The sequence below is a fragment of the Roseovarius azorensis genome, assembly GCF_900109455.1.
GTDB classification, from domain to species: domain Bacteria; phylum Pseudomonadota; class Alphaproteobacteria; order Rhodobacterales; family Rhodobacteraceae; genus Roseovarius; species Roseovarius azorensis.
This window is the reverse complement of sequence record NZ_FOAG01000007.1, coordinates 1-210,865: the sequence shown is the minus strand read 5'-3', so window position 1 is coordinate 210,865 and position 210,865 is coordinate 1. Positions and strand designations below refer to the sequence as shown.

Annotated in this window: 215 protein-coding genes and 6 pseudogenes; 83 read left to right on the top strand and 138 right to left on the bottom strand. The window is 60.2% G+C overall.

What is annotated here, in order from left to right; all coding sequences use genetic code 11:
* From BSG08_RS12540 to BSG08_RS12530, 3 genes and pseudogenes are all read left to right on the top strand, one after another.
* The coding region (locus BSG08_RS12540; RefSeq protein WP_139274571.1) for a transposase domain-containing protein at positions 1-165 on the top strand (165 nt) is incomplete at its 5' end.
* A gap of 24 nt (positions 166-189) precedes the next feature.
* Positions 190-540, top strand: a pseudogene (locus tag BSG08_RS12535) (integrase core domain-containing protein); the annotation flags it as partial.
* A gap of 59 nt (positions 541-599) precedes the next feature.
* Positions 600-1,702, top strand: a protein-coding gene (locus BSG08_RS12530) for an IS3 family transposase (protein ID WP_093037314.1) whose coding sequence is annotated in 2 segments (ribosomal slippage) — positions 600-861 and positions 861-1,702 — 1,104 coding nt in all. Because the reading frame shifts where the segments join, the coding sequence is not laid out codon by codon here.
* Between the two features lie 297 nt (positions 1,703-1,999).
* On the opposite strand, the gene BSG08_RS12525 is transcribed toward BSG08_RS12530, so the two are convergent.
* From BSG08_RS12525 to BSG08_RS19495, 28 genes are all read right to left on the bottom strand, one after another.
* Positions 2,000-2,788 carry a DsbA family protein gene (locus BSG08_RS12525; protein ID WP_093037311.1) on the bottom strand — a complete coding sequence of 263 codons (789 nt, stop codon included), beginning with the start codon at positions 2,786-2,788 and terminating at the stop codon, positions 2,000-2,002.
* A gap of 21 nt (positions 2,789-2,809) precedes the next feature.
* Positions 2,810-3,544 carry a cytochrome c biogenesis CcdA family protein gene (locus BSG08_RS12520; protein WP_093037308.1) on the bottom strand — a complete coding sequence of 245 codons (735 nt, stop codon included), beginning with the start codon at positions 3,542-3,544 and terminating at the stop codon, positions 2,810-2,812.
* Positions 3,538-4,038, bottom strand: a complete 501-nt coding sequence (locus tag BSG08_RS12515; protein ID WP_093037306.1) for a hypothetical protein — start codon at positions 4,036-4,038, stop codon at positions 3,538-3,540. Before BSG08_RS12515 ends, BSG08_RS12520 begins: the two co-directional genes overlap by 7 nt.
* Positions 4,039-4,058: 20 nt before the next feature.
* Complete coding sequence (locus BSG08_RS12510; RefSeq protein WP_093037303.1) at positions 4,059-4,619, bottom strand: cytochrome-c oxidase; 561 nt, start codon at positions 4,617-4,619, stop codon at positions 4,059-4,061.
* A 5-nt stretch (positions 4,620-4,624) separates the two neighbouring features.
* A complete protein-coding gene (locus BSG08_RS12505) occupies positions 4,625-5,059 on the bottom strand; it encodes a copper chaperone PCu(A)C (protein ID WP_093037300.1) in 435 nt (144 codons plus the stop codon).
* Positions 5,060-5,076: 17 nt separating this feature from the next.
* Complete coding sequence (locus BSG08_RS12500; protein ID WP_175544779.1) at positions 5,077-5,718, bottom strand: SCO family protein; 642 nt, start codon at positions 5,716-5,718, stop codon at positions 5,077-5,079.
* Positions 5,708-6,463, bottom strand: coding sequence for a DsbA family protein (locus BSG08_RS12495; RefSeq protein ID WP_093037295.1), 756 nt, complete (start codon positions 6,461-6,463; stop codon positions 5,708-5,710). The genes BSG08_RS12500 and BSG08_RS12495 overlap by 11 nt, the downstream gene beginning before the upstream one ends.
* A gap of 51 nt (positions 6,464-6,514) precedes the next feature.
* Complete coding sequence (locus tag BSG08_RS12490) at positions 6,515-6,781, bottom strand: hypothetical protein (RefSeq protein WP_093037293.1); 267 nt, start codon at positions 6,779-6,781, stop codon at positions 6,515-6,517.
* A 35-nt stretch (positions 6,782-6,816) separates the two neighbouring features.
* Complete coding sequence (locus BSG08_RS12485) at positions 6,817-7,089, bottom strand: hypothetical protein (RefSeq protein ID WP_093037290.1); 273 nt, start codon at positions 7,087-7,089, stop codon at positions 6,817-6,819.
* Positions 7,090-7,092: 3 nt separating this feature from the next.
* Complete coding sequence (locus BSG08_RS12480; protein ID WP_093037288.1) at positions 7,093-7,617, bottom strand: TlpA family protein disulfide reductase; 525 nt, start codon at positions 7,615-7,617, stop codon at positions 7,093-7,095.
* Positions 7,614-8,186, bottom strand: a complete 573-nt coding sequence (locus BSG08_RS12475) for a DsbE family thiol:disulfide interchange protein (RefSeq protein WP_093037285.1) — start codon at positions 8,184-8,186, stop codon at positions 7,614-7,616. Before BSG08_RS12475 ends, BSG08_RS12480 begins: the two co-directional genes overlap by 4 nt.
* Complete coding sequence (locus tag BSG08_RS12470) at positions 8,183-8,668, bottom strand: c-type cytochrome (RefSeq protein WP_093037283.1); 486 nt, start codon at positions 8,666-8,668, stop codon at positions 8,183-8,185. The genes BSG08_RS12475 and BSG08_RS12470 overlap by 4 nt, the downstream gene beginning before the upstream one ends.
* Positions 8,665-8,793: a hypothetical protein gene (locus BSG08_RS19830; protein WP_268874619.1), complete on the bottom strand. Its 129-nt coding sequence runs from the start codon at positions 8,791-8,793 to the stop codon at positions 8,665-8,667. The genes BSG08_RS12470 and BSG08_RS19830 overlap by 4 nt, the downstream gene beginning before the upstream one ends.
* 4 nt (positions 8,794-8,797) lie before the next feature.
* Positions 8,798-9,295, bottom strand: coding sequence for a DUF411 domain-containing protein (locus BSG08_RS12465; protein ID WP_093037280.1), 498 nt, complete (start codon positions 9,293-9,295; stop codon positions 8,798-8,800).
* An 11-nt stretch (positions 9,296-9,306) separates the two neighbouring features.
* Entirely contained in the window at positions 9,307-10,239 is a 933-nt protein-coding gene (locus BSG08_RS12460; protein WP_245770695.1) for a WD40/YVTN/BNR-like repeat-containing protein, read from the bottom strand.
* A gap of 20 nt (positions 10,240-10,259) precedes the next feature.
* Positions 10,260-11,687: a multicopper oxidase family protein gene (locus tag BSG08_RS12455; protein ID WP_245770694.1), complete on the bottom strand. Its 1,428-nt coding sequence runs from the start codon at positions 11,685-11,687 to the stop codon at positions 10,260-10,262.
* 525 nt (positions 11,688-12,212) lie between these two features.
* Positions 12,213-12,641 carry a Cu(I)-responsive transcriptional regulator gene (gene cueR / locus BSG08_RS12445; RefSeq protein WP_093037272.1) on the bottom strand — a complete coding sequence of 143 codons (429 nt, stop codon included), beginning with the start codon at positions 12,639-12,641 and terminating at the stop codon, positions 12,213-12,215.
* A gap of 88 nt (positions 12,642-12,729) precedes the next feature.
* Positions 12,730-13,434: an SPW repeat domain-containing protein gene (locus BSG08_RS19725; RefSeq protein ID WP_245770693.1), complete on the bottom strand. Its 705-nt coding sequence runs from the start codon at positions 13,432-13,434 to the stop codon at positions 12,730-12,732.
* Between the two features lie 7 nt (positions 13,435-13,441).
* On the bottom strand, positions 13,442-13,915 hold the full coding sequence (locus tag BSG08_RS19720) for a hypothetical protein (RefSeq protein ID WP_245770692.1): 474 nt from the start codon (positions 13,913-13,915) through the stop codon (positions 13,442-13,444).
* Between the two features lie 140 nt (positions 13,916-14,055).
* The gene (locus BSG08_RS12435) at positions 14,056-14,718 is read right to left on the bottom strand and encodes a methyltransferase family protein (RefSeq protein WP_093037269.1); all 663 of its coding nucleotides are present in this window, start codon (positions 14,716-14,718) and stop codon (positions 14,056-14,058) included.
* A complete protein-coding gene (locus tag BSG08_RS12430) occupies positions 14,715-15,008 on the bottom strand; it encodes a DUF2933 domain-containing protein (RefSeq protein ID WP_245770691.1) in 294 nt (97 codons plus the stop codon). Before BSG08_RS12430 ends, BSG08_RS12435 begins: the two co-directional genes overlap by 4 nt.
* A complete protein-coding gene (locus BSG08_RS12425; protein ID WP_093037266.1) occupies positions 15,005-15,610 on the bottom strand; it encodes a type 1 periplasmic-binding domain-containing protein in 606 nt (201 codons plus the stop codon). The genes BSG08_RS12430 and BSG08_RS12425 overlap by 4 nt, the downstream gene beginning before the upstream one ends.
* The gene (locus BSG08_RS12420; protein ID WP_175544778.1) at positions 15,607-17,961 is read right to left on the bottom strand and encodes a copper-transporting P-type ATPase; all 2,355 of its coding nucleotides are present in this window, start codon (positions 17,959-17,961) and stop codon (positions 15,607-15,609) included. The genes BSG08_RS12425 and BSG08_RS12420 overlap by 4 nt, the downstream gene beginning before the upstream one ends.
* Positions 17,958-18,905 carry a ribose-phosphate diphosphokinase gene (locus BSG08_RS12415; RefSeq protein WP_093037263.1) on the bottom strand — a complete coding sequence of 316 codons (948 nt, stop codon included), beginning with the start codon at positions 18,903-18,905 and terminating at the stop codon, positions 17,958-17,960. Before BSG08_RS12415 ends, BSG08_RS12420 begins: the two co-directional genes overlap by 4 nt.
* Positions 18,902-20,404: a thymidine phosphorylase family protein gene (locus tag BSG08_RS12410; protein ID WP_093037261.1), complete on the bottom strand. Its 1,503-nt coding sequence runs from the start codon at positions 20,402-20,404 to the stop codon at positions 18,902-18,904. The genes BSG08_RS12415 and BSG08_RS12410 overlap by 4 nt, the downstream gene beginning before the upstream one ends.
* On the bottom strand, positions 20,401-21,783 hold the full coding sequence (locus BSG08_RS12405) for an MBL fold metallo-hydrolase (protein WP_093037258.1): 1,383 nt from the start codon (positions 21,781-21,783) through the stop codon (positions 20,401-20,403). Before BSG08_RS12405 ends, BSG08_RS12410 begins: the two co-directional genes overlap by 4 nt.
* Positions 21,780-22,145: a DUF5676 family membrane protein gene (locus tag BSG08_RS12400; RefSeq protein ID WP_093037255.1), complete on the bottom strand. Its 366-nt coding sequence runs from the start codon at positions 22,143-22,145 to the stop codon at positions 21,780-21,782. The genes BSG08_RS12405 and BSG08_RS12400 overlap by 4 nt, the downstream gene beginning before the upstream one ends.
* A 113-nt stretch (positions 22,146-22,258) precedes the next feature.
* Entirely contained in the window at positions 22,259-22,426 is a 168-nt protein-coding gene (locus BSG08_RS19495; protein WP_175544777.1) for a hypothetical protein, read from the bottom strand.
* A gap of 104 nt (positions 22,427-22,530) precedes the next feature.
* On the opposite strand from BSG08_RS19495, the gene BSG08_RS12390 reads away from it, so the two are divergent.
* Positions 22,531-23,061, top strand: a complete 531-nt coding sequence (locus BSG08_RS12390) for a hypothetical protein (RefSeq protein WP_139274570.1) — start codon at positions 22,531-22,533, stop codon at positions 23,059-23,061.
* A 44-nt stretch (positions 23,062-23,105) separates the two neighbouring features.
* Here the strand turns inward: BSG08_RS12390 and BSG08_RS12385 are convergent, their stop codons facing one another.
* The 8 genes from BSG08_RS12385 to BSG08_RS12350 form a co-directional block, all read right to left on the bottom strand.
* The gene (locus BSG08_RS12385) at positions 23,106-23,801 is read right to left on the bottom strand and encodes a CBS domain-containing protein (protein ID WP_093037247.1); all 696 of its coding nucleotides are present in this window, start codon (positions 23,799-23,801) and stop codon (positions 23,106-23,108) included.
* Between the two features lie 39 nt (positions 23,802-23,840).
* On the bottom strand, positions 23,841-24,440 hold the full coding sequence (gene petA / locus BSG08_RS12380; RefSeq protein WP_093037244.1) for a ubiquinol-cytochrome c reductase iron-sulfur subunit: 600 nt from the start codon (positions 24,438-24,440) through the stop codon (positions 23,841-23,843).
* Positions 24,437-25,282, bottom strand: a complete 846-nt coding sequence (gene fabI / locus BSG08_RS12375) for an enoyl-ACP reductase FabI (protein WP_093037241.1) — start codon at positions 25,280-25,282, stop codon at positions 24,437-24,439. Before fabI ends, petA begins: the two co-directional genes overlap by 4 nt.
* Positions 25,275-25,454, bottom strand: a complete 180-nt coding sequence (locus tag BSG08_RS12370) for a hypothetical protein (protein WP_093037238.1) — start codon at positions 25,452-25,454, stop codon at positions 25,275-25,277. The genes fabI and BSG08_RS12370 overlap by 8 nt, the downstream gene beginning before the upstream one ends.
* A 6-nt stretch (positions 25,455-25,460) precedes the next feature.
* On the bottom strand, positions 25,461-27,227 hold the full coding sequence (locus tag BSG08_RS12365; RefSeq protein WP_093037235.1) for a DUF3141 domain-containing protein: 1,767 nt from the start codon (positions 27,225-27,227) through the stop codon (positions 25,461-25,463).
* Entirely contained in the window at positions 27,220-27,423 is a 204-nt protein-coding gene (locus BSG08_RS19715; RefSeq protein WP_245770690.1) for a hypothetical protein, read from the bottom strand. The genes BSG08_RS12365 and BSG08_RS19715 overlap by 8 nt, the downstream gene beginning before the upstream one ends.
* 221 nt (positions 27,424-27,644) lie before the next feature.
* Positions 27,645-28,271 (bottom strand): RNA polymerase sigma factor, encoded by a 627-nt coding sequence (locus BSG08_RS12355; protein ID WP_093037229.1) that lies wholly within the window; start codon positions 28,269-28,271, stop codon positions 27,645-27,647.
* Positions 28,272-28,515: 244 nt separating this feature from the next.
* Complete coding sequence (locus BSG08_RS12350) at positions 28,516-29,397, bottom strand: DMT family transporter (protein WP_093037227.1); 882 nt, start codon at positions 29,395-29,397, stop codon at positions 28,516-28,518.
* Positions 29,398-29,669: 272 nt separating this feature from the next.
* Between BSG08_RS12350 and BSG08_RS12345 the strand changes: the two genes are divergently transcribed.
* A complete protein-coding gene (locus tag BSG08_RS12345) occupies positions 29,670-30,083 on the top strand; it encodes a class I SAM-dependent methyltransferase (protein ID WP_245770689.1) in 414 nt (137 codons plus the stop codon).
* The gene (locus BSG08_RS12340) at positions 30,080-31,123 is read left to right on the top strand and encodes a type II glyceraldehyde-3-phosphate dehydrogenase (RefSeq protein WP_093037225.1); all 1,044 of its coding nucleotides are present in this window, start codon (positions 30,080-30,082) and stop codon (positions 31,121-31,123) included. Before BSG08_RS12345 ends, BSG08_RS12340 begins: the two co-directional genes overlap by 4 nt.
* A gap of 43 nt (positions 31,124-31,166) precedes the next feature.
* On the opposite strand, the gene BSG08_RS12335 is transcribed toward BSG08_RS12340, so the two are convergent.
* From BSG08_RS12335 to BSG08_RS12310, 6 genes are read right to left on the bottom strand one after another with little or no spacing between them, the layout of a single operon-like run.
* A complete protein-coding gene (locus tag BSG08_RS12335; RefSeq protein ID WP_093037222.1) occupies positions 31,167-31,937 on the bottom strand; it encodes an SDR family NAD(P)-dependent oxidoreductase in 771 nt (256 codons plus the stop codon).
* 18 nt (positions 31,938-31,955) lie between these two features.
* Complete coding sequence (gene arcC, locus BSG08_RS12330; protein WP_093037220.1) at positions 31,956-32,867, bottom strand: carbamate kinase; 912 nt, start codon at positions 32,865-32,867, stop codon at positions 31,956-31,958.
* Positions 32,868-32,871: 4 nt separating this feature from the next.
* Positions 32,872-33,873 (bottom strand): ornithine carbamoyltransferase, encoded by a 1,002-nt coding sequence (gene argF, locus BSG08_RS12325; protein WP_093037218.1) that lies wholly within the window; start codon positions 33,871-33,873, stop codon positions 32,872-32,874.
* Positions 33,874-33,897: 24 nt separating this feature from the next.
* Positions 33,898-35,127: an arginine deiminase gene (locus BSG08_RS12320; RefSeq protein ID WP_093037215.1), complete on the bottom strand. Its 1,230-nt coding sequence runs from the start codon at positions 35,125-35,127 to the stop codon at positions 33,898-33,900.
* Between the two features lie 22 nt (positions 35,128-35,149).
* Positions 35,150-36,598, bottom strand: a complete 1,449-nt coding sequence (locus BSG08_RS12315) for a YfcC family protein (protein WP_093037213.1) — start codon at positions 36,596-36,598, stop codon at positions 35,150-35,152.
* A 15-nt stretch (positions 36,599-36,613) separates the two neighbouring features.
* A complete protein-coding gene (locus BSG08_RS12310; protein WP_093037210.1) occupies positions 36,614-38,998 on the bottom strand; it encodes a heavy metal translocating P-type ATPase in 2,385 nt (794 codons plus the stop codon).
* Between the two features lie 278 nt (positions 38,999-39,276).
* Between BSG08_RS12310 and BSG08_RS12305 the strand changes: the two genes are divergently transcribed.
* Positions 39,277-40,182: a patatin-like phospholipase family protein gene (locus tag BSG08_RS12305; protein WP_093037207.1), complete on the top strand. Its 906-nt coding sequence runs from the start codon at positions 39,277-39,279 to the stop codon at positions 40,180-40,182.
* A 48-nt stretch (positions 40,183-40,230) separates the two neighbouring features.
* Here BSG08_RS12305 and BSG08_RS12300 read toward each other — a convergent pair whose 3' ends face one another.
* Complete coding sequence (locus BSG08_RS12300) at positions 40,231-40,509, bottom strand: hypothetical protein (RefSeq protein ID WP_093037205.1); 279 nt, start codon at positions 40,507-40,509, stop codon at positions 40,231-40,233.
* Positions 40,510-40,867: 358 nt separating this feature from the next.
* On the opposite strand from BSG08_RS12300, the gene BSG08_RS12295 reads away from it, so the two are divergent.
* Positions 40,868-41,554: a DUF6629 family protein gene (locus BSG08_RS12295; RefSeq protein WP_093037202.1), complete on the top strand. Its 687-nt coding sequence runs from the start codon at positions 40,868-40,870 to the stop codon at positions 41,552-41,554.
* 57 nt (positions 41,555-41,611) lie between these two features.
* Here the strand turns inward: BSG08_RS12295 and BSG08_RS12290 are convergent, their stop codons facing one another.
* The 5 genes from BSG08_RS12290 to BSG08_RS12270 form a co-directional block, all read right to left on the bottom strand.
* Entirely contained in the window at positions 41,612-42,175 is a 564-nt protein-coding gene (locus BSG08_RS12290) for an RNA polymerase sigma factor (protein ID WP_093037199.1), read from the bottom strand.
* Between the two features lie 31 nt (positions 42,176-42,206).
* Positions 42,207-43,130: a prolipoprotein diacylglyceryl transferase gene (lgt, locus tag BSG08_RS12285; RefSeq protein ID WP_093037376.1), complete on the bottom strand. Its 924-nt coding sequence runs from the start codon at positions 43,128-43,130 to the stop codon at positions 42,207-42,209.
* A gap of 96 nt (positions 43,131-43,226) precedes the next feature.
* A complete protein-coding gene (locus tag BSG08_RS12280; RefSeq protein ID WP_093037196.1) occupies positions 43,227-43,913 on the bottom strand; it encodes a TVP38/TMEM64 family protein in 687 nt (228 codons plus the stop codon).
* Between the two features lie 130 nt (positions 43,914-44,043).
* Entirely contained in the window at positions 44,044-44,430 is a 387-nt protein-coding gene (locus tag BSG08_RS12275; RefSeq protein ID WP_093037193.1) for a DUF302 domain-containing protein, read from the bottom strand.
* Positions 44,431-44,575: 145 nt separating this feature from the next.
* On the bottom strand, positions 44,576-45,175 hold the full coding sequence (locus BSG08_RS12270) for an EF-hand domain-containing protein (protein WP_175544776.1): 600 nt from the start codon (positions 45,173-45,175) through the stop codon (positions 44,576-44,578).
* 170 nt (positions 45,176-45,345) lie between these two features.
* On the opposite strand from BSG08_RS12270, the gene BSG08_RS12265 reads away from it, so the two are divergent.
* The 9 genes from BSG08_RS12265 (at position 45,346) to BSG08_RS12225 (ending at position 54,014) form a co-directional block, all read left to right on the top strand.
* Positions 45,346-46,068 (top strand): response regulator, encoded by a 723-nt coding sequence (locus BSG08_RS12265; protein ID WP_093037190.1) that lies wholly within the window; start codon positions 45,346-45,348, stop codon positions 46,066-46,068.
* On the top strand, positions 46,068-47,477 hold the full coding sequence (locus BSG08_RS12260) for an ATP-binding protein (protein WP_093037187.1): 1,410 nt from the start codon (positions 46,068-46,070) through the stop codon (positions 47,475-47,477). Before BSG08_RS12265 ends, BSG08_RS12260 begins: the two co-directional genes overlap by 1 nt.
* A complete protein-coding gene (locus BSG08_RS12255) occupies positions 47,474-47,794 on the top strand; it encodes an SHOCT domain-containing protein (RefSeq protein WP_245770687.1) in 321 nt (106 codons plus the stop codon). The genes BSG08_RS12260 and BSG08_RS12255 overlap by 4 nt, the downstream gene beginning before the upstream one ends.
* 288 nt (positions 47,795-48,082) lie before the next feature.
* Entirely contained in the window at positions 48,083-49,096 is a 1,014-nt protein-coding gene (locus BSG08_RS12250; RefSeq protein WP_093037184.1) for a YncE family protein, read from the top strand.
* 115 nt (positions 49,097-49,211) lie between these two features.
* Positions 49,212-51,212, top strand: coding sequence for a heme lyase CcmF/NrfE family subunit (locus BSG08_RS12245; protein ID WP_093037366.1), 2,001 nt, complete (start codon positions 49,212-49,214; stop codon positions 51,210-51,212).
* 6 nt (positions 51,213-51,218) lie between these two features.
* A complete protein-coding gene (locus tag BSG08_RS12240; RefSeq protein ID WP_093037181.1) occupies positions 51,219-51,782 on the top strand; it encodes a DsbE family thiol:disulfide interchange protein in 564 nt (187 codons plus the stop codon).
* Positions 51,779-52,255: a cytochrome c-type biogenesis protein gene (locus tag BSG08_RS12235; RefSeq protein WP_245770686.1), complete on the top strand. Its 477-nt coding sequence runs from the start codon at positions 51,779-51,781 to the stop codon at positions 52,253-52,255. The genes BSG08_RS12240 and BSG08_RS12235 overlap by 4 nt, the downstream gene beginning before the upstream one ends.
* Positions 52,197-53,411, top strand: a complete 1,215-nt coding sequence (gene ccmI / locus BSG08_RS12230) for a c-type cytochrome biogenesis protein CcmI (protein WP_217649896.1) — start codon at positions 52,197-52,199, stop codon at positions 53,409-53,411. Before BSG08_RS12235 ends, ccmI begins: the two co-directional genes overlap by 59 nt.
* 15 nt (positions 53,412-53,426) lie before the next feature.
* Positions 53,427-54,014: a L,D-transpeptidase gene (locus BSG08_RS12225; protein ID WP_093037175.1), complete on the top strand. Its 588-nt coding sequence runs from the start codon at positions 53,427-53,429 to the stop codon at positions 54,012-54,014.
* 202 nt (positions 54,015-54,216) lie between these two features.
* On the opposite strand, the gene mrdA is transcribed toward BSG08_RS12225, so the two are convergent.
* From mrdA to BSG08_RS12170, 9 genes are all read right to left on the bottom strand, one after another.
* Positions 54,217-56,175 carry a penicillin-binding protein 2 gene (gene mrdA, locus BSG08_RS12220; protein WP_093037172.1) on the bottom strand — a complete coding sequence of 653 codons (1,959 nt, stop codon included), beginning with the start codon at positions 56,173-56,175 and terminating at the stop codon, positions 54,217-54,219.
* Positions 56,156-56,905, bottom strand: a complete 750-nt coding sequence (locus BSG08_RS12215) for a ferric reductase-like transmembrane domain-containing protein (RefSeq protein WP_245770685.1) — start codon at positions 56,903-56,905, stop codon at positions 56,156-56,158. The genes mrdA and BSG08_RS12215 overlap by 20 nt, the downstream gene beginning before the upstream one ends.
* Positions 56,902-57,393 carry a hypothetical protein gene (locus tag BSG08_RS19290; RefSeq protein ID WP_139274569.1) on the bottom strand — a complete coding sequence of 164 codons (492 nt, stop codon included), beginning with the start codon at positions 57,391-57,393 and terminating at the stop codon, positions 56,902-56,904. Before BSG08_RS19290 ends, BSG08_RS12215 begins: the two co-directional genes overlap by 4 nt.
* Positions 57,383-57,811, bottom strand: a complete 429-nt coding sequence (locus BSG08_RS12205) for a hypothetical protein (protein ID WP_093037167.1) — start codon at positions 57,809-57,811, stop codon at positions 57,383-57,385. The genes BSG08_RS19290 and BSG08_RS12205 overlap by 11 nt, the downstream gene beginning before the upstream one ends.
* Entirely contained in the window at positions 57,801-58,787 is a 987-nt protein-coding gene (locus tag BSG08_RS12200; RefSeq protein WP_245770684.1) for a c-type cytochrome, read from the bottom strand. The genes BSG08_RS12205 and BSG08_RS12200 overlap by 11 nt, the downstream gene beginning before the upstream one ends.
* Positions 58,788-58,789: 2 nt before the next feature.
* Positions 58,790-59,422 carry a cytochrome c gene (locus BSG08_RS12195; RefSeq protein ID WP_093037164.1) on the bottom strand — a complete coding sequence of 211 codons (633 nt, stop codon included), beginning with the start codon at positions 59,420-59,422 and terminating at the stop codon, positions 58,790-58,792.
* 1,011 nt (positions 59,423-60,433) lie between these two features.
* Positions 60,434-62,548 carry a protein-disulfide reductase DsbD family protein gene (locus BSG08_RS12180; protein WP_093037155.1) on the bottom strand — a complete coding sequence of 705 codons (2,115 nt, stop codon included), beginning with the start codon at positions 62,546-62,548 and terminating at the stop codon, positions 60,434-60,436.
* Positions 62,533-63,333 carry a DsbA family protein gene (locus BSG08_RS12175; RefSeq protein ID WP_245770683.1) on the bottom strand — a complete coding sequence of 267 codons (801 nt, stop codon included), beginning with the start codon at positions 63,331-63,333 and terminating at the stop codon, positions 62,533-62,535. Before BSG08_RS12175 ends, BSG08_RS12180 begins: the two co-directional genes overlap by 16 nt.
* 249 nt (positions 63,334-63,582) lie before the next feature.
* Positions 63,583-63,870: a DUF2933 domain-containing protein gene (locus BSG08_RS12170; protein ID WP_093037149.1), complete on the bottom strand. Its 288-nt coding sequence runs from the start codon at positions 63,868-63,870 to the stop codon at positions 63,583-63,585.
* A gap of 244 nt (positions 63,871-64,114) precedes the next feature.
* Between BSG08_RS12170 and BSG08_RS12165 the strand changes: the two genes are divergently transcribed.
* From BSG08_RS12165 to BSG08_RS12135, 6 genes are all read left to right on the top strand, one after another.
* On the top strand, positions 64,115-64,630 hold the full coding sequence (locus BSG08_RS12165) for a L,D-transpeptidase (RefSeq protein ID WP_425439289.1): 516 nt from the start codon (positions 64,115-64,117) through the stop codon (positions 64,628-64,630).
* Positions 64,631-64,662: 32 nt separating this feature from the next.
* Positions 64,663-65,121 (top strand): c-type cytochrome, encoded by a 459-nt coding sequence (locus tag BSG08_RS12160; protein WP_093037143.1) that lies wholly within the window; start codon positions 64,663-64,665, stop codon positions 65,119-65,121.
* A 405-nt stretch (positions 65,122-65,526) separates the two neighbouring features.
* Entirely contained in the window at positions 65,527-66,057 is a 531-nt protein-coding gene (locus tag BSG08_RS12150; RefSeq protein ID WP_093037137.1) for a cupredoxin domain-containing protein, read from the top strand.
* A 57-nt stretch (positions 66,058-66,114) separates the two neighbouring features.
* Entirely contained in the window at positions 66,115-67,506 is a 1,392-nt protein-coding gene (locus BSG08_RS12145; protein ID WP_093037134.1) for a multicopper oxidase family protein, read from the top strand.
* A 14-nt stretch (positions 67,507-67,520) separates the two neighbouring features.
* The gene (locus tag BSG08_RS12140; protein ID WP_245770682.1) at positions 67,521-67,976 is read left to right on the top strand and encodes a c-type cytochrome; all 456 of its coding nucleotides are present in this window, start codon (positions 67,521-67,523) and stop codon (positions 67,974-67,976) included.
* A 5-nt stretch (positions 67,977-67,981) separates the two neighbouring features.
* The gene (locus BSG08_RS12135) at positions 67,982-68,713 is read left to right on the top strand and encodes a DsbA family protein (protein ID WP_093037128.1); all 732 of its coding nucleotides are present in this window, start codon (positions 67,982-67,984) and stop codon (positions 68,711-68,713) included.
* A gap of 32 nt (positions 68,714-68,745) precedes the next feature.
* Here the strand turns inward: BSG08_RS12135 and BSG08_RS12130 are convergent, their stop codons facing one another.
* Positions 68,746-68,952: a heavy-metal-associated domain-containing protein gene (locus BSG08_RS12130; protein ID WP_093037125.1), complete on the bottom strand. Its 207-nt coding sequence runs from the start codon at positions 68,950-68,952 to the stop codon at positions 68,746-68,748.
* 136 nt (positions 68,953-69,088) lie between these two features.
* Here BSG08_RS12130 and BSG08_RS12125 point away from each other — a divergent pair, with 136 nt between their 5' ends.
* Together BSG08_RS12125 and cueR (BSG08_RS12120) are read left to right on the top strand one after the other, a co-directional pair.
* Entirely contained in the window at positions 69,089-71,608 is a 2,520-nt protein-coding gene (locus BSG08_RS12125; RefSeq protein WP_093037122.1) for a heavy metal translocating P-type ATPase, read from the top strand.
* Between the two features lie 12 nt (positions 71,609-71,620).
* Positions 71,621-72,049, top strand: coding sequence for a Cu(I)-responsive transcriptional regulator (cueR, locus tag BSG08_RS12120; protein WP_093037119.1), 429 nt, complete (start codon positions 71,621-71,623; stop codon positions 72,047-72,049).
* Positions 72,050-72,504: 455 nt separating this feature from the next.
* Here cueR (BSG08_RS12120) and BSG08_RS12115 read toward each other — a convergent pair whose 3' ends face one another.
* From BSG08_RS12115 to BSG08_RS12100, 4 genes are all read right to left on the bottom strand, one after another.
* A complete protein-coding gene (locus tag BSG08_RS12115) occupies positions 72,505-73,296 on the bottom strand; it encodes a TniQ family protein (RefSeq protein WP_037239953.1) in 792 nt (263 codons plus the stop codon).
* Positions 73,293-74,216, bottom strand: coding sequence for a TniB family NTP-binding protein (locus BSG08_RS12110; RefSeq protein WP_245770681.1), 924 nt, complete (start codon positions 74,214-74,216; stop codon positions 73,293-73,295). The genes BSG08_RS12115 and BSG08_RS12110 overlap by 4 nt, the downstream gene beginning before the upstream one ends.
* Positions 74,176-75,810 carry a Mu transposase C-terminal domain-containing protein gene (locus BSG08_RS12105; protein ID WP_081896184.1) on the bottom strand — a complete coding sequence of 545 codons (1,635 nt, stop codon included), beginning with the start codon at positions 75,808-75,810 and terminating at the stop codon, positions 74,176-74,178. Before BSG08_RS12105 ends, BSG08_RS12110 begins: the two co-directional genes overlap by 41 nt.
* 528 nt (positions 75,811-76,338) lie before the next feature.
* On the bottom strand, positions 76,339-76,683 hold the full coding sequence (locus BSG08_RS12100) for an ArsR/SmtB family transcription factor (protein WP_093037117.1): 345 nt from the start codon (positions 76,681-76,683) through the stop codon (positions 76,339-76,341).
* 56 nt (positions 76,684-76,739) lie between these two features.
* On the opposite strand from BSG08_RS12100, the gene BSG08_RS12095 reads away from it, so the two are divergent.
* Genes BSG08_RS12095 through BSG08_RS12085 form a run of 3 tightly spaced genes read left to right on the top strand, consistent with a single transcriptional unit; the run spans position 76,740 to position 79,336 of the window.
* Positions 76,740-77,588, top strand: coding sequence for a cation efflux transmembrane domain-containing protein (locus BSG08_RS12095; RefSeq protein ID WP_093037114.1), 849 nt, complete (start codon positions 76,740-76,742; stop codon positions 77,586-77,588).
* Positions 77,585-78,085, top strand: coding sequence for a signal peptidase II (gene lspA, locus BSG08_RS12090; RefSeq protein WP_093037111.1), 501 nt, complete (start codon positions 77,585-77,587; stop codon positions 78,083-78,085). Before BSG08_RS12095 ends, lspA begins: the two co-directional genes overlap by 4 nt.
* 3 nt (positions 78,086-78,088) lie before the next feature.
* Complete coding sequence (locus BSG08_RS12085) at positions 78,089-79,336, top strand: cytochrome P450 (RefSeq protein ID WP_093037108.1); 1,248 nt, start codon at positions 78,089-78,091, stop codon at positions 79,334-79,336.
* Here BSG08_RS12085 and BSG08_RS12080 read toward each other — a convergent pair.
* From BSG08_RS12080 to BSG08_RS12055, 5 genes are all read right to left on the bottom strand, one after another.
* Positions 79,320-79,979 (bottom strand): cation diffusion facilitator family transporter, encoded by a 660-nt coding sequence (locus BSG08_RS12080; RefSeq protein WP_093037106.1) that lies wholly within the window; start codon positions 79,977-79,979, stop codon positions 79,320-79,322. The genes BSG08_RS12085 and BSG08_RS12080 overlap by 17 nt on opposite strands.
* Positions 79,980-80,090: 111 nt before the next feature.
* Positions 80,091-80,705, bottom strand: coding sequence for a class I SAM-dependent methyltransferase (locus BSG08_RS12075; RefSeq protein WP_093037104.1), 615 nt, complete (start codon positions 80,703-80,705; stop codon positions 80,091-80,093).
* 256 nt (positions 80,706-80,961) lie between these two features.
* On the bottom strand, positions 80,962-81,753 hold the full coding sequence (locus tag BSG08_RS12065) for a TniQ family protein (protein ID WP_093037357.1): 792 nt from the start codon (positions 81,751-81,753) through the stop codon (positions 80,962-80,964).
* The gene (locus BSG08_RS12060; RefSeq protein WP_093037101.1) at positions 81,750-82,631 is read right to left on the bottom strand and encodes a TniB family NTP-binding protein; all 882 of its coding nucleotides are present in this window, start codon (positions 82,629-82,631) and stop codon (positions 81,750-81,752) included. The genes BSG08_RS12065 and BSG08_RS12060 overlap by 4 nt, the downstream gene beginning before the upstream one ends.
* Position 82,632: 1 nt before the next feature.
* Positions 82,633-84,267, bottom strand: coding sequence for a Mu transposase C-terminal domain-containing protein (locus BSG08_RS12055; RefSeq protein WP_139274568.1), 1,635 nt, complete (start codon positions 84,265-84,267; stop codon positions 82,633-82,635).
* Positions 84,268-84,444: 177 nt separating this feature from the next.
* On the opposite strand from BSG08_RS12055, the pseudogene BSG08_RS12050 reads away from it, so the two are divergent.
* Positions 84,445-84,702, top strand: a pseudogene (locus BSG08_RS12050) (integrase core domain-containing protein); the annotation flags it as partial.
* Between the two features lie 251 nt (positions 84,703-84,953).
* Here the strand turns inward: BSG08_RS12050 and BSG08_RS12045 are convergent.
* The 4 genes from BSG08_RS12045 to BSG08_RS12030 are packed head-to-tail and all read right to left on the bottom strand — an operon-like array spanning position 84,954 to position 89,872.
* Entirely contained in the window at positions 84,954-86,057 is a 1,104-nt protein-coding gene (locus BSG08_RS12045) for an ABC transporter permease (protein ID WP_093037098.1), read from the bottom strand.
* Positions 86,057-87,151 carry an ABC transporter permease gene (locus tag BSG08_RS12040; RefSeq protein WP_093037095.1) on the bottom strand — a complete coding sequence of 365 codons (1,095 nt, stop codon included), beginning with the start codon at positions 87,149-87,151 and terminating at the stop codon, positions 86,057-86,059. Before BSG08_RS12040 ends, BSG08_RS12045 begins: the two co-directional genes overlap by 1 nt.
* Entirely contained in the window at positions 87,148-88,902 is a 1,755-nt protein-coding gene (locus tag BSG08_RS12035) for an ATP-binding cassette domain-containing protein (RefSeq protein ID WP_217649895.1), read from the bottom strand. The genes BSG08_RS12040 and BSG08_RS12035 overlap by 4 nt, the downstream gene beginning before the upstream one ends.
* A 10-nt stretch (positions 88,903-88,912) precedes the next feature.
* On the bottom strand, positions 88,913-89,872 hold the full coding sequence (locus BSG08_RS12030; RefSeq protein WP_093037093.1) for an HlyD family secretion protein: 960 nt from the start codon (positions 89,870-89,872) through the stop codon (positions 88,913-88,915).
* 865 nt (positions 89,873-90,737) lie between these two features.
* On the opposite strand from BSG08_RS12030, the gene BSG08_RS19945 reads away from it, so the two are divergent.
* Both BSG08_RS19945 and BSG08_RS19940 read left to right on the top strand, forming a co-directional pair.
* Positions 90,738-91,046: a transposase gene (locus BSG08_RS19945; RefSeq protein WP_425439283.1), complete on the top strand. Its 309-nt coding sequence runs from the start codon at positions 90,738-90,740 to the stop codon at positions 91,044-91,046.
* 4 nt (positions 91,047-91,050) lie between these two features.
* Complete coding sequence (locus tag BSG08_RS19940; protein ID WP_425439287.1) at positions 91,051-91,272, top strand: hypothetical protein; 222 nt, start codon at positions 91,051-91,053, stop codon at positions 91,270-91,272.
* A 134-nt stretch (positions 91,273-91,406) separates the two neighbouring features.
* Here BSG08_RS19940 and BSG08_RS12015 read toward each other — a convergent pair whose 3' ends face one another.
* From BSG08_RS12015 to BSG08_RS11990, 6 genes are all read right to left on the bottom strand, one after another.
* A complete protein-coding gene (locus BSG08_RS12015) occupies positions 91,407-92,519 on the bottom strand; it encodes an ABC transporter permease (RefSeq protein WP_008282866.1) in 1,113 nt (370 codons plus the stop codon).
* Between the two features lie 3 nt (positions 92,520-92,522).
* Positions 92,523-95,264, bottom strand: a complete 2,742-nt coding sequence (gene rbbA / locus BSG08_RS12010; protein WP_065334264.1) for a ribosome-associated ATPase/putative transporter RbbA — start codon at positions 95,262-95,264, stop codon at positions 92,523-92,525.
* Entirely contained in the window at positions 95,261-96,328 is a 1,068-nt protein-coding gene (locus BSG08_RS12005; RefSeq protein WP_245770680.1) for an HlyD family secretion protein, read from the bottom strand. The genes rbbA and BSG08_RS12005 overlap by 4 nt, the downstream gene beginning before the upstream one ends.
* A gap of 110 nt (positions 96,329-96,438) precedes the next feature.
* Positions 96,439-96,927, bottom strand: a complete 489-nt coding sequence (locus BSG08_RS12000; protein ID WP_036050122.1) for a luciferase domain-containing protein — start codon at positions 96,925-96,927, stop codon at positions 96,439-96,441.
* Between the two features lie 23 nt (positions 96,928-96,950).
* Positions 96,951-97,844 carry an NAD(P)H-binding protein gene (locus tag BSG08_RS11995; RefSeq protein ID WP_065334271.1) on the bottom strand — a complete coding sequence of 298 codons (894 nt, stop codon included), beginning with the start codon at positions 97,842-97,844 and terminating at the stop codon, positions 96,951-96,953.
* Between the two features lie 28 nt (positions 97,845-97,872).
* Complete coding sequence (locus tag BSG08_RS11990; RefSeq protein ID WP_008282860.1) at positions 97,873-98,685, bottom strand: DODA-type extradiol aromatic ring-opening family dioxygenase; 813 nt, start codon at positions 98,683-98,685, stop codon at positions 97,873-97,875.
* Between the two features lie 128 nt (positions 98,686-98,813).
* Between BSG08_RS11990 and BSG08_RS11985 the strand changes: the two genes are divergently transcribed.
* The 5 genes from BSG08_RS11985 to BSG08_RS11965 all read left to right on the top strand — a co-directional run bounded on the left by BSG08_RS11985 (position 98,814) and on the right by BSG08_RS11965 (position 104,903).
* On the top strand, positions 98,814-99,164 hold the full coding sequence (locus BSG08_RS11985) for a winged helix-turn-helix transcriptional regulator (protein ID WP_037275416.1): 351 nt from the start codon (positions 98,814-98,816) through the stop codon (positions 99,162-99,164).
* 193 nt (positions 99,165-99,357) lie between these two features.
* Complete coding sequence (locus BSG08_RS11980; RefSeq protein ID WP_227513888.1) at positions 99,358-99,954, top strand: TetR/AcrR family transcriptional regulator; 597 nt, start codon at positions 99,358-99,360, stop codon at positions 99,952-99,954.
* Between the two features lie 155 nt (positions 99,955-100,109).
* Positions 100,110-100,652 carry a TetR/AcrR family transcriptional regulator gene (locus tag BSG08_RS11975; protein ID WP_064790333.1) on the top strand — a complete coding sequence of 181 codons (543 nt, stop codon included), beginning with the start codon at positions 100,110-100,112 and terminating at the stop codon, positions 100,650-100,652.
* Entirely contained in the window at positions 100,639-101,787 is a 1,149-nt protein-coding gene (locus BSG08_RS11970; RefSeq protein WP_197482603.1) for an efflux RND transporter periplasmic adaptor subunit, read from the top strand. Before BSG08_RS11975 ends, BSG08_RS11970 begins: the two co-directional genes overlap by 14 nt.
* A gap of 32 nt (positions 101,788-101,819) precedes the next feature.
* Complete coding sequence (locus BSG08_RS11965; protein WP_093037087.1) at positions 101,820-104,903, top strand: efflux RND transporter permease subunit; 3,084 nt, start codon at positions 101,820-101,822, stop codon at positions 104,901-104,903.
* 427 nt (positions 104,904-105,330) lie between these two features.
* Here BSG08_RS11965 and BSG08_RS11960 read toward each other — a convergent pair whose 3' ends face one another.
* Entirely contained in the window at positions 105,331-106,353 is a 1,023-nt protein-coding gene (locus tag BSG08_RS11960; RefSeq protein WP_093037084.1) for an IS110 family RNA-guided transposase, read from the bottom strand.
* Between the two features lie 297 nt (positions 106,354-106,650).
* A pseudogene (locus tag BSG08_RS11955) lies at positions 106,651-107,034 on the bottom strand (IS110 family RNA-guided transposase); the annotation flags it as partial.
* On the opposite strand from BSG08_RS11955, the gene BSG08_RS19490 reads away from it, so the two are divergent.
* The gene (locus tag BSG08_RS19490; RefSeq protein ID WP_175544774.1) at positions 106,976-107,266 is read left to right on the top strand and encodes a hypothetical protein; all 291 of its coding nucleotides are present in this window, start codon (positions 106,976-106,978) and stop codon (positions 107,264-107,266) included. The pseudogene BSG08_RS11955 and the gene BSG08_RS19490 sit on opposite strands and share 59 nt — an antisense overlap.
* Here the strand turns inward: BSG08_RS19490 and BSG08_RS11950 are convergent.
* A complete protein-coding gene (locus BSG08_RS11950) occupies positions 107,248-108,438 on the bottom strand; it encodes an IS701 family transposase (RefSeq protein WP_093037081.1) in 1,191 nt (396 codons plus the stop codon). The genes BSG08_RS19490 and BSG08_RS11950 overlap by 19 nt on opposite strands.
* A 31-nt stretch (positions 108,439-108,469) precedes the next feature.
* Positions 108,470-108,916, bottom strand: coding sequence for a transposase family protein (locus BSG08_RS19485; protein WP_425439281.1), 447 nt, complete (start codon positions 108,914-108,916; stop codon positions 108,470-108,472).
* Positions 108,917-108,989: 73 nt separating this feature from the next.
* Here BSG08_RS19485 and BSG08_RS11940 point away from each other — a divergent pair.
* Positions 108,990-109,223 (top strand): annotated as a pseudogene (locus BSG08_RS11940) (DDE-type integrase/transposase/recombinase); the annotation flags it as partial.
* A 100-nt stretch (positions 109,224-109,323) separates the two neighbouring features.
* On the opposite strand, the gene BSG08_RS11935 reads toward BSG08_RS11940, so the two are convergent.
* The gene (locus BSG08_RS11935) at positions 109,324-112,275 is read right to left on the bottom strand and encodes a Tn3 family transposase (RefSeq protein WP_093037078.1); all 2,952 of its coding nucleotides are present in this window, start codon (positions 112,273-112,275) and stop codon (positions 109,324-109,326) included.
* 140 nt (positions 112,276-112,415) lie between these two features.
* Here BSG08_RS11935 and BSG08_RS11930 point away from each other — a divergent pair, with 140 nt between their 5' ends.
* Positions 112,416-112,982 (top strand): recombinase family protein, encoded by a 567-nt coding sequence (locus BSG08_RS11930; RefSeq protein WP_028094410.1) that lies wholly within the window; start codon positions 112,416-112,418, stop codon positions 112,980-112,982.
* A 24-nt stretch (positions 112,983-113,006) separates the two neighbouring features.
* On the opposite strand, the gene BSG08_RS11925 is transcribed toward BSG08_RS11930, so the two are convergent.
* Together BSG08_RS11925 and BSG08_RS11920 are read right to left on the bottom strand one after the other, a co-directional pair.
* Positions 113,007-113,630: a DUF3991 domain-containing protein gene (locus BSG08_RS11925; RefSeq protein ID WP_093037076.1), complete on the bottom strand. Its 624-nt coding sequence runs from the start codon at positions 113,628-113,630 to the stop codon at positions 113,007-113,009.
* Positions 113,631-113,913: 283 nt separating this feature from the next.
* The gene (locus BSG08_RS11920; protein WP_093037073.1) at positions 113,914-114,099 is read right to left on the bottom strand and encodes a hypothetical protein; all 186 of its coding nucleotides are present in this window, start codon (positions 114,097-114,099) and stop codon (positions 113,914-113,916) included.
* Positions 114,100-114,850: 751 nt separating this feature from the next.
* Between BSG08_RS11920 and BSG08_RS11910 the strand changes: the two genes are divergently transcribed.
* Positions 114,851-115,426, top strand: a complete 576-nt coding sequence (locus BSG08_RS11910; protein ID WP_093037070.1) for an SOS response-associated peptidase family protein — start codon at positions 114,851-114,853, stop codon at positions 115,424-115,426.
* Between the two features lie 71 nt (positions 115,427-115,497).
* Here the strand turns inward: BSG08_RS11910 and panC are convergent, their stop codons facing one another.
* From panC to BSG08_RS11890, 4 genes and pseudogenes are all read right to left on the bottom strand, one after another.
* Entirely contained in the window at positions 115,498-116,364 is an 867-nt protein-coding gene (panC, locus tag BSG08_RS11905) for a pantoate--beta-alanine ligase (RefSeq protein WP_093037067.1), read from the bottom strand.
* On the bottom strand, positions 116,361-117,206 hold the full coding sequence (panB, locus tag BSG08_RS11900; RefSeq protein WP_093037064.1) for a 3-methyl-2-oxobutanoate hydroxymethyltransferase: 846 nt from the start codon (positions 117,204-117,206) through the stop codon (positions 116,361-116,363). The genes panC and panB overlap by 4 nt, the downstream gene beginning before the upstream one ends.
* Before the next feature lie 448 nt (positions 117,207-117,654).
* Positions 117,655-118,013: pseudogene (locus BSG08_RS11895) on the bottom strand (acyl-CoA thioesterase); the annotation flags it as partial.
* 4 nt (positions 118,014-118,017) lie between these two features.
* Positions 118,018-119,178 carry an iron-containing alcohol dehydrogenase gene (locus BSG08_RS11890; RefSeq protein WP_093037061.1) on the bottom strand — a complete coding sequence of 387 codons (1,161 nt, stop codon included), beginning with the start codon at positions 119,176-119,178 and terminating at the stop codon, positions 118,018-118,020.
* Positions 119,179-119,237: 59 nt separating this feature from the next.
* Here BSG08_RS11890 and BSG08_RS11885 point away from each other — a divergent pair, with 59 nt between their 5' ends.
* Positions 119,238-119,438 carry an NrtR DNA-binding winged helix domain-containing protein gene (locus BSG08_RS11885; RefSeq protein WP_093037058.1) on the top strand — a complete coding sequence of 67 codons (201 nt, stop codon included), beginning with the start codon at positions 119,238-119,240 and terminating at the stop codon, positions 119,436-119,438.
* Between the two features lie 257 nt (positions 119,439-119,695).
* On the opposite strand, the gene BSG08_RS11880 is transcribed toward BSG08_RS11885, so the two are convergent.
* The 11 genes from BSG08_RS11880 to BSG08_RS11835 all read right to left on the bottom strand — a co-directional run bounded on the left by BSG08_RS11880 (position 119,696) and on the right by BSG08_RS11835 (position 134,490).
* The gene (locus BSG08_RS11880) at positions 119,696-121,132 is read right to left on the bottom strand and encodes an aldehyde dehydrogenase family protein (protein WP_093037055.1); all 1,437 of its coding nucleotides are present in this window, start codon (positions 121,130-121,132) and stop codon (positions 119,696-119,698) included.
* A 125-nt stretch (positions 121,133-121,257) separates the two neighbouring features.
* Entirely contained in the window at positions 121,258-122,772 is a 1,515-nt protein-coding gene (locus BSG08_RS11875; RefSeq protein ID WP_093037052.1) for a class I adenylate-forming enzyme family protein, read from the bottom strand.
* A gap of 269 nt (positions 122,773-123,041) precedes the next feature.
* The gene (locus tag BSG08_RS11870; protein ID WP_093037049.1) at positions 123,042-123,731 is read right to left on the bottom strand and encodes a glutathione S-transferase N-terminal domain-containing protein; all 690 of its coding nucleotides are present in this window, start codon (positions 123,729-123,731) and stop codon (positions 123,042-123,044) included.
* Between the two features lie 13 nt (positions 123,732-123,744).
* Positions 123,745-125,397, bottom strand: a complete 1,653-nt coding sequence (locus tag BSG08_RS11865; RefSeq protein WP_093037046.1) for an FAD-binding oxidoreductase — start codon at positions 125,395-125,397, stop codon at positions 123,745-123,747.
* 270 nt (positions 125,398-125,667) lie between these two features.
* Positions 125,668-125,934 (bottom strand): hypothetical protein, encoded by a 267-nt coding sequence (locus BSG08_RS19270; RefSeq protein WP_139274565.1) that lies wholly within the window; start codon positions 125,932-125,934, stop codon positions 125,668-125,670.
* 797 nt (positions 125,935-126,731) lie between these two features.
* Entirely contained in the window at positions 126,732-128,114 is a 1,383-nt protein-coding gene (gorA, locus tag BSG08_RS11860) for a glutathione-disulfide reductase (RefSeq protein ID WP_093037043.1), read from the bottom strand.
* 88 nt (positions 128,115-128,202) lie between these two features.
* Positions 128,203-129,852: a GMC family oxidoreductase gene (locus BSG08_RS11855; protein WP_093037040.1), complete on the bottom strand. Its 1,650-nt coding sequence runs from the start codon at positions 129,850-129,852 to the stop codon at positions 128,203-128,205.
* A 75-nt stretch (positions 129,853-129,927) separates the two neighbouring features.
* Positions 129,928-130,878, bottom strand: coding sequence for a carbohydrate ABC transporter permease (locus BSG08_RS11850; protein WP_093037037.1), 951 nt, complete (start codon positions 130,876-130,878; stop codon positions 129,928-129,930).
* Between the two features lie 3 nt (positions 130,879-130,881).
* Positions 130,882-131,754 carry a carbohydrate ABC transporter permease gene (locus BSG08_RS11845; protein WP_093037034.1) on the bottom strand — a complete coding sequence of 291 codons (873 nt, stop codon included), beginning with the start codon at positions 131,752-131,754 and terminating at the stop codon, positions 130,882-130,884.
* 58 nt (positions 131,755-131,812) lie between these two features.
* Complete coding sequence (locus tag BSG08_RS11840; protein ID WP_093037031.1) at positions 131,813-133,162, bottom strand: ABC transporter substrate-binding protein; 1,350 nt, start codon at positions 133,160-133,162, stop codon at positions 131,813-131,815.
* Between the two features lie 209 nt (positions 133,163-133,371).
* Positions 133,372-134,490: an ABC transporter ATP-binding protein gene (locus BSG08_RS11835; protein WP_093037028.1), complete on the bottom strand. Its 1,119-nt coding sequence runs from the start codon at positions 134,488-134,490 to the stop codon at positions 133,372-133,374.
* Between the two features lie 242 nt (positions 134,491-134,732).
* Here BSG08_RS11835 and BSG08_RS11830 point away from each other — a divergent pair, with 242 nt between their 5' ends.
* The 4 genes from BSG08_RS11830 (at position 134,733) to BSG08_RS11810 (ending at position 139,573) form a co-directional block, all read left to right on the top strand.
* Entirely contained in the window at positions 134,733-135,950 is a 1,218-nt protein-coding gene (locus tag BSG08_RS11830; protein ID WP_093037338.1) for a CaiB/BaiF CoA transferase family protein, read from the top strand.
* Between the two features lie 377 nt (positions 135,951-136,327).
* Entirely contained in the window at positions 136,328-138,862 is a 2,535-nt protein-coding gene (locus tag BSG08_RS11820; RefSeq protein WP_245770677.1) for a malate synthase G, read from the top strand.
* A gap of 4 nt (positions 138,863-138,866) precedes the next feature.
* Positions 138,867-139,298, top strand: coding sequence for a GlcG/HbpS family heme-binding protein (locus tag BSG08_RS11815; RefSeq protein WP_093037026.1), 432 nt, complete (start codon positions 138,867-138,869; stop codon positions 139,296-139,298).
* A 68-nt stretch (positions 139,299-139,366) separates the two neighbouring features.
* Positions 139,367-139,573: a hypothetical protein gene (locus BSG08_RS11810; protein WP_093037023.1), complete on the top strand. Its 207-nt coding sequence runs from the start codon at positions 139,367-139,369 to the stop codon at positions 139,571-139,573.
* Positions 139,574-139,832: 259 nt separating this feature from the next.
* On the opposite strand, the gene BSG08_RS11805 is transcribed toward BSG08_RS11810, so the two are convergent.
* Positions 139,833-140,147: an EthD family reductase gene (locus BSG08_RS11805; protein ID WP_093037020.1), complete on the bottom strand. Its 315-nt coding sequence runs from the start codon at positions 140,145-140,147 to the stop codon at positions 139,833-139,835.
* A gap of 377 nt (positions 140,148-140,524) precedes the next feature.
* Here BSG08_RS11805 and BSG08_RS11800 point away from each other — a divergent pair, with 377 nt between their 5' ends.
* Positions 140,525-141,325, top strand: coding sequence for a FadR/GntR family transcriptional regulator (locus BSG08_RS11800; protein WP_217649894.1), 801 nt, complete (start codon positions 140,525-140,527; stop codon positions 141,323-141,325).
* A gap of 233 nt (positions 141,326-141,558) precedes the next feature.
* Here the strand turns inward: BSG08_RS11800 and BSG08_RS19935 are convergent.
* The 3 genes and pseudogenes from BSG08_RS19935 to BSG08_RS11790 form a co-directional block, all read right to left on the bottom strand.
* Positions 141,559-142,055: pseudogene (locus BSG08_RS19935) on the bottom strand (aldehyde dehydrogenase family protein).
* Positions 142,055-142,279 (bottom strand): hypothetical protein, encoded by a 225-nt coding sequence (locus BSG08_RS19705; RefSeq protein ID WP_245770676.1) that lies wholly within the window; start codon positions 142,277-142,279, stop codon positions 142,055-142,057. Before BSG08_RS19705 ends, BSG08_RS19935 begins: the two are co-directional and overlap by 1 nt.
* A 203-nt stretch (positions 142,280-142,482) precedes the next feature.
* Positions 142,483-143,271 (bottom strand): MaoC family dehydratase, encoded by a 789-nt coding sequence (locus BSG08_RS11790; RefSeq protein WP_093037332.1) that lies wholly within the window; start codon positions 143,269-143,271, stop codon positions 142,483-142,485.
* A 74-nt stretch (positions 143,272-143,345) separates the two neighbouring features.
* On the opposite strand from BSG08_RS11790, the gene BSG08_RS19265 reads away from it, so the two are divergent.
* On the top strand, positions 143,346-143,636 hold the full coding sequence (locus BSG08_RS19265) for a hypothetical protein (RefSeq protein WP_139274564.1): 291 nt from the start codon (positions 143,346-143,348) through the stop codon (positions 143,634-143,636).
* A 929-nt stretch (positions 143,637-144,565) separates the two neighbouring features.
* Here BSG08_RS19265 and scpB read toward each other — a convergent pair.
* Positions 144,566-145,288, bottom strand: coding sequence for an SMC-Scp complex subunit ScpB (gene scpB, locus BSG08_RS11780; RefSeq protein ID WP_093037012.1), 723 nt, complete (start codon positions 145,286-145,288; stop codon positions 144,566-144,568).
* A 2-nt stretch (positions 145,289-145,290) separates the two neighbouring features.
* Positions 145,291-146,331: a DUF1403 family protein gene (locus BSG08_RS11775; protein WP_093037009.1), complete on the bottom strand. Its 1,041-nt coding sequence runs from the start codon at positions 146,329-146,331 to the stop codon at positions 145,291-145,293.
* Between the two features lie 158 nt (positions 146,332-146,489).
* On the opposite strand from BSG08_RS11775, the gene BSG08_RS11770 reads away from it, so the two are divergent.
* On the top strand, positions 146,490-147,587 hold the full coding sequence (locus BSG08_RS11770; RefSeq protein WP_093037006.1) for a tyrosine-type recombinase/integrase: 1,098 nt from the start codon (positions 146,490-146,492) through the stop codon (positions 147,585-147,587).
* A gap of 29 nt (positions 147,588-147,616) precedes the next feature.
* Here the strand turns inward: BSG08_RS11770 and BSG08_RS11765 are convergent, their stop codons facing one another.
* Complete coding sequence (locus BSG08_RS11765) at positions 147,617-148,018, bottom strand: type II toxin-antitoxin system VapC family toxin (protein WP_093037003.1); 402 nt, start codon at positions 148,016-148,018, stop codon at positions 147,617-147,619.
* Positions 148,018-148,260: a type II toxin-antitoxin system Phd/YefM family antitoxin gene (locus BSG08_RS11760; RefSeq protein ID WP_093036999.1), complete on the bottom strand. Its 243-nt coding sequence runs from the start codon at positions 148,258-148,260 to the stop codon at positions 148,018-148,020. The genes BSG08_RS11765 and BSG08_RS11760 overlap by 1 nt, the downstream gene beginning before the upstream one ends.
* A gap of 178 nt (positions 148,261-148,438) precedes the next feature.
* On the opposite strand from BSG08_RS11760, the gene BSG08_RS11755 reads away from it, so the two are divergent.
* Complete coding sequence (locus tag BSG08_RS11755; protein ID WP_093036996.1) at positions 148,439-149,335, top strand: recombinase family protein; 897 nt, start codon at positions 148,439-148,441, stop codon at positions 149,333-149,335.
* On the opposite strand, the gene BSG08_RS11750 is transcribed toward BSG08_RS11755, so the two are convergent.
* Positions 149,319-149,714, bottom strand: coding sequence for a PIN domain-containing protein (locus BSG08_RS11750; protein WP_009815509.1), 396 nt, complete (start codon positions 149,712-149,714; stop codon positions 149,319-149,321). The two genes, BSG08_RS11755 and BSG08_RS11750, sit on opposite strands and share 17 nt — an antisense overlap.
* Entirely contained in the window at positions 149,704-149,931 is a 228-nt protein-coding gene (locus tag BSG08_RS11745; protein ID WP_093036993.1) for an AbrB/MazE/SpoVT family DNA-binding domain-containing protein, read from the bottom strand. The genes BSG08_RS11750 and BSG08_RS11745 overlap by 11 nt, the downstream gene beginning before the upstream one ends.
* A gap of 314 nt (positions 149,932-150,245) precedes the next feature.
* Here BSG08_RS11745 and repA point away from each other — a divergent pair, with 314 nt between their 5' ends.
* The 3 genes from repA (at position 150,246) to repC (ending at position 153,859) form a co-directional block, all read left to right on the top strand.
* Positions 150,246-151,433, top strand: a complete 1,188-nt coding sequence (gene repA / locus BSG08_RS11740; protein WP_093036990.1) for a plasmid partitioning protein RepA — start codon at positions 150,246-150,248, stop codon at positions 151,431-151,433.
* Entirely contained in the window at positions 151,430-152,446 is a 1,017-nt protein-coding gene (gene repB / locus BSG08_RS11735) for a plasmid partitioning protein RepB (protein ID WP_093036987.1), read from the top strand. The genes repA and repB overlap by 4 nt, the downstream gene beginning before the upstream one ends.
* Before the next feature lie 177 nt (positions 152,447-152,623).
* On the top strand, positions 152,624-153,859 hold the full coding sequence (gene repC, locus BSG08_RS11730; protein ID WP_093036984.1) for a plasmid replication protein RepC: 1,236 nt from the start codon (positions 152,624-152,626) through the stop codon (positions 153,857-153,859).
* A gap of 237 nt (positions 153,860-154,096) precedes the next feature.
* Here repC and BSG08_RS19700 read toward each other — a convergent pair whose 3' ends face one another.
* Entirely contained in the window at positions 154,097-154,324 is a 228-nt protein-coding gene (locus BSG08_RS19700) for a hypothetical protein (protein ID WP_009815514.1), read from the bottom strand.
* A gap of 81 nt (positions 154,325-154,405) precedes the next feature.
* Positions 154,406-154,942 carry a Fic family protein gene (locus BSG08_RS19695; RefSeq protein WP_245770675.1) on the bottom strand — a complete coding sequence of 179 codons (537 nt, stop codon included), beginning with the start codon at positions 154,940-154,942 and terminating at the stop codon, positions 154,406-154,408.
* A gap of 377 nt (positions 154,943-155,319) precedes the next feature.
* Here BSG08_RS19695 and BSG08_RS11720 point away from each other — a divergent pair, with 377 nt between their 5' ends.
* From BSG08_RS11720 to BSG08_RS11660, 13 genes are all read left to right on the top strand, one after another.
* Positions 155,320-155,805 (top strand): hypothetical protein, encoded by a 486-nt coding sequence (locus tag BSG08_RS11720; RefSeq protein ID WP_093036981.1) that lies wholly within the window; start codon positions 155,320-155,322, stop codon positions 155,803-155,805.
* A gap of 40 nt (positions 155,806-155,845) precedes the next feature.
* Positions 155,846-156,778, top strand: a complete 933-nt coding sequence (locus tag BSG08_RS11715; protein ID WP_093036978.1) for an ArdC family protein — start codon at positions 155,846-155,848, stop codon at positions 156,776-156,778.
* Positions 156,779-156,847: 69 nt separating this feature from the next.
* Positions 156,848-157,237, top strand: coding sequence for a DUF3768 domain-containing protein (locus tag BSG08_RS11710; protein WP_093036975.1), 390 nt, complete (start codon positions 156,848-156,850; stop codon positions 157,235-157,237).
* Between the two features lie 150 nt (positions 157,238-157,387).
* Positions 157,388-159,370 carry a ParB/RepB/Spo0J family partition protein gene (locus BSG08_RS11705; protein WP_093036972.1) on the top strand — a complete coding sequence of 661 codons (1,983 nt, stop codon included), beginning with the start codon at positions 157,388-157,390 and terminating at the stop codon, positions 159,368-159,370.
* 76 nt (positions 159,371-159,446) lie between these two features.
* Positions 159,447-160,040, top strand: coding sequence for a regulator (locus BSG08_RS11700; protein ID WP_093036970.1), 594 nt, complete (start codon positions 159,447-159,449; stop codon positions 160,038-160,040).
* On the top strand, positions 160,040-160,693 hold the full coding sequence (locus BSG08_RS11695; protein WP_093036967.1) for a DUF6927 domain-containing protein: 654 nt from the start codon (positions 160,040-160,042) through the stop codon (positions 160,691-160,693). The genes BSG08_RS11700 and BSG08_RS11695 overlap by 1 nt, the downstream gene beginning before the upstream one ends.
* A gap of 126 nt (positions 160,694-160,819) precedes the next feature.
* Complete coding sequence (locus BSG08_RS11690) at positions 160,820-161,146, top strand: type II toxin-antitoxin system PrlF family antitoxin (protein ID WP_005668772.1); 327 nt, start codon at positions 160,820-160,822, stop codon at positions 161,144-161,146.
* On the top strand, positions 161,143-161,661 hold the full coding sequence (locus BSG08_RS11685) for a type II toxin-antitoxin system YhaV family toxin (protein WP_067626522.1): 519 nt from the start codon (positions 161,143-161,145) through the stop codon (positions 161,659-161,661). The genes BSG08_RS11690 and BSG08_RS11685 overlap by 4 nt, the downstream gene beginning before the upstream one ends.
* A 147-nt stretch (positions 161,662-161,808) precedes the next feature.
* Positions 161,809-161,961: an antitoxin PaaA2 family protein gene (locus tag BSG08_RS11680; protein ID WP_093036964.1), complete on the top strand. Its 153-nt coding sequence runs from the start codon at positions 161,809-161,811 to the stop codon at positions 161,959-161,961.
* Positions 161,962-162,164: 203 nt separating this feature from the next.
* Positions 162,165-163,196 carry an IS110 family RNA-guided transposase gene (locus BSG08_RS11675; protein ID WP_093036961.1) on the top strand — a complete coding sequence of 344 codons (1,032 nt, stop codon included), beginning with the start codon at positions 162,165-162,167 and terminating at the stop codon, positions 163,194-163,196.
* 434 nt (positions 163,197-163,630) lie between these two features.
* Positions 163,631-167,893, top strand: a complete 4,263-nt coding sequence (locus BSG08_RS11670) for a strawberry notch-like NTP hydrolase domain-containing protein (protein ID WP_093036958.1) — start codon at positions 163,631-163,633, stop codon at positions 167,891-167,893.
* A 19-nt stretch (positions 167,894-167,912) separates the two neighbouring features.
* Positions 167,913-168,215, top strand: coding sequence for a hypothetical protein (locus BSG08_RS11665; protein ID WP_093036955.1), 303 nt, complete (start codon positions 167,913-167,915; stop codon positions 168,213-168,215).
* 124 nt (positions 168,216-168,339) lie between these two features.
* The gene (locus BSG08_RS11660) at positions 168,340-169,068 is read left to right on the top strand and encodes a DUF736 family protein (protein WP_093036952.1); all 729 of its coding nucleotides are present in this window, start codon (positions 168,340-168,342) and stop codon (positions 169,066-169,068) included.
* A 178-nt stretch (positions 169,069-169,246) separates the two neighbouring features.
* Here the strand turns inward: BSG08_RS11660 and BSG08_RS11655 are convergent, their stop codons facing one another.
* The 5 genes from BSG08_RS11655 to BSG08_RS11640 form a co-directional block, all read right to left on the bottom strand.
* Positions 169,247-170,383, bottom strand: coding sequence for a helix-turn-helix domain-containing protein (locus BSG08_RS11655; protein ID WP_093036949.1), 1,137 nt, complete (start codon positions 170,381-170,383; stop codon positions 169,247-169,249).
* The gene (locus tag BSG08_RS19260; RefSeq protein WP_139274563.1) at positions 170,337-170,867 is read right to left on the bottom strand and encodes a hypothetical protein; all 531 of its coding nucleotides are present in this window, start codon (positions 170,865-170,867) and stop codon (positions 170,337-170,339) included. Before BSG08_RS19260 ends, BSG08_RS11655 begins: the two co-directional genes overlap by 47 nt.
* A gap of 451 nt (positions 170,868-171,318) precedes the next feature.
* Positions 171,319-171,933 (bottom strand): DUF3800 domain-containing protein, encoded by a 615-nt coding sequence (locus BSG08_RS11650; protein WP_093036946.1) that lies wholly within the window; start codon positions 171,931-171,933, stop codon positions 171,319-171,321.
* Entirely contained in the window at positions 171,917-172,429 is a 513-nt protein-coding gene (locus tag BSG08_RS11645; protein ID WP_093036943.1) for a helix-turn-helix domain-containing protein, read from the bottom strand. The genes BSG08_RS11650 and BSG08_RS11645 overlap by 17 nt, the downstream gene beginning before the upstream one ends.
* Positions 172,430-172,690: 261 nt before the next feature.
* On the bottom strand, positions 172,691-173,098 hold the full coding sequence (locus BSG08_RS11640) for a hypothetical protein (RefSeq protein ID WP_093036941.1): 408 nt from the start codon (positions 173,096-173,098) through the stop codon (positions 172,691-172,693).
* Between the two features lie 651 nt (positions 173,099-173,749).
* Here BSG08_RS11640 and BSG08_RS11635 point away from each other — a divergent pair.
* A complete protein-coding gene (locus tag BSG08_RS11635) occupies positions 173,750-174,679 on the top strand; it encodes a DUF2493 domain-containing protein (RefSeq protein WP_093036938.1) in 930 nt (309 codons plus the stop codon).
* Positions 174,680-174,778: 99 nt separating this feature from the next.
* On the opposite strand, the gene BSG08_RS11630 is transcribed toward BSG08_RS11635, so the two are convergent.
* Positions 174,779-175,547 (bottom strand): IS5 family transposase gene (locus tag BSG08_RS11630; protein WP_093036935.1). Its coding sequence is split into 2 segments (ribosomal slippage): positions 174,779-175,226 and positions 175,225-175,547, totalling 771 coding nucleotides; the frame shifts between segments, so codons are not numbered across the junction.
* A 211-nt stretch (positions 175,548-175,758) separates the two neighbouring features.
* Here BSG08_RS11630 and BSG08_RS19930 point away from each other — a divergent pair.
* The 13 genes from BSG08_RS19930 (at position 175,759) to BSG08_RS19915 (ending at position 188,161) form a co-directional block, all read left to right on the top strand.
* Complete coding sequence (locus BSG08_RS19930; RefSeq protein WP_093036932.1) at positions 175,759-176,835, top strand: SH3 domain-containing protein; 1,077 nt, start codon at positions 175,759-175,761, stop codon at positions 176,833-176,835.
* A gap of 359 nt (positions 176,836-177,194) precedes the next feature.
* Positions 177,195-177,401, top strand: a complete 207-nt coding sequence (locus BSG08_RS11620) for a hypothetical protein (RefSeq protein ID WP_093036929.1) — start codon at positions 177,195-177,197, stop codon at positions 177,399-177,401.
* Positions 177,402-177,917: 516 nt separating this feature from the next.
* A complete protein-coding gene (locus BSG08_RS11615) occupies positions 177,918-178,511 on the top strand; it encodes a helix-turn-helix domain-containing protein (protein WP_093036926.1) in 594 nt (197 codons plus the stop codon).
* On the top strand, positions 178,498-180,825 hold the full coding sequence (locus BSG08_RS11610) for a relaxase/mobilization nuclease domain-containing protein (RefSeq protein ID WP_093036924.1): 2,328 nt from the start codon (positions 178,498-178,500) through the stop codon (positions 180,823-180,825). The genes BSG08_RS11615 and BSG08_RS11610 overlap by 14 nt, the downstream gene beginning before the upstream one ends.
* Positions 180,826-180,833: 8 nt before the next feature.
* Positions 180,834-182,834, top strand: coding sequence for a type IV secretory system conjugative DNA transfer family protein (locus BSG08_RS11605; RefSeq protein WP_093036921.1), 2,001 nt, complete (start codon positions 180,834-180,836; stop codon positions 182,832-182,834).
* A gap of 589 nt (positions 182,835-183,423) precedes the next feature.
* Positions 183,424-183,630: a CopG family ribbon-helix-helix protein gene (locus BSG08_RS19925; RefSeq protein ID WP_093036918.1), complete on the top strand. Its 207-nt coding sequence runs from the start codon at positions 183,424-183,426 to the stop codon at positions 183,628-183,630.
* Entirely contained in the window at positions 183,623-184,759 is a 1,137-nt protein-coding gene (locus BSG08_RS11595) for a DNA cytosine methyltransferase (RefSeq protein WP_093036915.1), read from the top strand. Before BSG08_RS19925 ends, BSG08_RS11595 begins: the two co-directional genes overlap by 8 nt.
* 19 nt (positions 184,760-184,778) lie before the next feature.
* Positions 184,779-185,585 carry a NotI family restriction endonuclease gene (locus BSG08_RS11590; protein WP_175544772.1) on the top strand — a complete coding sequence of 269 codons (807 nt, stop codon included), beginning with the start codon at positions 184,779-184,781 and terminating at the stop codon, positions 185,583-185,585.
* Positions 185,586-185,596: 11 nt separating this feature from the next.
* On the top strand, positions 185,597-185,959 hold the full coding sequence (locus BSG08_RS11585; RefSeq protein WP_245770673.1) for a very short patch repair endonuclease: 363 nt from the start codon (positions 185,597-185,599) through the stop codon (positions 185,957-185,959).
* A gap of 370 nt (positions 185,960-186,329) precedes the next feature.
* Positions 186,330-186,539, top strand: coding sequence for a hypothetical protein (locus BSG08_RS11575; protein ID WP_093036903.1), 210 nt, complete (start codon positions 186,330-186,332; stop codon positions 186,537-186,539).
* Between the two features lie 30 nt (positions 186,540-186,569).
* Positions 186,570-187,001, top strand: a complete 432-nt coding sequence (locus BSG08_RS11570) for a hypothetical protein (protein ID WP_093036900.1) — start codon at positions 186,570-186,572, stop codon at positions 186,999-187,001.
* Positions 187,002-187,643: a TIR domain-containing protein gene (locus tag BSG08_RS19920; RefSeq protein WP_217649893.1), complete on the top strand. Its 642-nt coding sequence runs from the start codon at positions 187,002-187,004 to the stop codon at positions 187,641-187,643.
* A 2-nt stretch (positions 187,644-187,645) separates the two neighbouring features.
* A complete protein-coding gene (locus BSG08_RS19915; RefSeq protein ID WP_093036897.1) occupies positions 187,646-188,161 on the top strand; it encodes a toll/interleukin-1 receptor domain-containing protein in 516 nt (171 codons plus the stop codon).
* On the opposite strand, the gene BSG08_RS11555 is transcribed toward BSG08_RS19915, so the two are convergent.
* From BSG08_RS11555 to BSG08_RS11485, 15 genes are all read right to left on the bottom strand, one after another.
* Positions 188,060-188,485, bottom strand: coding sequence for a recombinase family protein (locus BSG08_RS11555; protein WP_093036894.1), 426 nt, complete (start codon positions 188,483-188,485; stop codon positions 188,060-188,062). The genes BSG08_RS19915 and BSG08_RS11555 overlap by 102 nt on opposite strands.
* 195 nt (positions 188,486-188,680) lie before the next feature.
* Positions 188,681-189,760 (bottom strand): TrbL/VirB6 family protein, encoded by a 1,080-nt coding sequence (locus tag BSG08_RS11550; RefSeq protein ID WP_093036891.1) that lies wholly within the window; start codon positions 189,758-189,760, stop codon positions 188,681-188,683.
* 6 nt (positions 189,761-189,766) lie between these two features.
* Complete coding sequence (locus BSG08_RS11545; RefSeq protein ID WP_093036888.1) at positions 189,767-190,171, bottom strand: hypothetical protein; 405 nt, start codon at positions 190,169-190,171, stop codon at positions 189,767-189,769.
* On the bottom strand, positions 190,168-190,356 hold the full coding sequence (locus BSG08_RS11540) for a hypothetical protein (protein ID WP_093036885.1): 189 nt from the start codon (positions 190,354-190,356) through the stop codon (positions 190,168-190,170). The genes BSG08_RS11545 and BSG08_RS11540 overlap by 4 nt, the downstream gene beginning before the upstream one ends.
* Complete coding sequence (locus BSG08_RS11535; protein WP_093036882.1) at positions 190,353-191,339, bottom strand: ATPase, T2SS/T4P/T4SS family; 987 nt, start codon at positions 191,337-191,339, stop codon at positions 190,353-190,355. Before BSG08_RS11535 ends, BSG08_RS11540 begins: the two co-directional genes overlap by 4 nt.
* Positions 191,340-191,343: 4 nt before the next feature.
* Complete coding sequence (locus tag BSG08_RS11530) at positions 191,344-192,723, bottom strand: TraB/TrbI/VirB10 family type IV secretion system protein (protein WP_093036879.1); 1,380 nt, start codon at positions 192,721-192,723, stop codon at positions 191,344-191,346.
* Positions 192,720-193,388 (bottom strand): TrbG/VirB9 family P-type conjugative transfer protein, encoded by a 669-nt coding sequence (locus tag BSG08_RS11525; protein WP_425439280.1) that lies wholly within the window; start codon positions 193,386-193,388, stop codon positions 192,720-192,722. The genes BSG08_RS11530 and BSG08_RS11525 overlap by 4 nt, the downstream gene beginning before the upstream one ends.
* A 28-nt stretch (positions 193,389-193,416) precedes the next feature.
* The gene (locus BSG08_RS11520) at positions 193,417-194,073 is read right to left on the bottom strand and encodes a VirB8 family type IV secretion system protein (RefSeq protein ID WP_047997957.1); all 657 of its coding nucleotides are present in this window, start codon (positions 194,071-194,073) and stop codon (positions 193,417-193,419) included.
* Between the two features lie 14 nt (positions 194,074-194,087).
* Positions 194,088-194,897: a type IV secretion system protein gene (locus BSG08_RS11515; protein WP_093037326.1), complete on the bottom strand. Its 810-nt coding sequence runs from the start codon at positions 194,895-194,897 to the stop codon at positions 194,088-194,090.
* Positions 194,897-196,051, bottom strand: a complete 1,155-nt coding sequence (locus BSG08_RS11510; protein WP_175544771.1) for a lytic transglycosylase domain-containing protein — start codon at positions 196,049-196,051, stop codon at positions 194,897-194,899. The genes BSG08_RS11515 and BSG08_RS11510 overlap by 1 nt, the downstream gene beginning before the upstream one ends.
* A 153-nt stretch (positions 196,052-196,204) precedes the next feature.
* The gene (locus tag BSG08_RS11505; RefSeq protein WP_093036870.1) at positions 196,205-198,580 is read right to left on the bottom strand and encodes a VirB4 family type IV secretion/conjugal transfer ATPase; all 2,376 of its coding nucleotides are present in this window, start codon (positions 198,578-198,580) and stop codon (positions 196,205-196,207) included.
* Entirely contained in the window at positions 198,570-198,848 is a 279-nt protein-coding gene (locus BSG08_RS11500; RefSeq protein WP_093036867.1) for a VirB3 family type IV secretion system protein, read from the bottom strand. Before BSG08_RS11500 ends, BSG08_RS11505 begins: the two co-directional genes overlap by 11 nt.
* Positions 198,849-198,860: 12 nt before the next feature.
* Positions 198,861-199,154 carry a TrbC/VirB2 family protein gene (locus tag BSG08_RS11495; protein ID WP_093036864.1) on the bottom strand — a complete coding sequence of 98 codons (294 nt, stop codon included), beginning with the start codon at positions 199,152-199,154 and terminating at the stop codon, positions 198,861-198,863.
* Entirely contained in the window at positions 199,151-199,765 is a 615-nt protein-coding gene (locus BSG08_RS11490; protein WP_093037323.1) for a lytic transglycosylase domain-containing protein, read from the bottom strand. Before BSG08_RS11490 ends, BSG08_RS11495 begins: the two co-directional genes overlap by 4 nt.
* Before the next feature lie 43 nt (positions 199,766-199,808).
* Positions 199,809-200,177, bottom strand: a complete 369-nt coding sequence (locus tag BSG08_RS11485; protein ID WP_093036861.1) for a hypothetical protein — start codon at positions 200,175-200,177, stop codon at positions 199,809-199,811.
* A gap of 141 nt (positions 200,178-200,318) precedes the next feature.
* Between BSG08_RS11485 and BSG08_RS11480 the strand changes: the two genes are divergently transcribed.
* From BSG08_RS11480 to BSG08_RS11465, 4 genes are all read left to right on the top strand, one after another.
* Positions 200,319-200,639, top strand: a complete 321-nt coding sequence (locus BSG08_RS11480; RefSeq protein WP_245770672.1) for a hypothetical protein — start codon at positions 200,319-200,321, stop codon at positions 200,637-200,639.
* A gap of 124 nt (positions 200,640-200,763) precedes the next feature.
* Positions 200,764-201,021, top strand: a complete 258-nt coding sequence (locus tag BSG08_RS11475) for a helix-turn-helix domain-containing protein (RefSeq protein ID WP_093036858.1) — start codon at positions 200,764-200,766, stop codon at positions 201,019-201,021.
* A 160-nt stretch (positions 201,022-201,181) separates the two neighbouring features.
* Positions 201,182-201,412, top strand: a complete 231-nt coding sequence (locus tag BSG08_RS11470; protein WP_093036855.1) for a hypothetical protein — start codon at positions 201,182-201,184, stop codon at positions 201,410-201,412.
* A gap of 600 nt (positions 201,413-202,012) precedes the next feature.
* The gene (locus tag BSG08_RS11465; protein ID WP_175544770.1) at positions 202,013-202,255 is read left to right on the top strand and encodes an SOS response-associated peptidase family protein; all 243 of its coding nucleotides are present in this window, start codon (positions 202,013-202,015) and stop codon (positions 202,253-202,255) included.
* A gap of 41 nt (positions 202,256-202,296) precedes the next feature.
* Here BSG08_RS11465 and BSG08_RS11460 read toward each other — a convergent pair.
* The 6 genes from BSG08_RS11460 to BSG08_RS19255 all read right to left on the bottom strand — a co-directional run bounded on the left by BSG08_RS11460 (position 202,297) and on the right by BSG08_RS19255 (position 210,031).
* Positions 202,297-203,399 (bottom strand): IS3 family transposase gene (locus tag BSG08_RS11460; protein ID WP_093037317.1). Its coding sequence is split into 2 segments (ribosomal slippage): positions 202,297-203,147 and positions 203,147-203,399, totalling 1,104 coding nucleotides; the frame shifts between segments, so codons are not numbered across the junction.
* Between the two features lie 97 nt (positions 203,400-203,496).
* Positions 203,497-204,918: an amidase gene (locus BSG08_RS11455; RefSeq protein WP_093036852.1), complete on the bottom strand. Its 1,422-nt coding sequence runs from the start codon at positions 204,916-204,918 to the stop codon at positions 203,497-203,499.
* Positions 204,915-206,924: an ABC transporter permease gene (locus tag BSG08_RS11450; protein ID WP_139274562.1), complete on the bottom strand. Its 2,010-nt coding sequence runs from the start codon at positions 206,922-206,924 to the stop codon at positions 204,915-204,917. Before BSG08_RS11450 ends, BSG08_RS11455 begins: the two co-directional genes overlap by 4 nt.
* A complete protein-coding gene (locus BSG08_RS11445) occupies positions 206,921-207,970 on the bottom strand; it encodes a quaternary amine ABC transporter ATP-binding protein (RefSeq protein ID WP_093036846.1) in 1,050 nt (349 codons plus the stop codon). Before BSG08_RS11445 ends, BSG08_RS11450 begins: the two co-directional genes overlap by 4 nt.
* A 99-nt stretch (positions 207,971-208,069) precedes the next feature.
* Complete coding sequence (locus BSG08_RS11440) at positions 208,070-209,017, bottom strand: glycine betaine ABC transporter substrate-binding protein (protein ID WP_093036844.1); 948 nt, start codon at positions 209,015-209,017, stop codon at positions 208,070-208,072.
* 186 nt (positions 209,018-209,203) lie between these two features.
* Positions 209,204-210,031, bottom strand: coding sequence for a helix-turn-helix domain-containing protein (locus BSG08_RS19255; protein WP_139274561.1), 828 nt, complete (start codon positions 210,029-210,031; stop codon positions 209,204-209,206).
* Between the last annotated feature and the right edge of the window lie 834 nt (positions 210,032-210,865).

Sequence of the window (210,865 nt, the reverse complement as noted above, 5' to 3'; positions counted from 1 at the left end):
GCCGCCATGTATTCCCTGATCGGCACGGCAAAATTGAACGACATCGATCCGCAGGCCTGGCTCGCCGACGTCATCGCCCGCATCTCCGACATGTCGATCTCACGCCTGCACGAACTGCTGCCGTGGGAATGGAACCCCGAAACGCCCCAGGTCAAGGCAGCCTGACCGCGGCCCTCGGCGGATGTTTACATCTTAACCTTTGCCACGGAGCGCAAGCTTGAATGGCATTACATCGCGCCGGGCAAGCCCATGCAGAACGGCTTCGTCGAAAGTTTTAACGGGCGCATGCGCGATGAGCTTTTGAACGAGACCATGTTCCGGAACATGGCCCATGCCCGCGCCGTGATCCGGGCCTGGGTCGCTGACTTCAACGAAACACGCCCACATTCGGCACTTGGCTACCAGACGCCCAAGGCATTCGCCGAACACCTCACCACCGCAACCGACACCCGCGCTGCGCCATCTGAAAGCTCCGCGCGGATGTCGCTTGCTCCACCTGCGCCAAGCGGCGTATCAACTGATCTGATCCCCGCAAACTAGACCGTTTGAGGTTGGAGTTTTCCGCTACGATTTCCCGGCTGGGAGAGGAGCGGAATCACATGAAGGCATCGAAGTTTTCGGACGCGCAGAAGGCGTTCATCATCAGGCAGGGCGAAGAAGGCACGCCGGTCGCGGAGATCTGCCGCAAGGCGGGGATCAGCCAGGCGACCTACTTCAACTGGAAGAAGAAGTATGCCGGGTTGCTGCCGACCGAAATGAAGCGGCTGAAGCAACTCGAGGACGAGAACGGGCGGCTGAAGAAGATCGTCGCCGATCTGACCTTGGACCGCGAGATGTTGCAGGACGTTATCCGGCGAAAGATCTGAAGCCTGGTCGGCTGCGCGAGCTGGTTCGCGGGATGTGCAGCGATTGGGCGGTCTCGATCCGAACGGCGTGTGGGGCCATCGGATTTGATCGTTCGACGTTCCACTACAAGTCCCGCCGCGCTGATCAGGCTGCCGTCGAGAGGCGGATCAAGGAGATCTGCGAGACCCGGGTGCGCTACGGCTATCGCCGGGTTCATGTGCTCCTGGACCGTGAGGGCTGGGGCATCAACATCAAGAAAGTCTATCGCATTTACAGGGAGTTGGGCATGCAGCTGAGGAACAAGACCCCGAAACGGCGGGTGAAGGCCAAGCTGCGCGATGACCGTGCCGAAGCCGTCGGGCCGAACGATGTCTGGGCGATGGATTTTGTCCATGACCAGCTGGCGACGGGCAAGAAGCTTCGGGTGCTGACGGTCGTGGACACGTTCTCGCGATACGTGCCGGTACTCGACGCGCGGTTCAGCTATCGGGGTGAAGATGTTGTCGCCACTCTGGACCGGGTATGCCGAAGATCGGGCTATCCAAAGACGATCCGGGTCGATCAAGGCAGCGAGTTCATCTCCCGCGACATGGACCTCTGGGCTTATCAGCGCGGCGTCACGCTCGACTTCTCACGGCCTGGCAACCCGACGGACAATGCGTTCATCGAAGCGTTCAATGGCAGGTTCAGGGCGGAATGTCTGAACGCGCACTGGTTCTTGACGCTTGCAGATGCGGCCGAAAAGTTGGAGGCTTGGCGTAGATACTACAACGAGGAACGGCCACACGGCGCGATCGGCAACAAGGCCCCGATCACGCTAACGAAATCGGGGGACATCACCAGCCTGTCACCCTGATCGAAGCCGGAAAACTCTCGCCAAGGGCGGTCCAACGTTCGGGGTCGGACCACAACCCAAAGGGCTCCGGTTCCGAACGGATGAAAGTTCAGTGGCAGGTCAGCCTCTCGGACGGGCCGCAGAGCAAGTGTAGCGGAATTAAGGAAGAACTGACCCCATGGTGCCATTCTTTGTCGGCAGCTTAACTCCTAAAGCTACTAGAGGTTCAAGAGAAATATTGATGCCACACGGGCTTGTGTGTTCGCAACTTAGATAAGGCCAACCCTTGCAACCGTGAACTCACCAAACCGTCGCCGATTAACATCCAGGAGGTGGGCCTTCGATGCGCTCCGCGGCTATCAAGGATTTCAGTGTGGCCGTTCGGATCGTGCCAATGACGATTGTGCGGCCCACGACCAAAGCCGGCGTTCCTGGAAACGCGAAGCGTCGAACGAGCGTAGCACTCGTTCGGAGCTCTTGCGTCGTCGCTTCGCTTCCCATGTCCACAAGCAATCGTTCGGGATCGATGCCCGCAGATTCCGCCAACCCCCGAAGGTATGCATCGCTCGGCGCGAAGCTGGTTCGTTGCAGCCGTCTGTTGAATTCGCGCTGTGCACCCTGCCGACGCGCTGCGATCGCAGCACGCGCGAAAACACCCGATGAAGAACCGAGGATCGGCCACTCATGGTATCTGAGGTGCAGACGGCCGCCCGCCTCCATCTCGAGTAAATCCTCAGTGATGAGTTCGCAATTGGGACAGTTGTAATCAGAGAAGAACGCGACGGGTACCACCCCGGGCTGGAAGTTATTTTGGCCGAAGAGAGCCTCGCAAAAAGCTTCATCGGAAACCGTTAGATTGTTCACCGGATTTTCATCGGTCGTTTCCATGCCGACGAATGGATCGAATGCGGAAGACGTGGTTCCAATCAAGCTCAAGCGACGAAATCCAGGTGGATCGTCTACTTCAATGAAGTTGAGATCGCGCCCCGCCCGATCCAGAACCCAAGAGCCGCCACGTGCGAGCAAGATCGCAGCAACCCCCACCGATGCGAAGACGAGCAAGTCGCGACGCCGGGCAGCGCTGCGTGGAGGTTTACTTTCCGCCATAGTTGAGCACCCGACTTTCCGTCATCCGATCCGCCCAAGCACGGGAAACGCATCGAGCATCCAGTATGACAGCGCGCTCAGCTGTCCTGTCATCATCGCCAGTCCCATAAGGATCATCACGACGCCTGCAATCTGGTGGAGGCGGCGGCCAACCCGGCCGATGGCCCGCAACCGTCCCGCAATCTGATCGGTGAATCCGGCAACGATCAGAAACGGTATACCGAGGCCTGCGGAATAAACGGCAAGCAGCATAACGCCTTCGCCCATCGTGGCACTGGCGGCGCTCGCTGTCAGTATCGCGCCGAGGATCGGGCCGATGCAAGGCGTCCAGCCGAAACCGAAGGCAAGCCCAAGGACGTAGGACGCGGCAGGTTGGCCGCCGGGAATGTTGATATTGAAGCGGAAATCGCGTTCCATCACTGAAACACGCGCGGCCCCGATCATGAAAAGCCCGAAGACAATGATGATGCCGCCCCCAACGAGGTTGAGTTCATACCGCCACCGAAGAAGGGCCTGACCCAATGCTGTCGCGGATGCGCCAAGCCCCATGAAAATGGTGGAGAAGCCGAGGACAAAACATAGGCTCAGCCAGACCGCGCGCGACGGCGAGGCCGCAGCCGCCCCGCCTTCAGCGGCTGTGCGCCCGGCCACGTAGGAGACATAACCTGGCACAAGAGGCAGCACGCAGGGTGACAGAAACGATATTGTACCGGCCAAGAGGGCGGCGGTGAGGCCGAGAAGCGAGATATCTACCATGAACCACGTTTACCCCTGAATAGCTTGCGCAAGGGCACTCTTGTGGCAGCCCAATATGCCAGGGTCGGGACGATGATCCATTGCAGCAGGGGCGTGAGACCGGCATCGATGACGGGGACCACCGGCATGATATCGCGATACGCCCAGGCCGCCCGGATCACGATGTTCAGCCACTCGCTGAAGATCGTGTAGGAGACGCCCAGGGCCACGGTCAGAAGCAGGACGCGCCTTGCGCGCTCCGACGGCCACGCTTGCCCTCCGACGAGAAACAGGGCGAGCAAGAGCGTGCTCATGGTGATCAGCAGGTCTCCGCCTGTGCAATGCACGACCGCGAAAGCTATTTCTCCCCAGGTGCCTTCGACCCAGATCGTGTAGAGCGGGATATGTGCCATTTCCCAGATCAGGTGCCCGACAGCGGCATAGACGATGTATCGGCGGATGACGGACAGCCATCCGGTATCGCTTGTCTCAAAGGTTTCTGTGTTTGCTGTCATGCTGGGGGTCCGTTCTTCGATTAATGCGCGTTTGTCAGGCCGTTTACGTACAGGATCATGTTGATGTGCCGGAAAGCGGAACCCGCAAAGATCCCGGCATGGCGGTTGCCGCGCGCGATAACATGCACAAGCGGAGCCTCGGGATGGTCAGGTGCAATCGCGCGATACCGCTCGACCAGATCCTCCATCGGCTTTTCTGCGCGAGCAACGACCACGTTCTCGGCAATCGGTCCGGGAACCGGATCACTGGCGTCGGTCACCACAAGGAAGGTCACCATGTCCAGCATGGGAGATGAATTCACTCCGCCCCTCACCTTTTCAAGAAGTGCCTGCTGATCAGCACAAGGCAACCCGCAGTTGGACGGTACAAAACTAAGAACGACGACCTGATCGGAGAGGCTTTCCAAGTCCAACGATTCTCCGTCAGGGCAGAGAAGATCCAACGCAGGAAGTTCGTTGAGGTCAACGGCAGTGAAAGCAGGTTCTTTCTGTGCCATCACCTCGTCAAGACGGTCGCCAGGATGATCTGCGTAGGCCGGGCGGCCCGCGACGAGGGCTATCAGCAGGAGTATGTTTTTCATGGCTGTTACTCCTGCGGTCCCATTGCGCCCGGTCCGAGAACCGGAACGCTGACTTCCATTCGGGCACCCGATGCGAATGTCAGGATCAACGGCAAATCGGTGCCTTCTTCGAGTTTTTCCGACAGACCCATCAGCATCAGATGCATGCTGCCGGGCGCGAGGGTCACTGGTTCTCCGGAGGGCAGATCCAAGGCGTCGATCTTGACCATTCGGCTAACGCCATCGTCGCCGGTCTCGACGGCGTGAATGGTGACGTTTCCAGCGATGAGCGTGGTGATCGCAACCAGCTGATCACTCTGATTGCTCGTGAGCGTGAGATAGGCCGCAGCCGGACGCGAGGCGAGGATGCTCGCGCGCGCCCAACCGTCTGATATCGTTACATCGGCCGAAGCGAAGAACGGCCAGAGTGTCAGCCCGGTTGCGAGTATAGTGATCTTCATTTGGTAAGTTCCATCATTCATAATTTTCCGCGGATATCCTGCGCCAGAAGCTCGGGCAGTTGACGGCCTTCCTGATACACATCCTCGTAGCTTCCATTGGGACGCATCAGATAGATGTATCCGCCATGCGCCATGAAATAGCCGTCCGGCGCGCTGTCGTCCTCGGTCCGCTCGTACCATGTGCGGAAATTTCTGGTGGCCTCGGCAACCTGCGCTTCGGTTCCGGTCAGGCCGATCAGGCTCGGATGAAAGACTGATACATATTCAGCCATAACTGGCACAGTGTCGCGTTCCGGATCGACCGTGATGAAGATCGGCGCCACCTGGTCCGCATCTTTGCCGAGCAGGTCTAGCACGCTGGCCATATATGCCAGTGTCGTCGGGCAAACATCGGGGCAGTTGGTGAAACCGAAGAAAACAAGCTGCCAGCGGTCGGCGTAGTCAGCCTGTGTCACCTCTTGTCCGGTGTGATCTGTCAGTGAAAATTCGGAACGAATATCCGCCTCACCCGAATAGCGGACGGTCTTCGATCCGTTGCCGAGATAGTTATCCAAAGCCCAAAAGATCGCTAGCCCAGCGAGCGCAACAGCTATCGTGCTCCACAATATGGATCTCAGGAGCCGCGATTTCGGAGGGGTTTCACCGGGTTCAATCGACATCTTCGGCCTCCGAAATCAGCGCCTGAAGATCGGCCTTTTCCAACAATCCAGGAACAAGTGTTTCCCCGATCAGAAACGTCGGCGTGCCGGATATTCCAAGCTGCCGTGCGAGATCGTGAGACTTTGCGATATGGGCATCGACTTCAGGCGCGTCCATATCTGCCTGCAATTGGTCGTAGTCCAGCCTTGCCTGCTCAGCGGCCCTTCTTATAAAGACAGCATTGGCGCGCGGCTGCGCCATCAGGGCATCGTGGAAGGCCTCGAATCCGTTCTGTTTTATCGCGGCCAGCGACGCCCGAGCCGCTAGTACAGAGTCTGGCCCGAGAATCGGCCATTCCCGCATGATGATGCGCAAGTCCGGGTTCTCCTCTATCAATTCGAAAAGGACCGGGGCCGCGCGTCGGCAATAGGGGCAGTTGTAGTCGAAGAATTCGACAAGCACGATGTCGCCCTCAGGATTGCCCATCACGCCGGTGTTCGGGTCCGCCCGCAGGAGGTCGCCCACGCGCTGAAGCGCAGCCCGTTGTTCGGCCTGGGCTTGTGCCTGAGCCTCTTCCTGGAAAGTCAGGAGCGTATCCATCAGAACTTCGGGGTTCTCGCGGATGGTTTGCAGGATCAAGGCTTTGATGGCCTCTTGCTCAACCTGATCGAGCGGCGTCGATTGCTGGGCCAACGAAATCGTGGGCGTGGAAATCAGCGCCCAGAGGAAGACCGCAAACACGCGAAGGGCAGTTTTGAGTATCATCTATTTTTCCCTGTCAAATCGCCGGGGGCCTTGGCCCCCGGCGATGATTGATCAGCCCTTGTCGGTCGAAGGGGTGGTTTCATCCTCGGAGTTGTTCATGGCCTCCATCATCTCGGTGCAGGCCTCCATCATCGGGCCCATTTTCTGCATCATTTTCATCATGGGCGTCATGCCCTGCATGCCGGACATATCGCCGTCCATTCCGTGCTCACCGTCCATCATCTGGCCGGACGAACCGGTGTTGTCCTGGGCAACCACGCTGGTGGCCAACAAGGTAGTTACGGCGGTCGCCATGCTCAGTTTCTTGATAAGTGTCATCAGTTTCTCCTGAAGGTTTCTTGATAATTTCGGGTTCAGTCCCTCGGCAGGCCCGGCTCTACGGCCGCGCTCTTGTTGTCACATGATTTCGATTTGCACATTGCACAGGCACCCAGCCCGCACATCACGGCGCAGGGTGCCACGGCCAGGATCAGCGGGGCGGCTCCGATGGCCGTCACCCAGCCCCAGTTCAGGTAAAGCCCGGCACCGATAATCGCCATTGACGCAAGAATTAGGCCACGCTGTCCCAATTGCGGCCACCACGGGCGGGCCTCCGGTGTTTCAGTGTGAGGTGATGTTTCGGACATTGGTTAATCACTCCTTTCGTTGATGAGATTTTGGATTTGGGCCATGACTTCGGGACTGTCCCATTCAGCCGGCCCGACAAGTCGTCCGCGCTCGAAACCGTTGCGGTCGATCAGGATCGTGGTGGGAAGGCCCAGAGCACCGAGGGCAAGCATCGCCCGTGTGCTGTCGGCGAGGTACATTCCAAGATGGCGAATACCGATTTCCTCGTAGAAGCGGCGCACCACTTTTATTCCCGCGCGGTCGATGGACAGTGGCAGGACATGAAAATCGTCACCGCCCAGCTTTTCCTGCAAGGCGTCGAGCGTCGGCATCTCTTCGCGGCAGGGAACGCACCAGGTCGCCCAAATGTTCAGCAGGACCACCCTGCCTTGAAAATCCTCCAGCGTCAGATCGCGCCCCACCCCGTCCACGAAGGGCGGCGACAGCATCTCTCGCGGCTTGTCGTGGAGCGGCATTAATGGTCTGGCTTGAACCGGCCCTGCGAGGCCGAGCGCCGCCATGCCAGTCAACAATTCACGTCGGTTCATGATCCGGTTCCTTCCTGAAGGCGCCGCGCCACGGGAAGAATGTCTTCCTCCAGTGAGCGGCGGTTGAAGGGGCCGATATGCTTGTAGGCGATCCGGCCTTCGGCATCGATCACGAAGGTTTCCGGCAAGCCGTAGACGCCCCAATCGATGGACACGCGCCCGTTCCGGTCGGCGCCGATGCGGGTGTAAGGGTCACCAAGCTCGGCAAGAAAGCTCAAGGCTTCCTCGGGGCGGTCCTTGTAGTTGATTCCGAAAATCGCGACTTCGTCTCTGGCAGCCAGCTCGTTCAGGAGGGGCATCTCTACCCGGCACGGCACGCACCAGGACGCCCAGACGTTCACGATAGACACCGGCCCTTTGAGGTCGGCGGTCGACAGACCGTCGGTTCGTCCCACTATCGGCGGCAAATCGAATTCAGGCACCGCCTTGCCAATAAGTGGGGAAGGAAGAGTGTCGTTGCCATTGAACAGGCCCCAATAAAAACCTGCGCCGATGAGGGCGAAGATCGCAACTGGCAGCACGGTGACGAGGCGACCATTCCGGCGGCGAGGTTCCTCGGCCGCGCTCATAAATCACCCTTGTCGTTAGCGGAGACTTCCGCCTGGAATTGGCGCTGTCGATCCGGCCAGGTGCTCTTGATGTAAGAGAGAACATCGGCAATCTCGTCGCCGGTCAGGATGCCTTCGTACGCCGGCATATCGCTTTCGTAGCCAGGCACGACGGCACCGACTCCACCTTTGGTCACGATGAAGAGATTCCGGTCCGAATGGTGCCAGGTATGGCCGGTTTCGTCATGTGGCGGCGCGGGCATGCGCCCATTGTCCAGACGTCGCCGCCAATCAGGCTGTCCCTCCAGTTCGGCACCGTGACAGGATGCGCAATTCTCGGCATAGAGTGTCTCGCCTGCTGCGATGTCGGCTACAGTCACGGGCTCGCCGAGGAAGGAAAGCCCTTCCACCAAATCATCGTCACTTTCGGACTGCGCGAGGACAGCAAAGCCGATCGCAGATAGTGCGACGATGGCGGCACCGATTGTTGCGGTCCTTCTCATGTCGAACTCCTGAGGTATTTCACGAGTGCGACGAGGCTGAGTACCAGAACCGCGGCGACGAGCAGGAGCAAAAGCCCTCCACCGAACATCATCACCCCCATCATCGGGCCGGTCATCATGTCCATGCAGTTACTCATCGGAGTAAACGGTGATCCCGCCCTCGCCGAACGCATAGGTCTTGAGCGTACCGGTCTTTACTCGTGCCATGCCTGGCGCGTTCGAAGGCATGCCCGGCAAAGTAATGCCGGTGATGTCGGGCTTCTCCGTGACCAGCCTTTCCAGGATCTCCGAGGGCACCAGTCCACTGACATAATAGCCTTCGATCTCGGCCAGATGACAGCCGAGTCCCTGCTCGGGAACGCCGACTTCGATCGAGCGCTTATCAAAATCCCGATCGTCGATGCGTGTCACCTGATAGCCGTTCTCTTCCAGATAATTGGAGTAGGTGTCGCAGCAACCGCAGCCCGGATCGCGCCAAATCGTGATCTGCTTCGTTCCGTCTGACACGTCGGTACTTGCGGGACCGGTCGCGTCTTCGGTGCTTTGTGCTGAAGTCAGCGTCGTGAAAGTGAAGGTTCCGCCAACGCCAAGTACAGCAAGCGAAGCCAGGAAAATTCTTCTGTTCATGGGGTTCTCCATCATGCGACCGCGATTGCGGTCCAGGTTGCGCCGCCGTCGCGGCTGAGTTTCAGAGCGCCGTCGAGTATGGCGGCCACGTGATTTTTGTCCCTTGGGTGGACCGCGACGGTCCTCCCCTGCCCTTTTGCCTTGTGCGTCCAGACCACGCCGCCGTCCTGCGACGCCCACACCCCCGAAGGCAGTGCCGCGTAAAGTGTAGACGGTGCCGCAAGGGCGTTGGCCAGCGACAGGACCGGCTCATCCGTCGGCAGCGGCGCCTCGGCAGGTGGCGCATCGCCCGTCACCAGCGCGTCCATCGCATTGCCGGGCTGAACTTCCTGCCAGCGGCAGAAACAGTCCGGAACACGGGTCAGGCCTTTCTCAGTTCCTGCATAGATCCAGATGCCGCCCATCCCGGTTTCGAGATCGACCGATACCAGCGTCAGCGGGTCACGCTCGGCCGCGTCGAGCCAGGGTCGGTCCATCGCCAGGGCCCAGGTTGCGCCTGCATCCTCGCTCTTCCAAAGGCCGTCGCCGCGGATCGCGGCATAGATCATGTAGGGGTTTCCGGCGGCCACGGCCAGCGCGGTGACTTCGCCGGAGGCAAGCCCGTCACTTCGGGTGGTCCATGACGATCCGCCATCGCCGGACACGGCCACCCCTCCCCGCGCCAGTCCGGCAAGGAGACGTCCAGGACGCGCAGGATGCGTGGCGATTGAGGCGACCGGGGAAGGTGTTGGCCTCTCATGCCAACTGCGACCGTTATCGAGGCTGGCCCTCAGTGTTGCGCCTGCGATCAGCAGCGTGTCGCCATCGAAGGCGAGCGTTCGAATATCGGCCGCCCTGTCGGCCGCGCGCACCGCGTCGGGCAACACGAGCACTGCGGCTGCACCCATACCCAGTGCCAGGAAGTGGCGTCTGCCCGGCTCAAAATTCAGGGTTCTGTTTGTCATCTCTTGTCCTCCTCCGGGGCTCATGCGACACGGATCACGCCCATCATTCCCGCAGCCTGGTGCTCGAGAATGTGGCAGTGGAACATCCAGTCGCCGGGATTGTCGGCAACGAAGGCTATTTCGACCCGTTCGCGGGGTGCCATCAGCACCGTGTCCTGCCATTCCCTATGCGGCGTCGGCGCACCGTTTCGGCTGATCACGCGGAATGAGTGGCCGTGCAGATGAATCGGGTGATCGAAGGCGGTCGCGTTGGTCATTGCCAAGATGTGACTCGCGCCGAGATCCAGCGTCAGGAACGGGTCAAGCACATGTCCCTCGGCGGCTTTTCTGTTGACGAACCAGATGCCGCGCCCGTCATGCATCATGCCCATCATCCCGCCGCCCATCATGTCTCCACGCGGCTCCAGGCCCATCTCCCCCTCCACCATCATTCCCATCATCCCGCCGGTGAATGTCACCTCATGACGCTGCGCAGAACTCAGGTCTGGTTCGGCAATGGGATTGGCTGGCAATGCGATCGGCCAGTCGGGGGTGGCCTCGCGCAGGGCGACGTCGGCGTAGGAGAAATCGAGAATACGGAAATCGTTCCCGCGATAGGCACGGTCGACAAGCTGGCCTCGCGTACCTGGCTTGCCGGTACAATCCAAGATCACATCGGCGCGCATTGCGGGCCCGAGAACGACAACACCGTCCCGCGGCTCATGCGGCGTGACGGGTTGCCCATCCAGCGCGATGATGCGCGGTGCATGGTCCCCGAAATCGAGTGCGAAGATCCGAGCATTCGCGGCGTTGATCAGGCGGAGGCGGATCCGCTTCCCTGATGCCACGGCGAATGTCTCCGGCACACGACCGTTGATCGTCACGGTGTTGCCGAGGCGGCCCGCGTGACTCACGTCATGGGCATTGCCGAAATCGTCCGAAATCGATGCGTCGTCGGTCAGGCGCCAGTCGTCCAGCACCCAGGTAACGTCGCGGTCGATACGAGGGGGATTGGCCTCCTCGATAATAAGGGGACCGTAGAGACCGCGCCCGACCTGCTCGAAGCTGCGCTGATGTGGGTGATACCAGAAGGTGCCGGCATCGACTGCATCGAATTCATAGACGAACCTGTCGCCCGGGGCGATCGGCACCTGTGTAAGGTGCGGCACCCCGTCCATTGCGTTCGGAAGCCGGATACCATGCCAATGCACGGTGGTTTCCTCTGCAAGGTCGTTGGTAACCTCGACCTGCAGGCGTTCGCCTTGCCGGATGCGGATCTCGGGGCCCGGAACGTTGCCGTTGTAGCACCAGGCCGCGGTGTCGGGATGTGGCTCAGGAACAAGCCGTGTCCTTCCCGGTGCGGCCCGGAGCGAGAATCTCTGGGTGGCGGCTTCCGCCGCCCCCGGAAAAGGCAGAGTGGTGGACATGACACCCGCGAGCGACGAAGCGACAAAGGCGCGGCGCGTCACGGTAGGTTTGTATTTCAAAGACATCGGACTGGGGCTCTCTGATAATTCGGTCCTCCGCTGGAGCCAAAGCGGCAACTGCGGTTGGAAATACCCGCAACGCGGAGCGGCATTGCTCCGGCGTCACGGCATGACACTGCGACCGCGAAATCGCGGCGCGTGTCAGATCAGAGAAGGAATCTTGGAGGCTGTTTGGCAGGCGGACTGCTCAGACCGAGAAAATCCCGCGCGATCGGCAGTCCATGAGCGCTCGAAACTGCAAGTGGACCAAGTTCCGCCGACGCTTCCACGACGGCGGCGGCGGCCGCTGAGTTGCAGACGAAATCACATGCGACGCCCAAGGTTCCCGCCGTATCGTCATCACATGCCTCGCAGCCGACACCTGCCATTTCAGCTCCGGCTGCGATCATTTCAGATGCCATCCTGGCCGAACCGGCCGCATGCACAACCGAGCTTACCGCGAAGGCGGCAAGGACGGCTATCATGATGAGGCGGGCGACAAAGTGCATGCGGCTAATTTACCAGTGTTCAGAGGGTTGTTCCAGCGGGATGTTTTCGCGTCTCCGCGAGGTCGGAACGCGTCAGATCATCCATTATCGGGCAGTCGGGACGATTATCGCCATGACACCGAACGACAAGATCGCGAAGCGTCGCGCTCAGCGCCTGCAACTCCTCGATTTTCCGATCCACCCGCGCGAGATGGCTTTGTGCGATCGCCTTGACGTCGGCGCTGGACCGCTCGCGGTCCTCGTACAGCGATAACAGCGTGCGACATTCCTCGATGCTGAAACCCAACGACCGCGCCCGGCCGAGAAACGCCAGCTTGTGCAGATCCTGAACAGCGAAATCGCGGTACCCGTTTTCACGCCGCGACGGTTGCACGAGTCCGATATCCTCGTAGTACCGGATCGTTTTCGCCGGCAATCCGCTCTGTTCCGAAACATTTCCAATGTTCATGGCTGGCAATCCTCTCCTTGAAACATCAGATAGTCCTTCCACCTACTGGAAGGTCAAGGACGCTTGGCAATCTTTTTGTGACGCCCCTTCAAAAAATGAACCTGTCCCAACTCCCATAGTGTTCCTCGCTGCGCTTCCCACGCGGCAGGCTGAGCGCGATGAGAGCGATCCCGGCGAGGATACCGACAAGGCTGCCTGCCACCGTGCCTCCGCCCAGAAACCAAGGCGCGACAATGAGCCAGAGGCCGAAGAGGATGTTAAGGAACCGCAACGGGCCCGCGACCTCGGCCCAGGCGATGACCGCGGTGGTCAGGACCAGTGCGCCCAGCAGGTGATCGCTGTTCGCCATTGCTGCTTCGTTACCGAAAATCGCGCGCGACAACATTAGGAAGGCACCAATCGCCGCGCTCAGCCCGAGCGTCCATGGTACAGTGACGCCGCGTGCGCTTTGTCGGAAGAACTGCATCGGTTGCGCGTCGAAGCTCATTTCGTCCCCCGTCTTGCCGCCGGGCAGAGCATCGCCCCTGAAGAACGCGTGCCAGAACGGTCTGCCCCGGCGCGTATTCCAGACCATGAACTGCACCATCGCGACGATCTCATCAAGCGAGAACGGGATCATGATCAGCATGGCCAGCGCCGCCATCAGGCAGATTGTGCAGTAGGTGCCGATGGTGATCGGCTGGATGATGATGAAATAGATACTGACAACGCCGAGGGGCCCCACCACAATTCCGAAGAGTGCTACCATCCAGGGCATGGTGCGCCAGCGCAGGCGGCTTCCCATGACGCCCATGAAGGATCTAGAACATGTAGCTCATGGCGCCAAGCCCACCGTCAGCAATGCGCCAGGCCTTGGAGACATCCGAGGTGATGATGTATTCGGTGCCGTTCATCGCGACCGGCGAAGAAAAGAACGGCTCCCAAACACCGTCTATGTGGCCGAGCTGATAGGCCGACAGGATGCGCGACAGGATGAAGCCTACGACACCGAGCGCGATGATCGGCAGGCGCTGGACGTAGGTGGATGGGCAGTAGGTCCAGCCGGGCGGGATGTCGGTGTCGTCCATCATCCCCTCACGTGACATGCCTGGCATCATGGGAATCAGGATCGTCAGTGCGACTAATAGCGCACCGATAAGCGAGTCATTGGCATAGACGGCCGCATCCGGCGTCCAGAACACCAACGGCGCGGCCAGCAGCCAGACGCCGTTGATCGAGTGGCAGACAACGCAGTCCTTGGATGCAAAGAGCAGCTTGCCCTTGGCCGGATCCATCGGCGGTATCATGAGCCCGGGACTTATCATGCTCATCTGTTCGCCATGTGACTCGGCGATTGCTGCCGGTGCCGTCGAAAGCATTACAATCGCGGCAAGTACATTTACCTAGCTCTTCATCTTTTCCTCCCGGGTTTGCATCAATCGTATTGGGGGTCGTCGCTCCTTTTGGTCCGATAGCTGGGGATGAAAGCGGGAACACGGCTTGCATATCTGTCCCAGCTTTCGCCGAACCGTTCGCGGCTGTCGGCTTCTTCGGCACGCGCAAGGCGGGCGTACATCCAGACCAGCACCGGGAACATCGCGAGCGTCAGGATGGTTGGCCACTGCACTAGAAAGCCCAGGATGATGAGAACGAATCCCACGTATTGGGGGTGGCGAATGCGGGCATAGGGCCCTGTCGTGGCCAGCCGCCCCTGCCGTTGCGCCGACCAGAGATGGTGCCAGGCTACGGATATCAGCCAGAAGCCGCCTCCGATCAGTGCGAAACTCAGGATATGGAAGGGGCCGAAATGCGGGTTTGATTGCCAGCCGAACATCATTTCGGGCAGATGTCCGCTATCGTGGGCAAGCCAGTCGATATCCGGCCAAGTGGATTGCAGCCAGCCGGACAAGAGGAAGATCGTCAACGGAAACCCGTACATCTCGGTGAAAAGCGCCACGACGAAGGCGCTGAACGCCCCGAAACTCCGCCAGTCGCGTTTGGTCTGCGGCTTGAAGAAGCTAAAGGCGAAGATGATGAAGACCGCCGAATTGATGAACACCAGCAGCCAAAGGCCATATGCCGTTCCGGGTTCGGTCATGTCTTGTCACCCCCGGAGCCATGTCCGCCGTGACCGCCGTGCATGAAGAAGTGCATCCCAACGCAGAGCAGCAAAGGCAGCCAGATCAGCAATCCGCTGCCCAGGATGTGCGCCCGGTGCTCGTAGCCTAGAAGAAGGCCACCTACTGCCAGGGCGACGATCAGATAGATGCCGGCGCGTGACCGCCAGAACGAGGGGGGCGCGATCGGCTCGGAGTCTCCGTCCAAGCCGTCCAGTTTTTCCGGGTCTTCGTGGGCAACGTCAGAAACGAGCCTTGGATCTTCTTTCATCGAGTATTCTCCTGCCAGTCAATGCCGCTCGCGGTATCGGCGAGAGCGGTCTCCAGCGCCACGCGCGGCGAGATCCCGTCGAGCGGACGGATCGCGGCATCCAGCCGCCGGGCGGCGTTATAGCCCCGCGCCGCCGCCTCGGTCGGTGCCGAGCCGTAGGCACTTCGGTAGCGCGCGGCAAAGTTGTCCGTGTCGTCCTCGGTCGCCCAGCCGTTCGGAAGCGCGCCGGGACGCAGCACGACGCCGGCGAAAGCAAGCGATGCGGTGGCGGCGGATCCCTCCGGTTCCGGTCCGATCACGACCAGGACGTCGGGCGGCATCCGAGGCGTCCCGACCAACCCCGCGACCTGGCCTGCCGCTTCGGCGGGCAGCGGCAGGAGCTGCACGTCTACCCCGCCCAGATGGCCGTCTGATGTTTCGTCCGCATGCCCGTCCCGCTCATCCGCCGCCAACAGGAATCCGTTGACCGCCTCGGCGAGACGCGCCTCACGTTCTTCACCCGCCACCAGAAGCCCGGCGGTAAACTCATGCGCCGTCGCCATGTTCGCCGTGACGGTGAGCGCAAGAGCGGCCAGCGCGCCGTGAACGATGTCCGATCTCATATTCTTGCACCTCTCAGCCGCAGCGAATTGAGCACCACCGAGATCGATGAGGCGCTCATGGCGAAGGCGGCAAACATCGGGCTGATGAGGATGCCAAAGAACGGAAACAGCACCCCCGCCGCGACCGGCACGCCGGAGGCGTTGTAGATCAGCGCGAAGAAAAGGTTCTGGCGGATGTTGCGCATGGTGGCCCGGGCAAGCCGCCGCGCGCGCACGATCCCGTCGAGGTTGCCCTTGACCAGAGTGATGCCGGCACTTTCGATGGCCACATCGGCGCCAGTGCCCATGGCGATGCCGACATCGGCCTGTGCTAGGGCCGGTGCGTCGTTGACACCATCCCCGGCCATCGCGACCCTGCGGCCCTCTTTCTGCAGCTCCTTGATGATCCGCGCCTTGTCTTCGGGCAGCACATCGGCCCGGATCTCGTCGATGCCAAGACGTGCTCCGATGGCTTTGGCCGTGCGTTCGTTATCGCCGGTCGCCATGATGACGCGGAACCCCAGTTTATGCAGGTCCTTGATGGCGGCAGGTGTGGTCTCTTTCACCGGGTCGGCGACCCCGACAAGACCGGCGATCTCGCCATCCAGCACCACGAACATCACCGTCTCGCCCTCGTCACGGCGGGCATTTGCCTTGGCGGTCAGGTCGCCCGCCTCAAGCCCCAATTCGCGGATCATCGCCAGATTGCCGAGTGCGACCGCCTTGCCGTCCACCACGCCCTTGACGCCCTTGCCGGTGACCGCTTCGAAGTCGTCGGCATTAGCCATCTTCACACTTCGCTCCTCGGCACCCCTGACGATCGCTTCGGCAAGAGGGTGCTCCGATCCGCGCTCGAGCGATGCGGCGAGACGCAGGACCTCCGCCTCGTCGTGACCGCGCTCGGGCAGGACGGCGACAAGCTGTGGTTTGCCCATCGTCAGCGTCCCCGTCTTGTCGACGATCAGGGTATCGACCTTCTCGAACCGCTCCAGAGCCTCGGCGTTCTTTATAAGCACCCCGGCCTGGGCCCCCCGCCCCGTTGCCGTCATGATCGACATCGGAGTTGCAAGCCCAAGGGCACAGGGACAGGCGATGATCAGAACCGCAACGGCGGAGACGAGCGCATAGGACAGTGCAGGCGCCGGGCCCCAGAGCCCCCACGCGATGAAGGACAGAATTGCAACACCGATCACGGCCGGAACGAAATATCCCGCCACCTTGTCGGCATACTTCTGGATCGGTGCGCGCGATCGTTGCGCGTTGGAGACCATCTCGACGATCTGCGCCAGCATCGTGTCGGACCCGACCCGTGTCGCCTCCATCACCAGGCTGCCGGTGCCGTTGATCGTGGCACCGGTCAGCGGGTCGCCCTCCGTCTTCTCGACCGGCACGGGTTCACCGGAGATCATGCTTTCGTCGACCGAGGACCGGCCTTCCAGAACCACGCCATCTACCGGCACCTTGTCGCCGGGCCGCACGCGCAGCCGGTCGCCGACCTGTACATCCTCCAGCGGAATCTCCTCTTCGGACCCGTCGTCGCGGATGACCCTTGCGGTCTTGGCCGCCATGTCGAGCAGCGCGCGGATCGCCTTGCCGGTGCCTTCACGTGCGCGCAATTCCATCACCTGGCCAAGCAGCACCAGCGTGACGATCACCGCTGCCGCCTCGAAGTAGACGCCGACATGCCCTTCGGCGTCTCGAAATCCGTCGGGGAATATCCCTGGTGCTAGAACGGCAACGACGCTGAAGAGCCAGGCCGCCATCACGCCCATGCCGATCAGGGAGAACATGTTGAGGTTCATTGTCCGGAACGAATTCCAGCCCCGAACCAGAAACGGCCAGCCGCACCAAAGGACCACCGGGGTTCCGAGAACCAGCTCGATCCAGAGGGTTGCTCGCTCGCCGAAGATCTCGCGCACTCCCGGAAAGCCGAGATAGGGACCCATGGTGAGGATCAGAAGCGGAATGGTCAGGACCGTGCCGACCCAGAAACGTCGGGTAAAGTCGACAAGCTCCGGATTTGGACCGTCCGCCGCGATAGCAGCCGATTCAAGCTCCAGCCCCATGCCGCAGATCGGGCAGGATCCCGGCTCGGTCTGGCGCACGGTCGGGTGCATCGGACAGGTGTAGACCGCCCCATCATAGCCGTCGGGGATGGTATCGTATCTGCCGTCCGCCGGGGCAGTGCTTGCGTGGTGGTCGTGGGCATCGTGATCATGCCCGGTATGGGCGGCAACCTCCTCTTCGGGCACGAGATGCATACCGCATTTCGGGCAATCGCCCGGACCGTTCTGCCGCACCTCTGGATGCATCGGGCAGACGTACACGACGGTTTCGGTGTCGGATGTCGCACGGCTTGCTTGGTTGTTCATTCGGGTGTCCTCTCGGCGGGATTCGGATCCAACCTAACTGTTCCAGCAACTGGAAGGTCAAGGCCTGTCGCGACTGACCGGAGCGCTTCGGCCAGTACACTGGAAATTCCAATCGCATTCGATGGATGGGGTATGGTGTCGGTGGTAATAACCCTTGCCGCACCGGCTGACAGGATGGCGTCATGGGCGCCATCCGCAAAGACCGCGTGGATGGCCAGGCAGACAGGCGCATCGGTTCCGGAGGCAAGCAATCGCTCGACAGCCCGCGCCATCGTGTTCCCGGAGGACGCGATGTCGTCGAGGATCACCGGTTTTCCCTCCCGCAGAGCTACGCTTTCAGGCACGCTGACATCGACGCTGCGGTCGCCGGACCTCACCTTGCGCAAGACCTCATAGGGTCGTCCGGCCAGCCGGGCCACCTCGGCCACCCATTGCTGGCTTTCGCTGTCGGGACCCAGAAGAACGGCGTCTGGCAAGTTCGTCTCGATCCAGCTTGCCAACAGCGGGGCGGAGACGGCGCGTATCGCCGGCATCGGGAAGACATCCTCCAGTCGGCGGATGCGGTGCAGATGCGGATCGACGGTCACCAGCCAGTCGAAACTTTCCCCCAGGAATTGCGCGAACAGCGGCGCGCTGACCGCCTGCCCGGCTTCGAAACGGCGGTCCTGCCGCATGTAGCCGAGATAGGGGGCGATCAATCCGACGCCGCGCGCGCCCATCTCGCGGGCCGTCGCTGCGGCGAAGCGCAATGGCAGGGCAAGGCGGTCGGGATCGCGCAAAGTCGCCAGCAGCGCCACATCGGCGCCGTCCAGATCGCCGGGCAACGAGATCAGGCTTTCGCCATCGGGGAAGCGGTGCCAGTCGAGTTCGCTCAATTCCGCCCCCAGCGCGGGTGCCAGATCTTCGGCCAGCGGCCTCATCTCGGGAAACGGAACAAGGATCATGACATCTCCCCGGACAGCGTGAGCACGCCCGATTGGGACTCGGCATAGGCCAGGGCATAGGCCAGCTCCCCGGGTGTTTCGGCATGAAGTTCATAAAGCGGCTGGCCGCTGTCCACCCGGTCCCCAATCCGCACCAGCAACCGAATGCCAGCGCTCTTCTGACGCGGGGCACCGGCCAGCTTGGCGATGCGCGCGATCCGGCGGCTGTCCACGGCAGTCAACTGGCCCGCGTGCGGCGCGCATATGTCGATGCGCTGCTCGGCGGTTCCGGGTTCCCGGAAACCGCCCTGTGCGGCGCAGATTGCCATGAACTTTGCTTCCGCCGCGCCACTGTCCAGAAGTTGCTCTGCGCGGCCCCGCCCCTGCCCCGCCTCCTGCGCAAGGTCCAGAAGATGCCCGGCTAGGTCAAGCGCCCGCATGCGCAGGTCACCGGGCGCGTCCGGCGCGCGCCGCAGAACCGCCAGCACGTCCAGGGCTTCCAGCGCCGGTCCGATGCCGCGCCCAACAGGGGCCACGCCGTCACTGACATGCAGCGCCAGGTTCAGACCCAGCGCCTTGCCCACTGAAGACAGCCGGGTCCCGAGAGCTTCCGCCGCTCCGGCCGACCGCACCTTGGCGGTGGGTCCGACCGGGATGTCGATCAGGACATGCGTGGCACCGGCCGCCGCCTTTTTCGACAGCACACTCGCCACGAGCTGGCCAGTGGAGTCGAAATCAAGAGGGCGTTCGACACGGATGAAATGATCGTCGGCTGGGCTGAGGGCGAGCCCGCCACCCCAGACGATGCAGCCGCCCTCGGCTTCGACCACCCGGCGCAGCGCGGCGGCATCGAGAGCGACCGGTGCCATGGTCTCCATTGTGTCGGCCGTCCCCGCCGGCGAGGTGATCGCACGGCTCGACGTCTTGGGGATCAGATACCCCGCCGCCGCGACGATGGCGACGACGATCGGCGTCGTCCGATTGCCCGGCAATCCGCCGACGCAGTGTTTGTCGAGAACGGCCCGGTCCCCCCAGTCGAGCGTCTGCCCGGCATCCTTCATGGCGCGGGTCAGCGCCACGGTCTCGGCCTCGTCCAGCCTGTCGCCCGCACAGGCGGTGACGAATGCGGCAAGCTCGAGATCCGAAAGCCGATTGTCGAGAGTGTCGCTGACGATTCCTGCGAATCCGGCCTGATCCAGTCTTTCGCCATAGGCTTTCGCCCGGATCATCGACGCGGAAGCGGGCGGTTCAGGGTGCGAGAACGCGGCCCTGTCCCCCGCCTGCGCTTCAAGGGCCGCCCAGGCGGAAAAGGACAATGCTGCCTGGTCCACGGCAAGCCATGCCCCGCGGCCGACGACATTCAAGGTTGCGATGATCCACCGGTCCTTCAGGTCGATCCGTATTCGAGTCTGGGCCGCAAACCCCTCGGAGCGGCAGACATGGCAGTCTTCGTGCATGTAGACGACCGGCTGCCGGTAGGTGTCGATGCCGGAGGGGACAAGGGCAAGCGTATCGGTCATCGCGGCCGGTCCAGATAGACGGACTCGAGGTGTTCCGGGACACGCACGGGTCGCCCAAGCTCATGTTCGACGCGAAATCGCAGGGTGTCCGCTGCCAGAGGCTCTCCATGGGTCAGATAGGTCATCGTCGGGGCGGGACCGGCGGACATCCAGCGCAGGATTTCGTCGGCATCGGCGTGCCCGGAAAAGGACTGGAGCTGAACCACCTCGGCCTCGATGGGAAACTCTCGTCCGAAGATGCGCAAACTCCGGGCGCCCCCGGCCAGTGTTGCGCCACGCGTGCCACCGGCCTGAAAACCGGACAGCAGGATTGCGTTCCGCCGATCCCCGCCGAAGCTGGCCAGATGGTGCAGAATACGCCCGCCGGTCAACATTCCGCTGGCGGAGACGATGATCATCGGACCCTGGCGAGCATTCAGTTCCTTCGATTGTTCGACCGTGTTCACCCGCTTGGCGATCTCGAACATCGCGATGCAGTCTTCGCGGCTGACGTGATGTTCGTCGTGGTGCGCGTGATAGATTTCCGTCGCGTCCACCGCCATCGGACTGTTGAGAAACACCGGGACATAGGGAATGTCGCCCCGCCCCATCAAACGCGCGATATGCAGCATCAGGCCTTGCGCCCGTCCGACGGCGAAGGACGGGATCAGTACCGTGCCACCGCGGGCAAACGTGCGTATCAGGACCGGGGCCAGTTCGGCCTCGGGGTCGATGTCGGGATGGGACCGGTTGCCGTAGGTGGATTCGCAGACCAGCACGTCGGCCCCGCCGAATGGGTTCGGCGGTCGCATCAGCGGATCGGGATCATGGCCCAGATCGCCGCTGAAATGGACAATCTTGCCGCCAACTTCAAGCTGGATCTGGGCCGCCCCAAGAAGATGCCCCGCCGGAATGAAACTCGCCGCGATGCCGTCACCCAGCTCGACCCTCTGATCGAAGGGGTGAAGATCAAAGCGATCCAGCGCGGCCTTTGCATCCTTGAGCGTGTAAAGAGGCTTTGGGTTCTTATGTTTGGAATATCCCTTTCTGGCGGCATAGCGCGCCTCTTCTTCCTGGATATGCCCGCTGTCGGGCAGAATTAGCCCGCACAGTTCCGCCGTTGCCTCGGTGCAAATTATCCGCCCGCGAAACCCCGCCCGGATCAGCGCGGGCAGATATCCTGAATGGTCCAGATGGGCATGCGTCAACAACACGGTATCGATGGTATTGACGCGCACAGGGAACGGTTTGCGATTGCGTGCGCGTAGTTGTTTGAAGCCTTGGAACAGGCCGCAATCGACCAAGATGCGCCGTCCCATGCCTTCGATCAGATAGCGCGATCCTGTCACCGTTCCGGCGGCACCAAGGAAGCGCAGTTTCGGGCGTGCGGTCACGATCATGCCTCTGCTCCCCTGCCCGAGATGGCGTTGAACAGGCCGCCAAAGATCAGCGCGGCGTACCAGCCATACAGAAAGCTTTCGACCAGGCCGATGATGAAGCCCACCGGGGTCAGCCAGATGAAGCCCGGTAGCAGTCCGGACCAGACCTCGTACATCGCGTAGCCGGGGAAGATCAGATCGAACACGACGCAAACCACGTATGTCAGCGCCAGAAACAGGCTCAGCGCCCAACCCAGTGGCATGATGGGCAGATGCGCACGCCCTGTCTCGGTATTCCCGCCCATTACGCAGGCCCCGCACATCATGCGCAGGGCCAGGAAAAGGATCGCCGCGACTGTGGTGAAATAGATGATGGGCATCATGGCTTGCTCCTTTCTTGTCGATGATCAACTGGATGCACGAACACTCCTGCTGGATGGCACCGGCTCAGGATGGTCGCGACTGGCGCAAGACGCCCATCCTGCGAGGGATCGCCTCAGTTCTGGCCGCAGCAGCAGCCGGACTTGGCCGGTTTGACTTCGGCGATCTCCGCAACGCGCGGTTCGACCTTGGCTTGCGGATGCGCGCCGACCTTGCCACCGCAACATCCCGTCGGTTTCTGCGTGACCGTATCTTGTGTCTGAGAAGTTGAATGGGTGTCCATTTGGGCCTCCTTTTGTTTGCCTTCATCCAGTAGACGTTCACGGACGAAAAGCATTACAGGAATTGGAAATCCGCCAAGCTGTCCTGGTGACGGAGCTTTTGGATATGTCGACCGGAGACAGGCGAGCACATAGTTCGAGGGAGAAGACGGTGCCGACACGACTACCAAATCGACCTATCCCCGCGGAACTGGATCTGCTCGTCCTGTCGTTCATGGGTCATTTCACATGGGAGCTGTTGCAGGCGCCTCTGTTTTCGAGCCTAACCGACAAAGGCCATATCCCCGGCATCCTTATCTGCCTGAAAGCAACCTTGGGCGATCTCGGCATTGCACTTGCGGCCTTTTGGGCCGCCTCTGTTGCCGGTCGCGGCCGGGATTGGGCGGCGCATCCCGCGGTGGTTCCGGTGGCGGTTTATCTCTCAACCGGGCTTGCCATCACGATCGGCTTCGAATTTCTTAGCACCGAAATCCTAGACCGCTGGACCTACGCACCGGACATGCCGCGACTGCCGCTCTTTGGCACAGGTCTTTCACCGTTTCTGCAATGGCTGATCATACCAAGCCTGGTGCTATGGTATCTCAATCGACTTTCGTCGTTGAATGATCCTTCGCGAAGCAATCGCCGCCCTGAGTAACGTGAGCTTCATCTTGCCCGGAGCTTTGCTTCGGGCGACGGTGGTCAGATCCCGTAGGCCCAGGCCGGCAGTCGGCCCATGTTGACATCCACCATCCCGACACCGGGCACGTTTTCGACGGCGACGCGAATTGCATTCTCCTCGAAATCGCTGTCGGCGACACCCCAGACGGCGACATTCCCGTTTTCCACCGTGTAGTTGATCAGGTTGACCGCTGCACCGGGCACTTCTTTCAGAGCCTCGTCAATCTTCGCACGCAGCACGCGGTCGTCGTCCGACGGCTCAGGCAGCGCCTTGTCCTGAAGCGCCGACAGCGCATGAAGCAGGTTCGCCCGGCTGACAATGCCGACCACTTTATCGGATCGCACCACCGGCACTCGCTTGATCCGGTGCTTTTCCAGAAGACGCGCGATCGCGGCGACATTGGAATCCTCTTCGACCGAAACGATATCGCGGGTCATCACGTCCTTGACACGATCGCTTTTGAGCTCGATGAAATCCTGAGCGGAGCCGCGTGCCCCGTCCAGCAGCTCAAGCCACCACGACCGGCGCGGGCCGTCGGACTCGCGAACACGCCGCATGAGATCGCCTTCGCTGATAAGTCCCTTGAGGCCGCCCTCTGCGTCAACGACGGGCAGAGCGCTTACGTGGTGGTCGAGCATCAGGCGCACCGCGTCCTCGATTTGTCCTTCCAGCGGGACCGTGATCACGGATGTTGTCATGATATCCTTGGCTTGCATGTCATGGTCTCCTTCTTGGACTATTGGACGATTTCTCGGTCAGGTGCCGATGACGAGTTGCAGGTCATCGCCTAGGGTGTAGGGCGGTATATCGAGGTTGCGTGGCGCCGGCCCCTTCCGGATCCGCCCCGAAGTGTCGTAATGCGATCCGTGGCACGGGCAGAACCAACCGCCGAACTCGCCCACCGCCGACCCATCCTGGCCCAAGGGAATACAGCCGAGATGGGTGCAGACACCGATGACGATCAGCCATTCACCAGACGCATCCGCCGTGCGGTTTTCGTCGCGCGCGGGCACCTCGCCGGTCAGGTTCGGGTTTTCGCGCCCGCTATCGACGGGGTCGACAAGGTCGCCGATTTCGACAGCGCGGGCAGCCTCGATAGCCGCTAGAGACCGGCGCCAGACGAAGACCGGGCGGCCCCTCCACTTGACGGTAATGCGTTGGCCCGGTTCGACGCCGGAAAGATCGACCCTGACCGTACCGGAGGCGGTCACGTCGGCAGAGGGGTTCATCGAATCGATCAACGGCCAGACTGCGGCGCCGGTGGCAACGGCACCGGCCGACGCGGTTGCATAATACAAGAAATCGCGCCGCTCTGTTTCGGGCAGTTGGTCAGTATGGTCTCTGATCTGGCTCATCGTGAATTCTCCGATTTGGCGTTCAACGGGGCAGCAAAGACAGGGCTTTCGATATGAACGCCCGCATCGACATGCAGTACCTCGCCCGTGATGCCGCTTGTATAGTCACTGGCGAACAGCAAGGCGGCTCGGCCCACCTCGTCGGCCTCGATGTTGCGCTGCAGGGGTGCGGCACGCGCGGTCGCGTCCAGAAGTCCCGCAAAACCGGTCAATCCCGATGCCGCGCGAGTCAGCACCGGCCCTGCCGAAACTGCGTTCACGCGGATGTTCGATGGGCCGAGTTCGTGCGCCAGATAACGCACCGTAGCTTCGAGAGCCGCCTTCACCGGCCCCATCACGTTGTAGTTCTCCACCACACGTTCGCCACCGAGATAACTCAGCGTGATCAGGCTGCCTCCACCGCTCATCTGTGGTTCGGCCAGATGCGCCATCCGGATAAGAGAATGTACCGACACGTTCATCGCTTGGGCGAACCCTTCGGCCGAGCAATCGGTCAGCCGACCACGAAGATCGCCGGGCGGCACACTGCCCACGGCATGAAGGATGAAGTCCAGCTTTCCCCAGCGATACGCAATTGCGTCGAAGACAGCGTCAAGTTCGTGCGGAGCATTCACATTGCAGGGTAGGATAATCGGCGCTTCGAGCCGTGCGGCCAATGGTGCCACATGTGGTTTGGTTCGCTCATTGACATAAGTGATGGCCAACTCCGCACCCGCTTGGCGAAAATGCAGGGCGGCGGGCCAGGCAAGGCTGCGATCATTCGCGATGCCGACGACCAGGCCCTTCCGGCCGGACAGATCAAGCAGTTCCGCAGGATCGCAGCAGTCGTCGAAGTCAGGCATCTTCGGATGCTGCCTTGGTATCGGAAGACGCGGCCGTCTTCTTCTCATACGCACTATGACTTCTGCTCGTCTTGCCATCTTTGTGTCCGCCATGACCGAGCCCGAAAAGGTGCATCGCGGCCATTCCGCCGAAGAGGAGAACCAAGACCCAGTTCTCAGAAAGCCATTCCATATTCGGTCACTCCTTGTTTGATGCGGCGTCCGGATGGTTCGCCCGTGCAGGTGAGGTGATGATGGGGAAAGTGCCGAACATCACGCCGAAGACATGGGTGATCCATGCATCGCGCCCCTTGCGCCATGCGCCCAGAACCTCGCCGGTGCGCGCCGACAGCGCGCGTTCGGTGACAATCGCGGGGTGGTTTCCCGGCAAAGGGTCGCGCGTCTCGCGCAGTGTCTCGGCGGTGGATTTGACCAGCGCCATCCATGGGTTCACCCGTTCGGAAAACATCGTCCTGGTCCACCGCATGGGATGCAGGGCGCGCAGCGCCTCGGCGCTGGCCGGGCTGGTCGCGGCCCGCAGCCACGGGCTCACGAAAGTCGAATAGGCCGCCTCGTTGATCCGCGATATCTGCGCCACCTGTTCCAAGGCTGCATCGTCCGACGCAATGCCCAGATCGTCGACCTCGCGCGGCTCGAACCGCACCGCGAAATCGCCGCTCTCGCAGTCCGGGTCGCCCGACGGATTGTCGATCAACATCTCGTAAAGCCCCGGTGCCAGCGCCTCGACCTCGTCCAGGCTTTCCAGGATCGCCCGATGCTGAAGCTTCGCGATGGACCCCGAGACAAAGATGCCAAGGTGGCCGACATGCGGGTGCGTCATGTAGACGATGCGCTGCCCGGCTGCCTTGAGCGCATCGGTGTCGGGATAGAGCTTGGCGATCCACCCCATTGCCTGTTCGGGCGGCGTGATGTTGTCGCCCTCCGAGGCAAAGATGATGAGCGGATTGCTGATCCGCTTGAGGTCAACGGTGCAATGCGCGTCCAGTTGCATCTCGCCCTGCTCCAGCCGGTTGCCGATGAACAGGTTTTGCGTGATGCCGAGGATTTCCTCGCGGCTGAGCGTAAAGTAGCCATTCCACCAGCGTTCGAATTCCAAGAACCGTTCGCGTTCGGTGTCGGCACGGGCAAAGAGGGTCGCGTATTTGTCCCAGATGGCTTTCTCGGGTTGCAGGTTCTCGAAGTTTTGCGCCAGCCATGCCCCGTCGAAACGACCGTCGCCCAGATCGGAGATCATATGCGCGGCCCATGCCCCGCCCGACAGCGCTCCCATCATCCGCATCGGGCTGCTTGCCGCCTCGCCCGACCAATAGCTGAGCGGCGAGCCATTCAGCACCACGGGCCCGGTCAGACCCTCGCAATCCGCCGCCAGCAGCGTGGCCGCCCAACCGGCCTGACAATTGCCGTAAAGCACGGGCGCTTTATCCGGGTGACGGCGCGCGACCTCTGAGACGAAATCGCGCAGTGCATAGTGAACGTCGGCCAGCGTCTGACCCGGCATAGGCTCTGGAAAGAAGATCACGAAATAGACCGGATGGCCCTCGTGCATCGCCATCCCGACCTCGCTGTCGCGCTTGAACCCGCCGATGCCCGGCCCGTGCCCGGCGCGCGGATCAATGATGATCACCGGCGGCTTCGCCGCGTCAACGCAATCGTCCCAGCAATCGTCTCCGACCCGCGTGATCCTGAGCAGAGCGTAGTTGGCCGGTCGTTCGAATTTGCGCGTGTCGCGCACAAGCTCATAGTCGAAATCCAGCAGCGGCGGCATGCCCTGCCGCTCATGCGCGATCATGTTATCGGCGCGTTCGCGCAGCGTATCGAGGAACAGCACCCAGCGTTCGAAGGCGTCTTGAGCATAGGGAATGTGAACGCCTGTCCTCGCGACATCGGAGGCAGCTGTAGGGGGTTGCTCCCGCGCCATGGTCGCAAGCCGCAAGCTCTTATTCATCATCGGGTTCCTTCTGATTGGTAGTCTCAATGGAGGATCGTCCAGCGAGCATCACGTGCACGAGATCCTGCGCCAGATCCTTGCGCAGGCCAGCAAGAAGATAGGCCGCATCACCAAACCCGATGCTCAACGCCCGCGCTGCAAGTTCAGGAGGTTGTTTCATCCCTTCGACACGCTGGAACAACGCCCGCGCCATCGGGGCATCTGCGTACGCGGAGGTCTCAGCATATGCGCAGGTCATCCGCGCAAAAAAGTCGCGAAGATCGTCATCGGATGATGGCTGACGGGGGACCCCTGAGTTCCAATCCAACGTAGTCCGCGGCATGGTTTATCATCTCCTGTGGTTGTGCCTTCAGGTACGCTCACAGAAAAAGACGCTGGGTGGTGGAAATCGTTACAGATCCGACTTCGCTGCGATCAAGATACTTGCCCCTCTTCCTCGCAGTCGGTCTCGTGCTCGCCGTTCTCGCAGCCCTCAGGCGGACAATAACAATCGTCGCGGTCCTCTCGGCAGCATGCGCCGCAATGCTTCGTCAGCGCCTCTCGCAAGGCGGTGCGTGCCCTGTGGAGCCGGACACCAAGTGCGTTGCGGTTAAGTCCCAGATCGGCTGCCACGCTTTCGCGACCCTCTTCGCCGAAATCGATGCGTCGGATCAATTCGGCGTCGACCGGGCGCAGTTCGGAAATCAGCCCGCCATGGCAGGTGCACAGCCGCGCCATCTGCGTCGGCGCATCGGGAATCCATTCTTCGGGTTCGCGCGCCGCCGCCGCTGCCAGTCGGCTACGCCGGGTCCCTTTACGGTAGTGATCGTTCAACGTAGACCGCAGGATTGCATACAGCCAGGCATCCATTCGATCGACGTCTCGGAGTTGATCCTTGCGCGTAAGCACACGGACGGAGAAGTCTTGCAGCACATCCTCTGCTTCTGCGCGGTTGCCAAGCCGTTTGACCAGAAACCCCAGAAAGGCGCCACGTCCGTCCAGCAAAGCACGTTCCGTCGAAGCGTCGTGCCCCTGCGATTTACGACTGTCTTGCGCTGCCATGACGTCCCTGCCCTTTCCGCGTATTTTGCGCTTTCAAGCACAATAATGGTCTGATTGTTGCATCTTGCATTTTCAATGCGGGTGAGCGTTGACATGAATCAAGTGCTTCTTCGCCAGACGCGCCGATCTGGAAGACATGTGTTTTCTGTCCGTTTGCGGCGAGCTGGCTTTCGACGATGACGGCGATGGCCAACTTGTCGCAGTGCATCGTTCTAGTTTCAAAATTCCTTTCGGCGTGGCGGCATTAACCTTGTGGTCTGCCCTTCAGGTTGACGAACACAATGCCCAAAATGACCAGAGCAATGCCGGAAAATTGAACTACGGACAGAAGTTCCCCAAAAAACAAGGCGCCAATTGAAAGACCGAAGATCGGCACAAGAAAGCTGAACACAATCGCCCGGTTCAGCTCAACGTCCTCCAGCACGGAAAACCAGAGCCAGTACACCAGCGCTGAGCCGAACAGTGCCAGCCCCAGTAGAGATGCCGCGAATACCGCGTTCCATTGAATGGCGCCCTGATCCTCCAGCGCGAAGGATGCGATCGCGAGGGGCACGCTACCGATAAACAACTGTAACCCCATTGCAAAAAGACCGTCCACTTCGCCCGCGATGGATTTGATCGCCACGTTGCTGACGGTCACCCCCACTGCAGCCAGAACGATATAGGCGAAGCCGATGGCCGACCCCTCTTGCCCTCCATTAAGCAATTGCGGCAGCGCGATCACGAGGATTCCCATGAATCCAATCAGTAGACCGACCCAACCGACCTTCGGCAGCCTTTCGCCAAGCCATGCAACACCCAGTATCGCGGCCAGCAGCGGCTGAGCGTTTGCGATGACCGAGGCGAGGCCCGGAGATACGAATTCTGCTGCATGAAACATGCCCAGAAATCCCAAACTTGTCGCACCAATCCCGACGATCCCCAAGGTCAACCACGTGCGCCAACCGCGCGGGAATGGTCTGCGAAAAATCATGGCCAGACCCACCAAAGTTGCTCCGGCCAGAACTGCGCGCATTGTCGCAAAAGTCAGATGCGGCGCGTATTGCAGCCCCACAGTGATCAGCGGAAAGCACGCCGCCCACAGGAACATGGCCAAAACGATTTTGGTTATGACAGTTGGCGACATCGAGATTTCCTTTTCCAGGTCAGAAGTGGCAGAAATTGCGGAAATCTCCCGATTTACCAACTCAGGTGCGAAGCAGGTAGACGTTGCGGGAGCCGAAACCTTACGTGTGCCGGCCCCTTCTCGTTGCAGGCTGGAGTTCCAAGACTTCGAGCATGCGCGTACCCTATGAGACAACCGCAACCATTCAGTGAAACCGAAGTTTCCCGACGGTGCAACGTTTCCGATCCTTAGGCGTCTTATTCAGAAGAGGTGGATTATGAACCAGAACCACGATGGCGCGCATAGGCGGCAGCGATCCTTGGATCCGGAAATACATCTTCCCCGGCAGCTATCTGCCAACTTTGTCCGAAGCCATCGCGGCAGCAGAGCGGTCGGGGATGTGGGTCACGGATGTCGAGGTTCTGCGCTTGCATTACGCCGAAACACTGCGGCACTGGTCCGAACGTTTCGCCGCCGAACGCGAGACTGCGCGAAGGCTTTACGACGAACGGTTCAGCCGCATGTGGGAGTTCTATCTGGCCGTCTGCGAAATGGCGTTCCGGAATGGACGGTTGATGGTCTTCCAGATCCGGCTTGCCAAGCGCCGCGACACTGTCCCACTGACCCGCGATTACATCGCCGAAACTGAGACAGGTCAGATCGCCGGGAATATATCGTCCGACACAAACACGAGGAGAACATCATGACAGACGCAAAACGGATCAGAGTAGCCGTGAACGGATACGGCGTGATCGGCAAACGCGTGGCGGACGCGGTTTCCGTGCAAAAGGACATGGACCTGATCGGCGTGGCGGATGTCGTCGCCGACTGGCGGGCCCGCATGGCGATCTCGAAGGGCTTCGCGCTTTACTCGGCCGATCCGGATCGCGCCCCGGCCATGCGCGCAGGCGGTCTCGACGTGATCGGAGGGCTCGACGATCTGCTCGCCTCTGCCGACATCGTGGTGGACTGCACACCCAAAAAAGTCGCCGCGCGCAACGTCGAAACCTACCGCGAAAGAGGTATCCGGTTCATCGTTCATGGCGGCGAAAAGCACGAAGTGACCGGCCATTCCTTCGTCGCCGAAGCGAACTATGCAAGCACGATTGGGCGGGACAGTACCCGCGTCGTGTCCTGCAACACGACCTCGATCGTCCGCACCCTCACAGCGCTGAAAGATGCAGGGCTTTTGGGCTCAGCGCGCGGAACGCTTCTGCGGCGCGCCACAGACCCGTGGGAAAGCCATCTGGGCGGAATCATGAACACGCTTGTCCCCGAACCCGAGATTCCCAGCCATCAGGGCCCGGATGCACAAAGCGTCGACCCCGATCTCGATGTGATCACGATGGCCGTGAAGGTGCCGCAGACCCTTGCCCATCTGCACTACTGGTCGGTCAGGATGCCGCGCAAGGCCTCCAAGGACGAGGTGCTGGAAGCGTTCCGCGCCTCCTCCCGCATCGCGTTGATCCGGATGGCGGACGGGCTGGGCGCCCTTAACGCGGTCAAGGAGATGATGGCGGACTTCGGACGCCCCAACGACAGCCTCTACGAGGTGGCCCTGTGGGAAGACATGCTGAAGGTCGAGGGCGACGAGCTGTTCTATGCCTACATGGTCGATAACCAGGCCATCGTGATCCCCGAAACCATCGACGCGATCCGCGCCCTGACGGAAGCCGAGCGCGACGGATCGGTATCGATTGCGCGCACGAACGCGGCGCTTGAGGTCGGGACATTTACGGCGACCTGACAGCCCCCAGCAACAGGATCCAGACCTTTGCGGGCAGGACCGATCAGCCAGCCGCCATGCCCCCGTCGACGGGATATTGCGCTCCGGTGATGAATGCGGAATCATCGGAAGCGAGGAACAGGACCAGATTGGCGATATCGAGGCTTTCGCCGTATCGACCCAGCGGGATCGTTTCGGCAAGCTGTTGCTTCATCTCGTCGCCGTGGCCGGGATTGAACCCTTCCTCCAGCGACCGCATCATCCGCGTGTTGACCGGCGAGGGATGCACGGAGTTGACGCGCACGTTGTGCCTTGCGACCTCTATCGCGGCGGCGCGCGTCAAACCGACGACGGCATGTTTCGACGTGATGTAAGGTGCGACGTTCGGGCTGCCCTTGAGGCCCGCAATCGACGACATGTTGATCACGCTGCCGCATTTCTGCCCAGTCATCACCGGCAGGACATGCTGCAAACCAAGAAACGCGCCGCGCACATTTACCGCCATCACGCGGTCGAAATCCTCGATCTTCTGGTCGGCCAGCGGCGCGACCTTGCCTTCGATTCCGGCATTGTTGAAGAACACGTCGATGCGCCCGAACGTCTCGAGGGTCTGCGCGACGTATCTCTTGCAATCCTCGACCGAGGAGACGTCGGCTGCGATTGTCAGCAGGTCGTCCGGACTGCCCAGATCCCGCGCAGCATCCGACAGGTCGTCATCGTGGAGGTCCACAAGCGTGACCCTGGCGCCCTCACTCAAGAAGAGCCGGGCGGTTTCCAGACCGATACCCGCCGCGCCCCCGGTGATCAGGGCGACTTTATCTTTCAGACGTTTCATGGTTCGTCCTCCTTGGTTTCAGGTGTTTGCAATCATCGTCCCTGCGCGGCCCTCCAGCATGGCAAGCGCATCCTCGAGGCGGCCCACGGAGGCGAAGCGGTCGCGCCCCGAGACGAATGTCGCGGCGGCTGCCACCTTCGGTGCCATCGACCCGTCGGGCAGGTCAAGACGCGCTGCGTCCTCGGGTGACATTTGCCTTATCGCCGCCTGTGTATCAGTGCCGAAATCGCGGAACACGGCCGCCACATCAGTCAACAGCAGCAACGCGTCAGCACCGAGCTTGTGCGCCAGCAGAGCGGTGGCGTGATCCTTGTCGATCACCGCCTCGATTCCAATCAACGAACCGTCCGGCCGCCGCACGACCGGAATGCCGCCGCCGCCGGCGCAGATCAGCGTGACGTCATGACTGAGCAGCAGTTGCAACACCTTCAGGTCGGGAATGTCACTGGGCATCGGCGAAGGCACCACGCGCCGCCAATGCGCACCATCGGCGGCAATGCTCCAGCCGCGCGCTTCAGCAAGCCGCTCGGCTTCCGCCTTGTCATAGACCGGTCCGATGAACTTGGTCGGACGGTCAAAGGCAGGATCCCTGGGATCGACCTCGATCTGGGTCAAAAGCGTGGCGACCGCGCGGTCGTGACCGAGTGCATTTTCGAGCGCCTGTTCGATCATGTAGCCGATCATGCCATCGGTCTCGGCGCCCAGCACGTCGAGGGGAAACGACTCGTCGGGCTTGTAGGCCGCGCCCTGCAGCGCAAGCAGGCCGATCTGCGGGCCATTGCCGTGGGTGATGACCAGCTTGTGTCCGGCGCGGATGATCTGCGCCAGCGCATCTGCCGCACCGGCGACGTTGGTCCGCTGCGCCTCGGCGGTCAGCGGCTCTCCCCTGCGCAACAGGGCATTGCCCCCCAAGGCTGCGACAACCAGCATGGCGCTAAGATCCCAGCGTGGCGACGAGTACCGCCTTGATCGTGTGCAGCCGGTTCTCGGCCTGATCGAACACGATCGAGGCCGGGCTTTCGAACACCTCTTCCGTCACCTCCATCGCGGTGATGCCGAAAAGCTCGGCGATCTCGGCGCCGGTTTCGGTATCGGCGTTATGGAATGCGGGCAGGCAGTGCATGAACCTGGTGCGCGGATTGCCGGTCTTTGCCATGACCTCCGCATTGACCTGATAGGGCAAGAGCAGCTTGATGCGGTCCTCCCATTTGTCCTTGGACTCGCCCATCGACACCCACACATCGGTATATATGAAGTCGACTCCCTTGACGGCGGCGTCGATATCCTCGGTGATCGTGATCCGCGCACCGGTCTCCTCTGCAATGGCCTGCGCCTCGTCGCGGATCGCCTGCGTCGGCCAGCAGGCTTCAGGCGCACACAGACGCACATCCATGCCCATCTTGGCCCCTCCTATCAGCAGGCTGTCGCCCATGTTGTTATGGGCATCACCCAGGAAAGCGTAAGAGATCTGGCGCAGCGGCTTGTCGGAGTGTTCCTGCATGGTCAGGAAATCGGCAAGGATCTGCGTCGGGTGGAATTCGTCCGTCAGGCCGTTATAGACGGGCACGCCCGCGTATTTCGCCAATGTCTCGACAATGGGCTGGCCGAAGCCGCGGTACTCGATCGCGTCATAGACCCGGCCCAGCACGCGGGCGGTATCCTTGACCGTTTCCTTCTTGCCCAGATGCGAACCGGAGGGGCCGAGGTAAGTGACATGCGCGCCCTGGTCATGGGCGGCCACCTCGAACCCGACGCGGGTGCGGGTGCTGTCCTTTTCGAAGATCAACGCGATCTCCTTGCCGGTCAGGCGCGGGACTTCGGTGCCCGCATATTTGGCCGTCTTCAGGTCGGCGGAAAGCTTCAGCAGAAAGCCGATTTCCTGCGGGGTGAATTCGCGCAGCGTCAGGAAATGGCGGTTTCTAAGGTTGTAGGACATGGGGTTTCCTTGTCGTCGAAGGGTTCAGATGGCGTCGCGGATCGTCGGGCAACTCATGCAGTGGCTGCCGCCCCTGCCCCGGCCGAGTTCGGCACCGGGGATGGCCAGCACCTCGATCCCGGCCTCCTTGAGTGCGGCGTTGGTATCGTCGTTGCGGTCATAGCCGATGACGACGCCGGGGCGCAGCGCCAGCACGTTGTTGCCGTCGTTCCACTGTTCGCGTGATTGCTCGGCCGCATCAGAACCGCCGGTGGGCACCAGATGCAGTTTCTTGTGGCCCAGAATTTCAGCGGTGATCTCGAATATGTGGCGCGCATCCCGGCGGATATCGAGCGCAGCCTTGCCGGCACCCGGGCGCAGGTCATAGCAGGTGATCGCATCCGCCACCTCCTTGAAAGTGGTCACCACATCGCCCCCGCAATGGGTGAAAACGGTGTCCAGATGCATCGCCGCGCGCGAACTGGGCATCTGGCAGGCGATGACGCGCGTCACGTCGCCACCCTCGAACAACGCCTCGGCCAGTTGGCCCACCGCCTGTGGCGTCGATCGTTCGCCCATGCCGACCATGACGACGCCATGGCCGATCGGCATGATGTCCCCACCTTCGAGCGTTGCCGTTCCGAATTCCCGCGCCGGATCGCCGAACCAGACCCGCGCCTGCCCCGCGAACGTCGGGTGAAACCGATAGACCGCCGCCATCAGCAGCGTTTCGGGCCGCCGCGCGGCGAAATGCATTGGATTCAGGCTGACGCCGCCATAGACCCAAGCCGAATTGTCACGGGTAAAGATGAAGTTCGGCAGCGGCGGCAGCACGAAACCATGCAGGCCAAGGTAGCTGCCAAACATGCCGGAAGGCGTGAATGGCAGATCGTCCACCCTGATACCGCCCACAAGAAATCTCGCGAGATCGGCGCCGGAGAGAGACTCCATCCAGGCGCGCAGCTCGTCCCGCATCCCGACGCCGACGTCATTGCGGGAGATGCGGTGGTCGAGAACCCAGGCGCGTGCGTCCGACAGGTCGAGCGTTTCGCCCAGCAGCGCCATGGCGTCCAGCACCTCGATCCCCTCACCGCGCATAATACCGGCAAAGACGGCATGATCCTTTATCGCCTGTTTGACCCAAAACACATCGTCAAACAGTAGATCCTCGCGGTTGTCCGGCGTCAGGCGGCGATGCGCGAGACCGGGCGGAGAGACGATCACCTGCCGCAATGCGCCGGTTTCGGAATGAACACCCAATTTCGATTCAGACATTTGGGACGCCTCCTTTTTTCAATCAGAGAATGGCGGCCAGGCTGATCCCGGCCGAGATGAAGACAACGAGGATCAGCAGCAAGGGCCAGATGAAGACGAGCCAGCGGTCAAACGACACGCGCCCGATGGTTAGACCGCCGATCACCACCGCAGAGGTGGGAGTGATCAGGTTCACGAGCCCGCTTGCCGATTGATAGGCGGTCACCACGAGGTCACGGCCGACACCCGCGAAATCCCCCAACGGGGCAAGGATCGGCATCGACAGGACGGCCAGGCCGGACGACGACGGCACGAGAAAGCTCATCCCGATCTCGATCCAGAGCATCAGGTTGATGAACGCGACTTCCGGCAGGCCGCCGAGGGTATCGGCGGCACTATTCAGGATCGTGTCGGCAATCAGGCCCTGCTCCATGATCACCACGATGCCGCGCGCCAGACCGATCACCAGCGCAACTCCCAGAAGATCCTTCGCTCCGTCGACAAAGGACGACGTCAGCTTCTTCTCCCCCATGCGGGCGACCAGCCCGACGACGATGGCCATGCCGAAGAAGAGCGCGCCCATCCGAGCCATCCACCATCCCTGGCTGGAGACACCCCAAATCATCACCGCAAAGGTCGCAAAAAACAGGATCAGGACCAGCTTCTGAGTTCCGCTCAGCTTCGGCTCCTCGAACGTTGCATCCGTCTCGTTCAGAAAAAACTGCCGGTCGCTGTCGCGTTGCGCGGCGACGACGGACCGGGCCGGGTCGGCCTTGACCTTCGAGGCATAGCGCATGACGTAGGCCACGCAGATCGCGAGGCCGCCCAGCAGAAGGACCAGCCGCAGCGCGATACCATCCGTGAACGGGATGCCTGCCGCGTTAGACGCGATCACCGTGGCGAAGGGGTTGATCGTCGATCCCAGCGTGCCGATCCCGGCACCGATCAGGATGATCGCCACGCCGGTCACGGAATCGTACCCCGCTGCGATCACCACCGGGATCAGAAGCGCGTAAAAGGCCAGCGTTTCCTCGGCCATGCCATAGGTCGTACCGCCCAGGGCAAAGAGCGACATCAGGATTGGGATCATCCAGATCTCGCGCCCCTTCAGCCGCACCATCGCCGTCTGGATGCCGGTGTCGATGGCATTCGTGGCATTCACCACGCCCAGAAAGCCGCCTAGCAGCAGGACGAACAAAGCAACGTCGATCGCATTGGCGGCATAGCTGTCGGGATCGTAGAACCCGGCGACGGGCGCCAGCATCACATCGACAAAGCCCTGTGGATTGGGCTCGACCGTTTGATACGTACCCGGCACCGCGATCTCGCGGCCGACCTCTTCGTTCATGGCGCGGTCATATTGGCCCGCAGGGATAATCCAGGTCAGCGCCGCGACAACAATGATAAGCCCGAACAGGATGGAATAGGCGGTGGGAAACCGTGCCGCCATGCCCTTCCCGTCCGGTGTCTTGGTCGATGATGTGTCAGACATCTCAAGTCCCCCCCTTCAATGTGATTTCTGCGAGTGTCCGGCGTGAAGCGGCACCTGGCCTGCCTGCGCATCGCCCTGACCGCCGCCGCTGGCGGACCCACTATTGCCCGCACCAATACCTTCCAGCCGCGTTCGTTTCAGCAGCAGCGCGTTGACCGCCACCAGCGCGGAGCTGCCCGACATGGCAAGTGCTGCCACGGCGGGGCTGATGATCAACGGATAAAACACCCCTGCCGCCATCGGAAAGGCGACCACGTTGTACGCCACGGCCCAGAACAGGTTCTGGTGCATCTTGCGCAAGGTGGCGCGCGACAGCTCGATGGCCCCCACGACATCGTAGGGATCGCTTTTCATCAGCACGACATCGGCGCTTTCCATCGCTACATCCGTACCCGCACCGATGGCAAATCCGACATCGGCCTGGGTCAGCGCGGGCGCGTCGTTGACGCCGTCGCCGACCATGCCGACCTTCTTGCCCTGCGCCTGAAGCTCTTTCACCTTCTCGGCCTTCTGGCCCGGCAGCACGTCGGCCAGCACCATGTCGATGCCCAGCTCGCCCGCGATGCGGCGCGCCGTGCCTTCGTTGTCGCCGGTCAGCATCGCCACCTCGACGCCGCGTTCGCGCAGCTTGGCCACCGCGGCCATCGCACTTGGACGCGGCGCATCAGCGATGGCGATCAGGCCCAGCATCCGTCCGCCCTGCGCCACATGCACAACCGTGCGGCCCTCGCCCTTCAGGCGCTCGGCCTCCGCCGTCAGGGTGCCGACGTCGATACCCTCCTCGTCCATCAGGCGCCGATTGCCTACCAGCACGGTCTTGCCTGCGACTTCGGCGCGCGCGCCGCGGCCTTCGAGGTTGAGAAACTCGGCCATCTGCGGGACGTCGAGGTCCGCAGCGCGTTCGACAATGGCGAGCGCCAGCGGGTGGTCCGAGCCGCGATCGACGGCCGCCGCAGCCCGCAGCGCGTCATCCTCCGCGCCGCCTTCGGCGGCAACGACCTCGACCACGCGCGGTTCGCCCATCGTCAACGTGCCGGTCTTGTCGAAGACGATCACGTCAAGCTTGGTCGCGTCTTCCAGCGCACCGGCATTCTTGAACAGGATACCGTGCTGCGCCCCCAGCCCGGTGCCGACCATCACCGCCATCGGCGTCGCAAGCCCCAGCGCGTCAGGACAGGCGATTACGAAAACGGTGATCGTCAGCGTTAGCGCGAAGAGAAGCGGCTCGCCGATCCACCAGAACCACACCGCGAAGGTCGCAAGCCCGATCACGATGGCGATCAGGACCAACCATTGCGACGCGCGGTCGGCCAGAAGCTGGGCAGGGGCCTTGGAGTTCTGCGCCTCCTGCACCAGCTTGACGATCTGTGCCAGCGCGGTATCGGCACCGACCTTGGTGGCGCGGTAGCGGAAACTGCCGCTCTTGTTGATCGTGGCGCCGATCACGGTGTCGCCCACGGCCTTGTCCACCGGCATCGACTCGCCTGTCAGCATGGATTCGTCGACCAGCGACGTGCCTTCGACGACCTCGCCGTCCACGGGGATCTTGTTGCCGGGCCTGATCAGCACAATCTCGCCCTGCAGCACCTCGGAGGTGGGCACCTCGACCTCCTGCCCGTCGCGGATGACGGTCGCCATCGGCGGCGCAAGATCGAGAAGCGCCCGGATCGCCGCCGAGGCCCCTGCCCGCGCGCGCATCTCCAGCCAGTGCCCCAGCAGGATGAAGACCAGGAGCACCGCCACGGCCTCGTAGAACTGCACGCCGGGAAAGAAGAAGGTCGAGCCGACGCTGAACACATAGCCCGTGCCGACCGACAGCACGACCAGCACCGCCATGTTCAGGATGCCGTTGCGCAAGGCCCGCCAGGCGGCGACGAAGAACGGCCAGCTTGGCCAGATGATCGCGGCACTGCCCAGGAAGAACAGCCACAGGTCCAGCCGCAGACCGAAAGGCGGCGCGGGCGGCGTGAACATGCCCCCCATCGGCGAATAGATGAAGATCGGGACAGTGAACAGCAGCGCCACCCAGAAGCGGTTGCGCATGTCGCGGACCATCCCGGCCATGTCCATGCCGCCGCCATGGCCCATCTCATGCGCCATCGCGTCATGGCCGGCAGGGGCCTTTCCGCCATGCGCCGAATGGCCGTCATGGCCCGAGTGGTCCATCTTGCAGACATGGTTCGGAACCCGTTCGCCCGTGCAGTGGAAGCCGCAGGATTCGATCGCCTCGCGCAGCGCGTCCTCGCCCAGCACCGTCTCGTCATAGTGGACTGTCACGCTGGCCGAGGCCGGGTTCGCTTCGGCTCGGTGCACTCCGTCGAGGGCCGATAAATGACGTTCGACCGCGAGGTGATCGAGTTCCTCGAACAGCCCGCGGACTTCAAGGGTCAGTGTTCTCAATTTTGGCTCCTGTCGATTTTTCCTTGCGATCGGAAACGACCGTTTGGTGGATAGACGTTGCAAGCGGGCGATCGTTACAGAGGCGACTGAAAACATGCGGCCAAGACGGGTGGTGCATTCAACAGCCTCCGTCGGGGCAACGCGGTGTGCCAAAACCCACCGGGCCGTAATTATCACGGTCGTGTAGCGTCAAAGACATCGCGGGGCGTGGACCGATAAAAGGCCGTTGCACAGTTTCTGACACTCCTCGGAGAAAACCGGAAAGCGGAGGCTGGACAATGACGGGACAGGTACAACCAGGAGGCAAGACTCACAAATCTTTCGCCCTTGTGTTCAGTGGCGGCGGCGCCAGGGGTCTCTCTCATGCGGGTGTGTTACGCGCGCTTATCTCCCGAGGCTTTGTGCCGAGCGCAATCGTGGGGGTATCCATGGGTGCGGTTGCGGGCGCCACCTACGCCCTGAATGACAATTGGTTCGACGCACTGGTAGACATGGATACCAGCGGGTTTCCGGCAACTCCGGACTTTCGCCTACCCGGTCTGGTCGCAAGAATGAGGGGGCTTCGTACCGCTTTGCTTGCCGCTCGCGACATGTATTTTGGCTGGGGGGTTGGCGCGCCTACCGAGTCATGGGGCCGCAGCGTCCTGTCTGGCCTGACGCAGGGCAAAAACCTGGAAGATGGCCGCATCCCGGTGTTCGTCTGCGCAACCGACATGCTGACCGGTACACGTGTGGTCTTTGGCAAGGGGCGTGCCACGGATTACGTCTATGCCAGCGCGGCGCTTGCCGGGATATTGCCGCCCTTGGTCGATGGACCGCATGTGCTGATGGACGGGGCCTATGCCGACATAGCGCCGGTCGATGTTGCAAGGGCAACAGGCGCAGAGGTCGTGATCGCGGTGGACCCAAGTCAGCGCGAAAACGCGGTTGGCCCGAAAAACGGCATGCAGGCGATGCTGCGATCCATAGAAGTCTGCCAGTATGAACATGCACGGCTGCGGTTCGATCAGGCGGATCTGGTGATACGACCCGATTTCGGGCGCTCGATCGGCACACTGGAATTCGGGCTCAAACGTCGCTGCATCGCTGCCGGGGCCGTGGCCACGCGCCGCATATATGCAGAAATCGCGGAGTTGCTTGATCCCGGGCAGCCAAAGCGGCCGGCCGACCCGCTTAGGGGTTGAAAAGCCAGATCACTGCTTTGACGCGAACGGCGCGAACTGCCCTCTGCGTCAATTGGGAAATACCTTCGCAATCAGCCCCATCAGCGCCGTGACCAGCGGTCGCACAAAGCACGACCAACAGTGGGCCCGGCCCTCCTCTTTATCGCGGGCCTGATACATCTGCTCCACGATGCGCAGATAGAACGTCATCGCTAGCATGCTGTTGGGAATGCCAATCACCGCCAGCCACGGATAGCCTGTCTCGATTACCGCGCCGAACAGCAGCACCTTGCCAACAAATCCGAAGGGCGGTGGAATCCCGGTGAGCGAGAGCGGGAACGCGACCATTGCCACTCCGACCGCAGGCGCACACAACCGAAATTCTTGAAGTCTTCAAGATCGCGCCCCGCGACCATGGTCCCTGAAGGTGAGGCCAGTGGGTTGATGCCTAGCGCGAGGCGCTCGACAGCAAGTTATGGCCTGCGAAACGCGCGGCTTTGGTGGGCCTTGCTGGACCCTCGCGGTCCTAGATGCAGCCTCTTGGTCAGACCGGCCTGTCGGGGCGACACTGAACAGCGTCTCCAAGTCGTACTCGCAGGCTGGTCAGTGGCACAGACGGCGACTAGGATAATTCTAAGAACTTGCTACGCGGTATAGGTTTGGGCGACGGACGTTTTCAAACTGAAAGAAACGGAGAGAAGTTTCCATGTGCCTATCCGCCCAAGTCAGCTTTGCCGCCAGCGTGTTCCTTGTCGGCGGCGGGACTGCCATTTCGATTGTGGCATTGCAGCGCAACAAACGCTACCTGCCGCTTGCCCTGATGCCGCTTTTTGCCGGCCTTCAGCAATTCACGGAAGGTTTTGTCTGGGTCGGCATGAACGAAAATGATCCCCTGACGGTTTTATGGGGGGCCATGGGGTTCATCTTTTTCACTTGGTTCATCTGGCCAATTTGGGTGCCGTTCTCGGTCTACGTACTCGAGCCGGACGAGAGTTCCCGCAAGAGGCTGTTCCTGATCATGGCAGTGATCGGGCTGATTTTCGGTCTATTGCTTTACATCCCGCACGGGCTCGACAGCAGCATGGTCGTGGTCGAGATCAACAATCAGTCGCTGGCCTATGAAAAATCCATGTGGCTTGATTTCATGATGCCGCGCTGGTTGACCAACACGATCTACGTTACCCTTATCACCTTGCCCCCGGCACTGTCGCATTACAAGCATGTGCGCCATTTCGCCCTGACGCTGGTGGCGGTCATCGTGGTCGACATCGCCTTCCTGCAATACGCCTACATATCATTTTTCTGCCTGCTGGCGGGGCTGGCAACACTGCATCTGGTTTACATCATCCTTACCAACAAATGCGCCCGCGAATGCCCTGAACTGTTCGCCTGATCCCGTCGTATAGCTTTCCGTGTCGCAGTTTGATGGACTTACGGGATCGCTTCGTCGCTAGACAGGGCAATGGCAATCATCGGGGTCCTCCAGGCAGCAGGCTCCGCAATGGTGTTGGATCACCTCACGCAGAGCAGCGCGTGCTCTGTGCAGCCGAACGCCAAGGGCGTTGCGGTTCAACCCCATCTCGGCGGCCACCATTCCCCGATCCTCTTCACCGAAATCAATCCTCCGGATCAAATTGGCATCAATGGGACGAAGTTCGGCAAGCAGCCTGCTCGGGCAAGTGCATGGCTGCGCCATCTGCACCGGCGCATCGGCAACCAACTCTTGCGGTTCTCGTGCGACAGCCACGGCCAGCCGGCTGTGCCGTGTGGTCTTGCGGTAATGATCGTTCATGGTGGACCGCAGGATCGCGTATAACCAGGCATCCATCCGCTCGATATCGCGCAGTTGATCCTTACGTGCCAGCACACGGATACAGTACTCCTGCAGGACATCCTCGGCGTCGGCTCGGTTGCCAAGCCGTTTCACGAGAAACCCCAGAAACGCCCCACGCCCGTCCAGCAATGCGCGCTGGGTCGATGTTTCACTGATTTGTTCTTCCATATCGCTGTTCATTCGAGTTCCTCCTTTTCGTGGCTCCTTTCGATCACGCGACCGTATTCGGCCTCTGGTCGGCTGCGCTTCCGGAGCGTCTGAACGAGTACAGAATCAGAGCCAGTCCGGTCAGGATCATCGGTGCGGAAAGCACTTGACCCATCGTTAGCCCCCATTCGCCGAAATGAAGCGCGTGACCGATCGGATTTTCAGTGGTCACGAACTGCATGTCCGGCTGCCGGAACAGCTCCACGAAGCTCCTGGCAGAGCCGTACCCGATCAGAAATGCGCCGGTCAGGGCGCCGGGGGTCTTAAGCCAGCCGCGGTGCCAGGCGAGATAGAGTAGGAGCGTACCGAGCAGCAGTCCCTCCAGAAGCGCCTCGTAGAGCTGCGAAGGATGGCGGGCGCAGAGGCTGGTAATGCCTTCGCAGGCTTGCGCCGCATCGCCCGGGAAGATCACCGCCCATGGAACATCCGTCGGTCGACCCCAAAGCTCGTTGTTGGTGAAATTCGCAAGCCGCCCCAGAAACAGTCCCGGTGGGGTTGCCAACGCAAGCAAGTCAGCGGTGCTGAGCATGGGCGCATTCTGGCGCAGACAGAATGCCAGCGTGGCGATCGCAACACCTGCGAAACCGCCGTGGAAAGACATGCCGCCCTGCCATACCTTGAGGATTTCCAGGGGGTTGGCCAGGTAGTAGTCGGGCTGATAAAATAGCACGAAGCCCACGCGTCCGCCGACGATCACGCCCAGGATGATCCATGTCAGGAGGTTCTCGATCTGCTGGCGATCAAGTGGCGGCCTGGCCGATGGCCAGAGTGCCGAGCGACGAACAGCCGCCAGGCAGATGCGCCATCCGATGAGGATGCCGACGATATAGGCAAGCGCGTACCAGCGCAGCGCGAACGTGAAACTGCCGATCTCGATCGAGACCATGTCGGTTCCAATATCCGGAAACTGTATCGCCGCGGTCAGCATGGATGCGCCCTTTGTCTTTTTCGTTGAACCCGAAAACCGAAATGCCAATGGCGATTGTTCCATGGCGGCGGCGTCTGACGATGAAGTGCGTGTTGATCAGTCATGGGGCAACCCACGTCTTTGCCAGTCTCTGATACTAATGATGACAAGCGGCGTCAGGGTCAGTGCGCCCAGCCCGATTGCGGCCCAGGCAGCACGGGTAGTGTCTCCGCTGACGACTTCGCTCCCAAAATGCGCGAGCACGAAACTGGCGGGAATGATCCCGGCCAGGGTGGCCAGTCCGAAGCGCCAGAATTGCAGCCGGCTGAGCCCCGCGGCATAGCTGACGATATCGAATGAAACGAATGGCAGCAGCCGGCTGACAAAAACTGTGAGTGTCAGTACGTTCTGAGAGCCGAGCCAGCCAGCATCGACCCTATCACCGAACCATTGTCGCAACACGTCCCGACCCAAGAACCGGGCGAGCCCGAAGGCTGCAAGAGCGCCGAGTTCGGCGCCGAGAACGACGTAGACTGTTCCGAGGGTGTGGCCGTAAGCGGCGCCCGCAGCCAACGCGATGGGTGCACTTGGGATCGGCGTGGCCACGATTGCTGTCGTCATCAGTCCAACGATCACAATTGGCCCCCAGATGCCTGCAGCCATGACCCACGTAGATATCCTGTCGCCCTTCAGAGCGGTCAGGGTGTCGGATAAGGGTCCGAAGGCAAGGGCTAGCAAGACGACCGCAAAGGCCAGCGCGACGGCGGCCTTGAGGGTAGGTGGTATGGTATGGTCGCGGTTCATCTGCGCCTCATGTCAGGTTAGCGGCAAACAGAAAGATCGCCGCTGCGCTTTGCCTCGATCTCGGTTGCTCTGGTTTCGGCCCATTATACAGATTCCACTAACTGGAAGGTTAAGAGCGCCGCGAGAAAAATCAGACTGCGTCCAAAGCCGCCCGGAGCAAATCGCGGACTTGATCGGCGACCGCATCTAGGTCGGCGTTCTTTACCGCTTGCATCGACGCCACAGGGTCAATGGCGCTGATTTCGGTGTCTGCGTCTACTTGGCGCAGAATAACGTTACAGGGCAGCATCGCGCCGACGCGCGGCTCGATCTCGATGGCCTTGTGAGCCATGCCCGGATTGCAGGCGCCAAGGATGCGATAAGGCGGCATCTCCACGCCCAGCTTCTTTTGCATCGTCGCCTGCACGTCGATCTCGGTCAGTACGCCAAAGCCCTTCTCTGCCAAAGCATCGCGGACAAGCAATTCGGCGTCGTCTATGGCGACATCCTTCAATACGCGATCATAGGTATAAGCCATTTCGATTCTTCCTTTCGATTTTGCGGTGGTTGCTGGCCTTTGCTTGGACGTGGCAATCCCGAACGCGGTCTGGCTTTTGCGTCCGGATGCTTCGCGGGTCAGGCGTTTTGGAAATCGGCGCCAGTCAGAGCTGGCGCCGAACCGCTCAATTGTCGTTCATCATTGTTCCGTTGCTCATGCCCTGGCCATTGCCGGGCTGAACCGGCGGCTGTGCCATGTTCGACCGCATCATCTGTATCCGTTCCATCATTTCGGCGGGTGCCGCCATCTCTTCCGCCGTCACCGCGCCGTCACCGTCAGCATCGAGGTGCTGGAAGCGATCCACCATCATCTCGCGGATCATCGCGCTATGAAGGGTTTCGAACTCGGAAATCGAGAGCGATCCGTCGCCGTCGCTGTCGTATTCCGCGAGCTTGGCCTGCAGTTGCGAGCGCATCTCGTCGGGCGTGACCGTGCCATCGCCGTCGGCGTCGAACATCTGCATCATGTCCCCGCCCATCGGACCCATGCCACCCGTCGGGCCCATACCGCCCATCATGTTTCCATGCATGCGCTGCATCATGTCCATCATTCCGTCCATGCCCCCCATCATGCCCATCATGCCGGGGCCGCCGCTCTGCATCATGCCGGGCCCGGATCTGGCGCCGGGTTGCCCTGCATGTCCGTGATTGGCGTCAGCGAACGCGGCCCCGCCAAGAACGGTTGCGGCCAGGGTCATTGCAGCGAAGAAAGTATTGCGTTTCATTAGGTCACCTCGTGTCAGTGTTACGATAGCGAACATATGGCAGGTGATTGTCGCGACGGAATGCCGGGCACACCGGCGTTTTGTATCGGCGGGTCACAAACGCGGTGCCTGTTACATTTCGTGACAAATCTCTTCAGGAAAGCACCCCGCATTCGTCTAAAGGAAGGGTTATGAGCGAACAGCCGCACATTCTTGTTGTCGATGACCACCGCGAAATCCGCGATGCCGTAACGCGCTATCTCGAGAAGAACGGGATGCGCGCGACCTCGGCGCGCGATGCGGTCGACATGGATGCGAAGCTCGCCAACGGCCAATTCGACCTGATCGTTCTCGACGTCATGATGCCGGGAGAAGACGGTCTCTCCGTATGCCGGCGGCTGTCCGCCACCGGAGCCGTTCCGATTTTGATGCTGACGGCGCTTGGAGAGGAAACCGATCGGATCGTCGGCCTTGAAATCGGCGCGGACGACTACCTTGCGAAACCCTTCAACCCGCGCGAACTGATCGCCCGCATCAAGGCCATCCTGCGCCGCTCGACGAGATCCGAGCCCTACGCGGGCAGTCTGTCGGGTAGACGCATTGCGTTTGCGCATTGGGTCCTGGACACGGACAGTCGGGTGCTGTCAAGCGAGGACGGTGCACAAATCGATCTGACCAGCGCGGAATTCAAGCTGTTGACCGTCCTGCTGGAACGTCCTCGTTTTGTCCTGAGCCGCGATCAGCTGCTCGATCTGACGGCGGGCCGCGCGGCGTCAGTCTTTGACCGGACCATTGACAATCAGATCAGTCGGCTGCGCCGGAAGATCGAACTTGATGCGTCGCGCCCACGCATTGTCACGACGGTGCGCGGCGGCGGTTATTGTCTGGCCGCCGACGTCCACGAGTTGAGCTGATGCCGCGCGCCATCGACAGTCTTCGGCGGCAACTGGTCCTGCTGATCGTCGCGGCGCTTGCCGTCGCCCAGACGATCAGCCTGTGGCTGTTCGTCGACGAGCGTGGCCTCGCAGTGCGCGCCGCTCTGGGCTTCGAGGCGGCAGGCCGGGCCGCGAACGTCGCGCTCTTGCTCGAAGAGGCGCCGCAATCCTTGCAGCAGGCGATCCTGAGAGCGGCGAATTCTCCGTTAGTGCGTTTCGATCTTTCGGACATTCCCGCCGTAGACCATGCGAGCCATGCCGACGGCGGAGCCGTGGAGGCGCGCGTTCGTGGACTTCTTGGCGGAACGAAAGAGCGGGAAATCCGCGTGGAACTGCATGAGGTCGATCATGGCATCCTGCCGATGCCGCATCTCGCGCCGGAGATGGCCGAAATGCATCTGGCGATGATGCGGGGCGAACTTTCCGCGATCGAGATGCAACTGTCGATCGCCCTGATGGACGGTCAATGGCTGAATGTCGGAACACGGTTCGAGCGACCACCGTTGCAATGGCCGTGGGCGTCATTCGTCAGTTTCGGCATCACGGCGGCAATCATTCTGATCACGGCTTTCTGGTTTCTGCTGACCCGTCTGACGGGACCGCTTCTGCTGATCTCTCGCGCGGCTGACAAGCTTGGACGCGGGGAAGCCGTTGATCCATTGCCGCTGATCGGTCCGAGCGAGGTGCGCAGTCTCACCCAGGCGTTTAACATGATGCAGGCAAGGCTGACCCGCTTCGTCACAGACCGAACACGTCTTCTCGCCGCATTGGGTCATGATCTGCGCTCTCCGCTAACCGCCATGCGCGTCCGGGCCGAGATGGTCGAGGAAGACGAAACGCGCGAGAGCCTCATAGCCTCGGTCGAGGAAATGCAAGAGATGGTCGATGCAACGCTGGCCTTTGCACGGGGCATGGCCAGCACCGAAGCCTACGAGACGATCGAACTCGGCGCCTACTTGAAGCAGTTGCAGTTCGACATGATCGACGGCTTTACCCTGGATGCAGCCGATAGCTTGTGGGTGAGGTTGCGTCCGAAATCGGTGCGTCGTGCCCTGCGCAATATCATCGAGAATGCGTGTCGCTACGGCGGAGGAGCCGAGGTTACCTTCCGGCACGACGCCGAGCACGTCCACGTACTCGTAGCGGACAATGGTCCCGGTATCCCCGAAGCTGAACTCGAGCAGGTGTTTGAGCCGTTTTTCCGGCTCGAAAAATCCCGCTCGCGCGAAACCGGCGGAACCGGCCTTGGCCTGTCGATAGCACGAACAATCATCAGAGCCCACGGCGGCGAAGTGACTTTGGCGAACCGCGCCGAGGGCGGTCTGCTTGTGACTATCACGCTGCCGCTCGAAACAGAAACACAACAGGAAGAAAGGAACATATCATGAAAATCGTTATCCCCGTCGCCACCCCGTCAGCCCTGGTCTTGTCCACCGGATCCGCGTTTGCCGGTCCGTCGGATGGTTGGGGCGAGGGTTTCGGTCACATGATGTGGGGAGGTGGGTTCGGCATGGCTGGCGGCTTGATGATGCTGGTATTTTGGGGGGCGATCATCGCATTGATCGTGTTCGCCGTCCGTGGCTTTTCCACCGGATCGAGCCCAGCCAGCAAACCGGACGCGGCCGAGATTCTTCGTGAACGCTATGCAAAAGGCGAAATCGACGATGAGGAGTACGAACGTCGCAAGGCACATTTGAATAAATGAAAGGTTGCGCTTGGTTGACCGACACTGCGGAGCCGCAACAGCCTCCCGCCCCGGAACAGCCGCGCTGTCGTTGCGGCGGAAAGCGGCTGATTGAGTTCGTGCCTGGTGGACTTCTCTCCGGTTCTAACTGGTCTCGGGCCGCGATGGACCTCCGATTTGTCGCAAACTGTAACCCGGGCCCGTCTTGACACGGTGGGATACACAAATGGACGCCTCCCGGTCTTGCGGGTGCCGTCGGCTCCCGTACCTTCGTCACATACGGAAAACAGAATATGAAAGGAACAACCGATGAGACGTTTTCTTCTTTCAACGGCTGCCGTCCTGATCACGAGTGCCGCTGCGCAGGCGGACGTCTATATCCCTGAAGGTATGGGCGGAACGGTTCTGCATCTGGACAAGGACTTCAATGTCGTGGAGCGGATCAGCGGGCTCGACAACGTGCATGGGTTGGCAGGCGCTCCCAAGCGTGGTCTGCTGGTTGCCGGCAGCCTGTCCGAAGCCGATCCGGGCATGGTCGAAAAACCGGATACCATATCAGAAGAGGACCATGAAGCGCACCACGGTGGCGGCGACGCCTCGGCAGCGGACTCGGTAAGCCTGGTAACTCTGGTGGATGCAGAGAGCCATGAGATCCTGCGCCGGATCGAAGTGCCCGGCATCGTGCATCACGTCGAGGTTTCGGCAGACGAGCGTTATGCCGTGGTCACCCATCCGGCTCTCGATGCCGTCTCGGTCATCGACCTCGATACCGGCGAAGTGACATCGACCGTCGCCACCGGGCCGATCCCTGAATACGCCACTGCCGACCCGAAGACCGGCCGGTTCTTCGTCTCGAACGCGGGCAACGATACGGTCAGCGACGTCGACCCCGAAACCGGCATCGTGACGCGGAACTTCAGGCTGCAAGGCGCACCCAAGCACATGCTGATCGATGCGGATGCCCGACAGCTGATCGTCAGTGAGGCCGAGGCCGGCACAATCGCAATCATCGACGCCGACACCGGCGAAACGCTCGATCGGTTCGACATTGGTGGCGAATTGCATGGCGTCGCCGCCGACAACGGCACGGTCTGGTCGAGCGCCCGCGAGCGTGATCGCGTGGTGCGCTTCGATCGTACCACCGGCCAGCGCCTCGAGGCCGAGATCGGTGCCGAGCCCTACCATATGGCCCGGGTCGGTGACGCACTTGTCGTGAGCAGCGCCACAGAGGATGTCGTCTGGATTCTCGATCCGAGCACGCTGGAACTTCGTGAATCTATCGAGACCGCAAGCACCGGGCATCAGTTCGTGGAGATGAACTGATGCCATCACATAGTTAAAGGCGGGCACAGCGGCGCCAGTCCCTTCTGCTGGTTGACATTCCTGCGGTGGAAGCCGGGTAAACCATGATGAAATCGCAGCCCAGTAGGAGGTGATCGTGTTTCCAGAGATCGGACAATTTGCCCTCGCCCTCGCGCTTGGCACCGCGCTGGTGCAGAGCGTACTGCCTATGCTCGGTGCAGCCCGTGGCAATTCTCTGTGGATGCGTAGCGCGCGCAGTTCATCTATCGCGCAACTGGTTTTCATCGGCATCGCCTTCGCGGCGCTGATGCGGTCTTTCGTGGTCAGTGATTTCACCGTCAGGAACGTCTACGAGAACTCGCATTCGCTCAAGCCGATGCTCTTCAAGATCGCAGGCACGTGGGGCAGCCATGAAGGATCCCTTCTGCTCTGGGTTCTGATTTTGGCGGCCTTCGGTGCGGGCGTCGCGCTTTTCGGATCCAACATACCGGTTGCTCTGAAAGCCCGAACGCTGTCGGTGCAAGCATGGATCAGCACAGGCTTCCTGTCGTTTCTTTTGCTGACATCAAATCCGTTCGAGCGGGTGTTTCCGCCACCTCTGGACGGAAATGATCTGAATCCGCTCTTGCAGGATGTTGGCCTCGCGATGCATCCCCCGCTTTTGTATTTCGGCTATGTCGGGTTTTCCATTGTGTTCTCCTTTGCCGTGGCCGCGCTGATCGAGGGGCGGATCGACGCCGCATGGGCGCGGTGGGTCCGGCCATGGACACTGGCGGCGTGGATGAGCCTGACGGCCGGGATCGCCCTCGGGTCCTGGTGGGCCTACTATGAACTGGGCTGGGGCGGCTGGTGGTTCTGGGACCCCGTCGAGAACGTAAGCTTCATGCCCTGGCTTCTCGGCACCGCGCTTCTTCACTCGGCAATTGTCACCGAAAAGCGCGATGCCTTCAAAAGCTGGACGATACTTCTGGCGATCCTCACCTTTTCGCTCTCCCTTCTGGGTACGTTCATCGTGAGGTCGGGTCTTCTGACATCCGTTCATGCCTTCGCCGTCGACCCGGAACGTGGCCTCTACATCCTCGGGCTGCTCGGGGTCTCGATTGGAGGCTCGCTCACGCTCTACGCGTGGCGCGCACCTGCGATGGAGGGCGGCGGCCTGTTCACGCCCGTCAGCCGTGAAGCCGGACTGCTCATCAACAACCTGCTTCTGACGACGGCGACCGGCACCGTGTTGTTCGGAACGCTCTATCCGCTGTTCACTGAAGCACTCTCAGGCGACAAGGTCTCGGTTGGGCCGCCGTTCTTCAACGCAACCTTCATCCCGATGATGCTGCCATTGGTCGTGATGATGGGCATCGGACCTTTCCTGTCGTGGAAGCGCGCCGATTTGAAGGGTGTCTTTCAACGCCTCCGGTTCATTGCGGTGCTGGCGGGGCTTGCTGGGCTTGCCACTTGGTATGTCGCGCGGGGCGGGCCCGCCCTCGCCTACCTGTCAGTCGCGATCGCCGTATGGCTGCTCCTTGCAACGATGCGTGAATGGGCAGTTCGGATCAAGCTTTTGGACGTGCCCCTGACCGAAGCGATTCGGCGTGCGCGAAATCTGCCCCGCGCTGCCCATGGGATGACGTTGGCTCACGCCGGATTGGCGATTGCGATGCTCGGCTTTATCGGCTCCAGCGCCTGGAAATCGGAAGAGATTGTCTTCGTTCAGCCGGGTTCCGTCATTGAGATCGCGGACTTCGACGTCCGCTTCGATGATGTCGAACGCGTGCGCGGACCCAACTACATTGCCGATCGCGGCACGCTGACGGTCAGCCGGGAAGGTGAATTCGTGACGACGCTTTACCCCGAACGGCGCTCGTACCCTGTTGCGCAGAGCACAACGACCGAGTCGGCGATACGGTCCACGCTTGCGGGTGATCTCTATGCGTCTTTGGCCGAACCCGCTTCCGAGACAGCCGCCGAACAGGGCGCGTGGACGCTTCGCATCCTCTACGAGCCTCTCGTGAATTTCATCTGGATCGGCTCGGCGATGCTGGTTCTCGGGGGCGGCCTGTCCCTATCCGACAGGCGACTGCGCGTCGGTGCCCCGCGTCGGGCTTCGCGCAGCACGCCTGTTGCAACACCGGCGGAGTAAGACAACATGAAACGCGCCATCGCGACCCTTCCCATCCTGATTGCCTTGGTATTCGGGGCGTTCTTCCTCTGGGGGCTGAACCCCGATCGCGATCCGAACGCGATCCCGTCGGTCCTGATCTCGCAGCCGGCGCCGGACTTCGACTTGCCGGCTGTTGAAAGCATCGGCGTTCCGGGCCTGTCGCGCGAGGATCTGTTCGGGAACTCTGACCCCGTGGTGGTCAACGTCTTCGCCTCCTGGTGTGTGCCGTGTCGCGCCGAGCACGCCGTACTGACCCGAATGGTCGAACGGGACGGTGTCCGGCTTTTCGGCATCAACTACAAGGACAAGCCGGAAGACGCACGGGCCTGGCTGCAAAACCTCGGAAATCCCTACGAGCGGATCGGATCGGACCTGAGCGGCCGGGCCGGCATCGAATGGGGGATATCGGGCGTTCCCGAGACATTCATCGTCGCAGGCGATGATACGGTTCTCTACCGCTATGTCGGCCCGGTCGTGGGGGCTGAGGCTGAGGAGAAATTTGCCACGGCATTGGCGCAGGCCAGGACGCGGAACGGAGGCAACTCATGAAGTGGAAAAGTCTGGCAGCGACGATGATGTTGGCCGCCCTGCCCTTCACCGCCCAAGCCGTCGAACCCGACGAGATCCTGGACGACCCTGCATTGGAGGCGCGAGCGCGCGAAATCTCAAAGGATCTGCGCTGTGTCGTTTGTCAGAACCAGGACATCGACAGCTCGAACGCGGGGGTTGCACGCGATCTGCGGTTGCTGGTCCGCGAGCGGCTGGTGGCTGGCGATACCGATGCGGAGGTCATGGAGTTCGTTCGGGCGCGTTATGGCGACTACGTGTTACTGAAGCCTCCATTCAAACTGGAAACTTATGCGCTCTGGCTGGCTCCGGCGCTTCTTCTCCTGTTCGGAGCTGGCACTGTCATCGTCGTTTTGCGAAGCAGTCGAGCGCGGTCGGTCGCGGACAAGCTGAGCGATGATGATGAACGGATGGTCGCCGAAATCCTTACTGCCGAAAATGAGGTCAGCTCGTGATGCTTTCGGTTTTTTTGCGGTCCTCGCAATCTCCGCTATCGCAATGCTGCTCTATCCTTTGCGGAGGTCCGGGGCCGTCGGAACTGATCGGCGGACCGGGGCGATGGCCGTCCTTGCCGACCAGCTGCGTGAGGTCGACCGGGATGCCGACCGCGGCCTGATTTCGAACAACGAGGCCGAAGCCGCCCGGATCGAGATTAAACGGCGGCTTCTGAAACTCAGTCGCGGGCGCTCTGCCCAAGGCTGCTCTGAAACTGGCGGACACCGAACGTTGTGGGTCTCTGCCCTCATCGTTCCGCTGGTCGCAGGCCTTCTTTATTCACAATTCGGCTCTCCCGGATTTCCAGGCATGTCTTTCGCGGATCGGCAGGAAGAGCGTAGCGGACAGGCGCAAGTCATCGAATTGACCGGACGATTGCTGGAACGCCTTGAAAGCGATCCCGAAGGTGGCCCGACGGAAGGCTGGATGCTGCTCGGGCAGACCTACATGCGCATGGGCAGGTATGCCGATGCCGCCTCGGCAATGGGAACGGTGATCGCACGTGACGACGCATCTTCGGCGATGCTGTCGCAGTATGCCGAAGCCCTTATCGCGGCCGAGAACGGCATCGTGACGCCGAAGGCGCGGAACGCGATCCGGCGCGCCCGTGAAACGGATCCGTCAAATCCCGCAGCCACATACTACGAGGCGATCGCGCTCGATCAGGCCGGTGATAGCGACGAGGCGCACGACTTGTTGGTTTCTCGCTTGGAACAGGCTGCGGGTCCGGCCCCTTGGATGGAAATATTCATCGCGCAGGCCAACCGGATCGGCGAGATGATCGGCCGCGAGCCGGTGAACCTCGCCGCTTTTGCACCCATGGCAGGGGGTGCGCCCGGGCCGACTCGGGATGATGTCGCAACAGCATCCGAGATGAGCGATGCCGACAGGGCAGCCTTCATTCGCTCGATGGTGGATCGGCTGGCCGATCGTCTGGCCGAAGACCCAGATGATCTGGACGGGTGGCTGCGCCTTGGAAATGCGTATCGCGTGCTGGGCGAGATGGACAAGGCCCGCGAGGCATTCCTGTCGGCAGAGGAGTTCGCGTCGAACCTGGCCAGCGATGCCCCGCGAAGGGTTGCGATCCGAGACGTGTTGTCGGAATATTCGGACTAGGAGGAGGAAAGAAATGTGAAAAGACGACAGTTTGTTCGCGGTTCACTCACGGCCGTGGCACTAGGGTCCGGAACAACCGTCGCGGCGCATCCTCCGGAGCAGTTGCTCGAGTACGGCCTGCCGCCAGAGATGCTGCCCACGCGAGTTCCTATCGAATCGGGCTTCGCGCCCTTCGAGATTCATGTGATGCCGCATGAGTATGCGCTCTATCTGACTTTGCAGGAAAACACGGCGCTCCGTTATGTCGTCGGGATCGGTCGCCGGGGTCTCTACCATGCCGGTGAATTCTATGTTGGTGCAAAGAAGGAATGGCCGAGTTGGACACCGACGCCGGGCATGTTGCGCAGGGAGCCGGAGGTTTATTCCAGATGGAGAGAAGGGATGCCGGGAGGGCTGAACAATCCTCTAGGTTCGCGCGCTCTATATCTGTTTCAGCCAGGCCGTGGCGATACGTTCTTGAGAATTCACGGCACCAACGATCCGTCGACTTTGGCTCGACGAGTATCGAACGGCTGTGCCCGGCTGGTCAATGATCAGATGATCGACTTGTATGACCGTGTTCCCATGGACACGCGGGTGGTGCTTCACCCCAATGTCGTCTGATCCCGCGGTGTGTCCACTCCGTATGCAGGCACCTGTCCGGCATGGCCGCCGCCAGATTACTCTCCGGCTGTTTCGCGGCAGTCCGCCCCCATCCCTTCTCCGTCAACTCTTTGAACACTGCCTAAATTAACACGACTCCGGCAAGACGATGCCATCCGGGGCTGCGAGTCCATGGCCCCTCTGTGTCTGGGATCGAGGCGAATCATATACGGCTGACTACCGTACTCGAAAGATCGGGAGGAAGAATTTGGTCGGATATGACCGCAAGATACTCGGATATCCGGGCGCGTTGTTCTGCCGGATAGACGTCTTCGGGAGGCAAGCCCCCATGCTGTGCAAAAAGCATGATGTCGCGCGCGATCGGCGCCGCGGCGGTCGATCCACCACCCCCGTGCTCAACCACGACGGCCACCGCATATTGAGGTGCATCAAAAGGGGCGAATGCCACGAAAAGCGCGTGGTCGCGTCGGTTCCAGGGCAGATCATCCTGAGAACGGACTCCGGCAGCCCGCTCTGCCGCCGTAATCGAAAAGACCTGGCTCGATCCCGTCTTTCCGGCCATCGCCTTGGCGGTATCGGCTATGCGCGATCGATAGGCCGTCCCGCGTTGGTGGTTCGAGACCTCGAACATGCCCCGCCGGACGATGGCCAGTGCCTCGTCCGACAAACCGAGCGAGGCCCGCACAGGTTCGTCGCGGCTCGGACCACCGAACGGCCGCACCAGCCGGGGAAGCACAGCCCTGCCCGACGCCAGCCGCGCCACCATTGTCGCAAGCTGGATCGGTGAGGCGAGCGTGAAGCCTTGGCCAATCGAGGCGTTGATCGTGTCGCCAATCAACCAGTCCTGGCCATACCGCTCCTGCTTCCACGCGCTCGAAGGGTTGTTGCCATGCGCCATCCCGGAGAGCGGCAAATCATACTTCTGACCAAGGCCGAGCCGGTCATTCATCGCAAAGATGCCGTCGATGCCGATACGCTGCGCGATCTCGTAGAAATACACGTCGCAGGACTCGCGAAGTCCACGCACCATATCCACGCGCCCGTGGCCGCCGCGCTTCCAGCAATGGAACCTGCGGCCGGAGATTTCGACATATCCATTGCAGGTGACGGTCTCGTTCGGGTCCATGGCACCACTTTCGAGCGCGGCAAGCGCATTCGACATCTTGACGGTGGAGCCCGGCGGATAGGCGCCTTGAACGGTCTTGTCCGACAGCGGGCGGAATTGGTTGTCACGAAGGGCGCCGTAGTCACGGCTCGAGATCCCGCGGACAAACAGGTTCGGATCAAAGGACGGCGCCGACGTGCAACCGAGCAGATCGCCGTTTGTCACATCCATGACGATCGCGGCGGCGCTTTGCCCTTCCAGCCGCACCCGCATGAAGTTTTGCAGATGATGGTCAAGCGTGATCTGCAGGTCCGGCCCAGGGGTAGAGGGATCAAGAGCCAGTTCCCGCATCGTGCGACCGGATGCGCTGACTTCGACGCGCCGGACGCCTGGTAGGCCGCGCAGCGCGCGCTCATGAACGCGTTCGATGCCGATCTTGCCGACTTCAAGATCCGGCAGACGAAGGAGTGCTTCATCTCCGTCCTCGCCATTCTCCAATTCGTTCTCGGTGACCGGGCCTACATAGCCGACCTGATGCGCGAAATCCGGACCAAACGGATAGACTCGTGATAGGACTGCTTCCAGATGGATTCCCGGCAGAACCGGCGAGTTCACCGCAACGACCGACAATTCCTCCCAACTCACCCGATCTTTCACCGTGACGGGTGCAAATCCCGAAGCACGACCGATCTTGTCTCGAAGTCTCAAGACGGTTTCGTCGTCAAGACCAAGAAGGCGTCGCAGTTTCGCAAGCACATCCTCGACATCCTCGACTTCCTCCCGCATCAGTCCAATCCGGTAGGCCTGCTGGTTATCAGCCACGATTTTGCCGGACCGGTCGTGGATGCGGCCCCGGTCTGGACGGACGAGCCTCAGGCTGATCCGATTTTCCTCCGCCAACAGGTAGTATTGCTCGGCATCGCGGACACCGAATTGCCACGCCCGCTGGCCCAGAGCGCCGACGACCGTCGTCATGGCGCCACCCATCAGCAGCGCCCTTCGCGTCGTCGTCCTGGACAGCTTGGCAAGGTCACGCTCAGTTCGGCGCACGAACATAACCCTCCCTGGTGGATGGGGTTTCTCGCGTTCGGCCGGCGGTTCGTACGAAAGCAGCCGCTCGCAGAATGATCACGAATAGCACAAGACCCACGAACCATGGCCTGAGCGGGTTTGGCTCCGGGATCGCGCGATGGAAGCTCAGGAAATGCATGAAGAGGAAGTAAAAGACATGTGCAACCGTCAGCCACCAAAACGGAAGGACGCCCATTTGAAGGAATTTCCAGGCCGATACGCCAAGCCGGCGCATTGCGTGGTCGCTTGACGTTGCTGCGAGCAGGATCGCAAGTGCGAAGGCGGCAAGCCCAATGGCGTTAGCAAGCCCGAACCCGTGCTGGAACATCACATAGATCAGAAGGTCGGGATGCCATTCAAATCCGATGAGCCGCATGAGGTCCCATTCGACCCAGCCCACCAGAATGATAGCGGCATGGATGACGACCAAAAGGCAGGCTTGGATGCCAAGCTCGCGGCGGAACGGCAGCAGCCGGGTGACCGACCGCAGGAATCGGCTTAGCGGCCCCAGGCTAATGGTCAAGGCGATGAGGATAACCGAGGCATCCCCGAAAGCCCGGTTCCAGCGGTGCATCGGGCTCCATTCCGCGTGAACGGCAGCGAAGCCAAACACCAGCCCGGTTGCCAGAATTGCCACGATCACGTGTCGAGCCAACGCCCGCTTGGCCATATAGCTGATCGCCGTCCAAAGGTTTTGCAGCACGGTCACACTCATTCAGGTGCTTCCTGTGAAATGTTTCGCGCGATTGGAGGAAGTCCCTTCGCGACACCTTCAAGTTGATACGCATGCAATGCTCTGATAGCAGCGAATGCCATGATGATCACGCCTGCCGCCGCAAGATATGGCCGAAGCGGATCGAACCAGGCGAGCAGGGCAGGACCACCGAAAACCAGCATCAGAACCTTGTTGCAGATCGGGCAGGCGATCCCGAGAAAGCTTGCCATCCCTCCGGTCCCCGATGCGCACAGACGACAATGTGGAACCCAGAGCGCGGCGGTCACGCCGGCGAGTAACGCCGTCAATACGGTCGCCCCAAGCTCCCAGGGTCCGACGGGTGTCATACGGACAAAAAACGGGTTGACCCACACCGCCGTGACGGTTCCGAGACTGGTAAACATCAACAGTCCAATGGCGAAGCCACGAAGGATCCTGCGCGAATCGTCTGTCTGCTTCTCACCTGCTGAAGGGGCTCTATCGGGCATCGAATTCGACCTCCGCAAATTCCTCGCCGAAACCGACGCTAACCACCCAGCGTCCGGCCATTGGTAATTTGACTTTCGCCCGCCATCTGTCGGCTTCGACCGTTTCCAGAGGTGAATCGAAACCGTCCCTATGCAGGTAGACCATCGCAAAGTAGACTTCTGGACGCATGCCGGCCAACTCGGGCGCGTTAGCGTCAGGCACGAACTGGATCTCCAGACGGACGTCACGGTCGCCCGTCGCATAGACTTGGACATCAAGGCGACCGTCCGAGAGAGTTTCCGAAATCACCGCAGTTGGCTTTACCAGGTTGCCGGACGACGCCCCCGGCGTCGGTGTCCTCAGGGCTCCCCAGAGGAATATTCCAGTTATCGCAGTAACACCAAGGGCGATGAGGATCGTGACAAGTTTAGTTTTCATTGGACATTACCATCTGTGAATGATCCATGCCCGCCGCCATGGGGGTTCCGTCTGGCAGCGGCGCAGGTGCTGGCACGATGCCCGTGCCCTCGGGGTCGAGCAGGTAAGTCGCGATGGCCGCGCGGTCGGCATCGGTGATGTAGGAAGTCCCTTCGGCGACCACCTCTGCCATGCTACCGCCAAAGGCATCTCCATTCGGAAGTAGCCCGGAGTCGAGCGCATAGGCCAGATTGGGAACCGTCCAACCCCTTGCCAGCAGGTCGCCAACCAGGATGGACGGGGCCTTGCTGCCACCAGGCAAGCTGGCGTTTCCGGCGAAACGTTCGCCGTCTTTCAATCCCCCCGCCAGGTTCCGTCCGGTGTGGCAGGCCGCGCAATGGGCCGCGCCTTCCACCAGCACGCGACCGCGATTCCAGGGCGAAGATGTGCCCAAGAGCGCATCGGTTTCCGGGGCTTCAAAATATGCGAACCGCCACAGCTTCAGGCCCGAGCGGAAACTGAAGGGAAAACCCACATCATGGGGCGCTGCCGCTTCGGCGACCGGCGGAACGGAACGAAACGCCTCCCAGAGGTCGGCGATTTCCTGCTCAGTGAATCCGGCATAGAACGAGTAGGTGAACACCGGATAGTAGGGATCACCTTCCGGGGATACACCCTGGCGAATGGCTTTCGCAAAGTCCTGGATTGTCCAAAGCCCGATTCCTCCCTCTGGATGCGGTGTGATGTTAGGGGGAACAAAAGTGCCGAAAGGCGTGTCAAGCGGTGCGCCCCCGGCCAGGGCCAGACCCCCGGCGGCAGCATTGGTGTGGCAAGATACGCAACCGCTGGCGCGGGCGAGGTAGGCTCCGCGCGCGGCATCGCCCGTCGGAAAAGCGGCGGGTTCCGCGGTGCCAATAGGCCATAGTGCAAGCGCCCCTGCCCCTAGGCTTGCGGACAGGGCGGGGAATACCAGGCTAAGTCGGATCAGACCGCGCATCTTCAGCTCCGGCCCGCGCGAAACTGCGCATGACAGGACGAGCAGGTGCCGCTGATCCGATTGAAGAGGTCGTCCGCCGCAAGCTTTGTGAGGTCAAGGGCGGGTTCAGTGGGCTCGGCAACAGCACGGGATGCCGCAATTTCCCCAGGGTTCTCTGCGTATCCCATCAATTCGGCGATTGTGAACACCTTCTCCGCTGGTGGCGCAGGTTGCGCCGCCATTGCGGAGTGGTCCATTGCGGCCATGTTTTCCGCAGGTTGTAGGCCGTTCCGTGCAGCCGCTGACAACGCGTCGGCATAGATCTCAAGGTCTTCGGCCAGAGATTCGAAATCCTGCCAACTTTCCCAGATCTCCGACCTGGCGTAGGTAACGCCTTCAAGGCTGTCCTCCGGGAACAACGACAACATCTTTTCTCCCGCGTGGCTGGAGATCACGCGCGCGCCTTCCGAGACCGTGAAGGCGTCGTACGGCACAGTCCTTTGCATCATCGGGGCGAGTTCCGCCACGATGTCGCGTATTGCTGTCATCCCGTTCATGCGGTCCAGGACGACCCCGGTCGCACCCGTGTGCGCTGTTGCCGCCGCCGCCATTGCAGAAGCGGTAAGCGTAATTGTGATTTTTGCTCGAATTGCCATGTTATTGCCTGCCTATTGTTTTTGTATTGGGTCAAACGCCCCAAGCGACACTGAAGGCCGATTTCGGGCTGTTCACCTGCTCGGAACGAACATCAGGGATAGCTGAAAAGACGCGCAGGCATTGCCTGTAAGGCAGTGCAAGGCAGCATCGGGCAACGCCCCCCGGTCCGACAGATCAGGTCAGGTGTCGGGGAGGCGGCAAATCGATGGGAGGGCCATCAAATCGTAGCTGAGAACTTGCAAGCACTGGACCCAGGTAGAGCCCAAGCTCAGAAATGACAGGTGCCAGCGGAAGCGACGGGATCACGAAGCCCGAACAGATGAGGGCCGGATGACAGGACGGCTCCGTGTCCGGAGCTTTAGTGGGGCTGAGGATGGAGGTCTCAGAGTGATGGTCCGCAACTGCTGCGGCACCGGCGATCTGACCAATAGTCAAGCCAAGGAGCAGAGAAAAGGTTAGCATCAGCACGGACAGATACCGCTGCAGGTTGCGCGGAGCCGCGGCATTCCTTCGGGATGCGATGGTGCCGAACCGCGCAATCATTGCAGATGACTGATCCGTATTTCGACAGGTTCCATGTGGTCCAGGCACTCGGGCTCGGCCGTCAGCGATACTGACGTCGGATAGACAAACTTCCTTCCGTCGCTTGGCCGATGCTGACAAGCACGCGATGTCGGGGCCGAAATGGTGGCCCCAAGACCGAGAGAGTTCAAGCAATCCTGCCAGTCGCAGTCTCTCAAGAAGGAAGTTTTGTTAAGAAGGAGGATACCCGTCTCTTGCGAAGTGAAAACCATCCGACCCGTCGGGAAAGGCACGGCCGGCGCACAGGCAACGACTGACCCTCGACTGAATTGCATGCTCTGCTCCATTTTTTTCTCAGTCATGCATCCTTCCACCGCTGGAAGGTCAAGCCGCCTTGTTGACTGATTTCTATTTGGCCACCCTCATCGAGAGTTCCTTTGGCCGGGCCAAAGGGTGGAGGACCTGTTTCAAGGAGTTCTGTCCCAATACTACTTTACGGCGACCCGCCCTGATCCGGCCATAGTCAGTGCCTCGAGGACAGCCTCTGTCGACAGAAGTTCCTGCAAAACAACGCCTTCTGGCGCAGCGGGACCATACACGGCGTTGAACGGAATTCCGTAGCGCCCGAAGCTTTCCAGATAGCGCGAGATGGACTCGTCAGGACGCGTCCAATCCGCCTGCATGGCGACAATCCCGGGCTCACGCAGTCGCGACGCGACAGGCTCGCGGTCGAGAACCAGCGCCTTGTTCGCCTTGCATGTCAGACACCAATCGGCCGTCACGTCCACAAAAACGACCTGTCCGGTCGAGACAAGGCGCGCGATCTCGGACCTGTCGAACTTGGCCCAATCGGTTGCTGCCGATGTCACCGCGTTGCGGGCCTCGGATAGCAACCCGGCCAGAGCCAACGCGACCACGACCAGGATCGTAGCCCCCGGAATCCTCGCAATGCCCGGTATGCGTGGCATCGACAGCAGCGCCACAGCACCGAGGGTGGTCAACCCAATCCAGATGGCTGCCCTTTGGCCGGCCACGCCGCTCAGAACCCAGAAGAGCCAGGCCGCTGTGGCAGCGAGTGCTATACCCAGTTCGACCTTCAGAACGAGCATCCAGCGGCCCGGTCTGGGGAGGTGCTGGATAAGTTGCGGGAACGCCGCGACGGCGAGGTACGGAAGCGACAAGCCAACTCCGAGCGCGGTGAAGATCACCGCAATGTCGATGGCACGCCCAGCCAGCGCAAAGGCAGCTGCCGTGCCAAGGAAGGGTGCCGAACAGGGCGTGGCCAGAATGGCCGCGAAGGCGCCGGTTGCGAAGTCGCCGCCATAGCCCGTGCCACCGCCAGCGCGCGTCAGGCGGGTCTGCCATGAGGAGGGCAGCGTGATCTCGAAGAGGCCGAAGAGATTGGCCGAAAAGATCACGAGCACGACCAGCATCACGGCCAGGAAGACCGGGTTCTGGAACTGCAGGCCCCATCCGACCGTCAGCCCGAAACCCCGCGCGGCAATTGTCGCGCCGGCGAGAACCCACATGAACGCCAGGACGCCGAGTGCAGAGACGGCAAAACCGGTGCGGATTCGTGCCGGGGACAGACCGCCGGACTTGACGGCGGACGAGAGCTTTATGGACAGCACCGGCAGCACACAAGGCATCACGTTCAGGATCAGCCCACCGAGAAAGGCGATGAAGGCTATCCACGCCAGTTCGCCCATAGCTGGCACTACCACGGCGATGCTGAAAGGCGGAGCGGGCGCATCCCCGGACAGCACGGGATTCAGCGTGGCCGCGCGGGTGCCATCCGTGACCGTCACCTGCAATTCGGACGGGTCAGATGCAGCGGCCAGGATCGGCAGCCGCGCCCAGACCAGCCGCCCCCCTTCCCCCAACCGTATGTCGGGCTTGCCGAACGCAGTCCCCTCGCCCAGTTCGGGGAAGATATCGGGAGCTTCGAATGGCTCATCGCTTCTTGCGATCAGCGTCAGGGCCGTCTTTGCATCATCAAGATGGGCGGAGGTGATCCTGATTCGGGTGTCCATGCCATCATCGGGTACACGGGCCGCATAGGTCGAAATCAGCCTCGCTGCCTCGTTGTCGATCCCGCTGGCCCTAGGCAGAACCAGTGAGAGATCGAATTCCTGCGGAACGCAAACCGTCGAGCAGGTCAGCAGGCTAACGCGCGCGCGCAGCGCAACGGGCATTTCAGGTTCCGAAAGCACGATCCGGATCGGAAAGACGACCTCGTCGTGATAGCCGAAGTTCTCGATCCCGAAAGCCGTGAACCGCTCGGGCGCCGGCCAAAGAAACTCGGCCTCCGCGATATTCTCGGAGCCTGCCCAGTCGATCGACGGCGGAAGACCGACCTCACCCGGTGAGCGCCAGTAGGTCTTCCAGTCCTCGCCAAGTTGCAGATGGAGGCCGGCCGAGATCGACGTCGCGTCCGGATTGACGCCGTTCTCAGCAGTGATCAGGCGGGCCTCGACCGCGGGATTCCTGAAACTTTCCGATCCGGCAGCCACGACTGATGAAGTGGCAACAAGGCTTGCGAAGACGGCAGCAGCCAGCCAGCCGAAAACCCTGGAAACCCCCTGTTTCAATTTCGCTGACATACCGATGCCCAGCCTTCCTCGCGTTCTCTCGCGACCACATCCTGGATCGTTCGCTCGCTGATTTCCCCCTGGATCACGGTCCGACCAATCACCATTGCCGGCGTACCGATGAAATCAAAGATACGCGCAAGCGCGGCACTGTTCTCCAGGTCGAGAAGAACGCGTTCACCGTTCATGTCCGCAGTCAATTGCGCATGGTCGATTCCGATATCATCTGCAAGTGCTTGAAGGTATTCGGGTGTTGCCCGAAATGGGGATTTCATTAGGCGTTCGTGAAACGCGCGGTAAGCCCCTTGGTTTCTTGCCGCCAGAGCTGCCTTTGCGGCAAGTTTCGACGTCTCACCCAATAGCGGCAACTCGTGCCAAGCAACTCGTACCCCGCTACCTGGGCGCGCCTCGATGGCGGCGAGGCGCTTGGTCTGCACTCGGCAATAGGGGCAATAATAGTCCGAAAAGGACGCCACCGGAACAATTTCCCCGGCACCGCACCTATCGCCGTACAGACTGGCGCAGATGTTACTCCTCACCCTTGTCTCGGCATCCGCTTGATTATTTTCTGTTCGATCCTCCAAGCCGAAGAAAGGATCGAAACCTGCCGAGCTTTTTCCGGCTGTCAGCCGACGAAACCCGACCGGATCGTCGATCTCCTCAAAGACGAGATCTTCGCGCCGCAAACCGGGAACAATTCGAACGCCAGCATATAAAACAGCGAGCCCGGATACGATCAGAATTGGTCTTCGTGGCATAGGCATCATGATTTTACCGTGGCTACCTTCATTCTGCATTCAATCACGTCTTAATCTGACGTGGCACGTACCATGAAGCCCACTCGATCGCCTTGACAGTCGAGTACTGCCAGTCCGTTCGCTCCAGTCTCGGTTGACACACAGCCCTTGGGAATCTGGGCTTCGGTTCCGCTGGTTGACAGGCGTGTCGTGTCACTGGCCCTGCACTGCTTGATAGTCGCCGAACATCCGCCCAGCACAACAAGAAGGAGGACGACGGGAGCGCCTCGAAACAGTAATATGAGGGGTCTATTCGGCTGCAATTCTTGCGACTGCTCGATCTTCGGGCGCCTCGTGCTTGCTGTCAGCGTCGCTCGCCTTTCCATGACAGGATTTTCCCATAAAGCGATGCATGGCCAAATGGGCAACGACGCACAGGAGGAGCGGAGCGAAAGTGATCAGGCTGCCGGTCAGGCCTAAAGCCCGTCCCGCCATGAGATAGGCAATTATTGGCAGGAGCATGACTGCGCAGCATGCCCACATGCCGTACTTCATCAGCTTTTCCGATTCGGATTCGGCAGCATTGTTGTCTTCCATGATACCCTCGCTCCTTCTCTGGTAGCCTGCGTAGTTTCGCTACCGGCTTCCAGCGCGGGAAGGTCAATGTTACAATCCGATACAAAAAATCACTGTTTTGTCAGATCAATCCGGCTTGACCCTCCCGCGCTGGAAGGTGGTTTACGACCATCAAACAGGCGTAAAAAGGAGCAAGCAGGCAATGGCCGAGCAGGCATACATACTTATTGATCGACGCCGTTTTGTTGCGGTTGCGGCGGGAGGCATGGTTGCGTTGGCGGCACCGTCGATTCTCCGAGCCCAAGAAGCATCGTCAGTTCGGCGCAATGTGTCGTCCTTTCGTATGCACGATTGGCGGGATCATTTCGATACCCTGGGCAAAGGTATAATTATTTCGGATACAACCACGAAGGCGTTGCAGCATTGGACCGCCGATGGAGAAATGCGCATCTATCCGACATCTGTTCCCCAGACGGACGAGCTGACGAAACGAGGCTATACAGAGGTTGTCGAAAAACGCGAGAATCCGAGCTGGGCGCCGACGCCGTCGATGCGCGAGCGGAACCCCGAATGGCCAGCGCTCATCGCCGGCGGGGATCCGGACAATCCGCTAGGCACCCGCGCACTTTACCTGTCCTGGCAGTACTACCGGATCCATGGCACGCAGGATACGCGCAAGATCGGACGCAGATCTTCGAACGGTTGCATTGGTCTCTACAATGAACAGATCGAAGAAGTGTACGGGCGAGCGCCGATCGGCACGCAGGTGAAGTTGATTTGATCCGAGTAGGTGCGCGCGAGGTACTCTAAGGAATGAACAAAACACTCTTGGCGATTGCGGCATTTTTTCTGTTCGGTGGCCTTGCCGTCTATTGGAACACGACCCAATCCGATCAACAGTCGGCCGGTCACGCGATGGTGCCACCGGACACGAGCGAAGTTGCACAAGGAGCGCCGATCGTGGAAGTTGCGTTCCCGGCAGAACTGTCCGCAAACGCGCAGATCGGGAAACGTGTCTTCGAAGCTAAATGCGCAGCATGCCACGGTACCAATGCCGCTGGACAAAATGGGGTCGCGCCGCCGCTCGTTCACAAGATTTATGAGCCCAATCATCACTCTGACATGGCTTTCGTCCTGGCAGCTAAAAACGGGGTCAGATCGCATCATTGGAATTTCGGCAATATGCCTCCGGTAGAGGGTCTTACCGATGCCGATGTAAAGATGATCGCGCGCTTTGTCCGCGAACTCCAGGCAGAGAACGGCATTTTCTAGCGGTATGCTTGGTGGGTTTGATCCTTTCGTGCTCCTGCGTGCAGCGTTCCTATGTGTGCTCATTTTGCTTAGCGTCGGGTCGCAGCCTGCCGACGCGCAGGTGGACGATCCGACAGTTTCGGTCGCGGCGGACGCGTATGGTGTCGAGGAACATGAGGAGACACATTCTCATGTCGAAGAAGCCCGAGGGCATTGCCACCCGGGGCTGGATTGCGCAGTCACCGCCATGACAGTCGAACCGACTCAAGCACCTCAAGCGCTCGGCTTTGACGGCGACGGGTTCCGCTCCGACCACATCCGTCTCAACGGGCTCGGTCCTATCGATGAGCCACCGCCTCCAAGCGGGCTGGCCTTGCCCGAGTACGGAATAGTGCAGACTTGAAACCAAATAGACGGAGAAATGAGATGAAAATCACGACAACAGGCATCACGTCCCTTGCAGCAGGACTCCTCGCGGTCTCATCGACAACGGCCCTCGCCGACGCTGGCCACGGCACGGCACCCGATTTCGGCCGGACGGGAGACGAGCATCACGTGTCGCGCACGTACGAGGTGCGCATGGGCGAGATGTATTTCAAACCGGGAGCAATCCGCGTGATGCCGGGCGAGACCGTTCGCTTCATCGTCGTCAACGAAGGCGATGCGGTGCACGAATTCAATCTGGGCAACGAGGACGCGTGGGGATCGCACGCCGCCGAGATGAACCGGATGGTGGATGAGGGCATGATTGACTATGACGTGCTGCGTCACGGCAAGATGCGCGAGATGGGCATGATGCACGCGGACCCGAACGCGGTTCTGCTCGAGCCCGGCGAGCGCGCCGAGATCATCTGGACATTTCCGGACAAAGTGACTGAAGTCGGGATTGCCTGCAATGTGCCCGGGCATCGTGAATTCGGGATGGTTCAGGATATCATCTTCCGGGGCGAAGGCTGACAGCAGTTGGGAAGGGTCGCCCCTGCCGCCCTTCCCTGCTCATCGGAGGCGATATCCATGACGACACGGCGGGATTTTCTATTGAATGGCGTGGCATCGGCCTCGGCGCTAGCATTGCCGGTTACGGCGCGCGCTGTGACGCCACAGTTTGACGAATTGGTAGCCCGACAGGCTGCGGTCCAGCTCGCGCCACCGTCCTATCCGAAGACGGAAATCTGGGGTTATGACGGCGTGATGCCCGGCCCGGAATTGCGGATCGTGCAGGGCGCACGGGTTCAGCGAAGATTCCTGAACGAATTTCGACAGGTAAGCTCTGTCCACTGGCACGGAATCCGGATCGACAACGCGATGGACGGCGTCGCAGGGCTGACCCAGGCCGGGGTCGAACCGGGCGAGGGCTTCGATTACGACTTCGTTGCACCCGATGCCGGGACCTATTGGTACCACGCGCACAACAGGTCGGTCGAACAGGTCGCTCGCGGACTTTACGGCGCGCTGATCGTCGAGGAAGCCGAGGCTCCGGAGGTGGATCGCGAGGAAGTCCTGATCCTGGACGACTGGCTTCTCGATCCCGAGACCGCGCAGATCGATCCGGATTTCACATCCGCGGGTGCCCGCAGCCACGCCGGTCGCATGGGCAATTTCGTTGCGACCAACGGACGGTACGATCTTTCGATCGATGTGCTGCAGAACCAACGGCTTCGACTGCGTCTGATCAATGCGGCCAACGCACGAATTTTCGTCGTTGATGTCGCGGGGATGGAAGGCTGGACAGTTGCGCTGGACGGGATGCCACTGGAACAACCCCAAAGGCTTGAGGAACCCCTTATCCTCGGCCCCGGCCAACGCGCCGACCTGATCGTCGATGTTACCGCCGAATCCGGTGAAACGGCACATCTGGTGCGCGTCGATAATGAGGAAGGGGTATCTCAGGTGGCCTTTCCCGTGACCGGTCGGGCAACGACCGTACGCCGTGAAGCTCCGCCGGCCCTGCCAAGGAATGCAAAGATGGATGTTCCGGGCTTGCAAAATGCGGCTCCCGTTCGCCTGAACATCGAAGGCGGCGCGATGGGCAGGATGCAAACGGCGATCCTGGACGGCGAGCGGAAATCCTTCCGCGAACTGGTAGCGGCCAACGAGTACTGGGCCTTCAACGGCACCGTCGGAATGCCCGAAACACCGCTTGCCGATCTTGCTCGTGGGCAGACGGTCAAACTTGAGATCAACAATGACACGTCTTTCCCGCACGCCATGCATCTGCACGGGATGCATTTCCGCGAAATCGGCGAGGATGGCACCTTGGGGCCGCTCCGGGATACGATAACGATGTTCCGGGGGGAAACACGGACCGTCGCCTTTGTCGCCGACAATCCGGGCGACTGGCTGTTCCACTGCCATATGCTTAGCCACGCGGCCTCCGGTATGATGACCTGGATGCGGGTGACGTGATGCCAAGATACCTGATGCTGTCGGTGATTGCCCTGGGTGCTGCCGGAGCCGCTGGCTGGCTAATGACCACGGCCGGTGCGCAGAGAGAATCCACGCCGGAATCGATTGATATCGCACAGGGAGAGAATCTCTACATAGAAAACTGCGCCTCCTGCCACGGCGCCAATCTGGAAGGACAGCCAGACTGGCGGTCACCCGGACCCGATGGCCTTCTGCCTGCCCCCCCGCATGACGAAACCGGTCATACCTGGCATCATCCCGATGGCGTGCTGTTCGACTACACCAAGCTGGGCGGCAGGGCAGCACTCGCGCTTCAAGGGGTCGAGTTCGAAAGCGGCATGCCCGGGTTCGGCGACCAGCTGTCGGACGCCGAAATCTGGAACATCATCTCATATGTCAAATCAACTTGGCCCGAGCGTCAGCGCGCCGTTCAGGCCGAACGAAGTGCTGCCGCGGCAGCAGGAAGGTAATTGAAATGCGTCTTCTTCCGACCTTGCTAATGGCAACTGGACTGGCGATTGCACCCTTAGCGTCAATCGCCCAGGACCTGACTGACGAGCGGATCAAGGAGCTTGCCTTGCAAGCCATTCGAGAGAACCCGCAGATCATCATGGAAGCATTGCAGATCCTGGAGGCCGAGCAATCCGCCGCCCAGACTCAGGCGCAGGCCGAGGTATTGAACAACGAGCGCCAATTGCTCGAACGGGATTCGAACGCGCCTGTTCTCGGCAACCCGGACGGGGATGTGACCGTGGTCGAGTTCTTCGATTACAATTGCCCCTATTGCAAACGTGCCATGGCAGAAGTTCAGGGGCTTTTGGAAGGCGACGAGAACGTCAGGCTGGTCTATCGGGAATGGCCGATCCTTGGCGACGGGTCAGTATTCGCCGCCAAGGCCGCACTGGCCGCGCGTGAGCAGGGCAAGTACGAAGAGTTCCACTGGGCTCTGATGGGTATGCAGGAACGGGCAGATGAAGCTTCCGTCATGAGAATCGCCACTGATATCGGGTTGGATGTCGAGCGGCTACGTGCTGACATGGACACAGCCGAGATAGAGGAACACATTGCAACCTCCATGCGCCTGACGCAGGCGCTTGGATTCAATGGCACGCCGTCCTTTGTGATCGGGGACAACCTCGTGCCTGGTTTCGTCGAGGAAGAACAGCTCAGGACCATAGTCGAGAAGGTCCGCGAAGCGGCCGAATAGTGTGACCGCGCAGAGTCGGCGCCGATTGCTTCTCAGGGTGCGGCCGGCGCCGCCACATCGTATCCAGCATTGCGGATCGCTTCGGACACTGCGCGATCGCCGAGAAAACTTTCGACTGCAACGGTTCGTGTGCCAAGGTCGCATGCAACCTTAGCTGTCGGGTCGATTACCTTGATTGCCTTTTCGATTGCTGCGGTGCAATGCCCGCAACTCATGTCCGGAACATTGAAGCTGCTCATATTCGTCTCCTTCACTCTCGAAATCAGGTGAGTGCTTCCAGCGGGGAAGGTCAAGGGCGGAAAAAACATCCATAATCAGTTGACCTTCCAGCAAGGGGAAGCCTTATCTGTCACGCGAACGGCGAAGGAGATTCCAATGACGACCACACAAGATCTGCGGATCTCTGTAAAGAACATGAGCTGCGCCTCCTGCGTCGGTCGGGTAGAGCGCGCGCTTTCAGGCCTCGACGGCGTCAGCGACGTCAACGTCAACCTTGCGGCCGAGACCGTGACGTTCGAACTGGATCGCCCCGCCCGCATCCCCGACGTGACCAGAGCGCTGGACGCGGCCGGCTATCCGGCCCGGACGCAGACTGTCCGCCTGAACGTCTCGTCCATGTCCTGTGCCTCCTGTGTCGGCCGTGTCGACAAGGCCTTGGCGGCGGTGCCGGGGGTTCTGGACGTGAACGTCAATCTCGCGTCAGAGACCGCAACCGTGACCTATATCGAGGGCGCGGCGGAACTCTCTGATCTGCTAACAGCCGCCGGAGAGGCCGGCTACCCTGCCGAACCGGCGGACAGCGCCCTGCCCGAGGAGCGCAGCGCACGCAAGGAGGGCGAAGCGCGCGATCTGGCCCGAAAGACGGTCTTCGCGGCGACCCTGGCTTTGCCTGTCTTCCTGCTCGAGATGGGGGCCCATCTGGTGCCGGGGATGCACGAGATGATCGGCCGCACGATCGGGCACCAGACAAGCTGGACGATCCAGTTCGTGCTGACGACGATCGTGCTGTTCTGGCCAGGGCGCCACTTCTATACCAAAGGGTTTCCCGCGCTCTTGAAGGGCGCGCCCGACATGAACAGCCTCGTCGCCGTCGGCACCGGCGCGGCCTATCTCTTTTCCGTGACCGCGCTCTTCGCGCCCGCGTTGCTGCCCGAGGCGTCACGCGCCGTTTATTTCGAGGCGGCGGCGGTGATCGTCGTGCTGATCCTTCTGGGCCGCTGGATGGAGTCGCGCGCCAAGGGCCGCACCGGTGCCGCGATCCAGAAACTGCTCGGCCTTCAGGCCCGCACCGCGCGGGTTCTGGTCGATGGCGAGCCCCGGGCCGTTGCCATCGAGCGGATCCGCGTGGGTGACATACTTGTCGTGCGCCCCGGCGAACGCATCGCGGTGGATGGCGAGGTGACCGAAGGCAGTGCGCATGTGGATCAAAGCATGATCACCGGAGAACCGGTTCCGGTCGCCAAGGTCGAGGGCGATCCAGTGACCGGCGGCACCGTCAACGGCACCGGCAGCTTCCGGTTCCGCGCGACGCGCGTGGGAGCCGACACGACGCTGGCGCAGATCATCCGCATGGTGGAACAGGCGCAGGGCGCCAAGCTGCCAATCCAGGGGCTGGTGGACCGCATCACGCTTTGGTTCGTGCCGGCGGTGATGGCGCTGGCCGCCGTGACCGTTCTGGTCTGGCTGCTTGTCGGCCCCTCCCCTGCCCTATCCTACGCGCTGGTGGCGGGCGTGTCGGTGCTGATCATCGCCTGCCCCTGTGCCATGGGCCTTGCCACGCCAACCTCGATCATGGTGGGCACCGGGCGCGCGGCCGAGATGGGTGTGCTCTTTCGAAAGGGCGACGCGCTGCAGCAACTGACCTCGGTGGATGTCGTCGCGCTCGACAAGACCGGCACCGTGACCCAAGGCCGCCCCGAGCTGACCGACCTCGTTCTGGCCGACGGATTCGAGCGGGCCGAGATCCTGGCACTGGTCGCGGCGGTAGAGGCGCAGTCCGAGCATCCGATCGCCGAGGCAATCGTGCGGACGGCAAAGGCCGAGGGTGCTGCACGCTTCAATGTCGAGGGATTCACGTCATACGCCGGCTACGGCGTGCAAGCCACGGTCTCCGGACGCGAGGTGCTGGTCGGCGCGGACCGCCTGATGGCTCGCGAAGGGCTGAGCATCGAGGCGCTGGCGGACGCCGAGCGCCGCTTGGCCGAGCAGGGCCGGACGGCACTGTTCGCGGCGGTGGACGGGAAGGTCGCGGCGGTCTTCGGCGTGGCCGATCCGGTCAAGGCCGCCAGCGCCGCCGCCATCGCTGCGCTCCACGACCTGGGACTGAAGGTCGCGATGATCACCGGCGACAAGAAGGCGACGGCCGAGGCCATCGCGCGGGAAACCGGCATCGACCACGTGATCGCCGGCGTCCTGCCCGATGGCAAGGTGGCGGCGCTGGACGGGTTGCGCGGCGACGGCCAGCAGGTCGCCTTCGTCGGCGACGGCATCAACGACGCGCCAGCGCTGGCCCATGCCGATGTCGGCATCGCGATCGGCACCGGCACCGACGTTGCGATCGAATCCGCCGATGTCGTGCTGATGTCGGGCGATCTGCGCGGGGTGGTCAATGCCTTCGAGGTTTCCACCCGGACCATGCGCAACATCCGCCAGAACCTGTTCTGGGCCTTCGGCTACAACGTCGCCCTGATCCCGGTGGCCGCCGGCGTGCTCTTTCCGGCCTTCGGGCTGCTGCTGTCGCCGGTGCTGGCGGCCGGCGCCATGGCGCTCAGTTCCGTCTTCGTGCTGACAAACGCCCTGCGGTTGCGCCGGGTCCGTCCCATCATGGATGAAGCCAGAGCGTCAGATCGTGATGCGTCGGCTTCGCCATCCCCGACCCCTGTCGCCGCTGAATAAGGAGGACCAAAAATGAACATTGGAGATGTCGCCGCCCTTTCGGGCCTGCCGGCAAAGACGATCCGCTATTATGAGGATATCGGCCTCGTGAAGCCTCTGCGCAGTACGAATGGCTACCGCACATTTCGTGAAAGCGACGCGCATAAGCTCGCGTTTCTCGGCCGCTCCCGTGCGCTTGGCTTCAGCATAGAAGACTGCCGCAATCTCCTTGCTCTATATGAAGACGAAGAACGCGCCAGTGCAGAGGTCAAGGATATCGCAGAGCAGCATCTCGAACGGATCGACGACAAGATCGCGGAGCTGAAGAAAATGCGCGCGGCGCTGGCACATCTGGTGGACGCCTGTGCCGGGGATCACCGTCCGGATTGCCCAATCCTCGCCGATTTGGCAATTAACACAACGAAACACCGCGACGAAGAGCAATTCGAGAATACTGCATAGCCGGGTACGAGGGTTTGGCTTGGGCGATCCTCTTCGGTAGCGTCCGTCAAGGTTCTCTAATCGCCTTGGTCAAGTGCTGATCTACCTGTGTTTGGTCCTGCGCGCCGGGCTCTGAGATTCTCTCCGCGGTCACCGCTCGGGGCCGCATATTTGCGTTCAGGGTTGGAAGGATCGAAATGGTGTGCGGTCGGAACCGCAGTCGATGGAGCGATCTCTTCCTCGCCGCGCGTCCCGGCTGGACGCATTTCTAGACTCGATGGATCAGCGTCAATTTCGGCGGCGCTGTCACGACGTTATTACCTCCCGGTAGGGCGTATTGGTAGTCCACATGGCATGCAGGATGGGGCGCTGGAAACCAAGGAGGCAACGGTGTCGCTGCTGTTGTCATGGTTCTGTGCGGCTGTCGCGTTACCCTTAAATCTGAGACACGACGCGTTCGGGGATATTTTTTGCCCTTAATTGTGAGATTCGACAGCCACCGGGCCTATGCGTCTCACGCGCCGTTGCGCAATGAGATCAACCGCAGCAAGCAGACGTGGCTCCGTCTCGAAGGCGCGCAAGAGAGCAACCCTTGCATAGTCGTCGATGCGGGAGTTCGAGATGGCCGCTTTGACCAGCGGACGAGATCGGGCTGCATCAATGGCGGCAAGGCAAAAAAGCCTCACTTCCTGTCGATGGCTCTGAAGAGCGGACAACGGTTCCCGGCGGAAGGCCTTTAATGACATGGCAAAGGTGACCGCGCGCATTGCGCGCCGAAGTTGCTTGGAGCTGCGTAATCGCGCGGCGTATTCAAGCCGCGCGGCGCCGTTGCGCGCACGATTTATCAGCTTTTCGGGCATCTGTTCGCCACTGGGCTTGCCGAGCGTCGGCACAAGTCTCGTCCCGCAAACCTGGCAGTCGAATGCCCAGGCTCGCCTCCAATGCTTGAGCGAAAGGCCCCGCCGAGAGCATTCCTGACAAGATTGGAACGGGACGCGGGCCGTCAGCAGGGTCTCTAATGGCGTCATTATTGGAAAGGTCAAAGACTGCACGATATCGGGATCGGTTCGTGCGGCGTCGGAAATTTTATATGCCGCTGCCGCGTCGATGTTGAAGTCCAAGGACGTGCCATGAGTTGTATCGATTTCGATATGGGCCAGTAGTTCCGCGTCATCACAGTAGTTGGCCGCAGCCAGCCGAGACAACCAACCTGACAACAACTCATCTGGCAGAGGTGCGACAGTCTTGGGCAGCGGGCGCGGTTTCAAACCCCGGACTTCTCGAGCCGGCGATGGGCGTTCGCATGGCGCGACCAAACCGGGGTCCATTTTGCGATTGCGTCATCGGTGATGCATTCCTCACCTGTGACAATGGCGTCGATGGCAAGATCCTTGATCAGGGCGAAGATGCGCGAGGTCACCCCACCGGTCAGTGCAAGTATCTGCTTGAGCGACTTGACCTTCAGATTGGATTTCTTCTCGAGGGGCATTGCCGCAATGAGTGTTTGGATCATGTCCGAGAACTCGGCATCGTCGCGCCAGTTCGGCAGGTGATGTTCATCCAACCGCCTGGCAAGCTGGATATCACCACGGATGGCATCGACGGCCTCGCTGACCCCCAGGCAGACCAGTGACACTTCGAGTTCATTGCTGAGATACCGAAGAACATTGAGAAAGCGGCGCTGTTCGCGGTGGGTCCCGGCCAAGAGGTTGTGGACCTCGTCGATCATGATCATCCGCAGGCCAAGGTCGCGCAAAAGCGCAACAACACGGACTTCGAGGGAGGCCACATTTTGAGCGCGCGCGCTCAGTGCCGTGGCCGGTGCCCCGACGGACGCCAGGATGTGCAGATAGAACCGCCGTTCGTCGGGTGCTGGCGGTGCTTGTAACAGCAAGAGCGGCGTTCGCGTAATTCCCGATGCTGGGTCATATTCCGGTGCATATCTGCGCGACAGGTTGCGGGCGATCATCGTCTTGCCGATCCCGGACGCGCCATGCACAAGAAGCCCGGGCATACGGGTTTGCCTCGGCGCTTCGATCATACCCTGCAAACGGTCCAACACCTGTTCGGCCCGCGGAAAGCCGATCCAGATGTCTGATTGAATGAGGGCGATCCGACCGTCTTCCTCTGTTGTCCTTGCCCTCAATTCACCATCTCTCCACCTTGAACAATGGGCGTGATGTATCACCCGTATCGATCGCGCGCAGCCCTTCGGTTTTCGCGACAGCCGAGTTGGTGCCCTTCAATGCCCCTTTTCTTTCACGGGACCGGCGCTCAGCCTTGGTTAGTCCCCGGCTTTCAGCTTCGATCTGGCGTTGCTGTCGGATCAACTCACCGAGGACCAGTTCATTCGACCCGGACTTTCCGAGGGCGCGTGCCTTCTTCATGGCCTCGCGATATTCAAATAGAGACACAGGCGGCATTTCCAGATTTCTGTACCGGGCCTCGGCGTATCGGCCACCATCCAGTTCGACCCAGATCACCGAAAGATCGCGAGGGTCGTAGCGAACGACCACCTTCCCATCGCCGCGCCCAATGTGGCCTGCAAGAGCATCCGACCAGTACCGTATCTGGAACAGATGGATGCCGTCACGCCTGACCTTACGCAGTTCGCTCGGCAAGAAGCTCACCCGAAAAGCTTCCATCTCAAAGGGGATGTCGCCCATCATTTCCGCTGAGAGTGCCTCCCATTTGGCGACGGGCGTACAGCCAAGACTTGAATGAATGCTGTTGTTGTAGCGGCAGATTTCCAGAGCAAACCAGCGATCGAAGTCGCTTAAGGTCATCGTGGCCATGCCCTCGGCGTCATAGTCGCCCTTGGCCACGACCGAGGACTGCGTTGTTCCAGGCAACAGGTGCACGGCCCCCATCATCGTGCCGATCAATCGTTCGATGTGCCCTCCGAAATGAGGACTGCCTGGCGGCCGATAGACCAGATCGATCCCCCATTCCGCACATGCCGACCGAAAGGCATGCGACCGGAAATCGCGCCCGTTATCGACGTGGATGCTATGCGGTTTACCCTGCGCGGGCCAAGGAACATTGCACACCAATTCCGCCAGAAGTTCCGCTTTGGGGGCTACAGCCTGTGTCAGGCAAAGCGCCACTGACAGACGCGAAGGTGCCTCGAGAGAGGTGTAATATCCGGTCACCATCCGCGTTGCGACGTCGATCGCCAGCGTGACCCAAGGCCGCCCAATTGGTTGGCGTTCAAAACTGTCGACGAGAATGATGTCCGCAGGCGTATGGTCGATTTGCACGACCTCCAGTGGCCGGTTTGCCTTGTTGTCGCCTACGACCGGCGCAAATTTCTGGCGGGCCGCCTTTGCGCCTTCGCGTGCCTTGGCAATTGCGCGGGCGTCCATTGCATCCAGCCTGCGCTGAACCGTCCGACGCGTCGGCGGTTGCAAGCCCTGCTGCCAGCACGCGCTGCGGATTTCTGTCACGACGCGCGACAGGCTTGGACGTTCCCGCCGTAAGAAATAACGGCGAAGATGTTCTTCGATCACCGCTTCCACCTTGCCGGATATCAAGGTTGTACCAGTCGGGCGGCCCCGTTTCCGAGAAGCCAGCGCGCTGGTGCGCCCACCCTCTTCGGCCAGACGCTTTATCCAGCGCCAGACAGTCGCCCTGCTGACACCAAGCTCCCAAACGGCGTCATTGATGCCACTTTCCAGACTGCCAGTTCCTTTGAGATATGCCTGAACAAGCGGACGCAGTACAGCAGCCCTGCGCGCCTCTTCAGCACCAAGGGCAACTGACTCTTCGTCATCATTTTCCATCGACATTTGCCGCAAAAACCTGTGAACCCTGTCTCAGGTTTAAGGGCAAAAATATCGGAATTAAAGACAAAATCTCATATTTAAGGGCAAAGGGTGGCCGTTGATTTCGTTGGATTTCTCATCTCACAATTAAGGGCTACGCGACACGTGCTTTGAGACGATGTCGTTCCGAAAATCGCGCTGTGAGACGTATGGAATACCGCATCCGCGAGTTGGAACGCCAGCTCGGACCCAAGACACTCGGGGTCGAAATACCAAAGGAGACGCACCACAAATCCTGCTAAGAAAAACTAAGGTGGCGTGCGCTGTCGCAGTCGAAGGGATGTTCGCGAAGAGCGTCCTAGCCGAGAACCTGGGCGCCTTCCGCGGGAGGGCCCGATGTTCTGTGTTCGGGGCCGGTGCTCTTCATTGGTTGACAGAATATTGCCGAAAATCACGACTCTGTCTGACGTTAATCAGAACAATTAGCTGAATAAGGGCCAAATCACAGCGATGTTGGCACCTGATCGAAGGCCGCGACATCTTGAATCACATCCCGCGATAGTTCTCACAGGCCTCAACCCCCGCAGCGACGACATCGAGAAGCGCATCTACATCGGTCAATAGCGTGGTAATGCGCGGGCTGCTGATGCGGTAACGGACAAACCTGCCATTTCGATCGCTGGAAACAAGCCCGCACTCCAGCAAACATCGCAAGTGATTGGAGACGTTGGGTTGTGATAGACCCGTGCGGGCGACGAGTTCGTGAACGACCATCGGACCTTCTGACAAGACGTCCAGGATTGCCAACCGACTGGGGTCCGCGAAGCCGCGAAGCAACTTTGCGCGCTGTTCAATAGTGGCGGTCTTGCGGTCCACAGCAAACTGCGTCATATCATTTCTCACTGATGTATTAGTTCTCCATCCACTTTAGCAGGAGAGCCGCGATAATGGCCAACACAGAAAACACACAACTAGAAGTCTCTGCCGTCCGGTACCGGGTCTCCGGCATGGACTGCGCCAAGGATGCCGCACAGATCGAGCGGGCGGCGCATGCGGCCGGGGTCGCACCTAACGATGTCAAGGTGTCGGCCGCGACGCACATCATGACACTAAACGCCCCCGAAGTGCGTCTGCCGGACATCGAAAAGGCCGTGGCGGTGACCGGCTACGGCTTTGACCGGATCGAGGGCGATGGAGACATTCCGCCGAATCCGGCCCATCAGGACCCGGCCTACCGACGCGCGCTCTGGATCGTCGTGATCCTGAATGTTGGTTATGGCGTCCTTGAAATGATCGGTGGGTTCATCGCCGGGTCGCAGGCCGTGAAGGCGGATGCGCTTGATTTCGTCGGCGACGGCGCAATCACCTTCCTCGGCCTGCTGGCCATCGGCTGGAGCTTGGTCTGGCGTGCGCGCTCGGCCCTGGTTCAGGGCATTTTCCTCGGACTTCTCGGCCTTGGTGTCCTCGGCACAACCATCTTGCGGGTTTTCGAACAGACGACGCCAGATGCGGGCCTCATGGGCCTGCTCGGCATGATCGCTCTTGTCGTCAATGTCGTCTCCGTTCTGCCGCTTCTTCGATTCCGTAAGGGCGACGCGAACATGCGGGCCGTCTGGCTATTCTCGCGCAACGATGCCATCGGCAATGCGGCGGTTGTCATCGCCGCCGGTCTCGTGGCGTGGCTGGGCAGCGCGTGGCCCGACCTTATCGTCGCCTTTGGTATCGCCGGACTGTTCCTGCATTCGTCTTGGGCGATTATCCGCGACGCGCGGGCCGATCTGAAGGCGGCGGCATGAACACTCGCGTTCTCGGTGGGCTCTGCGCAATCGCTGCGCTCGGTCTCGATCAGGGCACCAAGGCTCTTGCCATGAACACCCCGGCGCTAGAGAACGGCGTCGAGCTTCTGCCCTTCCTCAATCTTGTTCGGGTTCTTAACGATGGAGTCAGTTTTGGCATACTCGGCGGGGTCGTACCGTGGTGGGGTCTGATCGCACTTGCTGCCGTGATCGTAGCATGGTTGCTGATCTGGCTGTGGAAGGCTCCGGACAGGCTGACAGGTGCGGCGCTCGGTCTGATCATCGGAGGCGCGCTTGGCAATATCCTCGACCGACTTCGCTATCAGGCCGTCCCTGACTTTCTCGACTTCCATTACGGGTCATACCACTGGCCATCCTTCAATCTCGCAGACGTAGCAATCTTCTGCGGCGCGGCCCTGCTGTTCTGGGACAGCTTCCGCTCTGCGAAGGACAAGCCTGGTCAGGGTCAACGCAAGGAAAACACAACGGGGATGTAATCCATGTTCAGCATACCATCTGCGAAAGGCTTTGACAGCACACTCACCCTGCTGCGAAATCCGTATGGGTTCATCTCTCAGACCTGCCGCGCGCTCGACACAGATTTGTTTGAAACCCGCATCCTCCTTCAAGAGACGATCTGCATGACCGGGTCGGCGGCTGCGAAAGTTTTCTATTCCGAGGATAAACTGGTTCGCCAAGGCTCGATGCCAAGCCGCATACAGAAGACCCTGCTGGGCGAAGGCGGCGTTCAGGGATTGGACGGCGCTGGCCACCAGCACCGCAAGAAGATGTTCATGTCGCTGATGGGGACCGAGCATATAGCCGCGCTTCAGGGAATGTCGCTTCACATGCTGGACAACTATGCGCCGGACTGGGAGGCGAGGAACGAAGTCGTTTTCTACGACGAAGTGCGCGAAATGCTCACGAGAGCCGTTTGCGCCTGGTGTGGGGTTCCGCTTACCGAGGCGGAGGTGGCGACTCGAACGGCGCAACTTACAGCGCTTTTTGAGGGCGCCGGTGCCATCGGCCCGAAACACTGGACTGCACGTCTGGCGCGTCACCGCCTGGAAAAATGGTCAGCACGGATGATTCAACAGGTGCATGAAGGCGAGCTTCAGCCGACGCAGGAAAGCGCCCTTCATGTCATCGCGACGTGGCGTGATCTCGACGGCGCGATGCTGCCCCCGAAAGTAGCCGCCGTGGAGTTGTTGAACGTCTTGCGCCCGACCGTGGCGGTGTCCGTTTTCATTGTTCAGACGGCGCACGCCTTGCACCGGTATCCGGAATGGCAGGAAAAACTGCGGAACGACGAAGGACTGCTCGAACCCTTCGTGCAGGAGGTCCGCCGCCTCTATCCGTTCTTCCCTGCGGTGGCGGCACTGATAGAAAGCGCTTTCGAGTGGCAAGGGTATCGCTTTCCGGAAGGGCGCAGGGTCCTGCTCGACCTCTGTGGCACGAACACCGATCCGCGTTCATGGGATGCGCCGCTTGAGTTCCGCCCCGAGCGGTTTCGGAGCCGCGCCGAAGACCCCTACGGCTTCATTCCACAGGGCGGCGGCGACCACTACACGAACCACCGCTGTCCGGGCGAGTGGATCGCGATCAGCCAGATGAAGGCGTTTTGCAGATATCTTGTGAACGACATCAAATACGATGTGCAGGATCAGGATTTGGAGCTGGGCACGGGAGAGCTGCCACCCCTGCCCGAGAACCGGTTCATCATGCGCAACGTCAGGCGTCGGCAGTAGCTTCGGCCTCGTCCGGATCGACAGACCGCGCGTCTTTCGTGGCCTCGAATGCCTCCCACGCAACGTAGGGCACGATCAGAAGCGCCGCGACCGGATCGGCCCACCACCAGCCCATCCATTGCGTCAGCCCAATCCCGGCTAAGACTACAACGGTCTGGTATTCGCAGATCAGGGTATCCTTGGCATCGTATTTCAGGGCAGGTGAATCGAGCCGCTTGCCGTAGCGATATTTGCCCCAAGCCAGCAGCGGATTGACGACCAAAGAGACAAACAGGATCGCAATCCCCCACCAGTTGAAGCCCGGTGCCTCCTGCGAGATGAAAGCGGACACCGCCTCGTAGAGGATTGCCGCGACGACGATCCAGAAAGCACAGGCGACGACATAGAGTGCGACTTTCTTGCGATGCAGGACCGTGCGCTTGTCAGCACCATTCTTCTCTCCCTTCAAGCGCCAGATCAGCGTTGCGGCCGAGGTGGCTTCGACCGTGCTGTCGAGACCCCAACTCACCAGAGCTGCGCTACCGGTCAGAAGTCCCACAGTGACGGATACGACGACCTCGATGACGTTGTAAACAAAGCTCGCGATCTCGACACGAATGCCGCGCGTCAGATTGGTTTGCCGGTTATCTTGTTGACTACTCATACCAACTCATCAACGCCGAACCTGCAGCAAAAGTTCGAGGCCAAATCGGTTAATTTGCCAACAGAATTGCGCCGGGCTAACAAAAGCCGATGTTGTTTTTCTCAAGTTTCCTCAGTAGAGCCGAGCTTGTCCATCATACATGAAAACAAAGGGTTTCGGCCCTTTCGCGTAGCCGGTGTCGAGGCGCTTCATGCGGAAGCCGTTCTGTTCGACCAGGGTGTCTGTCGGGCGGTCAAGGTGACAGTTTCCGGCACAACGTTTCCAGGCAGGCGTGAGCCAGCGCTGCCAACGCCGGACACCGGGTTCCGGCGCTGTTCCATGCCCGACGAAGCGGAAGACGCCATCAGGCTTGAGAACGCGCCGGATCTCAGTCAGCACCTTCTCCGGCTCCGACACGCTGCAGAGCGTCCAGGTGGCGACGACGCAGTCGACGCTGCGATCTTCCAGCGGCAATGCTTCGGCCACGCCCTCGATCATCTCCGTTGTCGGCGTCAAGCCCTGAGAAGCCTGCGCGGCGCGCTGAAGGAGTTCCGGTGAAGGGTCCACGCCGACGATCTGATCCACAGCGTCGGGGTAGAGCGCGAGGTTCAGGCCCGAGCCGATCCCGATCTCCAGAACGCGTCCCCTCGCACCGGAGACGGCGCGCTGTCGGTAGGGAAGAAGCTGGTCCTGACTCATGGTGAGATGAGTGAGGCCTGGGAGGATGTGTTTTTCGTAGAACCGCATGAGCTGTTACCCTATTCGTCCAAGAACCGGAAATGCATCAAGCATCCAGTATGACAGCGCGCTCAACTGTCCTGTTATCATAGCCACACCCACGAGGATCATCACGACGCCTGCAATCTGGTGGAGGCGACGGCCGATCCGGCCTATGGCCCGGAGGCGGCTCGCAATCTGATCAGTGAAACCGGCAACGATCAGAAACGGTTGTCGCTTTGCCTTTAAATCTGAGACATGGCGCTTTGAGCGTCGAGTTTTGTCCTTAACTGTGAGATTCGGCTGTCTTTGGTCCTGTGCTTCTGGCGCGCTGTTGCGCAACATGATCAACTGCGGCAAGCAGACGTGGCTCTCTCTCGAAGGCGCGCAACAGAGCAATTCTTACATAGTCGTCGGCACCGGCGCTGGATATGGCCGCTTTTATCAGCGGACGAGACTGGGCCGCAGCGATCGCCGCAAGGCAGAACAGCCTCACTTCCGGTCTGGGGCTCTGAAGAGCGAATAACGGATCCCCGCGGACGGCCTTGAGCGACATGCCAAAGGTGACCGCGCGCATCGCACGTCGAAGTAGGTTGGGGCGGTTTGACGTCGCTGCGTGCTCAAGCAGCCCTGCCCCGCAGCGCGCACGGTCTATCAGTTTTTCAGGCAACTTTTCGTCACCGGGCTTTGCGAGGCTCCGAACAAGTAGGGTCCCGCAAAATTGGCAATCAAATGCCCAGGATCGCCGCCAATGCCTGAGCGAGAGGCCGCGTCGGGAACACTCGGGGCAAGACTGGAAAGGAACTTGCGCTGTGAGCATCATCTCCATTTTCGTCATTGCCCTAAAAGTCATTGACTGCACGGTGTCGGGATCGACACGCGCAGCGATAGATATCTTTTCCGCATCGGCCGCCTCAACGTCGAAGTCCAGGGCGGCGCCATGTCGTGTATCGATCTCGATATGGGCCAGCAGTTCCGCGTCATTACAGTAGTTGGCCGCAGCCAGCCGAGACAACCAACCTGACAACAACTCGTCTGGCAGCGGCGCGACAGTCTTTGGCAGCGGGCGCGGCTTCACACCCGGGACTTCTCGAGCCGCCGCCCAGCGGACGCGTGACGCGACCAAACCGGCGTCCATTTTGCGATTGCGTCATCGGTGATGCATTCATCACCAGTGACAATGGCGTCGATGGAAAGATCCTTGATCAGGGCGAAGATGCGCGAGGTCACCCCACCGGTCAGTGCAAGCATCTGCTTGAGCGACTTGACCTTCAGATTGGATTTCTTCTCGAGGGGCATTGCCGCGATGAGTGTTTGAATCATGTCCGAGAACTCGGCATCGTCGCGCCAGTTTGGCAGGTGATGTTCGTCCAGCCGCCTGGCAAGCTGGAGATCACCACGGATGGCATCGACGGCCTCGCTGACCCCGAGGCATACCAGCGACACTTCGAGTTCATTGCTGAGATACCGCAGAACATTGAGAAAGCGGCGCTGTTCGCGGTGGGTCCCGGCCAAAAGATTGTGGACCTCGTCGATCATGATCATCCGCAGGCCAAGGTCGCGCAAGAGTGCGATGACACGGACTTCGAGGGAAGCCACATTTTGAGCGCGGGCGCTCAGTGCCGTCGCCGGGGCGCCGACGGCGGCCAAGATGTGCAGATAGAACCGCCGTTCGTCGGGTGCGGGCGGCGCTTGCAACAGCAGAAGCGGTGTGCGCGTGATGCCTGACGGCGGATCGTATTCTGGTGCGTACTTGCGCGACAGGTTTCGGGCGATCATCGTCTTTCCGATCCCGGACGCGCCATGCACAAGAAGGCCAGGCATACGGGTTTGCCTTGGCGCCTCGATCATACCCTGCAAACGGTCCAGCACTTGTTCGGCCCGCGGAAAGCCGATCCAAATGTCCGATTGAATGAGGGCGATCCGACCGTCTTCCTCAGTTGTCCCTGCCGTCAATTCACCATCTCTCTACCTTGAACAATGGGCGCGATGTATCACCCGTATCGATCGCGCGCAGCCCTTCGGTTGTCGCGACAGCCGAGTTGGCGCCCTCCAATGTCCCTTTTCTTTCACGGGATCGGCGTTCGGCCTTCGTGAGGCCCCGGCTTTCAGCTTCGATCTGGCGTTGCTGTCGGATCAGCTCAGCCAGGACCAGCTCATTGGACCCGGACTTGCCAAGTGCACGGGCCTTCCTCATGGCTTCGCGATATTCCCAGAGCGGCACGGGCGGAATTTCCAGGTTTCTGTAACGCGCCTCAACATATCGGCCATCGTCCAATTCGACCCAGATCATTGAGATATCGCGAGGGTCGTAGCGAACGACCACCTTCCCATCGCTGCGCCCAATGTGGCCTGCAAGAGCATCCGACCAGTACCGTATCTGAAACAGATGGATGCCGTCACGCCTGACCTTGCGCAATTCGCTCGGCAAGAAGCTCACCCGAAAGGCTTCCATCTCGAAGGGGATGTCGCCCATCATTTGCTCTGAGAGCGCCTCCCATTTGGCGACGGGCGTACAGCCAAGACTTGAATGAATGCTGTTGTTGTAGCGGCAGATTTCCAGGGCAAACCAGCGATCGAAGTCGCCTAAAGTCATCGTGGCCATGCCTTCGGCATCGTAGTCGCCCTTGGCCACGACCGAGGATTGCGTTGTTCCAGGCAACAGGTGCACGGCCCCCATCATCGTGCCGATCAATCGTTCGATGTGCCCTCCGAAATGAGGACTGCCTGGCGGCCGATAGACCAGATCGATCCCCCATTCCGCACATGCCGACCGAAAGGCATGCGACCGGAAATCGCGCCCGTTATCGACGTGGATGCTATGCGGTTTACCCTGCGCGGGCCAAGGAACATTGCACACCAATTCCGCCAGAAGTTCCGCCTTGGGGGCCACAGCCTGTGTCAGGCAAAGCGCCACTGACAGACGCGAAGGGGCCTCCAGAGAGGTGTAGTATCCAGTTACCATCCGCGTTGCGATGTCGATCGCCAGCGTGACCCAAGGCCGCCCAATTGGTTGGCGTTCAAAGCTGTCGACAAGAATGATGTCCGCCGGCGTATGATCAATTTGGACGATCTCCAGTGGCACACTGGCCTTGACCTCACCTGTGACCGGCGCAAATTTCTGGCGGGCCACCTTTGCGCCCTCTCGTGCTTTCGCAACTTCGCGGGCATCCATCGCATCCAGACGACGCTGAACCGTCCGCCGTGTCGGCGGCTGCAAGCCTTGTTGCCAGCACGCGCTGCGGATTTCTGTCACGACGCGCGACAGGCTCGAACGCTCCCGGCGCAAGAAATAACGGCGAAGATGTTCTTCGATCACCGCTTCAACTTTGCCGGATATCAAAGTTGTTCCAGTCGGGCGGCCCCGTTTCCGCGGCACCAGAGCGCTCGTGCGCCCACCCTCTTCGGCCAGCCGCTTTAACCAACGCCATACCGTAGCCCTGCTGACACCGAGTTCCCAAACGGCATCATTGATGCCACTTTCCAGACCGCCAGTACCTTTCAGATATGCCTGAACAAGCGGACGCAGCACTGCAGCCCTGCGCGCCTCTTCTGCACCAACGGCAACTGAGTCTTCGCCATCATTTTCCATCGATATCTGCCGCACAAGCCTGTGAACCCTGTCTCAGGTTTAAGGGCAAAAATATCGGAATTAAAGGCAAAATCTCATATTTAAGGGCAAAACACAGTCGTTGAATTCATTGAATTTCTCATCTCACAATTAAGGGCTACGCGACAACCGCCAAGAAAAACGCCTGATAACAAGGCGTTGATCCACCACTCAGATCGCGGATCTCAATATCTGTCGATCAAATACACCGAGCGGCTCATCGAAGTGGGTATCGATCCATCGGTCGGAACTGTGGGCGATTCCTATGACAATGCGCTTGCAGAATGTGTCATCGAGCTGTTCAAGACCGAGGTCATCAACCAGATCGGCCCATGGAAATCGATGCGCGAGGTCGAGTGGGAAACCCTCAAATGGGTGGATTGGTATAACAACCGCCGCCTGCTCGGCCCCATCGGATAGCCGGTTTCAGATTGCCTCGCAGCATCACATCACAGGGTGGCCGGATGTCCCGGAATCGGCGGCCGGATGATCCCGGAATACGCAATGGACACCCAATTTCGGTTCAGACATCCGGGATGCCTCCTTTTTTCAATCAAAGAATGGTGGCCAGACTGATCCCGGCCGAGATGAAAACGACGAGGATCAGCAGCAAGGGCCAGACGAAGACGACCCAGCGGTCGAAAGATACGCGTCCGATCGCCAGACCACTATGGCTTGCCGCGCCGAAAGATGAGCATCGCTATGGCGAAAAGAGGCGCGCCGATCGCCAGGAGCGCGAGCGCCTGCGGCCAAAGCTCGGACAGGCCTATCCCTTTCAGGAACACGCCGAGGATCACGTCCATGTAATGGCGCAGCGGGCTCCCGAGAGAGAGAGTCTGCAACAGCGCGGGCATGCTTTCAACGGGTGCAAGTGTCCCGGAGAGGAACATCAACGGGAACAAGCTGAAAAAGCTTAGCAAAAGGGCCTGCTGCAATGTTCGGCTCACGCTTGCGATCAGCACGCCCAGCGAAATCGCGCTCACAAGGAATACGGCAGTGAGCGCAAGGAAGAGAAGGATGCTGCCCCGCATGGGCACGCCGAACCACCAGACGATCAAGAGGCTCGGGAATATCGAGAGGAGCCCGATAACGAGTGTCGGGAAGGTCTTGGCGACGAAGAGCTCCGCCGTGCCGATCGGCGTCACCTGGAGCTGCTCGATAGTGCCGGTTTCTTTTTCGCGGACGATGGAGGCCGCTGGATGGATCACCCCCACCATCATGGCGGCAAGCGCAATCATGGAGAGCACCACGAATGAGGTGTAGGTCTGGTCAGGGTTGTACCAGACCCGGACGACCGGCTGGACACCCCCTCCGGACACCGCTGCGATTGTCGGAGCCGCCCGGAAACGGTTGACGATCTCAAGCGCATAACCGCGGGCCTGTGCCGCCATGTTAGAATTGGTCCCGTCAAGGATTACCTGCAAGGTAGGCGCGTCGCCCCGCGCCAGATCATGCTGGAAGCGTTCCGGGATGACGAGCGCAACACGGGCCCGGCCCGTCTGAAGCCAATCTGTCGCCGCAGGCGCGCTGGCGGGATACCCGGCGGGCGCGAACGCGTCTGTTACCATAAAGCTTTCGACCAGGGCGCGACTCGCTGATGTCTGATCGAGGTCGACGACGGCGAGCGGCATGTCATTGACTTCGAAGGACAGGGCGTAGGCGCAGATGACCACCTCGATCGTGTAAAGCCAGAGGATCAAGACCAGCATCACGCGGTCGCGCAGCAACTGAATCATCTCCTTTACAAGGAGGCCCGCAAGCCGCGTGCCCATCACACCACCTTCTTTCGAAACCGCCACACTGCGAGCGCGAAGATGATCGCCGTATAGGCGAAGAGAAGCAGGACCGAGGGCCAGAGTTCCGGCAACCCAGCGCCCTTGAGCACGACGCCCCGCGAGAAGTCCACGAAATATTGCACCGGGAACAGGCGCGTATAGAGCTGGAGGACATATGGCATGGTGAATATTGGGAACAGGAATCCCGAGAACAGAAACGACGGCATCAGCGTCACGATAAGCGCCAGTAACATGGCGACGAGTTGGCTATTGGTGACCGTGGAAACCAGGAGCCCAATGCCGACGGTGCAAAAGACATAGACGAGTCCCACCAGAAGCAGGAGGCCGATGCTGCCACGCAGCGGAACATCGAACCACAGGAAGCCCACGGCGATAACCATGACGATCTGAACAAAGGCAATAAGGCCATAGGGCACGAGCTTGCCGGTCAGATACTCAGCCGGCGTAAGTGGTGATGCGAAGATCTGCTGAATCGAACCGCTTTCCTTTTCACGGGTGATGGCAAGCGCCGTCAGAAGAGGTGGAAACGCCATCAAGATCACGCCGAACAAGCCTGGAATCACGAAAGTTACGCTGCGCAACGCCGGGTTATACCAGACGCGGGCCTCAACGTGGACGCTCGGGGACGCCTCACTATGAAAATCCGAGACGATGGCTGCTGCGTAGGCTGCGACGAGGTTGGCAGTGGCGGAATAAGTGCCGTCCACGAGCACCTGGACAGGTGCCGTTCCATCGCGGGCGAGGGTGTTCTGGAACTTCGGCGGGATAACGAGCGCGAGTTTGACTGTGCCACGCTGCAGCCCCTTCTCGACATCCCGATCATCAGTGAAATCCTGTGCGAGCTGGAAGTAGCCGCTCTGAATGAAACGATCGACCAGTGCCCGGCTGTCCGGGGACCGGTCCTGGTCGAAAACCCCCATGGGAACGTTGTCCACGTCGAGCGAGATCGCATAACCAAACAGGAAGAGCATCAGTAACGGCATGAGAAGGGCGATCACGACCGTGATGGGATCGCGAACTATCTCGGTCGTTTCCTTTTCAACAATAGCGGCTATACGGCTGAATTTCATCCTGCTTCCTCGATTGGCCGAACTGCCTGCGTGCGCTCCCGCTCGATATAGGCAAGAAACACGTCCTCGATCGTTTCCAGACCATCTTGCGGCAGGCCGGCGCGCAAGGCCGCGAGGTCGCCCGCCGCGATCAGGCGGCCCTCGTACATGAGCCCGAGGCGGTGGCAGTAGGCGGCCTCCTCCAGATAATGCGTCGTAACGAGCACAGCTGTGCCGGCCGCAGCCAGCGTGTTGACGAGACGCCAGAAGCGGGAACGCGCCTGGGGATCGACCCCGGAGGTCGGCTCGTCAAGGAACAGGACGGCCGGACGGTGCAGGATGCCGCAGGCGAGTGCAAGCCGCTGGCGCACGGGGCCGGAAAGGCCGGAGACACTTTCGTCCGCGAGGCCATGGAGCCCGGTGACGGCGCTTGCCCAGGCTATGGCCTCTCGGGCCGGGCGGCGCTTTATCCCGTAGGCGCTGGCGAAGAATGCAAGATTCTCATGCACGGTGAGATCGTGGTAAAGCGAGAAACGCTGGGACATGTAGCCGATACGCTGGCGCAAACGGCGCGGTTGCGAAGCAATGTCGATACCCACGACGCGCGCGGTCCCGCTCGAAGGCGGCAAAAGGCCGCAGAGCATGCGGATGAGTGTGGTCTTGCCGGCGCCGTTCGGGCCGAGCAGGCCGAAGATTTCTCCGGGGTTCACCTCGAAGGTGACATCGTCTACAGCGACAAAATCACCAAAGCGGCGGGTCAGCCGGCGCGTTTCCACACTCTGGGCCGGTTCGCGATGACCCTTCGAAGCGGCAAGCCGGGCGACTTCTGCAATGCCTGTCGGAACCTCGGTACGCTCGCCCTTGCGCAGGACAACGAAGACATCCTCCATCGAAGGCGTGGCCGGTTCCACCCGTCCGAGCTGTTCGAGCTGTTTGCGTAACTCGTTCGAAAGACCCTTGGCCGACTCCACAACAAAGCGGAGGTCCGTCGGCCGCCACTGGCTTCCCAGCATCTCCGGAGCCTCACTCAAGACATCCTCGACCGCGACCGGATTGTCCGTTTCCACCTGAAAGACAGCTCCCTGCGCGCGAGCACGCAGCGCGTCGGGCGTCCCTTGCGCGGTTATCGAACCGTGGTCGAGGAAAGCGACGTGATCGCACATTTCCGCCTCGTCCATGTAGGATGTTGCAAAGACAATCGTCGCACCCTCGTGCCGGAAGTCTTCCAGCATCCGCCAGAGTTCGCGGCGCGAGAGCGGGTCCACCCCAAGGCCGGGCTCGTCGAGGAGAAGCAGGGGCGGCTGATGAATCAGGTTGGTGCAGAGGGCGAGCTTCTTGCGCATGCCGCCCGACAGTGTGCCCTCCCGGCGATGAAGAAAGGGGGTGAGCGCGGCCATCGCGAGGAGGCGCTCGCTCCTTGCGGCGTACACAGCCCGAGGCACGGCGCGCACCTTGCCGGCGAAGGCCAGGTTCTCCGCGACGGTCAGGTGATCATAGAGCGTGAAGCCTTGCGCCATGTAGCCAATCCGGGACGTGACTTCGGAGGCTTGCCGTACTGTGTCGAAGCCGAGGACCCGGCAGTTGCCCTCACTCGGATCGAGAATGGCGGCCAAGAGTTGAAGGAGTGTCGTCTTGCCCGCCCCATCAGGCCCGACGAGACCAAAGATCTCGCCCCGCGCAATTCGCAGATCGATTGCACTGATGGCCCGAGCGTGGCCGAACCGCCGGCCCAGTCCCTCGGTTTCAATCATGTTGTCGCCCGCGCCGCTCATCGCCCCCGCCTCACTGCGGAACGAAGAGTTGCGGTGGCCATCGCGTGCCGGAATCCCAAAGTATCCAGGCATCAGCAGGCATGCCGGGCTTGAGCACACCATCAGGATTGCCAAGAACGAGCGTCAGGCCGAAAACCATGCGCGTCCGCTCCTCCGGCATGTGGATATCGCGGGGCGTGAACTGCGCCTGCTGATCGACCCGCGCAACCCGCCCTTCGAACAGACGGTCGGGAAAGGCGTCCACCCGAACGCGCGCGGAGGCGTCGAGCTTGACCTTGCCGATGTCCTTCTCGGGAATGAAAACCTTGAGTTCGATGCGAGAAAGGTCGGCCAGGATAGCCACCGTTCGACCTTGCTGGGCGAACTCTCCCACCTCTATCGTCTTCGCCAGAACGGTCCCGGAGACCGGTGTGAAAACGCGCGTCTTTTTCAGTTGGTTCGCCACAACGGCAAGCTCCTTGCGCGCGGCTTCGATCCGGCCTTCGGTGGCGCCGATCTCCGCTTCCAAAGCGCCAACCCGGCCCTGGGCATTCCGGAACGCGTTTTCCGCCTGCTCGACCCGCTGTGGCGTCACGGTACCCCGCCTGCCAAGTTCCCGGTAGCGGGAGAGCTCACGCTCGGCAATCTCATAGTGATGGCGCCAGACCTGCAGCTCGCGCTCCGCCTGTTCGCGCTCCCGCCGTCGCGCCTCGACCCCGGCCTCGGCTTGCTCTTTGCGCAGGATGAAATCGGCGTCATCGAGTCGAAGCAGGAGGTCGCCTTTGGTGACGGTTACACCTTCGTCAATCCCACTCTCGACGACACGGCCCGCGACCTCGACGGCCACCCGCACTTCCGTACCTTCGATGTGGCCGTTGCCGTAAAGCAACTGTTCAGGAAGCGGCGCTGGCCGCAAATAGAGGAACAAGCCATAAGAGCCGCCAGCAATGATGGCCAGCAACAGCGCGCTCAAGAGCCATGTATTTCTCACGCGGGCGTCCTCCTTCGTTCTCCTTGTTTATATCAGCGCCAGGGAATTGTTACTATGCGTGATCGTATTCCGTGTCGAACTCACTCACGGTTCCCGGCGCGATGTCTCCAGGAAGCGAAGAGGCACGACTTCCCATGCGCCACCAATCTGGGCCATGGCCGGGCTTTCCGTCCTGGCGCTTGCTGCCGGGCTGCTGATGGTCCGGGTATTCGCGGGGCCGTGAGGTGCAGGCGCACATGACGCCGGGGCGAATGTAACGCGCGAACATTGATCCAGATTAATACCTGCGCAATCGAAAGCCTTATGATAACATAGGGGCGAGGGGAGATTCCGGGTCGGCCATGACGGGACGACGCATCACCTTGTCCTTGAAGAAAGTGCTGTCGGCAAGATCGCCGGTGCTGCACTTTCTCATCGTTGTGGCCATGGTGGTTTCGGCGACGTTGGGCCAGATCCACAACGACGAGGCGTCGGTGTCATCCGACCTATTGTAGGCGCGTCGCTTGACCGGCATGTGGATAGGTCAGCGGCTCCTGCAAGCAGTCCGTCAGGTCACTGCATGTCGGGTGCCAGCTGTTCCGGCGCGGTGCTTCCGGCGACGCTGGAAGCGCCCCTGCCGATTGCGATACGATCCAGTTCGTATTCCGTCATACGTGAGAGACCCGCGACCGGCTCTGTTGCACAAATTCCGTGAGGGATTCATCTTGTGAATCCAGTGTGGTAGCTGGACTGCATGAGCAGACCCATCCCCCCGCCTACAAGACCAGGAACTGGACGGCCTATAACGAAGCGCTCAAGCGCCGTGGCTCGCTATCGATCTGGTTCGATCCCGCCATGACCTGGGAAGCCGCGCCCAACGGTAAGCGTGGTCGCCCGCCCGACTACAGCGGTGAGGAGGGTCGGAAACAGTCCGGGGGACTGCTTCCCGACGAACCCGATCCAGACCTACCTGACGATGAAAGTTCTGTTCGGCATGGCGCTCAGGCAGACGACCGGGTTTGTCGAGAGCCTTCTGCGCCTGATCGGCCTTGACTGGGCGGTGCCCGATTTCAGCACGCTGTCACGTCGCCAGAAAACCCTGACGTCTCGAACCAGTGGCGTTCGTGCCCTCACTCCCGCCCCGCAAGAACGTCAAATCCTAGAAACCCGACACCGTCGGCGCAGTCGACCGTAACGAAATCCTGCGGAGATCGAAGCGCGGCGGAAGGACCATCTGGCGACGATGGAGCGGCTATCACCGCCGAAGCCGCGTCGAAACAAAGATGCATTGCGTGAAGCAGCTCGGCCAACGCTTGAGCGCGAGGGGTTTTGACCGTCAAGTCGCTGAGTTCCAGGTCCGCGTCGCCATGCTGAACGGCTTCTCCGCGCTCGGCATACCCATCACAGAGGCCGCAGGATGAGTCTGCCCAGGGAAAGGGGCCCCTCGGCCATCAGCCGATTTGTGCAACAGAGTCGCAAAAGGTCGTCAAGGAGTCTGAGCTTTCCACCAAGGCTGAACAAGTATAGCCGAAAAGCGGTTACGCCGCCCCCGCAGTCAGCGCAGAAAGGCGCGGAACCGGTGCAGGGCGAAGGCGAACATCACCGACCCGATCAGCATCAGCGCCACAAGTTGCGGCCAGACCACGGACAGCCCGGCCCCGCGGAACAAGACCCCTTGTGCCAGCGCGATGAAATGCGTGTTGGGGGCCGCGAGCATGATGTATTGCACGGCTTGGGGCATCGACTCGCGCGGGGTGACGCCGCCCGACAGGATATCGAGCGGCAACAGCACCAGCAAAAGCAGCATGGCAAACTGCGGCATAGAGCCTGCGATGGTGGCCAGCAGGATGCCCATCGAGGTCGTTGCAAAAAGGTGCAACGCCGCGCCCACAAGATAGAGCGCAACCGATCCCCCGATCGGGATACCCATCCCCGCCTGAACCACCAGAGTGAGCGAAAGCGCCGTCGCCACCAGCACCACGCTGCCCATGCTGAGCACCTTGCTCGTCATGATCTCGGCGGCGGTCACGGGCATGACCAGCAGATGTTCCAACGTGCCGTGGTCGCGCTCACGGATCAGGGCGGCACCCGAAAGGATGATGGACAGCATGGTCACCGTACTGATGACCGAGGTCACCGCCCCGAACCAGGCCGGGTCGAGCGAGGGGTTGAAACGGGCCCGAACGGCCAGATCAACCGGCATCCCGACCGGGGCGGCATCGCGTGCCAGCCATCCGGCAATCTCCTGATTGACAATGGCGCTGATACTACCCGCCCCGGTAAAGGCCTGGCTGACCCGTGTCGCATCGACATTGAGCTGTAATTCGGGCCGGTTCCCGGCCAGCAGGTCGCGCTGGAACTCGGGCGGGATCACCAGCGAAAAGGTGTCGATCCCGGCATCCATCCGCGCATCCATTTGCGCGATGTCGATCTGGGCGGGCGGCATGAAATACGGCGGCAGGAACGCATCGGCCACCCGCCGCGACAGCGGCGAGGCGTCTTCGTCCACGATCCCGATCGTGGCGCTGTTGAGCGATTCGGGGATGGCGGTCGCGCTGACATAGACGTCGAGCGTGAAGGCATAGGCGACCAGCACCATCAGAAGCGGATCGCGCAACAGCCCGCGAATTTCCTTCAACGACAGTTGCAGAACATGCCTGAGCCGCATCGGTTATTTCTCCTGTTTGCGCACGAAGATGGCACCCAGCAGCACCACCACGGGCACAAGCGCCAGCATCGGCAGGAAAGACCCGCCCAGATCATCGAACCCCAGTGCCTTGGAAAAGGTCCCGCGCGAGATGGTGACGAAATGGCTGGTGGGATAGATTTCACCGATCACCCGACCCATGCCGTCCATTGACGCAACCGGATCGATGATGCCACCATATTGCATCGCCGGGATAAGCGTCGCCATGAAGGTGAAGAACAGCGCCGTGACCTGGCTTTGGGTGAAGGCGGAAATCAGCAGGCCCAGCCCGGTGGCCAGCACGACATAGATCAGCGCCCCGAGCGAAAGCGCGAGCAGGCTGCCCTTGACCGGCACCCCGAAGACCACCACCGCCAGCGCCAACAGCAAAAGGTAATTCATGAAACCCAGAACGACATAGGGCACCTGTTTGCCCAGCAGGAATTCCAGCCGTCGCGCCGGGGTGACATAAAGATTGACGATCGAACCCGTTTCCTTTTCGCGGGCCACGGACAGGACGGCCAGCGTGGCCGGAATCAGCATCAGCAACAGCGGGATCATCGCGGGCACCATGGCCGCCAGGCTCTCGACATCGGGGTTGTAGCGGTAGCGCACCTCAAGCGTGAAGTTACCCGCCACCGCTTGATCGCCAAAGACCTGACGCATCTGCTCGGTCAGCCAGTGGGCGTGCATCCCCTGGATATACCCGCGCACCGTATCGGCGCGCATCGGCATGGCCCCGTCGAACCACGCGCCAATGGCGACGGGGCGGCCGCGTTCAAGATCCGCGGCGAACCCCGGCGGAATTTCCAGAGCCAGACTGATTTCACCCGCCCGCATCCGGTAGTCAAGATCGGCATGATCGACAAGCGGCGGTTCCTCGTCAAAGTAACGCGACCCGGCCAGGTCGTTGACATAGGATTGGCTAAGGATGCTCCGATCGAAATCGAGTGCCGCGAATTTGAGGTTTTCGACATCCATGGACACGCCATAGCCCAGCACGATCATCAGGATCACGCTGCCGAGGCTGGCAAGCGTCAGGCGGATCGGATCGCGGCGCAACTCCAGCGACTCGCGCCATGAAAAGCTCAGCAGCCGCGCCAGGCTGAACCCCCCGCGCCGCCGCCGGGCGGAGGTGGCGGGCCCGGCGGAAAGCTCTTCTTTCATCTCGGGCGCAGGCGGGGTATCCTGATCCTGCGCGCGTTGCAGATGGTGGACAAAGGCATCGTCCAGCGTCTCTGCGCCGACCTCCTCGCGGATCGCTTCGGGCGTGTCGCTTACAAGCACGCGGCCCTGGTGCATCAGCGAAATCCTGTCGCAGCGCGTGGCCTCGGCCATGTAATGGGTGGAGATGAAGATCGTCACGCCATCGTTTCGGGACAGATCTATCAGCGATTGCCAGAAGATATCGCGCGCCACAGGGTCCACCCCCGATGTCGGCTCGTCTAGGATCAGGATTTCGGGGCGATGGATCAGCGCGACCGCCAGCGACAGGCGCTGACGAATACCCAGCGGCAGGCGCATCGGCAGGCTGTCGAGCACGTCTTCAAGATCGAACCGCTCAGCGAGTTCCGCGATCCGCGGCACGATCTCTGCGGATGTCATGTCGAAAAGCTGCCCGTGCAGATCAAGGTTCTGCCGCACCGTCAGCTCGGAATAAAGCGAGAAGGATTGCGTCATGTAGCCGATGCGCTTGCGGGTGGCCATGTCATGGGCATCGACCTTGCGACCGTAAATCTTCGTGGTGCCGTCACTCGGATCCAGCAGCCCGGTCAGCGCCTTCATGGTGGTGGTCTTGCCGCACCCGTTGGAGCCCAGAAAGCCGAAGATCTCGCCCCGCTTGATGCGAAAGCTCACCTGGTCCACAGCTGTGAAATCGCCAAACCGCACGGTAAGGTTCTCGGCCTCGATGACGTTTTCCCCGTCGGACGCCGGATCGCGCGGCGGGATGCTCAGGTCTTTGTGGCGGCTGCGGTTTTCCTCGGGCAGAAGTGCGATGAAGGCCGCATCCAGATCAGCGGCACCGGTGCGTTCCAGGATTTCGGCCGTGCTGCCGGTCGCCAGAACCTTGCCCGCGTCCATCGCCACCAGGTGATCGAAGCGCGCGGCCTCTTCCATATAGGCGCTCGACACCAGCAGGCTCATATGTGGGCGATCAGCGCGGATTCGGTCGATCAGGGCCCAGAATTCGCGCCGCGACAGCGGATCGACGCCGGTGGTCGGCTCATCAAGAACCAGAAGGTCGGGGTCGTGGATCAGCGCGCAGCACAGGCCCAGCTTCTGCTTCATCCCGCCCGAAAGCTTGGCCGCCGCGCGGTCGGCAAACGGGGCGAGACCGGTCGCCTTGAGCAGTTCGTCGATCCGCTGCGCGCGTTCCTGCGCGCCCTCGCCAAAAAGGCGCCCGAAAAAATCGACATTTTCGCGGACCGAAAGCGTCGGGTAAAGGTTCCGCCCCAGCCCCTGCGGCATATAGGCGATGCGCGGGGCGATGCGCGCGCGATGCCCGGCGCGGGCCATGTCGCCCCCCAGCACCTCGAGCCGCCCTTTCTGCATCCGCCGCGCCCCGACGATCAGCGCCAGAAGGCTCGACTTTCCCACGCCGTCCGGCCCGATGACGCCGACGGAACGGCCTGACGGCAGGTCGATCGAAACATCGTCCACGGCCCGGGTCTTGCCATAGCGGAGCGAGAGCCCCTCGGCACGCACCGCAGGCATGGAATCGGTCATTCCAGCACCTTGCCCTGCGCCGCCGCCGGCCAGGGCGCGGTCGGGTCAAGCCGCACCCAGGCGACGCCGGGAAGCCCGGTCTTGATCTGATCGAGATACCGCGCCAGCAGCTCCGGCGCGATCCTGGCCCGCACCCTGAACATCAGCTTCTCGCGCTCGATTTCCGTCTCGACCGTCTTGGGCGTGAACTGCGCCACGTCCGACACGAAGGAAACGCTGGCGGGGATGACGATGCCGGGTGCCGCATCCAGCAGCAAGCGCACCTCGGTTCCCAGCCCGATACGCCCCGCATCCGCCGTCGAAAGGAAAAACGTCATGTAAACGTCGTTGAGGTCCAGCATGTTGACAACGCGACCGCCGGCCCCCACGACTTCGCCCGCACGCGCGACGATATATTGCACCCGTCCGGCACGCGGCGCTTTCAATGTGCTGTCCTCAATCTGCACGTCGATTGCCTCGATCGTCGCCCGGGCCGCGGTCACCGAAGCTTCGGCCCCAATGACCGAGGCTTTCGCCGAAGAGACCCCGGCCCGCGCCGCCGCAAGCGACGCCTGTGCAGAGGCAACCGCCGCCGCGGCGCCAAAGGCATTGGCCCGATCGATCTCGAACTGCCGTTCGGATGTGATGCTGTTCTGCGTCAGAGACTCGGAGCGCTCATACTGGCGCCGCGCGACATCCTCCTCCGCGCGGCGCTGTTCCAGAACGGCCTCGGCCGCGCGCACTTCGGCCGCGCGCTGTTCGACAAGCAGCGTAGCGTTTTCCACGGCGATTTCGGCGCGGCGCAGTTCTGCCACCATCTGGTTGCGATTGGCCTGCAATTGCCGCGTGTCGAGCTCGGCCAGCAGCGCGCCCGCCGCGACGAGTTCCCCTTCGTTCACAAGCACGGTGTCAATCCGCCCGGGCAGCTTGGCCGCAACGTCGATTTCGACCGCTTCGATCCGCCCGTTGCCGCGCGCGAATCCTTCCGCGTCCGTATCGGAGCGGGTGCTTTGCCAGAGCAAAAAGCCGGATACGGCGACAGCGATGACGATCGCGGCTATGATAACGGGGCTGGGTTTTGCCACTGTATACTCGCTTGCTGTGATGATTCGGGCGTCCTTATTGTTCTTGCGACGCGCTTGAACCCTAGATCATCCGCATAGGGCTTCACAACCGGATTGAACGGCGCATCCCGTCACAGAACGACGTTGTCCACCCGTCCGAGCCGACCACTGGCAAAGTCATAGGACAGGCCCAGAAGGCCGAGAACGGTTTCGATTTCTGCTGCGTTTCTGGGCGCATAGACCATGACAGCGGTTGGCGGGATCATGCCCGCCGCGGCCATCGGATGCGGTTCTGCCCAGCCCAGATCAATGATTTTCGGCACTGCGTCCTCGGGCAGCATCATGTGCAGGCTGCCGTCCTGCGGTGGATGGACATGGGCGAATTCCCTGCCGACCATGAACGCCTCACGGCAACCGCATCCGCGCCCGTGTTCGAGGCAGAGCGCCTCTGCGCCCGGCACCGAGATCATCGAGGGCTGGCGGATGACAAAGGGAAAATCAAAGGCCCGTTCCCTGAACGCCCGAACCGTTGCGGCATCCGGGTTCTGGGAAATCTGGGTATGCGGGGCACAAGGCGTGGTCGCAGGCCTAGGCCCCTCGCGCGGCGGTATCTTCAGCATGACGGGGCCTCCTTGGGTGTCGTTTACGCCTGCCCGCTCAGTGCGGGCGTGTTGGCCAGCAGGAAATCGCGGACCGATTGTGGCTTTTGCCCGGTCAGCTTTTTCACGTCATCCGAGGCCACGTCGAGATTCCCCTTGGCAACGGCGACATCGAAGGAGGAGAAGACATTCGCCATGAACTCCGGCAGGCCGTGTTCCTTCATCGCCTCAACCAAGGCGTCGCGCGTGATCGGGACGTAGGGGATCTCCTTGCCGGCAACTTGGGACAGTATCGCGGCGATCTCGGCATGGCCGACGGCCTCGGGTCCGGTGATGTCGCGCAGGGTCGATCCGATCTCGGACAACAGGGCCGCTGCGGCGGCGCGGGCGCAATCGGCGCGCGTGACATAGCCCGCCTTGCCGTCACCCGCCGCCGCGTAAAGCGCCCCCGCGCCAATCGCCTGCGCCCCGCTCATCAGCAAGAGATCGGCGTAAAGACAGTTGCGCAGGATCGTGTGCGGGAGGCCGGTCTGCTTGATCAGCGCCTCGCTCTCGCGGTGATCGGCGGCAAAGGTGATCGGGCTGCTTTCATCTGGATTGGTGAGCGACGTATAGACGATATGCGTTACACCGGCCTCCTGCGCGGCGGCGATTGCATTGCGATGCGCGGCAAGCCGCTTGCCCGGCTCAAGGTCGTCCGTCGAGATGATCAGCAGCCGCCCGCCACCGGCAAAGGCCGCGCCAAGCGTGGCCGGATCATTGAAATCGCCCGCCCTGACCTCAACCCCGCGCGCGCGCAAATCGGCGAGCTTGTCGGGCGTGCGGGTGATGGCGACAACGGGATTCGCGCCCTTCGCAAGCAGGTTCTCGACGACCTGACGGCCAAGCTGACCGGAGGCGCCGGTGACGATGAAGGGGCCTTGGATGCTATCGGACATCTTGTGGTTCTCCTTTTGCGTTTTCTGTTCAACCGAAGCGGAAGGCGCTTTCGACAGCGCCAAGAACGTGATCCTCCAGCGTCTTGCGACCGATATCGTTGCCCGCCGCGCCCACCACGATATGCAGTGGGATCAGATGCTCTTCGCGCGGATGGGCATCGCGACCGCCCGGTGCGTCTGACCAGTGCACGAGCCTGCGGTTGCGTTCCTCGGGATCGGGACAGGTCATCACCTCGGTCAGCCAGGCGTCGAACGCGCCGCCAACGACGGGGCCGCGCGGCCCGCCACGCAGGCTTTGCATCAGCACGCCCATGTTGTGATAGGTGTTGCCGCTGCCGAGGATCAGCACGCCATCATCGCGCAGGGGGGCCAGGGCCTGACCGAGCGCAATGTGGCGCGCGGGGTCCAGATCGCTGGCAACCGACAGCTGGACGCAGGGAATGTCAGCCTCTGGAAAGGCGACCTTGAGTGGCACAAAGACGCCGTGGTCAAAACCCCGTGCGGCATCCTTCGCGGCGGCAAGACCGGCGGCGCGGATCAGGTCATGCACGCGATCGGCCAGCGCCGGATCGCCGGGGGCGGGCCAGGTCAACTCGTAGGTATGCGGCGGAAAACCGCCATAGTCGAACAGAAGCGGCGGGGTGGGACTTGTCTGCACGGTAAACGCGGGTTCCTCCCAGTGACCCGAGATCACCAGAAGCGCCCTGGGGCGCTCAGGCAGTGTGCCCGGAAGATTCTCCAGAAACTGCCGGTGTCGGTCCCATTCATCGGGCGGAGTCCAGTCCATGAAGAAGCAGGGGCCGCCCCCGTGGGGAATGAAGAGCGTGGGCTGGCGGGCCATGTCCGATTGTCCCTCCCGGTTGCCAAGGTAACCCTCGAGTGCCTGTATCAGGAGGTGTAATAGTTGAGTTATGGAAAAAATTAAAGTAGGGACGATAAAGTAACCATCTGGGAAGGAAGCGCACAGCGATGTCCAAAACGCCGCCACAGTGCCCGATGGATGCGATCCTGCGGCTGCTCATGGGGCCGTGGACCACCTACATCATCTGGGTCCTGAACGATCAGGGGCCGCAAAGGTTCGGGGTGCTGAAGCGCTCTGTGCCGGGGATATCGACCCGAATGCTGACCGAGCGTCTGCGGATGCTGCAAGGTGCCGGGGTCATCTGGCGCGAACAGGCCGAGACGATCCCGCCTGCGGTCACCTATGGCTTGACGCCACGCGGGAACGACCTGCGAAGCGTTCTGGACGCACTGGGAACTATCGCGGAACGCTGGAAAGCTGAGGGGGTGTTTCAGGACGATGACTTGGGCGCTGTTTGACTGCGCCAGCCCGAAAAACGCGTGCGTTTACCAGCTTTGGGCGGTGCCGATTCATGACGGTTGTGTTTGTGAGCTACGCAGCGCCGCTCGGCTTTTGCGAATGACAGTTGATGGACCTGTTGGACGCCTTTGAGCGCGGCCAGTCATGTTGCACTGTGCGTTCGTTATCACGTTTTGGAACCAGGTGATCGCCATGAGAGAAAGTAAAGTTGCCGATGTGCTTAGAGGGGCGAGGGAGGTCTTCTTGAAGTGCGGCTTCGAAGGCGCCAGTGTCGATGCCATTGCCGAACAAGCCAAGGTTTCGAAGGCGACCCTTTATGCGCATTTCCCAAGCAAAGACAGGCTTTTCTTAAGCGTTTTACAAGCTGAATGCGACAAACTTTCAGAAGAAATCTGTCGTCCGCTTTCAAGCTTGGGCGATGCACGAGGTGCCCTTGAAGAACTCTCGCGGCGCATGATCGGGCTGGTCATGGATGAGGGTTACATTCGTCTCCTTCGCGTTTGCATCGGCGCGGTTCCGGTTCTGCCGGAGGCAGGCGAAATATACATGGATGCAGGCCCGACGCGCGCCATCACACACGTCGCGCAAATACTCAAAGACTTGCACGAAACGAAATCACTGAACGTTGAAAACGTTCAAAACGCCGCCAGTCAGTTCATTCACCTGTCCATCTCCGGCGTCATCATGCCGCGATTGCTGGCCGTCGACCAGCCCGTCGATGCATCTGAGCATTCAAAGAGGGCGGTTGACGCTTTTCTGGGGGTATATGGCCGACGCAATGACTTATAGCGTGGGAGGCCCAACAGCTTGCCTTCTGGTGCTTCGACAGGTGCCATGCCGCGCCTCAAGGTGACGGATCCGGTTGAACACTTGACCCGGATGGTGCCGGACACTAGCTACCCACGCAGATGCACCGACCGGACGGTACAGTTTTGAGTGAACACATGACCCCAGCAGAAACCAGAAGCGCGTCTCGCAGGATACTGTCTGCTGCGCGCGTGATCGCCGCGCGTGCAGGTGCGGGAAAGATAACGATCGACGCGGTTGCAAAGGAGGCGGGCCTCAGCAAGGGGGGCGTGCTTTACAATTACCCGACAAAGAAGGCCCTGCTCTCGGGGCTGCTCGATGCGATGTTGGCCGAACACCGGGAGCTGCTGGAGAGCGTGCCGGAGCGGCACCCCGCGCGAACCCTGCGTGGTCATCTCGAAACGGTTCTGCAATCGCAAGAGGTGGATGATGACCTGTCGATGGCGATCCTCGCGACAGCGGCGTCAGATCCGCAACTGCTCGATCCGCTGCGGGGAGAATTGAGCGACGACATCGGGCGTATCCTGTCCGACACACAAGACCCGCAGGGTGCCATGGTGGTTTTTTGGGCGATTCAGGGGGTGCGCTTCCAGAAACTTCTCAAGCTGCCAGACGGCGGGGCGGATCTCCGTGGTCGCGTCATCGAAAGATTAAGGACCCTGATCGATGAACTCGAATAGAATGAAGCAGAGCTGGAAACGGATCGCATCGGTTACCGTGATCGCGGCTGCGGCGCTGCTGGTTTTGTCGGTGTTTCCGGCGCTCCGGACCGATGTCCGGGCCCAGACAACGACTGACGCGACAAAGCCTGCGGCCGAAACCAGCGAGGGGGCTGAACACGACCGGAAGGTCACAGTAGAAGTGACCCGAGCAACAAGTCGCACCGTCACGCGTGGCCGCACCGTTGCCGGGCGGGTCGCGCCAGCCCGCACCGTAGACATCGCTTTCCAGGTTTCTGGACAGGTCCTGCGCCTCGAGGTGGATCCGGGCGACAAGATCAGCGAAGGCGATCTGATCGCGGAACTCGATCCGGTCGATTTCGAACTTGCGGTGGATCGGGCGCGGGCCGCCTTTGACCTGGCGAAATCCGAGCTCGAGCGCGCGAAAAGCCTTGCCGAACGGGGGGTTGCGGCCGAAGCGCGCTTCGAAACGGCCAGCGCCGAATACGCGCAGGCCGAAGTTGCGCTGCGCGAGGCCGAGCGGCGCCTCTCACAGACGCAGATCATCGCGCCTTTCGATGCAATCGTGGCGCGCACCTTCATCGAGGAATATGTCAACGTCACCTCCGCGGCGCCGGTTGCGCGTCTTCAGGATGTCAGCGAGATGCGGATCATGATCTCTCTGCCGGAAGAATTGGCGGCGGTCGCACGCAGCGCACCCGACGCCTTCGATCTCGTGGCAAGTTTTCCAGCCGTGCCCGGCTACACGGCTCCGCTCATGCTTCGGTCTTTTGCAACCGATGCCGACCGCACGGCGCAGACCTACGATGTGGAATTTGCCATCCGGGGTGATGTCGACTCGCGTCTTCTGCCGGGGATGACGGCCAGGGTGCGTCTTTCAAATGCGGCGGCCGAAGCCAGTGCACAATCCGCCATGGTCCCCGTGTCGGCGATCGATACCTCTAGCCGAACCGAGCCTTCGGTCTGGATTTACGACGAAGAGTCGGGGCAGGTCACGCGCCGGACCGTGCGTCTGGGCCTTCCCGTCGATAACGAGATCGTGGTTCTGGAAGGTCTCCAAGGCGATGAACTGGTCGTCTCCGGCGGGTGGTGGCGGCTTCGCGACAATCAGACCGTGACGGTTGCGGGGCTCTGATCCCGCCCCCTTGACAGGACACGAACAGATCCATGGCATTCAGCATTTCCGGCGCAAGCATCCAGAGGCCCGTGGCGGTCTGGCTCCTCATCCTTTTTTGCCTTCTTGGCGGGTATTGGGGGCTGAACACCGTGGGCCGCCTTGAAGACCCGAGTTTCACGCTCAAGACCGCGCTAGTCTTCGTGCCGTATCCCGGCGCGACAGCAGTCGAGGTCGAGGAAGAGGTCTCTGACGTCATCGAAAACGCGCTGCAGCAGATGAAGCAGCTTGACCGGGTCGAATCCAAGTCGATGCCGGGCATGGCGCAAATCACCGTGGAGATCGAGGGCACATATGGCCCGGATGAGATTCCGCAGGTCTGGGACGAGATGCGCCTGCGCATCCGCGACGTGGAGGGTGACCTTCCGAAAGGCGCACGCGCGCCCATCGTCAACGATGATTTCGGCGATGTTTACGGCATGTTCTACGCGGTGAAAACCGAAGGTCTGACCCCGCGCGAAGAGCGGGATCTGGCTACGCGATTGCGGCTGGGGCTGGTGACCGTCGACGGTGTCGCCAAGGTCGAGGTTCAGGGCCTCACCGAAGAGGTGATCACGATCTCGATTCCATCCGCGCGCCTGACAGAGCTGGGCCTTCCGCCCAACCAGGTTCTGAGCGTGCTGAACGATGAGAACCTTGTCTTCGATAATGGCGAGATCACCGAGGGGCCGGCCCGGATAGGACTGTCCGTGCCGCCAGGTTACGTGACCCCCGAAGGGATCGAGGAGTTGCGGCTTGGCGCGGCCGGAGAGGTTGGGCAGGTCGCGATCCATAATATTGCCCGCGTCGCCCGCGACGAGGCGGAACAGCCCAGTCAGATCATCCGGCAGAACGGCACCGCGGCCTTCACCCTCGGGGTGTCGGCGCTGACGAACCGAAACGTGGTCGAAGTTGGCGCGGCAGTCTCGGCCCGGCTTGAGACGTTGAAGGCTGAGTTGCCGGAAGGTGTCGAAGTCACGCCGATCTACGAACAGCACGTCGTCGTTGATCAGGCCGTCTCCAGCTTTCTTCTGAGCCTTGCGATGTCGGTCGCCATCGTTGTCGGGGCGCTGATGCTGACAATGGGCTGGCGCGCGGGCCTCGTGGTGGGCGCGACGCTCGGGCTTACGGTTTTCGTGACACTGTTCTTCATGTCGGTCTTCGGGATCGCAATGGAACGGATCAGCCTTGGTGCCCTGATCATCGCGATGGGGATGCTGGTGGACAACGCCATCGTGATCACCGAGGGGATGGTGATCGGCATGGCGCGCGGCAAAAGCGCCGAAGACGCCGCCGCCGAAACCGAAACCTCGACCTCGATTCCGCTTCTTGGTGCGACCGTGATCGGGATCATGGCCTTTTCCGGGATTGGTCTGTCGCCGGATGCCACCGGCGAGTTTCTGTTCTCGCTCTTCGCGGTGATCACCATCTCGCTGCTGATGAGCTGGATTCTGGCCGTTACGGTCACGCCCTATCTCGGCAAGCTGCTGCTCAAGGCCCCCAAAAACACCTCGGACGATCCTTACAAGGGCGCGTTCTACGGGATCTATCGCGGGTTGCTCTGGATCGTGCTGCGCGCGCGTGTGCTGGTTGTGCTTATAATCGTGGGAATCACGGTTGTGTCGGTGATGGCCTTCGGACAGGTCAAGCAGGCGTTCTTTCCCGCGTCGAATACCCCGCTTTTCTATGTCGAATTCCAGATGCCGCAAGGGACCGACATCAACGTCACCGACCGTGAAATGAAACGGCTCGAGCAGTTGATCCTGTCTGAGGACAAGGTTACCGACGTGACGACCCTGGTGGGGCGTGGCGCAAGCCGCTTCATGCTGACCTACAGCCCGGAGCAGGCGGATGCCAGCTATGGCCAGCTGATCGTCCGGGTGGCCGACGCCGAGGCGATCCCGGCCATGGCAAGCCGGTTGAACCGCGATCTGCCCGCCGCATTTCCCAACGCGCTTGTCCGGGTCGAAGAACTCGTCTTCGGCCCGCCCTCCGGTGCCGATGTGGCAGTCCGCTTCTCCGGTCCCGATCCGGTCATTCTGCGCCAACTCGCCGATGATGCAACACGGATATACGAGGCCGCAGACACAATCACCAATTCACGCACCAATTGGCGGCAGCGCGAGATCCTGATCGAGCCGATCATTGACGAGTCGCGCATGCGGCTGGCCGGGACCACGCGCGGCGCGATCGCCGATACCATCCGCTATGGAACCTCGGGCTTGCGAGTCGGTGAATTGCGCGAAGGCGACGAGGTCATTCCAATCCACCTGCGGCTGGCCGCCAACGAACGCGACGGGGTTGACCGCGTTCGTGACCTGTCGGCCTGGTCCGATGGGGCTGGCGCCTACGTTCCCATGGCCAACCTTGTGGAACGGTTCGAGCCGCGCCTCGTCGAGGCGCTGATTCACCGGCGCAACCGCGAACGTACCATCACTGCCCTTGGCGGCGCACGGGCGGATCTCACCGCCGATGAGGCCTTCAAAAGCGTGCGGGCCGAGATCGAGGCCCTCCCGCTTCCCGATGGCTACAGCATGGAGTGGGGCGGCCAGTATGAAAGTTCAACCGACGCCCAGACCAGCCTTGGCAAACAGCTTCCCCTCGGCTTCCTTGTCATGCTGACAATCTCCATCCTGATGTTCAACAAGGTGCGCCAGCCGCTCATCCTTTGGCTTGTCGTGCCGATGTCCGTGACGGGCATGGTGCTCGGGTTGCTCTTCACCGGCCTGCCTTTCACCTTCACGGCTCTGCTCGGCTTCCTGTCGCTTTCGGGAATGCTGATGAAGAACGCGATCGTTCTGGTCGAAGAGATCGACGTTCAGCGCGCAGAGGGTGTGGCGGATTACAAGGCAGTGATTGACGGTTCGGTCAGCCGTCTACGCCCTGTGGTGCTCGCCGCCGGCACGACGATCTTCGGCATGATACCGCTGCTGCCGGATGCGTTTTTCGCGTCTATGGCGGTGACGATCATGGGTGGCCTCGCGTTTGCCTCGGTGCTGACCCTTGTCGCCGTGCCGGTGCTTTACGCACTTCTTTTCCGCATCCGTCCACCAAAAGAAGAAAGCACCGACTCGAAAACCGGAACAGCCTCTGGTTGAAGTGGTTCATGCTTCAAGTAGGTAGGATCACCCCTTGAACAAAATGCCCTTGTAGAGTAGCGCCAGCTTCTAAATCGTTGCGAAGGCAGGCGATATTTTCTTTAGACCATCAACATTTCTTGCTTGCGCGAAGGTCATGTGTGGATGTATATGGACCCCGCCTAATTGCAACGGTCTGTTTGGCTCTGGATCGAAAGTCGCGATTGCTGATGTATATCCGGCTTCTTAGGGCGGCCTGATAGATCATCGCCGCGAGCCCCGATGGATTTCCGCTTGCTTCTCCCTCATCGCCCCTAAGGCATTGGTGCTGACCTTGCCGATCCACACATCAGGTTCAAGAAGCAACGGGCGTGACCCTTCTCCATCTCCTGGCAGATGTTGCAATATTCCTTTCAGTCCTCCTTGACTTGGTCGCTCGTAGTCTGGCTCAGACGGTGTGTCCCCGCCTGTATTCCTGATCGTTTGACAGAAGCGACCAAACGATCCGTGCGTTCTTGTTTGCCAAGGCGACCGCGACGACATTCGGATGACGCCTTTCCCGCATCCGGTTGATCCACTGGCTTCGCGTGTCGGTTTTTCCGGCCGAGCGGCCCAGTACCGCGCGCGCACCGTGGATCAACATCGTCCGCAAGTACCTGTCGCCCCGTTTGCTTATGCCGAACAGCCGCGCTTTTCCGCCGCTTGAATGCTGCTTTGGCACCAGGCCCAACCAAGCAGCAAACTGGCGGCCATTTCTGAAGCAGGATTTATCGCCGACCGCGGCGACGAGCGCCGTTGCGGTAATCGGACCAATCCCCTCGATTTGGCTGATACGCTGACACATTTCATTGGAGCGGTAGAGGCTTTTAATCCGCTGATTGTAGCCCGCGAGGCGCGCATCCAGTTCGGCCAGCTCCTCCCGGATGTCGCGCAGCATCTCGACAAAGAGCCCACCAAAGCCTCCCGACTGACCGTCCGCAATTTCACTAAGGGTGCGCCGAATGCGGTTGATATCTCGCGGCACCACGACACCGTGCTCCCCAAGCAAACCTCGGACCTGGTTCACAAGCCGGGTACGATTTGCAACCACACGTTGGCGGATACGGTGGACCGCTTGGATTTCCAGCTGCTCCGGCGACTTCGGCGGTACAAACCGCATCGACGGCCTGCCAACCGCCTCGCAAATAGCTTCAGCGTCATTGCGGTCATTCTTGTTCGACTTGACATACGGCTTCACGAACTGAGGCGAGATCAACCGGACCTCGTGCCCCAGATCAGTCAGAACACGCGCCCAATAGTGCGATCCGCAACAAGCCTCCATCCCGACAACGCAAGGCTCAAGCTCAGCGAAGAACTGCGCAACGGCTTCGCGTCTCAGAGTCTTTCGAAGCACAACATTTTCGTCGTTGTCGACGGCGTGAACTTCAAAAACGTACTTGGCCAGATCAAGGCCGATCCTTTTGATTTCCATGGCATGCACCCTCCTGTTTGCCTTTCCAAGATACACCGCCCGAGGTCGGCGGGGTCCATACCATTGCTCCTGCATAGCAAGACATTTTTGATCTGATTTGTGCATTTGTCAGAAGCAGTCATGTGTCCGGCCTGTTTGTGCGGTTTTGACCGCTGGCCCTGATGGGTTCCGCAAACCAAGTCCCTTACAGCTTAGCGGGCTATGTCGCCCGGGACCTTCGGCGGGGTGTCTTGGTTTTGGCGGCAGACTTATGCACCATCATCTCGCGGGTCTTGCTAACTCGTTGTGCTTCCTCCTTTAGGCCGTGTGCGGCGTATATGGTTCGTTGCGGGTCAGAACGGCCCAGACGATCCGAGCGGTCTTGTTGGCCATGGCGACAGTCGCCAAGCGCGCAGGTTTCCTCTCCAGCAGCGATATCAGCCACTTACTTGCGCGTTCTGGGTACGACTTGGTCTGTCGGACGAGCGATGTCATGCCAACAACGAGTAATGATCGTAAGTATTGATCACCCATTTTTGTAATGCGACCAAGCTTCTCTTTGCCGCCGCTGGATTTGTTCGCAGGCGTCAGGCCGAGCCATGCTGCAAACTCGCGGCCATTGCTGAACTGATGACCATCCCCAATGCTGGCGATGATTGCCGAGGCAGTCACAGCGCCGACGCCCGGTATGGTGCGCAACAAGCGGACCCGCGCATCTTCCTTGGCGACCAGCTTAAGACTACAGTTGCGGATGGAGGCGACGTTTCCGATGAGCGATGGCGGCGGCGGTTTGGTGTTCGCGGCGCCATCGCGACCAATCCCAGATGAAGGCGACGGTCAGTATTGGCCGCAGCAAGAGGCGAGCGATCAGGTGACGGATTTCCGCTGTGGTCAGGGTATTTCGAAGCCTGAAGATCACGCTGCTTCCGGCTGACCCCGCGGACTCGTTTTGTTCGGTTTGCTGAATGCCGTGCGACGCTGATCAGCGCTGAGGTGTGAGAGAAACGCGGCAGCGGCCATCACCAGACGCATGTGTCGATGCCATCCGTGCCAGGAGCGGGCCTCGCAATGATCAAGACCGAGATCATCCTTGGCGCGCAGGAAGCATTCCTCGATGGTCCAGCGCAATCCGGCGGCAGCCGCCAGTTCCGGTAGCGTCGCATCCGAGCGGGCATAAGCGAAGTAATACGCGATGGCCTGCGGGTCACGCAGGCTGCGACGGGCAAGCAGCCAACGGGAAAACCCTGTCCCGGCCGTATGGTTGATTGGCACCCGAACCCAGTCATAGAGCCTGTGTCCCTTGGCACCTTCGCCCGCGCTGAGCGCCTGCCAATCCTCGGGTGGCAGCTCTGCGATCATTGTGGCGGGGTCGGTCTGAACGAGGTGCCACTCCTCGAGAAACCGCAAGCTGTGGGTCGAACGCACGGCCAGAACATAAGGCTGCTCACGTGTCTCCAGCATCCGGCGAAACCGGGAATCGGACCCGTAGACCGCATCGGCCAGCACGAAGGCACAGGGCGTGCCCTCGTCCAGCAGGTTTGCTATCATCTCGCTTGCCATGGCGGGTTTGGTGGCGAAGGCCACGTCTTCCGGCACATGCGCCTTGGCGCGGCGGTCGGGGTCATTTGCCCAGGCTTTGGGAAGATAAAGCCGCCGATCAATCAACGCATGGCCCCAGCGGCTGGCATAGCTCGCGAACACGCCGATCTGGCAGTTCTCGATCCGCCCCGCCGTGCCGGAATACTGCCGAGCGACGCCGACGGAATGTGTACCCTTTTTCAGAAACCCGGTCTCATCCACGACCAGCACGCCGTCCGGGTCGCCAAGCGCCTCAATCGCATAGCTCCGAACCCGCTCGCAGAGCGTATCTGCCGACCAGGATGACCTGCCCAGCAAAGACTGGATCCGATAGGGTCGCGCCAACCCAGCCTCTTCCGCAAGCATCCAGCCCGTCTTGCGCTCCACACCGGACAAAAGGCCGTCAATGAACACCCCAGCGGAGCCAATTTGCTCGGAACGTTTGAACACAGGGGCGATGAATTCTTTCAAGCCAGCAAGCGCATGCGACCAATCCGAAACGCAGCCCGCCCAATCCGAAACAGTCATGACACATCCTCCCATCTTTGGGAAAGATGAATCAGAAATCTACAACAAGCGCAACTGTAGTACTAAGCACCGTGTCATCGCTGACCCCAAGGCCCAAACGGTGCAAGAGCCGCTCGGCAGGCCGCCCGCCGGTCGCATGCCCAAGATGACTGACAATCTCCCCGACACGCGAGGTGCGCCGCGCAAACGGACGCGCAACCGAGGCGATCTGGTCCGAGAACGTCCGGCGCGGACAAGCGGGCGCCAAACATCGCCAGCGGCAAACCCAGAGAGCCACCGTAACCCCGTCTCCATGGGCGGGATAATCCTGCAGCCGCCGACGCCGCCAGCCGTGACGACGTCGCGAATGCAATCCACAGTCTGGGCAGATGCCATTTGGTGCCAGATTGCCGGATACAATCCACCCCCCGGAATCACTTCGCTCAACACTTTGAACCAAAACTTCGCTCCCGGGCGACCAGTGCTTCTTCGAACTCACGCCTATCCCTCCTGAATCATCCCGTTTCAGGATAGTGGCGCCACACAGATTGAGGCAGAACCAGGTTCGGTGCAAATGGACTTATCTGTACCGCGCAGTTGATCGCAACGGGCAACCCCTTGATTTTATGCTGTCAGAACGCCGAAATACTTCTGCTGCACGGCGGTTCTTTAAGTGTGCAGTTGGTACAAATGGCATCCCCGATCGCATTGCCATCGACAAAAGCGGTGCCAATTCGGCTGGCCAGCAAAGTCTCAATGTTATCCTCAGATTCACGGGAACTGGCCGGATCATCGGGATCGTTCAATCAGTTTCAAATCGGGCTCTAAGCTCGACTTTGTGCATTAGGCCCCATCGGAAGGTTTCTTCGTAGAACCACGCTAAGGAAGAACTTTCAGCGAACACAATCAGGTTCCCCAGTCTCTGGCTGGCCTGATGTTCAGTGGTCGCGCAATTTTGCGGTCTGCGGCTCCAGAATGCCAATCGAAGTCGCCGGATAGAATGACGTGCTCCCACCCGAGGGGCGATGTGTGAGGAAGCAGCTTGACGTCGTAGATCTGGGTGGTCTGCGCGAGGTGGCTGGCGGCCTTGTCCATGTAGATCGTATTCCAGAACGTGATGGCGGCGATGACGAGGTTGAGCGCCATGGCCCGCTTCTGTTGGGCGGCATCAGAGCGATCATGAATGCGCCCTTGTGAGTGGGCAAAGACGGCCCGAGCCAGCGAGTGTCGCGCTTCACCCTTGTTGAGGCCTGCGTGGCATTCCATGCGCAGGTCGGCGTTTTCGATCCAGTCGAGCATGAAGAGCGTGCGCTCGATCCGGCCGATTTCACCCAAGGCAAGGTAGAGCCGGTTTTGCTGGCGGTACGCTCCAAGCTTGCGCAGGATTTCAGACGGTTTGAGAGACTTGTCGCGGATGCTGGCGGCGAGACGCATGATGTCACCCCAATGCTGCCGGATCACTTCTTCGTTGATGGGCTTCCCGATGAGGGATGACAGGGTGGGCCACGCCTTCGCGCTTCCGAAGCATGCCAGCCGCCGGTCGGGAAAGTCGCGCAAGCGCGGGGCGAATGTCATCCCCAAGAGATGGAACAGGGCGAAGACGTGGTCCGATACGCCACCGGTATCTGTGTAATGCACAAGAGGGTCGAAGCTGGCCGGATTGCTCAGGAGGCCATCAAGCACGAAGGGGGCTTCGCCTGCGGTCGCCCCGATGACACTGGAATGGAACGATCCGTACTGACCCGACAAGAAGGAGTAGATCTTCAGGCCGGGATCGGGTCCGTATTTGGCGTTGATGAGCCCACTGCCACGATTGGCAGCGAAGAACTGCCCATCCGATGAGCTGTGCTCCACCGCGCCCCAGTGCTGCGCAAAGGGCAGGCCATGATGGGCGTCGACGATACGGCCCAAGGCATCCGCGAATGTCTCCGGCCGAAGGTACCATGTCTGCGCCCAGGTCAGCTGCGCATGGCTGACGCGCGATGAGGCATGCGCCATCCGCTCGAGACCAAGATTGGTGGCCCCGGCCAGGATCGTGGCCAGAACGGCGGCGGGTTCATCGTGCTGCTTGCCAGACCGCAGGTCGGTGAAGGCATCAAGGAACCCGGTCTGCGCATTCACCTCCCAGAGCAACTCCGTGATGCGGATGCGCGGCATCACGGCATCGATCGCCCGTTCCAAACGCATCGCTGCGGGCGGTGTGACCGCGTCATGCGGCGTAATCTTCAACCGCCCGTGTTCAATGCGGACACCAGGGAGCGCATTGCGCTTCAGGGCGCGGTCAACTTGCTCAAGGCGTTTCGCCAGCGTAGCCCGCCGGTCAGACAACCATGCGTCTGGATCGGTTTCGAATCCCGCGTCCCGCATGATGATTTCGGCTTTGTCCCGGGGCTTCAGGTAGCTGTCGAACCGGCGATAATCACGACTGCCGTCAACCCAGACATCCCCGGCGCGCAGGCGCTCTCGCAAGGTTGACACAACCGCAGTCTCGTACACGCGCCGTTGTGGCTGACCATCCTGAATGATCAGCGATGGCCAATGCTTGGCCGCGAACGGCATGGGAGGATCGTCGGGCAACTTGCGTTTGCCTGTGCGGTTTTGGTCGCGCAGCAAGGCAATTGCCTCCTTGAGGTCATCCCCCGCATCGGTGGCATTGAACTCGAACGCTTCAAGGAAGGCCGGGGCAAACTTGCGCATATAGGCATAGCGCTCAGCCGCCAGAGCGAGCGGATCACTGGTTGCCAGCTCTCCAAAGCCAGCGATTTCGTCACGCTTGCCCAAGAGCGTTTCCCACCCGACATCCGCATCCAACGCAGCAAAGGGATCTTGCCCCAAATCTTGTGCGCGGGCCATGGCATCAATGGACGCGCCGAAGAGCTGCATCAGCTTGCCAACCTTGGTCTTGCCCATACGCCAGACCTCCTCCTGGCGATTGCGGGATCTTGAGAAGAGCTGGCCGGTCAGTCGCTCGAACATGGCGATCGTCGCATCGGTGAGCGTGATGGATAAATCCGCCATCTGCGCCGCGACCGTAGCGATCCGCCGCCGTTCACCAAAATCGTTCAGCAAGCTCACAGGCGCCACAGCGCCCTCGCGCGCGAACTTGAGCAGCCGGTCAGGGTGGAGGCCGTGCCCAAGGTTTGGCGGCATGTTCAGCGATCGCAGATATTTCAGGCGATCCAGAAGCGCGGTCATGCTGGCCGGGCTGGCGGAATGCGGATAGCCACGCAGCCACGTGAGCCGCGTTTGCCCAACAGATGGATCGTTGACCAAGAGCGCCTGCAACTGGACACGTTGACCCGGAGAGAGAGCATCAAACAGCGCTGCGGCAGCCTCGCGCCGGGCGCGTGCCCGCCCTTTCAGGGCAAGACGCTCAAGCGTGTCCACGCTCGGTAACACCAGATGCTGCTTGCGCAGCTCCGCAACCAGCGTCTCAACAATCTTCACGCCGTGATCCGTCGCGAAGGCCGCCATCGTGGCGATATCCTCCGCTTGCTGCACATGTTCAGGTCCGAAAGGGGAAAGCCCCAAGTGGCGCATCGCGAGGGCATGATGTTCGTGCCGCGTATTCCGCCTGATGGCATAATCGTCGAGAGTACAGGCCTCCACCTGAAGCTGTTCAGCAAGCCAAGCGATCAGTTCCGCTGGCGGCATGATGCCGTCGCTCCACCCGAAGCCCGGGTAGCGCAGCAGACAAATATGCACCGCGACACCAAGGAGGTTTTCGGCGCGACGTCGGGTACGGATCAGGTCAATGTCGTCCCGGCTCAGCAGATAATGGCGGATCAAAGCATCAGGATCCGTCAGCACCTCGAAGAGGTCTGCATGCGCGCGGGAAAAAAGTAGTCGGCGGGCCATAAAGTGTCCTCAAAACGTAGTTGCAAGTTTGAAGACCTCGAATATTATAGAGACCAATAAAAAGACAGATTTGCTGCGCCAATTCAGGATCACAGCGATCACGTGAAGTCAGGCTACAAAACGGTCGTTTGGGAGACACCATGCCACGCACCGGCGACATCCTCGGATACGCAAGGGTCTCAACCGCCGACCAAGACCTGTCCGGCCAAAAAGACCGACTGCTGCAACACGGTGCCATTCGCGTGTTCGAAGACGTGATCTCCGGCAAGACGTTCAACCGGCCCGGTCTGGCGGCCTTGCTTGATCAGGCCAGGCCCAACGATACTCTCGCTGTCATCCGCCTAGATCGCTTGGGCCGCTCGCTCAAAGAGCTTCTGGAATCCGTCGATGACCTCAAGGCCAGAGAGATCAATCTGATCAGCCTTGAGGAGCGGATCGACACGACATCCGCCGCTGGCGAACTCGTATTCCACGTCTTCGGGGCCATTGCGCATTTCGAGCGCCGCCTGATCTCAGAGCGCACCAAAGACGGCCTGATCAACGCTCGAAAGCATGGCCGCACCCCGGGGCGGCCGCCATTGCAGCCCGAGACAATCTCAGCCCTTCAAGATCTCGTCAGCGCCGGAAAATCCGTCGCCCAGGCCGCAAAACACCTCGGCATAGGCAGATCAACAGCTTACAAGGTGATCAGAAACACCACGCCATAAGCCATGTTTATGCTTCGTTCTTCCTTAGCGTGGTTCTACGAAGAAACCTTCCGATGGGGCCTCGTTGCCGAGACGGAACAGTTGCTTGCTGCCGCCGGTGGAGAAGCCGCGCCACTGGGGGCCGCGTTCTTCCCAACCGATCAGTTGCCTGGTTTGGTCGACATGCGCCGTCCAGATGCTGCCGCTCGGCCCCTCGCGCAGCAGGCCTTGTGCGATAGCGGCCTGCAGAATGGATACTGGGATCGCACGCTCATCTGCCAGATATCGCCAGGCGCGAGACCCGATGGTTGGAGGTCGTCGGCGCCGCCATCGGTCGGTGATCGAAAGTGGAATGCCTGTGCGCTTCGGGCAATTCCAGGACGGCGTGGCCGGAACATAGCCGACGAGACTGCGAACCGCCTCGACGGCCGCCGGAAAGGCGATACCGGCCAGGTGACCGGCGAGGGTGAAGACGTCGCCCTTGGCATCCGAGAGTGGATCGAACCAGCCCCTGCCATTGTGGATGACGATGATGATCTCGCCTGCCCCGCGCCGGTACTTCACGGCGCGTGTGGTGCTCTCCTTGACGTCCACCGTCCAGCCCTCGCGCTCGAGCACGGCGGCGCAGGGCACCTTGTCTCGCAATGTCTCGATTTCATGCTGCTCCATGGGTCAATCCCGCCGGCGCCGCGGGGCGTCCGGCCCTTTCCTTGTCCAGATCTGTTTGTCTACCTTTCCGGCAGGCCTCGAGGTCGGCCGCGAAGCCGGAAGGCCGCAGGGGCGCACCGGCTTGCCGGGGCGGCGCAGCCTCCCTTGCGGGCTTCCCGGCGCAAGCGGCAAAACCTCGTCCCAATAAGGGCTCGTGGCGTCCCGCCACCAGCAGGGAAAGGACGATGCGACGCGCAACCCGGCCTTCAGACGGCCGGGCGCTTGGCGCGCGAGGAAGGCCGGCTCAATGAGCCGGCCGACCGCCCTGGTAGGGATCGTATTCGAAGAGCGGCTCGATTTCGGCGTCGTCGAGTTCGTCGGCGGGCATGACGCCGTATTCGTCGTCGACCTTGAAGAGAATAACCGGCACCATCAGGGTGCGGGCGAGGTTCCAGGCATGGTTCTGTGCGAGTGAAAGATCGTGCGACATTGAAGGGCTCCGTCCATGGGCGGGGCCGATCCCCGCTCTGGTGCCCGTCGGGTCCGGGGCCCGGCCGCAATCACCGCGCAGGCGAAGCCGCAGCGGCCGCACGCTCGCGTAGCGGACCCCTTGTGGGTTGATTGGAGGAGGACGGACCTGGACCAGGAAGCCAGCACAGCAAGCGGGGGCGGACCTGCGCGTGGATGGATCCGCACCCAGTCGCATCCTTCCCGGTAGCAGAGAGCCATTGCAGAGACCGGGCTTGACGTGCCCTCAGTATTGTCGCGGCGACCCGCCTCTTCGTGTCATGGCTCAGGATCCGAATGAACTCGATGACGAAGTTCGTGATCGACAATCGACCGGACGACGTCGATATCCATCTCGGCCGACGGTTCTATCCGCGCCACCTCGGCAGCTACCTTTGCCCAGTGGAGGAACTGGCCGTCTTCGATCGCGCGGGATGTTGCGGCAAGCCGTTGTGCCTCATAATAGGCAGTCGGGCCGTGGAGACGGACGAGGCGCCTGGCGTCTTCCCGCCATCGGCGACGGATCGCACGCCGCCTCTCTACCCACGCCAAAATCGCCCTCAGCATCTCAGAAGCACTCCCCCCAACTGCACGAATGCCCCTGCCCGCGTCAGGGATGGACGCCCGGAGGGTGAAGACCCGCACCGCGGGGCTTCAGCTTCGCCGACAGTCCGGTTCCGGAGGAAGACGCCCCACCCCTCGAAAGATTTTGAAGTTCACGCTATCCTTACCGGATGTGCAATGCCTATGAGCAACACGTTCGCTGGGTTGAATACTGCCAGATGATGCAGGCGTTGGAGCTGGAGATACCAACGCAACAGACAGAACTCGATCTGCCCCAGGCGGACGATATCAGGATCAACGATATGGGACCGGTCATGCGTGCGGCCGGCGACATGATCGAACTCGTCCAGATGAACTTCAGCTTCCCGCCATCGGGGCCCAGGGGTGGGCCGGTCTTCAATTTTAGATCGGAAGGGCGAGACTTCGCCGACAGCAAGCGCTGCCTGATCCCGGCATCGGGATTCTACGAATTCACCGGCAAGAAGTACCCCAAAACCAAACATCGCTTCAGCCTGATCGGAGCCCCCTTCATGGCCATCGCCGGGCTATGGCGTGAGGCCCAGGGCAATCACCCAGCCTCCTTCACGATGCTGACGACGAGTCCAGGGCCGGACGTCGCGCCCTACCATGATCGTCAGGTGGTCGTGCTCCAGCCAGATAACTGGGCGGACTGGCTCCGTTTAACCAAGCCGCAGGGCGAACTGCTCAAGCCCACCGGCCGAGGCCTTCCCTGCAATTGCAGTTAATTTGAGAATCCCGCAGCCCATATTCTCATGATTAAATGGTCAACCCGAACCAAACCGGCGCATTCTTTCGGTTAACTGCTAAGCGACAGCAGGGGAACAACTTCGACATTGTCGATCAGTCGTGTGTTGCCGAGCCAGGCGGCCACCAGCAGACGCGCGGGACAGTAAAGTGCGTTCAAAGGCCGAAGATCGGCGTCTGCTCGCAATTCCAGATATTCCACCTCCCGGTAGCCTGCCGAAAGGATGGCAGCGCGCGCCTCAGCCAGTGTCAGGCTGACCGGCGCTCCGTTGGCGATCTGTCCGGCTGCTGTGTGCAGAATCGACGCGAGCTTCGGTGCAGCCAGTCGCTCCGCCAGTGAGAGCCGGACGTTGCGCGAAGAGAGCGCCAGCCCGTCTTCTTCGCGGACTGTCGGACAGCCGATGACGGTGATCGGAATGTCCAGATCCCGCGCCATGCGGCGAACCACATGAAGCTGCTGGAAATCCTTCTCGCCGAAAAACGCGAGATCGGCTCCGGTCTGCAGGAACAGTTTGGCGACGACGGTGGCGACGCCATCGAAATGACCCGGCCGAAACGCGCCGCACAGGCCCTCGCTGACGCCGCCGACCGAAACCGCGGTGGCAAAACCCTCCGGATAGATTTCAGCAGCGTCCGGCGCGTAAAGCAGATGCGCACCCAGTGGCGCCAGCTTTGCAGCGTCCTCCACCTCGGTACGCGGATAGGCGGCAAGATCGGCTGCGCTGTTGAACTGCTTTGGATTGACGAACAGCGTCACGATCACCCGGTCGGCCTTTTCGAGCGCGGCACGCACCAGGCTGAGATGCCCTTCATGCAAGGCACCCATAGTGGGCACCACAGCAATGCTGGCTGCTTCGCGACGCCATCCCGCAACGATCGTGCGAAGATCCGCCACGGCCCTGACAATCGGAACATTCATGCCGCTTCTCCACCCTTGATCGTTTTGGGCTGATCGCGAAAGACATGCTCTGCACCTGGAAAGCGCCGCTCGCGCACTTCGTTTGCGTAGGCTGCGATCGCGGCTTGTGCCCGCTCCCCGAGTTCAGCGTAGCGCTTGACGAATTTCGGCCGGAAGTCCGTGAACATGCCAAGCATGTCGTCGACCACCAGGATTTGGCCGTCACAGGCTGACGAGGCGCCGATACCGATGGTGGGGATGGCAATGTCGGCGGTAATCCTGCGAGCGAGCGCTTCCGGCACCTTCTCCAGCACAACGGCAAACGCGCCGGCTTTTGAAACCGCGTCGGCATCGCGCAAGATGCGTTCCGCATCGTTGCCACGCCCCTGCACCTTGTAGCCGCCAAAAGTATTGACTGCCTGTGGTGTCAGGCCGACATGCGCCATCACCGGAATGCCGCGCGCGACCAGGAACTGGATCGTCTCCGCCATACTCTCGCCGCCCTCGAGCTTGACGGCGGCGCAGCCGGTCTCGGCCATCAGCCGGGCGGCATTGCGAAAGGCCTGTTCGGGCCCTTCCTCATAGGACCCGAACGGCATGTCCACAACCATCAGTGCCCGCTCGATGCCACGGCGCACCGCTTGTGCGTGCATGATCATCATGTCGAGCGTGACGCCCAGCGTGGACGGCAAGCCGTGCAGCACCATGCCAACGCTGTCACCGACAAGCACGATATCGCAGGTGGTATCGACAAGCCTCGCCATCGGTGTCGTGTAGGCAGTGAGACAAACCAGCGGCGTCCCACCCTTGTGTGACACGATATCGGGGGGCGTCAGGGCCTTCACTTCACCTGTCGCGCTCATGGCATTCCTTCCCTTACGTTAACCGCCTGAGGGCGTTTGGCACAATTTTGTGCAGATGCGAAGAACAAAAACTTCATGTCGCCGGAGACGTTGACGGCTGGTCGGGGGCAGTCCACGTTCGTCGGAAGTTGAACCAATCAGCCTCGACGGAGGCTTCGGACACAAGCCGTACGCAATGGAAGATACTCCCTCCAAAAACACTGAGGAGAACCAGAAAACGGGACCAGGGCCACGAAGTGAACGTGGATCTGATTGCGGTGCTTGTTCTGACCCCTACAACAGCGCCATTCCGGGTAAACTGGAGCGTGGGGTAGCTTCTGCGATTGCTGGGCCCGGGGACGGCAAGCAGACTGATTGCTGACAAGCTGACGGCGTCTTGGAGATGTCTCCCTGGTGCCGGTATTCTGACCGCACAGTGAGGAGCGTTGCCGACCTCCTTCCCTAGCTAGACGTGGACGAAGAAGCCTTCAGCGCGGCGATCTCTTCTTCATTCCGAAACAGGGCAACCTCATAGCGAACGGAGGACGTTCCGAGCCTGGCGACGCGGATACCGGCCGTTACCTTATCGGGGAAAGCAAGTTCAGAAAAATAGCGGCACCCGGTTTCGACGACGAGCCCAATCTGGTCGCCGCCATGGATGTCCAGCAGGCCCTCGCCGATCAGCCAGCCATTCACCGCAGTGTCGAACAGCGAATAATGCACCGCATTTGTTCATGTCACCATAGATGTCGTTATCCATCCAGCCGTGGTGATTGTGCGAAACGCGTTGTAGGCATTGCGCGACGTGGGTGAAGACCGCTCGCTCATCGTCTCACCATGCCGCGCGATAGATGGCGAGCGCATCCGGCTCCGAGACATTGCGCGGATTGTTGACCAACAACCGCTGCTGCTTCATCGCATCCGCCGCCATCTTTTTCAGATGCTCTTCGCCGATGCCGACATCCCGCAGGCGCGGCTGCAGGCCAAGTCTTTTCGATAGCGAGGCCAGTTCCTCAATGAACGCCGCGCAGCGCCCCTGCACACCTTCCTCTTGTGCGAGACGTGGGAAAGCGTCCGTGGCGATCTCGGCGTAGAGATGGGCGGCGTCGGGCGCGTTGAAGCACAGGACATGCGGCAGGACAAGTGCGTTCGAGAGGCCGTGCGGGACATGGAACGTCCCCCCGATCGGATAGGCAAGCGCGTGGACGGCGGCCACCGGCGAATTGGCGAAGGCTTGACCGGCGAGCATGGAGCCGAGCAACATCGCCCCCCTCGCCTCGACATCCTTACCGTCAAGCACCGCTTTTTCGATGCTGGCGCCGATGAGTTGCAGGGCCTGTCTGGCCAGCATCTTCGACAGCGGATTGTTGTTGGCGTTCTTCGAGGCATAGGCTTCGATTGCGTGCACCATCGCGTCGACGCCGGTGGCTGCGGTGATTGCCGGCGGCAGGCCCAGCGTTAGTTCCGGATCGAGCACCGCAATGTCCGGCAGGATGATAGCGCTGGACACGCCGCGCTTCTCCTCGTCACCGACGGTAATGATTGAAACCGGGGTGACTTCCGAGCCTGTTCCTGCCGTGGTGGGCGCCAGCACCAGAGGCAGGCGCGGTCCCTTCGCCTGCGCCACGCCCCAGGCGCCGTCGATGTCTTCGCCGGAGCCGAGAAGAAGTGCGGCCACTTTCGCCACGTCGAGCGACGAGCCGCCGCCGAAGCCTGCGACGCCGGTCGCGCCGGCTGAACGACCATTTTCCACCGCCTTCATCACGGTCGCCAGCGAAGGATCGGCTTCAACGGAATCGAAAATCGCAACCGACGCTCCGACGCTTTCCAGTGAGGCGATGGCTGCGTCGCACAGGCCGAGTTTGCGCAGGCCGGGATCGGTCACGAACAGCACCGTCGGGCCCAGCCGTTTGCCTGCGATCGCGCCGAAGCGCTTGGCCGAACCGGCTTCGAAGACGATCGAGGGGGTCGTATTGAAGGTGAAGGCTTGCATCGGGCGAATTCCTCTAGAGTCAGACGGCCGGAACGACTGGCTTTTCGACCAGATCACGCGTGTTCAAACTGATGCCGCCGCAGTTTACGCTGCTGCAGTTGCAGCAGCGCGCGGTGGAGGCGCATGCCGGCCGTCTGGTCCACAAGCAGAATTTTCGCCGGCTGATCGAACAGCAGGAACTGGTGGTTGATCCGCTATCACGGCTTCCTAGGAGGCCCGTGGGAACATCTCTTGCTCTAGTTCAGGCGCCGACCTCGTAGTATCGCAGAGTGCATTATTTGGCAGATCCCGAGCATGCTTCGACCTCACGAAGCGTTCCGGCTGCACGAGCTGCTTCTTCCCTGAGTAATTGGCGCCGCCAGTACCTGCCTGGCAATCGCGGCAGGTGTTATTCGACTCTCGCGCGGCCGAGCGAGGCAAGGTCGCCCCGGCGGGATCGTTCCAGCGGCCTGCGCCATGGGCGAAGCCGTCACGGCGCGGGCACCTCGGGGCTGGTAAGCGGACCGGCATTAGCCCGTCAGGCCAGCGTATAGGCCGTTTTGACGGTCGTGTAGAACTCGGCGGCGTAGCGGCCCTGTTCGCGAGGGCCGAAGCTCGATGCCTTGCGGCCGCCGAACGGCACATGGAAGTCGACGCCGCCAGTGGGCAGATTGACAAAAATCATGCCGGCGTCGGCATTGCGCTTATAGTGCGTCGCATGTTTCAGGCTGGCCGTGCAGATCCCCGAGGACAGGCCGAATGCCGTATCGTTCGCGGTCTCCAGCGCCTCTTCATAATTCTTGACACGAATTACCGCCGCGACGGGACCAAAAATCTCTTCGCGGCTGATGCGCATATTATTGGTTGCCTCGGTGAACAAGGCAGGCTGCAAGAAGAAGCCGGGCGTCTCACGGTTCAGCCTTTCGCCTCCACACACCAGCTTAGCGCCCTCCTCACGGCCAATGGCGATATACTTCTCGTCCTGACTGAGTTGGTTCTCGTCCACCACCGGACCGATCTGCGTTCCCGGCTTGAGCGCGTCGTCGACGACGAGGCTCCTAAGCTTTTCGGTAACTGCCGAGACAAAACGATCGTGGATGCCTTCGGTGACGATCAGCCGTGAGGAAGCCGTGCAGCGCTGGCCAGTTAAGAAGTATGCACCGTTGACGGCGCAGTCGACCGCCACGTTGAGGTCCGCATCATCGAGCACGACCAGCGGATTCTTACCGCCCATCTCGAGTTGGAACTTCCTGCCGTGTTCGACGCAGGAGGCCGCCACACGCCGGCCGGTCTCCACTGAGCCTGTGAAGCTTATCGCATCTACGTCGGGGCTATCGAGCATGGTCTGGCCGACGACCGAACCACGGCCCATTACGAGATTGAGTACGCCCTTTGGCAGCCCGGCGCGGTGGAGAATGTCAACCAGCTCCCAAGCGCAGCCAGGGGTGAGATCAGCCGGCTTGAATACCACAGTGTTGCCGTAGCAGAGCGCCGGCGCAATTTTCCACGCCGGAATGGCGATTGGGAAGTTCCACGGCGTGATGATAGCGATCACGCCGACCGGCTCACGCGTCACATCCACCACGACACCCCGACGCACAGAGGGCAACGTTTCGCCGGCCAGCCGTAGCGTTTCGCCCGCGAAGTAATCGAAAACCTGGGCCGCACGAATCGTTTCGCCGACTGCTTCGGCCAACGATTTGCCTTCCTCGCGCGACAAAAGTCGGCCGAGTTCGTCCTTGCGGGCGAGAATTTCGTCTGCCGCCTTGCGCAACACCGCGTGACGCTCCAAAGGGCTCGTGCGCGACCATGTCGGGAACGTACGTTTAGCGGCGGCGATCGCGGCTTGGGAGTCAGCTCGAGTAGCACGCGCATAGGTGCCGACGACTTCGTTGGTGTTGGAGGGGTTAATGTTCGGCGCGGCTTCGCCTTCGACCCAAGCTCCATCGATCAGGTTAGCATGCAAGGTTGTCATGGCGAGGCGGGTTCTCCATATCGAGTTTTTTGCGGGATTGCGGACCTTGTCGGAGATACTATATGGGTCGGACTCATGGTCCAGAGCGCTTCGGAAGGAAGTGTCGAACCGACAGCTCAAACTATCTAGAGATATTTCTTCAAGTCGTTCTTCTTTATCTTTCCATTCGGAGCGACCGGCAAATCGTGCATAACGATAATCTGTTGCGGCAGCTTATACTGGGCAAGGCGGCTCTTCAGAAAGGACTTAATCTCATCCACCTCGCACTGCCGTTCAGGCAACATTTCAACGAAGGCAATAATTTCCTCATTTCCCTCAACAGGACGTCCGAGCACGGCGGAATTTAGAATGCTGGGATGTGCATTCAGGGCGGCTTCGACTTCCGGAGGATAGACATTGAAGCCGGAGCGAATGATCAATTCCTTTGATCGGCCTTGAATAACCAGTTCGCCGCGTTCGTTGCGACTGACGATATCGCCTGTGTGAAGATAGCCATCCTCGTCGATAACTTCGGCGGTCGCTTTCGGCTGGCGATAGTATCCCAACATCACATTGGGGCCCCGGACCAGCAATTCTCCCGGCTTTCCCTCTGGGACATCGAGACCGTCAGGCCCGACGATCCGGATCTCGACCCCTTCTATCGGTGGACCAATATGGATGTCGTCGGTGCCAATCGAATAGTGAGACCGGCTGATCGTCGGCGACGTTTCAGTCAATCCGTATCCGTTCTGTAAGACCACGCCGAACAGCCGTTCGACATTTTTACGCAGTGACAGGTCGAGCGGCGCGGTGCCCGTGTAGACGTACCGGAGGTTATTTGGCGTGAGCTTTTCGCCCGTCTGTTCAACATGTGCCACCACCCGTGTCAGCATGGCTGGAACGGCGTTGAAAACCGTCAACTCTCCGCTGCGAACAGCATCTAGGGCCTCCTGTAGTGAAAATCGTGGCATAATTTTCATACGCGCGCCAGCGTACAACATGCCTTGCATCAACACGAGCCCGTACGAATGAGATATCGGCATGACACACAGGGCGACATCATCGGGAGCGAGAGACTGTGTTCGTCTTCCCCTGCTTGAGACGAAAATCAAATTGCGATGGCTAAGCATGACGCCCTTAGGGCGCCCCGTGGTCCCGGTAGTATAGATCAGAACGGCGACTTGCTCTGCGGATCCTTCGTGAACTTCTTCCGGCTGGCTGTTCTCATTTAACGGACCAACCGTTACGGCGCCGATATCAGTAAAGAGCCGAACATCAGCATTGCCGTCGTCCGCATTTTGTGCAGACAAGTTGGAATCGGTGCGAAATATACGCCGCGGCTGGCAATCCTCTTCAATAAGGGCAAGTTCATGCTTGCTGAGCCGGGCATTCGCTAGCACCGCCCATGCATCCAACCGGCTTGCTGCATACATTAGAACCACAGCCCTGATCGAGTTTTCGCAGATGATCATCACCCGATCACCCTGCCGAACCCCGAGTTGTCGCATTTCATCAGAGACAGCTGCGACCGTGTCGATCAGCCGGCGGAAGGACCAATCAATCCCGTTTTCATCTGTAAAGGCGATACGGGAGTCGCCGAACGTTGCCCCTTCCTCCAAGATCATATGAATGCGACGAGGCAGCTCGGCCAAAAAATCCATCTCAATTTCCCCAAATCCTGATAGCCTGCGCGGCAATTGGTATATCCAATTTGGTCATCCAATTTACTGGCTGTCAAGTAGATAGTGGATCCATCAGCCGAGTTCGTGGTCACGTATTGGGCGATTTCAAACGGCATTTCGGCCGCGCAAAATTTCCAAGATCCTGCGCCAGCCCCATAGGGACCGCCCTGCATCAACTGCCCCTACGCGGCCTCAGGCGCGACGAATAGACCGCCGCGCCTGAGGCCTGGGAGGATTTTGTGTGATTGTTACGAACTGCCGTTCTTTCCGAACATATTCTTCCAAGCGTCGGTGCCCGGCTTCGCTTCCCACTGCTTGCTGTCGGACAATGTGTCTATGCCCGCACGAACCCCCGGACGGTCTTTGATCGCCTGGTACCAACGATCAATGTTCGGGTACTCCGACAGGTCGCGTCGATGCAATTTCCGCGTGCGAACCCAAGGGAATGTGCTGATGTCAGCGATAGAATACTCGCCGGCGAGATATTCATATTCGGCAAGGCGCTTCTCGAGAATGTTGTATATTCGACCAACTTCCCGGTCGTAACGTTCGATGGCGTAATCGATCTTCTCAGTCGCATACACCATGAAATGATGTGCTTGGCCCAGCATTGGGCCCATCGTGGTATTCTGAAACACAAGCCACTTTAGCGTATCGTATCGTTTTTCCGGGTCCTGAGAAAGGAACTTTCCGGACTTTTCCGCAAGATAGAGTAGAACAACCGCCGATTCAAAAACAGCGTAAGGCTTGTTGTGCGGGCCATCGTGGTCAACGATGGCCGGCACTTTGTTGTTTGGATTGATCTTCAGGAATTCCGGCTCAAATTGCTTTCCTGCGGTTATATCAACCGGAATAACACGGTACTCCAAGTCCAGCTCTGCAAGCATTATAGCGGCTTTATACCCGTTGGGGGTTGGCCAGAAGTATAGATCAATCATCGCTGAAGAACCCCTATCCGACGATCTTGAGCCCTGTGGGCTTGTCGACGATCAGCCCAGGATTCAACATCCACTTCGGGTCCAGCTCGGTCTTGGCGGCTGCCAGCACACGGCGGAACAACGGATCGACTTCTTTGTCGTACCAAGGACGGAACGATTTGCCGACAGCATGATGGTGCGTGATGGTGGCGCCGAGCTCTATTAGGGCGTCCGACGCCACGTCGTGGAGCATCGAATAGGCTTCGAGGCTGTTGGCATGTGTCGAAGGAGCCATGATCGAGTAGTATGGAGCCGGACCGTCCGGATACAGGAAGGAGAACCTGCGGCAGACGATGCCACCGCCAAGATGTTCCTTCTGGGCCGTTCGCACGCGACGCATGATCTCGGTATCGACTTCTTCGAACCGATCCCAAGTATAGGCGGTTTCGAACGTGAAGCTCACGATTCCCATCGCAGCGCGCGTATGCATCAGCCGGGGCAGATACCTGAACTGGTGCCGCCAGTTACCCTGCGGCCCGCTGCGGCTGGTTTCCAGCGCGTTGTCTGCTGTTCCCGCGCGCTGCTTCACGACGCCACCGAAGTCCTTGCAGATTTCGAGACCACGCTCCAGCCATGCGTCCACCGGATGGTCGGCGGATTCGAAGCCCAGCAGCAAGACGGAATCGGTGCCGTCTCCAGCGCCGTAGAATTTGGCGTCCTGCTCGTCGAGATAGCGAGCGTTCGCCGGGAACAGTCCCGCTTGGGTGATTTGACGGACGGCCTTGGCACCCTCATAGAACGACTTGAAGGAGATCGATGCATTCGCACGGAATTTCACACGCCCCTGCAGACGCATCCATGCATCAGTGATGATGCCCATCGTGCCTTCAGACCCGATGAACATGCGATCCGGATTTGGTCCCGCACCTGAGGCAGGCAGCCGGCGATTCTGGATCGTCCCCGCTGGCGTGACGACGCGCAGGCTTTCCACCATGTCGTCGATATGCGTGAGATGGGTCGCATAGTGACCGGACGACCGGGTTGCGATCCAGCCGCCCAGCGATGAGAATTCCCACGATTGCGGAATATGGCGCAGGGTGAGGCCGTGCGGCTTCAGTTGTTCTTCCAGAGCCGGCCCGAGAATGCCTGCCTGGATCCGCGCGCAGCGTGACACAGGGTCGATTTCGAGAATCTGGTTGAGGTTGCCCAGGTCAATAACGACCACGCCGGGAAAGGCGTCGCGCTCGGGACCCCAGAAGCCTCCTGTGACGCTCGATCCACCGCCATACGGTATGCATGCATAGCCGTTTTCGCCACACCAGTCGAAGATGGCGGCAATATCTTCTTCGTCGCGCGGATAGGCCACGACGTCCGGAGCCTTCTTGAAATCGCGCCGGTAGATAAGGGTCATGTCCTTAAAACCCTTACCGTAGGTATGGACAACTCTGTCCCACTTTTCCGTGGTGCAGAAATCTTCCAGCGTTCGCGGGATCTTTATGCGCGACGGATAAAGTTCAATCTCATCAAGGGTCGGGTCCGAGAGAACTTCGATATCCTTAATCCCAAGCCGCTGCTCCACGCGGTCTCGCATGGTACGGATTTCGTCCTGGGAGTTATCTTCACCTTCATATCCCCACGACCAGAATTTCCTTCGCGTGCCATAGTAGCCGCTCTTTTCCTTCGCCACGGCGCTTCCTCCTTCGAGATTTTCGACGTCCAACCATCCAGGTGCGCATCGTTTGGGAAAACATCGCGATCTGGTTTGACCAATTTGGCATATCCAGTTTTCTCAGTCAATGGCTCTCGGAGCAGATCACGCTCCGAACTGCGCCACCGCTATAGTCGCGACCTCGCTTAAGGTCGCCATTGGGGGCGCACACGCTTCCACCGCCATGGCCGTGATCGGGCCAATTCCCGGCGTGGTCCGAAGGTGGGTGTATCCTCCCCGCGTGGGGCTTCACGGCGAAGGATTTCTCCAGCTCTCCAATCTTCGCGGCTCAACCGGTCGACCTGCTCGAGGTACGCGACCAAGGTCGAGGACCAGTTGGGGCATCGCTGGTTCGGCGGCATCAATCGCGGCAGCTAAGGTTTTCAGGTGAGCCGGACCTTGTGGTGCGATGATGCCGCGTTCGGCAAGATGCCCGCGCAAAGCGTCGATCAGCTGCGTCCGCTGGCGCACCTGCACCGACCAGACCAGATACGCCAGCTGAACGTACTCAAGCATCCCTTCGGGCGTGACGGTTTATGTTGCGAGCACGCCGGTCGACTTCCGCAAAGGGGCCGCGCTGTCGGTGAAGGCGGCCTGAATAGAAGCGGCCAATAACTAAAGGAGGTCCCACCCCGCCAATTGCAGCCAATGGCAGGAGATGGCGAAACGGTCACCCCGTCGCTTCCAGAACCTGATGTGTGGACCGGCATGGCGTTAACCAATGTCATCGGGGCTTTGAGGTGGAAGCGGCGAAAACCCATCAACCCATCGAGGCTCGCGGCGAAGACGTTGTCCAGCCGCATCACGCAGCCGGATATACATCAGCAGTTGTGACCATCGATCCTGATCCAGCCGACTGTTGCAATTGGGCGGGGTCCATATACATCCGCACATGGAGCCTCCGAGATCCTGTGGCTATTCAGAGTGCTGCGGTTGACTCAGAGCACTTCGATTAGGAAATGCGTGGCTCGACAGAGGCATGTGCTAATATGTCCTCGTGAATGCTGATCGACATAAATTGCTGATAAATCGACGAATTGTTCTCACGAGTGAAAATGGATGAGTTGAAGGCTGCTGGAAGTTGCCAGCAGCTGAGACGTCCAAATAGCTTATCGCAACGCCTTCGAATCCATCGTTGACTATTATCCACACGCGGTTAGAGGGGCTGTTCATGTGATTAGCCGTTATTAGCTTTCATGGTAGCAAAGATGAGAGCTGCGAGCACCCCTAAGACCGAAGTTCGACCGCCTCAGCATGGTCTTCCCAGCGCATTGAGGTGAAGCAAGAAGAGTCCGACTGACTACACAAATGCATTATCGAACGCAGCGCTTGGTCGGTGTCCGCATCGTGACAAGTTCTTCCGCCGCTGTTGGATGAAGAGCCATTGTTGCATCAAAGTCCTCCTTTACGGCTTTCATTCTTATCGCAATCGCAACTGCCTGGATGATCTCCGCCGCGCCTGATCCGACAATATGGCAGCCGACAACCCTCCCGGAATCTGCATCTACGACGAGCTTCATCATCATTCGTTCGGAGCTGTGGGAGAGGGCGACCTTCATGGGCCGAAAATCCGTTTTGTAGATGTCCACCCTTTCAAACAGGGCACAGGCTTGTGCCTCTGATAGCCCAACGGATCCGACTTCCGGACGCGAGAAAACCGCAGTCGGGATATCCGCATAGTCGACCTGCGTGGGACGCTCGCCAAATACCGAATCTGCAAAGGCCTGGCCCTCGCGCACCGCTACAGGGGTAAGGTTTACGCGGTTTGTCACGTCGCCGACCGCGTAGATATGGGGCACATTGGTCTGCGAGTTCTCGTTGACCGCGACGCCGCCGCTGTCAGGGCTTAGCGCAACGCCAGAATTCTGGAGATTTAGGTCCTGCGTGTTGGGCTTTCGTCCAATCGCAAACATGACTTGGTCTGCGACGAGCTGTTCAGCGTTTGAAAGACTAGCTTTCAATAGCCCGCTGCTTTCGTCAATCCTGTCAACCCTGTTGATCCAGCAGGAGGTGACGACCAGAATTCCCTGCTCCTCCAGAGCACGACGAACATGTGCCCTTACGTCTTCATCAAAACCGCGCAGGATGTTGTCGCTGCGACAAACCAAGGTCACTTTCGAACCGAGACCGGCGAATATGCATGCGAACTCAACCGCAATGTAGCCCCCTCCTTGAATTAGGATCCGCTGCGGCAGTTCACGAAGCTCAAAGACCTTGTCGGACGAGATGACATGCTCGATGCCAGGTATTGCCTCCCCGTGGTTCGGCGTGCTGCCAGTGGCAATAAGTATATTTCGAGCGCGCACCGTCTCCCCATTGGCAAGACGCAAGGTGCGTGCGTCTTGGAACGTTGCGCGCTCTTTCACTAGGCGCGCTCCCGAACGTTCGATCGTCGACGTATATGCCATCTCGAGACGGGCGACTTCCCTGTTTCTGTTTGCCGTCAATACTCCCCAATCGAATTTTGCTGGGGGGACCGACCATCCGAAGCCAGCCGCGTTCCCGATCTCTTTCTGGAGATCTGAAGCGTAGACCATAAGCTTTTTTGGTACGCAGCCACGGATAACGCAGGTGCCGCCGACCCGATCTCCTTCAGCAACGATGACCTTGGCTCCATAGCTAGCAGCGACCCGTGCGGCGCGGACCCCGCCTGAACCACCACCAATTACTGCCAAGTCAACATCAAAATCGGCCATCGTACCCTGCGAGTTCAAAAAATTTGCGAAAACAGCCTGGGCGCTTTTCGCACCGCTACAGCGTTCCTCGGACGATAAACGGAGGCTTTCAGGAGGAGGGCGCGTGGCGCCCGTGCGCAAGCATCTCCCCAGCGATCGGGTGATCACGCGAAACGCTTTCGCCGTGGATGAGTTCGTCAGCGATTTTTTCGGCGATCGCCATAATCGGCAGGTTCGTATTGCCGCTTAGAAGCGTTGGCATCACCGAACCGTCGATCACCCGTACACCATCAACACCGCGGACTTTCATGCTCGGGTCCACGACCGATGCATCGTCAGCGCCCATGCGACAGGTCCCTACGGGGTGATACACCGTCTCGGCCCGCGCTCGCAGGAAAGCCTCCTGCTCGGAGAGATTGCCGAACACTTCCGCATCCAACGGACGTTTTATGAAGTTCTTGAGTGGTCCGCGCATCATCATATCGCACATATCGCGCGTGCCATCTCTCAGGCTCTCGAGGTCTGCACGTTCGGAAGCAAGACGCGGGTCGATCGCCGGTGGAACGGCGGGGTCTCCGCTTCGCAATCTTACCGTACCGCGACTTTGTGGCCTGAGCTGACATACGCGAACAGCGAAACCGTGAGCGATACGCTCGCCGGCCGGCGGATTGCGGAGGACGTTGGCAAAGTGTGCCTGCCACTCCGGCAACGGAGATGATCGGTCAGGGCCCCAAAACGCTCCCGCCTCCACGGCCTGCGAAGCGGCCGGACCATCGCCTTTGAGAATATACCGAGCGCCGGCCATGCCGCCCCTCAGGAGGCCCATATAGGGGGTCAACGTCGTCGGTTGCGATGACTCGAAGCGAACCGCGAGGTCCAGGTGGTCCTGAAGATTCTCGCCCACGCCCGGAAGATCGTGAACGGGTTTGATGCCGAAAGACTTCATATGATCAGCAGGCCCAATACCAGACAGCATCAAAAGCTGCGGCGATCCGATCGCGCCTGCCGTCAGCAGAACCTCTCGATCGCAGTTGATCGTCTTCTCGCGGCCGTTCTGGACCAGGACGATGCCACGGGCACCACCTCTTTCAACGTTAATGCGACGAACATGACTATTGGAGAGGATGGTGAGGTTCGGGCGTCCCTTGGCGCGTTCCAGGTACTTGAATGAGCCGGACCGCTTTCCATTTGCTATCGTAAGTTCGTAGAAACCTGCGCCTATCTGCGAGGGTCCATTGAATCCATGGTTCTCTGGTAAACCGGCGGCGAGGAGGCTGTCGACAAACGCCTGGGCGGTCGGGCGCCGTGGCCCGTAGGAAAGCTTAATGGGCCCGGTGTGCCCACGCGTTCCATTATCAGGTTCAGCGACCAGGCTCGCATCCTCAATCCTGCGCAAATAGGGGAGCATCGCGGCAAAGCTCCACTGAGGCATGCCCCGAGACGCCCACGAATCGTAGTCCCACGGGTTGCAGCGCATAGCGATCATGGAATTGATCGATGACGACCCTCCTATGACCTTCCCTCTGGGGATATAGATCCGGCGATTGTCTAGATGTTGCTGCGGCTCAGTCCAAAACCGCCAGTTGTATCGACCGCTCGTATAGAGAACCTTGATTCCGGCGGGCATATCGACAAACATCGACTTCCCCCCGCCCGCCTCAATCAGCAATACGCTCACATTAGCGTCTTCACTCAGGCGAGTTGCCAGAACACATCCGGCCGAACCTGCACCAACGATAATATAGTCGTAGCTCGCCATAAACCTTCTCCCGATGGTGATGCTTTTGGAATCCAGATCAAAACGCGACCGATCTTCCGCCGCTTTTTGACGGGATCATCCCTTCACCGCACCCGCTGACAGCCCGGCGACGAAGTACCGATAGCAAAAGATAAATATTACAAACAAAGGCAGAGCTATCAGCGAAGCGCCGGCCAAGACTTCACCCCAACGCAAATCATGCGCGCCGAGCAACGACTGCAGAGCAACGGGGAGCGTCTTTCTTTGGTCGCTCATAATAAGTATCAGCGCGAACACATAGTCGGCCCAAGAGAGAAGGAACGAGAAGATGGCGACAGTGATGAGCCCGGGAGCGGACAATGGCAAGACGACCTTGATGAACGCTTCGAACTGAGAACAGCCGTCAACCATCGCAGCCTCCTCAAGGTCAAACGGCATTGACTTGAAGAAACCCCAGAGCAACCACACCGCCAGCGGCAGCGAAATTGCGAGATGGGCGATCAACAGCCCCCACAGTGTGTCGGTGAGGCCGATCGTTCGGAAAGCTGCCGCCATTGGGATGGCCAGCATGAGGGGTGGGAACATGTAGGCAAAAAGCATCGATGCAACGAGCATAGTCTTGCCCCGAAAGCGCAGCCGGGTGGCGCCGTAAGCGACAAATGCCGACAGCACGAGGGAGACGGTAATCGTCGCAACCGCCATCAGAGCGCTGTTCAGAAAATTGACGATATAATTCGTCTGCCGGAAGAGGGAGACGTAAGACGTCAGGTCCGGCGGCCAGAAAACGAGAGATGTATCGAGAAAAAGGCGTTCCGCGGGCCTTAGGCTCGAAATGATCATCCAGTATATCGGAAAGAGTGAATAAAGACAGATAACGAGTACGGTTGCATAAAGGGCAATTTTTGCCGATAGCTTTTTGAATGGTTTCCAGAAAGTGCTTTCCTGAACCTTGCTCCCGTGTTGCAGCGACGATCTCGGACGAATCGGTTCGCGCTCAGGTATCTGGCGACTGGAATCAACGGGCAATCGCTCTACATGGCTCTTCATTTCTTATCGCCCTTGCTTTGCATCATCGATGGGGAACAGGCGCAGATAGATGAGAATGACGCCTGAGAGCAGGAGGAAGGAGATCGTTGCCACAGCGGCGCCCCCGCCCAGGTTGTACTCAATAAACGACTTCCGATAGGCTAAGGTAGGCAAGGTCTCTGTCTGGTTGAGCGGCCCGCCTTTTGTCAAAAGCCATATCAGATCGAACTTGTTGAACATCCAGATGCCACGCAGAAGGATGACCACGATCAGAACCGAGCGTAAGCCTGGTATCGTGATGTGCCAGAATTGCGTCCAAGCACCGGCGCCATCGACGCGAGCAGCTTCGTAAAGTTGCGTTGGGATCGTCTGCAAACCAGCTAGAACGCAGGTTACGACAAAAGGTGTCCACAACCACACACTGACGAGTATGATTGTGCCTTTGGCCGTGAAGGCATGAGAACTCCAATCGAGCATTCCAACACCGATGGATGCCAGAGCGGTCTTTACCAATCCGTAGTTTGGCTCGAGAATCCATTGGGCCACTAGGCAGGCGACAACTGTCGGCAGGAAGTAGGGAAGAATAGCGATCGAACGTGCAATGGTCTGGCCAACAAAGCGCTTGTTAAGCACCATCGCTATTCCAACGCCCAGAACTACCTGCAGGACAATCGACGAAAGCGCGATTGTGAGGCCGTTCGTCAACGAATTCCAGAAAAGAGGATCTTGCAATACCTTGATGTAGTTGCTCAGGCCGACCCACTCGGGTTCGCTCATAAACGAACGGGCCGAATAGAATGATAGCATAACCGCGTAAATCAACGGGCCGCCAATAATAAATGCGAGCAAGGAGATACTGCCAATAAACAATGCAACAATTCGCCGGTCCTGAACCATAAGAATCATCCCTTGAACGAACGATCGGGGCGGCAGCGGAGGCCGCCCCGATCTGCAGTTAGATGACGGAGCGAATGCGTTGCGCAGTCGCGGCGACGCAATCAGCCGACGAGGCGTTGCCGAGGACTTTCTGCTGGAGCATTTCCGGCATGACATTCGCGTTGAATACGTTACAAGCACGCATGTCGATCGAAGGACCGCTGGTGTCGATTGCCATGATCTTGATGTTGTCGCCTTCAATGTAGGACTTCATCGTCATCATCGTATTCCAATGCTTCTTGATCATGGGATGGCTCTTCCAACGCTCGTTCTCATAGATGTCCAGGCGCGCCGGATGGTTGTTCATCCATGCTGAAAGCAGCCAATCGACGTAATGCTCTTCTGCAAACCACTGAAGGAACTTAATCGCCTCCTCGCTTTGGTTCGACTTCCCTACGCAGAAGCCGTCAAAAGCATATGAAAGTGCCTTTTGACCGGTACTACCAGGCGAGGGGAATATTCCGTACTTATCGGCGAGTTCTGGGTTAGTCGTTTCAAGCGCTTCGACCAACCGACCAGAATAGACACTGTGTGCCGCCTTTCCGGTGGCGAAGAGACTCATTAGTTGAGCATAACTCACGGCGTTCATGCCGGGCGGCATCGTCTTGTACAACTCGCCGTAGAAATCCAAGAAGCGCGTGGCACGATCAGCGTTCTCGCCCTGGTCGAAAACGACATTCCAGTCTTTGTCAAAGAGCTCCGCGCCTTCGGCGAACATATTGCCGAAGCTCGCCCAGTTGGTCGAGCTGTCGCTTGCAAGAGGTATGACACAGCCGCCGACGTCAACATTTCCACCATTAACGACTGTAAGCGCTTGGCAGTTCTTCAAGAAGTCGTCCCACGTCTCCGGTATCTTCAGACCTTTCTGGGCATAGAGGTCTTTCCGGTAATAATTTACGACGAGGTTGTAATCGAACGGATAGTACCAGTTCTCACCTTGATACTCCCATGCGGCCTTCTTGCCCCAGTCATACTTTTTGACCAGGTCGGTCACCGGGACGATGGCGCCGGCGTGAATATACTCCAAGATTCCAGCGATGAACCCGGAAGTCATGATGTCATAGGGCTGGCCGGCAGCGACCGCCGCCATCACTTTTTGCATCGTGCCGCTAATGGGGCTCGAATCGACGATTATCTTGACGCCGAATTTGCTTTCGTAGTCGTCGCACGCTTTTTTCAGGGCTGCCTGACTAGCGACCGAAGTTTCGTTGTTGAGAAACCGAAGCGTGACGCCGGACTGGGCCCGCACCACCGCAGGCGCCGCGAGGCTTGCTGCTCCGACGGCGGCAGCGGATTTAAGAAAGTTGCGGCGGGTCATGCCGGACAAGCCTACCGCCATTCTCACTCTACCTGGAATGTAAATGCTCATTTCCTGCTCCTCCCTTGTTAACTTGTCAGTTCAAGCCAAATGCCAAGAATTAACGTCGCCGGTATCGAGTATAGCGTTGACCCTCCTTTATGACGCTCCAGAGGTGCTATCGTTAGGACGCGACACAGAGCTCCTACTGAAGTCCGGTGACGCCCTCCACGGTCCAGGGGCGCAGTATCAGCCTGACCCGCCGCTCTCGCAGGGGGCCATTACGCATTTTCCATTACGCCGATTTTGCCGCCCGTTTGCGCCATCCGCAGCGACGCACCGCTAATGGAGTCGAACAGGTGAAGCCGCTCACTCGGGAAGGCGATAGGGAGTTTGTCACCGGCGCGGATTTCATCACGACGCTGGAGGACGGCACGCATCTTATGGCCGGCCAGCGTGCCCATGAGATAAGTCTGCGCTCCGATCTGCTCGACCAAGTTCACGGTCATCTCAAGCGGCGAGCCGTTAGAGATGACGAGGTGCTCGGGCCGGATTCCAAGCGTCACGTTCTGTCCGCTCCTGGCGAAGGTCTTTTCTGGTATGCCTACCGAAAGGTCTCCCGATCGCACCTCGAGCCGCCCGCTTGCGTCGGACAACTGCCCGTCGATCAGGTTCATTTCGGGCGAACCGATAAACCCGGCTACGAACGTGTTTGCAGGCCGATCGTAGAGTTCGAGAGGCTTCCCAGCCTGTTGGATCAGGCCATCGCGCATGATCACGATACGGTCTCCAAGCGTCATTGCTTCGACCTGGTCATGTGTCACGAAGATCATCGTTGCCCCGAGACGGGCATGGAGCGTCGCGATTTCTTCCCGCATCTTGACGCGCAGCTTCGCATCCAGATTGGAAAGCGGCTCGTCCAGAAGGAAAACATCGGGGTCCCGCACGAGCGCACGCCCGAGTGCCACACGCTGCATCTGCCCGCCCGACAGCTGTCGCGGTTTGCGGTGGAGCAGGGATTCGAGGTCTAGGCTGGCCGCTGCAGCCCTCACGCGCCGGTCGATCTCCTGCTTCGCTTCACCGCGCACCCGTAGGCCGAACGCCATGTTGTCGTAGACCGACTTCTGCGGATACAGCGCATAGTTCTGAAAGACCATCGCAACATTGCGATCTTTCGGTGGCAGACCGGTGACATCCCGCCCGCCGATCGTGATGGTGCCCGACGTGGTGTCGTCGAGGCCAGCGATCATCCGCAGTGTCGTCGATTTTCCGCATCCCGAAGGACCGACAAAAACAACGAGCTCGCCGTCTTCTACCTCTAGGGAGAATTTATTAACGGCCCAAGGGCCCTGGTCGCCACCAAACGACTTGGAGACATTTTGGAGCGATATTCGCGCCATGCAGCAAAACCTCCCTAAACGTGATCCCCAGTGCGGGCATCGCAGGCCGCCCTCCCGGCGGCCTTGTTGTAGACCAATTTGTATAGACCAGATTCGCAGTTTCGTCAATGTCTGCGACGTGGATTTGATATTGCCCCGGATGGGTGGGCGCCAAAATTGGATTGACCAATCTGGTAACTCCAGTTACGCATTACCCACAGCTTCTGTAAAGAAGCTATTAATCTCGAATGTGGGTTGTTGATATGGCAGGACCGTTAAGCGGATACCAAATTCTCGATTTATCGAGGATTCTTGCGGGCCCTTGGCTCGGGCAGCTCTTGGCCGATCTAGGGGCGACGGTTTGGAAAATCGAACGCCCGTTCACCGGCGACGACACTCGCCACTGGGGGCCACCGCATCTTGATGGAACAACCGAGAGTGCCTACTTCCTGAGCGCCAATCGCGGCAAGCACTCGATTTGCGTGGACATCGCCACGCAAGCAGGCGCGGACATCGTTCGATCTCTGGTCAGGAAGACCGACGTTCTCATAGAGAACTATAAAGTCGGCGACATGAAACGGTATGGGCTAGACTATGAAGCGCTCCGGCTCATAAAGCCGGACATCGTGTACTGCTCCATTACGGGATACGGCCAGACCGGCCCGATGAAAAACGTAGCCGGATACGACATGGCCATCCAAGCCATATCCGGGCTGATGAGCATCACGGGCGAGGCGGACGACAAGCCCGGCGGCGGCCCTCAGAAGGTCGGCGTCCCGATTTCCGATCTCCTCACTGGAATGTATAGCGCAACAGGTGTGCTGTCGGCGTTGTTGCATCGCGAGCGGACGGGCGAGGGCCAGCATATCGACATGGCGCTTCTTGATGTCCAGCTTGCCGCTCTGGCCAACCAGAACTTGAACTATCTGACCACGGGGAAGCCGCCGCGCCGATATGGAAACGCCCATCCGAACATCGTGCCCTATCAGGTGTTCAAATCGAGCAACGGATCATTCGTGCTTGCGGTGGGGAACGACCAGCAGTTCAGGAAGTTCTGCACGGCGTCCCGGCTGCAAGTGCTCTGCGACGACCCCCGTTTCACCACAAACACGGATCGCTTGGAAAACCGCGACGCTCTGATCCCGATCGTGGCCGAACGCCTTGCCCAGGAACCAACCGAGCACTGGATCGCGCTTCTCGAACCCATCGGCGTACCATGCGCATCGATCAACCGACTCGACCAGGCATTCGTGCATCCGCAGGTCGTCCATCGCGAATTGCAGATCAATCTTCCCCACACCACGGGCAAGACCGTGCCGCTCGTGGCCAATCCGATCAAATTCTCTCAGACAGAAATTGAGTACACCATCAGCCCCCCCATGCTTGGGGAGCATACGAAGCACATCCTCAATTCAATCCTCAACATCGGCGACGATGAAATATCGCGACTTGAGAAGGACAAGATTATCTATTGCGGATGATTCAGGGCCGGCTGCGTGCGCTCCGGATTCGGTCTCAGCCGTTCGACGCGCCAAGGTCATCGCGGGCGAGCCGCCGCAGCGAATATCGCGCTTCCCCTTCGCTCCGGATTCTCGCGCGGCGCGCGGGAAATAGCTGTGATGCTCGTGAGTCTGCTTGTCGCGAGCCTGCGCATCTCGTGTGCCTTCGATGAAGGCGAGCGCGAAGGAGCGTCCGGTTATTCACTGCTTTCGGTCAGACGGAATTGAGCCAATGTCCAGCATCGCCATGCCCGTTCCCGACGCCGCGATCATCGCCCATAAGCCCGAGATCGTCGCCGCGTTGAGTACCGTCCTGCCCGCGGACGCGATCGTCTCGGACCCGGAGGAAACCCAGGCATATGAATGCGACGCGTTTGACGGCGTACCGATGTCCGCTGCTCGCCGTGGTTCTGCCTCGCACCACCGAGGAGGTAGCGGCGGCGATGAGAATTTGCCACAATCTGCGGGTTCCGGTTATCCCGCGCGGTGCGGAGACATCGTTGGCAGGCGGCGCACTTCCGACGGCCGATAGCGTGGTGCGGGATGTTCGCGAGATTGATACCGCAAACCGATTCATCAGGGTTCAGACCGGCGTCACGAACCTTTCCGTCAGCGCAGAGCTGGAAGTGGAAGGGTTTTTCTATGCACCGAACCCGCGAAACGATACGCGCCTGTGGGGGCGCCATAACGGAGCTTTGGACATGGCAAATCGAATCGAAGTCGGCGGGTTGCAGGTCGATCGCGGGCTCTACGATTTCGTCAACAAGCGCGCGATGCCGGGCACCGGCATCAAGCTCGCAGAGTTCTGGGCCGGCTTCGCCAAGATCGTTCGCGACCTCGCTCCGAAGAACCGGGCGCTGCTCGAAAAGCGCGACGAGATTCAGGAGAAGATCGACGCCTGGCATCGCGAAAATGGCGCGCCGTCCGACATGGCGGCCTACAAGGCTTTCCTCAAGGAGATCGGCTACCTGCTGGACGAAGGTCCGGATTTCAAGGTCACCACCGAAAACGTCGATCCGGAGATCGCCACCGTCGCCGGTCCGCAACTCGTCGTGCCGGTGATGAATGCCCGTTATGCGCTGAATGCCGCCAACGCGCGCTGGGGTTCGCTCTATGATGCACTCTACGGCACCGATGCCATTCCCGAGACCGACGGCGCCGAAAAGGGCAATGGCTACAATCCCAAGCGCGGCGAGAAAGTCATCGCGTGGGCGCGAGCATTCTTAGATGACAGCGTGCCGTTGAAGACAGACAGCTGGTCAAACATGACCAGTTCTCAAATTAAAGATGGTCAGTTTCGACTGATGACGGGCTCCTCGGAGGGTGGGTTGCGCGATCCCTCACAATTCGCGGGGTACCTAGGTGACGTCGACAATCCGTCTTCGTTGCTCTTATCGAGAAACGGCCTTCACATCGAAATCATCCTTGATGATCAACACGTCATCGGAAGCCAAGACGAGGCTGGAATTTCAGACGTTATTCTGGAATCGGCCATTACCACCATCCAGGACTGCGAGGACTCGGTCGCCGCGGTCGACGCCGAGGATAAGGTCGCCGTCTACCGCAACTGGCTCGGCCTGATGAAGGGCGATTTAGAGGAAGAGGTCTCGAAGAGCGGCAAGACGTTCACGCGCAAGCTCAATCCTGACCGCGACTATACGGCACCCGACGGAAGCAAACTGACTCTGCCCGGCCGCTCGCTGATGCTGGTGCGCAATGTCGGCCACCTGATGACCAACCCGGCGATCCTCGACCGCGACGGCAATGAGGTTCCGGAAGGCATCATGGACGCGATGATCACCAGCCTGATCGCGCTGCACGATGTCGGCCCTAATGGCCGCCGCGCCAATTCGCGGACAGGCTCGGTCTATATCGTCAAGCCGAAGATGCACGGGCCGGAGGAGGTGTCGTTCGCTGTCGAGCTTTTCGGCCGCGTCGAACAGGCGCTCGGCATGCAGCCCAACACGCTGAAGATGGGCATCATGGATGAGGAACGCCGCACCACGGTCAACCTCAAGGAATGCATCCGTGCAGCCCGCGAACGCGTCGTCTTCATCAACACCGGCTTCCTCGACCGCACCGGCGACGAGATCCACACCTCGATGGAAGCCGGCCCGATGATCCGCAAGGGCGACATGAAGCAGGCGGCGTGGATTTCCGCCTATGAAGCGTGGAATGTCGACACCGGCCTGGAGTGCGGGCTTGCCGGTCATGCCCAGATCGGCAAGGGCATGTGGGCGATGCCCGACCTGATGGCGGCGATGCTGGTTGAGAAGATCGCTCACCCGAAGGCCGGCGCCAACACCGCCTGGGTGCCGTCGCCGACAGCCGCGACGCTGCATGCGACGCACTACCACAAGGTCGATGTGCACGCCGTGCAGGAAGGTTTCAAAAACCGCCCGAAGGCCAAGCTCGACGACATCCTGTCGATCCCCGTCGCCCTGCGGCCGAACTGGACGCCCGAAGAGATCCAGAAGGAACTCGACAACAACGCCCAGGGCATCCTGGGTTATGTCGTGCGCTGGATCGACCAGGGTGTCGGCTGCTCGAAAGTGCCGGACATCAACGATGTCGGCCTGATGGAGGATCGCGCCACGCTGCGCATCTCCTCGCAGCACATCGCCAATTGGCTGCATCATGGCGTTTGTACGCGCGATCAGGTGATGGAGACGATGAAGCGCATGGCGGCGGTCGTCGACCGGCAGAACGAGGGCGACCCGCTTTATCGGCCGATGGCCCCGGATTTCGAGAATTCGATCGCCTTCCAGGCCGCGTGTGATCTGGTGCTGCAGGGCCGCGCCCAGCCGAACGGCTATACCGAGCCGGTTCTGCACGCCCGCCGGTTGGAGCTGAAGGCCAGTGGGGCAGGCGAGAACGTTCTCGGAACGGGATAAAACAATGAATACCATCACGTTGAATGTCGCCAATCGCATCATCGAATCCGCGCTGGATCGGGGGCGGGAGCTCAACCTGAAGCCGCTCTCGGTCGCGGTGCTCGATGCAGGCGGCCACCTCATCGCATTCCAGAAGCAGGATGGTTCTTCCATGCTCCGCTTCGAGATCGCCTTTGGCAAAGCCTATGGCGCGCTGGCGGTCGGCTCGGGCTCCCGCTGGCTGAACGCGGCCGCCGCCGAGCGTGTTCATTTTGTCCAAGCCCTGTCCGGCGTTTCCGGCGGGAAGATCGTGCCGGTTCCCGGTGGTGTCCTGATACGCGGGGAAGCGGGCGAAACCCTCGGTGCTGTCGGAATCTCCGGCGATACATCGGACAACGACGAAATCTGCGCGGCGCACGCTGTCGAACAGGTAGGCCTGGCCGCGGACAAGGGCTAACCCCATTTCCAAGCAAAAGCGTGAAACGGCTTTTGCGTGCGGAATGTGCTTGGAAGCGGGTTTTGCCGATGAACTTTGCGGCAGGCTGGCCTCAAGTCGGTGAGCGGGCTGCACCTTCGCTCTACTCTTCGCAGGTGAGGAGAGAGACGCATGTTCACCCTCACTATAGACACCGCCGACATGTCATCGACATCGGCAAGGCCCCGCAGAACATGGTCATGGCAATGATCGACGCGGCGCTGGTCCCGGCGGGTATCCGCACGACCGAACTTTGACCCCTACTTCGAAGATAGATGGAGTTAATGATGCAGGCTTCGGGTGCTTTCTGGAACCGTTCGCCAGCGCCGGTCTACTTCACCGGTTCATAGAGCGCATCCAGATTTTGGCTGAAGCGCGCTTGACGAGAGCAAAGTAGTTGTCGCATGAATGGCAATGACACGTTCCTGATCGTGGACCTGTTCGGCACCGGTTAGCTGGTCATGGCGAGCACGACGCCGATCCCGGACAACGGCCAAGCCTGACGCACCGAAGCCCTTACGCTCCAACGATTTCGCTGATCTGCACGATGGGTGCGATGTCCGTATAGTTGGCGACGTCCGCGACGATCTCCGCGCGGTGTGGGCCGAACGCCTCCCGGAATGTCCCCAGGCTCGGTGAGTAGATGTGGCACGCTGCGACGAACTCCGGCGCGCTTCCAGGTTCGCGGCCCGTTAGGCCCTTCTCGATCTCGTAGCGCAGGCAGGCATCGCCCATTCGTTCTCTGATCAGTGGCAGGTGGCTGGCACAGTAGTAATCGTGGTCGAACTTCGAGCCGCCATGGGCCGGATAGTAGACGCTCATCTTGATCATGGTCGGGCTCCTACCTGAACGCCTCTCCGAGCGTTCCGGGGGCATTTATAGGTCACCGACCCATGAATTGCATCTAGATTTTAGCTGAAATGAGTTTGACGAGAGCAAGGTAGTTTCGACCTGCGTCTCGAGGGTGCGGTGGCGATAGAGGAAGGCCCTGAACGGCGGACGGCGTTTACGGCTAGGCCATCGGCTTGGTGTTGGCCGGGCGCCGCGCTTGGCCATCTCTACGCGCAAGGCATGCCGTGGGGAGTTTAATGAACGGGTGGCTTAACCATCGGGCATATGGCAGCTTCAGCGCGGAGCCGGATTAACCAATTTGGTAGACCGGCTAGGGTTTCACTGGTACTTTGGGTTCGAGTTGCCAAGCAACGCGTATGATTTATGACCCTTCCGTATCGGGATGGACCTGGTTGGGATGGACTGACGGCTGGAAAAAAGACCGAAAAATGCTTGAGAAGACGGAAAGCGATAGGATTGCCGGTGTCCCGAACGTTGTAGGGAAAATACTCTCATTCATTGATGAGCGTCGCTATGAGCCGAACGAACGATTGCCGTCGGAACGTGACTTTGCCGACAGGTTCAATGTCAGTCGCGGGGCGGTTCGCGAGGCTTTGGCCGCTCTCGAGTCGATGCGTGTGATTGAGCGAAGGCCTAACTCTGGGATCTATCTTAGAAATTCTGAGGAAAGTAGCATCGAGGCCCTCGTTCTTCGTGCGTCTTCTGGCCTGCCGTTTCAGCCTGAAGAGACTAAGGACGTGTTTGAAGTGCGAAGTATTCTGGAGCTGCAGGGCGTACGGATTTCCTGCGATAGAAGGCGGGATCAGGACGTAGATCGGCTGAGGGAAATCCTCTACAAAACGAAGCTTGCAATTGATAGCAAAAAGACAATTGAGGCTGAGGATGAAGCGTTCCATCTTGGAATCGTCGCTTCAACACAGAATAGAGTACTGCTTCGCACGGTGAAATTATTTTATGAATTCTCAAAACAGCGTCGCATAATATACTTTTCAGATTACTCACGGGGCACGCAAGCTTACGACGATCATTGTGAGATACTTGAAGCCATTGAGGCTCGTCGAACCGATTTGGCAGTGGGAATGATGGACCGACACTTGTCCCGAGCCCTGGCCACATGGCAGACTCTCCACGCGGCGCCGGAACAAACTACCAAATAGTGCAATCGACCCCAAGGTGCCGAAGCGTAATGAACCGAGGGACGATACCTCGATGCCGACCAGACCGACTGACTCAGTGCGCCTTCGAGCGCGTGAATCTGATTAGGCGATCGGCTGCGAAAATGCGCCGGCCAGTGACCCTAGGTACTGGAACATTCAAGAGTTTGATACAGCTGCTCTTTGTGAGATTCGCAGGGTCACAATCGTGCCTTCTGAGATCCCTAGGACAACACTCATCTTCGCAATGAAATCAGCACGACAAATCCTGCTCGACGCGGGGTCACTGGCCGGCGCATTTTCACACTCGGAGATCTCCCCCGGCGCGCCAGAGACCAGAGTGACGACCCCCGGCGGTCACGCCGGCATCGACGAAGGCGCCAAGGAGCTCGGCAGGCGCCGCCGGCGGCGGTGCCGGCGCCTTCGATGATCGAGCAGCCGGCGGCGAGCGCCGCGGAGAGCTTGCGCACTGTTTGATTGACGGGAAGTTCCAGGGCGTGAACGCGGCCACCGGACCGACCGGCAGCTTTGAGCGTCATCTGCATGGCTCTTCGCGCGCGCGCCGGAATCACCTGGCCGCAAGTGCGGCGCGCCTCCTCAGCGAACCAATCGATGATGTCGGCGCCGCCATCACTTCGCCCTTGGCCTCTGCCAAAGGTTTGCCTTGCTCGCGCGTCAGGAGCCAGGCGATGCGATCTCCGCGCTCTCGCAGCAAGCCGGCGGCCTTGCACATCAGCTTAGACCGATCAAACGCCGAGGTTGAGCTTCAGAGTTTGAAGCCGCGATCGGCGGCGGCCAGCGCGGCGTCGAGATCCGGCGCGCGGTATGTGCAACCGAGCCGATCGTCTCCTCGGTCGCCGGATCAATAACCGGAATAGTCCGGCATTCGCGACCCTCACGCCATTCGCCATCAATAAAGAGCTTCGTATCGGGATATACCAGCGCCGCATTGGGCATCTTTGATTGCTTTCGTTGTAAGGATGCCCGCGCCGCCGAAGCAGACACGGGCTGTCCTGGGGGACAAACTTGAAAGGCGACTAGAATCCCCGTCCGCGTCTGGTGGAGCGATTGTCACGTGCGTGTCTTGCGTTCCCTTATCTGTTTTGACGGCCTGCAGAACCGGGTGCGCCGGTGACGATGCTGCTCGACAGCCTTGTGCCTCACGCTGCTCGTTCGCGAAGTTGATAGATCGCGATGTGCTGGCAGTGGGCGATCAACTTCCGGCCGTTCGCAACAACAACGGCATCTACTTCCACGAAACGGTTGCCCTTCTTTTCGTAGTTCGCGGTAACGCGTGCCCGCGCGACCAACTCTTCATCGCAAGCAGCTGTGGACAGCATCTGCATGCGGCTGCCGAGATGAATCCACGGCCCCAGTAAAGCGTTCTCCATCAAGACCCGGTTCATAACCCGCTGCACCATACCGGGATGCACCAACCCTTCGCGAGCATAGATTGGATCGGTTTCGCGTACTTCCGCCCGATAGTCCGCTCCAGATTGGCCCGGCCAGGAGCGCGGCGCCGTTCCGAGCCATTTGCCGACCTGGTAAGACCTGAGATCGACCGGCCCCCGCACCGCAACCGGCGCAGTCTCGGGATAATCGCCAACGGAGATCGGGGGTGGCGCGTCCGGCAGCGAGGCACTGCCGGCAGCTCGAACGTCGCTGCCGTTGAGCGCAATCGCTAGGCCTTCGTCTGAAGGCTCGGACGTAACCACCACGGTTTCGCCATCGTAAACCGGCTTCGCGAAGCGCACCTCCATCAGGCCGCGCTCGAGGAAGGCTCGTCCCCACTTCGCCACCGGAACGTGGACCATATACGCAAAGACATCGACGCCTGGCACCAGGCCGCCGCTGAAGCCATATTTTTGCGCCACCGCATCATCGTGCATCCTGTTTTCGGAGTGCGTGGCGCTGTTGAACGCCTGGACGCGATAGGGCGGCTCAGCCATTTGACTTCCTAACATAGCATTGCTGACGGACATCAATACGGCGCTAAAAGCGTCTGATTGCCGGATGATCCCGGATGAGATCGAGAGTCGTTTTTGATCCATTGCTTCATGTCGGTCCCAAACTGCTTCAGGCAAATTTCCGGCAATTTGATGGCACCATCAGTCTCGCCCAGCAGCGAATAGGTGCAAGCGACATTGTAGCGGACAAGGTTGTCATCGAGGTGGCGCGGCCTTCACCTTTATCAGTTTCGCATACACGTTGTGAAATCGCGCCGAACAGTAACCCCAAGCACCAGCATGCTCAAGTGTCTGATTCAGCTGCTCTTTCCCAGATTTTCGAAGGGTTGCGATTTGCGCCTTCTTAGATCCTTGGACAATTCTAATTTTCGCAATGAAATCAGGTCGATAAATCCTGCTCGACGCGGGGTTACTGTTCGGTGCGATTTCACACTCAATCACCACGACCGAGCATTCGATGCCAAAGCGGGCAGCCGAAATCCTCGAATTCCGTAAGGTCGCTCAGCAGTCCTGGCGATCACACCGACATCTACTGTTCGCTTTCAGTTTCTGACAATCGAGCAGGCCATCCTGTCGTGTCCGTTCGACACGGGCATTGCCCTCGTGCCGCTGCATCCGCCCGACAAAGCGGCATGCTTCGGTGCTGATTCAAACGCAGTCTGTAATGCTATTTTAACCATAATCAGCGAGATTGGGATTCGCGCCAGGTAACGAGTACGCAAATCAGGCAACACGGCGGGCGGCATCCCGCTCCTGGCCGCCCGCGCGTTGCCCCTGAATCGATGCTTTATGAAAACTTCTTCGAATCCGTGGGATACCGACAGCGCCCATATCGAGGCGCTGATCAAGGTCGTCGAAAAAGACGGGCTGTCCCACAGTATGGCGATGGGAGAATTGCTGAGGGCGCTGCACAGTCTCTCCCAGACCCTCAGCGATCACCAAACCGCTCCAAAGCGAACTGCCCCGCCAGACGACGCATCGGCATAGACCGGCCTTGTTCGCACGAGCAAATTCGCTTTCGTGCTGGTCGTCAGGAAGACACGGGACAGCATCAGAATCTTCCTGGAAGCCCGCCGACCAGGTCAAGCAGCAGGGTTTCGTGACATCCTGTTCTCGCCGCGACGCTATGCCGGCGGCACCAAGTTGGTGCTATTTCCGGCCAGCCTGCTTGACGGCAACGCCATGTAGGTTCACCGGTCATCGCCTGTCGCACGATCAGTCGTCATGGTCATGAGTTCTCATCGGCGGGCGCAGGAAAACCAGGATGATCCGTTCATCACATCGCGTCGTCGACGAGACCGACGCTCGGCTGCTCGTCCTCGCCATCATCTTCACCGCCCGCAATCCCCATCGGAATATCCCCTGCCAGCAGCTTCTCCTTCGACAGCAACCCGGCGTCTTCGAGCGCCTCGAAATCCGGCAGGTCGCGCAGCGTGTCGAGGCCGAACTCCAACAGGAATTCTTTGGTCGTCACGTAGGTGTAGGGCGCGCCGGGCGTCGGGCTGCGCGGGCCGGACGCAATCAGCTTCGCGCCGCGCAGATGACCAATAAAATCACGACTGATCTCCTTGCCGAAGAAAGACGACAACTCGGCGCGGGTGATCGGCTGGAAATACGCCACGCACATCAGCACCAGCACCTCGGATTGCGTGAGATCCATCGCCTTCTCACTGCCGCCCATAGCGGCGCGGATGGCGTCGGCATAGGTCGGCCGGGTCAAATGTTTCCAGCCGCCGGCGACGGCGACCAGGTCGTAAGGCCGCCCGCGCAGCTCCTCGCGAATGTCGTCGATCAAGAGATCGAGGTTGCAATCCGCGCCAACCACCCGCGCGAGGACACTACGTGTCACCGGCTCGCTGGCGGCAAAAATGGTTGCCTCAACGCGCTGCATCCATTCGCGCCAGCGCGCCTCCGGCGGCAGGTGATCCAGCTCCCGGTCAAGCAACGGTCGTTGCCCATCCCCATTGTCTCGCCGAGTTTTGGTCGAACGAGCCGCCATCGTCACAGTCCGTAGGTGCGGAAGGTCGGGCGACCGGACAGCTCACGCACGGCACCCAGGACAAGAAGCCGGTCGAACAGGCGGCGTAGCCCCCGGTCACTCATCTTTTTGTCCATTTTTTTGTCCCCGCGCGAGGCCATGAGCGCGTCTTCGTTCAACAACCGGTCGACGATCGCGTCCGCTCCCTTGGCCCTGAGTTTCGGCGCGACGGCCAGCAGTTTTTCGGCACGGCGGCCGAGCTCAGCAAAAAGATCGATGGCGCGCAGCGCCGCCCGCGCCTGTGCCGCCAGCAGTTTTTTGGCACGCTCCGGCTCTGTCTCAGGGCCCGCTGCCGCCATACCGGTCGCCGCCCGACGTGAATGCCCGGCACGCATGCCAAAAAAAGCAGCTTCGGTGCCCAGCAGCGGTATTGCATGCGGCCACGCCAGCCGCTGCGCCAGCAGACCGTCGGCGAGCCAGGCGCCGAAAGCCGGCCCAAAACCATAGCGTTCGGCGGCCACAAAAGCACCGGTCAGCATCCCGACCGTCTCTGCCCCGCCGCCGATCTGACCGAGTTCCCCCACCAGAGCGCTGACCACCTCTTCATCCGGGGCGTAGCCGAGTTCTTCCAACACCGCGCCGATGCTCCGCTCGGTCAGCAGTTTCTCGGCAGGCGTGTCGACCAACCGGCGCCAGGCGAGCAGCAAAAGCCCGGCCGGGCCAACGGACAAAAAATCGCCGGGGCGTGTCAGCAGCACGGCGTCGCGCAATGCCAAAGAATCCTCGACGCGGCCGGCCTGTCGTGCCGTCACCGCGGCCGCGACAAGCGCCAGGCGCTGCCGCCAGACCCCGGCCCACCGTTCCTGCCGGCGGACTACCGCATCGAGGGCGCCGATAGCAGCACCGGCAGCAAGCGCGACCTCCTCAACTTCCTTTCCCGCAACGCTTTGCGCATCCGGGATTGCCCGGCGCAGCCAGGCCGGGACCAGGGCCACCGGAGCGACGGCCACCGCGTCAAGAAGCTTGCCGGGGTGGCGCGAGAGGAGTTTGGGCCGCAGAATCATCGAAAAGCAGGATGAATCACGGCGGCGCTTTTGACAACGATAATATGCCTAAAGCGCCCTGCCTGTCGGCAAACAATAATGAATGATAAGTTTGCATTATCGGACATTAAAATATATGCTGGAAAGCAGTTCAATTTCATTGCTGGATTCACTGGAAAATGGCCTCAGAGGACGAAAAGCCGACTTCATCAAACTCTGATGCAATTCATAATGCTCAGGGCGACGCGAGAAATCAAGAAAAAAGCGATGGGATCGCCCTGCCCTCCCATGTCGCGGGGTCCGGCAGCCTTGATCGCCTGGTCGACACCGCCCGCGACTATGCCCGCGCTGCCGCGTCCGACAACACGCTGACGGCCTACGCGAAGGATTGGGCGCATTTCACGCGCTGGTGCCGGATGAAGGGCACCGAGCCTCTACCGCCGTCTCCCGAGATGATTGGGCTCTACCTGGCCGATCTGGCGTCCGGTTCGGCCCCCTCCCCTGCCCTATCAGTTTCGACAATCGACCGCCGTTTGTCCGGCCTTGCCTGGAATTACGCGCAACGCGGTTTCACCCTCGATCGAATGAACCGTCACATCGCAACTGTGCTGGCCGGGATCAAACGCAGGCACGCGCGCCCGCCGCTGCAGAAGGAGGCGCTCCTGGCCGAGGATATTCTCGCGATGGTCGCCACCCTTCCTTTCGACCTGCGTGGGCTCAGGGATCGGGCGATCTTGCTGATCGGATATGCCGGTGGTCTGCGCCGGTCCGAAATCGTCAGTCTCGACGTCCACAAGGACGACACTCCCGGCAGCGGCGGCTGGATCGAGATCTTCGACAAAGGCACCCTGCTCACCCTGAACGGCAAGACCGGCTGGCGCGAGGTCGAGATCGGGCGCGGCTCGTCAGATCAGACCTGTCCCGTCCATGCGCTGGAACAATGGCTGCATTTCTCGAAGATCGACTTCGGGCCGGTCTTTGTCCGCACCTCGCGCGACGGCAAGCGCGCGTTGGAGGCGCGGCTCAATGACAAGCATGTTGCGCGACTTATCAAGCGCACCGTGCTGGACACGAGCATCCGGTCAGACCTGCCCGAGAAAGAACGGCTGGCGCTGTTTTCGAGGCACAGCTTACGTGCCGGCCTGGCCTCTTCGGCCGAGGTCGACGAGCGCTATGTCCAGAAGCAGCTCGGCCACGCCTCGGCCGAGATGACCCGCCGCTATCAACGTCGCCGTGATCGGTTCCGGGTGAACCTGACCAAAGCGGCGGGGTTGTGACCCCCCTGCCCTACCACAGGGCATTCAGCCTAGAACGGATTCTCCAACGCAGCACCGGTCGGCGCAAAGTCACTGATATTCCCGGTCACGACGATAGCGCCATGACGTAGCGCCGACGCGGCGATCATCAGATCAGCACCGGTATGGCCGATCTCGGCTGAGAGCCGTCCCCAGATGCGTGCATCCTCGGCCTCAAAAGCAAGCAGCCGGTCCGAGAATAGCAAGACCGTCCGATCGAGCCACGTGCGGAGATCGCTGGCAAACATAGGGTCGCGGGTCTCCTGCTGGCGAATGCCGCGCTCAATTTCGCCCAGCGTGATGACACTCAGAAAAAGTTCCTGCTCAGCCTTGCCGCGCAACCAGGCCGCCACTTGGGGAGCTCGATCCGGGCGGCGCACGGCCGAGATGACGTTAGTGTCGAGAATGTACATCAGAAGCTTACATCACGCGGTGCGGCCGAGGCGCGAGTGATATCCCCACCGGGAAATGCCATCAGATGTTCTGCAAAGCTCTCGCGCGCCTTCACCGCACCCTCCAGGAGCCGGTGGTACTCATCTGAAGAAAGGACGACCACCGCTGGCTTGCCTCGGCGCGTCACCTCTTGCGGCGTGCCGGCAAGTGCTGCGTCAACAACCGCGCTGAACTTGTTTTTTGCATCCTGAACAGTCCACATCATTTTTCACCTAGCTAGCTATCTGTCTAGATAAATAGCGTCTCAACTTGCTCATGTCAAGACGCACCCAACCCAAAGGGTAGAGTAGTTAAGGTGGGTTGGGAAAACCAATCGGCCCGCACCCGCAGGCAAATGGTCGTTTATTTGCGATATCTTAAATTGCAAACGGCCCGTTTTCATGCCCCTGATTGGCTATGCCCGCGTTTCCACAGAGGATCAGACCCCCCTGCCCCAGTCTGAGGCCCTACAAGCCGCAGGATGCGTCGAAATCTTCGAAGAGCACGCGTCTGGCGGCAATCGCGCGCGTCCGGTGCTTGCGCGGGTGCTCGAACGCGTCCAGAGCGGCGACACGCTGGTTGTCGTACGGATCGACCGGCTTGCGCGGTCTTTGTCGCACTTGCTGGAGGTGATTGAGCGGCTGGAGGGCAAAGGAGCCTTCTTCCGCTCCCTCCAAGACCCGATCGACACTGCATCGCCGCAAGGCAAGTTTACGTTGCAGGTTTTGGGCGCTGCTGCCGAATTCGAACGCGCCCTAATCCGCGAGCGCACCAAGGCCGGGCTGGCCTCTGCGCGCGCCAAAGGTCGCGTTGGTGGCAATCCTGGGCTAAGCGCCAAGGATCCCGCCGCGCTGCGCAAGGTGCGGCTGGCGCGACAGGACGGCTACATGGAGCGCCTGAACGAGACCGCGCAAGATTGGGTGCCCCATGTGCGCCGCTTGCGCCCCGATATGGCTTGGGAAGACGTCCTGCGGATTATCAATGGCCCCCTGCCCCCAGATCGCCATTGGACCCAAAGCCGCCTGCTCCGCGCCGTGAAAGCATATGTGCGCGACGGCTTTCTGCCCGCTGAAGTGCTTGGACGCGCTGGACGTCGCGAAACCGACGATCGCCTGCCCGCGATTGTCGCGGCAATCAAAGGTGCTGACCCCGAGATCACCTTGCAGGCAATCTGCTACCAACTGGAATCCATGCGTGAGCGCACCCCTCGCGGTCGCACCAGCTGGCAGCCTTCCTCAGTCAGAATGCTGTTGGAACGGGCGGAGCGACTTGGGTTGCTGGTCAGGCAAATGGATTGACGACGCGCAGCCGATCTTCGACTAGCAATCCGTCGTGCATGTCCTCAGTCCATAACGTCGTGCACCCAGCGAGCAGCGCGGCAGACACGATCATCGCGTCATAGACCGATAACTGGTATTTCTCCGCCAACGCGCGACCCACTTGATGGGTTTGAATCGTGAGGTCCTCGACAGGGCATAAGGACTTAATACCCTCAAGAAACGCTCCGGTATCTTCCCAACTGAGACCAGCTTTCCGCCGGCAATTTACCATCGCTTCGTTCAGGACTTGGACGCTGATCCGGGGTCCCTGCCCCAGAATTTCCTCTGCCCTCTCAGCCTTTGGACCATCGTCGAGCAGGTAGAGCACAACATTCGTATCTGCGAATTCAGCGCTCATGCGCGGCGTCGCGGCCTAGACGCGCGTCCTTGGGCAGTTTTCCGCGAAAACGCCTTAGCCCCTGTAGGACTTCATCAGCGCGAGGTTGGCGTCTCACACGAATGGTTCCATCGTCCTTTACCAGGTCGACCTGATCGCCTTCCTTTAAGCCGAGTTCCCGCACCAGATCTGCGGGCAGCCGGACGGCAAGGGAGTTTCCCCATTTGGCAACTTGCATCTTGTCCTCTCAGGCATGGATAAACATCCAAATATGTATATCCAAAACTACCAAAAGGCAAGCTTTGGTGCGTTCAAAAGCCATTTCGGACACCTCCGAAAAGAGTTCTGCCCTGTCCCTTTTCGTGAGATGCGGTGCGTTACACCATGCAGTAGGACACCAAACAGCCTTGTGTTCGGTGAGGACTCGCCCACTAGATGTGGAAAAACCTTGCGCGAATCCGACTCTTGCGCCAATAGTCACGGAAGCGAGGCAAAAAACGTCAATTTCCGTGAACACGCCAAAGACGCGATGTCTCGGAAGCGAGAGGGCAGATGGATAATACCTTTGAGCATGAGGATCTCAATGCGGTGATCCGCCAGCATTCGGAATGGCTGGCGAACCAGTTGCATTCGCAACGTGAGAGCCTGTTTCCACCCGATGCCGAGAAGACCATGCGCAAATTCACCTCTGGTGAGGCTGCGGCGCTGCTCGGCGTCAACGATTCCTATCTTCGCAAACTCAATCTAGATGGCAAAGGGCCTTCTCCCGAACTGACCGCCGGCAACCGTCGTCTTTACTCGGCGCAGGACATCCAGGCGCTGCGTTTGCTCCTTGAAAAAACCGCTCGCAAGCCGGGTGATTACGTTCCCGGACGACGAGAAGGTGATCATCTTCAGGTCATCGGCGTGATGAATTTCAAGGGCGGCTCCGGAAAAACAACAACCTCTGCCCATCTCGCTCAACGGCTTGCCCTGCGCGGATATCGTGTGCTGGGCATTGATCTCGACCCACAAGCTTCCTTCACCGCGCTGCACGGCGTTCAGCCGGAATTGGACCTCGAAGATGGCGGCACTCTCTACGATGCGATCCGCTATGAGGACCCAGAGCCGATCCGGTCGGTCATTCGCAAGACCTATATCCCCAATCTGGACCTGATTCCCGGAAACCTCGAACTGATGGAGTTCGAGCACGATACCCCGCGCGCGCTGGCTCAGGGCAATGCAGGACTTTTCTTCTTCCGCGTGAAAGAGGCGTTGGCCCAGGTCGACGAGGACTACGACGTGGTCGTCATTGATTGCCCACCGCAGCTAGGATTTCTGACCATGTCCGCACTGTCCGCGGCCACGGGCGTTTTGGTGACGATCCACCCGGAAATGCTTGATGTGATGTCCATGTCGCAGTTCCTCCGCATGACAGCCGACCTCATGGACGTGATCGCTGAGAGCGGCGCCGACATGTCTCATGACTGGATGCGCTATGTTTTGACCCGCTACGAGCCGCAGGATGCGCCGCAGAACCGCATCGTGGCTTTCCTGCGAACAATGTACGGCGAAGCCGTGCTGAATTCGCCCATGTTGAAGTCTACAGCCATCTCCGATGCAGGCCTGACCAAGCAGACGCTCTACGAGGTGGAACGCAGCGCGTTCACCCGTTCCACCTATGATCGCGCACTCGAGAGCTTGAACACGCTGAATGACGAGATCGCCGACCTGATCCAGAAGACTTGGGGGCGCCTATGAGCAGCAGCAAGAAGAAACGGATGTCCATGCTCGACAGTCTCGCGTCGGCCGGAGCTCCCTCCCCTGCCCCGCAGTCCAGCGCCGTCACGCCAATGATGAGCTCTAACCGCGCCCTACGGTCCGCGCGCGATGCTGTCGATGGTCATCACGTTTGGGAGCTGGATCCGACGAACATCGTGGATGACCGCATGGAGGATCGCCTCGACCCGGCGGATGTTCTGGACCTGCGCGATGCGATTGAGGCGAACGGTCAAACCGTTCCGATCCTTGTGCGCCGTGCCCCCGATGACCCCGACCGCTACCTGCTGGTCTACGGACGTAGGCGGTTGGAGGCGATACGCCAGTCCGAAAAGGTGACCAAGATCCGCGCTCTCGTCGCCAATCTGGATGATGACAGTGCTTTGCGCGCGCAGATTTCCGAAAATATGGGTCGACGTGATCTGTCCTACATTGAGAAGGCGCTTTTCGCCAAGGATCTCGTGGCATCCGGCTTCGGAACACAATCACAGGTGGCAGAAATCTTGACCGTCACGAAATCTGCGGTCTCCATGGCCATCGCCATCGTAGACATCGTCGGCTCAGATTTAATTCGCGCCATTGGGCCAGCCCACGGCATAGGTCGGCCTCGCTGGGACGCTCTGGGCCGCGCCATCGACGAGAACGGCCTCGATCGCGAGCGCCTCAGTCAGATTGCAGAGGAGGCGCGTGGAAAGGGTGTCGAGTCTACAGTTGTGGATGATTCCGTATCCACTGATGACCCTTCCGTCCAGGCGTTTGAAGCGGTGGCTAAAGCCGTAGCGAAGGCGCTCAAACCTGAGAAGGTCCCCTCCCCTGCCCCGTCCTCCAGTGTCCCGCTGAAGATCGGTGGCAAGCGCGGCGGCACGGTCAAACGCACTGCCAAGGGCCTGTCGATCGAGCTGGCAAGCGGAGACTTCGCCGATTGGGTTGAGACGCAAGTGCATGACATGATTGAAGACCTTCACGATCGCTGGAAGCAGCGGTCGGAAGACTGAGGAAGAGCAGAAATCAAAGAAGGAGGCACGAAAAGGCAAAAGAAAAGGTCCCGCAAAGCGACCACTCCACGAGACCCTAACTTGTTTCTAGCACCTCCAAGGTAGTGTCCGGAGTCATTTTCCGCAAGTCCAAAGTGATTCGCGGGCCGGGAAATTTTTGTCTTCGTGAATGATAAAATGGACTACACGCCCGTAACGCCGTTTCGGCGAACGATAGATGCTGCCATTCTAAAACATCAGGCAGCGGCGCAGGAAGACCTGCCCCCAGCCGGCGCCAACAAGTGGGAGGTCCTGAGGGAGCTAGCTACCGCTCGAGTCGCATTCGGCTTGTCCGATCGGGATTTGACGGTGCTTCAGGCACTGGTCAGCTTTCACCAAGCGACGATTCTCGGAGGCAATGACTGCGAGTTGATTGTACATCCGTCCAACAAGGCGATTTGCGAGCGCCTGAACGGCATGCCCTGCTCGACGATGCGGCGCCACCTTTCCAACCTTGTCCAGACTGGCTTTGTCGTCCGGCGCGATAGCCCCAATGGGAAGCGCTATGCCCGCCGCTACGGCGACGAAAAGGTTGCGTTCGGGTTCGACCTCTCTCCGCTTGTTCGACGCTTCCAGGAGGTCTGTGAGGCCGCCGAGGCCGTCCGGGCCGCTGAGGAGCGTTACAAGCGCCTACGTGCCACTGTGAGCCTCATGCGGCGTGACCTAGCGGGGCTGGCCGAGTACGGGCGCGCACTTCGTCCGGATCAGGGCGTCTGGGACCAATTCTCTGATCTTGCGGCCCTAACGGCCCGAGATCTTCGTAGAAAACTAGAAATGGAAGATCTTAGGCGCATCGAAGACGCTTTGGGGGTGGCTTTGGACCACGCCCGAAACCTTCTAGATGGCCGTGAAGCAGAAGATATGAGCACCAATGACGCTGCTTTTGAGCAGCACCATCAGAATTCAAATAAAGACTCTTATGAACTTGAACCTCGCTTAGAAAAAGCGCGGGGCGGAGGCGCTGTGCGTGAAAACCGAGAAGTCGCCGATAGCCCTCTGTGTTCTGAAGATGAGGCTAACTCAACCTCGACTACTGACGACCAACTGATGCCGAACATACCGCTTGGTTTGGTCCTCGCCTCTTGTCAGGAATTCAAAGCGTATTCCGAGCAGCCTGTGCGCCATTGGCACGATTTGGTCCGGGTGGCTGACATGGTCAGACCCATGATGGGTATTTCGCCTTCCGCCTGGGACGAGGCAAAACGCTATATGGGGCCCGAAGAGGCGTCTGTTGTCGTTGTTGCAATGCTTGAACGCTTTGCAGATATCCGATCACCTGGAGGCTACTTGAGAACCCTATCTTCAAAGGCGGCGATCGGGGAATTCTCCTGTGGTCCGATGATCATGGCCTTGATGCGGCGGGATGCTGCATGATGAGTTCACAGCTGTGAACTCGGCTGACAAGAAGGATAGCTCGGGATGGTTCACAGCTGTGAACTTATTTCCAACACGGAAAGAGGCTGCGCTTGCGGACTTGGCCCGAAACAGGGTGCTGCAGTTACCAGTCACACGGGAAGGTCACCATCACCAAAAAAGGTTTAGAAAGAGCCTCTCTCGATAGTCCAGTGGAAACGCTAACCCCAGCGGCGTCTTCGGAGACGCGGAGGTCAGTTAACCGGCGGCGGTGAGTTTGCGGAGCGAATTGCGTGCCGTTCGCTCGGACGTCTTGAGCATAATCTGCGCGTCTCCTCGTTCCAATGAGCCATGCCGAAGAACCGCCGAGATCAGCTCCGGAGCGCGCTTGTCATCGATGGTATCAGCAACAAGACGTCGATACCTTTGGTCCAATCCACAGAGATCGAACAATCTTGCTGAGAGGGTGATCTGGTCGAGCGTCACCTTTAGGAGCCATTCATTGAACGTCTTCAGTGCCGCCTTTGAAAAATTCCCCGTCCGTCGCGGCCTCCGCGGCGTGAACTGTCAGCCAGATTCGTCAAACGTTTGTACTCGCCCCGATCGGTTAACCTGCGGGCCAGCCCACGTGATAAGGGCCATGGCATGAGACATCAGTCTGCTGACACGACCGTTGCCATCCGGGAAAGGGTGGATGTAGTTCAACCGGTGATGTGCAGACGCGATCGCGATGATCCGTCCGCTCGAAGACCGCGCCGCAATTCGAAACCGTTTGTCAAAGTGATCCATGAACGCCGCAACGCGCGACGATGATGGAGGTAGGTGGCGCCCGACCGCGGCTTCCCGATCGTCATCCTGGCGCATGCGTCCCGGAGCGATGGGCTTCTGTGTGCCGTCGGGATGTTCGATGACCCGAAACTCATCCGGCATCTCGTCGTAGAAGCTCTTATGGACCCAAGTCAGGAATTCCACGGATGTGGGGCGGGGCAGGGTGCCTATGCGATGCATCTCATCGATGGCCCGTTGAACGATGACGTGCGCCCGGGCCTCAAGGGCGAGAGGACGGGTTTCTTCCTCAAGTTCGGCTGCGCTGTCAGGATGCAACCCAAGTCCCAGCCCGGTGGCTTACCTCTGGATGTGGACCGAAAGGTCTGCCAGTTCTGTAGGAATATGCTCCTCGAAGAAGCAGGGTTCGATCCTGGCGGGCGTTTCTAGCCTTTTGCCGATCTTCTGCGCTTTCTAAGTAATTGAAATTTCGACATTTTACTTGATTAAGGGCAGGGTTCTGCCGATATGCGTTGCCGATCTTGAATTGCTGCATGAAATCAATGGCTTTGGCAGATGTGCCGGGCTTTCAGTTTTGTTGTGTGCCCAAAGGGATCGGGGAAAGGGAAAGTGTTCTTCGGGTTTTATGACTGACGGATCAGGGCCTTTAGGGCCGCTCAGCTGGGTCCGGGGCGGATTCCGGTCTGTCTTTCCTGATGAAGGGCATTCCCATGCAAACAGGTGTCTTGCGCGTGCTGCGCGCGACCGCTGTCTCTTGGTGGCGGCACAAGGAACTGCGACGAACTGGCCAGCTAGAATTGGCACGGCGGCTCGAACGCCAGACCGTCCTGCGTGATCTCGGCTATCTCAGGCAGGCGGCGACGCTGCCGAATGCCCATGTGATCTGCGGAGAGGGCGGGACATTCATCCATCTCGGTTGGACCACCGTTTCGACCTTCGCGCCGATCGAGCGCTTTCCCTTGGCCACTCTTGCGGTCGCACGAGGGACCCCGTTCATCGATATCCGAACCGTCACCGATGTTATCACCGTCGCGAACCTGCCGCGGGTGGCGCGGGACGGATCGGTCGACCCTGAACCCTGGGGTCCTGGCAAGTCCGTCTCGCTGACCACCTACATCGACATGGTCGAAGGGCTCGGCGCCAGGATCATCAACGATCCGCGACCCCGTCAGTCAATCTGATCACCATTTCCTCTCACCAAAACTCGAAAGGAGGCCAGCCATGGCCCGATCCCGCACGCCCAAATTCGATGCCTCCGAGGTCATCACAAACGAAATCATCCGCATCATCGAGCGCGGCGTCCTTCCATGGCGCAAGCCCTGGACGGCTGGCGGCAGCTCTCGCCCCCTGCGCGTGGGCGGTGAACCCTACCAAGGAGTGAACAACTTCCTGCTGACGATGCGGACCGTGATGGCGGGCCACAGCTCTCCCTTCTGGATGACGCTGCCGCAGGCCAATGCTTTGGATGCAAAGGTCCGCAAGGGCGAAAAGTCCTCCGTGGTGGTCTATTACGGCCAGAGCCGGAAACAGGACGAGGCGTCTGGAGACGCCGACGAGGCCGATGGGGATGAGGCCCGCGTCTTCCGCTTCCAGAAATCCTACCGCGTGTTCAATGCCTGTCAGATTGAGGGCTTGCCCAAGAGCTTCTATCCGGACCCCGAGCCAGCATTTGAACATCCGCCGTCCGAGCCCATCCCGCATATGCAGGCGTTTTTTGATGCCATCGACATCACGACCGTCTTCACGGGCACGGAAGCCTATTATCTGCCGCCTGTAGACAAGGTGTTCATGCCATCCATTTCCAGGTTCGAGAACCCGCGGAATTTCTACGGGGTCTGGGCCCATGAGCTGGCCCATGCCACCAAGGCGCGCCATCGGCTGAACCGCGACTACGGCCTCTCGCGCTTCGGCAACACGGCCTATGCCCGCGAAGAGATCGTCGCCGAGCTGACCTCGGTGTTCCTTGGCCAGACGCTCGGCTTTACGGCCCATACGCTCGAGATGAACGCGGCATATCTCTACAATTGGTTGCGCGTTCTGCGCTCGGACAAGGGCGCCATCTTCAAGCACGCCGCTGACGCGCAGCGCGCCTGCGACTACCTGATTGCACGATCGGAGGCGGGCAGGGCAGGGGAGGTCGACCAGGCCGCTTGAGGGGATGTGTGTCGGCAAAGGGAAAGCAGGCTTTGAGAAGGGTGTTTCAACTTCACAGAGGAATGCCCCATGACCATCACCGCACAACCCCAGACAGACAGCCCTGATCCGAGTGTGATCGCCGCGCAGAACGACGCGTTTCGCAAGCTCGCGTGCCTCGGAATTCCGCCCGCGCAGCCCATCCAGGGCCGGATGCATGTCACCCGCTCGCTCATGGAGGTCGGTGACGGCTTCATGGCCGAGGCGGTGAAGGCGACCGGGGAGTTTGAGACCTTCGAGCCCGAGAACGATCCCGAGGGATGGCATGATTTCGGGGCGGTCGAGATCCGCGGCGAGACGGTGTTCTGGAAACTGGATTTGTATGAAGCGGATTCCGACTTCCGGTACGGGGCCGAGGCCCCGGACAATCCTGCGACCACCATGCGCGTGCTGACCATCATGATGGCGCACGACTGGTAGGGGAGGGGACACCTCCTTCTGACGTCTCAAACTCAAGGCTCACTGACCCCTCAAAGGGAAAGTGGGCCTTTTTTCGTGGTGATCCCCGGATCCGGGGATTGGTCACGCGCGAGGCGCGGGCCACACCTCACCAACCGAGAAGGATATCCTATGACCGCAAGTTTCAAACCTACCACCGTTGCCATCGGCGATCTGACTGCCCACCCCGCCAATGTGCGCAGCAACTCGCCCGAAACCTATGACTCCGAGAACATCGCACATCTGAAAGCCAGCATCGCGGTGCTGGGCCTCTTGCAGCCGCTCCTCGTCCAGAAGCTCGACGGCAAATACGCTGTCCTCGCTGGTGGCCGACGCCATGCCGCCCTGAAGGAACTGGTCGCGGACAAGAGCGAGAAGGGGTTCACCGCGAAGACCAAGGTGGACTGCCGCCTTGTGCCGGAAGACTGCGATGTCACCACGGCGCTATCGCTTGCCGAGAACATCACGCAAGCGCCGATGAACGCCATCGACGAGTTCGAGGCCTTCGCTCGGATGATGGAAGTCGACGGCCAGACGCCCGAGACCATCGCAAAAACCTTCGGCACTACCGTCGCCGCTGTGAAAGGCCGCTTGCGCTACGGGCTGATCCACCCCGACATCCGCGCCGCGGCCCGGGCCAAGACGATCACACTCGATACGATGAAGGCCTTTGCCGAGCATCCCAGCCAGGAGGTGCAGCGCGACGTCTTCGAGGCACTCACCAAAGAAGACAGCTATCTGCAGGCCTACACCGTCCGTCAGGCGCTCAAGTCCCGCGGCGTGCAGGTCAGCGACGATATCGGGGCCTTCGTGCGTGAGGACTATGAGGCCCGCGGCGGAGCTATCGCAGCCGATCTGCTGGAAGAGCATTCCGTGCTCGAGGATGCGGCGCTGGTCGAGACCATCCTGCTCGAGAAACTCGGCGCCGCTGCCGAAGAGGCCCGTATGAGGCTGGGGTTTGCCTGGGCCGATGCGATGGTGCGCTATGACTACGCGACCATGGCCGACTATGGCCGCGTCTATCCCGGCCCGATCGAGCCTGATGAGGCTGCGCAAAAGCGCATCGATGAGATCACCGCCGAACTCGAGAAACTGCAGCTCGAGATGGAGGATGAGGGGCTCGAGGACGGTGCCTACAACGCGCTTTGCGAGCGCGTGGACGCTCTGGAAGAGGAAGCCCGCGATCTGCAGGAGGCTTACAGCACCGAGGATCTCACCCGTGCAGGCGTGGTCGCGTCCTGGTCGGGCGGGCAGGTGACCCTCCATGTTGGCCTCGTCCGCCCGGAAGACACCGTCAAAGAGGAGGGCGCACGCGGCTCCTCGGCTGGCCCGACCGGGGAAGAAGCCCCGGACGCCGGCGAAATCACCTACCCGGCCTCACTGGCCGAGGACCTCAAGACCGAGCGAGCCATGGCCCTTGGCGCCGCAATGGTGCTGCATCCGGAGGCCACGCTCGATCTGACGCTCTTCAAGCTGGTGAGCGACGTTCTGGCCAGCGGAATGAGTGTCACGCAGGCGATCAAGGTCGAGGCCCGCAAGGAATATCGCAGCCATGCCAAGATGGACGAGATTGACGAGACCTCGCTTGAGCAGGTGGCGGCGGCGCATGATGCGCTTGACCTTTCGTGGCTCGATGACACCCGCGCGCCCGCCGATCAGTTCGCGGCGTTTCGCGCGCTCCAGGCAGGGGAGAAGGCCAAGCTCGTCGCCTTTGCAACCGCCAGCACCACGCAGTCCTGCTTCGCGCGGGACCAGCAGCGCGACAGCCTGATGCATGACTTCGAGATCGAGATCATGCCCGATATCCGCGCCCACTGGACGCCGAACGCGGCGCTCTTCAACCGCTTTAAAAAGGCGTGGCTCCTGCAGATCCTCGGTGAGGATCTGGGTCTCGCCCAGGAGGCGGTGACGCTGGCCTCGTCGAGCAAGAAGGAGATCGTGGCCTTCTGCGACAAGCTCTTCGCTGAACCCTTCGCCACGCTCACGGACGCGCAGCGCGCCGCGGTGGCCGCCTGGTGCCCACCGATGATGCAGACCGCCGGTGTCGCCTTTGCGGAGGCGGAGCCCGCTGCGGAAACCCCGGAGCCTGACAGCGAGGTCGCGCAAGCGGCCTGAGCCATCACGCGACCCGCGCGTAGACCATGCCGCCCGCGCGGGTCGACCCTCCCACACTCAACCGAAAGACGTCCCCATGGCTATTCTCAAGTTTTCTGCCTCCGCTGTTGCGGCGCAAATCGCGCATGCGCGCGCCTGCAAGACCTTCCTGCCCAACTGGAACGGGCCCGTGGACAGGCCCGCCCTGATCCTCATCGTCGGCAATGGTGTGCATCTGCGCTCGAACGGTATCGATGGCACGACCACCCGTATCGTCACCACCGAACAGGCCGATCCCTCGTTCGCCTTCGCCGACGGCATGAACCCGTTTCGGGACAGCGACTGGATGGCGCAGCGCCGCATGGCGTTTCGCGATCTGACCGGCCAGTTCTACACCGACATCCTGGATGACGTGCAGGTGCTCATCGACCGGGGGCGAGGGGCCATCCGGCTCGCCACCGATGGCCACAGCATCCGCGTCCTCAAACGCCGGGCCTCGGATTATCTCATCGGCGGGACCTACGAAGTGCCCTCGGGCCTCGGCGGCACCTTCCGGGTCATCCTCAAGGATGCCTGCGACACCTTCGCGATCGTGCAGAACTGCGGCAATTGCGAGGATTTCGACGCCATGCAGCCCTACCGCGTGCCGCTCGATGCGCTGATGGAAATCGATGACCGGAGGGCGGCGTGATGGGTTGGCTCTTCTACACCGACGGCCGCGTCCAGACCTACGCGGATGAGAAAGCGGAGATTGCTCGGCTGTGCACCTTCGAGGGCGAAAGGCGCAAGACGGAACTGGTCAAAGCCTGCAAGGTGGGTTCGACTTGGTACGCGGCGGCAAAGGTCACAAATATCGACGGCACCCCTGTCGAAGACACGACCTATGTCACCGATGCGGATGGCTCCATCACGTTCGGGGCTGTCTTCCTCACCCGACACGATGACGGCTGCTGGGGCTACAAAGACATGGAGGAAAGCGCGGGACCGGTCGAATCCCGCGCGCCACTGAGCCTATTGGCCCTGCTGTCCGAGCTGAAAGACCCAGACAGCTATGCTCATGCCTGGCGCCAGCGCTGCCAGGACTGGGCTGCGATCCCGGACTACGAGGAAGGCGACAAGATCAAGCTCGCAGCACCTGTGACGCTCACCGATGGCAGTACCTGCCAGATTGTCACCGCGACCCACTACAGGCGCGGGCGGCAAAAGCGCCGCTGCTACCGCATCGAGGAAACCGGCGGGCTCGTGCGCCTGTCGAAAGCCTCGCTCGCGGGCTCGGAGCTGCTCAGCTCCGCGAAAGGTGCTGCCAGCCCGGTGCTGGCAGAGTATCTCGCGGGGCGAGAATAGGTGCTGCGCCGGACGGTTCATCGGCCTGCCCGGCGACAGCAGATCCTGCGGCTTATCTTGACATGGCAATGCAAATGCATTACCTATCGCAAGCAGCAAAGACCCCCATTCTTTCAGGAGACTGCCATGACAGCGCTCGCACAAGATGTCTCGAAACTCACGGATCGGTATCAGACGACCGTGCCGGCGGGTGTGCGCAAACAGCTCAAGCTGGGCAAGGGCGACCAGATTCGTTACTGCACCGAGCCGAGTGGCAGGGTCTATATCGAGCCCGTGCGCAGCGACGAGGAAGATCCCGTGCTCGGAGCCTTTCTCGATTTTGTCGAGGCCGATATCAAGGCGCATCCGGATCGCATTCGGGCGTTCGATGGGGCTTTGCATGACCGTCTTGCAGCACTGGTCGGAGACGTTGACGTCGATCTCGATGCGCCGCTATCGCTCGAGGATGAATGAGCGGCGATAGCGTGCCCGCAGGGGCGCCCCTTGTCGTAAACGGATGGTCGATTTATGCGCATCCGCTCTTTCTGGATCAGCTCGAAGGGCTGATTGAAGAGGTCGAGGCGCGTAAGGCACGCGATCCTAAGACCTGGCGCAAGAAAAACCCGACGAAACGGCTGGCCGCCATCTTCAAGCTGGTCACCGAGGCCATACCGGCAGATCCGGGTGCCGCCGCCTTCCGGCAAGGCGGCACACTCGGCGATCACCGCAAGCACTGGTTCAGGGCGAAATTCTTCCAGCAGTATCGGTTGTTCTACCGCTTCAACAGCGATGCGAAGGTCATTGTGGTGGCCTGGGTGAACGACGATAAGACCCTGCGCGCCTACGGCAGCAAGACGGATGCCTATGCGACGTTCAAAGGGATGCTGGAGGATGGAAATCCACCTGACAATTTCGACGCGCTCTTGAAAGAAGCTGCGGCGGCGGACAAGCGGTTCGAGACGTCTCTTGAAGCGGCGCCCGATCGGTAAGTGGCCCGGTTAGCTGTGAACCTTACGGCCTTCCCGTTTACGGCACCACTGTGGGTGATGTAGCATCGACCCATAGCATAGTCGGAGAAAGCGCATTGGACCCAACGGGTAAGGAACAGCTGCACCTCGGTCTCGAGGAGCATTTCCGTGGCCGCTGAAGCAAATGCGTATGACGCGTGGTTTCGCGCGCAGGTACAGGCCGCGCTGGAGGATGCACGCACGGGAACATCTCAGGTTCAGGTGATGCAGGCCGCACAGGCATTGATTGATGCGAAGCGGCAGGTCGAACCCAAGTCCTGACCAAGCCTTGGAGGTCAGCGCGGTCTGACCCCCGTCACCCTGAAAAGCGAAAGATGCCGTAATGGGGCTTTCGGCGAATCGAGCACGTTTCGCTTGTTTGTCAGCATGATCTGAAGTGCCGTTGCCCTTGATGCGCCTGCAGCGCGTCTACGAGGTCGTATGTTTCCATGCGCCTCAATTCCTAAGAATAGAAGGGCAACGACATGAATGTATTTATCGGATTGGATGTATCTCTGGCAAGCACGGCGATTTGTGTGCTGGGGCCGCAAGGGAAGGTTGTTGAGGAGTTGGAGGCAGCCAGCGAGCCTGAGGCGCTGGTGCGTGCGATGACGTCATTACCTTACGCGGTCGACGCGATTGGGCTCGAAGCCGGACCACTGTCCCAATGGCTGAGCAAGGGCATCGAAGAGGCTGGTTTTGATGTGGTTTTGATGGAAACGCGGTTGGTGAAGGCCGCCTTGAAAGCCATGCCGATCAAAACTGACCGGCGCGATGCTCAGGGGATTGCGCGGTTGCTTCAAATGGGATGGTACAGGCCCGTACACCGCAAATCCGTGTCCTCTCAGGAAATCCGCGCGTTGCTGACGGCGCGCAAGTCCGTTCAGCAGGGCATCATCAACCTTGAGCTTTCCATGCGGGGTGTTTTGCGGAACTTTGGCCTGAAGCTGGGGCATGTCACCCGGATCAGGTACGAGGCCCGGGTGAGGGAACTGGTTGAGCAGAATGAAATCCTGTCGGCGTCGACAGAGGCCCTCTTGCGCGCGCGTGCGACGTTGCGCGCCGAGTTGGCTGAATTGGATGCGACAATCGCGGATCTGGCAAAACAAGACGACGTTTGCCGTCTGATGATGACGATGCCGGGCGTCGGTCGGATCGTCGCCCTGACGGTCAAATCCGCGATCGACGATCCGACCCGCTTTGCGCGATCGAAGGATGTTGGTCCGTGGGTGGGGCTGACGCCGAGGCGCACTCAATCCGGAGAGATGGACATTGTCGGGCAAATTACTCGAGCCGGCGACCGGGCCCTTCGAACGGCCTTGTATCAAGCGGCGATGATCTTGATGCACCGTGGGTCACCAAACTGGCTCCAGGCCTGGGCGCTCAGAGTGGCCCATCGGCGTGGATCGAAACGGGCCTTGATTGCACTTGCGCGGCGCATTGGCGTTGTTTTGCACCGCATGTGGCGAGACGGCACACCATTCCGCCATGCGCAGAGCCACCCGGCAACGGTCTGAGTAAAACAATTCCAGAACTTGATCGGACGGAGGAACGCACTGCACCTGACGACAGGTACGACGAGGTCCCTTGCCGGGACGTGGTTCCTGGAGATGCCGGAAGCCCGCAAGTTATCGGCTAACGCTGAATACGCGTAAAAGATAGGTACCCAGGGACCAGATTTGGACCAGGCATAGAGTGGCAGCCATGAGGCTGACTACGGACGGAAGAGCGAAGCCCGGACAGGGGGGTGTCCTTCAGTCCTGACGTGCGGGTGCAGTGAAAAAGAAAAAGAAAAAGTAAGCTTCTGAAATTGTGCCTTCAAACTCGGTGAAGAATGAGATCTTCGCCGAGATTTTTGACTTGCCCGAAACCCTTGACAGAGGCTCGCCCCATTACGGAAGCGGGCTTTTTGTCCTTTGGAACTCAGACCCTGATCCAAAGGAAAATCCGCATGACCAAGCCCAAACCGGCAAACTCGGCTCTCTCAATCTCAACCGCTGACCTAGTCTCTGCCCTCAAGCAGATCGGCACGGAGGTCGACAACCAACCCCTGCGCAGCTCAGCGCTCGCGCGCATCATGCGCGAGACGTTCCATGGCAGCGATGCCGGGGGCGCCTGGGACTGGCGCATGGCCTATGACCTGATGCAGGCCGCGGCCATCCAGATGCTGCTACGTGGGGACGGCGCGGCAGGCGACATCGCCGCTGCAAAGTTGCTCGCCTCGCGGCTCTTGACGGAAACCCGCCGGTCAGAGCAGCAGATTCGGCTGCAGCAGTTTTCCACGCCGCTGGCATTCGCGGCAATGGTCGTGCGGGCGGCTGCCATTCGCAAGGGCGAGACCGTGCTGGAGCCGTCGGCTGGCACCGGTGCCCTGGCTGCGTTCGCGGCACGGGCTGGTGCCACACTTCTGCTCAACGAGATCGACCCCTTTCGCCAGCGCCTCCTGCGCGCCCTCTTCGGCAGCGAGGTGTCGGGCCATGATGGGGAACATATCGACGATCTGCTGCAGACGCCTGTTCTACCCGACGTCGTGGTAATGAATCCGCCTTTCGCCTCCTCGGTGGATCGATCCCGGGACAAGCACATCGCCGCCAAACATCTCATCGCGACGGCAAAGCGCCTGGCACCCGGCGGGCGGCTGGTGGCGATCATGCCGCCGGGATTCACGCCCGAACGCGATGCCGCGCATTGGTCCCGCGCCTGCGGTTTGCTCACGCCGCGCTTGGCGTTGGCGATGCCAGGGCAGGTCTACCGCAAGCTCGGCACCTCTGTGGAAACCCAGCTGATGGTCTTCGACAAGGTGCAGGAAGACGGCGAGATGATCCGCGCCAGTGTCCGGGACTTAGATGAAGCCCTTCCTTTTGTCGACGCCGTGGCCGTAACCCGGCCCGTGATGCGCCCCGTACAACAGGCAGCGGCGATCCCTCACGGGCGGCCGACCGTTCCATCCTCTCCTCCGCGCAAGACCGCCGCCGCGCCTGTCGCCGCCTCCAAACCCCGGGCCAATGCCGTTGTCCCGCTAGTGTTCACGAGCCTTGATATCCCGCGCGACAACACGCCCATCTCGGACATCTATGCGCGCTACCGTCCGCAACGGATCGAGATTGCGGGTGCGCAGGAACATCCCACGCCGCTCGTTGAAAGCATCGCCATGGCCTCGGTTGCCCCGCCCATGCCCTCAAATACGGGCCGTGATGACCTGCGCCTGCCCGCACGGTTGGTCGAGGAGGGAGATCTCTCCGAGGCGCAGCTCGAGACCATCATCATGGCCCATGATGCCCATGGGCGCGACCTGCCGGGACGGTTTACCATCGATGACGACCAGACCAAGCTGACGCGCGCAGATGATGACCCGGAAGCACGGAGCTATCGCCTCGGCTATTTCCTTGGGGACGGCACGGGGTGCGGCAAGGGCCGCGAATGCGCGGGGCTCATCCTCGTGAACTGGCTGGCCGGGCGCAGGAAGGCAATCTGGGTTTCCAAATCTGCCACGCTCATCGAGGACGCGATCCGTGACTGGACCGATCTCGGTGGCTCGCCTGCCGACATTCAGCCGCTTTCCAAATGGAAACCGGACCAACCCATCCCGATGGGCGACGGGATCCTCTTTGTCACCTACGCCACGCTGCGCTCGGCGGGCAAATGCGGCACCACGCGACTGAGCCAGATCCTCGAGTGGATGGGCGAAGACTTCGATGGCGTGCTGGCTTTTGATGAGGCCCATGCCATGCAGAATGCCGCCGGGTCCGAGCAGGGCAGGGGGATCAAACCCTCCCAGCAGGGCCTTGCTGGCCTGCGGCTGCAACTGGCAGCACCCCGCGCTCGCGTCTTCTACATCTCGGCCACGGGTGCCACGAGCGTGCACAACCTGGCCTATGCCGCGCGTCTCGGTCTCTGGGGGCAGGGCCCCGAATACCCCTTCCCGAGCCGCGAGAGTTTCGTGTCGGCGATGGAAGCCGGCGGCGTGGCGGCCATGGAGGTGGTCGCACGCGATCTCAAGACATTAGGGCTCTACACGGCCCGCGCCCTCAGCTTCGATGGCGTGGAGTATGACGTGCTTGAGCACGCGCTCACCCCGGCCCAGATCGAGATCTACGACGCCTATGCGGGCGCGTTTCGGACGATCCACCACAATCTCGAGGCGGCGCTGACGGCGACTGGCTTCAATGACGCCTCTGGCGAGACCAATGCGTCGGTCGCACGCGCCTCGGCCAAGTCCCGCTTCGAGAGCACAAAGCAGCGCTTCTTCAACCATCTCCTGATGGGCATGAAGGCGCCGACCATCATCCGCGCGATTGAGGACGATCTGGCGGCGGGCAAGGCTTGCGTCATCCAGGTGGTCTCGACTGGCGAGAGCCTGCTGAAACGTCGGCTTGAGACGATGGACGCGGAGGACGAGCTGGTCGAGGGCGCGCTAACGCCGCGCGACTACGTCCTGGGCTATCTCGAACAAGCCTTCCCGATTCACGCGCAAAAGCTGGTCGAGATCGACGGCAATATGGTGGCGGAACCTTTGTGGGACGAGACCGGCGCGCTGGTCGTCTCGCGCGAGGCGCTCGCCCTGCGCGATGCGGCCATGATGGAGTTGATGACGCTGGCCCCGATCCCCTCGGCGCTCGATCAGATCCTCTGGGCTTTTGGCGACGAGGCCGTCGCCGAAGTGACCGGAAGGTCGATCCGACCGCTCAAGGCCGAGGATGGTCATCTCTTCATCGAAAAGCGCGCCGCCAGCAGCAATTCCTCCGAGACCCAAGCCTTCATGGACGGCGAAAAGGATATCCTGATCTTCTCCGATGCAGGCGGCACGGGCCGATCCTATCACGCGGCGCAAACGGCGAAGAACCAGAAACGGCGCCGGCACTACCTGTTGGAGCCCGGCTGGCGCGCAGATGCGGCCATCCAGGGGCTCGGCCGCACGCATCGCTCTGCCCAGGTCAGCGCGCCCTTCTTCCGGGTCTGCACCTCCGATGTGCATGGCGAGAAACGCTTCACCTCAACTATAGCCAAACGCCTCGACCAGCTGGGGGCCTTGACGAAGGGCCAGCGCGAGACCGGCTCGCAAGGCATGTTCCGCGAGGAGGATAATCTCGAAAGCCCGATCGCGCGGGCGGCACTGCGCGGGTATTTTGCCGATCTTGCCGCCGGGCGGGCCGAGGCGATGAGCTACGAGAGCTTCACCGACTGGACAGCCCTGCGGCTGATCGACAAGGACGGGGTGCTTCTTGAGGAGCTTCCGCCGATCCAGCGGTTTCTGAACCGGGTGCTGGCGCTGCCCATTCACTTGCAGAACGCGCTTTTTGCCGAGTTCATGGCGAGAATATCTGATCAGATCGAACGGGCGCGCGCGGCGGGCACGCTCGATCTCGGCGTGGAAACCCTACGCGGCGAAAAGATCGAACAGGTCTCCACCGAGGATCTCTGGACCTGCCCGAAATCCGGCGCCGTGACGCGGATCATCGGGCTTGAGGTGACCGACCCTGTCCATGTGCTGTCAGCAGATGACGCCCTCTCGCGCAATCCGGATAAGACCACGATGGTCAACCGTGCTTTGGGGCGCGCGGCGCTCATCTCGGCGCGCCCCATGCAGATGTATGACGAGGACATTGTCACGCTGATGCGCAAGGTGGTGCGGCCAAACGGGTCGAGCTATCTGGAGGAGACGCGGTTCGCGTCCTCGGCCTGGGAAGAGATTGGCAAGCCTGAGTTCGCAAGGCTTTGGGATGCCGAGGCTGCGTCCCTGCCCAAGACCACCACGACCAAGCTCTACCTGCTGACCGGGCTGTTGCTGCCGATCTGGAAGGACATTCCGACCACCAATGAGCGCATCTACCGCGTCACGCCGGACGGGGCGACGCCGATGATCGGGCGCACGCTGAGCGAGGAAGGAGCGGTCGCGCTGCGCGCCCGCTTCCTCGTCTCCAACCCGCAAACGCCGCAGGAGATGCTGACCGCCGCCCTCGGGACCACCGCACCTGTCGATCTGGGTCGGGGTCTGTCCCTGACCCGTCGCCGTGTCGCAGGCGAGATGCGCCTTGAGTTGGGCGGTGCGGACAAGGGCATGATCGACGGCCTCAAGGCCATGGGGTGCTTCACCGAGATCATCGCCTTCCAGCTGCGGGTGTTCCTGCCGCATGGGGACGGGATCGACACGGGAAGCATTCTGGCCCGGATCGTGGGGCAGCAGCCAGACGCCGCTTCAGTGGCAGCAGAATAGGCAATGGGGGGGGAAGAACATGACACTCGATGACATCAAGGCCGCCATTGATGCCGGCCAGACCGTGCATTGGGCCAATACCGGCTACCGCGTGCACAAGGACAGGCTCGGTCAGTACCTCATCACCTATGTGCCGAACGGCAGCTGCATCGGCCTGACCGACCGGGAAGGGCAACGGTTGAACGGCAAAGAGGCGGGGTTTTTCATCGCGCGACCGGAGGACGGCGCGGAAAATCCGGGCAGCCAATCAAGACCAGACGGGCAGGGGAGGGGCGTAGCACCCGGAGGCGCGGGGGCATTCCCACTCGGACGGCAGCTCTGACCCGTGGGCGGGGCTGAAAGGAAAGCAGGCTTTCTGATTTGTGATCCCTCAAGGGGTCGAGAAAGCAATCCCGGATGCGATGGCAAGAACGTCAGGCACCGGCCAATCGAAAAGGAACCATCCCATGTTCGCAGGAACCCTCACCCGCAATGTCGAGACCGCAGCCGCCGAGTACACCGGCATGATCCACTCGACGCGCTTTGACATCGCCATCCAGCTTGAAACCCGTCCGAAGATGTCCGCGCGCAGCCCGGATTTTGACGTGACGGCAGTCAACAAATCGGGCCGCAAGGTGCGCATCGGTACGGCCTGGAACGAGACCGGTAATACCAGCGGCAACCCTTACATTTCGATGCAGCTTGATGTCGGCCTCGGCCCCTTCCGGGTCAACGCGGTGCAGACGAAAGAGGCGCGCGCGGCCCAGAGCGGCGAATTCGAGATCATCCCGCTGGTCTCGAACGGCCTGATGAAATCCGGCTCGATCTCGGGCGAGCTCACCGCCATGGACGCTGACAACGCCTTCACCGGCTACATCGCCAACATGATGTTCGATCTGGAGTTCATGCTGATCGAGAACAGCTACAAGACCGAGGAGACCCACCCCGACTACCGGATCGAGGTAAGCTCGCCCCGGGGCACGCCGATCCGCGTCGGCTCGGCCTGGATGGCGAAAAGCAGCCGCACGGGCAATGACTACCTGTCGCTGCTGATCAACACGCCCGATGGCGACCTGCGCGTGAACGCCGTGCAGAACGAAGAACAGCGCGGCGGGCAGACTTTCTCAATCATTCCGTTCATCGACAGCGGCGAGCAGCCGCGGGATGCGGGCGCGGGGCTGTCGCTGGTGGCCTGATCAACGCGCGAGACTAGACGATGCGCAACGAAAGGGGAGCCGTGGGACCACGGTTCCCCTTCTTGTTTTCTTGGAACGTGCGAAAGCGAAGAGCTGCAACACAAGAAGTGGATCGTTCGGAAGCCATTGAGGTTGTCTGTATCATGTATGACACGTCCAGCTTAGCGTGCAAAATCGATCAAAGTTCGCCTCCAATAACCAGCTTCAGTTTTGGTTTCGGGCGCTGGTCTGGCGGTTTCAGGCCGTGCATCTCCGCCAACTCAGTTGGGAAAGTTCTTAAAGCATCAGCCAACTCGTCGAACGAGTATCCCAAATCCTCCGTGTGCAATTCCAAGAGCTGAGTTGATAGATAACCCTGTTCATGCTCAATACTAAACTCATCAGGCTCTCGCGTTCGATAGCCGTAGTAACTCATCTTCTTGTACAAAGACGTCGCAGCTTGATCGGTTATCGCGTTCAGCGCTTTAGCGCGGTAGATCAATGCTGCCATTGCCACACGCCATTTCAGCTTCAATTGCCCAAGTCTTGGAATGGTCAACGGTTTCTTCAGATCTGGTAGCACTCCTTTGGCAGGAGTGAGCAACTCAGCGGCAAATTCGTTGGCTTCCTTTTCCATCGCGTCGTACGGGAAGGGATGCAAGATCACATGGCCGTATTCATGGGCAAGGCTAAACCGCTTCCGATCGGCGGGCCGGTCTTCGTTTAGAACCACCACCGGTTTCATTCCTGGGGGCCTAATGGTTACGCCGTCAATGTCGGCGCCGCCAAAATTGCCTTGAACCACGAACACACCGGTAGCTTCAATGTACTTGACGAGATTCGGCAAAGGTCCATCGTCCAACTGCCACGACTTTCGGACCTTTTGAGCCGCTTCGGCTGCAGAAGTAACGGCACGGGCGTGTTCGCTTACGCTCGACTTGTCATCCACAACCTCAAACTGAAGCAATGGAAACTGGGGCTCCAAGTCGACGGCTTCAAGCATTCTGCGCAAGTGCAGTACAAGATGATTTGCTAGCGCGACGACCGCACCTTGATCTTTCGCAGAAACCGCCGACTTCTTGCGGAAGGCCGCGCCGTGGATACTGAGGGGTGTTTTGTAAAGCGGCTCCTGCTCAAAGAAAAAACTCACCGGGAATCCTAAAAAGCGCGCAATCGACTGAATCTCTTCATGCGACAGCACGTCCTTTGTACCGTTTTCGACTCTGGAGATCGCCGCCTGTGCGACCCCGGTCTCTGCGGCCAAGTCCTTTTGAGTTTTCCGTCGTCTCTTACGAGCTAGAAGCAGCATCCCCCCGTTTATCTGTTTTGATGCCATCTTCTTTCTTGTCTCCCTCGGGTCTTTTTACCTTCAATGTTGCGCCACGCGGACCCTGCTCTGGTCCGATATCTGCGGATGCCTTGGGCGCCCCTTCGGCAGGGCGGTGCATCTCAATCATTCGCTGATCTACACCGTCCGCAAATTTCAAGTACGCTCGCGACACCGATACGCCGGTGCCGCTGAGATGACACGCTACAAAAAGTAGCAGTCTCTCGGGCGCGTCTATGTCAAATTCGATAAGCGACGGTTGACGTTCAATGTCGCATACGGCGGGTTCCGAGAATGCAAACTGGTGTTTCGATTTTGTCGTTCCGCCACGTGGACCCGACAGATGCAACTCTAGGCTGACGGGGAAGGTTTCGTTGCCCGACTTCACGTGCCCGGAAATCTTGTTGCACTGTCCATTACGACAGTATCTAACTTCAAGCCCGTCTTTCTCGATCCCAGCCTCCTGAGCTGCTGCCGGAAGAGCTGAGTTCAAGACTGATCCTATTGCGCGAGGGCACTCAATATTTATGTGCGGTACGCTTGCGAGTGATGCCAGCGAATTTTCAAGCTCGCTCAAAAGGCCCCAAATCGATGTTTCCAACTGGTCGCGCGCTGCCTGCAGTGCGTTGTCTCGGTTCAAGTTTCTATGCCTTTTGCTGTTTGGTTCTTTGCGCCTCGCACCCTACATCACACACTCTAAGTGCTTTGTCCAGAAAATATTCAATAAATATTCAGGTGGCGAATATTTTTCAACGCGTCTCTGGGTGGGTCGTTAGGATGGGAGTAGTTGAAATTTTACTCCACACATGCTATCTACATCTCAGACAGAAACCTGTCGGCGACCCGTCATGCTGTGTGCAGGGCGAGCGTCGCGGCGACCCGAACCGCAGATGGTTCGGTTGCAAGCCGCTCCTAAAAACCGCCCTCAGGGCGGTTTTTCTGATTCAAAGGACCCGGATTCCGTAGTTCTCATGTAGCCCCTTTGCATTCTCTTCGCCCTTGTGGATCCACGTGCGCGCATAGGCGATTACGTCAGCGAGTTGGAGAAGGCGCGATGCTGCGGAATCGATCTGGCTGATGCGATTCACCGCCTTGAAACGCCCGTCATGCAGGCACGCCTCCGAAATCATCCGCTGGCATTCGGGGTCCGTGTTGTGGTGGTTCAGATCGAGGATGAGTTCCACATTGCCGACGCCCTGGCCGCGAATCCGGTTCAGCTTCCGGAATTGCCCGACGGCGACCTTGACGGTCTCGATGACATTCCCGGCGTAGATCGCTGGCGCAGTGCCCTCGGTGACCGTTCCCAGCCTATTCATCAGAATCATGCCCTCGGGCCGGTCAGTCTGTGCGAAGCGCGCCAGAAGACTTTGCAGGTATTCACGACTCAGATTCGCCGCATGCAGCTCGTTCGCATTCGGCTCCAGCAAATCACTCAAGGATTTATCCGCGCGTCCGCACTCCCGCGCCCAAGCCATCACGCATCCGAGCGCGAAGCCGGGTTCGCCGGCGGTTCCGCATTCGTCGATGAAACAAAGGATGCGCTTATTCTGTGCCGCCATCGCCCTTGGCCTTTCTGGCGCGGGCGCTTGCCCTGGCACGCGGCGTCTCGGTCAGGGCCCGAGCTTCCTCCCGCTCCTTCCGTTCCTCCTCGAAATCCGGTTCGAGCTTCTTCAGCTTGTTGATCAGCCCGGTCAGGTGGTACCGGTTCGGGCCGTAGTCACCGGCGCTCGTCTTCCACTGTTCGCGCGTGACGAGCCCGGCTTCTTCGAGCGCCTTAATGTTGATCCTGATCGTCTGCTCCGTGATGCCGATGCGCTTTGCAAGATCGCGCTTCGTCGGGAAAGGCGGACGGAGCGGATCGTAGTAGTAACCGAGAAGCTGGACGATGATGGTCAGCTGGGTTGGGGTGATCCCCAGCCGGTTTTGCGCGCGCAGCAGGATATTTGGAACGCCGGTATACCCATGCGAATAGACCTTCGGTCCGAAGATGCGTTCGGTCGAGGATTTTTCCGGCGCCTTCTTGCGCGCCTTGCTTGTTTTGATTGTCTTTGCCATTGCGGGCCTCCTTGTCATTCGATTTACGGAGGCTTGGGCGTCTTCTCAATGGCTTGGCCGGGCCTTCGAATGGTGGAATTTCCACCCCACCCGAATATCGGTACTCCGCTACTCCCGAACTCGCGGTTATTGGAACACGGTGCTTAGGTGTACGATATCCCGCCACAGGTGAATATGGAAAGCCACCATACCCGTGGGGTGGAAAACCTGTCAACGTGAGGTGGCAGGTTTTGCGCTCTTTTCGCCCGTTGGATCCCGACCCTAGGGGTAGTTGCCCGGCCAATACGGGTCAACCTTCATTCCGGCGGGCGCGTCACCGTCAATGTAAATTCCGTTGTGCCCGCCGACCGTGTCCACGATCGCGTCCGAGATCGTCAATTTCATATCGGGAACCCAGAGTCTGTCTTTCACGGTCACGATGTAGATCGCGCCGGCTTTGGAGTCGCACCAGATGGTTTCTATGCGCCGCGACATAAGCTCGGGCATGGCATCGACAATGCGTTTCATATCCTCCAGCTCACGAAGGACCGCCCATCTGCTCTCAAGCTGCACTCCCTTGTAGGTGAAACCAGACACTGGTGCCTTCTGCCCGGCCTCCGCCCAGTCTATCTCATTTTGCCGTTGAAGTGCTTCCGACAGTTCAGGGGGCATTTCGATGTCATCAACCATTGCTCGGTCTCCTTTTTGTTCCCATCTTGTTCCTTGCCGACGGATTGAGCAACTGAAACATTATGGGGCTTGCAGACTTACGAATTTCGCAGTTTTGAACATACCGCCCGATGCCTGTCGGCCTCCCCAGCTCGGCTTCGCGTGTCGCAGGGGAGAACGGCCCTTCGGTCCGTCGCGCATTCGGCCATGCGGCCTCACCGCGGCGTTGCACCCGGCGTCCCGGTTTGCCCGCCTCGCGAGCACGTCCCTCCCCGGTCGCTCCGCCGGATTGCGCTCTGGTCTGTTTTGCGGGGCAAAACGATCCCGCCGCTCCATCCGTCTCACGCGTCCGGTCGGGCCGTTTGCCTGCTCGGGTCGGGCAAACCTACCGTCAAACCACACACACATGAGCGCGGAAGCATATCCTCCGGATGGCCCCCAAATCAGCCCGCGTCAAGGATCGCAAAACTTTTCGGCGGGGGCGGGGCATGTGGCGCGGGATGGTCCCGTGCGTGAGGGCGCGCATGTGTCCGGTGTTGCGCGCAGAAAACTTTTGCGCCCGGCAAGCCGGCGGCTGCGCCGTCCCTGACCCGGGCAGATTCGGAAACCAAGCATTCGGCCATGCCCCCACACTCACGTGGTGGCCTAGGAACCGAACACTGGAGACCAGACATGGCTTACGACACCGCAAACACCTACGAGACGATCGAACTTTTCGGGCTGACCGAGAAGGACGCGCAGCTGCCGATCCCGGAAGATCACATCCTGACCGACCACATCATCCGCGAGAGCTTCGAGGCTCTGCTCGGTCAATTGCGAAATACCGGGCTCGAGGCGGAAATCGAACCGCTGGCCCATGGGCTCGCCACGATCCTGCAGCGCCGCAAGGTGGCGCTTGGCAAGGAGGTCGACCGCACCGCCGACAAGATCGGTGCGCTGGCAAAATCCCACGACGGATCGGAGATCGCCGAGACCGCGCTCGAAGAGGCGCAGGCGCGCTTTGTGCAGCTGCGTGAGATTGTCAGCGCCATCGAGGTGATGAGCGAAGCGGCGGCGGAATGCTACGAGATCGAGACCGGTCACGCCTTCATCCCGGCAGCCGGGTCGCGCGCAAGCGTCCGGGCGCAAGAGACTGGCGCGGTCTTCGAGGCGCGGCAACTGCTGGAGCAGCACGACCGTGAAACCGCCGAGAAGTCGAAAGTCGAGGGGGTTCCCCTGATCGTCTCAGGCGCAACCGACTGGACAGATGTCGATGTGATCTTCAACACGCTCGACAAGGTTCGCGAACGGATCAAGCAGAACCGCAACCAGGAAATCTTCCTCTGCCACAAGGGTGGCAAGCACGGGGCGGAGATGATTGCGGCCCGGTGGGCCCGGGCACGCGGGATCGCGCAGGCGCGCTTCGATCCGCGCTGGTCCGCGCACGGGCGGGCGGCACCGTTCAAGTGCAACGACGAAATGCTGGACGACAAGTTCGCGGCGACGGGGGTTGTCCTCTTCGGCGGCAACGGGGTCGCGCTTAACCTCGGGCAGAAGGCGGAAGCGAAAGGCCTGACGGTCATGCGGGTTGCTGACCCGGCTAAGAAGACCGCGGAGACTTGAACATAGAGGGTCGCCTTCGGGCGGCCCTTTCACCGTTTTCCCAGATGTGTGTGAACAACGGCGGCGTCGCAGTGAACTCCAGCAATGGGAGTCGAATGCCTAGGCAGCCGACTCATAAAACTCGATCCACAGCCTGACCGATGCCAATTTGATCATCGACAGGAAATTGCGTGACGTCTTCTCGTATCGGGTTGCGATACGGCGGAACGAGGCTTTCAGCCTACCAAAGAAACGCTCGATTTTGTTGCGTTCCCGGTAGATTTCAGCATCAAATTCGGCGGGTAGTTTGCGGTTGGCCTTGGGAGGGATCACGTCGATAGCGCCCTGTTCCCAGATCAAGTCTCTGATCCAGTCTGCGTCATATGCTTTGTCCGCGAGCACATGTTGGCCAGGTTGCAAATTGTCCAGTAGCGCCTTGCACGGCGGCGCGTCATGAGCTTGGCCGGGTGTCAATTCATATCGGATCGGCAGCCCATCCTGATTGGTAAGTGCATGTATTTTCGTGCCTAATCCGCCCCGTGAGCGACCTAAACAGCGGCGCGGGTCTTTTTTTGAGAGTCGTGGCGGAATGATGCGCGCGCACGCTGGTCCCGTCGACCATTACTGTGTCCACGTTATGCGCGTCGGCGATGGCGTCCATGATCCGATCCCAGTGGCCCGCATAGCTCCACCGGTTGAAGCGATTATAGACCGTTGTCGGTGGGCCATATTCGCTGGGCAGATCGGCCCAAGGGATGCCGGTGCGCAGGACGTAGAAAATGCCGTTGATCACGCGGCGGTCATCCACCCGCTTCTTGCCGCGCGTTTTGTTAGGTAAGACAGCTTTGATGAATTCCCATTCCAGATCGCTCATGTCTGATCGCGCCACTTGCACCCTCCCGCCCGTTGTTTGGACGAAATGAATCACAAACTTATGCTCCTAAACAAGAATTAATGGGTGTGCTGCCTAGGTGTTTGTAGTCCGTCCAATCTGGTTTCGGAAATCGCTGGATGGTATCTCGATGCAATTACAGCTTAATGTGGCCGTGCGGCAGAAGACATTTGTTGCACAGATCAACACCCGCCCAGGTTTTTCCTAGATGCCTTTTTCTCCGGAACGCACCAAAGAGATTCAATCACGCATTGATGCGCGCTTGCGATCCGGGCAGGCAAACGATTGGGAGATGTCTTTTCTCACGAACATGGCTGAGCGGTTTCAGCGGTATGGGACGCAGACGCGCCTGAGCAAAGCGCAGTATGCGAGCCTGCACAAAGTCTTGAAACTGGAACGGGAAAAACCGGCCCAGACAAAGTCAGCGGCTGAAGACAAGACGTCTAAACCAGCACCAAGGCGCAGTACCAGAACCGGTCAGGCAAGACCCCGTCCGGTCTCCGTGACCCGCGCGATCAATGCACCTCGGCGTGCCGTGCGCAAGGCTCAACGCCAAATCATGGTTCCGTTGGTGATCGCTGTCGGATTCTTCGCATTGGTTGGATCATTGTTTGAATCATCGAACACGCGATCCACACCTTACAGTCCGTCAGCCGTTCCCTCATCGCAAACTGCCGACGCCGCTTACGTCTATGTGACAGGGACACGCGTCAATCAACGTGCTGGTCCGTCTACTTCCAATGCCGTGATGGGTGTCTTGAGCGAAGGAACCCGCGTCGAAATTCTGCGCGAAGATGGGCAGTGGACCCAGATTCGATCCAATTTTGGTATGGGCTGGATGGCGACCCGTTTCTTGTCGCCAGTCGCGCCGCCAACAGAGCGACCCGCCTCACAGGACCGGTCGCTTCGCGCCAGCGATGTGCGGATCATTGACGGTGATACGATCGATGTTCGAGGCCTGAGAGCGAACGTGCGTCTCGTTGGATTTAACGCGCCTGAGACATGGAGACCCGCCTGCACTGCAGAGCGTGAGGTCGGGGAGCGCGCGACTGCGCGTCTAGGTCAATTGGTGCGGGGTGCGACATCAATTGAGTTTGAGCGCGTGGCCTGTTCCTGCCGGCCCGGGACGGAGGGTACGGATCAGTGCAACTTCGGGCGGTTCTGCGGCTCGTTGTTCGTTGACGGTCGGGACGTCGGCAGCACGCTCATTGCTGAAGGTCTGGCCGTGCCGTACCGATGTGGACGCACCAGCTGTCCCCCACGCCCTCAACCCTGGTGCCGATAGCAGACGCGCCCAACCGACCCAGACGACGAACCTTCGCGCGCGGCGGAACGCTGACCTGCCACATGGTGAGCGTGACGGATCGATATCCAGATGCATTGGATCAGAACGAACCTAGCCATCTTCGATCACGATCGACGGGTTCGATGGCGGCTTCAAAGTGGTGGCACAAATTTGGGTCTCTCCTTTTTGCTCATAGATGTGGATCGCACGGGGTCGGCCCGTGCGTGCCCTCCGCTGACGCTCCGGCAAGTACAAATACGGCTTCCACGGCGGGGCCGCGGACCCTCCGCATTTGCGCTTGCGACCGGGCCTCTTGCCCCCGTGCCGGGTGATCCCCATCGCAAAAAGGAGTAACCCAAATGACCAATCACTACGTCGCCACCGTCCCCGTCAAGTTCACCGAAACCGATGGCCAGGAGCGCACCCGTTTTCAGCGCGTGGGCGCGATGTTCCGCAACACCCGCAACGGGGATGGATCGGAGTTCTTCAGCCTCAAGCTCGACTTCCCGGTCGCGGTCTCGGAGCTGGTGATGTTCCCACCGAGCGCGAAAGATCCCCAGGACTAAATCCTCCGACGAAGATGGGCCGCCCCGGGACGATCTTGGGGCGGCCCGATCCCTGTTCCAGGGATGCCGGTCCCTGCGCGTTCAACGGTCGCACTCCGCCCGGAATGACCAGGCCGCGACAGACCGGCCAGTCAGCCTCAAGGGGGCCATCCACAAAAACCTATCGGCCAGGGCCTCTCGGTTTTTGCGGCAGAGATTTGGGGGCCCAAATCTGGCCCTCCTTGACCCTGCCTGTCCGCCCTATCGGTGGAGTTTGCGCCCGCCCGCGGTTCCGTCCGAACACTTGGCGTTCGGCCAGACCCTCGGGCGGGCTGGCGGACGGGACCCCTAGGGCAGGTTGGTTGCCCGGTGGTGAGGGCGGCAGAGCCGCGTCCCTGCGGGCCGCGGCGTGAAGCGGACACCAAGGCTGCCTGAGACTGAATGCAACGTAAGTATATAATTGACAGTTAGGTATATTATCGTAAGGTAGGGGCAGCCTTGGTGGAAGGTGGCAGGAAATAGGGGGTCTTTCTTCGCATGCCGCGCTCAAAACGTCTCTCAGATGCGGACCGTATGGAGATCGTTCGCAAGGCTGCGGAAGGTGTGACCACATCGGCCCTTGCGGAGCGGTTCGGCGTGTCGCCGCGGTCGATCCAGTACACGCTCAAAGCCGATGTCGAGCGCCAGGTGGATGCCGCGATCCCGGTCGCCGCGGTCAGTGTGAAGGTCACGGCTGCGGAGCTTGCGGCGCTCGACGAGGTGCTGGCCGAGGCCGGGATCGAGAGCCGGGCCGAGGGGCTGCGGCGGCTCATTCAGGCCGCAGGCGGGGTGTTCGTTCCGGACGCGCAGATGGCAGCAGAGATGGCGCGCTACCGCGCCTCTCTGCACGAGGTTGGCAATGGGGTCGCGCAGATCGCTAAGCAGATGACGCGGGCAAACCGGATGGGGCAGGGGGCCGTGGGAGGCACGAGTGCCGAGTTCACGGAACTGCGTCTTGCGCAGATGCGCGGGCTGGCGAGGTTCATTCTGGATTCTGCAGACGAGATCGATCTGCTCCTGCGCCGCCGTCGAGACGCGATGCAGCTGGAGGCCACGGCCGCGTTGAGGGAGTTTGCCCATGCGGCTGAATGATGCCGTCCATGCTGTCACGGGCGAGGTCTTCCGGGACGGCTGGAGCCGCGTCCGGGGCTCGATGCAGGGGCTGCATGTGGCAAAGCAGAAACAGCTGATGCGCGCGGCAGCAGGGCATCGGCCGGCGGTCTTCAAGGCGATCCGGGGCGGCGGCACGCATACCAAATCGCAGCTCGCAAACCAGCTCGATTACCTCACCACCAAATCCACCCATATCGTGGACAGTAGCGGGTTCCTGGATGGCAAGTCCAAGCTTGAGGCGGGTGACATCAAGGACCTGACCGAGCGCTTTGCCAAGCGCTGGGATGCGGGCTTCAAGCCCAAGCTGGGCCAGACCACCCATATGCTCATGTCCTTCCCCATCGGCACGCGCGGCGAGGACGTGCGCGACATCGCGACGGATGTGGCCGAGCGGTTCTTCCAGACTGATGAGGGGCATTTCGACTACATCATCGCGGTGCATGAGGACCGCGATCACCCCCATGCGCATCTGGTGCTGAACCGCCGCTCGCAAGAAGGCGAGTTCTTCTTCTTGGGGCGCAACCATCGCTTCAACTATGACGACTTCCGCCTCGCCATGGTCGAGGAGGCGGAAAAGTACGGCGTGCGCCTGGAGGCCACGCGCCGGGTGGATCGCGGCGTTGTGCATTACCCAGCCCCTACCCGCGAGGTTTACGCGGCGAAAGAAGAGGGGCGCGCGCCCCGCGAGCGGGAACGTGTGGGGGCCGACCTGACCCGGACGCTGGCGGAGATCGCCAACACCAGAACCGTCTACCATTCGCTTGCCGCAGAGGCCTCCCGGGAGGCCCGGGAAGACATCGCCGCGGCACTCTTCCGCGCGGGCGAGGTGCTGGCGCATGGCGGACAGGTGGACCGAACAGGAGATGTGTATATGGCCGAGGATCAGAGTTTCGAGGATCTGAGAAGCCTCTATGCGGAGAAGCTCGCGCGGGTGCAGGGCATGATCGCAGAGAAGTCTGACGCGGAACGTCCGGCGCTGGAAAAACGCCTCATCGAGATCCAGACGCAGGTCCAGCACATGCGGCCTCTCGGATTGCGATCATCCACGCTGTCAGAAACCCCCTCGGAGGGCGGGATCTATTCCGAAGCCAATATTGACGCCAGCCAGCGCGAGCGACTGGCCGAGCCCGACCTGAGATCGCGCATTGACGCGGCCCTGCGGGGCACCGGGATCAGCACATCGGAAGTGGTGGCCCGGATCGAGACTGGGGCGTCAAATGCAGCGCTCGAGCATCAATGGATCGCCGATGATCTCTCCAAGGTGGCCGAGGCGCGCGATCTGAACCTCGAGCGCCGCGCCGATCTGGAACAGGCGCGCGACATTCTCAACGATGTGCATGTCGAATTCGGCACGCTTCTGGAACGGGAGAACGTGCTGCGCCGGGATGGCGTCGTGGAAGCGGTCAGCGAGCGGTTCCACTATCATGAGGGCGCGGTGCGGGCGATGGAAGGGACAATCCGTCAGGAGATGCGCGCAGAGGGCCTGACCGCGCAGCAGATCGAGGACCGGGACTGGGAGGTTGTCTCCAGGGCGGAGCGCCGGATCGAGACGGAGCAGCGCACGTATCTCGAAGCACACCCGGACCTGCTTGCACGCCCAAGCGATGTGATCGACCGGTCTGAACCCTATGGGGAGACCATCACTGATGCGGCCCGCGCCAGCGAGATCACCCGCGAGGTCGACCGCATCATGGAGGGACGCGACGTCCGCACGTCCGTTGCAGATGCTGTCACGGATGAATTCAGGGAGCGCTATCCGGACATGCCGTCCCACCTCGCCCGCGGGCTCGGCGCGACCTATGCCGCCGTCGTCGAGATACGCGACACGGAGGTCATCAATCAGGTCCGCCGCGAAACCGAGATGCGCGAGGGGCTTGGGGTTGCCGCGCGCGACGACATCCTCGCGGCCCGCGATGAAACTGCGCCGCAGTCTGACCGTGCCGACCGCCTCGCAGACGAGATTGCGCGTGTTCTGGACCATGAGCGGGCCGGGGAGTTCTCCGCGCCCTTCGAGACCGAGGCGGAGCGGGACGCCTTCCGTGGCGAGATCGCGCGGGTGCTGGACGTTCGCCAACTCGACCGGCTCACATCTGGCGATGCCGATGCGCTGGACAAGGTTCTCGAGGACCGCCTCGACCGGCTCTATGTCGCCAAGGTCTACCTGCAATCGGATGCAGCGACGGCCAATACGGAGGCCTTGCGCCAGGTGGTCGATGATCTTGCCGACACCGAATATGAAAAACACCGCGCGACAGACGTGGATGGCGAGACCGAGCGGGGTCAGGTCCATTGAGCGCCTCCATGGGAAAAGCGCGGATCGCCACAGGGGTCTTTCTGGTAACGCTGGTGACCGGGGCCATGGGCTATACCATCGCCTCGGCGGTGCTGACCTACCAGGATCTCGGCTTCGGGGCCGAGATCGACTTTGCCTACATCGCGCAGAATTATCTGGCGATCCTGGATCGCCGCCCGGAGGACGCGCAACTTATTCACCTGATCATCGGCAGCTTTGCCGCCGCCGGCATGATGCTGAGCCTCGCCCTCTCGGGATCGGCTCTGACACGCTTTGGCCAGACCCATTGGCAGACCGCGCGCGAGATGAAGGCCAATGGCTTCTTCGGGGCGCCCGGGACCGGGTTCATCCTCGGCAAGCTGGGGCCGCCGGGCTCCCGCGCCAATTACATCTGCTCCAAGGTCTTCCCCCATGCGCTGATCGTGGCGCCCACGGGCCGCGGCAAGACCACGGGCTTCGTCATTCCGAACCTGCTGACCTGGCAAGGCTCCGCCGTGACGCTCGATGTGAAGGGCGAGTGCTTTGAGGCCACGGCCCGGCATCGCGCAGCCCAAGGCGACAATGTCTATCGCTTTGCCCCCACCGATTGGGAGGGCAAGCGCACGCATCGCTACAACCCGCTCCTGCGCATCTTTGAGCTGAAAGATCCCGCGCGCCAGCAGATGGAATTGCAGCTCCTGGCGACGCTCTTTTTGCAGAGCGACAATGACCGGGTGCAGGGCCTCCTCAAGGGCGGCATCGATCTCTTCGTGGCGGCGGGGCTTTTGGCCTTCCAGCGCAAGCGCCCGACCTTGGGCGAGATCTACCGCATCGCGGCCTCGGGCGGGAACAAGCAAAAGGAGTATTTCGCGCGGGGCCACGAGGTCGACAACCGGGCGGCCAAGCTGATCTTCACGCGGCTGGCCTCCACCAACAACGATACGCTGACCTCCTACGTCTCGCTCCTGATGACCTCGGGGCTCGATCAATGGCAGAACCCGGCCATCGATGAGGCGACGGCGGTGTCGGACTTTGATTTCCGAACGATCCGCAAGAAACCCTTTTCGGTCTACCTCGTGGTCCAGCCGCTGATGGTGAAACCATTGGCACCACTGATCCGGCTCTTCTTTTCCGATCTCCTCTCCGCCATGCAGGAAAAGGATCCCGGGCCAGACGAGCCGTGGCCAGTGATGATCATGCTCGACGAGTTCAATCGCCTCGGCAAAATGCCCATCGTGGTCGAAAGCATCGAGACACTGCGCACCTATCGTGGTCACCTCGCCGTGGTCACCCAAACCATCCCCGCCCTCGATGAAATCTACGGCGAGAACACCCGCCGCGCCCTGCAAGGCAATGCCGGTGTGAAGCTCTACCTGACGCCTTCGGATGAAAAAACCGTCGAAGAGCTGAGCAAGGCGGTTGGCAAGACCACGAAGACCGTCATCACGCGATCCCAGTCCATCGGCAAGAACCCCTTCGAGGGCCGCAGCCAATCCACCCGGACCGAAGAAAGTTCTCTCCTGCCCGAGGATGAGGCGCGCCGCCTACCGCTCGACGAGATCGTCATGGTCATCGATGCCCAGATGCCGGTCCGCGCGAAGCGGATCCAATATTTTGACGATCGGCTGTTCAAGGCGATCCACGCGGCGCAATCAGGCGAGTTGCCGTTTCCGAAGCCGGGGGGAGGGGGGTCGCAGGGCAATCTGCCGCTGAGTATGCGCGCCATGCCGATGACTCCGCGGTCGGATGGGCCAGGGGGAACAGAAGCCGATGTGGAAACCGCACGCCAAGATGTTGGCAGTCAAACGTTAGAGCAAACTGACGTCGCCCCAAGAAAGACCGCGCCGGCTGTTCAAGCCGTTATCGCTGAGGAGCAGCGACAGATAGAGATGGATTTTGGGGGCCAGAATGCAGATGCCGAGGCAGCGGGCGAAGGCGATGAGGCGCAGTTGCGCTCCGCTGTCGATGGCTTGGACGATATGGAAGCGATGCTGCGAGAAGGGAATGGCGAAAAGCTGTTCACGCAGTAGGGTGGCGGGCATGATTTTCTGCAACGCCGGCGGGAAGCAGTTCTCTGATCGCGGTTTTGTCAACGGCATGGTTCTGTTGTCCGCCGGGGTAGTGGTTCTCTCCGAGGTCGGGCAGTGCCGCTTCACGATGGCGTCCGGGACTGATCGTCTGGAGTGTCATTCACGAGATTGATGCGGTTTGCGTCACTTCGACCGCTTTACGCGAGATCGATCTGCCTCCGTCCCGGAGGACGCCGAACCAGCCTGTCCTCAGGCGGGTGTTCTGTTTGTCAGGTTGCGGACTCCCTTTTGCACCGGGAACCCTTCCAGCCTTTAACGGGTCCAGGCGAGTGACGGCTCCGAAAGCAGATCAGCGCCATACGCTGTAGGATCCGGGACGGCAAGGGGATTACTGACCCACTCGGATCAGCGATTCGACCCCTCTCAGGGGTTTAAGACACATACAGGGGTATATTGAGCAAACCATCGGCGCACAGCTTAGAGCCCTGTCTTTGCATCAAGGGTTTGCATAGTGCAGTGAAGTGATGCAATATGCATATTGCCCGAGGTTTCTTTCGTGCTAGACTAGAACATTAAGAGAACGTATACCATGAGCGGTGCAAAGAAGGGACAGAGGATCACAGTATCACTGTCGGACTCCGACCATGCAGCGCTTTCCGCTCTTGCTGAGCGGCATGACGTTTCACTGTCCTGGATCACCCGGAAGGCGATAATTGACTTCCTCGAACGGCACGAAAACGAAGAGCTACAGCTTCCCCTTGGGCTTGGGCGGGCTGCCGGAGGACGACATGGATAAAACCTATACAGCGATTGACCTCTTTTGCGGCGCAGGCGGCCTAACTGAAGGGCTGCGTCAGGCGGGTTTCCATGTTCTCGCAGGAAACGACTTCGACGAAGCCGCCGGTCGAACCTTCGAGGCAACCCACCGGGAAGCCAAGTTTCTGCCCGGTCCCGTGCAAGACATCAGCGCCGGAGCGCTCTTAAAGGCGGCGGGTCTAAGAAAGGGCGAACTGGATTGCCTGGTTGGCGGGCCACCGTGTCAGGCATTCAGCGTCTATAACCATCAGCGGGGTATGCACGACGAGCGGAGCCAGCTTTTCCGCGAGTATTTACGACTCGTCGAAGGACTAAACCCCCGCTGGGTTGTGATGGAAAACGTGACCGGCATCACTTCGGCCGGTGATGGCGAAGCCGTGCAAGCGATCCTAAGAGGCTTCAAACAACTCGGTTATCACGTGGAGCACAAGGTTTTACGCGCCGAGGACTACGGCGTACCGCAAGAACGCCGCCGCGTTGTCTTTATCGGCAACCGCGAAGGAATCCCCATCGTGTGGCCGGAAAAAACACACGGCGAGGGATTGAAGCCCTTTACAACGATCCGGGACGCCATTGGCGACCTTCCGGCCCTCAAGAATGGCGAAGATAAGGGCATCCAGCCCTATGCCTGCGAAACAGCCGGAGAATATCAGGAAATGCTGCGCGGTGGCTCTAACGCCGTGCTCAACCATTCCGCACCGCGTCTTGCGCCGATCAACATCGAACGTATGAAGCACATCCCCGCAGGCGGGAGCTGGCGCGACGTGCCTTACGATCTCTTGCCTGCCGGGATGAAGAAAGCCCGCCGGTGCGATCATACAAAACGCTACGGCCGCATGACCTGGGACGGTCTGTCCTGCACGGTCCTCACCAAATGCGATTTGCATTGGGGCGCATATATCCACCCTGAGCAGGACCGTGTTATCACCGTGCGCGAAGCCGCACGCATCCAGTCCTTCCCGGACTGGTTCAAATTTGAGGGATCGCGCACGGAGCAATATGTGCAGGTCGGAAACGCCGTGCCGCCGCTTCTAGGACGCCGGATCGGTCATTGTATTCAAGCCGCTGAGGAATTTGTGTACGCTACCCCTATCGCCGCAGCAGAATAGCGGCAAAAGGGGGCAGGTTTTGAGCATTGATCCAACAAACAGCATAGCAGAAATTCTTGGGGAACCGGCGAGGATAGGCTTCGATCCAGCATCGAAAAACTACCAATGCCCCTATATCGGACAAACCTGCACCAAGCGTAGCACTGCCTCGGAATACCCTTATCCCGTCTGCACACTCAAAAAACGTGACGGAGCACCCGTTTGTGTATGCCCGAAGCGCTTTTACGAGATCGACTTTCTGCAAGAAGTTGTTCAGCACGCATGGCCAGGACAAAAGCCGGTCAACCCCCGGATCGCCCGCGAAGTCCAGATGAAAGACTTTGGCAACGTCGATTTTGTGATTGCCGATACGGCGGACGGCAAGAATATTGGGCAGTTTCTTTCTGTCGAGTTGCAAGCGATCGACATTACCGGCAGCGTCCGGGACGCCTACGATGCGATTTTGGCCGGTCAGATGCTCGACACCAAGAAAAGCTACGGCTTCAACTGGAAGAATGTCTACAAGCGGTACATCAACCAGCTAATCAGCAAAGGCTACTATCACCACCATTGGGGCACCAAGATTGTCGCAGTGATCCAGGACGAGGTTTATAACTACGTCTGCAATGACGCTGATTTCATGCGGACGGCGGATATCTCCTCGCAGAATGTGAATATCATCTTCATGTCTTACCGGTTCGAGGATAACGGGGCAGGGGGCTATAAACCGGTGCTCGACAAGGTAGAAGGCACCCATCATTCCAATCTACAGAACGCCGTGCTCTACAAATCGGCACCTTCGCGTGCCGAGTTCTGCAAGAAGATCGCGGCCGCACTCTCCCGGTAATGGCTGACCGCTTGGACGCGGAGCAGCGCAGCGCCAACATGCGCGCGATCTGCTCAAAGGGTATGAAGCCGGAAATGATCGTCCGGCAGCTCGTGCATAGCATGGGCTACCGCTACCGGCTCCACCGGAAAGACCTGCCCGCCAAACCTGATCTTGTGTTCGGCCCGCGTCGCAAAGTGACCTTCGTGAACGGATGCTTTTGGCACCAGCACGGCGATCCGGCCTGCAAGCTGGCCCATGCTCCGAAATCCAGACTCGACTACTGGCAACCAAAGCTCAGCCGGAACCAGGAGCGGGACGCCGTAAACCAGGCAGAGCTTGAAAGCCGGGGATGGAAGGTGCTGACGATCTGGGAATGCGAGACGCGGCGGTAATTCCGCCACGATTTAGCCGCCCGGCTAGATGGGTTTATTCGGCCTGACTAATGTTCTTCTTTTGTGCCATCCGGAGATATGCTATATCTCGTGAAAGCTCTAGAATCTGGCGCAGGATATAGAAGGAAAGGCAAATATGGCACGCTACTACGTGAACAAACAGGCTCAGGCTAATGGCGATCATGAAGTTCACAAGGAAAATGATTGCCCGACTCCCGCAGCCCCGCACAATCGGCAGCCGCTTGGCGAACACAGCACCTGCGCCAGTGCGGTGCGAGCCGCGCGGAGTTACTATAGCCGAGTGAATGGCTGCGCGCATTGCTCGCCTGCCTGTCACACCAGCTAAACCCATTGCAGAGGGACTAGAAGTATGGCGAAGAAATCAGGTGGCGGTCACTATCGCAGCGCGATCAGTGGCCGCTACGTAACCAGCGGCCATGGGAAGCGCAGCCCCGACACAACGGTTTTCGAAAAGACCGGCGGCGGTTCGACCGGTTCGGCACGTAGTGCCAAGACCGGGCGTTTTGTGACCGGGGCTGCGTCCAAGCGGAACCCGAAGACGACCGTCAGGGAATCCTGATGCCATTGCAAGAATTGATAAACCGGTTCAATGAGTGAAGAAGATAGAAACGAGAGTATCCGTATCGCTCACCTGACAATGTTGCAGGGCGTCATTTCCCGGATGGGATCAAACTCGTTCACGCTCAAGGCGCTCTCCGCAACCTTTGGCAGTGCTGCCGTAGCCATCATGGCTTATGCCGACAAACCGTCCCCATTCTACGCGGTAGCTGCCGTTCTGCCGATCCTGATATTCTGGCTAATGGATGCACAATATCTTCGATACGAACGCGCCTACCGAAGCCTTTTCAACCGAGTTCGGAAAGGGGAGGAAATCGAGCCCTATGACCTTGATGCGTCCCCGTTCATGGATAGGCCGTGGGCTGTCCTCAAGATCGCGATTTCATGGTCCGTAAGCTGCTTCTACCTCGCTATATTTCTGGCGTTGGCATTCATTTCATTTTTGATCGCGGCGGAGGGATAGTTGACAGGTTTGTTGAGTTCGACAGGAGTCTCCATCCAAAAAAGGCGTGTATTCTTCTCGTTTCATTACCAGAACGATATCTGGCGCGTGAACCAGGTTCGGAACTCGTGGCGCTATCAGCATGAGCAGCAACGTGTTGCGGAGGGCTTCTTTGATGGGAGTATCTGGGAACGGTCCCAGAGGACAGGGCCAGATTCGCTTAAGAACCTCATTCGCGAGGGTATGAAGAACACTTCCGTTACCTGTGTACTGGCTGGTTCTGAGACGTATAATCGCCGGTGGGTGCGCTACGAGATTGCCCGTAGCATCGTAAAGGGGAACGGCCTGATGGTTGTCCGAATCCATAGTGTAAAGAACCAGGCTGGATTTACAGCACGTCAGGGGCCGAATCCATTGGACTATATGGGGACCTACCGTACAAGCGACGGTCGGATTCTCTTGGCCGAGAAGAAGAATGGAAAGTGGGTTCAGTATAGCGACTACACGCTGGCTGTGACCCTTCCTTCCGCATGGCGCAAGCCGGTTTCAACCAATGTCGTCTCGCTTAGCTCTTGCGCTCGTACATATTGCTACGTTGCCAATAGTGGCCGACAGAATTTTGCGACTTGGGTTCGTCATGCAGCGCAGAAAACTGGGAATTAGTGATGATTAGGCAGTCAACTATAAGAAATTATGCCACCCGTGCACCGATCCGGAAATCGGATCGAATCGTTGAAGAAGCGCGCAAGGCGGGGCGTCAGACGGCTTTTCTTTCACACAGTCACCGTGATGCTGAGATCGCAAAGGGTGTCCAGGCCTTTCTGCAAGAGCACGGTTGGGAAGTTTACATAGACTGGGAAGACCTATCCATGCCTTCTCGACCCAGCCGGGAGACAGCCAACAAGATCAAGCGCAGGATAGAGCAATTAGATTGGATGCTTTATCTTGCCACAGCCAACTCGGCGGCCAGCCGATGGTGTCCGTGGGAGATCGGTTATGCTGATGGTGTAAAAGGCGTTGATCGCGTCGTGATTATTCCAACGCAAGACAACCAAGGTAACAACTACGGCAATGAGTACCTAGACTTGTACCAGCATGTCGATACGGCCCAAAGTGGAGGATACGGGCTTTTCCGGCCAACTGACAAGCGAGGTGTCTTGCTTGAAAATGTTACTCGCTAATTCTTCAACGCCCGCCCGCCCGCCGGCCGTTGTCGTGTCGATGCTTTCGGTGATCGAGGCGAAGCCGACACCGCGCTTGCCGAGATCATCGAGCAGGCTAACCGGGTGGAGTAGGGAACGCCCAGCCGGTCGAGCTTCCAGACGACCAGCACATCCCCCCTCAGAAAGCGCGTCTAGCGCCTCAGAGAGCCCGGGGCGGCGCGCTTGCCCGCCCGATATGCCGTGGTCTTCAAACACCTGGTTACAGCCCGCGCCTTCCAGCGCGGCTCTTTGCAGGCTTAGGTTCTGTTCATCCGTGGATACGCGGGCATAGTCGATCTTCATGCCGAAGATTATGCCGCACCTTTTCGCGCGGTTTTAGCGCTAATGATTCCAAGGGCTTAGGAAGGTGTAGAAAAGACGCGCAAAAAGAGCCGTTTTTGGCCAAACGCCCCACGCTACCTAGGATCAACCGCTTAGCTAGGACAAAAACCCCCGGCAAAACCTTTATGGTTTTGGCAGGATTTTGTCGGTGTCGCTTTACCGCCTTCCGAGCCGACCTAGTCTGGAAAGCTGTGCCATCATTCGGGCTCCTGTGCCGGTCCCGTCGCCGGGAGGAGCAGCGGTTGGTCCGCCTGCAGTATTGGGTCGACTTGGCAACGCTTGCACACCAAAGAATTGTCGCGCGCGCAGGGCTGCATATTCCGCGCCAGTCGCACCTCCGATGGCGTACCGGTTGTAGACTTGTTGGCTGCCTGCGAGCCCTCGGGCAAAGGCATAGCTGCCTCCGAACCCGGCTGAGAGCGCTGGCATCATGATGTTTCCAGAGATCGCCCGAACAAGGAATGGCGTTGCTATGATGAATCCCTTTGCCATCAGCACCATCATGAAGAACGGAATGAGCGCGCCGATGTTGGAGGCCCCTTCCGGATCGCCCAACTCAGCAAGAAGCGCACGCGAGACGCCCGTGATGGTCGCGAACACGCCGGCAACAACGATCGGGTACATTGCGAAGGAAATCAGCGCCGAAAGCCAGCGCGCGAAATAATCCTTGGTCACTTCAAAGAGGGTCAGGAAGATCATGACCGGTGCAATCCCGATCAACAGAGCGATCATCAGCCGTGACGCGACGACGATGAACGCCGCCAAACCACCGAGGATCGAGAGTAACAAAACCCCAAGGGTGTCCAACAGGGCACCGGCCATCCAGTTCAGTTCAGACCCCGCGGCATTCAGATAGTCCCCGAGTGCCGCGATCAGATCATCAAACTCCTCTGCAAAGGTGCCGGATGGGCCGGGTGACCCGCCACCGACAGAGGCCACGAGCGATCCGGCAATGCTGTCGATCCCGTTCAGGATCGCCGTAGCAAGGATGTTGAACTGTACCCAGTTGGTTGCAAATGCGCCTATCAGTCCGATCTTCACGGCGAGCCAAAACGCCGTGCGCCCGTCCATGGCACGATACTGGTAGATCGTGTTGATGAAAACCAGAATGACAACGAGCGTGGTGCTGAGGACGAGCATCGTTCCGACTGTTGCGGCGACTGCGCCAAATTGCGTCTCGGCAGCGGTATTGAGATAGCCTTCAGCCGTTTCCACGAAGTAAGTGACGACACTCATGGAACCCTACCAGTTTCCAGCGGCTTCGCAGAATGGCATGGCTTCGCGTCGCAGCTCATTTGCCTGCCGTCGGTATTCTGACGTCGCTTCCACGATGTCCCAGTATTCAGATGCGGCGAAATGCTCGACGAAGACGCCTTCCGCTTCCTCCCAGGATGGATACCGCGTCGGACATTCACAGCTTTGGGCTTCAACGATCCGTTGCATGCTGTGCGCACGATAGATTTGTTGGATCAGGAGCCGTTTGTGGGACTCGCGCACGTCGATGTCTTGCATCCACTGTGGCTCTGTAGGCTGGTCGGGACAGACATCTGGCTGATTGTCGAGCGTTGGGATCAGGTTCCGTTCAGCGACGACAGCGGTTGTGCCGAGAACGACGAGCAGGCCTCCAACTGCAATGGCTCGCATCATTCTGATGCTGCCTTTGTCCCAACAGTTTCACGCTTCAAGAACGTGATGTAGCCGTAGTCACCCGCCTCGGCGGTGATGACTTCCCACCCGTCCGCGCCGCGCTCATTCAAGGCGTTTCGCATCGCGTCGTAGTCCTTTTGTTTTTTCACCTGAAAGAACAAGATATCATATTCAAAAGTCTTCATGGGGAAGTTCCAATCTCAATTGCGCCGGGGAGGTAGAATTCGGTGATGCCGCGTTTGCCGTCATGGCGACCGACCTGGATGATCACGTCGATGGAATTCTCGATGTACTGGATCATGTCGGCATAGGTTATCGGGATCTCGGTTTTCAGTGCTGCGATCGCAAGCCGCTGCACGGCCAGTTGCGGTGTTTCGGCATGCAGCGTGGTCATGGACCCGCCGTGGCCGGTGTTGATGGCTTCCAGAAAGGTCATGGCCTCCTTGCCGCGCACTTCGCCCAGGATGATCCGGTCGGGGCGCATGCGCAGCGTGGCGGTGAGAAGCACATCGGCGGTCTGGAATTCCGCGTCGCGATTGGCGATGAGGGTCACTGCATTTGGCTGGGTCGGCAGCAGCTCGGCGGCTTCTTCGATGGTCACGATGCGTTCCTCGGATGGCACGTGAGATAGGATCTTGCGCGCGGCCACGGTCTTGCCGGTGGAGGTGCCGCCCGAGACGATCATGTTGAGTTTGTTCTCGACGCAGAAGGCGAGCGCGTCATCGATCAAACCCGCGGCCACCACGGCGCGCAAGGCGCGCTTTTTTTCGACGCGCAGGTCTTCGAGCTTGCGCTCTTTTCCGTAGAGGAAATCGAGTGCGATGCCCTCGAGTGGCAGGCTCGAGAAGAACCGCAGGCTGATCGACATGGCCGAGAGCACGGCGGGCGGGGTGATGACCTGTGCGCGGATCGGGCGCCCCTTGTAGGTGATCGAGACCGAGACGATGGGGCGGTCCTTGCTCATCGTGGTATTGGCCGAGGAGGCGATCTGGTTGCCGAGGTCCCTGACCTGAACGCCCGTAAGCCTCTGGTCCAGCGCGCGCATGAAGTGATCGCCCTGGAATTCGCCCCAGCAGGTTCCGTCTGGGTTGATGCAGATCTCGATGACATCGCCGCGGGCGGCGGCGTCGATCCGGTCGAGCGAGGTTTCGAGATAGCTCAGCGACATGGGCTCAGAATATCTCCAGATCGCGGTCGACCATGACCGTGACGCGGACGCCCTGGTCGACATAGATGACGGGGCCGATTGAGAGATAGTCGCCGATGACGCTGTCCGTCGCATCTGCCAGATCATCGCCCACGTCTTCGAGAACGTCGGCGGCAGTCTCATCCTGGACCTCGGATGCGGCGGCACTGGGTGCGGCGGAAATCAGCGAGATCAGGGCGGCCGACCCGAAACGCTCGGCAAAGCGCGTGTCTATGAGGCCGGTGACGCCAGAACGGCCCAGTTCATCACCTCCGAAGGAGCTGATCTGGACGGTCTGGCCCGCGGGCAGGATGATCCGGTCCCAGGCAATCGTGACGCGGCGCTGCGCGATATCGACGCCGGCGCGGTAGCGCCCGATGAGGCGGGATCCGCGGGGGATCAAGAGGCGCGCGCCATCGACGCTGTAGACATCCTCGGAAACCACGGCACGGGTCTGGCCGGGCAGGGAGCTGTCAAGGGCAGTTTCCATGACGGCCTGGATCATGGTGCCCTGGATGATGGTGTTGGAGGGATTGGCGATCACCTCGGCCTGCGTCACCGTCGAGGGCAGCGCCCCGTTCAGCACGAAATCCGTCACCTCACCAAAAGTGCGTTCGGTCAGAGCCGTTTCATTCGCTCCGGACGTGCCGCCAAACGCGATGGTGGGCGAGGCGATGCGCCGCTCCTGGAAGGCGCGTTCTTCCGCTGCGCGGCGCTCCAGCTCGGCCATGCGCCGGGCTTCTTCCTCGCGGCGCAGTCGCTCTTCTTCGCGCGCGCGCAGCTCATCCTCCGTAGGGCCCGCTGGGGCGGGTTGGGGCCGGCTGGCCTCGAGTTGGGCCAGTTCCAGATCCATGCGTAATTGCTCAAAGTTGCGATCCCGGGCCGTCAGTTCGTCCTGGAACCGTTGCTGTGCGGCTTCCGAGGCGGCTTGCAGCGCAGCGATCTGAGCGGTCAGCGCGTCGATCGCCTCTGCGGCGGCGGTGTCTTCCTCGACGACCGGTTCAGGGGCGTTGCGCAACTCCTCGATCTGGGCCTGCAGGGCGGTGATCTGCGCCAGAAGCTCCGCGTTGGGCTCGACGGGGTCTGGTCCGACGAACACAACCTCGGGCTCGGGCGGGGCCAAGGTCTCGATGGCGCCAAAGCCGTCCCCCTCGTTTTGGAAGACGTCCGGGGTAGCCGTCGGCAAGGCTTCCTCTTCGTCGGGCTGTGAGAGGAGATAAAGCAGGGCACCACCTGCGCCGATGACGAGGACCACGATCAGCGCGAGAAGGGGCGACCGGCGCTGCGCCGCTATGGGGGCGCGGGCACTGCCTTTCTCCAGGGCGGCGAGGCGCTTTTCCAGCTCAGTGTTCTCGGTATCGCTCATGAGCCCACCCCCGCAGGTGGTGTGGCCTCGATACAGACCACCTCGTCACCGATCCGCAGGACCCACTGCCTGTTAACCCCCGAGACCCGGATCACGCCATCTTCGGTGGCTTGCGTGTTGACTGTCCGTTCGCGGCCATTCGTGTAGCGGAAGATCGCCGGCACCGGCGCGTTTCGCGGAAATTCGAAATACGTAAACGTCCCGTCATCCCAGACACGGGTAGGGGTGAACTCGGTCCGAGCGCTGGCCCCGTAATTGTAGTTCGGCGCTTGGGACGCGATGGCCCGGGTCGGGCGCGCATTGTCCTCCGGATAGCGGAACTGCACCACGTAGAAGGTTGGGCTGCGGACCTCCTGGACGTTGAAGTAATAGCTGCGGCGGTTGGTATAGACGGTCACATTGGTATGGACGCCACGCGCGACGGGCTTGATCGCGAAGGCCTGACCGCCGGGCACGCCGTCGATCTCGAAGCCCTCCGTGTCGCCAGCGATGATCGAACGGATGCTTTCACCTTCGCCGAACTCGACGGTGGTCACATGGGTGAGCGAGACGTTGAGGCGATAGACCTGACCTTCTTGAAAAGTGGCCAATCGCACCCGGTTGTCATTGGGGCCACCGCGCGGGATGGCCTCGGCGAAGGCGAGGCCGGGCAGCAGCACAAGCACAATTGTTACGAGGGCCTTCCTAAGCAAACTAATTCTCCAATCTGTCGGAGCGGATGGAATATTCGAGGACGGTGAAGCCGAATGGATTGGTCCAGACCTCATCGATGGAGCGGCGGGTCTCCGGGCGGAACTCGAAGAGAAGCGTCGCAGTGAAGAGGCCGGTCTGGGTGCCGTTAATGGACGTCAGGCGCTTGCGCAGGCGGACCGTCGCGCGGTTGGTTCCGATCCGGTTGATGCTGAGGATTTCCACGTCGAGCCGGGCATTTGGGCCATAGACCGTCGGTGGGTAATTCTCGTTGGCGCTGTTCCAGATCTGGCGCAGCCCGCTCTCGGCGGCCCCGTCCGAGCGGCGCAGGACGCTGCGGATGCGCAGATCGTTGTCGAGCTGGTTATAGACCTCCCGGTCGGCCACATAGCGGAACACCTCCGCCTCGATGATCGCCTGGTTGGCGGTCACCGAGGAGGCGCCCACCGAGGCTTCGGGGAGTGCAAAGCCGGTGGCGGGATCATAGGGGACAACGACGGGGGGCGGGTCGACATCGAGGATCGAGACAGCCGCGGCACTCAGACAGCCGATGATACCGAAGACAAGGCCCATCAGGCCAAGGCGTTGCCAGAGCCGTTCGCGGCGCAGGGCACCGTAGACCAGTTCTTCCTCGATGATTTCTTGTTCAGTCGCCACCATTCATGCCCCCGCGATTACTCGGCCCGCAGGTCCGGCAAGGTGAAATCCATGAAGCGCTGCTCTTCGGCGATGGTGGCGGCATCGATCACGCCGCCTGCGCCATCGCCCACGGTCTGGATGGCTTCGAGCTGCCACATGGCGACCAGCGCAATTGCGAGCTCCGCTGTCACGCGCGTGTTGAGATCGATGCTTTCTTTGAGTTCGTCCATATCGTCGATGAGCCCGACAAGGCGGTCGACCCGCTCGAGCGATTGGCCGGCATCCTCATAGCTGTTCTGGGCGGCGGCTGAGACGAGTGCGCCGGTTGTTGCCTGCGTGGCCACACGGTTGGCCCCGGGATTGCCGCTGGTGGCCATTTCCGAGAGGGTGTCCTCGTCAAAGCCGAGGTCTGCCAGCACCCGGTCCATCTGGGTTTCGATTTCGCCTGCGCCGGAGCCCGAGAGGCCCGAGAAATCCCCAGTCTTGATCGCCTCAATCGTGGCGAGGATGTCCCCGAACTCCTGGTCGAGCAGACCGTTCAACTCGTCTTCCATTTCCGTCCGGATGATTTCGGGAAGCTCGGCAAGTCGGGTGAGCGCTTCATAGGTTCTTTGCAGCTCCGCGAGTTGATCCGTGAGTGTGGCAAGCTGTTCGCGGAGCTGCGTCAGCTGCTCGTTTTGCAGGATCTCGTCTTCGATCATCTGCCGCAGCTGCTGGATGTTTTGCGCGATGTTCTGGGTGTCGACGACCGGTACACCTTGTGCTGCGGCAGGGGGTAGGGCGCTGAACTGCAAGCCAACGCCAAGTGTCGTGGCCAAAGCTGTCCTCAAGAGCAGATGTCCCATCATTCAATCTCCCTGATCGTAAAATCCATGAACGCGCCTTCGGCCATGCGGGCGCTGGCCTGGGCCAGCTCTTCGGCGGAGAGCACGCGCGTGCGGGCGGCCTGCAGCCGGACGCGGGCAGCCACGAGGCGCACGAGTTCGGCGCGGGCATAGGTGTTGAGTGCGATGCTCTCCTGCACGTCCTCGGTTTCGGAAATCCGTTCGACGATATCCGCAATACGCAGGGCGGCTTGCCTGATCGCGGCGGGTGAGTTGTTGCCATAGAAGGCCGCGCCATGACCCGTGATTGAGAGGTTGGCATTGGCCAGAAGCGCGGGGTCGATCGTGCCAAGCGCGTCGATCCCGCCGATACGGCTCAGATAGAGGTTATAGCGTTCAGGGATGACCGACACGTAGTGCTGGGTCTCGCGGAAGGGTGGCACGCCGCCATACTCGAAAACCCGGCCTGGTCCGGCGTTATAGGCCGCGAGCGCGTTGATGATATTGCCATCGAATGTGTTGAGCTGGGTCGCGAGATAGCGCGCGCCGCCATGCACCTGCAGGTAAGGGCTGTCATAGTATTCCGGGTTAATGCCCAGATCGCTGGCCGTGCCTGGCATGATCTGGGTAAGGCCAAAGGCACCGACCGGCGAGCGGGCGCCGATGGTGAAGCGGCTTTCCTGCCAGATGAGGGCCTGCAGAAGGGCGCGCCATTGAATCGGTGAAAGGCCCGCGCGGCCAACACCCGCAAAGCCGCTGGTCTCCTGGGCCACGCGGATGATGAGCTGCTCGATGTTTTCCGCCGCATCCCCGAAGATCTGCGCACCGCCGGGATTGGGATCGATGTCGGCATTGCCATAGACGGCTTCCACGGCGCGGTCGGGATCGCCGCTGCCGCTTTCCAGCCCCGAGACCATGGCGGGCAGGCCCTGACCGCCGAAGCTGGTCTGGGCATCGAGGATGCGTCGGAGGGTTTCCAGCTGCTCCCGTTCGATCTCGGCGATGAGTTCGCGCACTGCAAGCTTGTCGGCCTGAACAGCCAAGTCTGCCTCGCGATCGCCGGTCTCGACGATGTCACGCGCGGTCAGCCCACTGTCATTGGTCGGCACGCCTTGAGACAAGGCGAGACCGGGCAGCAGGCAAAGTGCCAGGATATGAGGCAGGCTAGACTTCAATGTCGCCCTCCGGGGTGCCAAGGGGTGTGAAAGTGCAATCCGGAGCAATGGGTGTTGTCGAGGCCAAGAACGTGAAGCAATTGGCCTGCGGTTCCTGATACTGGGCGCAGGAGGCCAAAGCGCCGAGCGCGGTGAGAAGCAACAAAATGCGAATCATGAGAGTCTCCAGAAGTCCGGGCGGTCGCGGTAATCGGCGCCGACGAACGCCTCGCCTTTCTCCATGCCGCCGAGGATGGTGAGATTGGGCCCGAGAGCACTGAGATCGGCATCGACCACGATCGAGCCCTGATCGTCGCGGATCAGCGCCAAGCGGCTGTTGCTGCCCGTGTTGAGAAGGACGTCGAGCTCCTTCTCCGTGAGGTTCAGCATGGCGTAATCCGCAGGCTGCGCGCGGATATTGGGGAGCAGGATCTGCGTCGGAACGGCTTCGACGATGGTCTTGCCGGTCCGGGTGCGCTCAAGCTGGCTTGCATATTGCGTCATCATCACCGCGACGGTGTTCTGCTTGCGCGCGGTCACCAGCCAGTTCGACAGCCGCTCGGCGAAATACGCGTTATCGAGGGCCTTCCAGGCCTCGTCGATCACGATGATGGTGGGGCGGCGGTCCTCGATCTCGCGCTCGACCCGGCGGAAAAGATAGGAGAGAACCGCCATCCGCTCCTTGTCGGCCTCGCTGTCGAGAATGCCGGTCAGATCGAAGCCCACCACATCGCCTTTGAGCGAGAACGTGTCCTCGAGGCTCTGCCCGAAGATCCAGCCATAGCGGCCGTCCTCAGACCATTCGAGCAGGCGCTGGTGCAGATCGCCGCCATCATCGGTGGACACAAAAAGCGATGCGAAATCCCGCCAGTTCCGCAGGGCCGGGTTTGTGGCCTGCGCGTTCTGGCGCACGACTTCCTGGATGCGATTGGTCTGGGCAGGAGTGAGCGGCTTGTCGGCGCGGTAGAGCAGGGTGGCAAGCCAGTCCGAGAGCCAGGCGGTGCCGCGCGCATCGGTCTCGGTCCAGAGCGGGTTGAGGCCCGTGGGCTGACCGGCGTTCAGGGAAGCGTAGCGCCCGCCATTGGCGCGGACCGCCATCTCCATACCAAGACGGTAATCGAAGACGAAGATCCGCGCGCCTGCGCGACGGGCTTGCGTCATCAGAAAGGCGGACAGCACCGATTTGCCCGACCCGGGCCGACCCATGATCAGGGTATGCCCGCTGGTCGGTTCTTTGTCCGGGCTGCCCTGCTCGTGGTAGGAAAACCGGTAGGCGCTCTGCTCCGGCGTGGGCAAATAAGTGACGACCCGGCCCCATGGGGTTTTCGCGGCGGGTTTGCCGAGCTGTGTCCGGTGAAAGGCCGCAAAATCCGCGAAGTTGCGATTGGTGACGGCGCTGGCGCGCACGCGCTTGGGCTGGTTGCCGGGGTGCTGGCTGAGGTAATGCGCCTTGGCCGCGACCCGCTCGCCAATCATCTTCACGCCTTCGGTTGCGGCGGCGTTCACGATCTCGGCGCTGAGGGTCTGCAGCTCTTCGAGCGTGTCGCAAAAGAGCGTCACGACCATGTGATGCTCGCCGAAGCTTTGGCGCTTGGCCTCGAGATCATCGGCGGCGATGTCGAGGGCTTCCAGGAGCGAGAGGGCTGCGTCCTGGCTGGCCTGCATCTGGCGCTTTTGCCGCTTGATGCGGCCCGCCATAAGGTTCGAATTGATCGGCGTGAAGGAATGCGTGACGATCATGTCGACTGGCAGGCTCAGCATGTCGAACATGGTGCAGGAGGTGCCTTCGGAATATTCCCCGATGGTGAAACTCTTGCCGTAGCGATGGCCCACGACGCCCTCGGAAAGCTCGAAATGGTCGCCGTGAAACGTCACGCGGGTATTGGCGACGTTGACGGACAGAAAGCCGTAGGTGTTGGCTGGGTAGAGCGGCAGCTCGGTGCCCATGTTGAGGGCCCCCAGAAACCCGACCAATTCTCCCGTAGCGGCCGATAGGAGGCGCGGTTTGAGTTCGGCGAGCCCGGAGAGAAAGACGTTCACGGCCTCGCCCAGGCGCTGCAGGCGTTTGCGGGTCTCCTCTCTCAGCCGGTCCGGCGCGCTGTGGCTGAGGAACGGCAGGAGGCTTTTCGGGGGTGGGCGGTGAATGACGGTGAGCGTCAGCGTCTTGTCGCGCAGCCCGCTGGTCTCGAGTTTTGCGCGCCAGCGCCGGTCCACCTCGCCTGCGAAGCTGTCCTCACGGATCGGGTCGAGATCCGGTTTGATGACCTTGGAGACCTTGTGGACGTAATAGCTGAATTCCGGCCCGAGCTGCGCGACGATGCGGGCAAATAGCGCCGTCAGTTTGTCGAGATAGGCATCGTCGGTCGTGTAGCTGTTGATCCCCTCGAGCCGGATGCAGCGGAAGAGTTCGTTCACCCGGGTCCGCACGGTCTGGTCGTCAACGAGGCTCACATAGGGCAGCATATGCGCGAGGCGGGTCTCGCGCGCATACCAGTCCGGCGTCATTGTGCGGGCATCGAGCGCATCATCACGGGCGTCATCACGGGGCATAGCTGTCCCCGCCATGGATGGACCTGTTGCGCGTGGGCGGTGTCTCCTGCAGGGCTGTCATCATCACGTCGATGAAGCGCGGGTCCCAATCTGCGGCCTTCCACAGCACCGGATAGAGCAGGGCCGCGACAGCCAGCACCGCGATGTGCTGGACCCAGACGAACAAGAGCACCGAACCGAAGAGCCAGACCATCGCATACATGATGGGCAGGCCCAGAAGCTTGGGCGGGCGCACGAGACCCAGGAAGAGGGGAGATCGATCGGCCAAGGAACCTGCCTCTCAAGGGGCGCTGAAAACGGCGGCGACGATAGTCGGGGCGGCGGCGACACCGGCGATGCCCACCAGGACCCAGAGCGCCTGGCGCAGATCGATGATGTTGAAGAACCAGCTCAGGAAGACGCCGAGGACCGCGAGTGTGGCGATTACGACGCCGAGCGGGCCGGTCAGCGCATCGACAATGCCCTGCAACAAGCTTTGGATCGGGGAGAGATCGATGCTTTGGGCAAGGGCGGGCTCGGCAATGAGCAGGAATAGCGCCAGTGAGGCGACAAAGAGGTTTGAAATCTGTTTCATGAATTTGATCCTTCCAATCGGGCCACGACAGCCATGACGCGGGCCACGTGGTTCTGGGTTTCTCGGTAAGGGGGAATGCCACCGTGTTGGCGCACGGCGTCGGGACCGGCGTTGTAGGCCGCCAGCGCCAGGCGCGGATCGCCGAAGCGCTCCAGCATCATCGCGAGGTAGCGGGCCGAGCCGTCGAGGTTCTGCAGCGGATCACGCGGGTCGACGCCCAGATCACGCGCCGTCGCTGGCATCAATTGACCCAGGCCAATGGCACCTGCACTTGAAATCGCATCCTGCCGGTAGGCGCTCTCAACCTCGATATTGGCCCGATAGAGAGCCAGCCAATCCGTCACGGAAAGCCCCGCGCGACGCAGGCCGGGATGGCCGGCATAGCGCAAGGCCGTGGTCTGAATCCCGGAGAGGACATCGGCGCGGGGCAGGGGAGTCGGGCGGGCAAGGGCCGCGACTTGGACGCCCTCTTGCTCGGCCTCTACCTCACCGAAGATCGCGATCCCATCGGAGGCCGAACCCTGACCAATGCCGTCATTGTAGTTCCGGGCAAAACTGTTCTGAGACCGGGATGGGGTCAGAGAGCCGTCGCTCTCCATGACCAGGACCATTTGCGCGGAGGCTGGCGCGGCCACCAGCCAGAGACAGACGAGGCTAGGTGTCAGCGCCCTTGTCTGATGGGGCTTTGTCTGACGGCGCAAGTTTGTGCGTACGGCTTGTCCCCGCCTCAAGCGGCAGGTCGACATGCGCAAAACCAAGGCCAATGAAGAAGGACACCACGCCGGTGATCGTCTTGAACTCGCGGATCTTGATATCGTTATACGTGGTCCGTGTGCGGGCGGTGACCAGGAGCTTTTCCACGCCCTCGTCCGAGACAACGCGCATGACCCAGACCCCGTAATAGCTCGGGCCCTTCTTGTGTGCCGATTCCTGGCACAGGATTTCAGCGCGATAGCCGCTTTCCACGAGCTCGCGGAACCTGGCTTCCGTAACCACATTTGGTGCTTCGATGTCCCAGTTCATGGCCCGGCTCACGCTTTCTCCAAAGACGCAACCCAAGGCATTCCTACTTGATGCCCAGAGTTACGATAGTATACTATCAACCGCAAGATGTAATATCGTGCTTTGGCTGTAGTTTGGTCACGCAAACACTAGGCACGGCCAATGCCCACGATCAAGGAGATAACAGGTTTGAGAAACCCAAGGTTGACAGGCCTGCTCCGATTGCAAGCTCTGGCCCTTCTGGCCTGTGTCCCCGGGCCGGGTTTCGCGGCGTCCTGTCTCGCACCGGCCCGTCCCTTCCTCCCAAGCGATTCGCCGGCGGTACTGAATTACGCCGACCTGATCCGTGGCGACTTCGAAGATTACATCCAGGATATCCAGTGCTACTTCCGTTGCCTCGACGAGGAGCGCGCCCGTGCGTTCGAGGAAGCGCGTGAGGTCAGCGAAGACTATGGCCGTTTCCTGCAATTGTTGGGGGATTGATGGGTCACTCAGGGTGCATTGGACTTATCGCCCTTGGAAAGACGACACTGATACCGCCCTCATGTATCCACTTTTTAGATAACAGATTTTATCCGCTAGCGACGTCACGAAAGGTATGTGACGCGTGGCAAAGACAATCAGAAGCAAAGGACAGGTGGCACTCTGCCGGGCGTTGGTCGACGCCCGGACCAAGGCAGGCCTTGGTCAGGAGGACTTGGCGGCTAAGCTCAATTGCCACCAATCCCTCGTGGCGCGTATTGAAAGCGGCCAGCGCCGGATCGACGTCGTCGAACTGGTTGTCCTGGCCCGCGCCATCGGTTTTGACGCGTCGGAGGTTCTGGCGATCGTCGCGGCCGCCACGGAGCCCGACCACAGGATTTGAACAAGATAATTGATCGGCGACAAGGGTCTACCCGCGTTCTGATTTGCGGGCAAATCTCAGCCACTGACCTGTCTGCGATTCCTATCGCGAGGTGATAGCCGTCCTTCCGAAACCCCAAGCCGAGACGAGTTACAACACAATAGGGGAAAGTTGGTAAACAGTGAACGAAGATGAGGTTGAAGGCATCGCGGTTGCGCGACTGGTCGGAGCAGACGGGTGCAAAGTTGTGGGGTGGGTGTATCGTTGGAATACAGGCGTGCTGGCCGTGCGGTGGGAGGACGGCCCGCAAAGGGTCTCAGGCTGCGCGCCTGATCTCAATGACGCGGAGAAGCGCGAGATCGATTTCGACGGTTTGGCCCGTATTCCGGTCCGCGGCAATGATCAGGGCTAGTTTTAACGCAGTCCCAGGTGACCGTGGGCGGTATTGCACGGTACCGTTATCTGCCCGCAAGCATGCCGGTCAAAGGCAGCTGGAAACCCATTGTGGCGCAAGCTTGGCGTCCAGATGGAGTCGTTTATGACTGGGGGCGTAATAGCAGACCAAACTTACCGGTAATCTGCAGCGAAGGTGCCTGAAGAGTCCTTGTCGGGCCCCTATCTCGCCGGTCGCTAGCGCCTTGGATGCCGCAGTGTAGCTCGTCATTATTGCCATTCGCCGCGACCTCAAAATCCAACTGCGAGCGAACTCACGCTGTGCAGGACAAAGTGTAAATTCACTGTAGCTGCTCCAATGATCGCCTTGATCATTCAGTGTTGATCGCCGTCAGAATGACTTCAATGTTCGAACTTGCTTTATAAGGGATGGGTCACGAGGGCATTTGATCCGACGACAGGGCGGCAGACGACAGGGCGGCACATGCGGGTCGACCCGCTGGAGCAGATCCCATAGCGCAGCGCAGTACCAGTGACCACCCGATTATAATGGGGGCTTTACTCAAACCAGATGTTCCGCGAATGTTCTTGCCTCTCTTCCTGATTCCCGGGTGATCCGATGTGCAACCTCTATTCCCAGACCAAGAGCCAGGACGCGATGCGGCATGTCTTTGACGACATGATCGAGGAGGATGAGGCGTTCGAGGATGCGACAGGCAACCTGCCACCGATGGCGGGTATATATCCCGACCATGCCGCACCGATCATCCGGCGTGGCGAGGGCGATTGGCAGCTGACCAGGGCACGCTGGGGCATGCCAACATGGAGTGCCCCCACTGAAGTGGTCCACCAACTGGGATAGTATTATCACGGGTGGACTTCACCCCGTCTTTGGTCCGGGCTTCATGCGACCTTTCGGGCTGGTTTCAGTTGGGCCGCAAAGGCGCTCGGTGTCAAGTTTCCGAGCGCCGAGTGCGGCCGTTCTTCGTTGTAGTCGATCCTCCAGTCATTGATGCGGTGGCGGGCATCAGCCATCGAAAGGAACCATGAAGTGTTCAGGCATTCCTGACGCAACCGGCTGTTGAACGCCTCGATGAAGGCATTGTCCGTGGGCTTTCCGGGGCGGGAGAAGTCGAGCTCGACCTTGTTCAGGTAGGCCCACTGGTCGAGCAGCCGCCCGGCAAACTCGGGCCCATTGTCGACCCGTATGCTCCGCGGTTTGCCCCGGCTCCGGGCGATCCGGTCGAGTTCCTCGACAACCTGGTAGGCCCGGAAGTTCGTCCTCGCAACGGTCGCGAGAGCCTCTCTCGTATGGCAGTCCACGATGGTCAGGATCCGGAACGGCCGGCCGTCGAAGAGCTTGTCCGACATAAAGTCCATGGCCCAGACATCGTTCAGGGCATCGGCCTCGGAGCGTCCCGACCGATAGCGGCACGCGCGCCGGCGCCTGGGGTTCCGCGTTCGGATCGAAAGGCCTTCCTCGCTGTAGAGCCGGTAGGTACGCTTGTGGTTCACGTGCCAGCCCTCCCGCTGGAGCAGGACGTGCAGCCGCCGGTAACCGTAACGCACCCGCGCTTCCGCCAGTTCCTTGATCCGCATTCGGAGCTCCACGGCGGGATCCCGCCGAGACCGATATCTGTGGGAAGCCCGCCCAAAGCCCATGGCCCGGCACGTCCGACGTTCCGACAACGCGAAAACCTCCTGGTAATGACGGATGACTTCGCGGCGACAGACGGGCTTCACCACTTTTTTCGCAGGGCGTCCTGCAGCATGGTCTTGTCCAGCGTCAGATCGGCAACCAGGCGCTTCAGCTTCGTGTTCTCGTCCTCGAGCTGCTTCAGACGTCTGATCTCGGACACGCCCATCCCGGCGTAGACCTTCTTCCATCGGTAGAACGTGGCTTCCGCCACGCCCATCTTGCGGCAGATCTCGCCGACGGTCGTGCCGGCCTCCGCCTGCCTCAGCGCGAACGCAATCTGCTCGTCGGTGAATCGTTTCTTCGGCATCTGGACACTCCTCTCGCTTCCGAAGTGTGCCCGAAAATTCGCCATCAGAACGGACCAGTTTCAGGGGTCAAGACCAGGGAACAGGTGGGGACAATCATTACATAGCGGATTGGACAACGCTCTCTATCGCCAAAGCCACCCTAAAGGCACGCCTGTCATCGAAAGGCCGTGATACCACCTGGAGCCCAACCGGGAGGCCATTGTCGTCAAGTCCTATCGGCACAGATAGGGCAGGCAATTGGCCCAACATGTTGAAATGCGGCGTAGCAACCCAGTCGTAGTCACTGTCGAGCTCAACACCGTTGATTGTCATGCGTGTCCAGGGCCTTTGTTCAGCACCGACGCGATTGGTAAGGACGACAGGGCAAATCAGCGCATCAAACTTGTAGATCACGTCCGATAACTTCGAATACAATTGGCTCTTGGTTTCGATTGCTCTGGAAAACACGGAAACATCACAGTTACGGGCAGTATCTCCAATCCATGTGATGTAATCGCATACATCCATCCCGTGTTTATCGAGCATATTACCAAGCTTGGTCGCAACCAAGCCGATAGCGTAAGCTTTGGCGTCGTCGATCACATTGCTGGGCCAGTCGATATCTGGTTCTTCAACGACAATACCGACGCTCCGCATTTGCTTGATCGTTGCCTGGATCACGGCCAGGATACTGGATGTTGGTGCTGTTTTACCCAATCCTGTTGAAAAAGCTAGCCTCAGGCCCGCGACGCCAGGATTGACTAAAGGTAACTCCACACGTTCACTTAATGAGCCAATGTCGGATGGATGCATGCCACTAATGACGTTCTGGAGCAAAGCGCAATCACGAACGTTTCGCGCTAGCGGTCCAATAACGTTGTAGGGATCTTGTCCTTCAACAGGATCAGGAATCCTGCCGGTTGGTGGTTTGTAACCTACGACACCGCATAAGGCGGCTGGCACTCGGATGGAACCGGCGCTGTCCGCCCCGATCGCGAGCGTACTTGTACCTGCAGCGAGGCTCGCAGCGGCGCCGCCGGATGAACCTCCTGGTGTCAAGTCTGGGTTCCAGGGGTTGCGCGTCACACCCCATAACCGCGTTGCGGTGATCCAGCCGAAAGCCAGCTCAGACGTTGTGGTTCGGGCATGGATTATTCCACCTGCATTTCGAATGCGTGTGACTACCGGATGGTCGCGCGTCGCTAGGTTGTCGCGATATACGATGCTCCCGTAGGTGGTGTGTGCCCCTTTTTGGTCAAGCACATCCTTGATTGTGACTCCCAGGCCTTCAAGCGGTCGCAGATCGTCGACGCGCGCGAGATAGCGTTGCTCTGCAAGCCTTGCTGCTTCCATTGCGGTGTCAAAGAATGTTTCTGTGAAGGCGTTGATAACAGGTTCGACCTCGTTTGCGCGAGCAATCTGAGCGCTCAACAGCTCGACAGGGGACAAACTGCCCGAACGGAACAGATCAAGTGCTTCGTGGGCATTTAGCCGGCAAAGTGGATCTTCGGTGGCAAACGTCAGTTCTGGCCGATTCATCGGATGTTCCGCTTCACGCGGTGCTGCATGTTTCGACCTGCTTGCCCGATCAAGCGGTCTGTGATTATCGAAAGGAATGCGATACCAAGACCCGCGATGATCCCCTCACCTGGTTGTACTTTTGAAATGGCAACGAGCGTGTCGTGCTCAAGTCCGCGAGTGCCGACGAGCGCAGTAATTACCAACATGCTGAAGGCAAACATGATAGTTTGATTGATGCCAAGCATGAAATCCGGGAGAGCAAGAGGCAGCTGGACATGCCATAGCTTTTGCCGCGCGGTGCAGCCAGACATGTCCGCGACTTCAACGCTTGAAGCCGCAATATTGCGAATACCCTGCTTTGCGTATCGTATGCCTGGCGGTAAGGAATATGCTACGATAGCAATAAGCCCGGCAAATTCGCCCACGCCCACAAGCATCACGACAGGTATCAGGTAGACGAAGCTTGGCATGGTTTGCAGCGTGTCGATGACGGGCGTCACAATGCGGTCAGCCGTGTCGTTCAGTCCCGCCCAAACACCGATTGGAAGCGCGAGTATCAACGTGACAATCACGGATAACCCCACAAGGTACAAGGAGACCATTGCTCCTTCCCAGTAGCCCGTTATGGCTATGAAACATAGCAACCCCAGGCTCATCAGCGCCAGCCGCGTCCCTCCTATTATGAAGGAGACTGCTGAAACGACTGCAACGAAACCTGTCCACGGCACGCTCAATAGAAAGGTTTTGACTGGTCGCATAACATATCCGATTAGCGTTTCGCGTACGGCTTTGATCTGAGGGTAGAATGTGTCGCTGATCCATAGGATGCCGTCGTTCCAAAAGCTGCCGGTTGAGATAGTAAGCCGGTCAGGATAGGTCTGTAGCGCGGGAAAGACCCAAGTCAAAAAACATGCTGCCAGAGTGAACACTAGCGTTGCCGCAACAAGTACATGCCGCTCCCAGAACGATTTCGCGTTACCGTGCACATGGTTCGGTCGCCGCACAGCAATTGCCCGTGAAATTTGATCGAGAGCGATTGCCAATAGTGTGATAGCTATTCCCGCCTCAACTGCGTCACCAATCTTTAGTGATTTGAGTCCTTGATAGACCTTCCCTCCCAAGCCGCCCGCACCGATGACCGACGCGATAATCACCATTGCAAATGTGAGCATTATGACCTGGTTGAGTCCTATGAGTAGGTTTTGCCGCGCGGCGGGTACCATGACGAGCCACATTTTCTGTCGACGGTTGCAGCCACCCATGGTGCCGAAATCGCTGATATTGGTCGGTACCCGTTGCAACGCGAGGGTCGTGACACGCGCCATTGGGGGCATCGCGTAAATCACCGTCGCAATCATTGCGGCCACGGGATTGAAACCGAAAAGTAGCAACACTGGGACGAGATATGAAAATGTCGGAATGGTCTGCATAACATCATAGACAGGGACAAGTACGGCATTTGCGCGTGCGCTACGATAGCCCCAGACGCCCAATAGCAGTCCCAGAACGAAACTGACTAGAACGGCAATCACCACCGATGAGAGTGTCAGCATCGCTGGCTCCCAAAGGTCGAATATCAGAAAGTAGGTTAGCGTTATGAACGAGACTGCTGCGACGCGTCGGCCTCCTGCCCACCAAGCGAATACGGTCAGTCCAAAAACGACAGCCGGCCAGGGCATTGATGGGATGAAGGTAATTTCGCCGTTTGCGTGGTAGAAGGTAAATCCCTCTGAAAGTATGCCCTGCAAAGCGAGCATCGGGATTTCCAACACATCTGCAAAGCTGCGCGTCACTTCAGAAAGTGTGATCCCATTGATGGCAGCGTCATTAACCAGATACTTTATCGCTTGCGTAATTTTGCTGGCGATGTTCCATTCCCAATTTTCTGGGTAATAGCGCAGCCAGTTTCCGTGATCTGTTAACAGCCAGACCAGCGCGGCGAATAGAATCGACATTGATAGAATAAGTGCGTTCGTACTCTGGGAGCTCTGGCGCAAACGATTTTGTGCGGCAACATCGGTCACGTTTCCGCCTCCTTGTTCATAAGCACTGCGGCAACTTTAGGCGCGTCTATTGTTCCAATAATCTGGCCATCTTCATCGGTCACCGGTACTGGATCGCGATAGCTGAGAACCCTTTGGGCAATGTCGCCAACGAGCGCGTCCGCTGAGACCGGTTCGATCAACAAGCCTTTGTTTGCTGGCCCCATGACCGTACGAACACGCACCACTTTGCTGCGTGGGATGTTCTTTGTGAATTCGGTAACATACGGAGTTGCAGGCCGCGTGATAAGTTCTTCGGGCGTGCCGATTTGAACGACGCAGCCCCCTTCCATAATAGCGATCCGATCGGCAAGGCGCACGGCTTCGTCGAAATCGTGGGTTACAAAGACAATTGACTTTTGCAGTAGGTTTTGAAGCCGGAGGAATTCATTCTGCATCTCCGTCCGGATAATGGGGTCGAGCGCCGAAAACGGCTCATCTAAGAACCAGATCTCAGGTTCGGTCATAAGACTGCGTGCGATGCCCACACGTTGTTGTTGCCCGCCAGACAACTCATGCGGCCAATGATTTCCTCGTCCTGACAGGCCAACCAGATCCATCATCTCCCGTGCCTTGGAATGGCGTAGCGTCTTGGAAATGCCCTGAACGCGCAGCGGAAACGCGATGTTGTCCAGGACTGTCAGGTGCGGCAATAGAGCAAAGTCCTGAAAGACCATGCCCATCTTGTGACGCCTGATCTCTATCATTTCCTCGTATGACGCGGTCTTGAGATCCGTCCCGGCTACCTTGAGTGAGCCGAGTGTCGGCTCTATTAGTCCCGTCATACAGCGAAGAATCGTGGACTTTCCCGAACCAGAGAGGCCCATGATGACGAAAATCTCACCTTTGCGCACGTCAAAGGTCACGTCGCGCGCGGCGGATATCGTTCCGGTCTCTTTCAGAATTTCAGTTGAAATGTTCTGGCCATATCTCGCAGCAAGGGCTTCGGCCCTGTCACCATAGAGTTTCCAGACCGAACAGCATTCGATCAGCGCTTCGCGATCCGTAGTCGATGGGTGCGGCGTCATCCGTTCAATTAATCCTGTTGCTTGATGGGCGCCGACATGTGGCAAGATCGGTCTGGTCGCTCCTGCGACCAGACCTCCAATGGCCTTGGGAAGCGAGAACTAGTTGATCCAACTTTCCCAAGTAGCTTTGTTCTCGGACATCCAGGTATCAACCGCTGCATCGAGTGATGCGCCATCTACGTCTATGCTTTTCAGGACGCTGGCAGCTTGTGCATCGGTCAGCTCAAACCTGTCTATGATCGCCTTGGCTTCAGGCTCTTCGCTGAGAAACTCGGAATTTGCGAAAATCCAGAGTGAACCGACCTGTACGTTGCAATCGTGCGTGGCGTCAGGGTTCACTCCCCACGAGGCATCGCTCACACATTCCTCAGTGTATTCGGGGAACGCCACAAATTCGCCCTCGTCGCTCATGAAGTACCAATGCGGAGTATATCCCCAACCAATCACTGGCTCGCCACGCTGAGCGGAAGTTGAAATGGTCGCGACCAGCGCGGCAGCGCTACCCGATGCGATTGGTTCCACGTTTATGCCAAATGCATTTGCCATTTCCTCTACCGGCATAATCCAGTCGGCGGGTCCTTCGATGAAGCGAGCTTTGGGTGCTGTTTCGGCAGTAGCAAGCGCATCGATGCAGGCGGGTTGCGTTAACGCCTTCCAGTCCGGAAGGCCGGGACAGTGTTCCTTGAGTGACACTGGGTACCACCAACCCTCAGCTGAACTCACACCCGTCTTGCCGGCATTCACGGCCTTGCCACTTTCCGTCGAGCCTTCACAAAGTTCCATGGTCGATTGCCAGCAGACTGCGAACTCCAAATCACCTGTCTGAATGCCTGAGAAGCTTGCAGTATAGTCGGCCTGAACATACTCAACACGATAGCCCGCACTGGCGAGCGTTTCCCCCAGGATTTTGGAGATCACATCAGTAGAAGTATCGCTGACGATGGGTATTACAACAGGAGTGGTCCTGTCTGTGGCCAGTGCGTTTGACGCGGGTAGCGCCGCCAGAACTGCCAAGAGTGCCGCGCGCGACTTAGTAATTGTTTTCATTACTTATCTCCTTGTTGATCGAAGTCTCCGCACAGCCTGGCGTCCATTTTCATGAGGCCTCGGGCGTCATACTTCCGCATGGTTAATCGAGAAAAGTTTTCAGCGATCGAAGTGTTGCAGATAAACTGAGAGTGCAGAAGTCGCGTTTTGCATCTAAAATAGAGACAGAGTGCGACAACTTTTCTACTAGAAATGAGACCAAGATCGTCCAACAAACCCATGGTCACCAGGCTTGTTAACGTTAACTGTGGCTTGTCTGATCTCTTCAGAAATGGCTGGATCGTCCACATCGAATAAACCGGACGATTTCAGAGTTTCGCGGATATTGATTTGTTCTCCAAGCGGTTCCCAGACAACGTGATAACACGCAATGTCTCGCGCCGCGGAACTGCTTATCCCCAGACTAAGGCCCGTTAGAACTGACGCCTGATCACGCAGTGCCGGATAGAGTAGTGTGGTCCAGATCATTTGGCCGGCGTTAACTTCACGTTCGTGTACGAAAATCCGCTCTCCCGTGTGAAACGCAATCCCAGTATACTTTAGCGTCCTGCGTGCTCGATGCTTAACTGAAGCATAGTTTTCGATGTTCTTTACGTAGATGAAGCCACGCTCACGATGCATACGCATAAGCGAACACTGGATTTTTCCAGGAAATTCAATTGGGCGATAATAGCAATGATAATAGCCTGTGAAGGGTGTCATCGCCTTAAGATTGTTGGGATTGATACGGTAAAGTTTGGCGACGTATTCGCCAAATGGGTCAGCCTCATGCTCAAGCGGCCTGCGGATTGCCATCAGGTCACGAAAACTACCGGGATCCATGAGTACTTCATGCTCCTCCACACCGAAATGATTACAGATCTTCAGCATGTTACGCCTGGAAGGTCGGCTCTGGCCGTTAAGATAACGATGAAACTGTTGACGATTGATGGCTAGCCGTTCGCAAACATCGGAAATTGACCTCGAATAGCTGCACAGAAGATGTAGGTTCTCAGTGAAGTTGTCTGGGCGCATGATGAACAGGTTTCCGATTATAGTGCCTTTACTGAGCTACCTTACTTTACCAGTCTCACAAACCATCTCGGATTTTATGGAACATGTTTGATTGCAGTTGGTCAGCTACGGCCTGGATTTCCGAATCTGCGTATCCATCGTCAAATGATTTGGAATGGATTGACTGATTTTTATATGAATGGCAGCGGCCAAGCCGTTTGATGTTAGGCTGCTCGGCTCTGATAGATCAAGCGCCGGATCTGGATGGTTTGTTCTCAGTGTTATTCGTTCTGCCAGAATTGTGGGTTTGCGGTTCAAGTGGACGCTTGTGCCGTTAATCCTTAGTGATCTCAACTCAACGCTAGCTCAACCCACTGACGCAGCCGCTTGATCTGGGCCGTTCAGGTGTAGGATACAATTCCGCTTCTTGCTGTTGATGGCTTTGCGGTCAAGACGTGCTCGAATAAATTGAGATGTTAAAGATACTTGACCGTCTCGCGACAAGTGTCGTGCGACCGTGTCGTCGCTGACTTGAATACCCAAATGGTGCAACAGCCGTTCTATAGTCTACTCGCCTGTCGCATGCCTCAGAGGGCTGACAATCTCTATGTGGGTCCAGCATGTTGAAATCGCCGTAGCAGGTTACTGCTTTGGAATTGGCGTCGTCGTGGGCGTCCGCGGGTCGGTGGCAATCATGCGATTTGCCAGCCGATAGGCGTTGGTCGACGTAGCGCTGTGGATGCAGCTGGTGACTTCCTGCTCACCGTGCTGCCTGACGCGCCACAACGGCCAATGCGAATTCAACCAGATAATCGTTCAGCGCGCGTGATGCGTCTGTTGCGGCCTCGGCATTGC

Bases quoted from the DNA above. Each gene is read 5' to 3' on its own strand.
- BSG08_RS12085 (WP_093037108.1), top strand. From the start codon at position 78,089: ATGTTCAGCATACCATCTGCGAAAGGCTTTGACAGCACACTCACCCTG.
- BSG08_RS11760 (WP_093036999.1), bottom strand. From the start codon at position 148,260: ATGTGGACTGTTCAGGATGCAAAAAACAAGTTCAGCGCGGTTGTTGAC.
- BSG08_RS11620 (WP_093036929.1), top strand. From the start codon at position 177,195: ATGACCAATCACTACGTCGCCACCGTCCCCGTCAAGTTCACCGAAACC.
- BSG08_RS12205 (WP_093037167.1), bottom strand. From the start codon at position 57,811: ATGAAAACTAAACTTGTCACGATCCTCATCGCCCTTGGTGTTACTGCG.
- mrdA (WP_093037172.1), bottom strand. From the start codon at position 56,175: ATGTTCGTGCGCCGAACTGAGCGTGACCTTGCCAAGCTGTCCAGGACG.
- BSG08_RS11850 (WP_093037037.1), bottom strand. From the start codon at position 130,878: ATGAAGAGCCATGTAGAGCGATTGCCCGTTGATTCCAGTCGCCAGATA.
- BSG08_RS19255 (WP_139274561.1), bottom strand. From the start codon at position 210,031: ATGCGCCCAGACAACTTCACTGAGAACCTACATCTTCTGTGCAGCTAT.
- BSG08_RS12400 (WP_093037255.1), bottom strand. From the start codon at position 22,145: ATGATGCCCATCATCTATTTCACCACAGTCGCGGCGATCCTTTTCCTG.
- BSG08_RS11835 (WP_093037028.1), bottom strand. From the start codon at position 134,490: ATGGCGCGAATATCGCTCCAAAATGTCTCCAAGTCGTTTGGTGGCGAC.
- BSG08_RS12420 (WP_175544778.1), bottom strand. From the start codon at position 17,961: ATGAACAACCAAGCAAGCCGTGCGACATCCGACACCGAAACCGTCGTG.
- BSG08_RS12405 (WP_093037258.1), bottom strand. From the start codon at position 21,783: ATGATCGTGACCGCACGCCCGAAACTGCGCTTCCTTGGTGCCGCCGGA.
- BSG08_RS11685 (WP_067626522.1), top strand. From the start codon at position 161,143: ATGAGCGGCGATAGCGTGCCCGCAGGGGCGCCCCTTGTCGTAAACGGA.
- BSG08_RS11845 (WP_093037034.1), bottom strand. From the start codon at position 131,754: ATGGTTCAGGACCGGCGAATTGTTGCATTGTTTATTGGCAGTATCTCC.
- BSG08_RS12235 (WP_245770686.1), top strand. From the start codon at position 51,779: ATGAAGTGGAAAAGTCTGGCAGCGACGATGATGTTGGCCGCCCTGCCC.
- BSG08_RS12340 (WP_093037225.1), top strand. From the start codon at position 30,080: ATGACAGACGCAAAACGGATCAGAGTAGCCGTGAACGGATACGGCGTG.
- BSG08_RS12145 (WP_093037134.1), top strand. From the start codon at position 66,115: ATGACGACACGGCGGGATTTTCTATTGAATGGCGTGGCATCGGCCTCG.
- BSG08_RS12130 (WP_093037125.1), bottom strand. From the start codon at position 68,952: ATGAGCAGCTTCAATGTTCCGGACATGAGTTGCGGGCATTGCACCGCA.
- BSG08_RS12080 (WP_093037106.1), bottom strand. From the start codon at position 79,979: ATGAGTAGTCAACAAGATAACCGGCAAACCAATCTGACGCGCGGCATT.
- BSG08_RS12165 (WP_425439289.1), top strand. From the start codon at position 64,115: ATGGTTGCGTTGGCGGCACCGTCGATTCTCCGAGCCCAAGAAGCATCG.
- BSG08_RS11750 (WP_009815509.1), bottom strand. From the start codon at position 149,714: ATGAGCGCTGAATTCGCAGATACGAATGTTGTGCTCTACCTGCTCGAC.
- BSG08_RS11455 (WP_093036852.1), bottom strand. From the start codon at position 204,918: ATGAATCGGCCAGAACTGACGTTTGCCACCGAAGATCCACTTTGCCGG.
- BSG08_RS11545 (WP_093036888.1), bottom strand. From the start codon at position 190,171: ATGATGCGAGCCATTGCAGTTGGAGGCCTGCTCGTCGTTCTCGGCACA.
- BSG08_RS12125 (WP_093037122.1), top strand. From the start codon at position 69,089: ATGACGACCACACAAGATCTGCGGATCTCTGTAAAGAACATGAGCTGC.
- BSG08_RS11965 (WP_093037087.1), top strand. From the start codon at position 101,820: ATGGCATTCAGCATTTCCGGCGCAAGCATCCAGAGGCCCGTGGCGGTC.
- BSG08_RS19265 (WP_139274564.1), top strand. From the start codon at position 143,346: ATGAGATCGAGAGTCGTTTTTGATCCATTGCTTCATGTCGGTCCCAAA.
- BSG08_RS11770 (WP_093037006.1), top strand. From the start codon at position 146,490: ATGGCCTCAGAGGACGAAAAGCCGACTTCATCAAACTCTGATGCAATT.
- BSG08_RS11805 (WP_093037020.1), bottom strand. From the start codon at position 140,147: ATGATCAAGATGAGCGTCTACTATCCGGCCCATGGCGGCTCGAAGTTC.
- BSG08_RS12485 (WP_093037290.1), bottom strand. From the start codon at position 7,089: ATGTCCGAAACATCACCTCACACTGAAACACCGGAGGCCCGCCCGTGG.
- panB (WP_093037064.1), bottom strand. From the start codon at position 117,206: ATGAGCGCGACAGGTGAAGTGAAGGCCCTGACGCCCCCCGATATCGTG.
- BSG08_RS11870 (WP_093037049.1), bottom strand. From the start codon at position 123,731: ATGATTGATCTATACTTCTGGCCAACCCCCAACGGGTATAAAGCCGCT.
- petA (WP_093037244.1), bottom strand. From the start codon at position 24,440: ATGAGCCAGATCAGAGACCATACTGACCAACTGCCCGAAACAGAGCGG.
- BSG08_RS11515 (WP_093037326.1), bottom strand. From the start codon at position 194,897: ATGGGACATCTGCTCTTGAGGACAGCTTTGGCCACGACACTTGGCGTT.
- cueR (WP_093037119.1), top strand. From the start codon at position 71,621: ATGAACATTGGAGATGTCGCCGCCCTTTCGGGCCTGCCGGCAAAGACG.
- BSG08_RS11975 (WP_064790333.1), top strand. From the start codon at position 100,110: ATGACCCCAGCAGAAACCAGAAGCGCGTCTCGCAGGATACTGTCTGCT.
- BSG08_RS11575 (WP_093036903.1), top strand. From the start codon at position 186,330: ATGGCGAAGAAATCAGGTGGCGGTCACTATCGCAGCGCGATCAGTGGC.
- lspA (WP_093037111.1), top strand. From the start codon at position 77,585: ATGAACACTCGCGTTCTCGGTGGGCTCTGCGCAATCGCTGCGCTCGGT.
- BSG08_RS11970 (WP_197482603.1), top strand. From the start codon at position 100,639: ATGAACTCGAATAGAATGAAGCAGAGCTGGAAACGGATCGCATCGGTT.
- BSG08_RS12500 (WP_175544779.1), bottom strand. From the start codon at position 5,718: ATGTCGATTGAACCCGGTGAAACCCCTCCGAAATCGCGGCTCCTGAGA.
- BSG08_RS12105 (WP_081896184.1), bottom strand. From the start codon at position 75,810: ATGGAAAATGATGACGAAGAGTCAGTTGCCCTTGGTGCTGAAGAGGCG.
- BSG08_RS11995 (WP_065334271.1), bottom strand. From the start codon at position 97,844: ATGTCCGATAGCATCCAAGGCCCCTTCATCGTCACCGGCGCCTCCGGT.
- BSG08_RS11480 (WP_245770672.1), top strand. From the start codon at position 200,319: ATGCCCACGATCAAGGAGATAACAGGTTTGAGAAACCCAAGGTTGACA.
- BSG08_RS11485 (WP_093036861.1), bottom strand. From the start codon at position 200,177: ATGAACTGGGACATCGAAGCACCAAATGTGGTTACGGAAGCCAGGTTC.
- BSG08_RS11715 (WP_093036978.1), top strand. From the start codon at position 155,846: ATGGCCCGATCCCGCACGCCCAAATTCGATGCCTCCGAGGTCATCACA.
- BSG08_RS11745 (WP_093036993.1), bottom strand. From the start codon at position 149,931: ATGCAAGTTGCCAAATGGGGAAACTCCCTTGCCGTCCGGCTGCCCGCA.
- BSG08_RS12250 (WP_093037184.1), top strand. From the start codon at position 48,083: ATGAGACGTTTTCTTCTTTCAACGGCTGCCGTCCTGATCACGAGTGCC.
- BSG08_RS12075 (WP_093037104.1), bottom strand. From the start codon at position 80,705: ATGCGGTTCTACGAAAAACACATCCTCCCAGGCCTCACTCATCTCACC.
- BSG08_RS11570 (WP_093036900.1), top strand. From the start codon at position 186,570: ATGAGTGAAGAAGATAGAAACGAGAGTATCCGTATCGCTCACCTGACA.
- BSG08_RS11710 (WP_093036975.1), top strand. From the start codon at position 156,848: ATGACCATCACCGCACAACCCCAGACAGACAGCCCTGATCCGAGTGTG.
- BSG08_RS12315 (WP_093037213.1), bottom strand. From the start codon at position 36,598: ATGTCTGACACATCATCGACCAAGACACCGGACGGGAAGGGCATGGCG.
- lgt (WP_093037376.1), bottom strand. From the start codon at position 43,130: ATGCTGACCGCGGCGATACAGTTTCCGGATATTGGAACCGACATGGTC.
- BSG08_RS11595 (WP_093036915.1), top strand. From the start codon at position 183,623: ATGGATAAAACCTATACAGCGATTGACCTCTTTTGCGGCGCAGGCGGC.
- BSG08_RS12480 (WP_093037288.1), bottom strand. From the start codon at position 7,617: ATGAACCGACGTGAATTGTTGACTGGCATGGCGGCGCTCGGCCTCGCA.
- BSG08_RS12265 (WP_093037190.1), top strand. From the start codon at position 45,346: ATGAGCGAACAGCCGCACATTCTTGTTGTCGATGACCACCGCGAAATC.
- BSG08_RS12000 (WP_036050122.1), bottom strand. From the start codon at position 96,927: ATGCTGAAGATACCGCCGCGCGAGGGGCCTAGGCCTGCGACCACGCCT.
- BSG08_RS12160 (WP_093037143.1), top strand. From the start codon at position 64,663: ATGAACAAAACACTCTTGGCGATTGCGGCATTTTTTCTGTTCGGTGGC.
- BSG08_RS12320 (WP_093037215.1), bottom strand. From the start codon at position 35,127: ATGTCTGAATCGAAATTGGGTGTTCATTCCGAAACCGGCGCATTGCGG.
- BSG08_RS11495 (WP_093036864.1), bottom strand. From the start codon at position 199,154: ATGAAACAGATTTCAAACCTCTTTGTCGCCTCACTGGCGCTATTCCTG.
- BSG08_RS11990 (WP_008282860.1), bottom strand. From the start codon at position 98,685: ATGGCCCGCCAGCCCACGCTCTTCATTCCCCACGGGGGCGGCCCCTGC.
- BSG08_RS12200 (WP_245770684.1), bottom strand. From the start codon at position 58,787: ATGCGCGGTCTGATCCGACTTAGCCTGGTATTCCCCGCCCTGTCCGCA.
- BSG08_RS11950 (WP_093037081.1), bottom strand. From the start codon at position 108,438: ATGACTGTTTCGGATTGGGCGGGCTGCGTTTCGGATTGGTCGCATGCG.
- BSG08_RS12195 (WP_093037164.1), bottom strand. From the start codon at position 59,422: ATGGCAATTCGAGCAAAAATCACAATTACGCTTACCGCTTCTGCAATG.
- BSG08_RS11700 (WP_093036970.1), top strand. From the start codon at position 159,447: ATGGCTATTCTCAAGTTTTCTGCCTCCGCTGTTGCGGCGCAAATCGCG.
- BSG08_RS11890 (WP_093037061.1), bottom strand. From the start codon at position 119,178: ATGCAAGCCTTCACCTTCAATACGACCCCCTCGATCGTCTTCGAAGCC.
- BSG08_RS12435 (WP_093037269.1), bottom strand. From the start codon at position 14,718: ATGACCGAACCCGGAACGGCATATGGCCTTTGGCTGCTGGTGTTCATC.
- BSG08_RS11810 (WP_093037023.1), top strand. From the start codon at position 139,367: ATGAACTTTGCGGCAGGCTGGCCTCAAGTCGGTGAGCGGGCTGCACCT.
- ccmI (WP_217649896.1), top strand. From the start codon at position 52,197: ATGATGATGAACGGATGGTCGCCGAAATCCTTACTGCCGAAAATGAGG.
- BSG08_RS11935 (WP_093037078.1), bottom strand. From the start codon at position 112,275: ATGGCCCGCCGACTACTTTTTTCCCGCGCGCATGCAGACCTCTTCGAG.
- BSG08_RS11815 (WP_093037026.1), top strand. From the start codon at position 138,867: ATGAATACCATCACGTTGAATGTCGCCAATCGCATCATCGAATCCGCG.
- BSG08_RS11855 (WP_093037040.1), bottom strand. From the start codon at position 129,852: ATGGCGAGCTACGACTATATTATCGTTGGTGCAGGTTCGGCCGGATGT.
- rbbA (WP_065334264.1), bottom strand. From the start codon at position 95,264: ATGACCGATTCCATGCCTGCGGTGCGTGCCGAGGGGCTCTCGCTCCGC.
- BSG08_RS12270 (WP_175544776.1), bottom strand. From the start codon at position 45,175: ATGAAACGCAATACTTTCTTCGCTGCAATGACCCTGGCCGCAACCGTT.
- BSG08_RS11645 (WP_093036943.1), bottom strand. From the start codon at position 172,429: ATGGCAAAGACAATCAAAACAAGCAAGGCGCGCAAGAAGGCGCCGGAA.
- BSG08_RS12510 (WP_093037303.1), bottom strand. From the start codon at position 4,619: ATGAAAAACATACTCCTGCTGATAGCCCTCGTCGCGGGCCGCCCGGCC.
- BSG08_RS11535 (WP_093036882.1), bottom strand. From the start codon at position 191,339: ATGTCGCTGAGCTATCTCGAAACCTCGCTCGACCGGATCGACGCCGCC.
- BSG08_RS11920 (WP_093037073.1), bottom strand. From the start codon at position 114,099: ATGTCGCACGATCTTTCACTCGCACAGAACCATGCCTGGAACCTCGCC.
- BSG08_RS12170 (WP_093037149.1), bottom strand. From the start codon at position 63,870: ATGGAAGACAACAATGCTGCCGAATCCGAATCGGAAAAGCTGATGAAG.
- BSG08_RS12100 (WP_093037117.1), bottom strand. From the start codon at position 76,683: ATGACGCAGTTTGCTGTGGACCGCAAGACCGCCACTATTGAACAGCGC.
- BSG08_RS11695 (WP_093036967.1), top strand. From the start codon at position 160,040: ATGGGTTGGCTCTTCTACACCGACGGCCGCGTCCAGACCTACGCGGAT.
- BSG08_RS11640 (WP_093036941.1), bottom strand. From the start codon at position 173,098: ATGGTTGATGACATCGAAATGCCCCCTGAACTGTCGGAAGCACTTCAA.
- BSG08_RS12140 (WP_245770682.1), top strand. From the start codon at position 67,521: ATGCTGTCGGTGATTGCCCTGGGTGCTGCCGGAGCCGCTGGCTGGCTA.
- BSG08_RS19490 (WP_175544774.1), top strand. From the start codon at position 106,976: ATGCTGGCGATGATTGCCGAGGCAGTCACAGCGCCGACGCCCGGTATG.
- BSG08_RS12015 (WP_008282866.1), bottom strand. From the start codon at position 92,519: ATGCGGCTCAGGCATGTTCTGCAACTGTCGTTGAAGGAAATTCGCGGG.
- BSG08_RS11800 (WP_217649894.1), top strand. From the start codon at position 140,525: ATGATTTATGACCCTTCCGTATCGGGATGGACCTGGTTGGGATGGACT.
- BSG08_RS12490 (WP_093037293.1), bottom strand. From the start codon at position 6,781: ATGACACTTATCAAGAAACTGAGCATGGCGACCGCCGTAACTACCTTG.
- BSG08_RS12430 (WP_245770691.1), bottom strand. From the start codon at position 15,008: ATGAAAGAAGATCCAAGGCTCGTTTCTGACGTTGCCCACGAAGACCCG.
- BSG08_RS12255 (WP_245770687.1), top strand. From the start codon at position 47,474: ATGAAAATCGTTATCCCCGTCGCCACCCCGTCAGCCCTGGTCTTGTCC.
- BSG08_RS12465 (WP_093037280.1), bottom strand. From the start codon at position 9,295: ATGAACAGAAGAATTTTCCTGGCTTCGCTTGCTGTACTTGGCGTTGGC.
- BSG08_RS12290 (WP_093037199.1), bottom strand. From the start codon at position 42,175: ATGAACAGCGATATGGAAGAACAAATCAGTGAAACATCGACCCAGCGC.
- BSG08_RS19715 (WP_245770690.1), bottom strand. From the start codon at position 27,423: ATGGCGCGGGCGTTGTTCCAGCGTGTCGAAGGGATGAAACAACCTCCT.
- BSG08_RS12475 (WP_093037285.1), bottom strand. From the start codon at position 8,186: ATGAGCGCGGCCGAGGAACCTCGCCGCCGGAATGGTCGCCTCGTCACC.
- BSG08_RS12345 (WP_245770689.1), top strand. From the start codon at position 29,670: ATGGCGCGCATAGGCGGCAGCGATCCTTGGATCCGGAAATACATCTTC.
- BSG08_RS19915 (WP_093036897.1), top strand. From the start codon at position 187,646: ATGATTAGGCAGTCAACTATAAGAAATTATGCCACCCGTGCACCGATC.
- BSG08_RS19925 (WP_093036918.1), top strand. From the start codon at position 183,424: ATGAGCGGTGCAAAGAAGGGACAGAGGATCACAGTATCACTGTCGGAC.
- BSG08_RS12040 (WP_093037095.1), bottom strand. From the start codon at position 87,151: ATGAAATTCAGCCGTATAGCCGCTATTGTTGAAAAGGAAACGACCGAG.
- BSG08_RS12260 (WP_093037187.1), top strand. From the start codon at position 46,068: ATGCCGCGCGCCATCGACAGTCTTCGGCGGCAACTGGTCCTGCTGATC.
- BSG08_RS11675 (WP_093036961.1), top strand. From the start codon at position 162,165: ATGAATGTATTTATCGGATTGGATGTATCTCTGGCAAGCACGGCGATT.
- BSG08_RS11880 (WP_093037055.1), bottom strand. From the start codon at position 121,132: ATGACAACCTTGCATGCTAACCTGATCGATGGAGCTTGGGTCGAAGGC.
- BSG08_RS11775 (WP_093037009.1), bottom strand. From the start codon at position 146,331: ATGATTCTGCGGCCCAAACTCCTCTCGCGCCACCCCGGCAAGCTTCTT.
- BSG08_RS11520 (WP_047997957.1), bottom strand. From the start codon at position 194,073: ATGGTGGCGACTGAACAAGAAATCATCGAGGAAGAACTGGTCTACGGT.
- BSG08_RS11555 (WP_093036894.1), bottom strand. From the start codon at position 188,485: ATGAAGATCGACTATGCCCGCGTATCCACGGATGAACAGAACCTAAGC.
- BSG08_RS11925 (WP_093037076.1), bottom strand. From the start codon at position 113,630: ATGGAGCAGCATGAAATCGAGACATTGCGAGACAAGGTGCCCTGCGCC.
- BSG08_RS19495 (WP_175544777.1), bottom strand. From the start codon at position 22,426: ATGGACACCCATTCAACTTCTCAGACACAAGATACGGTCACGCAGAAA.
- BSG08_RS11765 (WP_093037003.1), bottom strand. From the start codon at position 148,018: ATGTACATTCTCGACACTAACGTCATCTCGGCCGTGCGCCGCCCGGAT.
- BSG08_RS12180 (WP_093037155.1), bottom strand. From the start codon at position 62,548: ATGTCAGCGAAATTGAAACAGGGGGTTTCCAGGGTTTTCGGCTGGCTG.
- repC (WP_093036984.1), top strand. From the start codon at position 152,624: ATGGACTACACGCCCGTAACGCCGTTTCGGCGAACGATAGATGCTGCC.
- BSG08_RS12370 (WP_093037238.1), bottom strand. From the start codon at position 25,454: ATGGAATGGCTTTCTGAGAACTGGGTCTTGGTTCTCCTCTTCGGCGGA.
- gorA (WP_093037043.1), bottom strand. From the start codon at position 128,114: ATGGCCGATTTTGATGTTGACTTGGCAGTAATTGGTGGTGGTTCAGGC.
- BSG08_RS11980 (WP_227513888.1), top strand. From the start codon at position 99,358: ATGAGAGAAAGTAAAGTTGCCGATGTGCTTAGAGGGGCGAGGGAGGTC.
- BSG08_RS12425 (WP_093037266.1), bottom strand. From the start codon at position 15,610: ATGAGATCGGACATCGTTCACGGCGCGCTGGCCGCTCTTGCGCTCACC.
- BSG08_RS12520 (WP_093037308.1), bottom strand. From the start codon at position 3,544: ATGGTAGATATCTCGCTTCTCGGCCTCACCGCCGCCCTCTTGGCCGGT.
- BSG08_RS12055 (WP_139274568.1), bottom strand. From the start codon at position 84,267: ATGGAAAATGATGGCGAAGACTCAGTTGCCGTTGGTGCAGAAGAGGCG.
- argF (WP_093037218.1), bottom strand. From the start codon at position 33,873: ATGTCCTACAACCTTAGAAACCGCCATTTCCTGACGCTGCGCGAATTC.
- arcC (WP_093037220.1), bottom strand. From the start codon at position 32,867: ATGCTGGTTGTCGCAGCCTTGGGGGGCAATGCCCTGTTGCGCAGGGGA.
- BSG08_RS12515 (WP_093037306.1), bottom strand. From the start codon at position 4,038: ATGACAGCAAACACAGAAACCTTTGAGACAAGCGATACCGGATGGCTG.
- BSG08_RS11985 (WP_037275416.1), top strand. From the start codon at position 98,814: ATGTCCAAAACGCCGCCACAGTGCCCGATGGATGCGATCCTGCGGCTG.
- BSG08_RS12150 (WP_093037137.1), top strand. From the start codon at position 65,527: ATGAAAATCACGACAACAGGCATCACGTCCCTTGCAGCAGGACTCCTC.
- fabI (WP_093037241.1), bottom strand. From the start codon at position 25,282: ATGCCTGACTTCGACGACTGCTGCGATCCTGCGGAACTGCTTGATCTG.
- BSG08_RS12385 (WP_093037247.1), bottom strand. From the start codon at position 23,801: ATGCAAGCCAAGGATATCATGACAACATCCGTGATCACGGTCCCGCTG.
- BSG08_RS12415 (WP_093037263.1), bottom strand. From the start codon at position 18,905: ATGATCCTTGTTCCGTTTCCCGAGATGAGGCCGCTGGCCGAAGATCTG.
- BSG08_RS12175 (WP_245770683.1), bottom strand. From the start codon at position 63,333: ATGCAGAATGAAGGTAGCCACGGTAAAATCATGATGCCTATGCCACGA.
- BSG08_RS11660 (WP_093036952.1), top strand. From the start codon at position 168,340: ATGTTCGCAGGAACCCTCACCCGCAATGTCGAGACCGCAGCCGCCGAG.
- BSG08_RS11755 (WP_093036996.1), top strand. From the start codon at position 148,439: ATGCCCCTGATTGGCTATGCCCGCGTTTCCACAGAGGATCAGACCCCC.
- BSG08_RS11440 (WP_093036844.1), bottom strand. From the start codon at position 209,017: ATGAAAACAATTACTAAGTCGCGCGCGGCACTCTTGGCAGTTCTGGCG.
- BSG08_RS11605 (WP_093036921.1), top strand. From the start codon at position 180,834: ATGGGAAAAGCGCGGATCGCCACAGGGGTCTTTCTGGTAACGCTGGTG.
- BSG08_RS19720 (WP_245770692.1), bottom strand. From the start codon at position 13,915: ATGGATCCGGCCAAGGGCAAGCTGCTCTTTGCATCCAAGGACTGCGTT.
- BSG08_RS11830 (WP_093037338.1), top strand. From the start codon at position 134,733: ATGGCAGGACCGTTAAGCGGATACCAAATTCTCGATTTATCGAGGATT.
- BSG08_RS11635 (WP_093036938.1), top strand. From the start codon at position 173,750: ATGGCTTACGACACCGCAAACACCTACGAGACGATCGAACTTTTCGGG.
- cueR (WP_093037272.1), bottom strand. From the start codon at position 12,641: ATGAACATTGGAAATGTTTCGGAACAGAGCGGATTGCCGGCGAAAACG.
- BSG08_RS11655 (WP_093036949.1), bottom strand. From the start codon at position 170,383: ATGGCATCAAAACAGATAAACGGGGGGATGCTGCTTCTAGCTCGTAAG.
- BSG08_RS19705 (WP_245770676.1), bottom strand. From the start codon at position 142,279: ATGCCCAATGCGGCGCTGGTATATCCCGATACGAAGCTCTTTATTGAT.
- BSG08_RS12470 (WP_093037283.1), bottom strand. From the start codon at position 8,668: ATGAGAAGGACCGCAACAATCGGTGCCGCCATCGTCGCACTATCTGCG.
- BSG08_RS11790 (WP_093037332.1), bottom strand. From the start codon at position 143,271: ATGGCTGAGCCGCCCTATCGCGTCCAGGCGTTCAACAGCGCCACGCAC.
- BSG08_RS19830 (WP_268874619.1), bottom strand. From the start codon at position 8,793: ATGGACATGATGACCGGCCCGATGATGGGGGTGATGATGTTCGGTGGA.
- BSG08_RS11720 (WP_093036981.1), top strand. From the start codon at position 155,320: ATGAAGGGCATTCCCATGCAAACAGGTGTCTTGCGCGTGCTGCGCGCG.
- BSG08_RS12135 (WP_093037128.1), top strand. From the start codon at position 67,982: ATGCGTCTTCTTCCGACCTTGCTAATGGCAACTGGACTGGCGATTGCA.
- BSG08_RS12505 (WP_093037300.1), bottom strand. From the start codon at position 5,059: ATGAAGATCACTATACTCGCAACCGGGCTGACACTCTGGCCGTTCTTC.
- BSG08_RS12280 (WP_093037196.1), bottom strand. From the start codon at position 43,913: ATGAACCGCGACCATACCATACCACCTACCCTCAAGGCCGCCGTCGCG.
- BSG08_RS11840 (WP_093037031.1), bottom strand. From the start codon at position 133,162: ATGAGCATTTACATTCCAGGTAGAGTGAGAATGGCGGTAGGCTTGTCC.
- BSG08_RS11505 (WP_093036870.1), bottom strand. From the start codon at position 198,580: ATGCCCCGTGATGACGCCCGTGATGATGCGCTCGATGCCCGCACAATG.
- BSG08_RS11490 (WP_093037323.1), bottom strand. From the start codon at position 199,765: ATGGTCCTGGTCATGGAGAGCGACGGCTCTCTGACCCCATCCCGGTCT.
- BSG08_RS12390 (WP_139274570.1), top strand. From the start codon at position 22,531: ATGTCGACCGGAGACAGGCGAGCACATAGTTCGAGGGAGAAGACGGTG.
- BSG08_RS12095 (WP_093037114.1), top strand. From the start codon at position 76,740: ATGGCCAACACAGAAAACACACAACTAGAAGTCTCTGCCGTCCGGTAC.
- BSG08_RS19290 (WP_139274569.1), bottom strand. From the start codon at position 57,393: ATGCCCGATAGAGCCCCTTCAGCAGGTGAGAAGCAGACAGACGATTCG.
- BSG08_RS11615 (WP_093036926.1), top strand. From the start codon at position 177,918: ATGCCGCGCTCAAAACGTCTCTCAGATGCGGACCGTATGGAGATCGTT.
- BSG08_RS12350 (WP_093037227.1), bottom strand. From the start codon at position 29,397: ATGTCGCCAACTGTCATAACCAAAATCGTTTTGGCCATGTTCCTGTGG.
- BSG08_RS11705 (WP_093036972.1), top strand. From the start codon at position 157,388: ATGACCGCAAGTTTCAAACCTACCACCGTTGCCATCGGCGATCTGACT.
- BSG08_RS11650 (WP_093036946.1), bottom strand. From the start codon at position 171,933: ATGGCGGCACAGAATAAGCGCATCCTTTGTTTCATCGACGAATGCGGA.
- BSG08_RS11465 (WP_175544770.1), top strand. From the start codon at position 202,013: ATGTGCAACCTCTATTCCCAGACCAAGAGCCAGGACGCGATGCGGCAT.
- BSG08_RS12215 (WP_245770685.1), bottom strand. From the start codon at position 56,905: ATGAGTGTGACCGTGCTGCAAAACCTTTGGACGGCGATCAGCTATATG.
- BSG08_RS12275 (WP_093037193.1), bottom strand. From the start codon at position 44,430: ATGGCTTATACCTATGATCGCGTATTGAAGGATGTCGCCATAGACGAC.
- BSG08_RS11930 (WP_028094410.1), top strand. From the start codon at position 112,416: ATGCCACGCACCGGCGACATCCTCGGATACGCAAGGGTCTCAACCGCC.
- BSG08_RS12460 (WP_245770695.1), bottom strand. From the start codon at position 10,239: ATGACAAACAGAACCCTGAATTTTGAGCCGGGCAGACGCCACTTCCTG.
- BSG08_RS12045 (WP_093037098.1), bottom strand. From the start codon at position 86,057: ATGGGCACGCGGCTTGCGGGCCTCCTTGTAAAGGAGATGATTCAGTTG.
- BSG08_RS11540 (WP_093036885.1), bottom strand. From the start codon at position 190,356: ATGAAGACTTTTGAATATGATATCTTGTTCTTTCAGGTGAAAAAACAA.
- BSG08_RS19270 (WP_139274565.1), bottom strand. From the start codon at position 125,934: ATGCTTGAGTACGTTCAGCTGGCGTATCTGGTCTGGTCGGTGCAGGTG.
- BSG08_RS12365 (WP_093037235.1), bottom strand. From the start codon at position 27,227: ATGAATAAGAGCTTGCGGCTTGCGACCATGGCGCGGGAGCAACCCCCT.
- BSG08_RS11690 (WP_005668772.1), top strand. From the start codon at position 160,820: ATGACAGCGCTCGCACAAGATGTCTCGAAACTCACGGATCGGTATCAG.
- BSG08_RS11530 (WP_093036879.1), bottom strand. From the start codon at position 192,723: ATGAGCGATACCGAGAACACTGAGCTGGAAAAGCGCCTCGCCGCCCTG.
- BSG08_RS11820 (WP_245770677.1), top strand. From the start codon at position 136,328: ATGAATGCGACGCGTTTGACGGCGTACCGATGTCCGCTGCTCGCCGTG.
- BSG08_RS12240 (WP_093037181.1), top strand. From the start codon at position 51,219: ATGAAACGCGCCATCGCGACCCTTCCCATCCTGATTGCCTTGGTATTC.
- BSG08_RS19930 (WP_093036932.1), top strand. From the start codon at position 175,759: ATGCCTTTTTCTCCGGAACGCACCAAAGAGATTCAATCACGCATTGAT.
- BSG08_RS11550 (WP_093036891.1), bottom strand. From the start codon at position 189,760: ATGAGTGTCGTCACTTACTTCGTGGAAACGGCTGAAGGCTATCTCAAT.
- panC (WP_093037067.1), bottom strand. From the start codon at position 116,364: ATGAATGTTCCGATTGTCAGGGCCGTGGCGGATCTTCGCACGATCGTT.
- BSG08_RS12335 (WP_093037222.1), bottom strand. From the start codon at position 31,937: ATGAAACGTCTGAAAGATAAAGTCGCCCTGATCACCGGGGGCGCGGCG.
- BSG08_RS12410 (WP_093037261.1), bottom strand. From the start codon at position 20,404: ATGACCGATACGCTTGCCCTTGTCCCCTCCGGCATCGACACCTACCGG.
- BSG08_RS12300 (WP_093037205.1), bottom strand. From the start codon at position 40,509: ATGGTCGCGTTCCCGCTCTCGCTCACCGGGATTCCACCGCCCTTCGGA.
- BSG08_RS11960 (WP_093037084.1), bottom strand. From the start codon at position 106,353: ATGGAAATCAAAAGGATCGGCCTTGATCTGGCCAAGTACGTTTTTGAA.
- BSG08_RS12355 (WP_093037229.1), bottom strand. From the start codon at position 28,271: ATGGCAGCGCAAGACAGTCGTAAATCGCAGGGGCACGACGCTTCGACG.
- repB (WP_093036987.1), top strand. From the start codon at position 151,430: ATGAGCAGCAGCAAGAAGAAACGGATGTCCATGCTCGACAGTCTCGCG.
- BSG08_RS12495 (WP_093037295.1), bottom strand. From the start codon at position 6,463: ATGATACTCAAAACTGCCCTTCGCGTGTTTGCGGTCTTCCTCTGGGCG.
- scpB (WP_093037012.1), bottom strand. From the start codon at position 145,288: ATGGCGGCTCGTTCGACCAAAACTCGGCGAGACAATGGGGATGGGCAA.
- BSG08_RS11670 (WP_093036958.1), top strand. From the start codon at position 163,631: ATGACCAAGCCCAAACCGGCAAACTCGGCTCTCTCAATCTCAACCGCT.
- BSG08_RS11445 (WP_093036846.1), bottom strand. From the start codon at position 207,970: ATGACGCCGCACCCATCGACTACGGATCGCGAAGCGCTGATCGAATGC.
- BSG08_RS12035 (WP_217649895.1), bottom strand. From the start codon at position 88,902: ATGAGCGGCGCGGGCGACAACATGATTGAAACCGAGGGACTGGGCCGG.
- BSG08_RS11910 (WP_093037070.1), top strand. From the start codon at position 114,851: ATGTGCAATGCCTATGAGCAACACGTTCGCTGGGTTGAATACTGCCAG.
- BSG08_RS19725 (WP_245770693.1), bottom strand. From the start codon at position 13,434: ATGGGCGTCATGGGAAGCCGCCTGCGCTGGCGCACCATGCCCTGGATG.
- repA (WP_093036990.1), top strand. From the start codon at position 150,246: ATGGATAATACCTTTGAGCATGAGGATCTCAATGCGGTGATCCGCCAG.
- BSG08_RS12305 (WP_093037207.1), top strand. From the start codon at position 39,277: ATGACGGGACAGGTACAACCAGGAGGCAAGACTCACAAATCTTTCGCC.
- BSG08_RS11610 (WP_093036924.1), top strand. From the start codon at position 178,498: ATGCGGCTGAATGATGCCGTCCATGCTGTCACGGGCGAGGTCTTCCGG.
- BSG08_RS12295 (WP_093037202.1), top strand. From the start codon at position 40,868: ATGTGCCTATCCGCCCAAGTCAGCTTTGCCGCCAGCGTGTTCCTTGTC.
- BSG08_RS11875 (WP_093037052.1), bottom strand. From the start codon at position 122,772: ATGGATTTTTTGGCCGAGCTGCCTCGTCGCATTCATATGATCTTGGAG.
- BSG08_RS12525 (WP_093037311.1), bottom strand. From the start codon at position 2,788: ATGGCGGAAAGTAAACCTCCACGCAGCGCTGCCCGGCGTCGCGACTTG.
- BSG08_RS11665 (WP_093036955.1), top strand. From the start codon at position 167,913: ATGACACTCGATGACATCAAGGCCGCCATTGATGCCGGCCAGACCGTG.